161 protein-coding genes and 1 tRNA gene (2 of these 162 only partly in view) are annotated in these 230,686 nt (G+C 47.3%); 97 read left to right on the top strand and 65 right to left on the bottom strand.

Features of this window, described 5'->3' with window-relative positions; translation table 11 throughout:
- Positions 1-1,366 carry the final stretch of a SpvB/TcaC N-terminal domain-containing protein gene (locus KE626_RS18255; RefSeq protein WP_211974362.1) on the top strand. The gene continues 6,479 nt to the left of window position 1, outside the view, so the window shows 1,366 of its 7,845 coding nt (coding positions 6,480-7,845); its start codon lies beyond the left edge, outside the window; it ends in the stop codon at positions 1,364-1,366.
- Positions 1,367-1,448: 82 nt separating this feature from the next.
- On the top strand, positions 1,449-10,814 hold the full coding sequence (locus tag KE626_RS18250; RefSeq protein WP_211974361.1) for a Tc toxin subunit A-related protein: 9,366 nt from the start codon (positions 1,449-1,451) through the stop codon (positions 10,812-10,814).
- A gap of 72 nt (positions 10,815-10,886) precedes the next feature.
- Here the strand turns inward: KE626_RS18250 and KE626_RS18245 are convergent, their stop codons facing one another.
- Complete coding sequence (locus KE626_RS18245) at positions 10,887-11,627, bottom strand: alpha/beta fold hydrolase (protein WP_211974360.1); 741 nt, start codon at positions 11,625-11,627, stop codon at positions 10,887-10,889.
- A gap of 177 nt (positions 11,628-11,804) precedes the next feature.
- On the opposite strand from KE626_RS18245, the gene KE626_RS18240 reads away from it, so the two are divergent.
- The 11 genes from KE626_RS18240 (at position 11,805) to KE626_RS18190 (ending at position 25,555) form a co-directional block, all read left to right on the top strand.
- On the top strand, positions 11,805-14,213 hold the full coding sequence (locus KE626_RS18240; protein ID WP_211974359.1) for a TonB-dependent receptor: 2,409 nt from the start codon (positions 11,805-11,807) through the stop codon (positions 14,211-14,213).
- Between the two features lie 19 nt (positions 14,214-14,232).
- Positions 14,233-15,438 (top strand): PepSY-associated TM helix domain-containing protein, encoded by a 1,206-nt coding sequence (locus KE626_RS18235; RefSeq protein ID WP_211974358.1) that lies wholly within the window; start codon positions 14,233-14,235, stop codon positions 15,436-15,438.
- A 55-nt stretch (positions 15,439-15,493) separates the two neighbouring features.
- A complete protein-coding gene (locus KE626_RS18230) occupies positions 15,494-16,153 on the top strand; it encodes a response regulator transcription factor (protein WP_211974357.1) in 660 nt (219 codons plus the stop codon).
- A gap of 211 nt (positions 16,154-16,364) precedes the next feature.
- Positions 16,365-17,687 carry a lysine N(6)-hydroxylase/L-ornithine N(5)-oxygenase family protein gene (locus tag KE626_RS18225; protein WP_211974356.1) on the top strand — a complete coding sequence of 441 codons (1,323 nt, stop codon included), beginning with the start codon at positions 16,365-16,367 and terminating at the stop codon, positions 17,685-17,687.
- 1 nt (position 17,688) lies between these two features.
- Complete coding sequence (locus KE626_RS18220; protein ID WP_211974355.1) at positions 17,689-18,870, top strand: MFS transporter; 1,182 nt, start codon at positions 17,689-17,691, stop codon at positions 18,868-18,870.
- On the top strand, positions 18,867-19,451 hold the full coding sequence (locus KE626_RS18215; protein ID WP_211974354.1) for a GNAT family N-acetyltransferase: 585 nt from the start codon (positions 18,867-18,869) through the stop codon (positions 19,449-19,451). Before KE626_RS18220 ends, KE626_RS18215 begins: the two co-directional genes overlap by 4 nt.
- 2 nt (positions 19,452-19,453) lie before the next feature.
- Positions 19,454-21,310, top strand: a complete 1,857-nt coding sequence (locus tag KE626_RS18210; RefSeq protein WP_249207544.1) for an IucA/IucC family protein — start codon at positions 19,454-19,456, stop codon at positions 21,308-21,310.
- Positions 21,307-21,912, top strand: a complete 606-nt coding sequence (locus tag KE626_RS18205; protein WP_211974353.1) for a nitroreductase family protein — start codon at positions 21,307-21,309, stop codon at positions 21,910-21,912. The genes KE626_RS18210 and KE626_RS18205 overlap by 4 nt, the downstream gene beginning before the upstream one ends.
- A 29-nt stretch (positions 21,913-21,941) precedes the next feature.
- Entirely contained in the window at positions 21,942-22,901 is a 960-nt protein-coding gene (locus KE626_RS18200) for a sterol desaturase family protein (RefSeq protein WP_211974352.1), read from the top strand.
- Positions 22,898-24,016, top strand: a complete 1,119-nt coding sequence (locus KE626_RS18195) for a Fe(II)-2OG oxygenase family protein (RefSeq protein WP_211974351.1) — start codon at positions 22,898-22,900, stop codon at positions 24,014-24,016. The genes KE626_RS18200 and KE626_RS18195 overlap by 4 nt, the downstream gene beginning before the upstream one ends.
- A gap of 27 nt (positions 24,017-24,043) precedes the next feature.
- Positions 24,044-25,555: a pyridoxal phosphate-dependent decarboxylase family protein gene (locus tag KE626_RS18190; RefSeq protein WP_211974350.1), complete on the top strand. Its 1,512-nt coding sequence runs from the start codon at positions 24,044-24,046 to the stop codon at positions 25,553-25,555.
- A gap of 406 nt (positions 25,556-25,961) precedes the next feature.
- Here the strand turns inward: KE626_RS18190 and KE626_RS18185 are convergent, their stop codons facing one another.
- Positions 25,962-26,843 (bottom strand): AraC family transcriptional regulator, encoded by an 882-nt coding sequence (locus KE626_RS18185; protein WP_211974349.1) that lies wholly within the window; start codon positions 26,841-26,843, stop codon positions 25,962-25,964.
- 224 nt (positions 26,844-27,067) lie between these two features.
- Between KE626_RS18185 and KE626_RS18180 the strand changes: the two genes are divergently transcribed.
- Complete coding sequence (locus KE626_RS18180) at positions 27,068-27,304, top strand: acyl carrier protein (RefSeq protein ID WP_211974348.1); 237 nt, start codon at positions 27,068-27,070, stop codon at positions 27,302-27,304.
- 122 nt (positions 27,305-27,426) lie between these two features.
- Here the strand turns inward: KE626_RS18180 and KE626_RS18175 are convergent, their stop codons facing one another.
- Positions 27,427-28,005: a hypothetical protein gene (locus KE626_RS18175; RefSeq protein ID WP_211974347.1), complete on the bottom strand. Its 579-nt coding sequence runs from the start codon at positions 28,003-28,005 to the stop codon at positions 27,427-27,429.
- 107 nt (positions 28,006-28,112) lie between these two features.
- Here KE626_RS18175 and KE626_RS18170 point away from each other — a divergent pair, with 107 nt between their 5' ends.
- The 6 genes from KE626_RS18170 to KE626_RS18145 all read left to right on the top strand — a co-directional run bounded on the left by KE626_RS18170 (position 28,113) and on the right by KE626_RS18145 (position 34,464).
- On the top strand, positions 28,113-29,096 hold the full coding sequence (locus tag KE626_RS18170; protein ID WP_211974346.1) for a GlxA family transcriptional regulator: 984 nt from the start codon (positions 28,113-28,115) through the stop codon (positions 29,094-29,096).
- A 194-nt stretch (positions 29,097-29,290) separates the two neighbouring features.
- Positions 29,291-30,265 (top strand): terpene synthase family protein, encoded by a 975-nt coding sequence (locus KE626_RS18165; RefSeq protein WP_211974345.1) that lies wholly within the window; start codon positions 29,291-29,293, stop codon positions 30,263-30,265.
- Positions 30,266-30,557: 292 nt separating this feature from the next.
- Entirely contained in the window at positions 30,558-31,355 is a 798-nt protein-coding gene (locus KE626_RS18160) for an alpha/beta hydrolase family protein (RefSeq protein WP_211974344.1), read from the top strand.
- A 397-nt stretch (positions 31,356-31,752) separates the two neighbouring features.
- Positions 31,753-32,373: a hypothetical protein gene (locus tag KE626_RS18155; RefSeq protein WP_249207542.1), complete on the top strand. Its 621-nt coding sequence runs from the start codon at positions 31,753-31,755 to the stop codon at positions 32,371-32,373.
- 20 nt (positions 32,374-32,393) lie between these two features.
- Positions 32,394-32,888, top strand: coding sequence for a hypothetical protein (locus KE626_RS18150; RefSeq protein ID WP_211974343.1), 495 nt, complete (start codon positions 32,394-32,396; stop codon positions 32,886-32,888).
- 94 nt (positions 32,889-32,982) lie between these two features.
- Positions 32,983-34,464, top strand: a complete 1,482-nt coding sequence (locus tag KE626_RS18145) for a serine hydrolase (RefSeq protein ID WP_211974342.1) — start codon at positions 32,983-32,985, stop codon at positions 34,462-34,464.
- 112 nt (positions 34,465-34,576) lie between these two features.
- Here the strand turns inward: KE626_RS18145 and KE626_RS18140 are convergent.
- The 3 genes from KE626_RS18140 to KE626_RS18130 all read right to left on the bottom strand — a co-directional run bounded on the left by KE626_RS18140 (position 34,577) and on the right by KE626_RS18130 (position 35,673).
- Positions 34,577-34,650: transfer RNA gene (locus KE626_RS18140), tRNA-Pro, on the bottom strand.
- 39 nt (positions 34,651-34,689) lie between these two features.
- Complete coding sequence (locus tag KE626_RS18135; protein WP_211974341.1) at positions 34,690-35,220, bottom strand: DinB family protein; 531 nt, start codon at positions 35,218-35,220, stop codon at positions 34,690-34,692.
- Between the two features lie 3 nt (positions 35,221-35,223).
- Positions 35,224-35,673, bottom strand: a complete 450-nt coding sequence (locus tag KE626_RS18130) for a PaaI family thioesterase (RefSeq protein ID WP_211974340.1) — start codon at positions 35,671-35,673, stop codon at positions 35,224-35,226.
- Positions 35,674-35,799: 126 nt separating this feature from the next.
- Here KE626_RS18130 and KE626_RS18125 point away from each other — a divergent pair, with 126 nt between their 5' ends.
- Entirely contained in the window at positions 35,800-36,150 is a 351-nt protein-coding gene (locus tag KE626_RS18125; RefSeq protein ID WP_211974339.1) for a DUF2200 domain-containing protein, read from the top strand.
- A 58-nt stretch (positions 36,151-36,208) separates the two neighbouring features.
- On the opposite strand, the gene KE626_RS18120 is transcribed toward KE626_RS18125, so the two are convergent.
- From KE626_RS18120 to KE626_RS18100, 5 genes are all read right to left on the bottom strand, one after another.
- Positions 36,209-38,149, bottom strand: coding sequence for a right-handed parallel beta-helix repeat-containing protein (locus KE626_RS18120; RefSeq protein ID WP_211974338.1), 1,941 nt, complete (start codon positions 38,147-38,149; stop codon positions 36,209-36,211).
- A gap of 64 nt (positions 38,150-38,213) precedes the next feature.
- The gene (locus KE626_RS18115; protein ID WP_211974337.1) at positions 38,214-39,017 is read right to left on the bottom strand and encodes a sugar phosphate isomerase/epimerase; all 804 of its coding nucleotides are present in this window, start codon (positions 39,015-39,017) and stop codon (positions 38,214-38,216) included.
- Between the two features lie 3 nt (positions 39,018-39,020).
- Positions 39,021-39,893 (bottom strand): phytanoyl-CoA dioxygenase family protein, encoded by an 873-nt coding sequence (locus KE626_RS18110; RefSeq protein WP_211974336.1) that lies wholly within the window; start codon positions 39,891-39,893, stop codon positions 39,021-39,023.
- Positions 39,894-39,974: 81 nt separating this feature from the next.
- Positions 39,975-42,704, bottom strand: coding sequence for a glycoside hydrolase family 38 N-terminal domain-containing protein (locus tag KE626_RS18105; RefSeq protein WP_211974335.1), 2,730 nt, complete (start codon positions 42,702-42,704; stop codon positions 39,975-39,977).
- A gap of 14 nt (positions 42,705-42,718) precedes the next feature.
- Complete coding sequence (locus KE626_RS18100; protein WP_211974334.1) at positions 42,719-44,110, bottom strand: sugar porter family MFS transporter; 1,392 nt, start codon at positions 44,108-44,110, stop codon at positions 42,719-42,721.
- Between the two features lie 150 nt (positions 44,111-44,260).
- On the opposite strand from KE626_RS18100, the gene KE626_RS18095 reads away from it, so the two are divergent.
- The 5 genes from KE626_RS18095 (at position 44,261) to KE626_RS18075 (ending at position 50,938) form a co-directional block, all read left to right on the top strand.
- Entirely contained in the window at positions 44,261-45,142 is an 882-nt protein-coding gene (locus KE626_RS18095) for an AraC family transcriptional regulator (RefSeq protein ID WP_211974333.1), read from the top strand.
- A gap of 108 nt (positions 45,143-45,250) precedes the next feature.
- Positions 45,251-46,684, top strand: coding sequence for a sensor histidine kinase (locus KE626_RS18090; protein WP_211974332.1), 1,434 nt, complete (start codon positions 45,251-45,253; stop codon positions 46,682-46,684).
- The gene (locus KE626_RS18085) at positions 46,681-47,373 is read left to right on the top strand and encodes a response regulator transcription factor (protein ID WP_211974331.1); all 693 of its coding nucleotides are present in this window, start codon (positions 46,681-46,683) and stop codon (positions 47,371-47,373) included. The genes KE626_RS18090 and KE626_RS18085 overlap by 4 nt, the downstream gene beginning before the upstream one ends.
- Before the next feature lie 98 nt (positions 47,374-47,471).
- Positions 47,472-50,249 carry a TonB-dependent receptor gene (locus tag KE626_RS18080; RefSeq protein ID WP_211974330.1) on the top strand — a complete coding sequence of 926 codons (2,778 nt, stop codon included), beginning with the start codon at positions 47,472-47,474 and terminating at the stop codon, positions 50,247-50,249.
- Positions 50,250-50,254: 5 nt separating this feature from the next.
- Positions 50,255-50,938, top strand: a complete 684-nt coding sequence (locus KE626_RS18075) for a hypothetical protein (protein WP_211974329.1) — start codon at positions 50,255-50,257, stop codon at positions 50,936-50,938.
- 77 nt (positions 50,939-51,015) lie between these two features.
- Here the strand turns inward: KE626_RS18075 and KE626_RS18070 are convergent, their stop codons facing one another.
- On the bottom strand, positions 51,016-51,237 hold the full coding sequence (locus tag KE626_RS18070; protein WP_211974328.1) for a hypothetical protein: 222 nt from the start codon (positions 51,235-51,237) through the stop codon (positions 51,016-51,018).
- 94 nt (positions 51,238-51,331) lie between these two features.
- On the opposite strand from KE626_RS18070, the gene KE626_RS18065 reads away from it, so the two are divergent.
- The 14 genes from KE626_RS18065 (at position 51,332) to KE626_RS18000 (ending at position 73,370) form a co-directional block, all read left to right on the top strand.
- Positions 51,332-51,943 carry an RNA polymerase sigma factor gene (locus KE626_RS18065; protein WP_211974327.1) on the top strand — a complete coding sequence of 204 codons (612 nt, stop codon included), beginning with the start codon at positions 51,332-51,334 and terminating at the stop codon, positions 51,941-51,943.
- A 158-nt stretch (positions 51,944-52,101) separates the two neighbouring features.
- On the top strand, positions 52,102-53,181 hold the full coding sequence (locus KE626_RS18060) for a FecR family protein (protein ID WP_211974326.1): 1,080 nt from the start codon (positions 52,102-52,104) through the stop codon (positions 53,179-53,181).
- A gap of 184 nt (positions 53,182-53,365) precedes the next feature.
- Entirely contained in the window at positions 53,366-57,097 is a 3,732-nt protein-coding gene (locus KE626_RS18055; protein ID WP_211974325.1) for a SusC/RagA family TonB-linked outer membrane protein, read from the top strand.
- A gap of 36 nt (positions 57,098-57,133) precedes the next feature.
- Complete coding sequence (locus KE626_RS18050) at positions 57,134-58,738, top strand: SusD/RagB family nutrient-binding outer membrane lipoprotein (protein WP_211974324.1); 1,605 nt, start codon at positions 57,134-57,136, stop codon at positions 58,736-58,738.
- A 191-nt stretch (positions 58,739-58,929) separates the two neighbouring features.
- Positions 58,930-59,481 (top strand): ferritin, encoded by a 552-nt coding sequence (locus KE626_RS18045; protein ID WP_211974323.1) that lies wholly within the window; start codon positions 58,930-58,932, stop codon positions 59,479-59,481.
- A gap of 128 nt (positions 59,482-59,609) precedes the next feature.
- Positions 59,610-61,202 (top strand): Na+/H+ antiporter, encoded by a 1,593-nt coding sequence (locus KE626_RS18040; RefSeq protein WP_211974322.1) that lies wholly within the window; start codon positions 59,610-59,612, stop codon positions 61,200-61,202.
- Between the two features lie 55 nt (positions 61,203-61,257).
- Positions 61,258-61,776, top strand: coding sequence for a hypothetical protein (locus KE626_RS18035; protein ID WP_211974321.1), 519 nt, complete (start codon positions 61,258-61,260; stop codon positions 61,774-61,776).
- Positions 61,777-61,784: 8 nt separating this feature from the next.
- Positions 61,785-62,567, top strand: coding sequence for a hypothetical protein (locus tag KE626_RS18030; protein ID WP_211974320.1), 783 nt, complete (start codon positions 61,785-61,787; stop codon positions 62,565-62,567).
- Positions 62,568-62,639: 72 nt separating this feature from the next.
- Positions 62,640-63,530, top strand: a complete 891-nt coding sequence (locus KE626_RS18025) for a LytR/AlgR family response regulator transcription factor (protein WP_211974319.1) — start codon at positions 62,640-62,642, stop codon at positions 63,528-63,530.
- A 216-nt stretch (positions 63,531-63,746) separates the two neighbouring features.
- Positions 63,747-66,497 (top strand): TonB-dependent receptor, encoded by a 2,751-nt coding sequence (locus KE626_RS18020; protein WP_211974318.1) that lies wholly within the window; start codon positions 63,747-63,749, stop codon positions 66,495-66,497.
- A gap of 21 nt (positions 66,498-66,518) precedes the next feature.
- Positions 66,519-67,790: a parallel beta-helix domain-containing protein gene (locus tag KE626_RS18015; RefSeq protein ID WP_211974317.1), complete on the top strand. Its 1,272-nt coding sequence runs from the start codon at positions 66,519-66,521 to the stop codon at positions 67,788-67,790.
- A gap of 26 nt (positions 67,791-67,816) precedes the next feature.
- Entirely contained in the window at positions 67,817-68,872 is a 1,056-nt protein-coding gene (locus KE626_RS18010) for an SO2930 family diheme c-type cytochrome (RefSeq protein WP_211974316.1), read from the top strand.
- 300 nt (positions 68,873-69,172) lie between these two features.
- Positions 69,173-71,551, top strand: a complete 2,379-nt coding sequence (locus KE626_RS18005) for a TonB-dependent receptor (protein ID WP_211974315.1) — start codon at positions 69,173-69,175, stop codon at positions 71,549-71,551.
- A gap of 145 nt (positions 71,552-71,696) precedes the next feature.
- Entirely contained in the window at positions 71,697-73,370 is a 1,674-nt protein-coding gene (locus KE626_RS18000) for a serine hydrolase (protein ID WP_211974314.1), read from the top strand.
- 148 nt (positions 73,371-73,518) lie between these two features.
- Here KE626_RS18000 and KE626_RS17995 read toward each other — a convergent pair whose 3' ends face one another.
- Positions 73,519-73,980, bottom strand: a complete 462-nt coding sequence (locus tag KE626_RS17995; protein ID WP_211974313.1) for a hypothetical protein — start codon at positions 73,978-73,980, stop codon at positions 73,519-73,521.
- Between the two features lie 177 nt (positions 73,981-74,157).
- Here KE626_RS17995 and KE626_RS17990 point away from each other — a divergent pair, with 177 nt between their 5' ends.
- The 6 genes from KE626_RS17990 to KE626_RS17965 all read left to right on the top strand — a co-directional run bounded on the left by KE626_RS17990 (position 74,158) and on the right by KE626_RS17965 (position 83,178).
- Positions 74,158-74,691 (top strand): RNA polymerase sigma factor, encoded by a 534-nt coding sequence (locus KE626_RS17990; protein WP_211974312.1) that lies wholly within the window; start codon positions 74,158-74,160, stop codon positions 74,689-74,691.
- Positions 74,692-74,768: 77 nt separating this feature from the next.
- Positions 74,769-75,800: a FecR family protein gene (locus KE626_RS17985; RefSeq protein WP_211974311.1), complete on the top strand. Its 1,032-nt coding sequence runs from the start codon at positions 74,769-74,771 to the stop codon at positions 75,798-75,800.
- Positions 75,801-75,879: 79 nt separating this feature from the next.
- Positions 75,880-79,014, top strand: coding sequence for a SusC/RagA family TonB-linked outer membrane protein (locus tag KE626_RS17980; RefSeq protein ID WP_211974310.1), 3,135 nt, complete (start codon positions 75,880-75,882; stop codon positions 79,012-79,014).
- Between the two features lie 22 nt (positions 79,015-79,036).
- On the top strand, positions 79,037-80,596 hold the full coding sequence (locus KE626_RS17975) for a RagB/SusD family nutrient uptake outer membrane protein (RefSeq protein WP_211974309.1): 1,560 nt from the start codon (positions 79,037-79,039) through the stop codon (positions 80,594-80,596).
- Positions 80,596-81,588 (top strand): DUF6528 family protein, encoded by a 993-nt coding sequence (locus tag KE626_RS17970; protein ID WP_211974308.1) that lies wholly within the window; start codon positions 80,596-80,598, stop codon positions 81,586-81,588. Before KE626_RS17975 ends, KE626_RS17970 begins: the two co-directional genes overlap by 1 nt.
- A gap of 258 nt (positions 81,589-81,846) precedes the next feature.
- Positions 81,847-83,178 carry a DEAD/DEAH box helicase gene (locus tag KE626_RS17965; protein ID WP_211974307.1) on the top strand — a complete coding sequence of 444 codons (1,332 nt, stop codon included), beginning with the start codon at positions 81,847-81,849 and terminating at the stop codon, positions 83,176-83,178.
- Between the two features lie 52 nt (positions 83,179-83,230).
- Here KE626_RS17965 and KE626_RS17960 read toward each other — a convergent pair whose 3' ends face one another.
- Complete coding sequence (locus KE626_RS17960) at positions 83,231-83,581, bottom strand: ADP-ribosylation/crystallin J1 (protein ID WP_211974306.1); 351 nt, start codon at positions 83,579-83,581, stop codon at positions 83,231-83,233.
- A 40-nt stretch (positions 83,582-83,621) separates the two neighbouring features.
- Here KE626_RS17960 and KE626_RS17955 point away from each other — a divergent pair, with 40 nt between their 5' ends.
- Both KE626_RS17955 and KE626_RS17950 read left to right on the top strand, forming a co-directional pair.
- Positions 83,622-84,563, top strand: a complete 942-nt coding sequence (locus KE626_RS17955; RefSeq protein WP_211974305.1) for a helix-turn-helix domain-containing protein — start codon at positions 83,622-83,624, stop codon at positions 84,561-84,563.
- An 81-nt stretch (positions 84,564-84,644) separates the two neighbouring features.
- Positions 84,645-85,364: an SDR family oxidoreductase gene (locus tag KE626_RS17950; RefSeq protein WP_211974304.1), complete on the top strand. Its 720-nt coding sequence runs from the start codon at positions 84,645-84,647 to the stop codon at positions 85,362-85,364.
- Positions 85,365-85,400: 36 nt separating this feature from the next.
- Here the strand turns inward: KE626_RS17950 and KE626_RS17945 are convergent, their stop codons facing one another.
- Complete coding sequence (locus KE626_RS17945) at positions 85,401-85,991, bottom strand: TetR/AcrR family transcriptional regulator (protein ID WP_211974303.1); 591 nt, start codon at positions 85,989-85,991, stop codon at positions 85,401-85,403.
- A 120-nt stretch (positions 85,992-86,111) separates the two neighbouring features.
- Positions 86,112-86,822 (bottom strand): dipeptidase PepE, encoded by a 711-nt coding sequence (gene pepE / locus KE626_RS17940; protein ID WP_249207540.1) that lies wholly within the window; start codon positions 86,820-86,822, stop codon positions 86,112-86,114.
- Between the two features lie 188 nt (positions 86,823-87,010).
- Between pepE and KE626_RS17935 the strand changes: the two genes are divergently transcribed.
- From KE626_RS17935 to KE626_RS17905, 7 genes are all read left to right on the top strand, one after another.
- Positions 87,011-88,561 carry an alpha-N-arabinofuranosidase gene (locus KE626_RS17935; RefSeq protein WP_211974302.1) on the top strand — a complete coding sequence of 517 codons (1,551 nt, stop codon included), beginning with the start codon at positions 87,011-87,013 and terminating at the stop codon, positions 88,559-88,561.
- A 91-nt stretch (positions 88,562-88,652) separates the two neighbouring features.
- On the top strand, positions 88,653-90,326 hold the full coding sequence (locus KE626_RS17930; RefSeq protein ID WP_211974301.1) for a ribulokinase: 1,674 nt from the start codon (positions 88,653-88,655) through the stop codon (positions 90,324-90,326).
- Positions 90,327-90,334: 8 nt separating this feature from the next.
- Complete coding sequence (locus KE626_RS17925; protein WP_211974300.1) at positions 90,335-91,033, top strand: L-ribulose-5-phosphate 4-epimerase; 699 nt, start codon at positions 90,335-90,337, stop codon at positions 91,031-91,033.
- A 10-nt stretch (positions 91,034-91,043) separates the two neighbouring features.
- Positions 91,044-92,519 (top strand): L-arabinose isomerase, encoded by a 1,476-nt coding sequence (gene araA, locus KE626_RS17920; protein WP_211974299.1) that lies wholly within the window; start codon positions 91,044-91,046, stop codon positions 92,517-92,519.
- 141 nt (positions 92,520-92,660) lie between these two features.
- Complete coding sequence (locus tag KE626_RS17915; protein WP_211974298.1) at positions 92,661-94,343, top strand: sodium:solute symporter family transporter; 1,683 nt, start codon at positions 92,661-92,663, stop codon at positions 94,341-94,343.
- 135 nt (positions 94,344-94,478) lie between these two features.
- Positions 94,479-95,204 (top strand): NUDIX hydrolase, encoded by a 726-nt coding sequence (locus KE626_RS17910; protein ID WP_211974297.1) that lies wholly within the window; start codon positions 94,479-94,481, stop codon positions 95,202-95,204.
- 36 nt (positions 95,205-95,240) lie between these two features.
- A complete protein-coding gene (locus KE626_RS17905; protein ID WP_211974296.1) occupies positions 95,241-97,220 on the top strand; it encodes an alpha-L-arabinofuranosidase C-terminal domain-containing protein in 1,980 nt (659 codons plus the stop codon).
- Between the two features lie 38 nt (positions 97,221-97,258).
- Here the strand turns inward: KE626_RS17905 and KE626_RS17900 are convergent, their stop codons facing one another.
- Entirely contained in the window at positions 97,259-98,407 is a 1,149-nt protein-coding gene (locus KE626_RS17900; protein WP_211974295.1) for an FAD-dependent monooxygenase, read from the bottom strand.
- A 76-nt stretch (positions 98,408-98,483) separates the two neighbouring features.
- On the opposite strand from KE626_RS17900, the gene KE626_RS17895 reads away from it, so the two are divergent.
- A complete protein-coding gene (locus tag KE626_RS17895) occupies positions 98,484-99,092 on the top strand; it encodes a TetR/AcrR family transcriptional regulator (protein WP_211974294.1) in 609 nt (202 codons plus the stop codon).
- A gap of 136 nt (positions 99,093-99,228) precedes the next feature.
- Complete coding sequence (locus tag KE626_RS17890; RefSeq protein ID WP_211974293.1) at positions 99,229-100,386, top strand: aldose epimerase family protein; 1,158 nt, start codon at positions 99,229-99,231, stop codon at positions 100,384-100,386.
- Between the two features lie 68 nt (positions 100,387-100,454).
- Here the strand turns inward: KE626_RS17890 and KE626_RS17885 are convergent, their stop codons facing one another.
- Positions 100,455-100,805, bottom strand: a complete 351-nt coding sequence (locus KE626_RS17885; RefSeq protein ID WP_211974292.1) for a hypothetical protein — start codon at positions 100,803-100,805, stop codon at positions 100,455-100,457.
- Complete coding sequence (locus KE626_RS17880) at positions 100,802-101,389, bottom strand: RNA polymerase sigma factor (RefSeq protein WP_211974291.1); 588 nt, start codon at positions 101,387-101,389, stop codon at positions 100,802-100,804. The genes KE626_RS17885 and KE626_RS17880 overlap by 4 nt, the downstream gene beginning before the upstream one ends.
- Positions 101,390-101,519: 130 nt before the next feature.
- On the opposite strand from KE626_RS17880, the gene KE626_RS17875 reads away from it, so the two are divergent.
- Together KE626_RS17875 and KE626_RS17870 are read left to right on the top strand one after the other, a co-directional pair.
- Positions 101,520-101,861, top strand: a complete 342-nt coding sequence (locus KE626_RS17875; RefSeq protein ID WP_211974290.1) for a DUF6249 domain-containing protein — start codon at positions 101,520-101,522, stop codon at positions 101,859-101,861.
- Between the two features lie 164 nt (positions 101,862-102,025).
- A complete protein-coding gene (locus KE626_RS17870; RefSeq protein ID WP_211974289.1) occupies positions 102,026-103,798 on the top strand; it encodes a serine hydrolase in 1,773 nt (590 codons plus the stop codon).
- 62 nt (positions 103,799-103,860) lie between these two features.
- Here KE626_RS17870 and KE626_RS17865 read toward each other — a convergent pair whose 3' ends face one another.
- The 5 genes from KE626_RS17865 to KE626_RS17845 all read right to left on the bottom strand — a co-directional run bounded on the left by KE626_RS17865 (position 103,861) and on the right by KE626_RS17845 (position 114,095).
- On the bottom strand, positions 103,861-106,230 hold the full coding sequence (locus tag KE626_RS17865; protein ID WP_211974288.1) for a glycoside hydrolase family 127 protein: 2,370 nt from the start codon (positions 106,228-106,230) through the stop codon (positions 103,861-103,863).
- A gap of 367 nt (positions 106,231-106,597) precedes the next feature.
- A complete protein-coding gene (locus KE626_RS17860; protein WP_211974287.1) occupies positions 106,598-108,064 on the bottom strand; it encodes a RagB/SusD family nutrient uptake outer membrane protein in 1,467 nt (488 codons plus the stop codon).
- 26 nt (positions 108,065-108,090) lie between these two features.
- Entirely contained in the window at positions 108,091-111,144 is a 3,054-nt protein-coding gene (locus KE626_RS17855; protein WP_211974286.1) for a SusC/RagA family TonB-linked outer membrane protein, read from the bottom strand.
- A 507-nt stretch (positions 111,145-111,651) separates the two neighbouring features.
- Entirely contained in the window at positions 111,652-113,100 is a 1,449-nt protein-coding gene (locus KE626_RS17850) for an APC family permease (RefSeq protein WP_211974285.1), read from the bottom strand.
- 92 nt (positions 113,101-113,192) lie between these two features.
- A complete protein-coding gene (locus tag KE626_RS17845; protein ID WP_211974284.1) occupies positions 113,193-114,095 on the bottom strand; it encodes an AraC family transcriptional regulator in 903 nt (300 codons plus the stop codon).
- 190 nt (positions 114,096-114,285) lie between these two features.
- Here KE626_RS17845 and KE626_RS17840 point away from each other — a divergent pair, with 190 nt between their 5' ends.
- The 10 genes from KE626_RS17840 to xrtN all read left to right on the top strand — a co-directional run bounded on the left by KE626_RS17840 (position 114,286) and on the right by xrtN (position 135,724).
- On the top strand, positions 114,286-116,424 hold the full coding sequence (locus KE626_RS17840) for a S9 family peptidase (protein ID WP_211974283.1): 2,139 nt from the start codon (positions 114,286-114,288) through the stop codon (positions 116,422-116,424).
- A gap of 3 nt (positions 116,425-116,427) precedes the next feature.
- Positions 116,428-118,158, top strand: coding sequence for a DUF885 family protein (locus KE626_RS17835; RefSeq protein ID WP_211974282.1), 1,731 nt, complete (start codon positions 116,428-116,430; stop codon positions 118,156-118,158).
- Between the two features lie 467 nt (positions 118,159-118,625).
- Positions 118,626-121,811, top strand: a complete 3,186-nt coding sequence (locus tag KE626_RS17830) for a SusC/RagA family TonB-linked outer membrane protein (protein WP_211974281.1) — start codon at positions 118,626-118,628, stop codon at positions 121,809-121,811.
- 19 nt (positions 121,812-121,830) lie between these two features.
- On the top strand, positions 121,831-123,402 hold the full coding sequence (locus KE626_RS17825; RefSeq protein WP_211974280.1) for a RagB/SusD family nutrient uptake outer membrane protein: 1,572 nt from the start codon (positions 121,831-121,833) through the stop codon (positions 123,400-123,402).
- 21 nt (positions 123,403-123,423) lie between these two features.
- A complete protein-coding gene (locus tag KE626_RS17820; protein WP_211974279.1) occupies positions 123,424-124,095 on the top strand; it encodes a hypothetical protein in 672 nt (223 codons plus the stop codon).
- Positions 124,096-124,108: 13 nt separating this feature from the next.
- Positions 124,109-125,068: a DUF5007 domain-containing protein gene (locus KE626_RS17815; RefSeq protein WP_211974278.1), complete on the top strand. Its 960-nt coding sequence runs from the start codon at positions 124,109-124,111 to the stop codon at positions 125,066-125,068.
- 161 nt (positions 125,069-125,229) lie between these two features.
- A complete protein-coding gene (locus tag KE626_RS17810) occupies positions 125,230-127,644 on the top strand; it encodes a glycoside hydrolase family 127 protein (protein WP_249207539.1) in 2,415 nt (804 codons plus the stop codon).
- A 3-nt stretch (positions 127,645-127,647) separates the two neighbouring features.
- Positions 127,648-131,613 (top strand): M61 family metallopeptidase, encoded by a 3,966-nt coding sequence (locus KE626_RS17805; protein WP_211974277.1) that lies wholly within the window; start codon positions 127,648-127,650, stop codon positions 131,611-131,613.
- 260 nt (positions 131,614-131,873) lie between these two features.
- Positions 131,874-134,387 carry an XrtN system VIT domain-containing protein gene (locus KE626_RS17800; RefSeq protein ID WP_211974276.1) on the top strand — a complete coding sequence of 838 codons (2,514 nt, stop codon included), beginning with the start codon at positions 131,874-131,876 and terminating at the stop codon, positions 134,385-134,387.
- Positions 134,381-135,724 (top strand): exosortase N, encoded by a 1,344-nt coding sequence (gene xrtN, locus KE626_RS17795; protein ID WP_211974275.1) that lies wholly within the window; start codon positions 134,381-134,383, stop codon positions 135,722-135,724. The genes KE626_RS17800 and xrtN overlap by 7 nt, the downstream gene beginning before the upstream one ends.
- On the opposite strand, the gene KE626_RS17790 is transcribed toward xrtN, so the two are convergent.
- Positions 135,714-136,130 (bottom strand): hypothetical protein, encoded by a 417-nt coding sequence (locus tag KE626_RS17790; protein ID WP_249207538.1) that lies wholly within the window; start codon positions 136,128-136,130, stop codon positions 135,714-135,716. The two genes, xrtN and KE626_RS17790, sit on opposite strands and share 11 nt — an antisense overlap.
- Positions 136,131-136,215: 85 nt before the next feature.
- Here KE626_RS17790 and KE626_RS17785 point away from each other — a divergent pair, with 85 nt between their 5' ends.
- Both KE626_RS17785 and KE626_RS17780 read left to right on the top strand, forming a co-directional pair.
- Positions 136,216-137,034 (top strand): alpha/beta hydrolase, encoded by an 819-nt coding sequence (locus KE626_RS17785; protein WP_211974274.1) that lies wholly within the window; start codon positions 136,216-136,218, stop codon positions 137,032-137,034.
- Between the two features lie 33 nt (positions 137,035-137,067).
- Positions 137,068-137,841 carry a porin family protein gene (locus KE626_RS17780; RefSeq protein WP_211974273.1) on the top strand — a complete coding sequence of 258 codons (774 nt, stop codon included), beginning with the start codon at positions 137,068-137,070 and terminating at the stop codon, positions 137,839-137,841.
- 93 nt (positions 137,842-137,934) lie between these two features.
- Here KE626_RS17780 and KE626_RS17775 read toward each other — a convergent pair whose 3' ends face one another.
- Positions 137,935-138,651: a 3-ketoacyl-ACP reductase gene (locus KE626_RS17775; RefSeq protein ID WP_211974272.1), complete on the bottom strand. Its 717-nt coding sequence runs from the start codon at positions 138,649-138,651 to the stop codon at positions 137,935-137,937.
- Between the two features lie 101 nt (positions 138,652-138,752).
- Between KE626_RS17775 and KE626_RS17770 the strand changes: the two genes are divergently transcribed.
- The gene (locus KE626_RS17770; RefSeq protein WP_211974271.1) at positions 138,753-139,622 is read left to right on the top strand and encodes an aldose 1-epimerase family protein; all 870 of its coding nucleotides are present in this window, start codon (positions 138,753-138,755) and stop codon (positions 139,620-139,622) included.
- Positions 139,623-139,700: 78 nt separating this feature from the next.
- On the opposite strand, the gene KE626_RS17765 is transcribed toward KE626_RS17770, so the two are convergent.
- The 12 genes from KE626_RS17765 to KE626_RS17710 form a co-directional block, all read right to left on the bottom strand.
- Positions 139,701-141,143, bottom strand: a complete 1,443-nt coding sequence (locus KE626_RS17765) for a TlpA family protein disulfide reductase (RefSeq protein ID WP_211974270.1) — start codon at positions 141,141-141,143, stop codon at positions 139,701-139,703.
- 160 nt (positions 141,144-141,303) lie between these two features.
- On the bottom strand, positions 141,304-141,816 hold the full coding sequence (locus KE626_RS17760) for a hypothetical protein (RefSeq protein WP_211974269.1): 513 nt from the start codon (positions 141,814-141,816) through the stop codon (positions 141,304-141,306).
- Between the two features lie 67 nt (positions 141,817-141,883).
- The gene (locus tag KE626_RS17755; RefSeq protein WP_211974268.1) at positions 141,884-145,021 is read right to left on the bottom strand and encodes an efflux RND transporter permease subunit; all 3,138 of its coding nucleotides are present in this window, start codon (positions 145,019-145,021) and stop codon (positions 141,884-141,886) included.
- An 11-nt stretch (positions 145,022-145,032) separates the two neighbouring features.
- Positions 145,033-146,076, bottom strand: a complete 1,044-nt coding sequence (locus KE626_RS17750; RefSeq protein ID WP_211974267.1) for an efflux RND transporter periplasmic adaptor subunit — start codon at positions 146,074-146,076, stop codon at positions 145,033-145,035.
- A 10-nt stretch (positions 146,077-146,086) separates the two neighbouring features.
- Positions 146,087-147,454, bottom strand: a complete 1,368-nt coding sequence (locus tag KE626_RS17745) for a TolC family protein (protein WP_211974266.1) — start codon at positions 147,452-147,454, stop codon at positions 146,087-146,089.
- A gap of 252 nt (positions 147,455-147,706) precedes the next feature.
- Positions 147,707-148,345 carry a TetR/AcrR family transcriptional regulator gene (locus tag KE626_RS17740; protein ID WP_211974265.1) on the bottom strand — a complete coding sequence of 213 codons (639 nt, stop codon included), beginning with the start codon at positions 148,343-148,345 and terminating at the stop codon, positions 147,707-147,709.
- A 239-nt stretch (positions 148,346-148,584) separates the two neighbouring features.
- A complete protein-coding gene (locus KE626_RS17735) occupies positions 148,585-150,813 on the bottom strand; it encodes a DUF4838 domain-containing protein (RefSeq protein WP_211974264.1) in 2,229 nt (742 codons plus the stop codon).
- A 22-nt stretch (positions 150,814-150,835) separates the two neighbouring features.
- Entirely contained in the window at positions 150,836-153,697 is a 2,862-nt protein-coding gene (locus tag KE626_RS17730) for a tetratricopeptide repeat protein (RefSeq protein ID WP_211974263.1), read from the bottom strand.
- Positions 153,698-153,709: 12 nt separating this feature from the next.
- On the bottom strand, positions 153,710-155,203 hold the full coding sequence (locus KE626_RS17725; protein ID WP_211974262.1) for a glycosyltransferase family 2 protein: 1,494 nt from the start codon (positions 155,201-155,203) through the stop codon (positions 153,710-153,712).
- 9 nt (positions 155,204-155,212) lie between these two features.
- A complete protein-coding gene (locus KE626_RS17720) occupies positions 155,213-156,643 on the bottom strand; it encodes a glycosyltransferase family 2 protein (RefSeq protein WP_249207537.1) in 1,431 nt (476 codons plus the stop codon).
- Positions 156,643-157,797: a HEAT repeat domain-containing protein gene (locus KE626_RS17715; RefSeq protein WP_211974261.1), complete on the bottom strand. Its 1,155-nt coding sequence runs from the start codon at positions 157,795-157,797 to the stop codon at positions 156,643-156,645. The genes KE626_RS17720 and KE626_RS17715 overlap by 1 nt, the downstream gene beginning before the upstream one ends.
- Positions 157,798-157,801: 4 nt before the next feature.
- The gene (locus KE626_RS17710) at positions 157,802-158,173 is read right to left on the bottom strand and encodes a response regulator transcription factor (RefSeq protein WP_211974260.1); all 372 of its coding nucleotides are present in this window, start codon (positions 158,171-158,173) and stop codon (positions 157,802-157,804) included.
- 320 nt (positions 158,174-158,493) lie between these two features.
- Between KE626_RS17710 and KE626_RS17705 the strand changes: the two genes are divergently transcribed.
- From KE626_RS17705 to KE626_RS17690, 4 genes are read left to right on the top strand one after another with little or no spacing between them, the layout of a single operon-like run.
- Entirely contained in the window at positions 158,494-161,877 is a 3,384-nt protein-coding gene (locus KE626_RS17705) for a response regulator (protein WP_211974259.1), read from the top strand.
- A 7-nt stretch (positions 161,878-161,884) separates the two neighbouring features.
- Complete coding sequence (locus KE626_RS17700; protein WP_211974258.1) at positions 161,885-162,706, top strand: CheR family methyltransferase; 822 nt, start codon at positions 161,885-161,887, stop codon at positions 162,704-162,706.
- 3 nt (positions 162,707-162,709) lie between these two features.
- Positions 162,710-163,291: a chemotaxis protein CheB gene (locus KE626_RS17695; protein WP_249207536.1), complete on the top strand. Its 582-nt coding sequence runs from the start codon at positions 162,710-162,712 to the stop codon at positions 163,289-163,291.
- Between the two features lie 3 nt (positions 163,292-163,294).
- Positions 163,295-164,401, top strand: a complete 1,107-nt coding sequence (locus KE626_RS17690; protein WP_211974257.1) for a sensor histidine kinase — start codon at positions 163,295-163,297, stop codon at positions 164,399-164,401.
- Between the two features lie 4 nt (positions 164,402-164,405).
- On the opposite strand, the gene KE626_RS17685 is transcribed toward KE626_RS17690, so the two are convergent.
- The 3 genes from KE626_RS17685 to KE626_RS17675 form a co-directional block, all read right to left on the bottom strand.
- Positions 164,406-165,239 carry a hypothetical protein gene (locus KE626_RS17685; RefSeq protein WP_211974256.1) on the bottom strand — a complete coding sequence of 278 codons (834 nt, stop codon included), beginning with the start codon at positions 165,237-165,239 and terminating at the stop codon, positions 164,406-164,408.
- A 28-nt stretch (positions 165,240-165,267) separates the two neighbouring features.
- Positions 165,268-166,068, bottom strand: coding sequence for an alpha/beta fold hydrolase (locus KE626_RS17680; protein WP_211974255.1), 801 nt, complete (start codon positions 166,066-166,068; stop codon positions 165,268-165,270).
- Positions 166,069-166,237: 169 nt separating this feature from the next.
- Positions 166,238-167,236 carry a YncE family protein gene (locus KE626_RS17675; protein ID WP_211974254.1) on the bottom strand — a complete coding sequence of 333 codons (999 nt, stop codon included), beginning with the start codon at positions 167,234-167,236 and terminating at the stop codon, positions 166,238-166,240.
- Between the two features lie 136 nt (positions 167,237-167,372).
- Here KE626_RS17675 and KE626_RS17670 point away from each other — a divergent pair, with 136 nt between their 5' ends.
- From KE626_RS17670 to KE626_RS17630, 9 genes are all read left to right on the top strand, one after another.
- Positions 167,373-167,918: an RNA polymerase sigma factor gene (locus KE626_RS17670; protein WP_211974253.1), complete on the top strand. Its 546-nt coding sequence runs from the start codon at positions 167,373-167,375 to the stop codon at positions 167,916-167,918.
- Between the two features lie 70 nt (positions 167,919-167,988).
- Positions 167,989-168,945, top strand: a complete 957-nt coding sequence (locus tag KE626_RS17665) for a FecR family protein (RefSeq protein WP_211974252.1) — start codon at positions 167,989-167,991, stop codon at positions 168,943-168,945.
- A 309-nt stretch (positions 168,946-169,254) separates the two neighbouring features.
- Positions 169,255-172,785, top strand: coding sequence for a SusC/RagA family TonB-linked outer membrane protein (locus KE626_RS17660; protein WP_211974251.1), 3,531 nt, complete (start codon positions 169,255-169,257; stop codon positions 172,783-172,785).
- A gap of 20 nt (positions 172,786-172,805) precedes the next feature.
- A complete protein-coding gene (locus tag KE626_RS17655; protein ID WP_211974250.1) occupies positions 172,806-174,188 on the top strand; it encodes a RagB/SusD family nutrient uptake outer membrane protein in 1,383 nt (460 codons plus the stop codon).
- A 30-nt stretch (positions 174,189-174,218) separates the two neighbouring features.
- The gene (locus tag KE626_RS17650; RefSeq protein WP_211974249.1) at positions 174,219-175,421 is read left to right on the top strand and encodes a TlpA disulfide reductase family protein; all 1,203 of its coding nucleotides are present in this window, start codon (positions 174,219-174,221) and stop codon (positions 175,419-175,421) included.
- Between the two features lie 22 nt (positions 175,422-175,443).
- Complete coding sequence (locus KE626_RS17645) at positions 175,444-176,616, top strand: TlpA disulfide reductase family protein (RefSeq protein WP_249207535.1); 1,173 nt, start codon at positions 175,444-175,446, stop codon at positions 176,614-176,616.
- A gap of 26 nt (positions 176,617-176,642) precedes the next feature.
- Entirely contained in the window at positions 176,643-177,149 is a 507-nt protein-coding gene (locus KE626_RS17640; RefSeq protein ID WP_211974248.1) for a hypothetical protein, read from the top strand.
- A 249-nt stretch (positions 177,150-177,398) separates the two neighbouring features.
- Positions 177,399-178,061 (top strand): HAD family hydrolase, encoded by a 663-nt coding sequence (locus tag KE626_RS17635; protein WP_211974247.1) that lies wholly within the window; start codon positions 177,399-177,401, stop codon positions 178,059-178,061.
- An 80-nt stretch (positions 178,062-178,141) separates the two neighbouring features.
- Entirely contained in the window at positions 178,142-178,846 is a 705-nt protein-coding gene (locus tag KE626_RS17630) for an NUDIX hydrolase (RefSeq protein WP_211974246.1), read from the top strand.
- Positions 178,847-178,935: 89 nt separating this feature from the next.
- Here KE626_RS17630 and KE626_RS17625 read toward each other — a convergent pair whose 3' ends face one another.
- From KE626_RS17625 to KE626_RS17585, 9 genes are all read right to left on the bottom strand, one after another.
- Positions 178,936-181,683 carry a glycoside hydrolase family 2 protein gene (locus KE626_RS17625; protein WP_211974245.1) on the bottom strand — a complete coding sequence of 916 codons (2,748 nt, stop codon included), beginning with the start codon at positions 181,681-181,683 and terminating at the stop codon, positions 178,936-178,938.
- A 243-nt stretch (positions 181,684-181,926) separates the two neighbouring features.
- Entirely contained in the window at positions 181,927-183,756 is a 1,830-nt protein-coding gene (locus KE626_RS17620) for an alkaline phosphatase (protein WP_211974244.1), read from the bottom strand.
- A 280-nt stretch (positions 183,757-184,036) separates the two neighbouring features.
- The gene (locus tag KE626_RS17615; protein WP_211974243.1) at positions 184,037-184,582 is read right to left on the bottom strand and encodes an RBBP9/YdeN family alpha/beta hydrolase; all 546 of its coding nucleotides are present in this window, start codon (positions 184,580-184,582) and stop codon (positions 184,037-184,039) included.
- A 295-nt stretch (positions 184,583-184,877) separates the two neighbouring features.
- Positions 184,878-185,636, bottom strand: coding sequence for a hypothetical protein (locus KE626_RS17610; protein WP_211974242.1), 759 nt, complete (start codon positions 185,634-185,636; stop codon positions 184,878-184,880).
- A gap of 27 nt (positions 185,637-185,663) precedes the next feature.
- Positions 185,664-187,223 (bottom strand): RagB/SusD family nutrient uptake outer membrane protein, encoded by a 1,560-nt coding sequence (locus KE626_RS17605; RefSeq protein WP_211974241.1) that lies wholly within the window; start codon positions 187,221-187,223, stop codon positions 185,664-185,666.
- Positions 187,224-187,235: 12 nt separating this feature from the next.
- A complete protein-coding gene (locus KE626_RS17600; RefSeq protein WP_211974240.1) occupies positions 187,236-190,364 on the bottom strand; it encodes a SusC/RagA family TonB-linked outer membrane protein in 3,129 nt (1,042 codons plus the stop codon).
- Between the two features lie 70 nt (positions 190,365-190,434).
- Positions 190,435-193,281, bottom strand: a complete 2,847-nt coding sequence (locus KE626_RS17595) for a TIM-barrel domain-containing protein (RefSeq protein ID WP_211974239.1) — start codon at positions 193,279-193,281, stop codon at positions 190,435-190,437.
- Between the two features lie 207 nt (positions 193,282-193,488).
- Positions 193,489-193,770, bottom strand: coding sequence for a hypothetical protein (locus KE626_RS17590; RefSeq protein ID WP_211974238.1), 282 nt, complete (start codon positions 193,768-193,770; stop codon positions 193,489-193,491).
- Entirely contained in the window at positions 193,754-197,770 is a 4,017-nt protein-coding gene (locus tag KE626_RS17585) for a hybrid sensor histidine kinase/response regulator (RefSeq protein WP_211974237.1), read from the bottom strand. Before KE626_RS17585 ends, KE626_RS17590 begins: the two co-directional genes overlap by 17 nt.
- A gap of 441 nt (positions 197,771-198,211) precedes the next feature.
- Here KE626_RS17585 and KE626_RS17580 point away from each other — a divergent pair, with 441 nt between their 5' ends.
- The gene (locus KE626_RS17580) at positions 198,212-199,015 is read left to right on the top strand and encodes a DUF4350 domain-containing protein (protein WP_211974236.1); all 804 of its coding nucleotides are present in this window, start codon (positions 198,212-198,214) and stop codon (positions 199,013-199,015) included.
- Here the strand turns inward: KE626_RS17580 and queG are convergent.
- Positions 199,002-199,916 (bottom strand): tRNA epoxyqueuosine(34) reductase QueG, encoded by a 915-nt coding sequence (gene queG, locus KE626_RS17575; protein WP_211974235.1) that lies wholly within the window; start codon positions 199,914-199,916, stop codon positions 199,002-199,004. The genes KE626_RS17580 and queG overlap by 14 nt on opposite strands.
- A 51-nt stretch (positions 199,917-199,967) precedes the next feature.
- On the opposite strand from queG, the gene KE626_RS17570 reads away from it, so the two are divergent.
- From KE626_RS17570 to KE626_RS17560, 3 genes are all read left to right on the top strand, one after another.
- Positions 199,968-201,998, top strand: a complete 2,031-nt coding sequence (locus tag KE626_RS17570) for a transglutaminase family protein (protein ID WP_211974234.1) — start codon at positions 199,968-199,970, stop codon at positions 201,996-201,998.
- A 3-nt stretch (positions 201,999-202,001) separates the two neighbouring features.
- Entirely contained in the window at positions 202,002-203,912 is a 1,911-nt protein-coding gene (locus KE626_RS17565; protein ID WP_211974233.1) for a DUF3857 domain-containing protein, read from the top strand.
- A 150-nt stretch (positions 203,913-204,062) separates the two neighbouring features.
- On the top strand, positions 204,063-205,415 hold the full coding sequence (locus KE626_RS17560) for a glycosyltransferase (RefSeq protein WP_211974232.1): 1,353 nt from the start codon (positions 204,063-204,065) through the stop codon (positions 205,413-205,415).
- 134 nt (positions 205,416-205,549) lie between these two features.
- Here the strand turns inward: KE626_RS17560 and KE626_RS17555 are convergent, their stop codons facing one another.
- Entirely contained in the window at positions 205,550-206,821 is a 1,272-nt protein-coding gene (locus KE626_RS17555; RefSeq protein WP_211974231.1) for an OmpA family protein, read from the bottom strand.
- Positions 206,822-207,319: 498 nt separating this feature from the next.
- On the opposite strand from KE626_RS17555, the gene clpB reads away from it, so the two are divergent.
- Both clpB and KE626_RS17545 read left to right on the top strand, forming a co-directional pair.
- Entirely contained in the window at positions 207,320-209,920 is a 2,601-nt protein-coding gene (gene clpB, locus KE626_RS17550; RefSeq protein ID WP_211974230.1) for an ATP-dependent chaperone ClpB, read from the top strand.
- Between the two features lie 147 nt (positions 209,921-210,067).
- The gene (locus tag KE626_RS17545; RefSeq protein WP_211974229.1) at positions 210,068-210,547 is read left to right on the top strand and encodes a nucleoside deaminase; all 480 of its coding nucleotides are present in this window, start codon (positions 210,068-210,070) and stop codon (positions 210,545-210,547) included.
- 159 nt (positions 210,548-210,706) lie between these two features.
- Here KE626_RS17545 and KE626_RS17540 read toward each other — a convergent pair whose 3' ends face one another.
- The 4 genes from KE626_RS17540 to KE626_RS17525 form a co-directional block, all read right to left on the bottom strand.
- Positions 210,707-211,063, bottom strand: a complete 357-nt coding sequence (locus KE626_RS17540) for an anti-sigma factor family protein (protein WP_211974228.1) — start codon at positions 211,061-211,063, stop codon at positions 210,707-210,709.
- Positions 211,064-211,080: 17 nt separating this feature from the next.
- Positions 211,081-211,662, bottom strand: coding sequence for an RNA polymerase sigma factor (locus KE626_RS17535; protein WP_211974227.1), 582 nt, complete (start codon positions 211,660-211,662; stop codon positions 211,081-211,083).
- 71 nt (positions 211,663-211,733) lie between these two features.
- The gene (locus tag KE626_RS17530) at positions 211,734-212,813 is read right to left on the bottom strand and encodes a zf-HC2 domain-containing protein (protein ID WP_211974226.1); all 1,080 of its coding nucleotides are present in this window, start codon (positions 212,811-212,813) and stop codon (positions 211,734-211,736) included.
- Positions 212,803-213,378 (bottom strand): sigma-70 family RNA polymerase sigma factor, encoded by a 576-nt coding sequence (locus tag KE626_RS17525; protein ID WP_211974225.1) that lies wholly within the window; start codon positions 213,376-213,378, stop codon positions 212,803-212,805. The genes KE626_RS17530 and KE626_RS17525 overlap by 11 nt, the downstream gene beginning before the upstream one ends.
- A 92-nt stretch (positions 213,379-213,470) precedes the next feature.
- On the opposite strand from KE626_RS17525, the gene KE626_RS17520 reads away from it, so the two are divergent.
- The gene (locus tag KE626_RS17520) at positions 213,471-214,244 is read left to right on the top strand and encodes a C40 family peptidase (RefSeq protein ID WP_211974224.1); all 774 of its coding nucleotides are present in this window, start codon (positions 213,471-213,473) and stop codon (positions 214,242-214,244) included.
- Positions 214,245-214,338: 94 nt separating this feature from the next.
- Here the strand turns inward: KE626_RS17520 and KE626_RS17515 are convergent, their stop codons facing one another.
- The 4 genes from KE626_RS17515 to purE form a co-directional block, all read right to left on the bottom strand.
- Positions 214,339-214,878 carry an inorganic diphosphatase gene (locus KE626_RS17515; RefSeq protein ID WP_211974223.1) on the bottom strand — a complete coding sequence of 180 codons (540 nt, stop codon included), beginning with the start codon at positions 214,876-214,878 and terminating at the stop codon, positions 214,339-214,341.
- 229 nt (positions 214,879-215,107) lie between these two features.
- On the bottom strand, positions 215,108-215,590 hold the full coding sequence (locus tag KE626_RS17510) for a nuclear transport factor 2 family protein (protein ID WP_211974222.1): 483 nt from the start codon (positions 215,588-215,590) through the stop codon (positions 215,108-215,110).
- 267 nt (positions 215,591-215,857) lie between these two features.
- A complete protein-coding gene (locus KE626_RS17505) occupies positions 215,858-216,814 on the bottom strand; it encodes a PhoH family protein (RefSeq protein ID WP_211974221.1) in 957 nt (318 codons plus the stop codon).
- A 98-nt stretch (positions 216,815-216,912) separates the two neighbouring features.
- Positions 216,913-217,368, bottom strand: coding sequence for a 5-(carboxyamino)imidazole ribonucleotide mutase (gene purE / locus KE626_RS17500; RefSeq protein WP_211974220.1), 456 nt, complete (start codon positions 217,366-217,368; stop codon positions 216,913-216,915).
- A gap of 263 nt (positions 217,369-217,631) precedes the next feature.
- On the opposite strand from purE, the gene KE626_RS17495 reads away from it, so the two are divergent.
- A complete protein-coding gene (locus tag KE626_RS17495; RefSeq protein ID WP_211974219.1) occupies positions 217,632-220,280 on the top strand; it encodes a PAS domain-containing sensor histidine kinase in 2,649 nt (882 codons plus the stop codon).
- Between the two features lie 9 nt (positions 220,281-220,289).
- Positions 220,290-220,679, top strand: a complete 390-nt coding sequence (locus KE626_RS17490) for a response regulator (protein WP_211974218.1) — start codon at positions 220,290-220,292, stop codon at positions 220,677-220,679.
- Here the strand turns inward: KE626_RS17490 and rpe are convergent.
- The 5 genes from rpe to thrA all read right to left on the bottom strand — a co-directional run bounded on the left by rpe (position 220,660) and on the right by thrA (position 227,158).
- Positions 220,660-221,325 (bottom strand): ribulose-phosphate 3-epimerase, encoded by a 666-nt coding sequence (gene rpe, locus KE626_RS17485; RefSeq protein WP_249207534.1) that lies wholly within the window; start codon positions 221,323-221,325, stop codon positions 220,660-220,662. The two genes, KE626_RS17490 and rpe, sit on opposite strands and share 20 nt — an antisense overlap.
- 35 nt (positions 221,326-221,360) lie before the next feature.
- On the bottom strand, positions 221,361-222,371 hold the full coding sequence (locus KE626_RS17480; protein ID WP_211974216.1) for a tetratricopeptide repeat protein: 1,011 nt from the start codon (positions 222,369-222,371) through the stop codon (positions 221,361-221,363).
- A 21-nt stretch (positions 222,372-222,392) separates the two neighbouring features.
- A complete protein-coding gene (gene thrC, locus KE626_RS17475) occupies positions 222,393-223,691 on the bottom strand; it encodes a threonine synthase (RefSeq protein WP_211974215.1) in 1,299 nt (432 codons plus the stop codon).
- A gap of 20 nt (positions 223,692-223,711) precedes the next feature.
- Positions 223,712-224,638: a homoserine kinase gene (locus tag KE626_RS17470; RefSeq protein ID WP_211974214.1), complete on the bottom strand. Its 927-nt coding sequence runs from the start codon at positions 224,636-224,638 to the stop codon at positions 223,712-223,714.
- 75 nt (positions 224,639-224,713) lie between these two features.
- Entirely contained in the window at positions 224,714-227,158 is a 2,445-nt protein-coding gene (thrA, locus tag KE626_RS17465; protein ID WP_211974213.1) for a bifunctional aspartate kinase/homoserine dehydrogenase I, read from the bottom strand.
- Between the two features lie 864 nt (positions 227,159-228,022).
- Here thrA and KE626_RS17460 point away from each other — a divergent pair.
- From KE626_RS17460 to KE626_RS17450, 3 genes are all read left to right on the top strand, one after another.
- A complete protein-coding gene (locus KE626_RS17460; protein WP_211974212.1) occupies positions 228,023-229,180 on the top strand; it encodes a homogentisate 1,2-dioxygenase in 1,158 nt (385 codons plus the stop codon).
- A gap of 44 nt (positions 229,181-229,224) precedes the next feature.
- Positions 229,225-230,355 carry a 4-hydroxyphenylpyruvate dioxygenase gene (gene hppD / locus KE626_RS17455; RefSeq protein ID WP_211974211.1) on the top strand — a complete coding sequence of 377 codons (1,131 nt, stop codon included), beginning with the start codon at positions 229,225-229,227 and terminating at the stop codon, positions 230,353-230,355.
- 310 nt (positions 230,356-230,665) lie between these two features.
- Positions 230,666-230,686: the 5' end (the start) of a hypothetical protein gene (locus tag KE626_RS17450; RefSeq protein ID WP_211974210.1), read on the top strand. Its footprint extends 801 nt past the window's final position; the window shows 21 of its 822 coding nt (coding positions 1-21); the start codon lies at positions 230,666-230,668; the stop codon falls past the right edge of the window.

Genomic DNA, 230,686 nt, shown 5'->3' with positions numbered 1-230,686 from the left:
GGTTTTAAGAAGACAGGGTTATGGTTTCCGGAGAATGCCTACCTGGGAACCGAATGCCAGTGGTACCGGTGGGCGATGGAATTTCGGTGATGACAATCTTTACCGGTTGCCGCGCGGACGACGAAGCGGCTCCCATGGTTCAGGACCCACACATCCCGGCGGAAGTGGCTCTGGTTCCGGCTCTGGTTCGGGCACCACACCACCAACAACAGGCGGTTCTCCGGGAGGCACTCCTGCTTCACCACCGCCGGATACGGCTCCGCAAAGCGGTCCTACCGGTACGCCGGGAGGTGCGCCAGGCGGATCTCCTGGTGGTTCTCCGAGTGGAGGGCCAGGCGGATCTCCGGGTGGCGTACCGGGTGGCAGCCCGCAGGGTAGCCCTGGCGGTAGTCCGAACGGTAGTCCTGGTGGTAGTCCGCAGGGTACACCAGGAGGCAGTTCCAGCGGAACGCCGGGAGGTACCGGCAGCGGCGGCGGTGGAGGAGGAGAACGTTCTTTCTGGAGCCGCGGCGGCGCCACTTTACTTGGCGGTTTGTTATTGCTGGGGGCCGGTTTGCTGACTATATTCACTGCCGGTGCAGCCACACCTTTGCTGGTGCTGGCAGCGGGAGCCATGGCCACTGCGGGAGGTATTGCGGTAACTACCACGAGTGCCATACAACTGGGTGTTTCCTATAGCGGCGGTACTACTGCTGCGCAGGACGCGGAAATGAGGCATGCCCTGAATACGGTGTCTTCCCTCAGTTCTCCCGGCGGACTGGTAGGGGGTACCGTAGGTGTGGCGGTTGATGGCGAGAGAGGACTGGAAAGAGGTGCGTTAATTGGAAACGTAGCAGAGCTGGGAACAGGTGTTGCCAGGTTTGGTATATCGAGGTTCTCTACAGGTACGGCCAGGGAACTGTCTTCAGATGCAGCGCTGATCAGCGATATGGCCAGCCTTGAACCAACAGTTCCACGAGGTGTTGCTGTTATCGGTAGCCATGGAGAGCCTGGCTTGTTCCAGACGGCCGCTGGAACGATGGCGCCGATAGAAGAACTCGCCCCTATGATTCAGAGCGCCCCACAGGGACGGACAATGTTGCTGATGTGTAATGTAGCCCATGATCCGGCGGCAGTACAGGCGCTGTCCAATCAAACGGGACGAAGCATTACGGCTTACACCAACTTTGTAGGTGCTGTCAATTATAACCAGGTAGTGGCATTTGCAGGTACACATACTACCGGCCTGGTGCAACCATCAGTAGTTACCGGATTAGCTTCGCCAACCGTATTCAATCCGACCTACCTGAGTCCATTCCTGAGCCTGACACCCAATGTGGTTGCTCCTGCAGCCGCTACGGTCGGAGGCGTACAGGCACAGCAATAAAAACGTATAGCCGGTACCGTGGTAGCGAAGCAGCTGCCACGGTACATTGAAAATCCATCTTCATTGTTCTAATTCCAAAAAAATGAAAGCAAACCTCATCAAAGGGCACATTAAAAGTTCCCGAACAGGCCACCCCCTCCAAGGATTGAGGATTGAGGCCTGGAGCACAGAAGCACTCATCAATGTGCCGCTCGCCAAAGGTATGACCGACGAAAACGGCCGGTTCATGCTGACTTTCAACGAAGGCCTCGTGCAGGAATTACTCCGGCATAATCCGCACATTTATTTCAGGGTCTGGCACGAAGAAATGGTACTCACCGGCAGCCACGACACCAAACGCTGGAATATTCATGAAACAACCAACGAAATAGTGCTGGAAGTGGAGGCAAAAGGCGCACGCGCAAATGTACAAACTGCTATCGTAACCGGTACCGTTTTCCAGCCTGATAATACACCCGCACCAGGTCTTACGGTCAGGGCATTTGATAAAGACCTGCGTTCAGATACGGTGTTGGGAGAGGCCATCACCGACTCCGCCGGAAAATACAGCATCCCCTATGATCAGCAGCGGGCGGCAGAAAATGAATATAAAAGCGCAGACCTGCTGATGAGAGTATACCTGGAAGAACAACTGCTGTTTGAAACAGATATCAACAACATTGTATTCAATGCACCCAGCCGGGTAAATATCGATATTCACCTGAAAGAAAGCGCCGGTCGTACGATCAGTGAATATGAGAACTATCTGCAGATATTATCTCCCGTAACAGGTAAAATACCCTTGGAAAGGCTGGAGGAAACAAAGGAACACCCGGATATTACTTTCCTTAACAGGGAAACCGGTATCGATTATAACCGCATCGAATACCTGGCGCTGTCATATAAAATTCAACAACAGTTTCAGTTTGAACCCGCCTTTTTCTACGGCCTGTTCAGGGAAGGTACCTTGTTGAAAAACGACCTGGAGCAATGGCTGACCACCAGGGTGGCCATCAACATTTCCTCCGATGTGAAATCATTGGTGTATGAAACAGCATTGATAGATGCAGATGTTATCAAGCAGGACATTACAGATGCCATCGCTGCCAATATCATCCCTGATATCAGTAAAACTTTGTCCCGCATACTGCGCCAGCTGCAGGAATTACAGGAAGAAGCAAAGAAATATATACAGGAAGAAAGACCACAGCAATGGGCTAACCTGATTGTAGGCAGTATAAAAGAAGGATCTTATAAAAACCTGGTGGAACTGATCAGCCAAAATGCTTTTGGGAACCTGCCACAGCTGCTGAACAACATCATCGCCGCCAATCCCTTTTCAGACGTCACCGCCGCCAAAGGGGCAACGGTAGATATTAACATCGCCAGTTTGCTGGGCACCGATGAAACGCTGATCAAACACGTAAAAGAGACCGCCAATATCAAAGAAGAAAAGGACGTGTCGCAACTCGCCGCGCTATCTGCCGATGAGTGGAAAGATATGCTCAACCGCCTGCCCAACGACAAGCTAAGAGCCAGCATGACCGCCAGTAAAGACGCCTTGCATACGCATGCTGCCATATTGCAAAACCGGTTTCGCCAAAAATATCCGCATGTGGCCTTTATGGCAGACTTCAAAAGAGATCAGCCCGATGCAATGGATCAGCTGAAACAATTGCCGGATATAGATCTTGGCGGCAAGTCCATCGATGCACAGCTGAAAGATACGCAGGTGTCCGACAACGACAGGGCACAACTGCGTTCCCTGCAAAGACTGTATAAGCTCACCCCCGATTATAGCAAAGCTAAAAAGCTGCAGGATGATCAGCTAACGGCAGCTTATCATATCGTAGGACTGGGGCAGAAACAGTTTGTTACAAAGTACAGCAAGGACCAAACCTTCTCTGAAAAAGAAGCCACTGATGTTTATCAGAAAGCGGTAAACATTCACACCGCTGCCATGACATTGGGTGCGGAACTGAAGGAATATGCCGGTGCAGGTAAGCTGAAAGCACTGAATGGAGAAGCGTTATCGCTGAAGATAGAACAGGTATCGAAGAATTTTCCTAACCTGAAAAGCCTGTTCGAAGAAATAGATCTTTGCGAATGTATGGATTGCAGATCAGTGTATGGCCCCGCGGCGTACCTGGCAGATGTATTGCAGTTCCTGAAAAACCGCCTGCTGGCCAATGGAACCAAAACAGCCAAGGATGTGCTGTTTACCAGGAGACCGGATATTGGCGATATTGACCTGAACTGTGATAATGCGAATACCCCCATACCTTATATCGACCTGGTTTGTGAAGTGTTGGAAGATGGGGTAAGTCCTGATACGGGCATATTGCTTGATAACACTTTTACCGTTGACATGGTAAAGGGAAAAATCAGTGCGCACCTCCTGAAAGGCCTTACCGATAATGGTATAAAGCACGTGACGGATGAAGCATTGCTTTATCCGAAATATTCTGCTGCAGGTGTAGACACCTATATGCTGCGGGATACTGTCAGCACTACAAAAATATCAGCAGAGGGCACCGGCTGGCGGGTAAAACAGCTGCGGCAAACACACCTGAGCGCCACAGAACTCAGTGCTGCACCGGAATACGTTAATGAGGACGCATATGATATATTGTCGCTCTCGCATATTTCTTTTGGTCTCCCGTTCGATATCTACCAGGAAAGAGGCAACAGCTTGCTGGAAATTGTAAGTATTGAACGCGCCGATCTGATGGATACCCTGGGTAATGCCGCTGGTCCCGATGCGCCATCCAAAGCAGCCGTGTACCTGAAGATATCGCCGGCAGAAAGAACGCTGATCGTGACCGCTGACACTACTACCGCCGGACAGGCAGTATACTGGAGTACAGGTGCCCTTCCTTTGCTCACTACCCTGCAGGAAGTAGATGTGTTTTTAAAGAAAAGCGGGTTGAGTTATGTGGATCTGCAGCAACTGCTAAACCAGTCGTTCATTAACCCCGGTGATACCCTCTTTATCCAACACCAGGATAATACCTGTAATACGGCAAAGAAGATAATTGTCAACCTGGATGAAGCAGCATTGGATCGCATGCACCGTTTCCTTCGGCTATACCGCAAAGCAGGTGTTAGCATGGAGAACCTGAACAGCCTGATCATGTATACTGCGTTGGGTGGCCAGCAACTCAATGATGATACCCTGGTAGCGATCGTGGATCTGCTCAGATTGCAGAACAGCCTGGGGATTACACTGGAACAGGCATTGTCCTTCTACGGACAACAGCCCGCCGCGTTATATACATCGGTATACCTGAACAGGATAGCCACCAACCCGATAGACCAGGCATTTACGATCAAAAACATCAGCGCTAATGAAGCATTGCCATTGGGAAGCCGCGATACTTTAAATGCGCATCTTAGTACCCTGCAATTAAGTTTGAAGCTGAAGGCAGATGATATTACTTTTCTTATTAGCCAGTTAAATCCGGCAGATACCACGTTGACCCGCGATAACCTCGTGTTCCTGTATCGTCATGCATTGCTGGCTAATCTGCTGGGATTGAAGCTGCCTGCAATGTTTACTTACAGTACGCTGGCTGCTTTACCGCTGTTTACCGCACCTGCTGCTACCAGTGCTTTTGTGAGCAGCGTACGGTTTTTGCAAACAACAGGTTTCAACGTAGGTGAACTGCAATGGTTCCTGCAAAATATCGATCCAACCGGGTTATTGGCCATGCAGGATGCCACCATCACTACCTGGCTCACTTCTTTACAAACAGCCTACCAGCAAGCCTTCAATAATACCCGTTCTGCTTTTGATGCGACATTGTCTCCGGATGAGAATAAGAATGCACTCAAACCGCAAATGAGCCTTCTGCCAGGCCTTGCTGCCGCAGCGGTAGATAAGATCCTTGCTATTATCAGCGGCACTTTTGCAGATGCGCTCACGCCGCAGGCATATGCAGCTGCCAACCTGGGAGGTTATTTTGATACCCTCGATATCCAGGCCAAGATCACCGCGCTGCTGGCGCTGGCGCCGGCTGATCCGGGTTTGACCGCTGCGCGGAACGCGCTGATACAATCATTGAGTACGCCTGTTTCCCTCTACCTTTTCAGGGCCGCTAAACAAACGGCATTGTATAATGCCGTGGGAGGCACATTTGGGACCACTGATGTGATCACCGAAGTACTGCTGAAATATGGATCATTGAAGTTCCCTGGTCCTGCTGCATTACTGGGAGATATTCTCTCGGATGACACACTGATTGACCAGGTAAATACGCCACCAGCTCCTCCGGCCATAACACCGGCTGGATTTGATGCACAATACCGGGCCACCCGCCTGTTAAAGCTGATTGTTAGCTATCTCAGTAAGATCAGCATTTCAGCGATGGACCTGCAATGGTTTCTGCAAAATAATGCTGCCATGGGCTGGCTGGAACCTGACACTCTCCGGTATGCAGGTGATGTGCCGGCAGCTGATTTTGGTAAATGGGTAAAATGGCAGGAGGCCCTGCTGCTGATGCAAAACTATGGAACGGTACAAAGCCCTGCAGATCCTGCGGTGGTATTGTCCTGGACAGATGTATGGGGACAGGTAGCATCCGGCGCTCCGCAGCCGGATACTTTACAAACGCTCTCCTTGTTCACCGGATGGGATGGTACGGATGTGAGCGACCTTACTGCCTGGTATGGCTATACGTACCCTGCAGACTTTAAACTGCCTGCTACCTATCTGCGGCTGGAAGCAGCCACGGCGGCGCTTCGGCTGCTGGGAGTACCGGTGGCAACGGCTACACAATTCATCCAACCTGTACTTACCTCAGCAGAGACTGATCTGATCACACAAACGCTCCGTAATAAATACGACGATAAACAATGGCTGAACGTTATTCAACCGGTAGAAGATGCACTGCGTCCGAAGAAAAGAGATGCACTCGTTGCCTATCTCCTGGCATTTAACCCGGATCTGAACGGACCGGATGACCTGTACGACTATTTCCTGATGGATGTACTGATGCAACCCGGACAGCCAAGTTCCCGTATCGTAATGGCACATGGCATACTGCAGCTATTCATACAACGTTGCCTGATGGCGCTGGAACCCGATGCTATTGCAGATGTAACAAATGATGACGGCTGGAGCCAATGGATCTGGATGAAAAACTTCCAGGTATGGGTAGCCAACCGCAAGGTTTTTCTGTACCCGGAAAACTGGATAGAACCGGAATTACGTGCCGATCAATCTTATTTCTTTGCAGACCTGATTGCGGAGCTGCAACAAAATGAAATTACAGACGACAATGTAGAAACCGCCGCCATCCATTACCTGGAAAAACTGGACGATGTAGCCACCCTTGATGTGCGGGCCTGCTATTATGATGTAAGCACCTATACCATGCATGTGGTTGCACGCGTGCGCGGAGGCAGTACTTACTACTATCGCACAGGAGTGAAAGAACGTAAGTGGGAGCCATGGACAAAAGTAGATGTGGACATTTCCGGTGACCATCTGTTGGCTTACATGCTTAACAACCGCCTGTTCCTGGCCTGGCATCTGCCCACCGAAGAAATACAGCAGGGCCAGAGTGTGGCCATACCCAGCACGCCTATCAACCAGGCTGCGCCTGCACCATTGAAGCGGTTTAAAATACAGCTGGCTACCAGTGAATGCATTAACGGGGTATGGCAGCCCAAACGCACTTCGCAGGATGTATTGCATACGAACTATTACACCGATCTCAACCCGGTAAAAGATACCTTCCGTATGCTGGACTTCGACATGGGCGCCGTAGGTTATGGTATTCTCTGCACGTTCGATAACCATTCCATCGGTATGTTCAACCTTACCGGTTGTAAAGGTTATCCTGAAGTGGCTTATTGGGGAGGACAATCGCTTCCTTACCTCGATTTTATCCCGGATTTTATGGATACCGATTTTCTGCAAATGCAATACCGGGAAAGCGATGGCAGGTCGGTCGATACGCTGTCGATGAGAAGCATATTCAGTCCTTATAAATTTGAACCTATTCTCAACGCCACACCCGGCATCTTCCGGATCACGTATCCGCATGAATTTTCGCTGATCGACTGGATTTATGTAGCACTGGAACTGATATCAGCTAAAAACGGCTACGCAGCCAATGCCGAGTTCAGCAGCCACAGAAGGTTTGTGATGCCGATGGCCAGTTTCATGCCTTTCTTTTATGCCGATGGCTCCAGGGAGTATGTGATCATACCGGGCTTCTTCGGGGAAGATGGTACCAATGCGCGCACCTTCAGTGATATTTACAAATTCGTAACTGACCTGATTGCATTGGTCGTTAAGTATGTAAAAATCCTCATTGCTGACCCGGCGCATGATTTCAATAAAATGCTGCAGCAGTTATACGCAGATCCGGAATATATCAGGCTTACAGCGGAATGGAATTTTTATAAGAAACATAAACCGCAGCTGATGTTCCGCAACTTCTATCACCCGTTGGTATGCTATATCAAGAGCACGGTGTATAAAGGAGGACTGCCGGCCATCATGAACTATGATGTACAGTCGAAGGTGAACAGTTTTAAATTTGATGTCACCTATCAGCCGCAATCGCCGGTAGCTACGCCTTACCCCATAGAAAATATCGATTTTGATGCGGATGGAGCTTATTCTTCCTACAACTGGGAATTATTTTATCACCTGCCTTTCTTTATAGGCAACCAGTTAAGCCAGAATCAACGGTTTGAAGAAGCCCGTAAATGGTATCATTACATCTTTAATCCGATTGGTGGCGCCGGTGGCAGCGCTCCGCAGAAATATTGGATCACGAAGCCGTTCCATGAATTCTTCGATTACGTAGATCAGCGTATCGATACCATCATGACCGACATCGCCAGCGATCCTACCGGAACCGTTTATAAGGACCTGGTAAATGCCGTGGAGAGCTGGAGGGAAAATCCGTTTATGCCGCATGAAGTTGCCCGTACACGCCCACTCGCATATCAAAAGGCGCTGCTCATGAAGTACCTGGATAACCTGATTGCCTGGGGTGACAACCTGTTTATGCAAAACACGATGGAATCCCTCGTACAGGCTACGCAGTTATATATCCTGGCAGATAAGCTGCTCGGACCTAAGCCCATGATCATTCCGCCTGCGGTGCCTGTTCCTGACCAGACCTATAATCAGCTGGAACTGAAGCTGGATGCCTTCAGCAACGCGATGGTAGACCTGGAAAACCTGGTGCCTGATCTCAACGTGTTGCCGCATAAGGGAGCAGAATTGCCTACTCCTCACAATACAGTGTCTTCTCTCTACTTCTGCATACCTGCCAACGAACAATTGTTGTCTTACTGGGATACCATTGACGACAGGTTATACAAGATCCGTAACAGTGAAGATATCAATGGGGTACATCGCGTACTGGCATTGTTTGCACCGCCAATAGATCCTGGCATGCTGGTGCGTGCAGCCGCAGCAGGATTGGATATCAGCACGGTTACCAGTATGCTTAACGCGCCGTTGCCATTGTACCGCTTCCATGTAATTTTGCAGAAAGCCACCGAACTGGCCGAACAGGTGAAAGCCACCGGCGCCGCGTTGTTGTCTGCCCTGGAAAAGAAAGACAATGAAGCATTGGCCTTGTTAAGAGCCGGAGAAGAAATAAAGCTGCAGCAACAGTTACTATTGATCCGGCAGGCACAGGTAGAAGAAGCGACGGAATCGATCGTAGCCCTGGAGAAGAGCAAAGCCATTTCGCAGAAAAAATACGATTACTACAGCAGCCGTGATTTTATGAATGGCTGGGAAATAGCACAGGCAGGTATTTCCGCTGGCGCTATTATATCTGAAATAGTAGCTACCGTACTGGATGCTACCTCCGGAGGTACCCATATGATACCGATTATTACAGGTGGTGGCGCCGGTTTTGGCGGATCGCCGGTGGTGACTGTATCTTTTGGTGGTAATAACGTAGGTAGTTCCACCGGGCAGTTCGGTACCCTGTTCCGTGGTATTGCAGGCATCCTGCATTCCACCTCTAATCTTATTGGTAACATCGGCGCTTATCAACGAAGGATGGACGAATGGGGCCTGCAGAAAGATCTGGCTTCCCTGGAACTGGAACAAATGGATCAGCAGATAGTAGTGGCGGGGATCCGCAAGGACATTGCCGTGAAGGAAACAACTACCCAGCAGCTTCGGATACAACAGGCGCAGGAAGTAAATACCTTCATGACCAGTAAGTATACTAACAAGGACCTGTATGCCTGGATGACAGGGCAGATCAGTAACCTCTACTTCCAGTCGTACCAGCTGGCATTTGCCATGGCCAAACAGGCGGAACAATGCTACCAGTTTGAACTGGCTGCCGACAGTAATGTGATCAAATATAACTATTGGGATACCATGAAAAAAGGTCTCCTGTCCGGTGAGCGGCTCCTGCTGGATGTGAAACGGCTGGAATCCAACTATCTTCATAATAACCAGCGGGAATTTGAACTGAACAAAAATATTTCGGTGGCAGCGCTATCGCCGGAAGCCCTGGTGCAGTTGCGCAATACAGGACACTGCGATATCAATATCCCGGAAATGTTGTTCGACATGGATTATCCGGGTCATTATCTGCGCAGGATTAAGACCATCGCGGTGAGCATACCTTGTATCAGCGGACCGCTGGTGTCAATATCCTGCACATTATCGCAGGTCAGCAATAAATACCGCAGGAATACAAAGCTTAACCCTGCCGGAGCAGATGCGTATGATAAATATGTTGAAAAGGCAGGAGGTGACGACCGGTTTACCTATAACCTGGGCGCCATTCAATCTATTGCCACCAGTCATGCGCAAAACGACAGTGGTTTGTTTGAACTCAATTTCCGCGACGACAGGTACCTGCCTTTTGAAGGCACCGGCGCGATCAGCTCCTGGCACCTGGAAATGAATGACCCGGCTTCGCTGGCACAATTCGATTACCAGACTATCACAGATGTGATCATACAAATGAGCTATACTTCCCGTCAGGGTGGTGGATTATTCAAAAAGCAAACAACTGATTACCTGAAGCTGCTGTTTAAGAAAATTGTAGACAGTGTACCGGTAGCGGGTCTCTTCCGTATGTTTGACCTGCGGCACGAAATGTCGGATAACTGGTATGCCTTTATGAATGGTACCGGCACTTTCAGTGGCAGCTTAACAAAAGGAGGATTACCTTACTTCACGCAGAACAGCGCGATTAAGGTGACGGTACAAAATGTGGCATTATTTGTACTTACCAGCAACAGCGGCAACCTGATGGTATCTGTTAATGGCGCGCCGGCACAGGCTATGACGAAGAATGCTGCTAAGTTTGGTACCCAGATCCAGTTGCTTGATCCGATTAGTACGATTACAGGTAACCTGAAGCAGCCCGGCGATCATATTGATTATAGTTTTGCTGTGCAGAATTTTGGCACTGTGAAAGGAACGATTGCAGGCGCCTGGTTGGTAGTAAATTATACGATGGAATAGATGCATGGATGTATAAAGAAGAAGTCTGCGGTGATACCAGGTGTATCATCGCAGGCTTTTATATTTTGCGCATTAGTCACGGAAATAATTCCTGATGATTTTGCTGATGGTATCTGCCCTGTTAAACACCATGAGATGTCCTCCGCCCTTAATACGATAATCGGGATGCACAAATCTGCTGGCGATAACCCTGTCGGCCGTCCCATGTATTTGAATGGTTCTCTCAGGCACTTCCTTGTTATGCCAGTAGCCAATACTTTTCAACGCCCAGCGGAAAAAAGTAACATCAGTATCCTTTAATAATTTCGTTAGCGCTTTCTTATCACTTTTGGAATGGGCGCCAAAATAGCGGTAGGTAAGAAAATTGGTCCGCTTTATTAATGCACTGGGAATGATCCTGTATAAGCCCAGTTTGATGAAGAAAAACTGTCTTTTGTTCAATTCGTCCTTTGTTCTGACAGAGGAAATCAGGACCATTTTTTTTACGTGTATCTGTTTGGATACTTCCACGGCCATTATACCTCCAAAAGAAAGACCAATTAAATACGGATTTTCAACAGTGATCTGGCTCTTTATCCTGCCTGCATAGTCGGTTAGTGTTTCATCGGGCAGCGCAGGAATCCAGGTAATGTAAACTTTATGGTAACCCGGAAGCTTCAGGTTCTTAAATATGCTCGAATCAGCCCCGATACCACTAAACAGGTAAACGGTCTTTTGCTCTTTTCCAGCGGTATCCGCCAGGTGTTGGGAAAATCCCGAAAAACTAATGAGGATAAGTAAGACAGAAAAAATCACTTTCACCTGTTTCATCATAAATTTTCTTTCTTCTTGCCAGGAACGACATGGTTATTAATGTTACCGTTTACGATATTACTAAAAAAAAACTTCAATCATTTCCTAATTTTTCCTGATTGCGAAAATCAAATTCCCGATAGGCGTCCCTTGTCGTTTTGGCAGCAGCTAGATTTGCACGCAAAAAGCTAAAAGACAATGAAGCATTCCTATATGCGCATTCTAATAAAAAGCGTATTTACCTTGTTTATACTCTTGTTTGCGGTTTGCAGCCAAACCATAGCAGAAGATATTTTATCAGCCATAAAAGGTAAAGTCCTTACATCGGATGGCCTGCCTGCACCCTACGTTACCGTTAGGATACAAAACTCTAACCATGGCGCCCTCACGGATGCCAATGGTGAATTTGTGATCAAAAGGGTTAAACCTGGAAAATATGTCCTTGTAGTATCCCTGGTAGGATATGAGAACGTGCTCCGGGAAGTGGTGGTGGAAGCAGATGGGATCAGCCATACCACTATTACACTCGGTGCTTCCGGTCAGCAGATGAAGGAAGTCACCGTAACAGGGGAGTATAATAAGTACACCGTGCTTACTCCGTCTAATTCGCTGCGTTTGAACGCGCCCCTGGTAGAGGTGCCTCAAAGCATCACAGAAGTATCCAGGGAAGTATTGGCAGACCAGCAGATCTATAATATGCAGGAAGGCGTTACCCGCAACGTAAGCGGTGCTTCCAGGCTGGGTCACTGGGACATGTATTCCAATATCCAGATCCGTGGTTCCCGCGCCAGTTCCCTCCGCAATGGCATGAATGTATATATCAGCCCGTGGAGCCCGCTCACAGAAGATATGAGCATGGTAGACCGTATTGAGTTCGTTAAAGGCCCGGCTGGCTTTATGATGTCGAACGGAGAGCCCGGCGGTATGTATAACGTAGTCACCAAAAAGCCTTCCGGGGTAGACCAGGGCGAAGTGACGCTTTCTCTCGGCAGTTATGATAACTACCGTACCACCCTGGACCTGGACGGCAAACTGTCCAAAAACGGCAAACTGCTGTATCGACTCAACCTGGCAGGGGAGCTGAAGAATGGCTGGCGTGATTTCGACTACACCAACCGTTATAGTATTTCTCCCGTATTAAAATACCTGGTAGACGAGAAAAATACAGTTACACTGGAATACAACCTGCAGTACATGCAACTGCCGGTGATTGGTGGTAACTATTCCTTCTCCAAACGCGGTTACGGTGACCTGCCCCGGAACTTCACTACCATTGAAGGTAATATGGATCCAACAAAGATTAATGATAACAGCGTAATGGCTTATTATGAGCATAAGTTCAGCCCCGACTGGAAACTGAATGCTCAGTTTGGGTTCTTCCACTATAAACAGATCGGTCAAAGCATGTGGCCTGCCGGGTTCTCTACAAAAGGGAACGACAGTCTTATCCAACGGAGTATGAACATCTGGGATGCCCTGGGGCTGAATAAAACTGCACAGGTATTTTTGAATGGCGCCTTCCGTACCGGCGCCGTTACCCACAATATCCTGGGCGGTGTGGATATGAAGTATAGCAACTATTACGCTGACTGGGGACAGGGTGGATCATTCGGTGACTCCACTTTTAATATCTACGATCCTAAACATGGCTCCGTGAAACAACCCAAATGGGACCGTTCTTCGGATATCCGTACCCGTGGCGTACAATACAACTATGGCTACAGTGCTGTTTATCTCCAGGACCAGCTTGGTTTCTTCAACGACCGTTTGCGGGTAACACTGGCCGGTCGCTATACTACCAACAAGGTGGTAAGTCCGTACGATGGAACCAACAAAGACAGCAAATTCACGCCACGTTTCGGTATCAGTTACTCGCTCGATAAGAACAGCTCCGTGTATGGCGTGTATGATGTGAGCTTTATCCAGAACCCGGGCCTCGACTGGCAGAAGAAGCCATTCGATCCTATGACTGGCGACAATATCGAGTTCGGTATCAAACGCGACTGGTTTAAAGGCCGCTTTACCTCCACGCTGGCCGTATACCAGATCACTAAGAATAATGTACTGACTACTGACCTGGAACACAGGGATCCGGTTTCCAATCAATTCATCTACAGCCGCCAAAATGGCCAGCAACGCATTAAAGGACTGGAAGCGGATTTCCAGGGTGAAGTAGTGAAAGGGTTGAACCTGGTGGTGAACTATGCATATACCGATGGAGTTGTTTCCAAAGATGCTGATCCTAAACTGGAAGGCAACTATGTACCGGGTATTGCCAAACATATCCAGAATACCTGGCTCACTTATACGTTGGGTACCGGTGTGTTGAAAGGACTGCGTGCCAACATCGGCTACCAGTACCAGGCCGGCCGTATAGCAGGGCAGGTATACGACAAAACGGAAAATTTCCTGCCCGACTATTTCAGGATGGATGCAGGTCTTGGATATATCGTCAATAAATTCAGTGTAAACGTACTGGTAAATAACGTACTTGATAAATACCTGTACACTGGCGCGCCTTCTGCAGATAACTATGGAAACAAGATCTACTATTGGCAAACAGAACCCGGACGTAATGTGAGAATAAGCGTTGGATATCGTTTTTAATCCTGACTAAATCATTCACATGCCCTTGAAAAAGACTATCCTCAAGTTACATCGCTGGCTCGGACTAACGTCCGGGCTGGTTGTTTTTATACTGGGCATCACCGGATGCCTGTATGCATTTATTGATGAACTAAAGCCCGTGGTGTACCGGCAGCGTATGTTCGTAGAAGTGCCCGAAGGTGGCAGGCGTTTACCCATGAACGTTATCAGGGAAAAAGCACAGGCGGCAATAGGGAAAGCGTATAAGCTTCAGCTGGCGGAAGTGCCGGTGGCCGCTAACAGGAGCGTATCATTTCGTACGCTGAAAGTAAACCCTGATGGACTGTTGTACGCAACCTACATGGAGTACTTCTATCGTATTTACGTAGATCCGTATACGGGAGTAGTGCTGAAAATAGAAAATACCAAGTGGGAATTTTTTAGTACTGTGGTGAACCTGCATATTAACCTGCTGCTCGGGCCAAAGATAGGGGCGACTATTGTGAATTGGTCTGTTCTTATTTTTGTAGTGATGCTCATATCCGGGATTGTGCTCTGGTGGCCGGGTAATAAAGCCGCTGCCAAACAGCGTTTTAGTTTCAAATGGAAAACCACTACCAAATGGAAACGTAAGAACTATGACCTGCACAATATCCTTGGATTTTATTCGATGATCATACTGCTGGTTATTGCCATTAGCGGGTTGGTTTTTTCATATCAGTGGGTGAGCAACGGTATCCAATGGATCGCTAACGGCGGAAAGCCGGTGGTATTGCCCGCTCCGGTGTTGTCCGATACTACCCATCCGGGTACATACTCCCTGGAAAAGATACTGGCAGATGCGGTAGTGAAAGCCCCGGAAGGGACTACCTTTTTTGTGGGTATTCCTAAAGATAGTAAAACTGCTGTATCTGTATTTGCCCGCAGGGACGGTAAACCGCTTTATAAGGCGGTTCGTATGCAGTACGACCAACATTCCGCTGCGATGCTTACCCGCCGGTCTTTTGCCGATATGAGCAATGGGGAGCGTATCAATGCCATGAACTATGATATTCACGTAGGGGCAGTACTCGGTATACCGGGAAAGATACTGGCCTTCCTGGCCTCGCTGATAGCTGCTTCGCTGCCGGTTACCGGATTTTACATCTGGTGGGGAAGAAGAAACAAAAAACAGGCAAAGCCACAAGCGGATAAAAGCAACCAGCTTAAAAGAACCAGGCAAGAAAAACCGGTGCCCCTGAAGTAACATTAACCATATATCTTCCTGGTTAAACAGGCCATTGTAAAGTGTTATCAGCATAATGAACAGTACAGTCAAAACCCGAATTATACTGGCGGATGCGCAACCTGTTTACAGAGAAGGAATCAAAAGTTTGTTAGCGGATCATCAAAGTAATTACCGGATCGAAGAAGCGGGCAACAGCGAAGAACTGCGGCCTGCTTTACTCTCCTTTCAGCCGGACATACTCATACTGGACTATGATCCGGTTTACTTTGATGCTGATGAACTGGTCGGGACCTTGTCTGTTATTCCGGAATGCAAGGTGATACTCCTTTCCAGCCAACAGAAAAAAGTAGATATGTTCCGGTTGCTTGACAGCAACATCTACTGTGTGCTTACCAAGGAATGTAAAAAGCGTGATATCCACCAGGCGATCAGCTGCACACTGCGTGGTGAAAAATTCTTCTGCACATTTGCCCTTGATTTATTACTGGCCGACAGGAGAAAAACCCCTTCCGTTCGCAGTCTTCCCCCGGAAGGGTTGTCGGTCAGGGAAACAGATATTGTTCGCCAGATAGCCAGTGGAAAATCCAACAAGGAGATAGCCGGATCTATGCACTTAAGTCAACATACCATTCACACGCACCGCAGGAATATCATGCGGAAACTGCAGTTGCATTCTGCCATTGAGCTGTGTAACTACGCACTGGAAACCGGTATTGTTAAACTGGAATCCTGAGCCAGGTAAATGGCTTGTCATATAGAGGGGCAACCGTGCTGCACGGTTGCCCCTCTGTATTTTACTTCACTGCGGCTGTTCCGCATTTATACCATGATCATGGTAGTTTGCGTACCACGCTGCTACCAGCATTTTACCATTACCAGGCGATTGGGCGGCCTCTCTGATGCACGTACTTTTAATACCCTGTTATTATCAAAATGAAAATGCTATGGACAAAATGATTTATGATTTTGCGGCTGTTGGTGTTGGCCCTTTTAACCTCGGACTGGCTTGTCTTACTCATGCCATTCCTGACCTTAACGGTATATTTCTGGACAAAAGACCGGATTTCAATTGGCATCCGGGGATGTTGTTGCAGGACACTACACTGCAGGTACCTTTTATGGCAGACCATGTAACCCTGGCTGATCCCACCAATCCTTTCAGCTTCCTGAATTATCTCAAAGAACAGGGACGCATATACGCTTTTTACATCCGCGAAAATTTCAAAATGTTGCGCAATGAATATAACCAGTATTGCCAGTGGGCCATCCGGAAGCTGCCGGAGATTCACTTCAATACTGCCGTTAAAAGGATAGATTATGATGAAACAGCGGGCCTTTACCTGCTGCAATGCACGGATGCCACACAAGGTGAATTGCTGGTAAGGGCGCGGAAACTGGTGCTGGGAACCGGAACTGTGCCCTATGTGCCTGCCATCTGCCGGGAGTTGATGACCGCGGCTGTGCATTCCGCCAACTACCTGAAACATAAACATCAGCTGCAGTCTAAACGCTCTATCACTATTGTGGGCAGCGGACAAAGTGCTGCGGAGATCTACTACGACCTGTTACAGGATATCGACACCTATGGTTATTCCCTGCATTGGATCACCCGTTCGCCAAGATTTTATCCGCTGGAGTATAGCAAGCTCACATTGGAGATGACCTCTCCCGAATATGTTGATTACTTCTACCACTTACCGCAGTATAAGCGGGATGAGTTGCTGCATCGCCAGAAGCACCTGTACAAAGGGATTAACAATGATCTGATCGCTGCAATTTTTGATACGATCTATGCCAAGAAGCTGGTGGCGGATATTGATATCTCCCTCCGTACCAATGCGGATTTGTGTGAGGCGGTATATGATCCGAATGCGGAAGATTTCCGGCTCACCTTTTTCCAGGAAGAACAGGAAAAATATTATGCTCATCAAACCGCAGGCCTGGTGCTGGCCACCGGTTACACCGCGCGCATTCCTGATTTTATGGAGCCCATTCTCCACAAAATACAGCTGGATGAAAAAGGCCGTTATGCGGTGAATCGCAACTACACCATTGATCAGGCGGGCAGCATTTTTGTGCAGAATGCAGAACTACATACCCATGGTTTTGTAACGCCGGACCTGGGTATGGGCTGTTACCGCAATGCCTGGATCATCCGGGAGATGCTGGGCCGTGAGGTATATCCGATTGAGCAACGCATCGCCTTCCAGCAGTTTTCGGTAACTGCCGGTGAAGAAATAGTGCCATCACAACCTCACCTGATCTGATATGCCACTACGGTTTTACCTGATATTAATGACGCTGGTGGCGGTAGTTAGCGACTATATGATGCATCCGTTTTATCCGCTGTTCTTTGCTTCGCGCTTTGGCATACAGGATCCACGGGTTACCGGCACCTACTTTAGCGCCGTATGTGCTACAGTAATGGTGGCATTCCCTATATGGGCCATGGTATCCAGGCGTATACCGGAGCTTCGTATACTGGTATATACGCAGATCATTGCGGGTGTACTGGCCGCCTCCTGCGCCTATATCACCAATTATACGCTGTTCTGGATAGCGTCGCTGGCGATCATCATCTTTAAAGGCAGTTACCTGCTGGTATATCCTTTCATATTGCGTATCACCGATACAGATAAACATGTGGGTATTATCAGTGTACTGTCAGTGATTATCCACCTGGGAAGTGTATTGGGAGCGGTTTTCGGTGGTATGGTCATAGATTGGATGCAGCCGCAGTACATCTACCTGGGAATGGCTGCGGGAGATTTCTTCCAGGCGGGGCTAAGCGGATACCTGTTGTGGAGCCGGGGGAAAACTATTCCGGGGCCGGCGGTAACAGCAGCGCACTCACAAAGCTGGGCCGCGCTGATACCTTCCGGCACGGTGCTGCGACTGAGTGTGATCACCCTGTTTTTTTACTATAGTGATTTCATCATCCGCCCGTTTTTTGTTAAATACTGGGAAACCGTGTCTATGCTGCACAGCAGCATATTATCAGGGGCTGTATACGCCATTCCGGCAGCAGTAGCCACCTTTGCGCTCTGGATGAACCGCCGGCGCAAAGCACCGGGTACGCCATGGCATGCTATTGTGCCGGCGTTGCTGCTGGCATTGGTAGGATTGCTGTTACAGTCTTATCCATCCACTGTTACCATCATCGCTGGCCGATGCCTCTATGGCTGGGCGTTTTTCCAGTCGGCCGTCCGCTTCGATGCCTTGTTGTTCCATGTCTGCGATCCTGTTTCGTATGCGGTGGAGTATAGCAAGATACATTTCTTTCAAAACCTGGGCGTGCTCACTGCATCATTTTCTGCCGGTATACTGGTGGAGCATTATCCGCTGCATATCCCGTTCATAGTGGCCCTTGCCGGCTATTTGCTGGTAACGGCCATGTATTACCAGCTGGCACGTCCGTTTTTTCAACCGGTTAATTCATCCCGACAATGAAAACAATATCCTTACAACAACGACCCGTATATAAGGTCCCTGCCCATATCCTGGGAGTAGTGGAACTATGGCCAATGGACCTGCAACACGATACCCCGGAAATTTATCGCTGGGTTACGCAACCATATGCACACTATTGGGGCATGACTGACCAACCATATGAAGCCGTGCTGGCATTATATACTGCCATGCATCATAGCGAGTATGCGACTGCATTGATTGGCAAGATAAACGGGAAAACCGCATTTCTCTGTGAGTGTTATGAGCCGGAAAATGATATCATTGGCAATTTCTACAAACCCGAACCCGGAGATGTAGGGATGCATATACTGATTGGTCCGCCGGAAATACCTGTACACGGCTTTACCTGGCAGGTATTTACTGTCGTCATGGATTTCCTGTTTGATAATCCCCGGCACAACAGGGTGGTAGTGGAGCCTGATATCCGCAACGAAAAAATTCATCGTATCAATAAACGGGCAGGCTTCATCTATGAGAAAGAAGTGCAGCTACCGCATAAAACCGCCGCACTGGCCTTTTGTACCCGTGAACAATATCTTAAAAGCAAAAAAAATAATTGATTATGTATACCAGCGAAACGATTATGAATACCCCGGAACAGGTGATCAGCCATTTGCAACCTGATACCTGGGCAAGGGCCAACCGCCTGCATGTGGCCAAAATTATCAGTGAGTTTACCCATGAGCTGCTGCTGCAGCCAGCGTGGATCAGCGATGACGGGGAATGGTCGCAATACCGGTTGACGGCCCCGGATGCGGCTCACACTATTTACTTTTTCCGCGCCCGGATCCTCCGTCTTAACCATTGGTCTATTGATGCGGATAGTATCCGGAAAGTGAGCCAGGGCCAGGACCTGGCGCCAGACAGTATCCTGCTGATACAGGAGTTTCAGCAGCAGTTGAACATCAGTACGGAGAACCTTCCTGCATACCTGGAAGAGATCACCAGCACCCTTAACGGCATCGCCTATACGATGAACAGGCCGCAGTTGTCTATGAAAGAACTGGCACAATCCGACTACCAGACCTTTGAGCATGCGATGACTTCCGGTCACCCTTGCTTTGTAGCGAACAACGGGCGTATTGGTTTTGATGTAAACGACTACACCAGGTATGCGCCGGAAGCGGATCAGCCTATGCAGCTGGTATGGCTGGCCGGTCATAAAAGCCGCACAGCATACAGCGCGGTAGAGGAGCTTCCTTACAGTAAACTCATCGCTGATGAATTGGGGGAAGAGGTGTTGACATCTTTCAATAAAAAACTAACGGACAAGGGGCTTTCTCCGGATGATTATTTCTTTATTCCCGTACATCCGTGGCAGTGGTATAATAAACTGGCTATCATCTGTGCGCCCGACCTGGCCAATCAGCACCTGGTGTGCCTGGGATACAGTCCTGATATGTTCAATGCGCAGCAGTCTATCCGTACATTTTATAACCTCAGTCATCCGGAAAAACATTATACCAAAACAGCGTTGTCTATTCTGAACATGGGCTTTGTACGCGGGCTTACGCCGTATTACATGGACAGTACGCCGCCTATTACGGAGTGGATACGCAAGTATGTTGGCGAAGATCCTTATCTGAGGCAGAACGGATTTACCCTGTTGTGCGAAGTGGCTACTGTTGGTTACCGCAATTTCTATTATGAGCCGTTTGGTAAACAGGTAGCTTATAATAAGATGCTGGCAGGGCTTTGGAGAGAAAGCCCTGCGAGGGTACTGCAACCCGGTCAGCAGTTGATGACCATGGCGGCCCTGTTGCATACTGACTACCAGGGTAATGCTTTGTTGCCCGCGCTGATAGCCGCTTCGGGTATCTCTATACACGACTGGCTGGAGCGTTATCTGCAGGCTTATCTTACACCATTGCTGCACTGTTTCTACGAACACGACCTTGTATTTATGCCACATGGCGAGAACCTGATCCTCGTGTTGGAAAATCATGTGCCGGTGAAGGCCATTATGAAAGATATTACGGAAGAAATCGGCGTGTTCCGTATGAATACTGACATAGCAGAAAAAGGAAGACGTATATGCGTGACCGTTCCGGAGGAATTACGGATACTGAGCATACTCACCGATGTTTTTGATTGTTTCTTCCGTTTCCTGTCAAATATCCTGGTGATCAAATGTGCATACCGGGAGGAGGATTTCTGGCAGCAGGTAGCAGCATGTGTATATGCTTACCAGGAAGATCAGCCACATCTTGCCGCTAAATTTGAGCAGTACGATATGTTTGCGCCGGAGTTCATTTTATCCTGCCTGAATCGACTGCAGCTGCGTAATAACAAGCAGATGGTGGATCTGGCCGATCCGGCCGGGAGTTTGCAGCTGGCTGGCATGTTGCAGAATCCGATCGCCCCTTTCAAACGTGCCACCACAGCTGTTGCCGGGCTGGAAAATGCCCTGAGCCAATGATCATGTGTGAAGAAGAACGGCATGTCCGTCAGCAACTGCTGACGGACATCATCCGCCGGAGACGGAGTGTATTTGCCGACGACTACCTGGATGTGCCGGTACCCGAAGCTGTGATCCGGGAGATACTGACCAATGCCACTTGGGCGCCTACCTACAAGATGACGCAACCCTGGCGTTTCATTGTATTGCAGGAAAGCCAGCGTGCGCCTTTCGGTGAGTACCTGGCATCATACTACCGGGAACGGCTATCCGCAGCGGAGTGGACGCACAGCAGGCATGAGCGGGCGAGGCGGTATCCTTTAAAGGCTCCTTGTATTATTGTCATCATCATGCAGCGCAACAGGAAGATCGATATAAAGGAATGGGAAGAGATGGCAGCGGTATGTTGCGCTGTGCAAAATATGGCGCTGACCTGTGAAGCCTATGATATCGGCGCCTATTGGGACAGTTGCGATGCCTGTGTTGCCTACGCCAGGGAAAACTGGCTGGTGGAAAATGAACAGTGCCTGGGCTTTTTTTACATGGGGTACTATGACCGGCGAAATTACTGCAGCACAAAAAAACGCACTGCCATTGATAAGAAAACAACGTGGCTCTATTGATCTTTTAACCCGCATAACTATTCTATTTTATGGGAACTTATCTTCCGCTGCTGCTGGGTAAAATGCAGAGCGTATTCGGATATATCGTGCTTGGGCTGGTAGTACTGGAATGGGTAATATTGGTCATCTCAAAAAAAATGGAAAGCAACAGGGAGGGCTGGGTAAATGTGATGTCCTATGTACTGGACAGCTTCCCTTATTTCTTCCTGGGTAAGATCTTCATTTTCGGCACCATGATGTGGATGTACGAGTACCGCTTCTTTACGCTTGGATATGCCTGGTATGTATGGATACTGGCCTATCTCGTTTATGACCTGATGTTTTGGCTGGTACATTACCTGGGGCATAGGGTACGTTTTTTCTGGTGTATCCACGGGGTACACCATACCGCAGAAGAAATGAAGCTGACGGTAGCCGTTCGTGGTTCCTTCCTCGGATTCCTGCATATACCCCTTACCGTTATAGCCCTGCCCATATTGGGATTTGATCCTTTTATGATCTTCATCTGCGAAGCCATTGCAAGACTGTACGGTCTTTATGAACATGTGAACGATCACTTTGATGAGATGGTGGGAAAACAACGCTGGTTGGAATGTTTGTTCATTACCCCTTCTGTTCACCGGGTGCATCATGCAAAGAATCATATCTATCTCGACAGGAATTACGGAGAAACGTTTTCTATATGGGACCGGATTTTCGGCACTTTCCAAACTGAGATGGACCAGGTGAAACCTGTTTACGGCATACTCAACGATAAGATCAGCGGTAAAAACCTGTTACAGGTACAACTGCAGCTTTGGCGGGACCTTTGGGCCGACGTAAAGAACGCTCGGGGTCTGAAAAACAAACTGAAATATATTATTATGCCTCCCGGCTGGAACCATATCGATGGCGGCAAAATGGCCGCCGAATACCGTGCAGAGGGATGGAGCGCCCTGCAGCATGAAAAGAGAAAAAAGTCAATGATCCATTTAAACCCTTCAACATGAAAAACGCCATCATAACAACACCCGGCATCACTACGGAAGCATGGAAGGAGACTTCCGTTGTGCCGCCGTCGGCCCCGCTTATCGTGGACATTACCGCCAGGGAATCTACTGCCATGTTCTATATAGGTCAAAAACTGATCAGGGAATATGGCAGTTACGAAAACCCGGCCTTTATTGCTTCACTGCACCTGAATGCCTACCAGTTGCTACCAGAGCGCATTGCACGCATACTCAGCAACTTCGGTACAGATTATTCCGCCGCTCAATACGGCGCCATTGTTTTCAGAGGTTTGATACAGGTAGACCAGGATGAACTGGGGAAAACCCCTTCCAGCTGGAAGGAGGCCGATTACGAGAAGCTGAAGACATATGGTTTTATCAGTAGTCTTATGCATGGCGCAGTGCCCAGCAAACTGGTACAATATTATGCCCAGCGCAAAGGCGGTGGGCTGATGCATGCCATCATACCCGACGAGCGCATGAGTCATACCCAAACAGGAAGCGGCTCCCGTACAGATCTGTTTGTGCATACAGAAGATGCTTTTCTCTTTCATCAGGCCGATTTTCTGAGCTTCCTGTTTATCAGGAATGAAGAGCAGGTTCCTTCCACGCTGTATTCCATCCGTTCGCACGGGGCCACAGACGAGGTGATGCAGCCGTTGTTCCGGCCATTGTACAAATGCCCCAAAGACGCTAATTATGCACAAGATGCCGCTATAGGAGAGGAGGTGACCACGGGCGTGTTATATGGCAATGAAACCTATCCGTTCATCCGCTTTGATGCGGCCGAGCAGCTTTATAATCCAGCGGCCCGCCAGAGCGCAGAAGCCATGCACCACCTGGAGGAGTTCTGGAAAGTGGCCAAAACACACATCTACAATGATTTTGTGCCTGCCGCGGGTGATCTCATCTTCGTCAATAATCATCTCTGTGCACACGGAAGAAATGCTTTTGTAGCAGGCTACCGGGAAGAAAAAGGGGTACTCGTACCCTGCGAACGGAGAATGATGCTGCGCATGATGAGCAAAACCAGTCTTATCGATATCCGATCGGTCACGAAAACAGAAGATCCTTATTTTATCATGGAAGAGCATTATGGCAGCATCTTCCGTTAATCATCCTCTTCTTAAAAATACTTACTTATGCATACAGATCAGGCTACCGCAGAAGCCCCCCTTCAACAATACAACAAGAGCAAGCTATTACTGAAAGACATATTTTATGAAGAAACCAATGCAGAATACCACCAGGCCGTAGAAAAAGCACGGACAGCAGTGACAGACTTCCTGCATAATACCAGGCAGCCTTTTTCAGGCATAAAACCTGCTGACATACAGGAGGCTGTTTACGGCGTGGACCTGGACCGTCCGCTGACCGGTTACGATGCGTTGCTGGAAGAAGTGAATGAATTGTATATCCGCCATGCTACCGCATTTCATTTGCCGGCGTACATCGCTCATCTCAATTGCCCCGTGGTAATACCTGCATTAGCCGCAGAGGTGATCATCAGCGCTATCAATTCCTCGCAGGATACCTATGATCAGAGCGCAGGAGGCACTTTTATTGAAAGGCGGCTGATAGACTGGACGGCTAACGAAATCGGCTATACGAATGCTGATGGTGTGTTTACCGGGGGCGGTTCACAGTCCAACCTGATGGGCCTCTTACTGGCAAGAGATCATTTTGCGGTGAAGACCCTCGGACATCATATCAAAGAGGATGGACTACCCGTACAGGCGCCACGTTTCAGGATATTTGTATCCGATAAGGCTCATTTCAGCAACCAGAAAAATGCCTGGTTGTTAGGTCTCGGAGAGCAGGCTATTGTAAAAGTAAAGACAGACGGCCGTTTCCGTATGGATGCCGCGGCACTCAGGACCGCCGTGGATAAAGAGCTGGGACAGGGAAATATTCCCATTGCCATAGTGGCCACCGCCGGCACCACGGATTTCGGGAACATTGACCCGTTGCAGCCCATCGCAGACATCGCCGCTGCGTACCAGCTCTGGATGCATGTAGACGCGGCTTATGGATGCGGTTTGTTGCTGTCCAATAAATACCGCCACCTGCTGAAAGGAATAGAGCAGGCTGATTCTGTTACCATCGACTACCATAAGTCTTTCTTCCAGCCTATCAGCAGCAGCGCTTTTCTCGTGAAAGATAAATCCAGTCTGCAATTGGTGAAACACCATGCAGACTACCTGAACCCGGAAGACCAGGACTACGATGAATTACCCGCGCAGATCAATAAATCCATCACCCAGAGCACCCGGCGTTTCGACGCATTAAAACTCTGGTGCACGCTGCGGCTGATGGGGAAACATAAACTTGGTGTATACACCGATATGATGATAGACACCGCAGCTGCTACCGCCGCTTTGCTGCACCAGGACCCTGAGTTTGACCTGCTCAGCAGTTCGGATCTGGGTGTGCTGGTATTCCGTTTCAGGCCCACTGGTATTGTTACTGATTTGTCGGCCCTGAATCTTCGGATTAAGCAGGCGTTGTTCTTTGAGGGTACCTGTATTGTAGCCAGCACCAAAGTGGATGATAACTTTTATTTGAAGTTTACAATACTGAACCCGGTGACTACGGTGTCGCATATACGGGAAATGCTGGGGGTGATTAAGGCGAAGGGGTATAGTTTGGTTTGATGGCTGTAGGGCTCCCGGGACGAAGGGTTCCGGGAGTTTGGATTAAAGATTCACCGCCGACCTGCGCACACCTTTGTTGATAGCATCAATCAGGCAAGGCTTCCATTTCTTCCCGATAATTTCCAACGTTACACTTATTCCGCAGTTGAAGTCAATAGGTATCTTCTTCTCGTACGTATTTTTATATTATAGGTACAGAAATAGCCTTATTAAATGATGATGTACATGGCGTAAAAATTAATCCTGGCCACCGGTCTTTCTGCTATTTTAGCATTACATGACCAGATGCCGATGGATAAAGTATACACAAATGTAGTACGTAAATTCCAGGATGGAGATATCGGTTGCGTATCACTTCATAGCAATGATACGCAAACACAGCTCCCTTACTTGTTGGAAACTGGATTTAGAACGGCTGGATAACAGGAATATAGATGTCCACCTCTTGCTTGTCGGGAGCTGTTTTATCAGGGTCGCTTACAAACTTCTCAAAAAATGGTTCATCCCGTAGTTCATAGCCGCTTTCCGGCAGCCACTCCCTGAAAATCATGTCATGAATATTGCCAAGATGATGATATGGCCCTTTATACCTGAATACTGCATATTTTCCTCCTGTTATCGTTTTTACCCCGATATCTCCCCTGGGTTGGATCTCGCGGTTAATAGTGAGACAGATATCTGAACGCAGTTTTTCATGGGAGGTTACTTTCGGATCATCATGATAAATACCGATATGTGAAACCTGGTCCGGTATATACTTTTCTTCTGCAAGGTGGTTCCAGAGCCGGGCGAATGCGCCGGGATAATCAACCGTGGCAGGACTTCCTGTTAACCGAATATAGATTACTTGTAAGTCTTGCTGGTGAACCATGTCCGGATGCGGTAATGTTAATTTGAGTTGGTTGTCCTGTTTCATATCGTTTTTTATGAAGAGATAAACGTTCGACTGATGTTTGTATTCGATGGGAGTGGCTCCATAGCTGAGTTTGAAGGCCCTTGACAGAGAAGAGGCTGTTTGGTACCCGATCAGGTAAGCAATAGCTTCGATCGATAATTCAGAGTAACGGAGTAACAGCGCAGCCCGTTGTATCCTGATCCTCGAAATATACGCTGAGAAGGTTTCGTTTTGGAATGCTTTGAATATTCTATGGAAATGAAAAGGAGAGAAATTAGAAATCTCTGCCAGCTTCTTTAAGGAAATTTCTTCACCCATATTATCATCGATGTAAGCAATAACCAGGTTGATTCTTTTCAGATAATCCTCTCTAGTGGATCCTTTCGGTTTCATTGGTCAAAGGTAGAGCTAAGTTGCACAAATAACTATGCATAACTTGCTGATTTTCGACTTATGCATGTTCCGGATGACAAGATTCGGGCCCAGCACCTTTTACACGCATAGAGGTATAAATCTGTAAAGGATCGAACCATTTACAATAAAAAAGGTTATTTATAAATCGGTTCTTTTGGAAATTAAGCCAGGACCGAAAGTTTTCACCTTCAAAATAACAGTATATGAAAACCGCTATTGAGTCAACAGTAATTAATGAAATTAGTAATTCTATTGGTATTCCTGAAAGTGCCATCACTGCCGAACACTCTTTAAATGACCTGGGGATGAATTCTATCCTGGCTGTGCAGCTTTTCTCCAAGTTACAAACGCAGTTTGGGATGGAGAATGCGCCGGCCGAGATGCCTCACATGGGAACGGTAGGAGAGATCGTTCATTATTTTGAAAGTAAGGCGAAATAAGCCTGCCAGGCGGGATCTCTTTTGCCGCTTTTATGGCGGAATAAACCCGGCGAAAAGGCGTTGAAGTTTTTAGGAATAAAAACATCAGCGCCTTTTTATGGTTTATTCCTGCGGCATATTACTTATCGTCCGTTTTTATTTGAGCGATTTATAGCTGACGGAACTATTTTAGCAATAGCCAAACCCGCCAGCATGCAGCCAACTACCTGGTCAATGCATTGCGCCAGGAAAAAGCTGGTCGGAAATTCATACCAGTTCCAATAAATCGTGCTTACCGAAGCACAAGCTAATGCAGCGAGGAGACTGACCGCGAATACACGCTTCCAATAGGACGCAGCCAGGAGTGACACTATAAATGAAATGATCAGACTCGTGATAAAATTACTGGTAAACTGCGTTCCCAGCTTACCTAACGAGAGAGGGTTACCTCCAACCGGCCGGTAGATGACCATCCCAACCGGACCCGTTTTAAATTTCTTCTCAAATGTTGATTCCTGCCCGGCAGTAGTTCGTCTGAAATCTTTCCCCGGAAAGAAGTAAAGCCCTTGCTTTGGCAACGTGTTTTGCAGCGTCCTGATAACCGTATCTTCATTGGGCAGTGGCGTAAACCCTGCACCTATAAACAGGACCAGGTGAGAGAAGGCTCCCCATATGAACAGGATGACGCATCCGGAGATCGCGGCGATTAATATTCGTTTCATTTTTAGCTGATTTATTGCAATATTACCTTCATCTTCAAAATAGTAAGCATGGCAAAAACGACAATCTTACATGCCGATCGCGACAGCGTTTTCATTAAATTCGTGCTATGAAACATATTTCAATCCTGGCGTTGAACGATGCCACCATGACCAGCATTGATGGAAGTCTTCAGTTGTTTTCAAGAATTAATGATTTCCTTAAATATAGTGGGAAAGCGGCCTTTTATACCATTGAAATTGTGGGGCTGACGGCACATACCTCGTTGAATGGAGCATTGTACACGATAAACGTTGACAAGAAGATAAGTGAAGTCAAAAAAACGGACCTGATCGTTATACCGATCATATGCGGTGATTTCCCAAAAACCTTGAAATCCAATGAGGGATTTTGCGATTGGGTCAGGGCGCAATATCAAGAAGGTGCGGAACTGGCCAGCCTCTGTGTGGGCTCTTTCTTTCTAGCTTCAACAGGGTTGCTTAATGGCAGGAAATGTGCAACACATTGGGCCGCTAAAAACGAGTTTGAAATGATGTTCCCCGCAGTGAACCTAATGGAAGACGCTATTATAACCGACGAAAATGGTATTTATACAAGCGGGGGAACCTACTCTTATTTAAACCTGCTTTTGTATATCATTGAAAAGCATGTAGGCAGGGAAATGTCCGTATTAGCCTCCAAAATGTTTGAAATTGACATAGGGAGAAAAAGCCAGCATCAGTTTCTCATTTTTATGGGTCAGAAAAAACACGACGATACAGCAGTATTAAAAGCACAGCAGTTTCTCGAAGAGAATCCGGATAAGCGATTCACGATTGATGAGATCAGCTCGAAATTTGGTGTAGGTCGCAGAACATTTGAAAGAAGGTTTAAGAAGTCGACCGGTAATTCTTTGATAGAATATATGCAGAGAGTAAAAGTGGAGGCGATTAAAAAGCAGTTGGAATTGGGTACCAAAACAGTCAATGAAATTATTTTTGAGATAGGGTATAATGATATTAATGCTTTTAGGAGGGTGTTCAGGAAGTATACGGGTATGTCGTTGGTTGATTACAGGAAGAAGTACTCCCAGGCAGCCCAATCACAATCTTAGGGCTATAGTTTCTGTAAGGAATTCCTATCAGGTAAAAAGCCTTACAACCTTATGGTCTGTACTAAATTGCGCTGGACTGCAGTTTAACCGCACCGGGCCGATTTAATTTTATATCGGTAATTGGCTGCTGTAGCGGTTGATTTCATCTGCCATAAACGGTTACCTGTAAATCATAACCCGAAAAACACTTCACTATGTCATTTGAATCACCCATTCCCAAGTATCCCTGGCCCTATTTCATCGGGCGCTTTTCCGAGGAATTTTATGAAGAAGAGAACAACTGGATAGATACGGATTACACCTTTATGTCTGAAGGGACCCGCGAAAAATATAAGCGGCATGGCCTTGCACAGGCTACCTCTTATATGTTTCCCGCTTGCACCACTATGGAACAGATCCGTCCTATTGCCCGGTTTATGGTCTGGCTGACTTTGTATGACGATTATCACGAGGTTTGCCCCGTTCATGAACTGGCAGGTATCCGGGATCACATCATGGATGTGATGCTGGGTGAAGCTCCCCGACCTGACGATATCGGATTGATACGCCAGGTAGCCCGTAGCCGGGAGGAATTTCTTCCATATGTGAATGATTATTGGTTCGAACGGTGGGCACAATCATTCTACCGCTATACTACCTATGGCATCATGGAAGAAACCCCGTATAAGCTTGCCAAACGATGTCCTACGCTCGACAACCTGATGTTTATCCGTGAATATTCTATTTCCATGTATCCCTATGGCGATCCTGTGGAGCCTTCTATTAACTTTATCGCGCCCAGGTATGTATCTGAGCATCCGGTTATACAGCGGCTGAAAGCATTAATGTGCCGGATCATGGCTATACAAAATGATCTCGCATCTTTGAAAAAAGAACTGGCGATAGATACGGAAATTTTAAATATAGTAGTGGTGATCATGCATCAATTTAAAGTATCGGTAGAAGAAGCCTGTACCGAATCTTTGCGAATGCATGACGAATACGTAAGAGAGTTTGCTGAGATTCAGGCCAATCTGCCCAATTTCGGCGCTATACAAAAAGACGTGGAGAATTTTGTATACCATATGGCGTTGATGATCACCGGGCTGGGCGCCTGGTATTATGGAGGTAACTCGATACGGTATTCTACACCCGGCGCCTTCCCCAAACCGGAATACAGCGTCAGGTAAGATCTGCTGTATTCCAATACAACATAACCTTATTCGTTACCAATATACACATTGGACAAAAGATTTCCGCTGAATAAAAAAAGGACAAAACAGCAGTGATACTGTTTTGTCTGCTCTGTCACCCTGCCTATACAAATTTCGAATTTATTTATTCATGATTTAAGGCGTATAGCTGGTTTGTCGTTTTGAAAATGAATACTTTTGATCAGGAGGCATTGTTAACAGGCAGATATGTCAATTTTATTTTTTTTGTAATATGTTGTGCCGGTTAAATTGTAAAACGAAATTCTCAATGACTAAAGTGAGCAGGATAATTCTTTTTCTAATTCTAGCAATAGTATCCCTGGGATCGACCAGTTGTTTGGCAACCAAAAGCAGGGTCCATAATAGATCATCAGATCCAACCTATGAAGTTTTGTTAGATACAATAAGGCTATTTGATCAATTAAGGAGCCGTGAAGTTCCTATTGCCATATTCAAACCAAAGCGTTACACTGCTAATGTACAGCATGTCGTAATTTTTAGTCATGGTTATGGGGAAAACAGACCTGGAAGCTATTTGGCATACTCTTATCTGACAAGATTTTTGGCGTCTAAGGGTTTCTTTGTAGCAAGCATCCAGCACGAACTCCCGACCGATAGCTTAATTCCTTCAAGTGGAATCCCTCAAATTGTCAGGCGCCCTTTTTGGGACAGAGGAGCTGACAACATATTATTTGTCATTAATGAACTGAAAAAATCGAACCCGGAATTGGACTTCGCAAATGTTGCGCTTATCGGACATTCCAATGGCGGGGATATGGTTGCTTTGTTCCCACAGAAATATCCAAACGTAGCCCGAAAGATTATTACGCTGGATAACAGAAGAATGGCACTTCCCGGAACTTCTGACCCAAAGGTTTATTCATTACGTTCAAGCGATCAACCTGCCGATGTTGATGTATTACCTACAGATGAAAAGCAAAAGCGACTCGGAATGACAATAATAAAGCTTTCAAGCACAAAACACAATGATATGAATGATTTTGGCAATGAGGAGCAGCACGCTGAGATCAACAATTACGTCCTGGAGTTCTTGAGGGACAGATGAGAAATCGGATAACTAATGTGAACCTGAAAACGTGTGTGCGAAAAATATAATATGTGCAGCGGCTAAACAAATTGATCTTGTTGACTATTTAGCCTCATTGGGTCACCTGCCCCAAAAAGTAGGAAATCAAGACAATGGGTACCTATCCCTATTGCATGATGAAAAGACACTACCTTCAAAATAAACAGCCCGTTAACCGTCTGGTATTATCATCGAACCGGGAATCTATCGCACCACCAGTCCCCAATCGCCACTGTCCTCCAAACTGAAAGCCCCACGGATTAAGAAGATACATACTATTTACGGTTTATTTACAAAGGTTACATTTTTATTTACAATCCAAATTTCCGCGCCGAAAGATGTCAAAGTATTTTTGTTGCATCAATTTTAAAAGGATATGGAAAATAAAAGAAAGGCCTTAATCAAATCTGATTTATCTGGCGATAGATCTATGTTAATTAAACCCACAAAAAATATGAAAAAAGTTATTTATGCGCTGATCTTACTGCTGGTTGTGGTAAGCGGACTAGTATTTGCTAATCACGAAATCAAAAATGAAGCTTCTAAAAAACCGACCTCCAAGCCACTCTCTGCTGCTGAAAGGGCAGCCGAATTGAAACGATGGGAGGCTACCCCGGAGGGTATAAAGTTCAAAGAATGGAAAGCGTCTCCAGAAGGTAAAAAAGTGCTTGACGGTGCTGCTAAAATAAACAAGCACATAAATGATTCTACCAATATGGAAGCTGTTGTAACCTCTTTGTCTCTTCCGCCAGGCTCACGATTAGGTTTCGGAGTGATGGTCAGGATGGATGGTGACGATTATATTCTCAGTTTTGGGCTGGAAAAGTCTAATGAATTTCAGCAATTGCGTAGCCTGAAAGTTAACGACAAGATAATTATAAGAAGTCGTGGTGTATCGTACGCGCCCAAGTATTCATATCCAATAGTAGCGGGCGACTATATAGAACGAGATAGTAAAATAATTTATAAACGTGCCCCTAACAAAGGCGGTTGCTGAGTAGATAAATTATGAAATACATGCAAGTATATGCTTTGTTCCTGATGGTTGTTTTTCACACCGCCTCTGGTAGACAAAACCAAACAAACGTATTACAAGATAATTTCAGTAAAGAGCACAATGGCTACTCCGAATCTCAACTTAAAGAGTTGACTAGCTCCAAGGTGCCTATGAGTCAGGTTCGGAATGTAACGCAAGATAGAAACGGAAACATTATGATAGCAGAACCTTTACTAAGGTGTCGCAGAGGGGGGCTTATGCATAAAAAGGGAAACATCTGGACTACAGGTAGCATAGATCCTCGTGGTGGATCAGTCTGGGCACTTTCTCGTTATGATTACAAGCCCTTGTACAACAAAAAGCCTACTGTAACCGAAATTATGTCAGGACCGCCAGCTTTTTTGGGACTTTTGGAAGCTAACGATGGAAGTATTTGGTTTGGATCTGGAGCTGGGGTGCATTGTTATGATGGAAAGATGTTTACGGACTTTAAAAGTGCAGCGGGTCAAAAATAATATGTATTGCTGATTTTGAAGATTCAAAATCAGCAATACACTCATTTATACGTTTAAATAATCTTATGTACGAAGGAGTTCTTAATATATCATTATGACTAAACATACAAAAGTTTTTACATCGTTTTTTTTATCTCTATTCATTTGTATCCAAACAAGTAATCTATCTGCACAAAACAATACAACCTATTCTAAAGAAGTAGAAAAAAAGATCAAACAGTTCGAAAACAATTTAGGCTTATGGGTGCAAATAGGGAACCAGCAATTTACACTTGCCGACAGAATGAAAAGTAATCATGTAAACGGAGTAAGCATCGCATTGATAAAAGATTATAAAATCGAGTGGGCAAAAGGATATGGTTGGGCAGATAGCGCGGAACAACGGCCAGTTACAATAAATACATTATTCCAGGCAGGTTCCATCAGCAAATCATTAAATGGAGTTGGTATTTTAAAATTAGTACAGGAAGGCACACTGAATCTTGATTCAGATATTAATATTTACTTGAAATCATGGAAATTTCCTTATGACTCTCTATCAAAAGGAAAAAAAATAACGATAGCAAACCTGTTAAGTCATACAGCAGGATTAACAGTACACGGATTTGACGGCTATGAAAAAGGAGATACCATACCTGCCCTGATACAAATTTTAAATGGCGAAAAGCCGGCTAACAGTAAAGCGATTCGGTCAATGTATGAGCCTTCTCTTAAATCTCAATATTCAGGTGGGGGAACAACCATATCGCAACTAATATTGCAAGATGTAACAGGGCAACGGTACGACACATACATGCGGAACAATGTATTAAATCCAATGGGAATGAGCAATAGTTTTTACACCCAACCGCCGCCTGCAGATAAAGAAAATTTATTAGCAACAGGTTATTATAATGATGGGAAAGAAGTGAAGGGGAAGTATCATATTTATCCTGAACAAGCTGCTGCGGGCCTATGGACAAACCCTACAGATTTAGCTAAATATATTATAGAAACACAACTATCCTTACAAGGAAAAAGCAATAAAATACTTTCTCCGGAAACAACGAGGCTTAGATTGACCCCTTATATTGATAGCTCTGCAGCGTTAGGAGTATTTATTATTAAAAAGGGAAATGAAAAATATTTTAACCATGATGGTTCCGATGAAGGCTTTGTTGCCGCATATTACGGCAGCATGGAAAATGGGAATGGAGCCGTAGTAATGGCAAATACCGATAATGGAAGCCTGTTATATGAAGTAATAAATTCCCTGGCTGCTGTTTATAACTGGAAAGACTTTTATACTCCGAAAATTAAAAAAGTTGTTACCGTAAATAACGAAATATTGAAATCATACACAGGAAACTACAAACTACATAGAAATACACTTAATGTTACCCTGGAGAAAGAAGGTTTGATGATAAGGTTGGATAGTAAAACGAAATACAAAATTTATTTTACTTCTGATACTGATTTTTTTATGTTGGAAATAGCTGGATCGGAACAAAGATTTACAAAAGACAAAAGCAATAAAATAATTGGCTTTGAAATTAATGATAACGGGTATAAAATACAAGCTGTGAAAATTGAATAGCTAAGCTACCGCCAACACAATGAAGCGGCGCGCCTCATATACGCGTTGGACAAAGATTTTACCCAAAATAAAAACAGGACAAACGAGCATAGGTCTCATTTGCCCTGTCAAGTCGGGATGACTGGATTCGAACCAGCGGCCTCTTCGTCCCGAACGAAGCGCGCTACCGGGCTGCGCTACATCCCGTTATCAATCTAATTTAATGACCTTTTTTAATTCTCCCAATTATTTCCCCGGATTTTTTTCGCTTCCTGCTATGGGCGTGCTGTTTTGTGCTACCTGTTCCGCTGTAAGCCCATACATGGGCGGCGTTTTTACATCCAGCAGGTTGAGGTAAATATACAGTTCGCCACGATGATGAATTTCATGTTCCACCATGGCACGCATCCACTTCCATATGCGCATTTCTACACCGCCGGGCGTAGTGCATTTACGTTGCAGGTCCGCATCGCTCAGCTGCCGGAAGATGTCGAGTGACTGCTGGTGCAGTTCGTTGAAGAAGGTCACAACGTTATCGTAGCCGTCAGCCAGGTCTTTACCGCAGCCCTGGTAGGCGCTTTTCCGGCCGGCAATGGTTTCGGCAAACATATATCTTTCAATGGTGGCAATATGCCTGATCTGGTCGCCGATGCTGAATTTTCCGGGCCGGTACGACCAGTCCAGCTGATCCGGGGGAACTACTTTAATCAACCTTAGGGTACGTTCCCTTACTTTATCGTAGTATTCGAGGAAAGGGGGGATGCTAAGAATTTCCATAACTTATTTGCTGGCTTTTATAAGGGTGATTAAAGAGGTGGCCACTTGTGCTTCTTTATCGTTGTTAAGAATGAAAAGATCAGTTTGCACCACGGTAATAGTGGCGCCTCCCTTGATCACGGTGGCTTTCGCGATGAGCTTTTCTCCTTTGGCCTGCCGGAGAAAATTGATTTTAAATTCTATGGTCAGGAAGGAAACATCTTGCGGGTAAAGCGTGGTGGCGGCGTAGCCACCCGCGGTATCGGCCAGCGCGGCAATTACTCCCCCATGAAAAATACCGGAGGTACGCAACAGGAAGTCGGTGGGAGGCACGGCAATCGCCATAAATCCATTGTCGATACCTTCAATGGTGGCGCCATAAAATTGCATGAGCTTTTGCCGGCCAAAACTGGCATTGATTCTTTCGCTGATCTGTGGGTCTAACATATAAGTAGTTTCGGGAAAGGTAGACATTTTTAGCTATTTACAACCGGGACTTTAAAAGCACGTACTTATACCTGTGATTCCATTATTTTAGTAAATTCGTTGCACTGTCACTGTGGCTATTGGTATAATAAAATCCTGTAACAACAACCCGGTATGAATAATACAAAAATATTCAAAATGTCTTTTGCCAGCGTTTATCCGCTCTATATTAAGAAAGTGGAGAGGAAAGGACGTACAGCAGCCGAAGTAGATGAAATCATTTTTTGGCTGACGGGATATGATCAACAGCAATTTCAACAACACCTCGACAACAAAACAGATTTTGAAACTTTTTTTGCGGATGCACCGCAGATGAACCCCAATGTATCAAAAATTACCGGCCTGATCTGCGGCTATAGGGTAGAAGAAATCGAAGATAAGCTAATGCAAAAAATCAGGTATTTAGATAAGTTGATTGATGAATTAGCAAAAGGAAAAAAAATGGAGAAGATATTGAGAAAGTAATAAAAAAGAATAGCTGCAATGGCTGCAGCTATCCCATATTGAATTTATTCTCTCGCAGCTACCACACTTTAATTTTCTGTTTCCCACCAGTTGTAATTTCAAAAGGTCCCGGTGACGGATTGGCCGGGTTTCTCTTTTTACCGGAATAATCCGTATCGATCTGAACAGGGGTACCATCGGTGTTCTCAAATGGCAGATCCGGAACAATCACCCGGCCCAACGTAGCGCTGGTAACCAGTTTGCGCTGTTGGGTACTCAGCCAGTTTTTATCGAATACAATATCCAGGTACATACCGTCTTTTTCCGTTTTCAATTCAGCCACTGCATCAAATTCATTTTGTACTACCGCATTTTTTTCTGTCGCCTGCTGCTCCTTATATTTTTTCATTTGTGCCTGGGCATTGGTGCCCATTTCACCAAACCGCTGTTTTTGATCAGCCGAAATTGCCCTTACAGTTCCTTTGGTGTATACATTCCCATCAAAGCGTACAGGTAACAAAGCCTTGCTGTACTGGCTGGCATTCGCTTTCCGTACAAAAAGGTTGTTGATGAATTGTATATCGCCTCCCGGGTTATCGTGCAAAGCGGCAACAGAAGTAGAGTGGGGGAGATGATAAGGCGTTAAGCGGCCATCATAATTGACTACATCCATCTTGCCACCAAAAATATTATGCACAAACGCAGCGCCGCTGGAGTTCATCAGTAAACTCGTTTCGGACAGCAACACGTTGTTACTTACCAGCATAGGACCATGATCCACTTCTAAAAATATATCCAGGGAATTATCATGCATCAGGTTGTTTTTTACCTGTATGCCCTGCGCCATCCAGTCGAGCCAAATGCCCATGTTGGTGCGGTAAATGTGATTGTTTTTGATTTGCACATCTACGGCGCCGTGGAATTTTATCCCGGCCATTTCTGCACCGCTAAAGAGTCGACGGATATGAATATCATGAATGGTATTGTTTTCTATTACGCTGAAAGCGCAACCCATGCTGCCCACAATACCGGTTTGCTCGCAGTACGCAATGGTATTGTTACGCACCAGGTGTCCGCCGATGGTTGCCTTGTTCCAGCCAAAAGCCAATGCACGGTTAATAGTGCCCACGTAACCCTCTGCCGATTCCGTGTTTTTGTTATCAAATGCATCGCCATATTTTCCCAGGGCAATACCTACGCATTTGGAATACTGCACGGTGTTGTTTTCAATAATCCATCCCCTGCTCCAGTTAGTGCCTATCAACCCCGGTTGCTCGGCGGTAGGAGGCGCCCAGTTGGTGGCGGCCTGTTCCAGTGTAAACCCTCGAACCGTAATGAAATTCGTAAATAATTTGTCAGGGTAAAATACGGTGGGTCTTACATTGATCTCCACCGTTTCCTTATTGGGATCGGTATTTTTAAATTGCGCCCAAATGGTAGTAGTAGTTGAATCCACCTCGGCCCACCAGACTTGATTTTTTTCATCTGCAGCTTTCATCACCTCTTCTTTCTTCGCGGCTTCCATCAACCAATCACCATTGAGGTATACCGCACCGCGGAGGTATTTGCGGTCTTTCGTTGCAGGATAAAACCAGTCCCCCTTTATCTGTTCATGATAGGGGTTGAAGCTGCCGAAAAAACTGTTGGGAACTTTTGCCACCCAGGTATCATTATCCAGTTTTTGCCAGCCACGCAGTATTTCAGATCCTTTTATCGACACTTTTTCTCCCCTGGCTGCCTGGTAAGTAATACGTTCTTTATCAGAATTGCCACCTCGGGGCGGAACAATCGATTCGCGATAAATACCGGCATGCACCGTAATCACATCGCCCGGCAAGGCCTTGTTAGCGGCAGCCATGATGGTTTTGAACGGTCTGGATGCAGTGCCGTCGTTGGCATCATCTCCGCTAACAGATACATGGTATTCTTTCCCTTTTAAGGCAGCTGCACTGGTCTGCTTGCTTTGGGCAAAAATGCCGCTGCTGAAGAGAGTAATAATAAAAAGAAAGACACACTTCATACGTTATTAAATAAAATCTGATTAACACAATTTAGTTGCCAGCACCATCAAAGGTATACAGGCATTACTGGTACCGCTTTTTCAGCAGCTGCATCATGTACACATTTATATCCCATTGGTTGCTGATCGGGCCGCCATTGCCAGGTAAATGTACCATATAAGGATAAGGCCCGAATTCCGAGGTAATCGTCATGCTTTCATTGCGCGCCACTATTTTATCCCACCAGGCAATATGTGCTTCCACGGCCTGCTGCCATTCAGGTATACGGGGATCAGGTATTTGCGGCCCTTCCGTATAACCCACCCTGGCATGAATATGTGCTGCACGTTCAATAGCCAGCTGCATCGCCTCAGGTTGGTCGTCCAGGAAGGATTCGCCTACGCAAACCCAATGCGAAGCATCGAGCGTGATTTGTAATTCCGGAATTTTCTGAAGATATTCTTTTGCTACATGCGCCGCAAATAAGCACTTATGCCGGTGGGTTTCGTGCATAACGGGCACGCCCGAAGCGGCAGTAAATGCCAGCGCTGCTTTCACCAGCGAATGGTTTTGTTCGAAACTGAAAATATCCCGGCCCGTTTGAGAATCAATTTTTACACAGGGATAGGCTTTTATTTTTTCCAGCCAGGCGCTGTACACATCAAAATGCTTCGGGAAATCAGGTGTAGCGCTATCGTAGAACTGGGCTATCACCTGTAACCTGTACCGCTCCGCGGTATTCCATATTTCATGCAGTTCCTGTTCTGTAGCGCTATTGGCGATACCTGCTTCAAAGCCGTTATACCCTTCGCCACTTACCCGCTCACAAAAGGTTTCCCAGCTTAACTGTTCGCTTCCCCAACGTGGACAATAAAAACTAACTGCCATAGATTATAAATTGGTTTTGATTTGTAATACCTCCGGGCGAAGATACGGCTGGTTGGCTGTTATCGTTCCTTTCCACCCATAGGGATCTTCACCTGCTATCATAACAATATCCCTGAGGTCTTCAGTGGCAGGTAACTTTCCATCCTGATCCCAGGGAAGCATCGACTCCGCACTCATATAATGATTCACCAACGCTGTTCGGAAACAGTCGGTTGTTTTATTCCGGCGGGAGCTGTGTAAGGTATAACCGTTGAAAAATACTACCGAACCTTTGGCTACTTCCACCGGTATCATCTCTTCTTTACATCCGGATACATCAATGGTATCCACATCCGCATATTCGGTATTGTCATTTTTTACCCTGGGCATCATGTAACCGGGGCGGCCGGGAATGATCCACAGACAGCCATTCTCAATGGTGGCATCGTCGATTGCAATCCACACGCCAATCAGCGATTGATCTCTTGTGGGAATATAAAACTCATCCTGGTGCCAGGCCTGACCCGCTTTGCCAGGACCTTTTACAAACAGCATCGACTGCATGCACTTTACATTCGGGCTAACCGCATTGGTCAGCACCTCCACAATTTTGGGATGAAACAAATACTGATGAACCAGTGGGGAAATTTTATGAGGGAAATGAATAGCCACGTATTTCTTCAGTACATCCGCATCGCTTTCGGCAGCAGCTACCGGCAGCAAACCATCCACATGCCCTCTCTGACCACGGAAAATGGCGGCAGTTTCTTTTTTCAGTTCATCAATTTCATGCGTATTTAATAACTGCGGCGCCACCAGGTAACCATATACTTTATAGAAAGCAATATTTTCCGGGGTAATGCCTTCCGGCTTCACGTAAGCTTGTTCTTTAGTCATGAGCGGTTGTTTGAGCAATGAGTATGAAATCTTCCATAGCCTTTCTTTCAGATCTTTTTTACGCCAGGTATACTAAACCCGCTATCTCAGGATAAAGGTCCTGGGTTGGTTAGCACCGATGTCAAATGCAAAGGAATTGTTTGAAATGACGATCCCGTTTTTATCCAGCTGTTCTCCCCGTAGGTTGCACAGGTAGGCTTTTTTGAATGAAGCATGCTTTGGAAGTGTTACCCTGCATTTTCCTGAACGACCTGCTTCTTCCCAAAAACGAATCGTTGCCTCAGCTCCTCTTTTGTTGAATGAAGTAACTAAAATACCCTTGCGGTCAAGTGTAAGCCCGCCCTGCGTGTTAGGCAGCTCGCCGCGGGTTTCATAGTTATTGGCAAACGAAAGGCCAGTGGGTGCATAAAAGGCCGCACTCAACGGCGTACGGGTTTCTTCGGCAGGGGTAATGAAGGAAGACTCCGCATCGTAGTTTTTATAACTCCAGATGTAGAATTTAGCGGCATGCGATCCCTCCACCCATTCTGTAAAATTTGTACCCCAAACATTGTTGTACAGGTTGGAAAAAACGGTGCCCGTTGAAAGTGTTTTTGTTCTGGAATAAACACCTATCCCCGGTTGGTCAATACTTACGCCTGGTGTATGCGGACAATTCAACCCAATGCCACCATCTTTATCGTACATGGCCATGGCCGTGTTGAGGAAATAAAAGTCGTGATTGGTGTTGTTCACCAGGTCTTTCTGAGGGTCTACAATGCCACCGGTGCGCAATAACCGGTACTCCGGTTGGTTTAAGGCAAAAGGAAAAGCTATCCAACCCACCTCCGGGTTGGCTACAGGTTTCTTTCCATCCAACCCAACTGTTATTTCTATATAAGGTTGGTTCTCGTAAAGCGTATAACTAACCAGGTATCGTTGTGCGCTGCTGTCGTTTAGCTGGCACATGGCCGTGGCACGTATCATACTTTTATTTTTGAGCCAGTCTATTTTATCGCATTTCCCGGTAAACCTTACACGCTGTTGATTCGTTACCTGGTCTTTTAACCTGATAAACTCCTGACCCGCCCAGTCTTCGTTTCCAGGCTTTATATAATTTTTGTTGTAAGAAGTTATGTTTTCCTGTCCGAGTTGCTCATAAACATATTCGCCGAAAGCGTATTGGCTGTGAGCATTTACCAGTTCACGGTTGTTTTGCTTATCAAAGACGGATTGCAATGTTCCGGTAGCAGCATTCAGGACTAGTTTAAAATACTTATTCTCAATGATCCTGTTCTCTTCGTTGGCGGAAAGCGTGGAAGAGTTGTCGCTGGTCCCGGCTGAAACAACAAAGGTCTTATATCCGCCGGCAGGAATGTCGTTGGCATCAAAAGTAAGCAGGTTATGATCCTGGTGTACCGGTATGATCTTTCCTGTTTCAATATCCTTCAGCGCAGTAATAGGAGGTACCGGATGTGACGGATTTTCATAATAGCTCTGAAACAGTGTTACGCGCCCGCTTCTTGCCCATGGCAGAGAGTTGTAAACGGTAACGTGTGGTGATTTATCCTGTACGGATTTTACTAATTCAAAAAGAAGGTTCCGTTTTAATGGCCACACAGTTTTTTCTGCCACTTTTGTATAGGCCGATTTTTCTTCCCAGGATTTTTCCAGGAAATAATAATTGCCGGCGGCCTTATTAATTTTAAATTCATCATCATATTTCCAGAACAGCTGATGCCCGTGTGAAATGGCTCCGCCAAAGGTATGCTCATCAAACAGCAGCATATTTTCTGCCGCTTTATCTATATACCGGTCAATAGAAACATCTTTACCTTTCCATAAATTCATATGGGTATTCAGTTGTTCTGCCACATAGGCTTCACGTTGGAAAACTTTATTTGTTTTCACTTCTTCCGGCATCGACATAAAGCCATGGATCCATGTATCGGGCATATCACCTTTTATAACCGGTAATGTTGGATGTTCCTTCATCAGCAAATCATAGAAGTCCGAGATTCTCCCGATGTGTATACGCACATTGGGCATTTTCTCTTTTGCTTCTTTTATTAAGGCTGCTACATCTTTTGGATCGGGCGCACCGGTGTTTTCGTGCGTATGAATCATTGCCAGCCATGTTTTGTGCGGCCAGTTTTTTGGAGGTAAAATTCCGGACCCATAATACTGCGCCCAATAGAAGGTTAGCAGCTTTGATCCATCTGGCCCTTGCCACCAGAATAAGGTGGGTACATCGGGCGAGGATGAACCGGGATTACAACCAATATGCAGCATGTCCACCCCCGCGTTTTTTAACAAAGTGGGAATCACCCACGAATGCTCTGGCACATCGGTGAACTTGGCATCACGGGCGGGCGCTAAGCCGAACCTGCGGTTGATATTATCTGCAAATGACAGCCCCCGCGTGAGATTTTCCATGTCGCTTGACTCGGTTTCCACCGTAAAAGGCAACGCGTGCGGGATGATGCGTTTTTCTTTAATGGCTTTTTCCAGCCGTACTTTATTCTGGGGAGTACAATTATCCAGCATGTATTGTAAAGGCCATGCGGGAATCGTCCATACAAATTGTTCGCTCTTAGGCAATGAAGCGGTTTGGTCAATTGAGTTTAAAGTTTTTTCCAGCATGGGACCTGCGTATTTCTGCAGCACTGCTTCTGCCCAGTCTGTATACCCTATGTCAACATGCATTTTAAAGGCTACCACAATATCTGTAACAGTATTATTTGCTGTGCCCTTTCCTGCATCAACGGCAGCGATCTGCGCTTTTAATACAACAGGGAAAGCTAACAGCGGGATCAGTTTGAGTATTTTCATAACGTGGCCTGATTTTATTTTATTTCGGCAATGAATAAAGATTCAATTTCTTCCAGGGATTTTCCCTTGGTCTCTTTTACTTTCAGCAGCATATACAAAAAGGCTGCCGCACAAAATATTGCATACACAAACATGGTGCTGGCAGTTCCCATTTGTTTGGTCATCACCGGGAAGGTAAGCGTTACCGCAAAATCTGCCAGCCATAAAGCCAGTGTAGCTATGGATAGGGCAAGACTCCGGACCCGGTTGGGAAATATTTCAGAGAGATATACCCACACTACTGCTCCCAGGGTACAACCAAAGGCCGCAACATAGAGCAACATAAAAATGAGCACGATATAGTTATCGAAATATTTATAATGAAAACAAAAACCCACGGCTACCAGTGAAACACCCATCAGCACGCAGCCGGTCAGCAATAATTTCTTCCGGCCGATAATATCTACCAGCAAAATGGCGCCGAAGGTGGCCACTACATTCACTGCACCGATAATAATGGTTTGCATCAGTGAAGAGGAGCTGTCAAGCCCCGTTTCTTTAAAAATAACCGGTGCATAGTAGATAATGGAGTTGATGCCGGTTACCTGCTGAAATATGGCCACCATGATCCCTATCACCAGTACCGGCAGATATGTTTTACTAAACAGTTGCTTTATCGATACCTTATCCGCATGTTGAAAGCTTTCTTCAATTTCGCCGACGGCTTTTTCTACCGGTATATTACCTGAAATTTTTTTTAATATTTTTTCTGCTTCTCCTTTTCTTCCTTTCATGATTAACCAGCGGGGAGTTTCGGGTACGGCCAGCAGTAACAGTAAAAATAGGAGGGACGGTGCCGCCTGGGAGGCAAACATCCATCGCCAGTTGTTAACCCCCAATCCATCAAACAGGTAATTGGAAAAATAAGCCAGCAGGATACCTATTACAATAGCCATCTGGTAAAATGCCACCAGGCGGCCCCGCCATTTGGGTGGCGCTATTTCTGCGATATACATGGGCGATACCATGGCCGCCGCACCTACGCCAAGTCCGCCTGTCAGGCGGAAAATGATGAACAGGTACAGCTGGTCCGACAAGCCGGCGCCGATACCGGAAACGGCAAATAGTACAGCGCAAATCATCAGACTGATACGCCGGCCATACCTGTCGGCCATGATACCTGCAAGCATAGCGCCCAATGCACACCCGATAAGAATAGAACTAACCGACCAGCCCAGCATGTATTCATTGAGTTGGAAATAACTGCTGATATAAGGAATCGTTCCCGAAATAATGGCCGTGTCGAAGCCAAACAGCAATCCTCCCAACGCAGCAACAAAGCTTACCAGGGAGATAAAAGTTTTATCTGCAGCCGGTGTATTGGCATATGCCACGGTAACCGGTAGCCCGGGATGATCAGCGCGCATGAGTGGTGGATTTAATCTCCTAAATTAAGTATGTTCATACATATGACGCTCTACTTTTTTATTTAAAAAATAAACTATATTAATGTTGAATAGGTGTAAAAACGATTTTATAGATAAAAATGTTTACTTTTAGCAGCATCAACCGGAATTATGAAGCCATTTATTCAACGCCTGCCACCTGATGAAGCCAGTTCTTTTGTGGCAAGAACATTTCGCACGCCTAATTTTGAAGTAGGCTGGCATCAGCATGTGGAATACGAGTTGATCTTATTTACAGAAGGTTCAGGCATCAGCTTTATCGGCAATCATGTGGGTGAATTTGAAACGGGCGATATTTATTTCCTGGGATCCAACCTGCCGCATACCTTTCAAAAAACAGGCGACCAGGTGACGAGTGCCGTAGTTATTCAATTCCGGGAAGACTTTTGGGGCGCCGAATTTGTTCATATACCAGAAAACCGGGCGCTTAAAACCTTGCTGGAAACGTCCATGCTGGGTTTAAAAATACAAGGCGGCAGCAGGCAGCAGCTGGCTGGTTTCATTAATGAATTGCAATACAGCAGCGGTATCCGGCGTATCCTGCTGTTATTGGAAATCCTGTTTACCATCGCCACCGCAAAGGAATACCAGACGGTTTCCACGCAACAGGCCAACGCATTTAATCAGAAGGATATGGCGCTGATCGACAAAATCTTCCAGTTCACGATTACTTCATTCCGGGATCAGATTACGCTGGCAGATGTTGCCAAAATTGCCTGTGTGAGTGTGCCGGCCTTTTGCGCTAATTTTAAGCGCAGCACGAAGAAAACCTATATTGATTTTTTAAATGAAGTGCGCATTGAATATGCCTGCAGCCTCTTAATAGATACCAATAAACCAATCTCGGATATTTGCTACGAAAGCGGGTATAACACGCACGCCAATTTCCACAAACAATTTTTGAAAGTAAAGAACATCACACCATTGCAATACCGGAAATCATTTGCGCCCGATAACATCAGTAAGGGAACTAATATCGGGATAGCCCTTTAACGACCACGCTAAAGGAAGAGCAATCTTAACTGTTAACAGGTCCTGCAAAAGTGTTAATGAGTGTTAATAATCTTTTGACTGGTACCGGGCTTCACTTACATTTGCCATATGGATACGATTATCAGGCGCATTTGGTGGATTGTAATACCCACGGCGTTGGCAGTACTGGCATTTCAGCTATATTGGCTGCACACCTCCTGGCTCAGCCAGGAAGTGAGTTTCCGGCAAATAGCTACAGATGCCCTGCAGAAAGCCCATGATGTAACATTGATGGAATCCATAAAAGGGATGAGTGCTGCAGGTAAGCATGACAACGCAGGAAAAGTCCAGGTAAACAGCAGCGTAAGCATCGTCGAAGCGGATAGATCATTGTTAGACTCAATAATGAAGGAGGGCAAAATTCCATCTGGTTTTAAGATCACTTCAAAGGTTGTTGGTGAAAGCGCCTTTAAAAGAAGAGATACACTGATAGAAAGGGAAATTAAACCGGAGGAGAGTGGCCTGGACCTGACCAAGCTGGTGGCCAATATCTTTTCATTGTCTAACCTGGTAGAAATAGATACCGCACAGCTGGCAGTTAATTATGAGAAGGAATTGAAGAACAGGCAAATCACATTGCCGTTTAAGATATCTCTGTCATCACCCGGCAGCCGGCGGGAAAATATTCCCGGAATAGTCACCTTGCCTGTAATAAAACACAATAAGCCCGCAATACTGATGGTGCGGTTCGATGGCATCAATAACCTGTTGCTGCTCAAAATCCTCTGGCCTATTATTCTTTCCTTTTTCCTGGTATTGCTTATCATCGGATGTATCTGGGTACTATGGCGGATAATTGTAAGACAGAAGCGGCTGGAAGTGATGAAGAACGATTTTATCAGCAATATTACCCACGAGCTGAAAACACCCGTAGCCATTTTGAGCGCCACCAACGAGGCGCTACTGTCTTTCGGCGGTATGAATGATCCGGAAAAAACCGAACGTTATCTTCGCCTCGACCAGGATGAAATCCGTAAACTTCAGGAACTGGTAGACAATATCATGGCGCTCACAAGACTGGAACATGGAGATGATGAGTTGGCCGGTGCGGGAGAAATGGTATCCCTGGCAGCCTTGCTGAAATCTGTTACGCAGCGGTTTTTAGGTCTGCCTGGCGTAGCTGTTGCGCTGGATATCCGGGTTACTAACGACCAGCTGCATACCTATCCGGCTGCTTTAAAAACAATTTTTTCCAATCTGCTGGATAATGCCATCAAATATACTGTTACGGCAGAAAAACGAATCACTTTCCAGGTGAGGGAAAGCGACCAGCATTACCTCTTCTTCATAAAAGATCAGGGAGTAGGAATTGATAAACAACATCTGCCCTTTATCTTTGATAAATTCTATCGCGTACCTCACGGGGATATCCATGAAGTGAAAGGGCATGGGCTGGGCCTTAGTCATGTAAAGAACCTGGTAGAGCGTTTGAATGGCACTATCAGCGTAGAGAGTGCGCCGGGAAAAGGAACCGTTTTTACCATACAATTAAGGAAATTATGAGTCAGCCGATACGATTGTTATTGGTGGAAGATGAGGAAATACTCGCCGGCGTTGTAGCAGAAACGCTGGAGATGAAAGGTTTTGAGGTGGTTAAAGCCTTTAACGGCGTACAGGGGTTGGAGTTATACCGCCGTTTCCGCCCGGATGTATGCGTGATAGATGTAATGATGCCAAAGAAAGATGGTATTACACTGGTACAGGAGATCAGGATAACCGACACCCAAACACCGCTTATATTTCTTACTGCCAAAGGGGAAATACAGGATGTGCTGAAAGGCTTCCGCGCGGGCGCTGATGACTATATTAAAAAACCATTCAGCATGGAGGAACTGATACTCCGTATACATGCCCTGCTGAAAAGAACCATGGTGATGCAGGAGCCGTCGCCTGTTGCCGGTCACCTTCGCCTCGGCGAATATGTGTTTGATCATAACCGCCTCGAACTGCATCATGGAAGTGGTGTGCAGCGCTTATCCCAGCGGGAAGCAGATATTCTGAAAATGCTGGCGGACAACCTGAATAACATCACTCCCCGGAAAGACATGCTCCTGGACCTGTGGGGCGACGACAGTTTTTTTAATGCCCGTAATATGGATGTATATATTACCCGGCTGCGCAAATACCTGCGCTTCGATAATAATATCCAGATCATCAATGTCCGCGCCCGCGGATATAAACTCGTAGTATAAACGAAAAATTTTAACACTCATTAAGACTATATACATACCCATTAACCTATTGCTGAAACAGGCCTCCATAGCTTTGCAACAGAATAACGCAAACGACTATGAAAAGGGTGCCGGCCATCATATTATACTTACTTTTTTTCCTGCCGGGTATGCTAATGGCGCAGGAATCGTTTCAAACAATCGTCCGCGATTCCGTTAGTGGCCGGCCGGTACAGGGGGCTACGCTTAGTATCCGTAACACAGGAGACACTATCCCGGTTCAATCCGGCATCACTGATCAGCAGGGGAAAGTTGCCTTTACCAATATCCGCAAAGGCAAATACAACCTGCTCATTCACAGCCTGGGCTACCGGGATCAAAAGCATACCGTAACGGTACCCGGCATATGGCCTCACGATATTGCCCTTGCCCCCGGCATAACACTGAAAGAAGTAACGATTGCGGAAGATATACCCGCGGTGCGCATGAAGGGCGACACCCTGGAGTACAATGCCGCGAAATTTAAAACCAAAGAGAATGCAGTAGTAGAAGACCTGCTGCGTAAGCTGCCCGGAGTGAAAGTAGACCGCGACGGTTCTATCAAGGCTCAGGGAGAAACAGTGCAACGTATCCTGGTAGATGGTAAGGAGTTTTTCGGCAGCGACCCAACAATAGCCACCCGCAATCTTCCGGCTGATATGATCGACAAAGTGCAGGTGTTGGATAAGCAGAGTGAAATGGCCGAATTCACAGGTGTAGCAGATGGACAGCAGGCGAAAACAATCAACCTGGTGACCAAAAAGAACAGGAAGCGCGGCCTCTTTGGCAATGCCAGTGCCGGCGCCGGAACAGACGGCCGCTACGAAGGAGGTATTAACGTCAACAGCTTTACCGGCGAAATGCAATTCTCCGGGTTGCTGAAAGGTAACAACGTGAATAAATCCGGCTTTAGCGCATCAGAACTTTTAAAGCTGGTGATGAGTGATAATAACATGATGAAGAACCTTCCTCCGGCAGCCTTATCAGAACTGACACGCATGAAAGGCGTAAAGATCGAAGGGAATTCAAGTGCTATTGCTGAATTAGCCCGACCGGTTGGCCTTACAGACACTAAGTTTGGCGGGGTGAACTTTAATAACGACTGGGATCATTTCAAACTACGCAGCAGCTACTTCTTCAATAATAATAACACACGCAATACCTATGATTATGCCAGGCAATACCGCCTGCGGGATACTTCCTACAATTATCTACAGGCGGGTAATACCGCCGGTGATAACAGTAATCAGCGTATTGATATGAGCGGGGATATTAAGTTCAACGCACGTACCTCTCTGAAAATATCTCCTCATATGGATATGATCAGTAACCGCAGCAGTGAAGAGCGTAGCTACCATTCCTTCACCGCTGATGGAGTAAAGCTGCTGAATGAAGGAACCCAGCTAACCCGGAGCAACAATAAACAACAGCTGCTCTCAACCGATATATTCCTGCGCCACCGGCTGGCCAAACCAGGGCGTACCCTGGTGCTGAATGTAAAACCCGAATATTATCACAACAATGGAGAAACATACAACAAGGCGACCAGCCATTTTTATAATCTGCCCGAAGGGCAAAAAACAGATATCACGGATCAACAGCGAACAGATAAGTCAGATGTATACAGCGTGAACTCAAACGTCGTATATACGGAACCGTTATCACGTTCGCTGAGCTTACAGGCCGGGCAAATGTTCTACTATAGCCAGGGGAAGTATAACAGGTTGGTGCGCGATCGTGATGCCACCGGGCACTATACCGAACCCGATGCACTGTTGAGTGATAAGTATGATGCCCATACCTGGCAGTATACCGGTAAACTGTTGCTGGCAGGTAATCATAAGCGCCTGTTATATACGATGGGAGCGGGATGGCAACAGAACAACATCGGGGGGAGCTCTGCTATAAAAGGCTACCGGGTAAATGGCAACTATCATGCGCTGTTGCCGGAGCTGTATGCAGAATGGAAACAAAATAAAACATCGAAGTTCATGCTCCGCTACAATACGGAAGCTACTGCCCCATCTGTAGAGAACCTGCAGCCGCTGACGGATAACAGCGACCCGCTTTATATACGGCAGGGAAATCCATTGTTGCAACAACGGAGGGCCCAGCATTTGAGTTTTTCCTATAATACTTTCAAACAAACAGGTGATCGCAGCACGTATATCAAAGCCGACTTTGCTTACTACAACAGGGACATCACAGACAGCAGCAACATAGATAAGTCCAGTGGTAAAACCTGGATCATACCGGTGAATGTAGCCGGGAATTTTAACGGATCGCTATCCGTCGGGAAAAGCATCGGTATCGGCCACAATGGCTCTTCCTTTACAGCAGGTATCAGTACCGGCTATATGCGCCGCATTACGTTTACGAATGGCTTGCCCAACATCAACCGGACCTTATCCGTTACGCCAGACATGGATTTTAACTATTACCTGGGAAACAATGTGAATATATCAGCACATGGCAACGCCGCCTGGAATATGCGGAGGTTCTCAGGCACACCGCTATTGCCCGAAAAAAACTGGTTGTTGATGTATGGGGTGGAGACGGTCATCACACTGCCCTGGAATACTTCACTGGAAGCAGGAACAGATGGTTTCAGTTCATTGGGTATTGCCTCCGGGTATAACAATACCATCCTGTTGGTGAATACTGCGGTAACAAAGGAGATCGGTAAATCTTTTTCTCTCCGCGCAGAAGCACGTGATCTGCTGAACCGGAATGCAAGTATCAATCGCCTTAACGGTGACGGCTATATTGAAGACCGGAAGAATAATGCGCTTGGAAGATATTTCCTGCTCACCGGGATATACAAATTCAGACATTTTCCTAAATCAAAAAATAAATAATACATATGAAAAAGATGATGCTACTGCTGGCAGTTGCCGGCATCACTACAGGTACCTGCATGGCGCAGGATAAGAGTCAGGGTAAAATTGACTATGAAATAACCATAAACCTTCGCGCTGCGTTGAAGCCTGACCAGCAACAGTACAAGGATATGGTGCCGGAAACGGCAGTGAACAAGGAAGTGTTGTATTTTAACGGCAGCAAGTCGCGCTTATCCCATGTAGATCAGGATGAGATTACCACCGACGAAGGCGCAAAAATAAAAATGGTCACCAACGATGGGCAGATAGCCGTTTATTCAGATGGCGCCACGGGGAAATCATGGTCACTGATAGATGAAGATGGAAAAAAGATGCTGGTATCAAAAGAAGATAGAGCAAAGGAAATGAAGGGGGCGAAGGATGAAAAGGGAGAGGTCATCAATGGTACAAGAACGAAGCAAATACTTGGGTTTACCTGTAAGGAAATGACATTAAAATCCAGGGAAATGGGCGTAACGACATTATGGGTTACTGATGCATTTCCTTTCAGCGCCGGCCCGATGGGATTTTCAGTGGGCAAGGGACTGGTGCTCGGAGTAGAGAGCAAACAGCTGAATGCCATTGCCACGGCTATTAACTATTCTCCGGTCAGTGTCAGTGAAGTAAGCATCCCGGCAGATGTTCCGGTAAAGGACGGGAAGAAATAATTTAATGGTTACTCAATGCCGGGAAAGGCTGCTTCGGGCAGTTTTCCCGGCATTATTCCTTCACTGTTTTACCTGATTTATTTATTGCCCGGATTTAATATCGCCATCTGCAAGGCCACTTTTTTATGAAACCGGTTGCATGCCCGCTGCTGCTGGGATGAACCGGTATCACCGCCGTATGAGAAATAATTGTTTCCTGTACATTTAATAAGCTGTACGCTCAGGTTACTCCTGTCTTCCCGCTGCAAAATGATGTTTTTGTCGTTTTCCCTTATGATATTTGAATGATATTTGACCATTTGCAAAAAAGTATTTACATTACCATTAGATATTAAAATTTTAGCCAGCCATTTTCCTTATACCAAGATCAGTTTTGCTGTAAAAGATCCACGCATGCCTGTAAAGATTGATGTTAGTTTTGATGAAGCTGCTTTATGGAAGCGATTTAAAGCTGGTGACAAAGCTGCTTTTACACTGATTTACCGTAATTATACGGTATACCTGTTTCAGTATGGCTTCCGGTTTTGCTCCGACCATGAGAAGCTGAAAGATATGGTCCATGATCTTTTTATTGAACTCTGGAATAGCCGCGATACCATCAGCGACAATGTAGCTATACGGTTTTATCTATGCCGCAGCCTTAAATATAAACTGATCCGGGCCAATTACCAGTACCGCGCCGCCACCGGTCAACAGGACAAATATCTCCATAATAACAGCCAGGTGGAATCTACCGTAGAAGAACGGATTATAGATTCGGAGATCAGCGATTCCCGCAGCATATTACTGCACAATGCCATCAAAAAATTGTCCAGGCGCCAGCAGGAAATCATTACGTTGCGCTTCTATATGGGCTTTACCAATGCCCAGATCGCAGAAATGATGCATATGAAGTACCAGTCTGTAAGCAACCTTCTTTACAGTGCCCTGGGACGGATAAAAGATACCCTCGAAACAACACCGTTTGCCCGGCGCCTGCTGGAAACATTTTACTTTTTTCTCTGATTATCTCTTCCAAAACAGGAAATTCCAAGCCTCTTTTTTCCTGTATACCAGCGCATTACAGCGAATGTTAAAATTTTTTCAATTTTTTTGAGTATAAAAGAAAAGACTTTGTCATTTACTATAAAAGGGCAGTCGATTGTCATTTAAAAAATTCTTGCATGAAGCATTTTGGAGAGGATACCTGGGAGTTTATCAGGGACGACCGCTTTATTCAATGGGTACTATTTCCTGACACCACCAATACGGCCTGGTGGGAACAATGGATGGCAGATCATCCCACACAGGTGCCTGTGATGCAGAAAGCCAGGAACATGGTGCTGGCATTGGGCAAAGCTCCTCAACCTGCCGTAGATGAAACACTGCTGGAAGAAGTGTATGCTGCACTGGATCAGCATCTTCTTGAAGATCGTGCAGTGGCAGGGGCTGCAGCTACGCCTGTGAAACGCATGGCGCGTTACTGGTGGTGGGCGGCGGCAGCTGCGGTAGCAGGAATGATCGTACTGGTATCCGTTTACATAGAAAAAAGACACAGCACAGAGATAGCCGATACACTGCATAGCCATATGGAGAACCAGCAACTGGTGCGCATCAACACCACGAATGATAACCAGGTTGCCTATTTAACAGATGGTTCCTCTGTTGTGCTGAAGGCCGGCGCATCTATTAAACACGACATTTTTTTACTACAGGCGCAAAGAGAAGTATACCTGAAGGGAGAAGCTTTTTTTGATATCGCCAAAGATGCCAACAGGCCGTTTTTTGTATACACGCAAAAAGTAGGGATCAGGGTATTGGGCACCAGTTTTAATGTATCGGAAAAGAACGGAAACCTGGTTGTTACCGTAAAAACCGGGAAGATCGCAGTGTATAACCTGGCCGACAAACAACCGCATAGCTATGTGGTAACGCCTCATCATCAGCTCCGGTTTAATGCCAGCACTTCCGCCTTCGTAGCAGATTCGCTGAACGACCGCGAACTGGCGGAAATACAGCCCGAAGCCAAAATACAACCCTTTGTATTTGATAACACACCAGCACCAAAAATATTCGCAGCACTGGCAGCAGCCTACAGCATAAAAATTAATGTCAGCGAAGAAGTGTTTGGAAAATGTATGATCACCACTACGATCACCAATGAAACGTTTGAGAATAAACTGAAGATAATTTGTGCCGCTATCAATGCCAGTTATACGATCAGCGGGGGCCAGGTATATATTACCGGGAAACCCTGTAGTTAAAAGTATTGTTCACTTGTAATTCCACTAAAACGCTACCGATGTTTACTTGATATTATCAACCAAAAAAAGTGGCGATGCACTAACACCGCCACCCTGTAAATTTTTCCTGTAAGGTCTGGACAACTGTAACAGGAAATGATTTGTCGTACTAATCTTTATTAATCACAACAAAACAATTGAAGTTATGCACAAATTTGCAAACTCCAACAGGACTGTCATATTTTTTATGAGGGTTGCACTACTACAAATAGGTCTTTTGTTTTGCCTGATCACCTGCACATTCGCCAAAAATGCACATGCACAGGAAGTTTTAAGCAAAAAGGTGTCATTAAATATGCCGCCCAGTGACCTGCGCAGTATTCTTAAAACCATCACCGAAAAGACAGCGGTGAATTTTACCTATAACAACAGCACCCTGCCAGCCAGACAGCGTATTGCGGTTACCGCACACGAGGAACAGCTGGGCGATGTTTTACTGCGCCTGCTCAATCCCCTGAATATCACTTTTGAAGTGATCAATGAGCAGATTGTTTTGAAGAAAGACAGGAAAAACGAGGCTGCCATGGATATTGAAGGCCTGAAAGTGTTTTATCAAAAGATCAGCGGTGTGGTAAAATCCGGCGACGGCCAGGCTTTGCCAGGTGTAAACGTAATGGTGGCCGGTACCAACAGGGGTACTGTAACAAACATCGACGGGCATTTTGAACTCGATGCAAAAGAAGGGGATGTATTGATCTTTTCTTCTATCGGCTTTGCCCAGCAACGGGTCACCGTTGGCGCCGGCAGCATACTAAATATAGTGATGGCGGCTTCCGCTACTTCCCTCGATGCGGTGGCAATCACGGCGCTCGGTATCAAAAGAAATGTAAGAACATTAGGTTACTCACAGGAAGAGGTGAAAGGAGGCGAAGTAGCCCGTTCCAATGCACCCAACATCGTGAATGCACTCGCTGGTAAAATGGCCGGTGTAAATGTAACCAGTCCCAATGGTGTGGATGGTGGTACCACCCGTATTGTCATTGGCGGTAACAACACCATCCAGGGCGACAACCAGCCTTTGATCATTGTAGATGGTATGCCTATGGCCAACGATCTGGCCCAGCCTTACGATGTACGGGCTAATCCTACCGGTAGTGCCCTGTACGCCGGCAATAGCGCCAGCGCTGCCAATACCAGTGCTCCCAAAGATTTTGGCAGCCCGATCAACATGATCAACCCGGAAGATATTGAAACGATCAGCGTGCTGAAAGGCCCCACCGCAGCCGCTTTGTATGGAGGTAAAGGTGCTAATGGCGTTATCCTGATCACCACAAAAAAAGGTACCCAACGCAGTGGTTTGGGAGTAGATTACTCCTACGGATATAAAACAATGGATCCATACAGGTTCCTGGAATTGCAGAATGAGTATGGCGCCGGCGGTATGGTATCCCTGGATGCTCCACAGTATTTAACGGATGCCAACGGCAAACCTAAGCTCACCGAAAGCTGGAACGGTATGTATGTAGATCCGAAAACAGGTTCCGGCCCGTTTGGCGTAAATACCTACAACCAGGTGGGATGGCCCGGTTCCGGCGTTTCCTGGGGTCCAAAAATGGATGGCAAAATGATCACCTGGTGGGACGGTACACAACAGGCGGATGTACCCCAACCGGATAACATTAAACTCCTGTTCAACAACGGTACACAGTCTACCCACAACGTATCGCTCGCAGGCGGCAACGACTGGGGATCTATCCGCGCCTCTTTTTCACGGCTGGATAATACCGCCATATTGCCCAACAGTGGCTACTACCGCAACAGCTTCAACCTGGGCGCCAATATGAAGCTCACCAAAAGGGTGAATGTGCAGTTAACGACTTCTTATGTGGTAAACCAACTCCATAACCCTCCGCAGCTGGGTAATGATGATGGTAATTCCTGGATGAAACGACTGGTATACAACGCCGGCAGAAATTATCGCGGTGAAGATATCGGCATCTATAAAAATGAAGACGGGTCTCAAAATACGTTGTCAGGTTTCCCATGGGTGGGCAACGGTGGCGCCACGGTATGGAACATTTATGAAAATAACACCAATCAGAACAGGCGTAAATTGCTGGCCGGCGTTCAGCTGAACTATGAAGCCACCGATTTCCTGGATTTCGTTTTCCGTGGTGGCCTGGACAATAATACCAACGAACTCACTACTAAAAATACACCTACCGATGCATTAGGTCTCAAAGGATACTATGGTCATGGTACGGAACGCGACAATGCTTCCAACATGGATTTCATCGGTACCCTGCATAAGGATAAAATCCTGGGCGGTGATATCAGCGGAAAGCTTTCATTGGGCGGAACGATCTATCAGCGCGATATGTACGGTATGTTCAATTACAACGATAACTGGGCTGTGCCTAATGTATATTCGCTCAACAGCGGTACCTACATCGGAAATCCTCACCCGGTTACAGAAAGCCAGTTGCGCAAACGCATGAACTCTGTGTATAGCTTCATTAACCTGGCATATAAAAACTTCCTCTATCTTGATATCACCGGTCGTAATGACTGGTCATCCGCTTTGCCGAAAGGACAATGGTCTTATTTCTTCCCGTCTTTCTCCGGCAGCTTTGTATTTTCCGATGCCTTCAAAATAGATCCTGCTGTGCTGAGCTTCGGTAAAGTAAGGGTGGCCTGGGCACAGGCAGCAGTAGATCCTGCGCCTTACCAGGTGAACTATAATTATGCCACCAGCACTTTTGCGGGTCAGGCAGCCACTATGCTGCCAGGTTCCCTGCCGGCGCTCAACTTTAAACCAGCTATCAACACCACCGCCGACTTTGGCGTGGTACTGGGCTTCCTGAACAATCGCATCAATGCCGATTTCAGATACTACAAGGGAAAATCCAGGAACCAGATCCTGATTTCTCCTCTGCCGGTCAGCTCAGGTGTAAGCAGCATTGTAGTAAATACAGGCGTGCTGGAAAATTCCGGACTGGAACTGATACTGCGTGCAAAAGTAATTGAGCAGAAAAACTTCGGATGGGATGTAGCCCTCAACCTGGCGCATAGCAACAACAAGTTACTGTCATTATCTGACGGAACGGACCGGGTAGATATGGCCAGCGCATGGAATGATGGCGGCGCTCACGGCCCTGTTATTTCTGCACACGTAGGCGACCAGTACGGTACCATATACGGCTATGATTATGTATATGACCCAACCACACATTTGCCAATAATGATACAGAACCCATACGGCAAGCCGGAAATGAATGGTACCCTGTATAAAGCAACTGATGGGCTGGTGCCTTTAGGCAACGCTACGCCTAAACTTACAGGCGGTATTACCAACACCTTTACCTTCAAAGGTTTCTCTGTCAGCACACTCATTGATGCCAAAATAGGCGGTGATATCTGGTCTGGTACCTACGCTACCATCATGCAGCAGGGACAGGCCCGCGAAACACTGAAAGAAAGAGACGGCGGCGGTTTACCATATACCACACCCGATGGTACCAAAACCAACTGGGGCGTAGTATTACCCGGTGTATTCCCCGACGGAAAAGTCAATGATAACGTAGTGCATTATTACTATAAATACATGCCATACGGCGTGTGGAGCAGTACAGATCTGGGTGCAGGCGTGAAAGGAAGCGACTGGATCAACAGAAGTGCCGTACTCGAAAATACCTGGGTGAAAATGAGGGAAATTTCTATCAGCTACCAGCTGCCGCAAAGCTTTATCAGGAAAACAAAAGTATTCCAGGCAGCGTCACTGTCGCTCGTGGGAAGGGATCTCTTCTATCTCTACACCAGCCTGCCGGATCACATCAATCCTGAAGGTGTAAATGGTGCCGGTAATGCGCAGGGGCTGGAGTTTATGTCTTTACCAAGCGTCCGTTCCATGGGCTTCCAGGTAAGGGTTTCTTTCTAAGGCATCAGATCTACTCATTGATTAAAATGTGCAAACATGAACAACGCAAAAAAAATATTCCTCTATATAGCTGGTGCCGCAGCTACTACGCTGGGTGCCTGTACCAAGGATTTCCAGGAGATCAACACCACGCCCGGGCTACCCACTGCCACTACCATACCACCGCTGGTAAATGGCGTGATCAGCACCTTGTTTTTAAAGGGGCAGGAACAGGCAGCCATTCATAACGAATACTATTACCCGGTTACCCAACTGGCTACTATCAGCGGTAACTCCGGTTACCTCGTACAAAATGGCGCCCAGGATATCTGGAATGACTACTACGGCGCACTGCAGAATCTCAACCAGATCCAGGATAAAATCGATGCCTATACGGGAGATAAAGCGGAGATGGACAATGTACAGGCCATCACCTACATTTTACGCGCCTATAAAACGCTGCGCATCACCGACCAGTTCGGCGATATTCCTTACTCAAAGGCAGGCAAGGCTTATTTGAATGTAACCGCTAATTTCCGGCCTGAATATGATTCACAGGAAAGCATCTATAAAGGTTTGCTGGAACAGTTGAAATGGGCTTCACAACATCTGACCACTGCTGCCAATACACCGGGAGGTAAGCCTTATGTAACGCTGGGATCTTCTGAAACATTGTTCAACAGCAATATCTCTTCCTGGCAGAAATTCGGCAATTCCATACTGTTGCGCTACGCCATGCAGATAGTAGAAAAAGATGTGGCTACCGCTACACCATACCTGCAATATGCCCTGAGCGGCATACCGCTGATCGGAGAAGGTGAAGATGCCGGCATGTGGCCCGCGAAACTCAATGCCTATGTATTGAACGATAGCCGCTTCTGGTCTTTTACCTCGCATAAATTTGTGCGCCTCAGCACTACCTGCTGGAACCAGATGGCTGATGGCACAGATGCTTCGAAGATCTTTGATCCAAGGGTAGCGCTGTTCTTTGAAACCAACCAGGCAGGTAAATGGGCGCCGCTTCAACCCGGCAGTACCGCGAGCGATAATACCAATCCTTACCAGGACAAAAGAGACGCCGATTTTGCCAATAAAGACAACTGCGTATTTTCTCCTTTCAACTACCTGATTGTAAGAGATATTTATTTTCAGCCTGAATTGTTCATAACGGCAGCAGAGGTACACTTCCTGAAGGCAGAAGCGTATGCGCGTGGCCTGGGAGTAGGCAAGAATATGGCGACTGCCGGTACCGAATATACCGCAGGTATCACTTCTTCCGTAAACTTCTGGTATTATATCGCGCATAATACCAATGTAACAAATGACAACTGGTCGGCTGTGGCGCCTCCAAGTCCTACGCCTGCACAGATGAGCACCTTCCTTGCTAATCCGAAAGTAGCCTTTACCGGTACGGATGATCAGAAACTGGATAAAATCTATGCACAGGAATGGTTGTCGTTTTTCCGTGAGCCATGGCTTGCCTACAATTTATGGAGAAGAACCGGCCGCACACCACGGGATGGTAACCCGGCTGCCTACGTAAACTTTAACAGGCTGCAGTACCCGCAAGGAGAGTCTATCAACAACACCGCAAATTATAAAGTCCAGTCTGATAAAATGGGAGGCAATTCCACTACGGTGAAAGTTTGGTGGATGAAATAATCGTGAATTGTTCAGAGCATAGCAGCCCCGGTGAAGATCCTTCTTCCCGGGGCTTTTTTTACCCTTAAATCAGGATAATCATAAAAATCATAGTAACCACAGTTTAATGGTGCAGTTTTTGAGTCGTCGTCAGAAAGCCATACTGGCCCAACAGTTGTGAATCGTATCTGTATCACTATAAAAACCTTCCCATGAACAGAAACAGGCTTTCACCCGACATGCAAACCGGGCTGAACAAACAAATGACACAGGAAGCATTGGCAGCACAGATCTATTTATCTTATGCAGCATGGGCTTCCGGTGAAGGATATAACGGTATCGCCAATTTTCTTTTCAGACATGCTAATGAGGAACGCAATCACATGATGAAATTCCTGGAATATATCCTGGAAAGAGGAGGTAAGGTAACGATTGAGGCTATTCCCCAGCCGCCGGGAAACCCCGGCAGCGTACAAAAATGTTTCGAGCAGGTATTTCAGCAGGAAGTCGATAATACAACAGCCATCTATAAACTGGTAAAACAAAGCTTTGATGAAGGCGATTGGGCTACCTGGCATTTTATGCAGTGGTTTGTAAAAGAACAAACGGAAGAAGAAACCCTTGCTTTAAACCTCCTGGATAAAATTAAAGTGGCGGGCGGCGAAAAAGCAACGGATGAAGCTTTATATAATCTTAACAGGGACCTGGAAACCGAACCGGATGAGGCATCCCTGGCTGAAACAAAATCAGCGGATAATCCCTGAGATAGGAGAAGCGGCTATAAAAAAGAGGATCTTCCGGCAGGGAAGATCCTTTAGATTTATAATTTTTTTATCTTGGAGCTGTTGAAAGCACCCGAAAAAATTAAGAATCAAAATCTACTGCTGCCTATATGCTCACACATGTCGTTGAATATATTCTGTTGATCTTTATTATCCTGTTCCTGGTAATGCTGGCGCAGAAATTAAAAATAGCCTATCCCATTGTACTTGTATTGGGTGGGCTGGTGTTAAGTCTGTTTCATTTCCTGCCTTCCATTACTATTAACCCGGAGTTGATCCTGCTGATATTTTTACCCCCATTGCTGTACGAAGCCGCCTGGTATACTTCGTGGAAAGAGTTTTGGCGCTGGCGCCGGGTGATATCTGTTTTCGCTTTCCTCATCGTTATTGTTACTTCGCTGGTGGTAGCGCTCGTGTCTAATGCGCTGATACCGGGGTTCACACTGGCCCTTGGCTTTTTACTGGGAGGTATTGTGTCGCCCCCGGATGCAGTTTCTGCTACCACTATTCTCAAATATGTGAAAGTGCCCAAGCGCTTGTCGGCCATTCTGGAAGGAGAGAGCCTGATGAACGATGCTTCCAGTTTGATCGTATTTTCTTTTGCCCGGGTGGCGGTAACAACAGGCGTATTTGTAGTGCGTGAAGCAGCGATCAGCTTTGTTGTGGTGATTGCCGCCGGTATTGCCATTGGTTTGCTGGTAGGTCTTTTGTACTATGCAATACACCGGTGGCTGCCTACGGGTACGGAAATGGATGTACTGCTAACGCTCACCGCCCCTTACGTAATGTATATAGCGGCAGAGTCTTTCCATGGTTCCGGTGTGCTGGCCGTGGTAAGCGGAGGTCTTTTCCTGTCGGCCAGGAGCCAGCGGATACTGAACTACCGGAGTCGTTTGCAGGGCGCTAATGTATGGTCCACGCTCGGGTTTCTTTTAAACGGATTGGTGTTCATGCTGATAGGGCTGGAGCTGCCGGTCATTATCCGGGAACTGGGCACTGTTAGTTTAGGCGAAGCAATTAAGTACGGGGTGATCATCACCGGGGTACTGATTGTCACCAGGCTGCTCTCTACTCTTGGCGCCTCCGTTTTTACGGTGTTTATCAGCCGGTACATCACCACCGCCGATAACCGGCCCGGATGGAAAGGTCCTTTGCTGCTGGGCTGGGCAGGTATGAGAGGAGTGGTGTCATTGGCAGCAGCCTTATCCATTCCCGTATATATGGATAATGGTGTGCTTTTTCCACAACGTAACCTCATCCTGTTTATCACCTTCACCGTTATCCTGCTCACCCTCGTGGTACAGGGACTCACCCTGCCGGTGCTGATCAGGTGGGTGAAGATGGAAGACCCGGATAATCACCTGCCGGAAGAAGAACAGGAAAGGGTTATCCGGGAAGAATTATTACGGGAAAGCGTGCGATACCTCGATACCCATCATAAGAATGCGATAGAAACCAATGCCGCTCTGCAGCAGCTGCGGTACGACCTGGAGCACCATCCATCCGTATCGGTCAACAACCGGCTCGATGGCATAGATCCTAAAGAATACAAAAAGGTGTATCTCAAGATGCTGGAACACAAGCGGCAGGTGCTGCATGAGCTGAACAAAGATCCCCGCACCGAGCATGAACTGATCCGGAAATTTCACGAGCTGGTAGATATAGAAGAAGAAATTGTAAGAATGAAGTACGCAAATATCTGATCACGGCTACAGGGGAACGCCCTTCAGTATTCCACATAATTTGTATCTTCCGGCCATGAAAATGAGTCAATACCTCCGTCAGGGGAAGTCCGAAAACTACCAGGACGCAGAAGATAAGGGATTGCTGAAAGCGGGAGAGGTAGCGGCTTTGCTGTCAAAGAAGTTTAATGTAAAAATAGCGGCCCGGGAGCTGGAGCCCTTTGCGACTGAATGGCATCACGCGGGCGTTTTTAAGAGCGCCGCGGGCCAGGCGCTGCGGGGGCGCAAAGTGTATTTCTTTTCAGCAAATGATGCGGATGGCATCTCCCTGGAAAAAATACTCGCTAACAGGCATAAAGCAACGAAGAAACCTGTGCCGGATACCGGCACCGTACAGGGCTGGTATCCGCAGTATTTTCGTATGACCGATCCTGTTACCCGCCGTACATTTTCCAAACCTTTTATAGGCATCTATAAAGGCCCGGCCAACAAGGCGCCCAAAGGTTTCAAAGCATTGCCCGATGAGGCTTTTGCCATCGCGGAAAAGCAGCGGAACAAAGAACTGAAACCTGGAGAACAACCGCTTTTTAAATAATTGCCGATATGTTATCCCGTACCATTATCCTGGTTACCTGTAGCCTGTTGCTGCACCTGTATGCATTCAGCCAGCATTTTGCCAAAAAGGATTTCGATATTGTCAGCAATGCTGTTGGTACCGAAAAAACGAAAAGCGGCCTGGTAAAGCGACTGGACGCCTTGCTCAAAAATTATATGCCATCGCGAAGTGGGGTAGGAATGCCGCTTAATCGTAAGCTGGAAGACGATTTTTATCACCAGCGTATCGCGGTAAGATTTTACCCCAATAACTTTTGCATCAACCTTCTCACACGGAACGACAGTATTTTTTTAAGCACCATCTATTTTACTGATAGCCCGTTTGCCGGAATGGGAGGCTTTACATACGCCGACAGTACCATGCGGGAGATACGGTATAATAACGCAGTGATGGCAGTTTTTCTGAAAACGCGTAATGGATTTTATCATTCGGCCAAAACAATCACGGAGGCAGCCATTGAGCTGTCCGGTAATGAAATGTATGCGATGAGATGTGGCGACGGATTACCATTCACGGAAGAAGGAAAGCGGATCCGTAAGCTTGTAGAAGAGGAAGATCCGCTGCCGGAGATTGCCAGGATGCTGCAAAGCCTGTCATGTGAAGTACAGGCCTATGGCGTAACGGCTATTGATATGCTGCTGGAGAAAGGCGTTGCGATAGATAACCTTAACAGTAAATTGTATCGGCATATTGTTAAAAGAAATGCTGTTGTTATCACCTGTTCCGGTTGCCTGGCCGGCCTTACTGAAAAAATATATGACAAAAGATAGTCACCACCATTTTACCGTCCACCGGAATCCGGCTTTTTTTACTTATCTTAAATGGAGAAAATCATCCACGATATGAAAAGCTTGAATACTTTGCCTCTTATTGCAAAATATGCTGCAGAGCAACCCCGCTTTACTTTACTGGACTCTGTTGCCAACAGGATTTCACTGATCGCTTTCTGCAGCGTTTTCAGCTTCCTGTTTATGTATATCTTCCTGCCCTTTAATATCAATATCTGGTACGAAGGGCAACACCTGTCCCTGCTGCCGTTATTCCTCATATTTACCCTGTGCGGGGTGGTGGTACTCGGTGTTACCCAATTCCTGCTGGCGAAAATGAAATGGCGCCGCAAACTCACCAGCGCTACCTATGGCTGCTGGTTCCTGGGAGAAGTGCTGCTGGTATCCTTTATGGTCACCGTAGTGAATGTATCCATTACCGATACCTTCTTCTTTACCTGGACCGAATTTATCAATACGCTTCGCTATACTTCCCTGATCCTGCCTTTGCCTTATTGCATCTGCCTGTTATGGTTTTTTACCCGGGAAAAGATGGTGCAGCTCAAAAGCCTGGAAAAGGAACAAACCATTGCTCCTGTAACCAAAGCGGACGACAGCTGTATCCTCATCCGCGATGAACATGATAAGCCCGTTTTAACCCTGCACCCCGGCAAATTGCTGCTGATGAAAGCAGAAGATAACTATGTGCAGGTTTTCTACCTGTCGGGCAACACCATTTGTAAGGAACTGATCCGCACTTCCCTCAAGAAACTGGAAAGCGCTTTACCTCCGGGTACCTTTGTACGTGCTCACCGCTCTTACCTGGTGAACCTGACCAAAGTGGTGCTTTTTAAGAAAAATGCAAAAGGACATTACCTGGAACTCGAGGGTTTAACCGATATTACCATCCCCGTATCGGCCACATTTTTGCCCGCCTTCCAGGAACGTTTCACCCCGGCCGCCTGATTTTACCCCCAATAGCCCCTATTTCGCCCCAAAGTCACCACCACTGCAGCTGCCGCTCATGGTATTTTGGTAATATCGAGGGAAGGAATTAAGAATTAAAAATTACGAATTACGGCTAAAACAGCAAAGACCAAAATCGTCCGCTACTATCTACCAGTCAAATCGCAATTCATAATTCGTAATTCCCAATTGCCAATTATTTTAAATCCCTGCCCGATGTTAAGATCCATTATTGTAGGTATGGTTTGCCTGCTGCTGTTACAATATGGCGCAACAGCGCAAATCATCATTTCAGGAAACGTCCGCAACAGCGTCACACAGGAAGTGGTTCCGGTGGTATCCGTTACCATGAAGGAGGCACCCAATGGAGACTACACCAATGACCAGGGGAACTTTAAATTCTCTACCAGGAAAAATTATCCCGTTACCCTTATACTGTCATCGGTAGGCTATGAAACAAAAGAAATCACCATTTCCGGCCCCGGCTTCCAGCGGGTAGCACTGTCCCCCGCCTCTGTGCTGGGTAAGGAAGTGGTGGTTTCGGCCAGCCGCTTTGTACAAAAGAAAATTGAATCACCCGTTACCATTGAAAGAATCGGCACCAAAGACATCATTAATTCCCCGCAGCCCAGTTATTATAATATGCTGCAGGGCCTCAAAGGAGTCGACGTAACCACCTCCAGCCTGATGTTTACCACCATCACCACCCGCGGGTTCAATACCAGCGGCAATACCAACTTCACCCAGATCGTTGATGGTATGGATAACCAGGCCCCCGGTCTGAACTTCCCCATCGGGGCTATTATCGGGTTAACGGAGCTGGATGTGGACAACCTCGAGGTGCTTTCCGGCGCCTCTTCCGCATTATACGGCTCCCGCGGACTGAACGGCACCATGGTAATGACGGGTAAAGATCCCTTCAAATACCAGGGACTCAGCGCCCAGATCACCCAGGGGGTTAACCATATCAGCAAGGGGAAGTCGAATGACCCGCTCGGTCCCTCTCCTTACTACGACTGGACCGTTCGCTGGGGGAAAAAGGTGAGCGATAGGTTTGCCTTTAAGATAAATGTGCAGTACACCCAGGCGAAAGACTGGATGGCCAACGACACCACCAACACCAACGGCCCCGGTGGCCCGCTGCAGGACCCTAATTACAACGGGGTCAATATATATGGCAGCAGAACATCTGTAGATATTAACCCATTCCTGGAAGGCGCCCTTCAGCAGGTACCCGAACTGGCGCCCATCATCAACCCGATGCTGGCAGAAGGCAACCACTACGTGGCCCGCACCGGTTATCCCGAATATGGGTACCTGAGCAGCGATGCCAAAATGTTCAAAGCCAATGTGGAACTGCGTTATAAAATAAAGCCCAAACTGGAAGCGATCCTTTCCGGCACCTACGGCCAGGGTAACGCAGTATACAGTAACGACACCCGCTACGCGCTGAACAGCTTCCACCTGGGACAGTATCGTGCAGAACTGAAAGCAGAACATTGGTTTGTCCGCGCCTATACCAGCCGCGAAAATTCCGGTCATACTATTATTGCTATGCCCACAGCGCAGCTGATCAACGAAGCCTGGAAACCCAGCTACGACGGTAATACCGGCGACGGCTGGTATCCGCAATACACCAGCGCCCTGCTGGAAGCCATGTCGCAGGGAAAAAGCTATATAGACGCCAGTAACCTGGCCAGAACATTTGCCGACCAGGGCCGCCCTGATGCCGGCAGTCCGCAGTTCCTGCACCTGAAAGACAGCATCTCCGGTATACCCACCTCAAAAGGAGGTACCCTCTTCACCGACAGAAGCCGCCTGTTCAATGCAGAAGCCCAGTACAATTTTACGCATCTCGTAAAATTTGCGGAACTGATCGCCGGCTTAAACTATCGCCTCTACCGCCTGGATTCGAAAGGCACCTTATTCCCCGACAACGACTCACCGATCGATGTGGCGGAATACAGTGCTTATGCCCATCTCACAAAAAAAGTAATACATGAGAAACTAAGCCTGGCAGCCGCTTTCCGGTACGATAAAAATACCCTGTTTGCCAAACCGCGTATTACTACCAGGGTATCGGCTGTGCTGGAAGTGAACAAGGAAAGCTTTATCCGCTTCTCCTACCAGAATGCTTACAGCTTCCCGTCTAATATACAGTCGCTGCAAAGCACGCCGGTAGACTATAACAGCTTTGCCTCCGGCGGATCGGACCGGCTGCTCAACGGGGTATATCATTTTAACCAGTACCCCGCCTATACGCTGAGCAGTGTGGATACTTTTAAACGCACAAAAAATCCGGCCGACCTGAAACAGTTTGCCCTCAACGATATCAAGCCCCAGTCCGTAGATGCGTTTGAGTTAGGTTACTCCTCCCTCATCGGCGGCCGCGTACTGATAGATGTACTGGGTTATTATTCTACCTGGAAAAACTTCATCGGTTATGTTAACGTAGCCAATACGCCCGGCAGCACCGATCCCAACGACTTCCTGGATCACAGCAAATATATCCAGTACAATATTGCCTATAACGGTGCAGAGAAAGTGAATACCTATGGCTATGCCGCCAGTGTTAGCGTGGATTTGTCGCACCATTTCCTGGCAAAAGCGAACTTCTCGTCCGACTTCCTGAAAAACAGGAACAACAGCCAGGTAAATAACTTTAATACGCCCAACTATAAATTCAATATCGATTTCGGGAACACCGGTTTTGGTAAGAAAGAACGGTTCTCTTTCAATACCACCTTCCGCTACCGGCCGGCTTACTTCTACCAGATTGGCTTTGGAAGCGGTACTGTGCCTGCATCCGCAGTAGTAGATGCCCAGGTAAGCTATCGCCTGCTGCAGGCTCATTCTACCATTAAACTGGGCGGAACCAACCTGACCAATGTTTATTACAGAAATGGATTTGGTAGCCCTGCTATTGGTGGAATGTATTACGTAACTTTTGCTTATAACGTTTTCTGATTTTTAAAAACAAACCCATATATGAAACGATATCATATCTTTTTAGCTTTGTTAGCCTTGTTGGCGGCCTGTAAAGGCCCGGAAGTAAAGGAAACCGGGGGGTATAAAACCCGCCTGAACTTCGGCCCCGGCGATGAAACAAAAATTGCCGAAGCCTTTTTATCGCTGACAGACAGCAGCAGCATTACTTTGAAAGAAGGCATGTACAAATTTGATAACCTGAGCATCGCGCAGGTAAAGCATATCCTGATCCAGGGAGCTGGTCCCGATAAAACCATCCTCGATTTTTCGGCCCAGAGCCAGGGTGGGGAAGGTATCCGGGTAACGGATGTGAAAGGCTTCAGCATCGACGGACTCACCCTGCGGGATTCCAAAGGCGATCTGATCAAGATCAACAAAAGTGAAAATGTGGTGATCACCAACCTGCATGCTATCTGGTCAGTATCTGATTCCACCAGTGGGGGCTATGCTATTTACCCGGTGATGTGTAAGAATGTGCTGGTGGAAAACTGTTATGCACAGGGCGCTTCCGATGCGGGCATTTATGTAGGACAAACAGACAGCGCCATCGTGCGGAAATGTAAGGCCTTTAAGAACGTGGCTGGCTGCGAAATTGAAAATACCTCGCATGCACAGGTATACGATAATGAGTTTTGGGGCAACACCGCCGGCTTCCTCATTTTTGACCTGCCCGACCTGTCGAAACGCGGCGGCTTTGTTAAAGCATACAACAACTACTTCCACGACAACAACGAAAAGAATTTCGCCAAATCCGGCAGCTTCGGTTCTACCTGGGGCGTGGGAAATGCCGCTCCCGGCAGTGGAGTGGTGATCCTGGCTGCTTCAGACATAGAACTGTATAATAACCGCATCATCAATAACAACTCCAGCGCCATTTCTGTGGTATCCGGATTTTTTATAGATGAAAACGCCGGTGCAAAAATGAATGACCACTATTTCCCTATACCTAAAAATGTATATATCCATGATAATACCATGGAAGTAGGCAGTGCTTTTCCGCCGGCAGTATATGAGCATCATACCGGTAAAATACTGGTGGGTATAGAGCAGAAACTCAATGCAGACGACCCTGCCCGTAAAAATGCGCGGTTACCCTTCATCACCTACGATGGTATCACCACCAACATTTTAACCAAAGGCACCGCGGTCAACCCTGATTCGCTCTGTATTAAACAAACAGGCACCAATTTATTCGTGAATGTGGACGCCATGAATATGACATCAAAAAACTGGCGCCCTTCCACAGATGTGACGCCATATGTTTGTAAATAGTGTTTATTAAAATTTTTTTTAGGGAGATGAGGAAGCCTTGTTTAATGATAGGTTGTTTAATAAGCTGGCTGGCCGTTTCGCAGAGCTGCCAGCAAAGGCCGGCGCCTGCCGCTGCGCAGGGGGCGTTTCAGTTCAAAGAGAAATTATCTGATTATGGCTTCTTTACCGGTGCGCTCAAAGCCCTGCAGCCACGAAAAGGCGTGCTGAACTATGAGCTGTCAACCCCGCTGTTCACCGATTATGCCTTGAAAGACCGGTTTATTGTACTGCCTGAAGGAAAAACTATGCAGTACACGACCCATGGGGCGCTGGATTTTCCCGATTCGACATTCATCGTGAAAAACTTTGCGTATACCAACCCGGCCCACGAAAAGATGATGATCGAAACCCGGTTACTCTTTAAAGACCCGGCAGATAAGCAGTGGAAGGTTATGAACTACCTGTGGAACAAGGAACAGCTGGATGCCGACAAATGGATATTGGGAAAGAAGATCCCGATTACGTTCCTGGACGATAACGGCCGGCAGCAGTCCACCATGTACCAGATGCCGAATACCAACGATTGTAAACGTTGCCATATCAACAACAGTGTGCTCACCCCGATAGGACCCAAGGCGCGTAACCTGAACTTTGTGCGTAAAGGCCAATCGCAAAGCCAGCTGGCGCAATGGGCTGCCAACGGTCTGCTCGCCGGTTTGCCCGCTATGGATCAGGTAGCGCAGCTGCCCGATTGGAAAGACAGTGTTCACTTCACCGTCAACGAACGTGCCCGTGCCTACCTCGATGTTAATTGTGCTCATTGCCATACCCAGGGCGGCGATGCCTTCAACACCGGTCTTTTCCTTGAATACGAACAAACCGGGAAAGACCATCTTGGAATCATGAAATCACCCGTTTCCGCCGGTGGTGGCGCCGGAGGCCTCGACTACGATGTTGTTCCCGGCGACGCCCTCCATTCCATCCTGGCCTACCGGATGAACAGTGTGGAACCCGGTACCGCCATGCCCGAGCTGGCCCGCACCGTAATTCACAAGGAAGGGGTAGCGCTGATAAAGCAGTGGATTGATCAAATGCGGAAATAATGCAGGGAGCTTATCTTGCCCGGGATTTTTTCTTGCCCAGGATTAAACTGATTTTGATGATTTATATGATTTTTTATTGTGATTATAATTTGATTTAAAAGACCATGTAAAATATAGCAAAATTTACTTATATATTACATAATCTTTTAAATCAAATTATAATCACAATAAAAAATCATATAAATCATCAAAATCAGTTTAATCCTGGGCAAGATAAATTTCCCGATTGCGTAAATGGTTTTCCCGATCCGATTATCACTATAGCCGGCTTTGCCGTTCCTTTGCGCAAAATTACTATAGTTGAGATACTTTTACTTTATTATCAGCCTCGTTTTAATCAACCTGACAGTATTCGCTCAAAGCGGTACCATCAAAGGAAAGATCAGTTCAGCCGACGGACAACCGGCAGCATTTGTGACCATTGGATTAAAAGACACTAAAAAGGGCACGCTCACCGATGAGAATGGCCAGTTTACAATTAAAAATGTGAAGCCAGGCAGCCAAACCCTGGTCATCTCTTATACCGGTACCAAAACCCTGTACAACCAGGTAACCGTTGGCGCCGACCAGGTAACTGCAGTGAACTTTGCACTGGAAGCTACTTCCAGCCAGCTGAACGAAATTGTGGTGGATGGTACAAAAACAAGAACTATCAATAAAAGACCCGTAAGCATCGGTAAATTACCGATACCTGCAATGGACTTACCACAAGGTGTGGCCATCATAGGCCATGAAGCACTGGAAAATCAGCAGGTGCAGAGGATGAGCGATGTGGTAAAAGATGTGAACGGTGTTTACATGGCCTCTACAAGGGCAGGTACACAGGAATCATTCAACGCCCGCGGATACGGATTTTCCAGCTCCAATATGTTCAAAAACGGCGCCCGTGTGAACTCCGGCGTAATGCCCGAAATGAGCTCCCTGGAAAGAGTGGAAATCCTGAAAGGAAGCGCTGCTATCCTATACGGTAACGTATCTCCCGGTGCTGTAATGAACATGGTGACCAAACAGCCTAAGTTTAACTTTGGCGGTGAAGTAAACCTCAGAGCCGGCAGCTACGGCCTGTTAAAACCAGGATTTGATGTATATGGCCCGCTTACTTCAAAAGTGGCTTACCGTGTAAATGGTACTTTCGAAACTGCCGACAGCTACCGCGATAAAGTACATTCCAAACGCTACTACATCAATCCTTCCCTGTTGTTCAAATTGAGCGACCGCACAGAATTGCTGGTGCAGGCCGACTACCTGAAACACGACTTTACACCTGATTTCGGTATTGGCTCCATTGATAATACCCAAATAGCAGACGTACCACGCAACAGCTTCTTTGGTACCCCATGGCAGTATGCGCACACGCAGCAAACTACTTCTTCAGCTAATATCAAACATAAGCTGAATGATAACTGGACCTTAAACGGCATGATCTCCTATCAGAAATACAACCGCGATTATTATGCTGTTGAAAGAATACAGGCTGATAAGAACGGTAAATGGGGCCGTCCGTTAAACAGGGCTTATAATGATGAAGAATATTACCTCGCACAGGTAGACCTGAACGGTAAATTTAAAACCGGTAGCATGGAACATACCGTGCTCGCAGGTGTGGATGGCGACAGGTACTATACCACCGCTTATTCTTATAACCAGCCTACTGCTTACGATACCATCAACATCCTGGATCCATCGTTATACACACCACGTACCGATATTCCTGCGGCCAGCAGAATTAAGAGCGTAACCACCCCTGTAAACCGCTTTGGCGCCTATGTACAGGACCTGGTAAGAATTACGCCGAAACTGAATCTCCTGGCAGGTGTCCGTTTCTCATACCTGCAGAATGAATCTCCGGTTACGCTGGACTATAAAACAGGGGCTACTACAAAAACCAATGCAAAATATGATCATGCATTTTCACCACGCGTAGGACTGGTTTACAAACCTACCGCTAACATGGCCGTGTTTGCAAGCTACGCCAACTCCTTTACGCCCAACAGCGGAATTGATATCGATAGTAATGTGTTGAAACCATCTGTTATTGACCAGTTTGAAGTAGGGGTTAAAAACGATTTCCTGAAAGGACTGTTATCTGTAAACGTAACCGCTTACCGCATCAAAAACAACAATTACGCACAAACAGCGCCATTTGATAAAGATGGCAAACCAAATAACAATACCAACTTAAAAGCACTGATCGGCGAAACCCTCAGCCAGGGCGTGGAACTGGATATCGCGGGTCATCCGCTGCCAGGCCTGGATGTGATTGCCGGCTACAGCTATAACAATATCACCATAGAAAACGTTCCGGGTGGAACGGGCAGTTCTATCGAAGGAGAACGTTTGGTAGGTAATCCAAATCATACCGCCAATGCAAGTCTGTTCTACACTATCCAGAAGTCGGCCGTAAAAGGACTGAAATTCGGAGTAGGATACTACTATATCGGTCAGCGTTATTCAGGCTGGAACAACACAGTGGGTCAGTCGCAGAAATACAGCCGACTGATCTCCGTACCTGGCTTCTCTACACTCGACCTGAGCGCCGGGTACAACTTCAAGCGTTTCGGTGTAATAGCGAAAGTATCTAACATCACAAATACCTACAACTATTACGTACACGAGAACTACAGTATCAACCCGATACCGCCTACCCAGTTTACCGGAACAGTGTCTTACAAGTTCTAAAAATTATCATGTTACCTATAACAACAGCCGGCTCTTAAAAAGGGCCGGCTGTTGTGTTTTTATATTACTCAGATCAGGATCTGAGCAATGGATTTTTATGATGTTTACTGCATTCACAGCAGTTTTACAGCTATAAAAATTTTGTATGAAGAAGAAGATCCTGTCTATCTTATTAAGCTGCTGCACCGCCTGGCTTTACGTACCCGCACAAACGAAAATGGCCACACAGCTGGACCACCTCCTGGCAGATGCCATTCCCGCGGAAGATCCCGGTGTAGCTGTTCTTATTGCACAAAAGGGAAAGGTGGTTTATGAAGCCGCTTTTGGCAGCGCCAACCTGGAACTCCGGACGCCGCTGACCCCCAATATGGTGTTCCGCATCGGATCGGTGACCAAACAGTTTACCGCGGCAGGCATCCTTCAGCTGTTGGAACAAGGCAAAATATCGCTGCAGGACAGTATACAGCAGTACCTCCCGGATTTTCCCACTAAGCGGGCAACTATCACCATCGAAAATCTATTGACCCATACTTCCGGTCTTACCGATTATACTTCCATCGACAGCCACGATCCATTTGTGGAACGATGGGATTTAACCCCCGGATTCCTGGTTGACCATTTTAAACAAACGCCGCTGGAATTCACCCCTGGCAGCCGATACGGCTACTCCAATTCCAATTATGTGTTGCTGGCCCGCATCATCGAAAAAGTAACCGGCAGGTCTTATCACGACTATATCACAGAAAAGGTGATTAAAGCCGCGGGCTTGACCAATACCCGTTTTGCCGCGGAAAAAAACATCGTGCCGCTTCGTGTTACCGGTTATACCAGGGATAATGGTTTCTTTGAGAACTGCTACTACCAGACCATTTCACTGGGCTACGGCTGCGGCGATCTTCTTTCCACAGTAGGGGATCTTTATCAATGGAACAATGCCCTGCTGGCAGGTAAGGTATTGCAACCAGCCACCCTGGAAAAGGCATATACGCCATACCGCTTATCCGATGGGAAGTACAGCAGTTATGGCTACGGATGGTTTATTGATCAGCAGGAAGGCAAAAAATGTATACACCATGAAGGGCAAACAAGCGGATTTATTGCGATGGAGAAATACTTCCCCACGGAAGACATTTATCTGTCTATTTTAACTAATGTAAAATCCGGCGAAGACAAAACAGATTTCAGCGATAAACGGTTTGCCTTATTTCAGCAAATTACAGGACTGGCGCTGGGTACACCATCTTTCTCAGCAATTAAAATGAGCAACCGCCTGCTGGATAGCTATACCGGTACCTACCAGTCGGGCAAACAAGTCATTACGATAGGTAACAAAAAAGGAGTGTTGTTTTGCGACGCCTCGATGGAAGGCAATTTTAAACTTGTGCCTGTAGGAACGGATAAATTCATCATCCAAAATATAAAGCCGGTTGTGACCTTCGAATTTGTAAAAGATAGCGCCGGCAATGTAGTGGAATTTATTTCTACACAGCAGGCCAGTTTTGATTGGCTCAAACTGGTGGCCGCCGCTGATAACACTGTAACCGGTCCGGTCGCTGACCCGCTGAAGCACTACGCAGGCAAATACCAGCTTCCCTCCATGAGCAATACATTTATCACGATAACTGTTAATAATAATAAACTGTTGTTCTCTACCACTACGCCTTTGCCTGACGCAGCATTGTTACCGGCGGGGCCGGACAAGTTTAAATACAGGACACCCGGTTATGACTTCCGGTTTGAATTTATCCGGCAGGCCAATGGAGAGGTGCAGTCACTGAGGGTTGTGCAGGGGGCGGTTCATTGTCCGAAGATTAGATGAGGTGCTTTCTTGCCCGGGATTTTTTTTGCCCAGGATTTAAATGATTTTGAGGATTTACAGGATTTTTCTCCCTGAAATTGTTTAAATAAAATCCTATAAATCCTCAAAATCATTTAAATCCTGGGCAAAAAAATCCCGGGCAACAGCACTACCTGCACGCCCCCGCTTCCAGCGGGATACTATCAAATTTCAGCTGGTTGTTGTCCGGGCTGAATACCGGCAGCCCCTGGCTGTCGATACTATCGGGTAAGGCTTCGAAAGCCTGTTCTTTAGTGACTTTAAATATCGCCGGCCGGCTGCTTTCCACGCCTTCGCTCAAAAAAATGTATTTACCGCGGATGATGCCGTTGTGGACGATTCCTTTGAACTCGCCCCGATTTTTATCTTTCTCAAAAAAATTATATACCAGGGCGCCTGTTGCTACACTATCCTGGTAACGCAGGGTGAGTTGGATAGTGTCCCTGCCAACGGTTTTTTCATAGCAATTGACTTTCTTTTCAGTTTCTGCAGGTAATGAATCTGTCACTACGCCGCTTTGTTGTTGTCCTTGCTGGTGGCAGGATAAGAGGATGCCAGCCCCTAGCGCCAGTACTATATAAGGTGTTTTCATAAATTGAAATTAAACAAAAAGCGGCATACCGCTTTTGCCGGAGCCCCCTTTTTATTTCGGAAAAAAGATTGTAATTATGTGTCATTGCGATAAAAGCGAGTTAACAATCAATTAATTTCCGAATCAAGGCTATTGTAGGTTACTTTGTGAACAATGTAATTATCTCTAATTGTTGTTTTGAACAAATCCGACTACATACAACCAGGATCTGCCGCCGTTTTCGAAAAGATGTATTACGAATTTCACGAGAAATTGTATTACTACTTCCTCAAACGCACAGGCTCCGCAGACATTACACAGGAGCTGGTACAGCTTACCTTTATTAAGGCATGGCGGTATTTTGATCATTTCGATGAGAACATACCCGTTGCCCGGCAGCTGTTTCGTATTGCGCGCACCACACTGATAGATGTATTGCGGCAAAAGGCCCAGCAGAGAAGCGTTCCGGTAGATCCGGAAATGCCTTCCGCCGAGCCGGATATGTCGACCGGGCTTATTTATCGCGACAATATGCAGCTTATCCACCGTGCCATGGAATCATTGCCGGCGGAAAGAAAAAGGATCTTCCAATACCGGATTAACGGTCTTACCAATAAAGAAATCGCCGAAGAGCTCTCCCTTTCTGTTAAAACAGTGGAAAACCAGGTCAACAGGGCCATTAAACAAATCCGCGAAGTATTGGTGCTCCTATGCATTATTTCCCTGTTATAGCGCCTGCAAAATTATTTTTTGATAATGCGTGGGTACAATACTTTTTCCAAACGTAATATATACTGAACACCGTGAATATGGAAATAACTCCCGCCCTGATCGGGCGCTTTTTTGCAAATGAATGTACTGCTGCGGAGGCGGCCGCAGTAGCCGGTTACCTGGAACAGCATCCGGAAGTGCTTAACCAGTGGATATCCGAGCAGGAGTGGGAGGAGTTCGAGTCAACAGCGCATTTATCACCCGCTTTCAGTGAGGTCATGCTGGAAGAAGTGAAAAAGGAAACGACCACACCGGTAAAACGGGTATCCCGGAAATGGGGGTGGACGGTTGCCGCCGCCGCAGCTGCGGCAGCCGGTATACTGACCCTGAATTTCTGGTCTTCCCATAAACAACAAACGGGGACTGCTACTGTTCAGGGACCTATTGCAGCAGCAGCCATCACGAACCGGGATACGGTGGTCGTTAACCGGGAACAAACAAAAATCCGTATTCCGCTGGAAGATGGATCCATCGTGGAACTGGGCAGTAACAGCCAATTGAAATGGCAGCCCGGTCAGCGCCAGGTATACCTCGAAGGAATGGCACGCTTTACTGTTGCCGGCAGCACCGCTCATCCTTTTACAGTATATACCCGGCAGGTGACTACCACCGTATTGGGTACCGTGTTTGAAATTAATGCACGCGCTTCCACACATATCAAACTGGTATCAGGAAAAGTGATGCTCCGGCCCGCAACAGATACTGCTAAGGCCAATACCGTTTACCTGAAACCCGGTCAGACCGCAGACTTTGGAGGAAATGGCCTCGCCTTCGAAGTACACGGCGACAAGGCAACTGCACTAACGGAAACGCCTGCACTGATCATGGGCGCCGTGGAAGAAACAAACGAAGCATTCGTGTACACTAAGGTACCGTTGCCGCAGCTGCTGGCAGGACTGGAAAAACAATATAATATCCACATCAGTTATTCACCCGCCAGGCTGAAGAAATATTATTTCTCCGGCCAGCTGTTGAAAACCGAAACGCCGGCCAATATTTTAAACACCATAGGGTTATTGAACAAACTAAGCGTAATGGAAGACAGCACAGGATTCCATATTAACAAGTAAACTTTTCGTTCACATTTTTTAATAAAGCATGCTTCATCGGTAACGATGAACTTAAAATGTATTGCCTAAAACCTGGTATATGAACACCGCTAAAAAGCAAACTATTTTTCTTTACATGGCCCTGGTATGGATGCTGGTAACAACCACCGGTTTCTCGCTGCAGGCGCAGTCACACGTAACCGTAAGCGGTATCGTGAAAGATGAAAAGGGCCAGGCCCTACCCGGTGTAACCGTTGCCGTTAGACTTAACGGTAACGCTACTGCGAAAGGTGTGCAGACAGATGAAAAAGGCCTGTTCCGGTTTAACAACCTGGAGGCAGGAGGTCCCTATAGTTTTATATTTACCTATGTGGGATATGAGGCCCAAACCCTTTCCGGGTACCAGTTGAAAGCCGGCGAACAGCTGTCGCTCATGGTGAAAATGAAGGAAGTATCTACCGCATTAAACCAGGTAGTAGTGGTGGGATATGGTACACAGAAACAGGTAAATCTTACAGGCGCCATCTCTACACTGGATATGCGCAGCAAAGAAAATACGCCCGTTACCTCCGCCAGCCAGGCGCTTCATGGCGTGTCGGGCCTGTGGGTAAACCAGGCTGGTGGCAAACCCGGTCAGGATGGCGCTACCATCCGCGTAAGGGGAGTGGGTACCCTCAACAACAACAACCCGCTGGTACTGGTAGATGGGGTGGAATATGATATCAATGAAATCAATCCGGATTTTATTGATAACATTACTGTGCTGAAAGACGCTTCTGCAGCCATTTATGGCTCCCGGGCGGCAAACGGAGTAGTGCTGATCACCACCAAAAGCGGTAAAAAAGGAAAAGTGGAAGTCAACTACAGCTACTCCTACGGTATCCAGAATCCTACCAAACTGCCGGATGTGGTATGGGATCCTATCCAGTATATGCAGATGAAAGACCAGGCCCTCATAAACGAAGGGAAATCCCCCGCTGCAGTCGATTACACACCCGCACAGATCGAAGAATATAAAAACGGGATGGCTACTAACCCGTACGCCTATCCGAATGTCAACTGGTTTGACCTGGTGTTGAAGAATGGTATCCTGCAACAGCATAATCTGCGCTTCTCCGGTGGCTCTGACAACGTATTATACAGCATCGCTGTAGGGTATATGGACCAGGATGGCGTACTCATTGCCGCCAATCACGCTAACCGCTATACGCTGGATGTAAATGTTTCTGCCAATATTTCCAAACGATTGCATGTAGGTACCAGCATCATTGGTAACTACCGCACCTATACAGAGCCGGCCTTTGGAGGTTCAGATGCCACCGGCTATTATTTTACCAGGCTTACCCGCGTGTTGCCTATTTTTTCTCCCTATACAAAAGATGGTAAATATGGCAGCAGTGTATTTGCTACCCCCGGCAGAAATACCATCGAAAATCCGTTGATGCTGCTGAAGGAAGGCAGTAACTACCACGCGCCGCAACGCTTGCTGGCAAAGGTATATGCCGACTATAAGCTTCCTTTTGACATTACTTATAACATTAATTTAGGCATAGATAAGCTCGATGGCTATGCCCGGAGCTTTGTGCCTTACCTGGTGACCTATAATCCTAAAACAGGCGCACCGAACAACTATAATATTAATCCGTCTTCCAACAGCTATGATGAAAACAATCTCAATATCTCTTTTTACCAAACGCTGAACTGGCAGCATGATTTTAAAACCCGTCATCATCTTGATGTAATGGCAGGCACCAGCTACAACCGTTTCGATAATACCAATGCGACGGCGCATATAGAAGGCTATTTTGATAATACGCTAACCGACCTCGACGCAGGCTCGCTGAATCCTACCGCCAATGGCCGGGTAACAAAGGATATACTCGCTTCTTATTTTGGCAGGATCAATTACAGTTACGCTGAAAAATATCTGCTGGAAGCTACGTTACGCTATGATGGCTCTTCCCGCTTTGCCAGTGGAAACCGCTGGGGCCTTTACCCCGCCGTTTCCGCCGGATGGCGTATCGACAAGGAAGCATTTTTTGGCAGTTCGCGGACCATTGATCTCCTGAAGCTCCGTGCTTCTTACGGTAAACTGGGTAACCAGGGAAATGCCGGTAATGCAGCGGGAGACCTCTACGGCTATCTGAATACCGTGAACCTGGGACAGGACTATTCATTTAATAACACCGTGAACCCCGGCGCTGCTGTAACGAAGTTCAGCGATGCGGATATTTCCTGGGAAACCACTACCGCCTATAACCTCGGCGCAGACGCCAGCGCCTGGAATGGTAAGCTGGCCCTGAGCGTGGACGTTTTTAAGAGGAAAACGGAAGACATTCTCCGGCCGGTACAGATCCCGCAGCAGGGCGGCGGGCTGGCAGGCCCCGTGACTAACGTGGGCGCCGTAAATAACACCGGGTATGAAGTAACCGTTACACATCGTAACGATATCGGCGCTTTTAATTACAGTGTATCCGCTAACGTTAGTTACGTACAGAATAAGGTGATCAGCCTGAATGGAGAATCCATTATCAGCACACGCAGAACCACCCGCGCAGGATATCCTATTGATGCCTATTTCCTGTATAAAGCCATTGGTATTTACCAGTCGCAGGAAGAAGTAGACAACAGTGCAAAGATCAGCAATGCCGTAAAGCCCGGCTATGTGAAGTATGCTGACCTGGGCGGCCCCGATGGAAAGCCCGATGGCAAAATTGACGCATACGACCGCGTTATAGCAGGTAGCTCTATTCCCAAATACAACTACAGCTTTAACATTAACCTGGGATATAAAGGCCTTACTTTAAACGCTTTTTTCCAGGGAGTGCAGGGTATCAACCTGTATCCTACTGTAAATCTGGCTATGCCCTTTAATAATGGCGCCGGCGTCACCAAAGAGTGGGTAGATAATTCGTGGACACCGCAAAATCCAAATGCGTCTTTACCTATACTCACCACCGCTACAGGTGCAACAGAAAATTTTCAGCCCTCCACCTTCTGGCTCAAAAACGGTTCTTACCTGCGCATGAAAAATCTGCAGTTGAAATATGAACTGCCGCAAGGCTGGTTAAGCAGGGCGAAAGTGAAGCGGGTGGCTGTATTCGCGAATGGTGAAAACCTGCTCACGTTTACAAAGTTCAAAGGTTTTGATCCGGAGAAAAATATCCAGGGAGATACCTTCTATGAATATCCTTCTCTCAAAACCTACAGCTTCGGCGTAAACGTAACTTTTTAATCCAACCCATAAACTATAGAAGATGAAACAACTGATTTTAATAGCCCTGGGGATGGCACTGCTGTCGGCATGTTCGGATAAGGCGCTGGAATCCTTTCCCAACGACCGTTATACAGAAGAAAACTATTGGACCTCCGAGAAAAATGTAACCGCCGCGCTAACGGGTTGTTATGCTGCGCTAAGACTGGAAGGCGTACTTGGTGGCGACGCCACGGTATTATGGGAAGAAACGGCCACGCCGAATGCTTATAACTACGACGACTCCAGGGGGGTTAACGCCATTGCCCTGGGTACACAAACCGCCACCAACTCCACAATTATTAATGCCCGCTGGCGGGATTGCAATGTGGGTATAGGCAGATGTAACAACTTCCTGGCCAAATCGCCTGCGGTGCCTATGGACAGTGCTTTAAGGGCGCGCATGACGGCCGAGGCTAAATTTTTAAGAGCGCTGTATTACGGTATGCTGGAAACTTACTATGGTGGCGTGCCGCTGATACTCGATGCCCCTGATCCTGCCGCCCAGGGCAAACTGCCCCGCGATACCCGCGCCAAAGTAGTACAACAGGTGTTGAAAGACCTGGACGAAGCTGCTGCTGCCTTACCGCTCAAATACAGCGGCGGCGATATTGGCCGTGCCACAAAAGGCGCTGCGCTGGCGCTAAAAGCCAGGGTATTGTTATTTGAGGCCAGTCCGTTGAATAATCCTTCCGGTAACATCACCGCCTGGAAAGCCGCGGCAGATGCTGCCAAAGCCGTAATTGACCTGGCTGGCGCCGGTTATGGCCTGTTCAGCGATTACAGAAGCCTGTTTTTGCCTGCCAATGAAAACAGCGTGGAGTCGATCTTTGACGTAGGTGCGAAAATTCCCGAGCTGGGAAACTCTTTTGACCTGATAAACCGCCAGTATAACACTAACGCCCCCTTGCGGAATATAGTAGATGCCTATGATATGAAGGATGGCAGCCCTAAAGAAGTGTCGCCCTTATACGATCCGGCAAAGCCTTATGAAAACCGTGATCCGCGTTTTTATAAGAGCATGGTATTCCCCGGCGATACCTATATTGGCGCGGTAACCACGCCCACTGCACCATTTAAGATCACCGGGTATGGCGTGAAGAAATATAGCATCTATGATAAAGAAGCAACCACTAACCTGATCAACCAGGCGGGAAGATCTGAAACAAATTATATGTATATCCGTTTTGCTGATGTATTATTGATGTACGCAGAAGCGCAGAACGAAGTATCCGGACCGGATGCCACGGTGTATGATGCCGTTAACCGCGTTCGCCAGCGTGCGGGCCTGGCGCCTTATGAGATCCCTGCTGCACAAACACAGGCGACCATGCGGCAGCTGATCCGTCATGAAAGAAGGGTGGAATTTGCTTTTGAAGGCTTTTATTATACGGATATCCGTCGCTGGAAGCTGGCGGAAACAGTAATGAATGCGACTATTTACAATTCAGAGAACCAGCCCATCGTAAAAAGAACATTTAACAGGGACAGGGATTACTGGTGGCCGATTCCGCAAACGCAGCGCGACCTGAATCCTAATCTCGCCCAAAACAATAATTATTGATGATGAAAAAATTATTCTATCTGCTCAGCGGCGTTACTTTACTGGCCATAGCCTGTTCGGGTAAAAGTAAGGTGACGCCGGCAGTGGTACCGCCGCCGGTGGTAAAACCCGATACGCCGGCTACGGTGGCGGCCTGCAGCAAGTGTATCGTGCTGGCGGAGCAATCGCAGCACCGCATCGTTATCGCGGATGTAGCCTCCGGCGCCGTTATCTGGGAATGGAAACCTGAAAATTCCAATGTGAAACCGGAGCATGTGAAGTGGTTTAGTAATCCCAGTGATGCCAAAGCGGTATACAACAACGAATACATCCTGACCAACGCTTCGGGCGGTGGCGTGGCCCTGATCAGGATAGCAGATAAAAAAACGGTGTTCTATGCCTATGCCGGCGGCAACACGCATTCCTCGGAGTTATTGCCCGATGGTAATATTGTCACAGCCTCCAGTACGGGGAACTACCTGATGCTGTTTAAAACGGATACGCTGCATTATCCCGATGGCGTTAAAACGAAAAAAATACCCATCGATTTCGGGCATAACGTAGTGTGGGATGCCGGACAGCAAAGGCTTTGGTCGGCTGCCATGGCTACCATGCGCTCGTTCCGTTACAATTTTAACTGCGCTGCGCCTGATCTGATGCCGGATACGGTTATTAATATTCCAGGCACAGAAGCGCATGACCTGTTCCCGGTATATGGCGAAAATAACCTGTGGTTAACGAATACCACCAACGTATATACGTTTAATGTTATCAGTAAAAAGCTTACGCAGGCGGATGTGCTGCAAGCCAACATTAAGAGCGTATCCTCTGCTGGCAGCGGTTTCCCGGTGCTGTTAATAAGACCAAAGGAATCCTGGTGGACGGACGAAGTACTGGACGCGAAAGGCAATAGTATCTTCTCCCAAAAAGGCTGGAAAATTTATAAAGCAAGATGGGTAATACCTAATACCTTCAGCTACCCGGTCAATGACCAGGTGCATTTGTGCCGGTAGTGAGCGGAGCGCCTTCGGCGCTTGTCTTTGGGCAGGATTAGGATGATTATGATGATTATACTGATTTTAATTTTTCTCTTACTGTTTTTCTGCTATTGGCAAATGTTTTCAGAGAAGTGGTAAGCATCTTTCAAAAAAAGAAATAAAATCAGTATAATCATCATAATCATCCTAATCCTGCCCAAAGACAAGCGCCGAAGGCGCTCCATTCGCTTTATACCCTCCGCATTCCATAAAAATGGCGTACTTTTGCGCCAAATGCAAAAAGAAAAATATTCATTAGGTAATATTCTTACCAATCTCAAGATCGATTCACTCAATGAAATGCAGCAGGCATCAGTGGAGGCGAATCAGCAACATGCTGATGTAATCCTGTTGTCAGCTACCGGTTCCGGTAAAACGCTGGCATTTCTGTTGCCTATACTGGAAAAGCTGGATCCTGCCAATAAAAATACGCAGGCGCTGATTGTGGTGCCTTCCCGCGAACTGGCACTCCAGATAGAAAAGGTGTTTAAGCTCATGGGAACCGGGCATAAGATCACGGCCTGCTATGGTGGACACCTGAGAGAAACGGAAGAAAATAACCTGATCCAGCCCCCGGCTGTTATTGTTGGAACGCCCGGCCGCCTGGGAGATCATATCCGCAGGGAAAATATTACCGTAGCAGCTGTGGAAACATTGGTGCTCGACGAATTTGATAAAACCCTGGAACTCGGTTTCCAGGAGGAAGTGTCTTTCATCGTTGAATCACTTCCCAATATCAAAAAGCGGATACTGACCTCTGCCACGGAATCCGTGGACATCCCTGAATTCCTGGCGCTGAATGAGCCACAAAAGCTGGATTTCCTGCCGGAAGAAGGTACGCCTGTGGCAAGACTCACCATCAAAGAGGTGTTATCGCCCGAAAATGATAAGGTAGAAACGCTGTTTCGCCTCATCTGCTACCTCGGAAACCGCTCTACCATTGTATTCTGCAACCACCGCGATGCAGTGGAGCGTACCAGTAAAATGCTGTCTGAAAAAAGTATCATTAATACCTTTTACCATGGCGCAATGGAACAGCAGGAACGGGATGCCGCCCTCTGTAAATTCCGTAACGGTTCTGTAAATGTACTGGTGACCACCGATCTGGCTGCCCGTGGTCTTGATATTCCGAATATCCGTTATATCGTACACTTCCACCTGCCGCATACGGAAGACAGCTGGACGCACCGCAACGGCCGTACTGCGAGGATGGAAGCCAGCGGAACAGCGATTCTTATCCTGGCGCCGGATGAAAAAAGAATGCCTTACCTGGCTGATGAAGTGATAGAGGATATTACGCTGCCGGATACCGCCACCTTACCGGAAAAACCCAAATGGACCACCATCTTTATTGGCGCCGGTAAAAAAGACAAAGTAAATAAAGTAGATATCGTTGGCTTCCTGTCCAAACAGGCGCATCTTAAAAAAGAAGATATCGGCTTAATTGAAGTAAAAGATTTCTTTTCTTTTGTGGCGGTGGTGAAATCGAAAGTGCAGCATTCACTGGAGCTGATCAAGAACGAAAGGATCAAGAATAAGAAAGTGAAAATTGATATAGCGAGATAACAATCGCAGTATATTATTAGAAAGCAGCGATCCACGATCGCTGCTTTCTATTTTAACGGGTATGCCCGTACGATTGCGTTATTTCGATCAGCCCTATGATATTATCATTGAATTCATCCAGCTCCTCTGCCGGTACCCATAGTTCATTGTGTATTTCGCCGCCTACATTTTCGATATTATATCTTTTCAGAAAATCGCTGTTTACAGCAAATTTAGTGACAAAGCCCGATCCATAGGCAGGAACATTCCACTCTACGGATATCTGTATAGCATATGCTTCATTCATTACCGGGTAAAAAATGGGTTGATCCGGTTTTCTGGGCGGAAATTTTTTCCAGCCGGACTGTTCTATTAATACCAGCTCATCTGGTCCTACGGGGCGGTAAAGGGTGGTTAACTCCATTGCTGATAATTTGTTTATTTTTAGAGACGAATATAAGCAAATGGCAACGAATAATATTTCTCCGGGCAAAGCTGAAATTCCTTTGTATGTGCTGAACGACTTCCGTCATCTGCATCGCAGGGAAGGAGACACTTCCGATTTTGGCTATAATAATCTCGAAGCAGGGAAGCGTATTCCCGGCTTTGAAGTGTATTCCAGTGAAGGCCTCCGGCCGGCTGTAGGACCGCTGAAATCCGATTTTTACCGGATCAGCATTACGTTGAGCGGGAGCGTGGATGTGCAGCTGGGGCTGGAAAAATTCAAACACCGCCCCGGTACGCTCAGCTTTACTTTTCCGGGACAGGTATTCAGCAAGGATAATATCACCGCCGATACTTTTGGCTATTATATATTGTTCAATGCCGATTTCCTGGAAGAACTGATCCCTGCCGGAAAGATACCGCTGGAGTTTCCTTTCTTCGATTATTCCGGCGTGCCCTTTATTCAGCTGCAGGAGCTGGAGATTGCCGCCGTGGCCGACTTTGTAGGTAAAATAGATGCTGAATTAAGACAACATAAGCAGGGACGCGAAAAGGCAGTACGCATGTATCTCTACCTGTTGCTGCTGGAAGTAAAAAGAAGTTACGTGGCGCAGGAACTGCATATAACGACTACGGATACACGGAGTACTTATCTCGTGCCCCGGTTTATGAAACTGGTGAGCCAGCACTTTCTTACCAAAAAAAGGGTGGCAGACTATGCTGCGTTGCTGGGTGTTACCCCAAATCATCTCAACCGCACGGTAAAGGAAGTGACCGGTCACACTGCTTCTGCGGCCATCGCGGATATGCTGGTGCAGGAAGCTAAAGCCGTGCTGCGGCATACAGATGTGGCGATATCCGAAATTTCCTGGCAGCTCAATTTCAGCGACCCTGCCGGCTTTAACCGTTTTTTCCGTGAACAAACAGGACAAACGCCTTTGGCTTACCGCAAGAATGCATAATTACGCTAATAGAATGCATGATCCGGATAATACCTCCCCGCTTTTTATGTACCACCTTTGTGTACATAAAAAGATAACGATATGTCTACCTCATTTGAAAGTAAGAAAGTAATTATTGCAGGTGGTTCTTCCGGCATAGGGCTGGCTACAGCTGCATTACTGGCGAAAGAAAAAGCGAATGTAGTGGTTACCGGCCGCTCTGCGGCTAAACTGGCGGATGCCGCCAAAATGCATCCCGGCATACAAACGGTCGCGATGGATAGTAACAACCGGAAGGAGCTGGACCAGTTTTTCAGCAGCCAGGATAGTGTGGATCACCTGGTGATCGCCCTGAGCGGTGCGAAAGGCGCAGGGAAATTTTCCGAACTGTCATTAAAAGACCTGAGAGAAGGATTTGAAGGCAAGTTCTGGCCTCAGCTGAATACTTTGCAGGCAGCGTTGCCCTATATCAGTAAAGGAGGCAGCATTACCCTGATAACAGCCATCTCGGCGACATCACAGGCGCCGGGCGTATCCGGGCTGGCCGCTATCAATGGCGCGCTGGAACTGATGATTCCGTCTATCGCCAAAGAAATACAACCCTTACGTATCAACGCTGTTTCACCGGGTGTGGTAAATACGGGTTGGTGGGATTTTCTCCCGGCAGATGCCAAAGCGGACACCTTCCGGGAATATGCTGCCTACACACCGGTAGGAAGAGTAGGAGAGCCGGAAGATGTAGCGGACACTATTACTTTCCTGATGCGCAATGGTAATATAACGGGTACGGTAATACGTTGCGATGGAGGGTTGGGTTTGTAGCTTTCCGTACTTCGTGGTTTAGTATATACGTCACTGTTATACCCTCAAAGATTTCATGACAAGTTGGAATACCTGCTTCAACGTATCAAGGTCCAGTGAAAACGGTAGGCCCGACATCGTTGTATTATCAAGATGGAATTTGATGAGCGTATAAAAGGAACCATAGGCCACCGCCCAGAATACTTCTGCAGGCAAATCCAGCGTTTCTCCTTTTGCCACAGCGTTGGCAAAGAACAGCCGCATGGCATTTTTAAAGGTGCTTTCCATGGCATTCTCCTGTTTCTCAATGAGAGGGGAGTTGCGGAACTGCTCTGCAAAGCGGTAGTGCAGCGGATGACGCAATATAAAATTGTAGCGGTTATACCACTGCTGCCATAAGCCGGATTCAAAATCCATGTCGGGGTCAAAGCCACTCAGCGTTTCTTCCACGAACATTTCAGCGGTGGCGGCATACAGCTGGTTGAGCAGGTCTTCCCGGTTCTTAAAATAGATATAGATGGTCGATACAGAAATATCGGCGGCTTTGGCCAGTTTATGCATGCTCAAGCCATCAAATCCCTGCATGACAATCATTTCCATGGCTTTCTCCCGGATAGCCACCACTTTATTTTCGTCTTTAATACGCATGCGACAAAGATAAAAGAATGATTGTTCTTTTATAGAAATGGGGGAATTTTTTATTTCAATGGGTTCCTGGGGCTATTGTTGGGTGTAACGGGCATATAACCGGTTGCACCCAACAATAGTTTATTGCAGGTTCGCCAGGGAACTGCCGGGCGGCAGCTCATACGGCTCTTTGCCCGCTTCAAAAATACGGGCGCTTAACGCGCCTTCCAGCGTTAAAGAATCACCTTTGGCGTATATCCAGCTGCCTTCTCTTAATCCCAGCACCGGGGTAGTATTCTGGGTAAGGTATTCTTTAATACGGGTTTCACGGGTTTCTCCCATATGCTGTGAACCTGGGATGGGATCCAGGTAATGCGGGTTCAGGTTAAAGGAAATCAACCCCATGGTATCGAAAGACGATGGATATACAATCGGCATATCATTCGTGTTGCTCATAGTAACCCCGCCTATATTGCTGCCTGCGCTGCATCCCATATACGGCGCACCATTGTTTACCGCATCGCGCAGTACATACATCAGTCCCTGCTCATGCAGTGTTTTTACCAGCAGAAAAGTATTGCCACCGCCGGTGAAAAAGCCTTTTGCATTGCTGATGGCAGTAGCAGGGTCATCAAAGGTATGCAGACCGCGTACACGTACGCCAATTTGTGCAAATGCTTCCGCCGCTTTGCTGGTGTAGTCGTCGTGCGAAATACCACCCGGACGGGCGAAAGGAATAAATATAATTTCATCTACACCCTCGTATAACACGTTCATGGCCGGTTGCAGGTAGGCCAGGTAGGTTTCTCCAAACAGGGTAGAGGTACTCGCCAGTATAAAATGCTTCATCATCAGGAAAAAATTATCCAAATGTAGGTCATCTTCCTAAAATTATAAAATTGAAAGTCAGCCATGGGAAAGCCTTTTGTTTTCGATAAATGTTTTTTTTGCTTTTTTAATTGTAAATGTGACAATTATTTTGTTCTTTTGAATTGTCACGGCAAATCAGGTGCTGTGACGGGATTTTTTAAAACCTCGTTATGAAAAAACAATATCATTATATCCGTACGGGTATTTTTGGCCTGTTACTTTCCACGCAGGCGTTACAGGCGCAAAATACCGTTACCTTTAAAACGGATGCGCCAACACAAACCATCAATCGTAATATATACGGTCATTTTGCAGAGCATCTCGGAAACTGTATCTACGGTGGTTTTTATGTAGGAGATACCTCCCATATTCCCAATACCAGCGGTGTACGTAAAGATGTGATTGCCGCATTGCGTAAAATGAAGATACCGAACCTCCGCTGGCCGGGAGGCTGTTTTGCAGATACCTACCATTGGAAAGATGGTATCGGACCGAAAAGTAAAAGACCCACGATCGTAAATACCTGGTGGGGAAATGTAACGGAAGACAATAGCTTTGGCACACACGATTTCCTGAATATGTGCGAGGAACTGGGCGCAGAACCTTATTTGTCCGGTAACGTAGGAAGCGGTACCGTACAGGAAATGGCCGACTGGGTGCAGTATGCGAACTTCGGCGGCAAAAGCCCGATGTCAGATCTGAGGAAAGAGAATGGCCGCCAGGAACCCTGGAAAGTACGCTTCTGGGGCGTTGGTAACGAAGCCTGGGGCTGCGGTGGAAATATGCGGCCTGAATATTATGCAGACCTGTACCGTAAGTTTGCCACCTTTATGAACAGCGACTTTAAAGACGGGCACATTTTCCGGATCGCTTCCGGCGCCAGCGATGCGGATTACAACTGGACAGAAGTACTGATGAAAAATATTCCACTGCACATGTTGCAGGGTGTTGCCGTACACCACTATTCCAGTGTAGACTGGAACCGCAAAGGCGACGCAGTGGATTTTACGGAGCAACAATATTTTGCTACCATGAAGTCGGCGTTGCTGACCGATACACTGATCCGTAAACATACGGCTGTAATGGACAAGTATGATCCGGCAAAAAAAGTAGCACTGGTAGTAGATGAATGGGGTGGATGGTATAACGTGCAAGCAGGTACGAATCCTGGCTTCCTGTTTCAGCAGAACACCATGCGCGATGCGATGATCGCAGGCGCCACCCTCAATATTTTTAATAATCATTCCGACCGCGTACGCATGGCTAACCTGGCACAGGCGATCAATGTATTGCAGTCCGTAATCCTTACCAAGGGAGACACGATGGTATTAACGCCTACCTACCACGTAATGGAAATGTACAGCGTACACCAGGATGCCACCCTGATCCCGGTTGATGTTCACAGCATCGACTACACGTTTGGCAACGAAAAACTGCCTGCCATTACCGTTTCTGCTTCAAAAGATAAAGCCGGCACTACGCATATTTCCCTGGTAAATATTGATGCAAATAAAGCACAGGAAATTACATTGGATACGCACGGTCAGGCATACAAAGCTATTACCGGCCGACTGCTGACCTCCGCTAAGCTGCAGGACTATAACAGCTTTGCAAAGCCTAATACTATTAAACCTGTCGACTTCAAAGGGGCATCCATTAAAAATAATACAATCAGCGTGAAGTTGCCGCCTTTCTCAGTGGTGGTGCTGGAACTGAAATAAGCATCAATAGCTGCGAATAGCCGCATGTATATCCATGCGGCTGTTCGTAATTTTTTAGCTCTTTTTTATAAGTGTCAATATTACATTAAATATGAACTCATCTTACGTTATAGGAGTAGACTACGGTACCGATTCGGTTCGCTCTATCATAGTGGATGTACAGAACGGAAATGAAATAGCGGCGGCCGTATTTTATTATCCCCGGTGGAAAGACGGACTTTATTGTAATGCAGCGCAGAGCCGCTTCCGGCAGCATCCGCTGGACTACATAGAAGGGCTGGAAACTACCATCAGGCAGTGTTTGAAAACCGCCGGCAGCGCAGTAGCTGCCAATATAAAAGCCATTTCTGTTGACACTACCGGTTCCAGTCCGGTGGCGGTAGATGAAACGGGTACACCACTTGCCCTCACACCGGCCTTTCATGATAATCCCAATGCCATGTTTGTTTTGTGGAAAGATCATACCGCCCTGAAGGAAGCCGCCGCCATAAATGCAACAGCTGCTCAGTTTGAAGAGAATTACCTGCGCTTTGTAGGTGGTATTTATTCTTCCGAATGGTTTTGGGCGAAGCTGCTGCATATTCTTCGTGTAGACGAGTCAGTTAGGAAAGCTACCTACTCATGGGTGGAGCACTGCGATTGGATCCCATTCCTGTTATCAGGAGGAAAGCAGGCCAGCCAGATGAAAAGGGGGGTTTGCAGTGCAGGGCATAAAGCGCTGTTTGCCGCCGAATTCGGCGGATTACCGCCGGATGCCTTTTTCACGGCCATCGATCCCCTCTTGCAGGGATTCACACAACGGCTGTTTACGAGGACCTATACCGCCAGCGAAGCCGCCGGGCACCTATGCCCCGAATGGGCAGAGCGACTCGGGCTTCCGGAAAGTGTAGTGATAGGCGTTGGTGCTTTTGATGCACATATGGGTGCTGTAGGCGGACAAATAGAACCCTATCATCTCAGCAAGGTAATGGGCACTTCTACCTGCGATATGCTGGTGGCGCCGCTTGACGAAATGAAACATAAACTGGTAAAAGGGATCTGCGGACAGGTACCCGGTTCCGTTATTCCCGGTATGATGGGCATGGAAGCAGGACAATCGGCCTTCGGTGATGCCTATGCCTGGTTCAGTAACGTACTGGCGTGGCCGTTACAACAGCTGTTGCCTTCGTCCCAGCTGATAGACGCCGCTACGGCCGCAAAATTAGCGGAGGAAACCAGCGGCAGGATGATTACCGAACTCGCCAAACAGGCAGCACAGATATCTCCGGAAGAGCATAGCGAACTGGGTATCGACTGGCTGAACGGCCGTCGTACGCCCGATGCGGATCAGTCGCTCAAAGGTACTCTTACCGGTCTTAACCTGGCTACAGATGCTCCACGCATCTTCCGTACGGTAGCAGAATCCACCTGCTTTGGCGCCAAAGCCATCGTAGAGCGTTTTGAAAGGGAGGGCGTGCCGGTAAAAGGCTTGATCGGCATTGGCGGTGTGGCTAAGAAATCAGCATTTATTATGCAGATGATGGCCGACGTTATGAATATGCCGATACGGATTCACCGCTCCGAACAAACCTGCGCATTAGGTGCAGCTATGTTTGCCGCTACCGCAGCCGGACTTTTCACCCGCGTGGAAGATGCCATGGAAGCGATGGGACAGGGATTTGAAAAAACATATCAACCCAATGCTCAACGCGCAGGCATATACGAAAGCAGGTATCAGAAATATAAAGCATTAGGCGCCTTTACGGCCGCTATCACCATCGATTAAATTTTTGTATGCAACAGTATCAGGATATCCGCCAGGCAGCATACGAGGCTAATATGCAGTTACCCGCACTGGGACTGGTGATTTTTACCTTTGGTAACGTAAGCGCGGCCGACCGCCAACAGGGCGTATTTGCCATTAAGCCCAGCGGCGTACCTTATGCAGAACTGACACCGGAGAAAATGGTAGTGGTAGATTTTGACGGTAAAACAGTAGACAGAAAATTACGTCCGTCTTCCGATACCCTCACGCACGCCGTACTATACAAACATTGGGAGCATATTGGCGGCATCGTACATACCCATTCCACCTATGCTACTGCCTGGGCCCAAAGCCAGCGCGACATTCCCATTTACGGTACCACACACGCCGATCACAATACAGTGGATATCCCCTGTGCACCACCCATGTCAGATGAAATGATTGCCGGAGATTATGAATATGAGACCGGCTTCCAGATCATCAATACGTTGGCGCAACGGGGACTTACCTACAGCGATATAGAAATGATACTGGTAGGAAACCATGCCCCCTTCACCTGGGCCAAAACCCCTGCCAAAGCAGTATATAACAGCGCCGTGCTGGAATCGGTGGCGCAGATGGCTTATCTCACCGAGTCGATCAATGGCAACGCGCCCCGCCTGAAGGACGCATTGATTAAAAAACATTTTGAACGTAAACATGGCCCCAATTCCTATTACGGGCAGTAAACCAAGTAACATGATTAATCTGAAAACATTCGAGATCTGGTTTGTAACCGGCAGTCAGCACCTGTATGGAGAAGAAACGCTGAAACAGGTAGCGATACATAGCCAGGAAATAGCCGCCGCACTGCATCAGAACGCACGTATACCCGTTACCGTGGTATACAAGCCCATTGTGAAATCGCCGGAAGAAATATATGCCGTATGCATGGAAGCCAACGCTGCCGTCAACTGTATCGGGGTGGTTACCTGGATGCACACTTTTTCCCCGGCAAAAATGTGGATACGCGGACTGAAAGCATTGTCCAAACCGGTTTGTCACCTGCATACCCAATATAACCGCGATATTCCATGGAAGGAGATAGATATGGATTTCATGAACCTGAACCAGAGCGCTCACGGCGACCGGGAGTTTGGATTTATGATGAGCCGCATGCGTATTAACCGCAAGGTGATCACCGGCCACTGGCAGGATCCGGAAGTACTGGATGAACTGGGTGCATGGGCCAGGGTAGCCGCCGGATGGCACGACTGGCAGGGTGCGCGCTTTGTACGCTTTGGCGACAATATGCGTTTTGTTGCCGTTACAGACGGAGATAAGGTAGAAGCAGAATATAAACTCGGCTTCTCCTGCAATACGCATGGCATCGGCGACCTGGTAAGCGTGATCAATGGTATTTCAGATGCCGCAGTAGCGTCCCTGGTAAAGGAATACGGAGACGCCTATACGGTATCGGCAGCACTGCTGCAGGATCCCGCCCTGAAAGACGCAGCAAGAATAGAGCTGGGACTCAAAGCTTTTCTCGAAGCCGGTAACTACAAAGGCTTCTCCGATACATTTGAAGACCTGCATGGTATGATACAGTTGCCGGGTATCGCCGTACAGCGCCTGATGAAAGCCGGCTACGGATTTGCCGGTGAAGGCGACTGGAAGACAGCTGCGCTGGTGAGAGCAATGAAAGTAATGGGCAGCGGCCTGGCCGGAGGTAACTCCTTTATGGAAGATTATACCTATCACTTTGACCCCGCCAACCCAATGGTACTGGGTTCTCATATGCTGGAGATCTGCGAATCCATTGCAGATGGAAAGCCTTCCTGCGAAAAGCATCCGCTGGGAATAGGCGGTAAAGCAGATCCTGTGCGACTGGTATTCAATACTGCCGCCGGACCAGCGATCAACGCATCGCTGGTAGATATGGGTAACCGTTTCCGGCTGCTGGTAAATGAAGTGGAGGCCGTAGCTCCGCCACAGGACCTGCCTAAACTGCCGGTAGCCCGCGTATTGTGGAAGCCCTACCCGGACATGAAAAAAGGTTGTACCGCCTGGATACTGGCCGGTGGCGCCCACCATACCTGTTACAGTCAGAATCTTACTGCAACACATATGCAGGACTTTGCTGAAATGGCAGGTATTGAGCTGGCACTGATAGGTAAAAATACAGATCTGCGTGAGTTTAAAAATGAGCTCCGCTGGAACGACCGTACATATTGAGATAGCTTTTAGCCATTAGCTTTTAGCTTTTAGTGTTTCGACTCAGGACGCCCGTCTGAATGCTAAGAGTTAATGGCTGGAAAGCTTTCTTTCTCTTTTACCACTAAAAGCTAATTGCTAACAGCCAAAAGCTAAATCGCTATGCGCAACGCTCTCTCTCTCGGCGATGTCATCGTCTTCATCATTTATTTTGTTATCGTATCAGCTTACGGTTACTGGATATACCAGCGGAAAAAGAAAACGTCTACTGATACCAAAGACTTCTTCCTGGCAGAAGGCTCCCTTACCTGGTGGGCCATCGGTGCTTCCCTGATTGCCTCCAACATCTCTGCCGAACAGTTTATAGGCATGAGCGGCGACGGCTATTTTGTTGGAATCGCTGTAGCCGCCTATGAATGGATAGCAGCGATAGCGCTGATCATCATTGCAGTGTGGTTTATTCCCATCTACCTGAAGAATAAAATTTATACCATGCCACAATTCCTGAAAACGCGCTACAATGAAACAGTAGCGTTGATCATGGCAATTTTCTGGCTATTCTTATATGTATTTGTTAATCTCACTTCTATCTTATACCTCGGTGCGCTGGCCATCAACGGCTTGCTGGGAGGAGAGTACCTGCATGTGGTGATGATAGCCCTGTCTGTTTTTGCAGTGATCATTACACTTGGAGGGATGAAAGTAATCGGTTATACTGATGTGATCCAGGTGGGCGTGCTGATCATCGGAGGATTAGCTACCACCTATATGGCGCTTACCATGGTCAGCGAAAAGTTTGGTTTGGGACATGATGCCCTGGCAGGTTTCGGTGCGCTGATGAAAGATGCGCCGGATCATTTTCATATGATCCTGGCAAAACCTGATGCGGGCTCCTCACAGGAGTACATCAACAAATATCTCGTACTACCGGGTATCCTGATGTATGCAGCGGGACAATGGATTGTAAACCTCAATTACTGGGGCTGCAATCAATATATTACACAACGTGCGTTGGGAGCTAATTTGCAAACCGCCCGCAATGGTATTCTCTTTGCCGGTCTCCTGAAAATTATGATGCCGGTAATTGTGATGCTGCCGGGTATCGCGGCTTATGTATTGCAGAAAAATGGTCATCTGCCTGATTTAGCCAACAAGGATGGTGCTTATGCAGCCATATTGGGCTTTCTCCCTTCCGGACTCAAAGGCTTGTCTATCGCCGCACTGACAGCCGCTATCGTTGCGTCGCTGGCAGGTAAAGCGAACAGTATCTCCACCATTTTTACACTGGACGTATATCGCAAGTATATCAGTAAAGACGCTTCCGAAAAGAAGCTGGTATGGACCGGTCGTATTACCGTGGTAGCAGCGATGGTATTGGGCATTCTTTTTACCTGGAACGACTTACTCGGAATAGGTGGTGAAGGCGGATTTACATTTATCCAGAAATATACCGGGTTTATCAGTCCCGGCGTTTTTGCCATGTTCCTGTTGGGTATGTTCTGGAAGCGCACCACCGGCGCGGCTGCCGTTGCAGGTATCATTACCGGTTTTACGCTCTGCGTATTCTTTAACCAGTTTGCACCGGCAGTACTCGGACATGAAACAATTTTCTATACCGCATATCCCAACGGGAAAGGTGGTTATGAAATTCCTTTCCTGATCTGTATGGGCCTGGCATTTATGTTTACCATGATTGTCATGATCGGCATCAGTTTAGCCGGACCCAAAGTTAATCCCAAAGCGTTTATATTCGATAAAGGCATGTTTAAGGTAAGTCCCGCTACCACCGTACTGATTGTGGTTACGTTGCTGCTGTTATCGGCTTTGTATATACGTTTCTGGTAACAACTATGATGAATGTGATTATTATGATGATCCTGATGAAGTTCTGCGTATCTCATCAGGATCATCATAATAATCACATTCATCATAGTCAGTTTTCATCAGGATCATCATAATAATCATATTCATCACAGTCATATGCATCATAGTAGATATTCGCAGCAGACCAGGTTGTTATTCGCCGTTGACTGTATTATATTCGGCTTCGATGGGCAAGAGTTGAAACTGCTGTTGATACAAAGAGGTTTCGAGCCCTGCAAAGGTCAGTGGAGCCTGGTAGGAGGGTTTATACAGGAAAGTGAAAGCGCCGAGGATGCTGCCAGCAGGGTGTTGAAGAATCTGAGCGGACTGGATGGTATTTACATGGAGCAATTGCATACATTCAGTTCTCCCACCCGCGATACAGTAGAGCGCACCGTATCGCTGGCCTATACTGCGCTGATAGACATACAGAAATACAAACAGCAGTTGAACGAAGATTTTCATGCGGTGTGGTTTCCGATTAACCATCACCCCGATCTTATCTTTGATCATAAGGCCATGGTGGATCTGGCAAAAGAAAAATTGCGTTACAAAGCTGCGCTGCATCCCCTGTTGCTGGAGTTGCTGCCGGGTAAGTTTACGATTCCCCAGTTGCAGCACTTGTATGAATCTGTTTATAACATTGCCTTCGATAAAGGTAATTTCAGCCGTAAGATACTTTCTACCAGGCTGCTGGTAAAGCTGTCAGACAAAGATAAGCTCAGCTCCAAGAAAGGCGCCTTTTATTATAGGATTGACCGGAAGAAGTATAACGCCAATTTTCACGCGTTCCTCAATTTTGTACCTGATCCGCATGTATTGATGAGTAACAGCACTTTGTAGAGAAAAACTTTGAAATAATTTAATTGTTGTTTTGATATGAAAACACCACGTTTGATTGCGGCATGTTCACTGTTGTTGGGCGTATATGCTGCACCGTTAGCAGCGCAGCAACCGCTGAACTTTACCGTAAAATCCAGCGAAATAAAAACAGCGGTGTCACCCAACATGTGGGGCATCTTCTTTGAAGACATCAACCTGAGCGCTGACGGGGGTATTTATGCAGAGCTGGTAAAGAATCGTTCGTTTGAATTCAGTACGCCTCTCATGGGTTGGAGTATTCCAAAGGAAGCAGCGGCCGGCGGACAGGTGCTGATCGTAAACCGCCGGGAAGCGGATGCCGCCAATCCCCGTTTTGCGAAGGTAACGGTTACCGGTACACGCAATTTTGCACTGGTGAATGAAGGCTTCCGAGGCATGGGTATAAAGGCAGGAGAGCAGTATAACTTTACCGTGTACGCCAGGCAGCAGCGCGCAACGCCGGTGCAGCTGACGGTTACCTTGCTGGATGAATCAGGTAAGGCCATTGGCAGCACAACGGTATCACCAACCGGCAACAGCTGGCAGCAGTACAAAGGCAGCTTCACCGCGGCCGCCACAGTACCCAGGGCAAAGCTGCAAGTGGAATTCAGTGGCCCGGGTGTGGTAGACGTAGACATGATATCGCTGTTTCCACAACATACCTGGAAAGAGCGTCCTAATGGCTTACGTGCCGACCTGGTGCAGTTACTGGCCGATCTTCATCCCGGCTTCCTTCGTTTTCCGGGTGGCTGCATCGTGGAAGGGAAGGAACTGACCAATCGCTACCAATGGAAGAAAACAGTGGGAGATGTGAATGAACGGACGGTGATCATAAACCGCTGGAACAATGAATTTGCGCACCGCGCTGCACCGGACTATTTCCAGTCGTTCGGGCTGGGCTTTTTTGAATACTTCCAGTTATCGGAAGACATAGGAGCCTCGCCGCTGCCTATTCTCAACTGCGGCATGGCCTGTCAGTTTAACAGCGGGGAGGTAGTAGCGGTGAATGAACTTGATCCATATATACAGGACGCGCTGGACCTCATAGAATTTGCCAATGGCGATGTGACGACAAAGTGGGGGGCATTACGTTCTAAAATGGGGCATCCGGCGCCATTTCATCTTAAAATGATGGGAGTGGGCAATGAACAATGGGGGCCACAATACGTAGAACGATACACCATTTTTGCGAAAGCGATTAAAGATAAGTACCCGGACATTAAGCTAGTAAACAGCCTTGGCCCCAGTCCGGACGGTGATAAGTTTACCTTTCTCAACGATACCCTGCGCAAGCTGAATGCAGATATTCTCGATGAGCATTACTATAGCGCGCCGGAATGGTTCCTCAGCAACGCTGCCCGTTACGATTCCTACGATCGTAAGGGACCTAAGATCTTTGCCGGTGAATATGCTGCTCATAACAAAGCGGTTGCTAACGGCGGTAATAAAAACACCTGGCAATGCGCACTTGCGGAGGCGGCCTTTATGACCGGGCTGGAACGCAATGCCGATGTGGTGGTAATGGCCTCCTATGCGCCCCTGCTGGCACATGTAGATGGCTGGCAATGGGCGCCGGACCTGATCTGGTTTGATAACCTGCGTTCTTATGGAACTCCTAACTACTACGTACAAAAATTGTATGCCAACAATAAAGGAAATTCGGTAGTGCCCATCGTGAAAGATAACCAACCAATTTCCGGGCAGGATAGCGTATATGCGTCGGCGGTAGTTGACAACGCAACGGGTGAGCTGGTGGTGAAACTGGTAAATGCCGCTTCCACGCCTAAACCCGTAGCAGTAAGCATACAGGGAGCAAAAAACATCGCAACCACGGGCCGGCTGATTACCTTGCAGAGCAATGATTTGCAGGAACTCAATTCGCTCGATCAGCCCACCCGTATTTCTCCGGAAGAAAAAAGTATTGCGATTAAAGGAAAAACTATTCGCACGGAGATAGCGCCATGGTCATTTTACGTGATCCGCACAAAAATTAAATAAATGGATAGCGGCTGCCGGAGCATTTTCCTGCAGCCGCTTTAATCCAGCTGCACGCCAAAAATGAAATCCATCTGTTTATCGGCCATGCGCTTCGGCATATTCCTCATTACCCCATTCCGCAGCGCAATTAGCAACGGGTTACGCAGGTTGGTAGCCCTGGCCAGGTTCCAGGCTATGTTCACAAGGGTGTGCACACGTTTCATCCGCAGGGCGCAATATTTTTCCGTAGCGGAAGCAATATCTTTCTCTGTAGCGAGACAACGGGCGAGCGCATAGGCGTCTTCGATGGCTTGTCCGGCTCCCTGGCCCAGGTTGGGCGTAGTGGCATGCGCCGCATCACCCAGCAGTACAATCCGGCCGTTGACCCACTGATGCAAAGGCGCAATATCGTACAGGTCTGAATGGATCAGCGTGTTGGGCCGCAGGTGCTGTAGCACTGTTTGCATGTAACCAGGGAAGTTGTGCAGTGTTGATTTGATGAGCTGCAAGGAGGCTTCGGGCGTAGGCTGTGTGCCGGCGGGCATCCGCTTCGTCATCCAGAAATAAACCTGGTTTGGTCCTACCTGTGTGTACATGGCGCGAACACCGTTGCCGGGTCCCCAGGTTTCAGAGGTGGCTGCTTGTTCCGCATCCGGCAGGGTGATGGCCACCGTTGCGCGCCAGCAGGTCTGACCGCTATAGCGGTACCGGGCTTTGGTTACATGTGCTTCCCGCACAGCAGAACGGATACCGTCTGCCCCTACCAGTATATCACCGGTGGCTGTGCTGCCATCTTCAAAGTGAGCGGTAACGCCTGTAGCTGTTTGAACCGCCCGTATAAACCGTTTGCCCCATTGCACCGGTACCGGCGCGGCGTTGATCAGTTGTTGCTGCAGCGCAGCACGATGAATGGCATAGGTAGCAGCGCCGTATTTTTCTTCCAGTATTTTATTATCCAGCGTTTGCAGCAAACTTCCTTTATAAGTCATGATATTCAATTGGCGGAATAGCACGCCATGGTCGCGAAGCACCCCGCCAAGCCCCAGTTTATTGTATACATTCATGGCGTTGGCGCCGAGCATGATACCCGCCCCCAGCGGTTTGTTGGAAGGGGCGGCATCAAATATTTCGCAGGCAATACCACGCTGTTGCAAGGCGATAGCGGTAGTCAGCCCGCCTATGCCGCCTCCTATGATCAAAACTTTCATAAGAAATAGTGTTATATTTAGGGCAAATGTACTACACGATTTCTTAATTAGTGCATTTGGCCTAAAAAATTAATGCATGTCAGATACAAAAGAGAAAATACTGAAAACGGCACTTATCTTATTCAACCGCGACGGCATAGATAGTGTTACTATCCGTCATATCGCTAAGGAGATGGGCATCAGCCATGGTAACCTGCAATATCATTTTGCGAGTACAGATGTTATCATACTGGAATTGTACAATCGCATGGCTGCGCTGTTTGATGAGCTCGTTGCCGCCACGTCAGACAAACTGAACGATGAATTAACGCAGTTCAGGGAGGCGGTGACGGCAAGCTACCAGCTGATTCATGCTTACCGGTTTATTTTTCTGCATTTTGTGGAGATCTGCCGCAGAGTGCCTGCCATCTCAAAACACTACAGTCAGAATATCAAAAAGAGGGAACCACAGATGATGTATTGGTTTGAAGTGTTGAGGGAGAAGGGCATCATGCGGAAGGATATTCCTCTGCATATACAGCAGCTATTGGTACAACAGATTTTTATTGTGAGCGATTTCTGGTTGTCCAGCAACGAAATTACGCTGCAACTCAGGGGGAAAAAGGCGCTGGAGTATCATGAGCAGCTTTTTTTCAGCCTGCTGTATCCCTATTTCACACCAAAGGGGCTAAAACATTTTTCGTAGACTGTAGGTAATGGGTAAACGCTTTTTAAATTTTTTTTATTAGCATAGTACGTTAAAAATTGGGTGAAATTATTTGACTTTAGCAGGATTATCCCGATATTTAGTAACTCTTTTTCACTAAATACCAAAATACGTTATGGACATGAATTTAAAGGCGTTGACCGCCCTATTGATTTCCGGTGGTACTATGCTGGCTTCCTGCAATAACAATTCCGCTACCAAGCAGGAAGATAAGGACTCCACATCAGTTGCCACGCCGGTAGTATCAGGCCCGCGCAACTTTGGTCAGGCAGATGGCCAGGAAGTTTTACAATACACCCTGAAAAATGCCGGTGGCATGGAAGTAAAGATCCTGAACTACGGCGGTATCATTACTGACATTATCACTGCCGACAAACAAGGGCAGAAAGGCAACGTCGTGCTATCCTACGATTCACTATCCGGTTATCAGCAGAAAGGTCAGCCATACTTTGGCGCGCTCATCGGCCGTTACGCCAACCGTATTGCCAACGCCAAGTTTAAACTGGATGGCAAGGAGTATGCACTGGCTGCTAACGATCACGGCAACACGCTGCACGGTGGCCTGAAAGGATTTGATAAAGTAGTATGGACGGCCACGCCATCAGGCGATAGCAGTCTGCAACTTACCTATAGCAGCAAAGATGGTGAAGAAGGTTATCCGGGTAATTTGCAGGCTACCGTGGTATACACCGTTACACCTGATAATGCTTTACAGATTACCTACAAAGCTACCACTGATAAAGCAACACCGGTAAACCTTACCAATCATGCTTACTTCAATCTCTCGGCAGGTAAGGACAGCACTATCCTGGGGCATGAATTATCGCTCAAAGCAGGTCGCTATACCCCGGTTAATGACAAGCTGATACCTACCGGCAAACTTGACCCGGTAAAAGGTACCCCCATGGATTTTACCTCCCCTAAAAAGATCGGTGCGGATATCGACAAGGTAAAAGGTGGTTATGATCATAACTGGGTATTGGATAAGAAAGAAGGCGCCCTGGAAACCATCGCTACCCTGTACGATCCTAACAGCGGCCGCTTTATGGAAGTAGCTACCACACAGCCAGGCATCCAGTTCTATACCGGTAATTTCCTGGATGGTACATTGACCAATACCCGCAATGGCCAGAAATATGTACAGCATGCAGCGCTGTGCCTGGAAACACAACATTTCCCTGATTCTCCCAATCAGCCATCCTTCCCGGGAGTGATCCTGAAACCAGGTGAAACGTTCTCACAGACTACTTTGTACAAGTTCTCTACAAAATAATTTAATACAAGTAAAAGCGGCTGTTTCCTTGATGGAGGCAGCCGCTTTTATTTTGCTGTCAAAGCCCGTTATAAACCGGATGATGCAGGATCCACCTGGTGCACCGCTATTTTTTTCATAATACCAATGACTCCCCAAACACCCAAAACAAACCCCAACAGGGAGATGAATACCGCTGTCGATAAAAAGTAGCTGCCCAGGTATGCCAGTAAGAACAGGTTAAACGAAACTAACAGGCTTATAACTACCTTCCCCAGCCATTTTCCGGCATTGAATGATATCGGCGGAACGTGATGATGCCTGCATTGCTGTTCCAGCATCATCTTTAGCTGATCCGAGAACGCTGCTGAAGTATGCGCTAAGGCATTTTCTTTCAGGAATGCCCGGATCTCTTCCTCCGTTTTCAGCTCTTTTCTCATAGTAGATTTCTTTTTTCCTGGTGCAGTAATAAATGTAATGCGGCTTCCAGTTGTTTTCGAGCTCTCAGGAGCCTCATTTTTACGGCAGATTTATTCATATCCAGTATTTCACAGATCTCCCCGATATTCTTTTCAGCTATATAATAAAGCGTGACGATTGTCCTGTCTTCCGTGGGTAACCCGCTGAGAAGGCGGTTGACATATTGTTTCCGTTCCGCCGTCACCAGGGAATGCCAGGCCTGGTTTTCCGACAGGTCCGGAAGCTCTGGTGCATGAGTGATGTCAAATGAAACAGCTGCCGGCTTTCTATACTGTACTTTTGTAAGGGAGGTATTGTAAACGATCCGGTAAAGCCAGGTTGCAAACCGGGAGGCGTTATTGAATTTCCCGAGAGAGGAAAAAGCCTTTACAAAGGAGTCTTGTACCACCTCTTCGGCATCTTCCCGGTTAGAAACGATTCCCAGCGCAATAGTAAATGCAAAATCCCTGTAAGTATCCACCAGGTAGGCAATGCCGGCTCTGTCACCCAGCATGGCTTTTTTTAGCAGTTCATCTTCCTGTTGATTTATAGCCGGTAGTTTCATCGGATAATTAGACCTGTAAATTCTTTAGGTGGTCACATGTTTTGGAGAATTTATTTTTTAAAGATTGTGACCACCCGGGCAAATTGCTGGTCTAATCATGAAAATAGATAAAAACTTTAAAAAACGAATCATGCAATTAATGTCCGCCGCCCTCCTTATTTCAGTTGCACTGGTCATTTTTGGAATAAGCTATTATTATTTCACTACCAGGCACAGGGAAAGAATGAGTCTCCTTGAAAAAGGACTGCCATCTGATTTCTTTAGCAACACCTTTCAGCTCCGGCCTTTGTTGCTGGTACTGGGGATTGTGGTTATAGGTATTGCAGTAGGACTGCTAACCGGAAATCTTCTTAGATCATGGAGGATTGCGGGAATTGAGGAAGTAGCATTTCCATTCGCGTTCTTTCTTTGCCTGGGTATCAGCCTGGTAGTGTCTTATTTTGTGCTTAAATCCGTTACCGGAAAGCCCTGACCAACAGTTGTAGCCGGTACTTCTGCAGTGCCATGTGCGGCTATTGATGCAGTATGCTGCTGCCTAACGCTCCTTTTTTGATATCAGGGCTGTTCCACTTTCACGTTATTACCTGTTAATAACGGGGCTGTTCTATGTCCATAATCTATGAACCAAATAAGAAGATGAAAAATATTTTTAACAGTCGGTTGATTTTTATATTAGTAGTTGCCATCTGCGGTTCTTCCATGGAGGCCAAACCACTGTATAATGTGAGCCGCCTCATTGATCGTGGAAACGGGGATCGCCGTTGTTGCGACCAACATCGGGGCGTTTCGCCGCAAATGAAATCTGCACGTCCGGGTAACAATCTTACGCTACAACAGATAAAAGAGATCAGTCTGCTGCTGGCAAAGGAATTCCCGGCAACAGGCCCCGGCGCCGTGGCGCTCGTTGCCAGGGAAGACAGGATACTTTACCAGCAGGCATTTGGCAAGGCGGATCTGGAAATGAATACGCCTATGCAAACGGCCCATATTTTCCGGATCGCCTCCATTACCAAACAGTTTACTGCCTGCGCCATCCTGAGATTGGCGGAGCAAGGCAGGTTGTCGCTCCATGACGATATCAGGAAGTTTATAACCGATTATCCCACATCAGGGAAACCGATTACCATTGAACATTTGCTCACACATACATCAGGCATCAATAGCAGCGCAGGCCAATGGACACCGCAGATGCGGAGAATGGATTTTACACCCCGGCAATTGGTAGACTCGTTTAAAAACAGACAGGCAGAGTTTCTGCCGGGAACAGATTTTAGGTATAACAATAATGGGTATGTGCTCCTGGGATATATCATTGAAATCATTACAGGCAACAGCTACGAGGATGATATTACCAGGCAGTTCTTCCAGCCGCTGGGAATGAAACATTCCAGCTTTGACACAAATAATGAAATCATCGTAAACCGCGCACGCGGCTATGAAAAGGAAGATGATAAATATAAGAATGCCACTTTTCTAAGTATGTCCCAACCTTATGCGGCTGGCGGCATATTATCCACCGTGGAGGACATGTACAAATGGAACGAGTCCCTCATGTCCTGTAAGGTGATCAGCAAAACAAGCCTGGAAAAAGCACTGACACCGGGTAAACTCAGTAGCGGAAAATCTACCGGATACGGATATGGTTGGTGGCGGGGACGCATACAGGGAAGCCCCGACGTTCACCACGACGGCCTGATCAACGGATTTTCCAGCTTTGCTGTTTACCTCCCAAACGAAAAAATATTTGTTACACTCTTTACAAATTGTGAAAATAACAACCCGGAATTAACCGCATCGAAAATTGCTGCTATCGTTATCGGCAAACCATTTCCACAACAGGAGATCACAATGCCCGCAGAACAGCTGGCGGCAATGGAAGGGGTATATGAATCATCCAAGGGAGAAGAACGGGTGGTGAGCTTCGAAAATGATCGACTCCTTTTTTTTCCCAGAGGTGGTGGTAAAACCGGGCTCTTTCCATTTAAGAAAGATCAATGCTGGATGGATAAAAGTATGAATACCGTGCTGTTTACACGGGATAGCAGCCAGCGTATTAATGCGCTGGTATTTAATGAACCTGGTGGCTCCACTACCTGGCAACGTACACAAAAAAAAGTCGTGAAAATGAAAGGTGTCCCGGTAGATACAGCTGTATTGGAGAAGTATGTTGGAGAGTATCGCTTTGATAATAACTTTATATTGATCATTTCGCGCGAAGGTCAACGAATGTTTGGAAAAGGAGCAGGCCCCCGGCAAGTAAAGCAGGAGATTGTTCCCTATGCCCCTCTTCAGTTCTATGCAAAAAACCTCGATGCAACATTGATATTTAAGCAGGATCAGCAGGGGCGGGTATCCGGACTCGTGAAAATGCAGAACGGAAAACAGGAAGCGCAGAAAATAGATCAATAATAAAAAGCCATCTCTGGGACTGAATGTACCAAAGATGGCTTTTTTACCACCAGGCGCCCGGCCTATTCCTTTACCATTCTGCAGCCATATAGCGGCCCCGCACTGTTATTAGCCTTGGGCACAAAACGGATATTCACGCTTTGCTTGCCCTTGGTCAGATGCTCGGGGATGGCATAGGAAACGGGATAGAACCTGCTTTCCTTGAATTTATTAATGTCTTCTGTGGCAATGGTAGTACCGTCTACAACAATGTCAAAGGTTCTTCCCCGGTTATCCATACCCCAGTATGTACATTGCAGCGAATGACGGGAGTTGGGATCTACTTTCATATTGAATGAAAAGTATCCGCCAGGCCAGGCAATCCGCCATTTACGGCCGTGCTCTTCTTCAGTACTGGTTTTGTCACCGGTAAATTCATGATCGCGCTCCGGTTGCATTTCACCCGGCCGAAGAATATCTGTTGTGCGTGCATCCAGCTCCTGTTGCGCTTTTTTGGCCGCGGCATATTTTACCTGCTGCTCCTGCCAGCTCTGTGGTGTAAACACATCCCAGTATACCGTGTAGTATTCGTTGCGGGTTTGGTAGAATGGTGTCAGTGAAACATCCAGTGGTTGTGCAGTACCGGCAGTACGGAATAGCAGGGTGCCGGGATCGCCGTCTCTGCGGATCCACGTACCCGGCGCCTGATTGGCCGCTACCAGCACTGGTACACCGCTTACGGGATCGGGTTCTTTCTCCCCAAGAATGCCGGATAATAACACCGGGCCATAAAATAGCGCCTGCCGGTTGGGATTATCGGGAAGGGCTTCCGTATACACATCAGCAGGCAGTGTGAGTGTTACCTGGTCGTTGTTCTTCCAGTTGCGCGTAATAACAAGGTAGCCTGCTTCGTCTGTTTGCAGCGCCTGTTCCGCGTCATTTACTTTAAGATGCATACCTTCTCTTGCCCATGCGGGTTTACGGATGCGCAGGGTAAATGAGAGTGTTTTCTTTGTACTAACGGTGAAGCTTATACGATTATCTGCGGGGAGATTATTTTCCTGTTTTAGTGTAATACCTTTGTCTTTCCAGTCAAGTACAGAAGGGATAAACAGGTTTACGAACAAGCTGCCGTCGGCTCCGCGGTAGTAAATGCTTTCGCCGTATTTTACATGGTTCTCCATGCCCGAACCCACGCAGCAGGTAAAGGTTTCGAACTCATCGCTGTATTCTTTGTGGCCACCCATCCGCAGCGGAACAAAATAGCACATCATGCCCGTTTCGTGATGCTGTGAGGCAAGAATATGATTGTACAGCGCTTTCTCATAGTAATCCATCAAACGTGCCTGTGGTTCCAGTGCAAACAGGTGCCTGGTGAGTTTGAGCATGTTATAGGTATTACAGGTTTCGGTGGTGTTATCGGTCAGTGCTTCATTGAGTTGCCTGGCCGGACCAAAGTATTCATAATTGCTGTTACCTCCATTTGCGTACGAGTGATCCCTGGTGACCACCTCCCAGAAATACCGCGCTATAGCGGCATCTTTGGGATCTTTGTTCAGCTCATACCTGCGGATGCTGGCAATGGCTTTGGGGATCTGGGTATTAGAATGTTTACCGGGTAAAATATCTTTCCCGATGGCCAACGAATCCAGTATGCGTTTATCATAAAAACGATAGGAGAGGTCCAGGTATTTTTTATCACCGCTGAGGGCGTAGGTGTTGACCAGTGTTTCCGCCATACCGCCGTATTCGCAGATCAGCATTTTCTGCATCTGCTCTTCTGAGAGGTTTTTGATCACATTGCCTGTCCAGTCAGCAATGCCTTTGTTTACCTGCAACGCTTCCGCATTGTTACAGTAGAGCCAGGCATCCAGTAATCCCGCCATAATCTTGTGCACGGTGTACCAGGGCGACCAGCCGCCGTTCAGATCAAAGCCCCGGGAGCGGATATCACCGGCGGCAATTTCAGACCAGAGCTTGTCATCATTTGGGAATGCCCCAATGTAGCCATTGTGGCGGTTTTGCTGGCACAACGCCAGTTCGCTGACCAGGTACGCTACCCGGTGGAGATAGGCGGTGTCTTTGGTGGCCGCATATTGCATGGAGCAGGCAGATAAATAATGTCCCATGGTATGACCCGCCAATCCGCCGGTTTCCCATCCGCCATATTGTTTTCCTTTTGCAGGTAACCCGGCGTTAGAGCGGAAGGCCGATAACAAACGGTCGGGATCTATCTTTAACAGGTATCGCGCATCCGCCTGCATAGCGGTTTTAAAAGGACCATCCAGCAGCGTTACCGCTGTTATCGGAAAAGGATATGCTTTTATAGTGGCTGCCGGCAATACTTTCATCTTGCTTTCTTTCCACCCGGGTACATAAGATTGTGCAGTGGCGCTATGGTACAGAGGGAGACTGCCCGCCAGCAAACATCCCGTAATGATCAGTCTTTTCATTTCTTCAGAATTTACAGGCTAAAGCTAATCTGCTAAGGGTACACTTACTTTCCAATTTTTGACAGAAAGTATACGTATTTTAATCAATCGTGTCTTTAAGTGTTCATGTGACAATAAATATATAAAGAAAAATTGTCTTGCCCAGGATTAAAAATTGTCTTGCCCAGGATTAAACTGATTTTGTTGATTACAAGATTTTTTTCCTGAGATTTATTTGATTAAAAAAGATTTGGGAAGATATAAGCGGGTAAAAATTCGCCTATATCTTCCCAAATCTTTTTAAAATCAAAAACAAAATCTTGTAATCAACAAAATCAGTTTAATCCTGGGCAAGACAATTTTCGCCGCAATAGCTTTTTGTTTTACCCTAGAAATTCGGGTTCTGTATTAAGGTTCCTTTACTTCTGTCGATTTCCTGCTGCGGCATCGGGAAGTAATAATTTTTTGGTTTGGTAAATTTACGCGGTGCACCGCCTCTGGTTATCACAGCGCCATTGTAGGCCAGTTTGGGCTTTTTGTACAGCTCCACGATATCCACCAACTTGGCTTTGTCCCAACGTAATAAGTCCTGGTGGCGTTCATTTTCGCCGCACAATTCCACCCGGCGTTCGTGCATCAGCGCAGCCATACCGCCATTGGTCACCGCAGGTAAACCGGCGGAAGCACGTTTGCGAACGGCATTAATTTCAACATCACCAGCCCCTGGTCCATTTAAACGGATTTTTGCTTCTGCTACTAACAGGTAAATGTCAGCAGCCCGCATTAATGGTGTTTTAAGAGAATAATCCAGCCCGCCGGAAGGTTTCCAGCTGCAGAATTTTTTATAATGGTAGCCGCTCCAGGAGGTCGATGCTTCATAAGTAGCAATGCCGGTGCCGATGTTAATTTTGTCGCCGGGTTGCATGATACAGATATTTTTGCGCGGGTCGCCTGCTTCAAATTCATCTACGAGCCCTTTGGTAGGGTAGAAGAAGCTCCAGCCATTCCAGTTGCGGGGAGCGTGGTAGGTGATGAAATCAGAATAGCCGTTGCCATCTACCGTTTGAACAGCCAGCAGCATTTCTGAGTTGTTACCGGTAGCTACGCTGAAATTATCAGCATAGTTAGGCGCCAGTTTATAGTTTGCATTGCTAACTACCTTGTTACCGTATTCAATGGCTTTGTCCAGCTTTGACCAGTTCATGTATAACTTGCACAACAAACCCCAGGCGGTACCTTTGCTCACGCGGCCTTTATTGGCATCGTCGTAGGCTTCCGGCAGCTGATCAGCGGCAGCCAGCAGGTCACTTTCTATCTGGGCACGCAGTTCATCGGCAGTTGATTTAGGTTTGTTATAGGAAGATTTTAATACATCATCTTCCGTGATCATAGGAGCATCGCCATAGATCAACAGCAGGCGCCAGTAAGCGAATGCACGGAAGAAATGTGCTTCACCAAGACAACGGTTCTTGATGGCCGCATCGATGGCAGTGATTTTGGGCACATAGATCAGCACATTGTTGGAACGGTTGATCGTTTCATATTTCCATCTCCATCCTACTCTTACGCTGTAGGTAGATGCATCGTAAGTGAAATCTTCTATTACATCGTCATAATCATGGTCGCCACCGCGTACCTGGTCGTCTGAACAGTTATCGAATACAAACTCATTAAAGCCGGTATAATCTTCTTCCAGTAAAGTATTGTAAATACCGGTTACCCCGTCAATAGCATCACTCTGGTTACGCCAGTAGTTACCGGTGCTGTAAACACCTTTTGGATTTACATCCAGTACACTTTTACAACCGGCAAAAAGTAATACCGACGCCACTAATATATATTTGATCCGTTGCATAATAATTAATTTAAAGTTTCCGTGAATTAGAAGTTGAGGGTAGCGCCAAAAGTAAAGGTCCTTGCCTGTGGATAGGCGGCTACGTCTACACCTCTCTGCCTGTTGCCATCAGAAGTACCCTTGCTTCCGTCAGAAGAACCGGTATAACCCAGTTGTGGTGTTAAGCCGGAGTAGTTGGTCAGCATAAACAGGTTTTGTGCGGCTACATACACATGGATATCAGAAATACCGCTGCGGCCCCATATTTTGGAAGGAATGGTATAGCCCAGTGAAGCATTTCTCAGGGAAAAATAATCGCCGCTTTCTACGAAACGATCGGAAGTACGGTTGTTTTTATTGGCGTTGCCCAGGGTCATTCTTGGTACGGTATTGCTGGTGCCTGCGCCATGCCAGCGATTCAGTGCGTCTGCATAGAGGTTATACGGATAGTTGGCATCCATTCCCTGCATTTTATCGGCATTGTAAAGCTTTACACCACTTACACCGGCAAACGACAGGCTCAGGTCAAAACCTTTGTAGCTGGCGCCGGCCTGTATACCGTATACCATTTTAGGATTAGGGCTGCCGATGTTTACACGGTCTTTATCATCTACTATATTATCCCCGTTGGTATCCAGGAAACGCACATCTCCGGGTTTAATATTGTCCTTGTTGGGATCTTTGCTGATGTTGGGATCATTGTTGATCTCATCTGCCGTCTGGTATATGCCATTGGTTTTCCAGCCATAGAAAGAAGCCAGCGGCTGACCAACATAGGTACGGGAAATTTCCTGTCCTTGTCTGCCATAAGCGGTAGAACCGATATAGGAGGAAGGATCGTATAGCTTGGTAACTTCATTCTTAATAAAAGAAGCGTTGGCGCTTACGTTATAGCGGAATTTATCGTTGCCGCCCTGGTAACCTACTTCTATTTCCCATCCTTTATTGTTCAGCTGACCGAGGTTACGGTCGGGGATAGCAGAAGTACCATGCAGATCCATTTCAGGAGCGGGTACCAGCATATCTTTCGTGTTTTTGTTGAACCAGGTGATGGTTGCATTGAGTTTATCCTGCAGGAAACCGGCTTCCAGGCTGATGTTGGTCATTTCTGCCTTTTCCCAGGTAATATCCGGGTTGGCGAGCCTGGAGTTCCATACACCGGTGGTAGCGGTTTCGCCGAAGTTGTAGCGGCGGTCTTTGTCTATCTGCGCCAGGTACTGGAATTCGGTAACGTTCTGGTTACCCAGTTGTCCCCAGCCGCCGGTGATCTTCAGGTTGCTCACTGCTTTTACGTTCTCTTTGAAGAAGGTTTCGTCGGAAATACGCCATCCCGCGGAGAATGCAGGGAAGTAACCCCAACGCTGATCAGGTGCAAACCGGGAAGATCCGTCTGCGCGGAAGGTAACGGTCAGCAGGTATTTATCTTTATAGCCATAAAAGCCCCTGATAAACCCGGAGGCAATAGCATTGGCATTAAAGTAATTGCCTTTGGCATCGTGGATATCGTTACCATTACTCAGTACCAGCTGGTCTTTTGATTCATCGTTAAAGCCCCATCTTTCCGCCTGGTTCCAGGAGCCGTTATAGGTTTGCTGGGAGTAACCACCTGTTACCGTGATATGATGAACATTAGCGAGGACCTTGTTGTAGGTCAGGAAAATTTCGCTCAGCTGGCTGTTGTAGGTTTCGTTGCGGTTGAAAAGTTCCGCATGGTCACGGGCCCTGGTTTGGTCCAGCACTTTCGGATTGAAGTTAGACTGGTTTACCAGGCTGCCGTCAAAGCCATAGTTAGCGCGCAGGGTAAGACCATCCATGATTTCCAGTTCTCCGTATACGCTGGCCAGCATCCGGTAGTTTTTAGTCCAGCTATCGGTAGTTTCAGCGGTATAAACGGGGTTGTTGATGTCGCCCAGTTCATTGCTGGCTTTGGAGCTGCCCCAGCTGCCATCGGGGTTGTGTACGGGGATAGCCGGGTTAAAGCGGAGGGCGCTGAAAATGAGACCTGTCTGGGAAGAATAGGTATCGGGTCCGCTGTTTTGTTTATAGGTGAGCTGCATGTTTTCACCTACCTTGAAACGTTTACCCAGCTTGTGTTCTGAGTTAATGCGTACGGAATATCTTTTAAAATAGGAGTTGGTGATGATACCGGTTTCATTATAGTAACCGGCGCTGAGCATGTAGTTGGAGGTATTGTTGCCGCCGCGCAGGTTTACGTCTGCATTGGTAACATGACCGGTACCAAACAGGGCGCGTTGCCAGTCGGTACGCTGGGTAGCATAATACGGGTCCTGCCAGATGGGCTCAACAGGCACGCCATCGTTGGTATAGCGCTCCTGTTTCAGCTTTACCAGGTCGGGGGCGGTGAGCAGCGGGATATAGCGCATGGCATTGGATACGCCGCGGTATAGGTTGACAGATGCTTTCAGCTTTTCGCCATAATTTCCTTTTTTGGTGGTAATGATCACCACGCCGTTGGCGGCGCGGGTACCATAGATGGCAGAAGAGGACGCATCTTTCAGTATTTCCATGGAGGCAATATCGTTTGGACTTACATCTGCGAGTCCGCCGGCGGGTACGCCGTCTATAATGATCAGTGGATCTGAGTTATTAATAGTACCGGTACCACGGATACGGATGGAGGGGGTGCTGCCGGGGGAAGCATCCGACCGTACAATATCCACGCCTGTTACACGGCCTTGGATGGCCTGTGCGGCGTCTGATACCGGGAGGTTTTTGATGTCGGATCCTTTTACGGAAGCGATGGTACCTGTAACATCACGACGGCTTTGCACACCATAACCTACTACCACCACTTCTCCCAATCCTTTGGTGGTGGCCGACAGTGATACGTTGATAACGGTTTTGTCGCCGATGGTTACTGTTTGCGGTTCGTAGCCGATAAATGAGAACAAAACCGATTTAGCACCCGGCGGTAAAGAAAGGGTATAGTTGCCTTTTGTGTCAGTACTGGCGCCGCTGGCGGTGCCTGGTACGGTTACATTTACACCGGGCAGACCAGCACCGTCTGCCGCTCCGGTCACTTTCCCGGTAAGGGTCTTTTGAGCAAATGCTGCGCTGGTGGCTGCACATAGAAAGACCAACAGAAAGCATAATTTTCCAGTGAATGAATACCTCATAATTAATGAATAAGAAGTGAAATTGAATAGAAACGTGATTGGAACAGAAATACGGCCTGTTTTTTTGTGTCGCTGTGTTAGTATTTTTGGTTGTGATTAAATAAAATTTGCTAAATCGTTATTGCAACTTTGCCTGTTGCAGGTAAAATTTGCATAATTCACCGGGTCCCCAAAAAGAGATGAAATAAAGTTGGTCTTTCACATGATCAGTATGGCACGTTGTAATGCTTAGCCAGAAAAGGAATTACACGTCTACATCACATCGCATCGCATCAGTTTCTGGCAGTAAGGTAACGAATTTTGTAAATGTACGTGTATAGTTTTTTGACTGGATATGATGTTGGATTAAATATCTATTAACAGTTGAAAAGGTGTATGGGATACGCTTCCAGAGGAGAGCAAAAAATAGGAGGACTATAAAAAGTCCTCCTGGTTGACAAAAGCTTCGCTGCATTAGCTAAAAGCTAAAGGCTAAAAGCCGGTCGTTATATTTTCCCTACGGGAGATAGCGGGGCTATTGCCCCGTTTGTTCCGGTTGGCAATATAGTACACCGGTATGCCAGATAAGGTGATAAATAAACCGGGCCATGTAAATCTTGGTTTATATATAAACAGCAATCCACAAAAAGCGATTCCCATCAGTATATACAACACCGGTAATACCGGGTATCCAAAAGCTTTGTAAGGTCTGTCGGCATCCGGCCGTTTTTTCCGCAGGATAAAAATTCCTGCAATGGTGAGCATATAAAAAGCTACTACCACAAATGAAATCATGTCCAGTAAATCGCCATAGCGACCGCTGAGGCACCACAGGCATGCCACCAGGCATTGTATCCATAACGCAAAGGAAGGCACCGCGGAATGGTTTAAAGTGCCGGCTTTCTTAAAGAACAGGCCATCTTTTGCCATGGTATGATATACCCGAGCACCGGCAAGTATAAGGCCATTGTTACAACCAAAGGTAGATATCATGATCATCACCGCTATTATTACAGTGCCCGCATTGCCCATCACGGCTTGTGATACGGATACGGCTACACGATCTTTGGGTGCATGCGCAATTTCCGATAAAGGTAATACCGCGAGATAGGTAATATTGGTTAACAGGTAGATGACGGTCACAATAGCCGTTCCTAAAAAAAGACTCAGCCCGATGTTCCTCCGGGGATTCTTTATTTCTCCTCCTACAAAGGCCACATTATGCCAGGAGTCACTGCTAAATACGGAACCCACCATCGCGGCAGCAATAGCGCCGAACGCGGCAATCGTGGTATAGGAACCGGCATTGCCATTCGCCGGTAACGGCTGCAGCTTCCACGCATGCTGCCAGTTGGCCTGCCACACTTCCGGCTTAACAGCCAGCAACCCGCAGATGATCAGCGCGGCAAGACTCAGCAGCTTAGTCAGCGTGAAGGTGGTTTGAATGGTTTTTCCTCCTTCAATACCCCGTGTATTCATATACGTGAGTAATACAATTACCCCGATGGAAAGCAGTTGTGCTGCCGTAATATGCAACGTACCCAATGACAACACCACATTTTCTTCGCTGAACACCGGCAGGAGATAGGCGGTAAATTTGGCAAAAGCTACCCCAACTGCCGCTATAGTAGCAGTTTGTATCACGGTAAAAAAACTCCAGCCATAAAGGAAACCCGTCATAGGGTTATAGGCTTCTTTCAGGTAGATGTACTGCCCGCCCGCCCGTGGGAACATACCGCTCAGTTCACCATAACTCAGCGCCGCGGTAAGGGTCATAAAACCGGTCAGCAACCATACCAGCAGCAGCCATCCCGCACTTCCGGTATGACGGGTAATATCCGCACTGACAATAAAAATTCCGGAGCCTATCATGCTGCCGGCTACAATCATAGTAGCATCCAGCAACTTAATGGACGGCTTAAAGGTAGGAGCGTCTGACATAGTAACTATCGTAGTTTGGTTGATATTACAGGTTTATCTCCCCTAAAACTACAGTTACTTTGCTGGCAATTCTATTCGCTTTTTGATCAATACTATGCAGATTTTGTTGTGCCCGGCGCCCCATTTTCCAGTTGCTCATACTCCCGCAGGTAACTCCGGGGCGATTTACGGGTGATACTTTTGAATACCCGGTTAAAATTGGCTATGCTGTTAAATCCACAATTATATGCCACCGTTGCAATACTGTCGTACGATCCGCCCGCCAGCTTCTTACAGGCTTCATTGATCCGCACCTCGTTCAGGAAGGATACAAATGTTAACCGTGTATGCTTTTTGAAGTAACGGCAAAATGCCTGCGGCGTCATATGCGCTTCCCGTGCAATATCTTCCAGCTTTATTTCTGTGTCATAATGCTGCATGATATAATTATAAATATACCCGATACGGATACCTTCCTGCTCATTCACCGCCGACAGCCGCGAACCCGTAATCAGTGGTTCCAGGTTCTTGATGGTGAGAAAGAAATTGATCAGCTCTACAAAGGCCAGGAACTGCGCAATACCCTGTGATTGGTGGATTTTCAGTAAACGGCTGGAAATGTCTACCACATGCGCCTCCGGGATCTTAAACCCGTTTTGCGACTGATCTATAAACGCCTTTATCTTTTTAAATTCCGGTAATTCAAATAACGGACCCAGCTTGCCTTCCGGGTTAAAAAAGAGGGTGAGGGCCTGTACATTTTTCTTGTTTTTACTGCCGGGTAATTCCTCACTCTTTAATACATGCGGCTGGTTGCTGCCTATCCAGTATATTTCGTTCGACCAGAACGCATGCATATTATTTTCTACTATCAAGGTACCATGTCCATGCTGGATCCAGGTTAGCTGTATCTCCTCATGCCGGTGAAGATGCGGATAGAAAGCCGGTAACCAGTCTTTTTGTGTGATAATGGTTTTATCGTGCGCAACAGGTATCGTAAACTGTAATACTTTCATGTAATTACATTATTCTTTTTTTAACACCTTTGAAGGATTTGTCATCAAATTTAGGTGAAGATATGAGAACAAGTTATTAAAAAACGTTTAAAAACTAATCAACGGCTGATGTACTTTTAAAAAATTATCCGACAGGTGAACGGTACCAACTGTCGAAATTGCATTTAATAGCAACGGATCATTATTATTTATGAAATACAACCGATTTCTTTATCTGCTGGTATTATGCAGCCTCCCCACCCGGCTGCTGCTCGCACAGCAAAGTAAGCCAACACCTTATCTGCCCTCACATGCAGAGATATTGCAGCGGTATAAAAAGGTTCAACTGCTGGATAGCATTACCCGGAAAACCATTTGCCGCCACAATGTGGAAGCCAATTGGTTACCCGATGGAAAGTCTTTCTGGTACACAATAACGGGAAGAGACAGCAGCAAAACAGGTTATCTTGTGACCGCTGCCACCGGGAAAAAAGAAGTGATCACTGATACCGCAAAAATTGCGCAACTGGCTAAAACCCAGGTAACAGCAAAAACCGTCCGTCAATATGAACCCAGCCGCTGGGAGGGGTTTGCAACAGACAGCGTTTCTCCCGACAAGCAATGGGTGGCCACCACTATCGAAGGCAACGTATATGTGCGCTCAGTGGCCACCGGCGCCCAAACCCGCTTTACCACAGACGGGAAAGCTGCCGGCGACTACTACGGCGCCCTCGCCTGGTCGCCCGACAGTAAATACCTCGTTGGATACCGCATCCATCCCGTGGAAGACTCCTCCGTGTATTATGTACTGACCGATGTACCGGGTACCACACGCGGACAACTACGTTCCCAGCCCTATAAGCAACCCGGCGATCCTTTTACCACCTACGATATGTACCTCTTTACCCTTGCAGGCAACACCGCCAGTAAAGTAAAAGCGGAACAGATCGACTTTTTTGATGCCCCTGTGCTGCACTGGCGGCATAAGGATCCGCGCTACTTCCTCTATGAAAAGGTAGACCGTGGTCATCAACGCTTCCGGGTAATAGAAGTAGACGCCGCCAATGGCAATACCCACACCATACTGGATGAACAAACTCCCACTTTCATCTATGAATCCCGCCTCTATACACACTACCTGCCCGAAACGAATGAACTGCTATGGACCTCCGAAAAAGATGGCTGGCGGCATATCTATCTCGTCAACACCCTTACCGGGAAAATAAAAAACCAGGTAACAAAAGGGGACTGGGTAGTCAGGGATATCGACAGCGTAGACGCGAAGAAAAGAGAGATCTGGTTCAGGGCAGGAGGAAGGAACGCGGGAGAAGATCCCTATTTCCTCCACTATTACCGTACGGACTTCGAAGGACAGCACCTGCTGGACCTCACGCCGGCCGCCGGTAACCACCTGGTATTCTTTTCTCCCGACAGAAAATATTTTATAGATAAATATTCGCAGGTAAATGTGCCACCGGTGAATGAACTGCGTCGTACAGCTGATGGGAAACTGATCACCGTATTGGAAAAAGCCGACGTGAGCGGCTGGCAAGCCACCGGTGTGCCTTTCCCCATACCCTTTACTGCAAAGGGCCGTGATGGCAAAACTGATATCTGGGGCGTTATGTGCCGGCCAACAGATTACGACTCCTCAAAAATGTATCCTGTTGTGGAAAATATCTACGCCGGCCCCCAGGACGCTTTTGTACCCAAAAGCTTTATGAGCTATTATATCGACATGCAAAGCCTGGCTGATCTGGGCTTTATCGTTGTCCAGATCGATGGTATGGGCACCGCCAACCGCTCCAAGGCATTCCACGATGTGTGCTGGAAAAACCTTGCTGACGCAGGATTTCCGGACCGTATACGCTGGATCAAAGCGCTGGCACAAAAATATCCTTTTGTGGACACCTCACGGGTAGGGCTATACGGAACTTCCGCAGGCGGACAAAATGCGCTGGGCGGCCTGCTCTTCCACCCGGAGTTTTATAAAACGGCTGTGGCCTCCTGTGGTTGTCATGATAACCGGGTCGATAAACAATGGTGGAACGAACAATGGATGGGATACCCGCTTGACAAACATTATGAAGCGCAATCTAATGTGACCAACGCCGGTAAATTGCAGGGACATCTGCTCCTGATAGTAGGGGAAGCCGATACCAATGTGCCGCCGGAATCTACCTACCGGGTGATCGACGCATTGATCAAAAAAGGGAAGACCTTCGAGTTTTTACCCGTGCCCGGCATGGGACATAGCGATGGAGGCCCTTACGGACGAATTAAACGCCGCGATTTCTTTGTAAAAAACCTGTTGAATACCAATCCGCCGGATAGAAATATAAACGAGTAAAATATGCCTCTTTTTAAGAAATTATCTCCGCTCCTGGTAGGCCTGCTGTTGCAGCAGGGAATTGTTGCTGCCCAGTCGGCCGACAATGATCTTTACCTGCAGACCAGCGAAGTCAATAACATCATGGTGCAGTATGATGCCGACGCCGGTAACCTGCGCCGGTTCTACTTTGTGGATAGCTCCCCGGAGCAGATCGAACGCATGTCCGTTCTCATAAAAAGCTATCAGCAACGGCTGGAAAAGCTGAACTATGGCTCGTTGAAGGTAGGCGCCCAGGTGGACTATACCCTTTTTAAACGCCGGCTTTCCCGGGAAATGGAGGAGTTGTCGATCGCCCGCAAGGAAAGCGCACAGCTGAAAAAATGGTTCCCCTTTGCAGAAAAAATTTATACTACGGAACAACATCGCCGCCGTGGTGAAAAACCGGATGCAGCCGCATTGGCAGCGCAACTGAGCGATATGGCAAAAGAGGTGATCAAAAGCAGGCAGCAACTGGAAAATGACAGCTCGCTCACCTTACCACAACTCCGCCGCGGGATCAGCACCATAAAAGGTTTGCGGGAAGCGCTGGGGAGTGTTTTCAATTTTTACAACGGATACGATCCCCTCTTTTCCTGGTGGGTACCCGCTCCCTATAAACAGGTGGACAGCCTGCTGAAAACCTATAGCGTGGCTTTCCTGAATAAAGAGAAAAATACCGCCCGTATACCGGACGATGGCAGCGGTATTGCAGGTCATCCTATCGGCAGGGCAGCGCTGGGTAAAGGACTGGAAGATGAAATGATCCCTTACACCCCGGAAGAACTGCTGGAAATCGCCAACAAGGAATTTGCCTGGTGCGATGCGGAAATGGAAAAGGCCACCCGCGAATTGGGGCTGGGCACGGATTGGAAAGCAGCCATGGAAAAAGTAAAAAACAGCTATGTACCTCCGGCAGATCAGCCGGCTGCCATGATGAAACTCTATAATGAATCAGTGGATTTTATCAAACAGCATAGCCTGATCACCCTGCCTCCACTGGCGGAAGAAACCTGGCGTATGATCATGATGACGCCGGAACGGCAACTGGTGAATCCGTTCTTTACCGGTGGCGAAGAATTTAGTGTATCCTATCCCGTTAGCAGCATGAGCCAGGAAGATAAGATGATGAGTATGCGGGGTAACAATCCACACTTCTCGCGTGCCACAGTACATCATGAACTGCTGGCAGGACACGCCCTGCAGGAGTTTATGCAGAACCGCTATAAGGCTTACCGCCACTTTGAAACTCCTTTCTGGATCGAAGGGTGGGCCCTTTACTGGGAACGGCTGCTATGGGACCAGGGCTTCGCAAAATCGCCGGAAGACCGCATTGGTATGCTGTTCTGGCGTAAACACCGTTGCGCGCGTATCATCTTTTCCATTAACTATCATACCGGTAAATGGACTCCTCAGCAATGTATCGACTTCCTGGTTGACCGTGTAGGACACGAACGGGCAAATGCGGAAGGTGAAGTACGCCGCTCTTTCGTGGGCGGTTACAGCCCGCTGTACCAGATCGCCTATATGATCGGCGGATTGCAGTTCGAAGCATTGAAAAAAGAACTGGTAGATAGCGGTAAAATGTCTTTTAAACAATATCATGATGCCGTACTCCGGGAGAATATGATGCCTATTGAAATGCTGCGGGCGATCCTCCTGGATAAGCCGGTGCCAAAGGATTTTACCTCCTCCTGGCGCTTTTATAAATTATAGCCCTGGCGAATAGTAAAGCGGAGGTGAGCGCCTTCGGCGCTTGTCTTTGATCAGGATTCATATGATGATGATGATTAAACTGATTGTATTTCTTTCTTCGCAAGATGATCACCTTTCCTAAGAGCATTCACCGGTAGGATAAAGGCATTGATTGGAAAAAGCTAAAATCATGGTAATCATCATCATCATATGAATCCTGATCAAAGACAAGCGCCGAAGGCGCTCACCTCCTTTATTGTTCACCGCAACGGTCTCTTCTTTCCAGTTAAAATCAGCAGCCTATCAGTTAATTTCCGGGAAGTAATTTCCATCCCTTTTAAATAGATTTGTTACAACAATTAATTGTCAAATACACAATTAAAATACATCAACCGGAATAAAGGATAGTATCTTGTCGACGCACTGTGTGTGGACCTGTAACATCGTATATCAACCAGAATTTTTCAACACCGCTTAAACTTAATCCCATGCAAAAAATTGTCATGGCCTTTATCGCCTTATTGGCGGTCTTACCATCTGTTGCCCAGAACATAAATGTTACCGGCAAAATTACAGATGAAAGAAGCGGGCCATTGCCCGGCGCCTCGGTCAAAATCAAAGGGAATGCCCAGGGAGTGATCACCAACGATAAGGGAGACTTTTCCCTGACGGCGCCACCCGACGCCACGCTGGAAATCAGCTTTATCGGCTACCTAAAACAGGAACAGAAATTGAAAGGCCGCACACATCTGAACATTGTGCTCACCGCACAAAGCGGCGCGCTGGGAGATGTAGTGGTAATCGGCTACCAGACGGTAAACCGGCGTAAAGCCACCGCCGCCGTCTCCAGTATCAAAGGGAAGGATATTGAAAACATTCCGGCCGGCAGCTTTGAACAACTCCTGCAGGGACGCATGTCTGGCGTTAATGTGCAGAACTTCACCGGGGAACCCGGCGCGGCCCCCACCATTTCCGTACGGGGAAATACCGCCATCGGTACTTCCTATCAAAGCAACCAGTATAAAATATTGAACAAACCATTGTACGTTATCGACGACGTGCCGCAGTTCAATGATGATATGGTGGGGCCGGATATAGGTACCGGTACCAACAACATTGCCGGTTTAAATCCTAATGAAATAGAATCGGTTGATGTGCTGAAAGATGCTGCTGCCGCCGCTGTGTACGGCTCCCGCGGCGCTAACGGCGTGATTATTATAAAAACAAAACGCGCCAGAACCGGTGCGCCGCGATTCAGCGTATCAGCTTACGGCGGACTAACGGAAATCCCTAAACTCCGTACTGTGCTGGTGGGGGCTGCAGAGCGCCGGGAAAAAATCCGCCTGTACGACGACGCTTTCCAGGATAACCTGGACCGGCTTACCCACAAGAACCTCATCATGACAGACAGCCTTAACCCGGATCTGAACAAGGCTACCGACTGGCAACGCCTGTTCTACCGGAATGGCTTCGTGCGCAATGTAGACTTTAACGTATACGGGGGAACGGAGTTTAATACCTATCGCCTTTCCGCCGGTTTATATATGGAAGACGGTATCGTGAAAGCCTCCGGGTTTAAACGGTATACGCTGAATTACTCTTCTTCCATACGCACTAAAAATGGTGCGCTGGAAGTGGTGCCCAACATCCGGCTGGCCCGCATGGAAAGAGGAAGAGGCTCCGGCAGCGCAGACCTCTTCGGCGCAGTAGGCCAAAGCATGCCCTCTTCCCTGTTTGCACCTGACGAAAATAGTTTGCAACGTGTATTAGGACGCTATTCCAGCAATCTCGACGTTAATACCGACAACCAGGTAAATGGTGATGTATCGGTGCAGCTGCGGCTATCAAGCCAGTTGTCGTTCCGTTCCCGCAACTCCGTATCGCTGGTGATGAGCCGAAGGGATGTATCTGTACCAGGAGAGCTCAATGCCGACCTGGGGAATAGCGCTTCTTCCAGCAGCGGGCTGCAGCAAAGCTATACCACTTCCAACGACCTGAACTGGAATGCGGTATTCGGAAAAGAAAAAGAGCATACCATTAATGCCATTGTTGGACAAGAGGTACAATACAGCACCTACCAGAATACTTTCGCCCGGGGCGACCGCGGCGCCAGCGATCAGATCCAGGTGGTAAATGGTTTTCCGCAAGGGCCCTATCTCTACGGTAGTTCGTCCTATGCGGCATTTGGCATCCTGTCCCTGTTTTCAAGGGTGAACTATGATTATAAAAGCACTTACCTCTTTTCGGCGTCGCTGCGTGGGGATGCTGCTTCCAGTTTCGGACCGAATAATAAATGGGGCTACTTTCCTGCCATTTCCGCCGGCTGGATGATCAGTAATGAACCCTTCATGCGCCGCTATTCCAGCTGGTTGTCCATGTTGAAATTACGCGGCAGTTACGGCGTGCTGGGTAACCTGCCCGGTGATTATTATCTGCAGTACAGTCTTTACAACGTAGGCGGCGCCGGCTACAATGGCAGTAACCTTAATCCCAATACCTATAACGGCGCGGTAACGATTACCCCGCAATTTGGTTCCGGTGGCGTGGCGCAGAAAGATATCAGCTGGGAAAAAACCGGCAGCTGGAACGGTGGGATAGAGGCCGAGCTGATGAATGGTAAATACTACTTCAGCGCGGACGTATATGTGAAAAACAGTAAGGCCGGCCTGATTGATATGAACCTGCAGAGCACTACCGGTATTGCTACCGCTAAAACAAATGGTGCACAGTTGCGTAACTCCGGTATTGATATCAATTTCCAGTTCAGGAATGTAATGCCGGAGAAAAGTGCGCTGCGATGGGAGATCCTGTGGAATGTAAGCATGAATAAAAATATAGTGGTAAGCATGCCTAATAATAACAGGGACCTTACTTTCGGCAATCTCTTTAATACCACGCATATTCTTACCAGGGGAAAAGCAGTGAATACTTTTTACCTGTTGCAAACGCTGGGTGTGTATGCCACCGATGCTGATGTGCCAACAGACAAATATACCGGGAAAAAATTCCAGGTGGGAGCGGTGAACGATCCGGCATCCAACAATCCTTTCCGGGCAGGTGAGTTTATTTTTGCGGACCTGGACGGAGATGGTATTATTGATGCCTTCAATGGCGGCATCTCCGGCGATAAAATTCCTTACGGCAATCCTAATCCTTTCCTGACCGGCGGTATCACCCAGAATTTCTACTGGAAGAATTTCACCTTTGGTTTCCTCTGCACTTTTACCTTCAAAAGAGATGTGCTGAACCTGTATGAGTCTGATACCTATGGCCGCTATGGCTGGGATGCGGCTGGCAACGAATTCTCCAAATATGCAGTGTCGGACCTTTCAGCGATGAACATCTGGCGCAAACCAGGTGATAAGGCCCAATATGCGAGAATGGATATCGGCACCTACCGCTACTACTATCGTGCTGATCAAACTTTCTTCCTCGAAAGAGGGGATTACTTCAGGATCAAAAACATTTCATTTGGCTATACGCTGAAGGAAAAAGCCCTGAAACCGCTGCACCTGAACCGCCTGCGTTTCTACGGACTGATGGATAATGTATACATATTCCAGGCTTCGAAAAGGTTACCGGATGCGGAAAATGTGAATCCATACGGAGAATATAACGGTGTCGGCTATCCGAGCCCGCATAAATATACACTGGGCGTTGATGTAGGATTTTAAAAACAGCTAAACACTTTTTATGAAACGGATTTTAATTATCATCATTATAACGGGCGCATTTTTATCAGGGTGTAAGAAAATGCTCAACCAGGAACCCAAGGACACCACTTACGAGGAAAAGTTCTGGAAGTCGGAGAATGACATGAAAAAAGCGCTGGCAGGCGCTTACGCTTCCTTGCGCGCCAATATGCTGGAACAGGACTACCTGCATAATCTCGGCGATATGACGTTGGGCGATCAGTTCATTGTTATCAGGAGCGGCCCTTACTTTTCCGGCGCGGATTGGAATATACAGGTGGGCAAGTTTGAAATGAATTACCTGGATGTGTTTCGTAACTGGTCGAGATTTTACAGCACCATTCTGCAAACCAATCTTATCCTGCAAAAGCTGCCGCTGGTACCGGAAGATACCTTCCGGGATGACCCGGAGAAGGGACGGAAGAACATCGCCGGGCAAACCCTGTTTATCCGCTCCTATGTTTACTTTCAGCTGCTCCGCACTTTTGGGGATGTGCCGCTTTTACTAACACCCGATCCTGATCCTATTGCGAACAAACCGCTGGCACGCACAGATAAAAACCTGGTGGTACAACAGATCCTGAATGACCTTGATGCTGCCGCTGCCTGCCTGGATATGAATTATGAAGTCGAATCCAACAGGGGTACTGTTCCGAATAAAGCGGCCGTAATGGCTTTGCAGGCCCAGGTATACCTGTGGCGTGCCTGTGTGATCAAAAAACCGGCCTTTGAAGCCACGCCCGATATGGGTGATGTAACAAAGGCATCGGCACTGGTGGAGAGTATTGTCAGCAGCGGATTGTACGGCTTACCGGCGCCCAATGGAAAAATCGATAGTATCCAGTATGCAAAGGCATTCACCGGAAGCACCCGTGAGAGCATCTTTGAATTGTACACCCGTTATGCCTATAACGAAGGCTCCAATAACCTGATGCCTATCAAATTTCTGAGAATTCCGGTACTGGCAAAAACAGACTGGAGCGATCTGCTGTTGGGCAATAGCTTTGTTGATAACCTGTATCCGCGGGTAGTGCAAACAGGCCCCACCACAGAAGATACCCTGCCTAATACGGATATACGCAGAAATTTATTTCTCTATGATGCCGATGGCTCCCAGCCCATCTTTACAAAATATAGCAATATTGTCTACAATAATCCAAATCAACTGGCCGAGCCTTATCTCGATAATAATGTTTCCCTGATCCGTTATGCGGATGTATTGCTGAACCGCATGGAAATAGCCGTGTATAAGGGGCAGTTGGGAGATGCCTACTCACAATTGAGAAATTTCCGCCGCTCGCGTAATCAGCCGCAGATGGACTCTGCGCTGTATGTCAGCGAGTCGCCGCTTTCTTATAACAGCCTGCTGGATGAAATCATGACAGAACGTTCCAGGGAACTGTTTATGGAAGGACAACTTTATTTTGATGATGTCAGAATGAAGCGGTCCGTAGTTCCCTGGCTTACACCTGCCCGGTACAACCAGGAAGGTTACCTGTTACCGCTGGATCCCGCACTGTTCAATAACAACAGATTGCTGGTGCAGAATAAATACTGGGCAGGCAAAATTTAGTTTCCATCCAAATCATTCATCATGAAGATCATTCATCTGTTACTGGGATCGCTGCTGATCCTGGCTGCATGTAAAAAAGATAACTACCTCGTAGATAACGGAGGAACAGACCTGGAAAGGATCAGGAAGATGCCTACCTACGAGTTCCTGAAAGAAAGTAAGGTCCTGGACACGGTAGTACTGCTGATAGACCGTGCGGGCATGAAAGACGAGATTAACGGTGATATTACTTTCTTCTCGCCTACTACTTTTGGTGTTAACAGTTTCCTGGCGCAACAAACAATTGCCCTGCAAAGGAAATATAATAATGAGAACATCAAATTTACATTAGATAGTTTATCGGCCGACAGTATTAAGTTCTACCTGCGCCGCCACATATTTAAAGGCGTCATTGATAAAAAGGCACTGGGTTATACAAAGAAGCCTTTTACCAATGTCAGTAATGAAGGCAGTTATTTCCTGTTGCTGGAAAAATATTATATCGATGTAAGCGGTATCCGGTCTACCACCAACCGGATACAGATCAGGCGGGTGTTTGGACAGGCAGATGAAGATGTGCCTGCCGGTACGGAGAACAGGGAACCTGATTTTTATGCGTATGTGCAAACCTCTGAAGTACGCACGGCTACAGGTATGGTGCATGTATTGGAAGCTAACGCCAACCTTGGATTTTACATTTACAGAGAAAATTAAAAATAAGATGATCATGAAACATATCTTATTCACCATCGCCGCATTTGTATTGATAACTGCCGCGTGTACCAAAGTGGAAGAAGGTTTTCTGAGTGACGGTATCCGCTATAAAAGTCCTGAAATATTTATTCCTAAAGGTATTACCGCCCGTTATCCCGGTATTTTATTTGACGGATCTACGCCGCCGGTAAAATTTAAAATGCTGGATATGCGGCCTGTAGAAGGCGGCAAGCTGCCGGCAGCTTTTACCACCAGGTATCCGGTATGGGTATTCAAAGATAAAATGTCGTTTGATCCCGATACAGATACCACCATTGCATTGTTGCGCGCAAAACAGGATAGTTTGCAGGAGCAGCCATTTGAGTTCAACCCGGTGAACGGCGGCTTCCTGTTTAAAGCACCTTCCGCCAATCTGCCCAACGGCGTATATGAATTTGATGTGCAGGCCACCAACGTAAACGGAAGCAGGATATATAAAAATCTCGCCCGCCTGCATATTGAAGATCCTGAGTATATCCGTATGACGGAAGTACCGGTAATACCCGGTTACGATTCTGTTACCAACACTTTTCCGGGCGAAGCAAAAGGAACGATGGAGTTAAAACGTATATCCGCTACCGGTACCCAGGTGATGTTGAAGATCATGGATAAGAATGGCAAACTCTTTAATCCGAAAAACGGGGAGGTGATTATCCGGGGCGACCGGCCTTCATTTGCCTCCTATGCAAAATTTAACCCGGTCGTAGTAACGGATACCGCGCTGATCACCGACTATGCAATAGCTCCTTATCCCGCCAAGCTGATCCCGGGTTTTGTAAACTACCTGATTTACTATCGTATCCCTGCGTGGTTTATAAAAATGGATGGAGGTGTTTCCAAAGCCTGGTCTGCCAATCCGCGGTTTGGTTTCCAGATCCTCTTTGAGGGAACATATGAAGTGACGGTGAGATTGCCCAATGTGACGAAGTTATAACGACGCTGTTTAAACGTTGCCGGTGGCAGGAGTACCGGAATTGCGCTACCAGGGATGAGATCTGTAAGAACCCGCTGCTGGAACAAAATCCGGGTTATTCAAAATAATTGTTAAATAGACAATTATTAATATTATATTGATAATTATAAAGATAAAAAGGTATGAGATCATTTTTGGGAAGAGCAGCGTTGGCCGGTACCGGTATGCTGGTGGCTTTCACAGCAGCAGAAGCGCAGTTGCAGAAAGATTACCCGATCAAACCGGTGGCTTTTACGCAGGTACGGGTGAATGACAATTTCTGGGCGCCGAAAATAAGAACCAACGCCACAGTGACGATTCCATATACACTGGAACAGTGCCGGAAAACGGGCCGTATCGATAATTTCCTGCGCGCTTCCGGCAAGCTGCCGGGAGATAAGCTGACAGAATATCCTTTTGATGATACCGACCTGTATAAAATAATAGAAGGGGCCTCTTATGGCTTACAGACGCAACCTAACCCGGGACTGGAGAAATATCTGGATACGCTGATCAGCATCATCGGCGCCGCCCAGGAGAAAGATGGTTATCTCTATACTTTCCGTGAAATAAAAGGCGTAAAACCACATGACTGGATTGGCAGCAAAAGATGGGAGAAAGAAGAGGACCTGAGTCATGAACTTTATAACGCGGGTCACCTGTTTGAAGCGGCTGTAGCGCATTACCAGGCTACCGGTAAAAAAACGCTGCTGAATATTGCGATCCGCAATGCGGATCTGCTGGTACGCGATTTTGGATGGGGGAAAGAAGAGAAATTTCCTGGTCACCAGATTGTGGAAACAGGCCTGACACGCCTGTACCGGGTTACCGGTAATAAGGCCTACCTCGACCTGGCTAAATTTTTCCTGGATGTACGTGGTCCGGGCACACATTACAGCCAGGAGTACAGCCAGTCGCATAAAAAAGTAACCGACCAGCACGAAGCAGTTGGACATGCGGTACGTGCTACTTATATGTATACCGGCATGGCAGATGTGGCCGCCCTCACGGGCGATCGGCAATACCTGAAGGCCATCGACGATATCTGGGAAGATGTGGTGGACAGGAAATTATATATCACCGGCGGTATTGGCGCTACCGGGGCAGGAGAGGCTTTCGGTGCGGCATATGAATTACCGAATATGTCTGCCTACGCGGAAACCTGCGCCGCCATCGCCAACGTATACTGGAACAGCCGCATGTTCCTCCTGCATGGCGATGCAAAATATATAGATATCCTGGAACGCACGCTGTACAATGGTTTGCTCTCAGGCGTATCCATCAGCGGCGACCGTTTCTTTTATCCCAACCCGCTGGCATCTATGGGCCAGCACCAGCGCAGTGCCTGGTTTGGATGCGCCTGCTGCATTTCAAATATGACCCGCTTCCTGCCATCTATGCCCGGGTATGTGTATGCGCAGAAAGATAATGACCTGTACGTGAACCTTTTTGTGGGCGACTCCGCTGCCATTCAACTCAAAGCAGGTAAAGTAAATATTGTACAGCAAACCGATTACCCCTGGAAGGGAAAAGATGATATCACCATCAATACCGCTAAACCCACCACCTTTGCGCTGAAGATCCGTATTCCGGGCTGGGCGGAAAACAAACCCGTGCCGGGAAACCTGTATTTTGAAGACGATAGTGCTGCTGTAAATATTCCTATCCTCCTCAACGGGAGCCCCGTTACCTATACGATGGAAAAAGGATATGCTGTGATCAACCGCTCCTGGAAAAAAGGAGATAAGGTAACAGTGGACTTCCCGATGGAGGTAAGAAAGATCCTGGCTACCCCGGAAGTAAAGGACGACCACTTCCGTTTTGCACTGGAACGCGGCCCCCTCATGTATTGCCTGGAAGGACCGGATAATAAAGATAACGCCGTACAGAATATCGTGGTAGATAAACAGGCCACCATTACACCCGTTTACCGCCCCGATCTGCTCAATGGGGTAATGACGCTGCAAATGCCTGGTGATGCGGCAAGCAGACAATTGAATTCGGATTCGCTGGTCACCAGCCATCAAACGGTAACGGCAATACCTTATTACTCCTGGGCCAACCGCGGTCCCGCAGAAATGACCGTATGGATCCCATTTGAAGCAGCCGCAGCCCGTCCAAAACCCGCACCCACCATCGCTTCTAAAAGCAAAATAACAGCGTCGGTAAAAAATCCGCGGATGTATATGGCCCTGAATGACCAGTACGAGCCAAAGGATTCCAAAGACAACAGCGCCCTGTATCTGCACTGGTGGCCTGCCAAAGGCACTACAGAATGGGTACAGTATACTTTCGACAGCAGCCATACCGTTAGCCGCACCAAAGTGTACTGGTACGACGATGGCCCCTTTGGTGGCTGCAGGTTGCCCGCCGCCTGGAAACTGTATTATAAAGATGGTGCGGAGTGGAAGCCTGTAAATGCACAAACACCCTACACCGTTGAAAAAGATAAGTACAACGTGATCCGCTTTGAACCGGTAACCACTACCGCATTAAAACTGGAAGTACAATTACCGGCCGATAACGCCGCCGGGATACACGAATGGATAGTTGAATAATATATGAATTGCATAAAACAGGGCCTTCTGGCCGTTATCTGCCTGTTGACAGGGGGTAGCTTCGTTATTGCCCAGAACAGGGCCATTATCAGCGTCAATACAGCAGAAAAGGGGGCTGTTATTCCTGCTACCCTGCATGGCATTTTCTTCGAAGAAATCAGTCATGCCGGTGAAGGAGGACTTTATGCAGAAATGGTACAGAACCGCGGATTCGAAGATCACTGTATTCCTGCCGGTACAAAGCTGGAAAATGGATGGCTGCTGCCTTTTCCGCTGAAACCGCATTTTATGCTGAAGGGCCGGGGATCCGACTGGAAAATGGAATGGCCACTGCAAACACAATGGCCTGCATGGCATGCGGGAAGCAACGCGCAGTTGTCGCTGGTAACGGATCATCCGCTGAATACCGCTACGCCCCACGCCATGCAGGTGAAAATAACAGGAAAGAATGCGGCGCTCATCAATGAAGGCTTCTGGGGAATGAAAGTAGAGAAAGGCGCCGCTTATCGCCTGTCGTTCTTTGCTAATACCATCAAAGGTTTTTCCGGCAAGGTCACGGTTTCCCTGCAAACCGTTTCCGGGCAAATACTGGCAGATACGGTACTGCAAATAAACAATGCTGCTTCCTGGAAACAGTACCATGCTACGCTAACGGCCAGAGGAAGCGACTCCGCCGCCCGGCTGGTACTTGGTTTCCGCCAAAATGGTACGCTGCTGCTCGACATGGTATCCCTGTTTCCCGTACACACTTTCCATGATCGCCCCAACGGTATGCGCGCCGATCTGGCCGACCTTATCCGGCAGATGAAACCGGCCTTTGTCCGCTGGCCGGGCGGCTGCTACGTAGAAGGAATCACCATAGAGAGTGCGCCGGATTGGAAAACGACCCTCGGTCCGCAGGAACAACGCGTTCCTACGTATAGCCCTTGGGGTTATTGGAGCAGCAACGGATTCGGGTATCACGAATACCTGCAGTTCTGTGAAGACATCAACGCGGCGGCATTGTATGTTTTTAATGTGGGCATTTCCTGCGAGTACCGCAGCGGTACCTTTGTGCCGGAGGATAGCGTAGCGTCGTATATCCAAAGCGCGCTGGATGCCATCGAATATGCCATCGGCCCGGTTACCTCCCGGTGGGGAAAACAACGGGCAGCCAATGGTCACCCCGCACCGTTTCCGCTCCGGTATGTGGAGGTGGGCAACGAACAACATGGCCCGGACTATGCAAAACGATACAACCGTTTTTATGATGCCATCCATAAAAAATATCCGCAGATAGGTATCATTGCCAGCATGGGCATCGGCGATGTAAACCGGCATACCCTCGATAGCATGCAGCATACCGATATCGTGGATGAACATGCCTATAAAGACGCCAGCTGGAGCCTGCGTAACTTCGATCACTTCGATAAATATAAACGGGGAAAATGGCAGATGTATGTGGGCGAATATGCTACCAACGCGGGTGTTGGCAGTGGTAACATGCAGGCGGCCCTCAGCGATGCCGTGTATGTAATGAGTATGGAACGCAATGCAGACCTGGTGAAGATGAGCAGTTACGCGCCGCTGCTGGTTAACCAACATGATGCTGACTGGCCCGTAAACCTCATTCATTTCAATGCCGGCGCCAGCTTTGGAAGAATTTCCTACTATGCACTTAATATGCTCAACGAGCATAAGGCCAGTTTCAACTACCCGGTCACAACTACCTTATTACCAGAAAAAGAGACGACGCCTGAATTTTCGGGCGGTATTGGCCTGGCTACCTGGGATACTGAAACGGAGTACAAAGATATCCTGGTGGTACAACACGGTGATACAGTTTATAACAGTGTGCATGATCCCGGGCTAACAGCCTGGCTTCCGGTAAGAGGTACCTGGAAAAAACAATCCGGTGTGATTGCACAAACTGCTGCCGGGGCACAACAACTCGCCATTCTGAACGGGTATCACTTTAATGCCTATACGCTGTCGCTCAAAGCCCGTAAAACAAGTGGCGTCAATGCCTTTATTATTCCTTTTGCGGTAAAGGATTCCAACACCTGCCTGCGCGCGCACATCGGCTCCTGGATGAACAACAACGCGATGTTTGAAAGCCTTACCAACGGATACGACGTAACGGCTGTCAGTAACCCCGAAAGATTAAAAGCCCCGTTTGAAACAGGTCGCTGGTACGATATCCGGCTGCAGGTAAATAATGAGGAAGTAAAATGCTATGTAGATGACTCCCTGCTCATGACCTACCGGGAACCGCAAAAATTATTTTCCATCGCAGGACGAGATGAAAAAAACGGAGATATCATCCTCAAGATCGTAAACGCCGGCGAAAGCCCGGTGGATGCTGATATCCGCCTGGATGGTGCAGCAGTAAGTCCTGATGCGGAAGTGATCACGTTGACAGCCGACAGCCCCAATGCGGAAAATTCTTTCACTTCTCCGCAGGCCTATATCCCGCATACTACCGCTATTCACAATGCCGCGACACAGTTTACCTGGAAGGCGCCGGCGTTGTCTGTAAATATTATCCGACTCAGATCACCACGCATTGCCTTTGATCTGCATATGCCGGAACCAACTGCCGGCCTGTTTGAAGTGGCAATGCGTTACCGTACAGACAGTACCACACATACCACCCTGAAACTCCCGGTGTGGACGCCCGGTTATTATCAGCTGATGAATTACGCCGCTGATGTGAAGGAGGTTCAGGTAACCGATACTGCCGATGTGAAACTATCCTGGCGTCAAACGGGTACCAACAGCTGGGAAATAACCCATGCTCCCGGCGCAGTGATAAAGGTTAACTATAAAATTGCCGCCCATCGCAATTTTGTGGCCACCAGCTATCTTGATACAACACACGGATATGTTACACCGGCAGGTGTTTTTATGTATCCGGAAGGAAAAACCGGCTCTTCTCTTACGCTCAGGGTACATCCTTATGGCAACTGGCAGGTGGCTACGGGAATGGATACCCTTAGCAGGCATACCTACACCGCTGCCAACTATGATATATTGTACGACAGCCCGCTGCTGCTGGGAAACCTGGACTCGTTCCCCGCTTTTAAGGTGAAAGGTATCCCTCATTATTTTATGGCGTTGCAGCCGGGTAACTTCGACCGCCGGCAGTTCATGGGGGATCTTGAAAAGATTGTTGCCACCGCATCGGCGATCATAGGCGACATCCCTTATCGCCATTATACTTTTTTAGGCATCGGCGAGGGGCAGGGGGGAATAGAGCATCTCAATTCTGCGGCAGTTGCTTTTACCGGCGGAGCATTACATGATAGGGCAGCCCGCAGCAGGACCTATAGTTTCCTGGCCCATGAGTATTTCCATCATTATAATGTGAAGAGAATCCGCCCGGCAGAATTGGGACCTTTTAATTATGACACCGCCAACCGTACAAAACTGTTGTGGGTGTCGGAGGGATTTACCGTGTATTATGAATACCTGGTGCTGCAAAGGGCCGGGCTGATGTCAGGCACAGAATTGTTACAGGCACTATACGGACATATACAATCCTGTGAACGGCGTCCGGGCAACAAGATACAATCTGTTACCGCCGCCAGTTATGAAACCTGGGATGATGGCCCTTTTGGCGGCGATCCCGCCAAAACAATTTCCTGCTATGAAAAAGGACCGGTGCTCGCATTCCTGCTGGATCTGCGTATCCGGCATGCTACCGGTAATAAACAATCGCTCGACGATGTAATGCGGGCATTGTACCGGCAGTATTACCTCGAATTGCAACGCGGCTTTACACCGGAAGAATTCAGGGAAACCTGCGAGGCCATTGCCGGGGAATCCCTCGCTGATTTTTTTGTTTACGCCGAAACCACTGCTCCCGTTAACTATCAGCAATACCTGGCCTATGCAGGGCTAATGATGAACAACACCGGTATACAAGCCATTCCGACGAAAGATACTCGACAACTTGACGTTCGTAAAGCTTTTGGTATAACCGACTAATCTCCGCACCAGGTAATATATCACTTATCTCTATCATCTTCGTACATCATGATAATCACCCGTCATCGTCTTCAGTTATCATGATAATCACTCGTCATCATCTTCAATTATCATGATAATCACTCGCCACCATCTTCAATTATCATGATAATCACTCGCCACCATCTTCGCTCATCATTCTAATCACAGTCTATTTTTATACTTTGTATTGCAAAGTGCTTTTTATTTCATACTTTTACTTCCGTATTCAAAACCCATTTATGGAATCTGGAATTTCCAAACAGCTGCCGGCGGCTTTTAAAACCGGCCTGGTATTACTATGCCTGTCCTTGTTAGCCCTGGTAGTTTCCTGCTATGAACCAAAGGAAGAAAAGCGGATAGTATGTCTTCTAATCACGCACATGACCCTGTTGATTTACTTTTTCTGGATGTGGATTTCCGGAGCGCTCAAAGCCAATCCGGACAGGAGAAAGGTAACCGCGGTATTTGTAGTGTTGCTGTTGGTGGATGCGTACACGGTTAATAATGTAATAACTGTTTTCGAATTACACCCCACCTGGTTTGTGGTGACACTATCTCTTTTATGCGCTAATATCCTGGCTTTCTGTTTTTTCCGGCAATGGCCGGAATGGAGAAGATACCTGCAATGTGCGATACTTGGCTTTACGATGCTGGCGCCGGTTTACCTGGCCTTCTACCTTTTAAACATGTATATTATTGGCCTGATAGGCCTGGTAGCTATTGGCATTTCAATCGTTACTTTCTCCCCGTTGTTCCTGCTTTGGTTCAACCTCCGGATGGTACGGAAGGAAATATGGGCAATATACCATTATCGCGTGATCTATTTATCTGCCCTTTCCTTGTCGGCCGTCATTGTTATTGCCTACACGCTGGTGTATGCCGTAAACCTCAGAACAATCGATGATACCTACCGCCAGGCCGACAAAGCAGATGCGAAATTACCGGCCTGGATAAGGGTGGCGCAGGAGCTGCCGCAGGGCTTCATCACGGAAGAAATACTAAAAACGGATATCACGTACAGGGCGCCGCAACGGTTGGGAGAGATGGATTTCTTGGGTATGCCGCAACGCGAGTACGACAGTGAACTGAAACATGATCCGTTGTTTATTATATCGGCCCTGCTATGCGGTACTAGTATTGTACCGGAGGAAGAGCGGGTGAAGATCCTCAGCGTAGTATACGATAAACGTCATTATGCGGAAGAGCGTTTATGGAGCGGCAAGGAGCTGGTTACCACTAAAGTGAGTACTGCGGCTGACGTATGGCCACGGTATCACCTTGCCTATACAGAGCATACTATTACGGTTGCTAACACAGGGGCAGATGCCTGGCGTGGTACAGAAGAGGCTATTTATACCTTTCACCTGCCCGAGGGTGCTGTTGTAACCTCGCTGTCATTGTGGATCAATAACAGTGAAGAAAAAGCGGTGCTCACCACCAAACAAAAAGCAGATACGGCCTATAAGGAAATAGTAGGGGTACAGCAACGCGATCCTTCCGTAGTGCATTGGCAGGAAGGAAATCGTGTAGTCGTGCGCGTATTCCCGGTGGCACATCTCGATAGCCGGAAATTTAAAATCGGCATCACGTCGCCACTTATCGCCAGGGAAGGCAAGCTGGTATACGAGCCGGCCTGGTTTGAAGGCCCGGCGTATAGTCGCGCCAGCTATGAAGTAAAACTGAACATGGATAGCTGGCCAAAGGATATGTTATTACCGGAGGGATTCATTCCTGGTAAAGCAAATACCATCACCCGCGAAGGGGACTATGACGGAAACTGGGAATTAAAAATGCCGGACGAAAGTGTGGAAAATGCAGCATTTAGCTTTAACGGTCAACGCTATACGCTGTTACCGCATGCACCCGCATACCAATTTTTTGCACCCCGGAATTATTACTTGGATATCAATCACAGCTGGCAGTACAGCGATTACAGGGATATACTGACGGCGCTTAAAAATAAACCGGTATGGGTGTTTCATCCGCAAAAGGGAATGATAGCGGTAAATGAAGGAAACCAGGATACACTCTTCGAAGAATTACAACAATACCGGTTTTCCGTGTTCCCCTTCCATCATATCGAAGATCCCGTTACCGCCATCGTTATTTCGGCCTCAGGAAGTATCTCTCCGCAGCTGGAGGATATCAGGGACTCGCCCTTCAGAGGTGATCTGCTTGCTGCCCTGGTCCGGCAACCCGTGAGGTTGTATGATATTGGCGGCACATCGTCTCCCTATCTCGCTACGCTGAAAGAGTCACGGTCACTGATATACGAAAACGGAACTGTTACCAGGCTGCTGAAACAACTGGGCAGCAACAGTTTTGTTAAACCGGATGAAGACAACGGACAACTGGTTATAGCCGGCGCCGGCATGCGTATAGTTCGCACTCAGGACAGTACAGGTACTACAGGACCAGATCATCTTGCCCGTTTATACGCCTATAATAAAGTACTGAAAGAACTCGGCCCACGCATATCGGCAACCGGTAACGGCAACGACACAGCGCTCATTACTATAGCCAGGGAGGCATATGTGGTATCTCCCTTATCGAGCCTGGTGGTACTGGAAAAACAGGCCGATTATGATAAATTCGACATAAAGGACGATATCAACGGTTTGAAGAATGCCTCGCTGAAAGGCCATGGATCGGTTCCGGAGCCACATGAATGGGCGTTGTTTATTATTGCGGTGGTATTACTCGCCTATGTGCGGTTCGAAAAATTATTCAAACGAAAAAGCAACGCATGCTAACGTTACCGCATACACGACTGATGGAAAGAGGGGCAAAACTGCCGGCGTTACTATTGCCGGCAATTTATACCATGCTGGGCATAATACAGCTGCAGGATTATTTCCCCTGGAAACACCCTTTCTTTCTCCTTTCGGTAATAGCCATGGTACTGGTATGCAGGATCGATCACACACGCAGGGGGAGCACCCGTTGTGGCTGGATCGCCCTGTTTTTCCTGTTGCTATCCTGGCAACTGCCGGTATTTACTTTCCGTTACGCCGTACTCATTACCGCCTTATTTTTTGTAATAGAATATTTTTACGGGAGATTACAACCGCTCGCGTTTATCACTGCCACGCTCATTGCGCCGGCCATTGATTTTGTAATAAATGTATTCAGCTTTCCGATCAGGCTGTGGCTCACCGGTATGGCCGGGAAATTACTGGCAGGCATAAATCCGGCGGTAACTACCAGCGGCAATATGATCCTCGTGGGAAATAATGAATTCAGTGTGGATACAGCTTGTATGGGCTTACAGATGATGCTCACCTCCCTGTTATGCGGTGTAATGCTGATAGCCCTTTACCAGCGCCGCTATCAGAAAGTATTGCCGGTAACAGGAATATTAGTGATTTTAATGGCTGTTACCGGGTTAAATATCATCGCTAATCTTTTCCGGATCATATTGCTGGTGCAATTTGCCCTGCCGCCGGAAACGATGGCACATGATGCCATGGGCATCGCTGCGCTAGTGGTGTATGTCATACTGCCACTGATACCTGGTACCAGGTGGATGCTGCAACGTTATGGAAAAGTAAGGCAGCCTGCTAATCCCGTTAAACAACCATCTTTGTATGGAGCGGTGCTGCAACTGGTGCTGTCCGGCGGTATCATCGGCGGACCGCTTTTTATCACCAGGGTCCAAACAGCCGGCAGTGAAACCAATCCGGCAGTAAAACATCTTCCGGGCTACAGCTATGCCAAAATGGACGACCATATTATTAAGCAAACCAGCGCCGATGCACTACTATATGTAAAGGGCATTCCGGGATTTTATTTTACCGATCATCAACCCATGATCTGCTGGAAGGGGAGTGGCTTTGGATTTTACAGGATACAGGAAGTAAACATAGCAGGTACAAAAGTATATACTGCCGAATTGAAGAAGGAGAACAGCACTTTATATACCGCCTGGTGGTATGAAAGTCGTACCCGCCGCAGCAGCAGCCAGCTCGAATGGAGGTGGGATGCACTCTGCAGCGGGAATAATTATTACCTGGTAAATATTACGGTAGAAAAGGGCGCCCTGCTGGAACCGGAAATACGAAGACTGCTCAGTACATACCTTATTCAGTGATGACTTCTGTTTCTTCCTTGTGCCTGGGCTGGTAGTACAGGTAAAAATACGCCAGTATCAGTATCCCGGTAACGAAGGGAATCAATGCAAGATGTTTGTAAGTAATATCGCCCGTGATAATGGTAGTGTCAAAATGAAAAAATTCACTGATCATCCAATAAGAGTTGGCTGAAATCCAAACGGTAATGGCCACATTATGGCATAATTCGGACATAAATTGCCGGGTACGCCATGCGATAACAATAGAAATGATCAGCGTGGGAAATATCATGGCAAAGCCCAGGGGCTTCCATATCATACACCAGCTGATATCCTTTAGCAGCCAGAAAACAATATGGAGGTTTTCCATCTTACGGTAACTTAAAGGAATACTGTATACCGGTGATGTGGTGTTTTGCTTACTCATGTGTGCGATGCAGTTAATTTTAGCTGGTTGAAATCGGGCATAAAGATATTCTTTATCTTCGTTTTACACCAGCTAAACTCCGGCTATGAATGAATTTTACTGGACCTTCCGGGATACCAGGTTTCATGGTATCAACTGGATTCCCGATAAGTCGGACCGGGTCATGATCATTGTACACGGCATTGGGGAACATATTGGCCGGTATGACCATGTGGCTGCCTTTTTTATGAAGGAGGGATTTATGGTGATTGGCGTCGATCACTATGGACATGGTAAAAGTGATGGCAAAAAGGGGGCTTCGAAAGGCTTTCCGTTTATGTTCGATTACCTGGAAGCCTTCCTCGAAAAGGTAAAAAACGACTATGGCAAGCCGGTGGTAATGTATGGTCATAGTATGGGAGGGGGCGTATTAACCGGCTTTTTACTGCATCGGCATCCCGGCCTTTCCGCAACCGTTATTTCTGCACCAGCGCTCATCATAGGTACGCGTCCGGGCAGTTTTCTGAAAGGCACACTAAAAGTACTCAGCGCCATTGCCCCCAATCTCCGGATTAAACAGGGATTCGACATCCATAAAATTTCACATGATAAGGCCGCCGTGGAAAAGTTCCGGAAAGATCCGCTCCGGCACGAAAAAATTAGTTTGTGGTTGGCCAACGATATGATCCAAAACGGCGCCTGGTGCCTGTTGCACGCAGCCAGCCTGAAGGTAAAAACCCTCCTGATCCACGGTAGTGCCGATGAATTTACCGCCGTGGAAGGCTCCCGCCTGTTTGCCGAAAGAGCGCCCGCAGCACTGCTTACCTACAGGGAATGGGAGGGTATGTACCATGAAATGCATAATGAACCGGATAGCCGCGACGTGTTGCTGTTTATGGCCGGTTGGTTGAGTAATGTGAGATAAGTAGTAAATTCGGTTTACAATAATTTATCACGTATGAAAATCCAACGTTCCTTCAAATGGCTTTTGCCGGCTATTGTCATGTTGTTTAGCACCACTGCTTATGCGCAACAGATCGACCTCGGCGTAAGGGGAGGTATCAGTATCCCCAACCTCACCGCCGGCGGCAGCGAAGAAAATCCTCTCAACAAAGGTTACAGCTCCCGTCAGGGCCCCGATTTTGGTATCTTCGGGGAATACCACATCAGTAAACTTTTTTCTATTGAAGCCATGATCAGCTACTCCTCACAGGGTGGTAAAAAAGATGGGTTTCAGGCTTTTCCTCCCACACCGGAGCAAAAAGCCCAGCTGCCTCCGGGTACCACTTATCTCTACGCTGATTTCAAAAGTGAGGCAAAACTGAATTACCTGATGGTGCCCATCCTGGCTAAATTTGGCTGGAATCTTGGCCCAACATCGCCGCTGCGCCTGTATGTGGATGCCGGCCCTTTCTTTGGCTTCCTGGTAGGCGCCAAACAAATCGTGAGAGGAACCAGCCTGCTCTACATGGATGAAGGCCGTACACAGCAATTACCTGTGCCTGCGCAAAAACTGGACAACGATGTAGACATTAAAGACCAGCTCAACACATTCAATTTCGGCGTAAGCGGAAACGTTGGCCTGGCCTATCTTTTTGGCCGTAACCAGGTATTCGTGGAGGGAGGGGGCAACTACGGTTTCCTTAATATCCAGAAAGGCAGCGCCAATGGTAAAAACCAAACAGGCGCTGCTACCGCATCTATCGGTTACGCTTACCGGATCCGTAAATAGCAGAAGGCAGAAAGCGGAAAGCAAAAAGCTATTGTCAAGGATATCACCCGCAACAATAGCTTTTTGCTTTCCGCTTTTCGCCTTCCGCTTTATTTATGGATTGGTAGACCATAACCCCGCAGATTTCACCAACACTCTCCGGTTGAGCTTCAGTTGCGATACTACAAATTCTGCCAGGTCTTCCGGCTGCAATACCTTTTCGGGGTTACCATCGGTCAGGTTCAGGTCTTTGGCCATATCCGTTGCAATGGTGCTTGGTGTTAACGCGCTCACCCGTATATTATGTTTTCTGACTTCCAGCATCAGGGATTCCGTCAAACCCAGCAATCCAAATTTAGAGGCGCTGTAGGCACTGGTCAATGGAGCACCCCGTTGTCCGGCCGTGGAGGAAATATTGATGATATCACCCGCTTTTCTTTCAATCATCCCTGGCAACACAGCACGGGTTACGTAGTAGACGCCCATCAGGTTTACCCGGATGATCTGCTCCCATTGCGCTGGCTCCAGGTCCATGAAGCCGCCAAAAGCAGCAATGCCGGCATTATTGATCAGGATATCTATATCTCCCAGTGCTGTTGTGAGATCAGCAACCGCAGTATTTACTGCATGGATGTCGCTAACGTCTGCCATAGCATATGCCACTTTCACCCCGAATGCACCCACGGCTTTTGCCGTTTCTTCCAATGGGGCAGCACTGCGTCCTATCAGGGCAACGTCCACGCCTTCCTGTGCCAGCGCCAATGCCAGCGCACGTCCTATTCCTTTTCCGCCACCGGTGATCAGGGCCTTCTTTCCTTTTAATGATTCCATATACCGTGTTCATTTTGTGAACAAAAAAAATACCGGGCAAAGGTACAAAGCTTTGTTCCAATTACAGATTATCTTCGCGTATATCCTCTATTTATAAAACCATGATAGAAATTTCCAATGAAAAACTCACCATCGCGGTGACCCCACAGGGAGCTGAACTGCAAAGCATTGTCCGCCGGGATACCGGGCAGGAATACTTGTGGAACGGCGATCCAGCCTTCTGGGGCAAGAAAAGCCCCGTACTTTTCCCTATTGTAGGCGGTTTGAAAGATAATACCTACCGCTATAACGGCAAGAGCTATACCCTCGGCCGCCACGGCTTTGCCAGGGAGCAACTGTTTACCGTCACAGCCCAGGGAGCGGAACACGTAAGTCTCCGGCTCTCTGATAATAAAAATACGCTGGAGGTATACCCCTTTCATTTCGATTTTACCATCCAGTACCTGCTGCAGGATGATCAGCTGCAGGTGACCTACCAGGTGAAAAACAAAGACAAAAAAACAATGCTCTTCTCCGTAGGCGCCCACCCGGCATTTAAAGTGCCTTTAGTTGCAGGTACTTCCTACGAGGACTATCACCTCTATTTCAACAAAGAAGAGAAAGCGGGAATCTGGCCTTTGTCTTCCGGCGGACAAATAGAAACCGCTCCTGTTCCGTTTTTAAAAAAAACACATGAGTTGCCGTTGAAAAAATCATTGTTTTATAAAGATGCGCTGGTATTTAAAGACCTGGCGTCTACTGCTATCAGTATCAGAAGTAAGTCTTCCCCGCATGGATTAACCCTCGCTTTTGAAGGATTTCCTTACATGGGCATATGGGCAGCCAAAGATGCTGACTTTGTTTGTATAGAGCCCTGGTGTGGTATTGCCGACAGTGTAGCCGCTACCGGTGAACTGGAAGAGAAAGAAGGGATCAACCGGTTGGCCTCCGGAAAGGTTTTTGAAAGAACGTGGACAGCAACGATATTCTAAAGTTTTTTGTAAGAAGTAAAAATGCAGCAACGGATAAATATTTCCGTGCTGCATTTTTATTTTCTGATAGGAGAAGCCTCATAGTTGGCCGTTTATCAGCGTTTTTAACTCCGGGTCATCCGGATGGGGAGCATCGTCATCAATTATTTTTCCATCGTTGCTCATAAGTATATAACGGGGAATCCTATCGATATGATGTTTCAGTACAAATGGTGACTGGAAGTTGCCCAATACCAGGAAGCTGTTGGCTTTATTCATAAATGCGTAGTCACCGGCTGCTGCTTCCCATTGAGTGGCTGTTTCATCCAGTGAAAAAAACAGGAATGAAATATTTTTTTTAGCGAATTCTTTTTGTAACTGCGCGGATATGGGCATTTCTCTTTTGCAGGGCGCGCACCAGTTGGCCCAGCAGTCGATATAAATGAGCTTCTTTTGTTGTGTGATCAGGGAATCGAGATCTATCGTTTTGCTTTGCAACGTATACAATTGCTGTTTGGTAGTAGCCAGCACATTTTCTTTTGCCAGGTAGCTGAAGTTTTTCAGAATAACATTTTGGTAGAGGGTGTCAGTACAAACTAACCTAAACGAATCTACGTAGACCGGGTAGCGGCTATCCTGTTTGTTTTTATGATTATTCAATACCTGGTACAGCAGGAAATTATTGACTTCCGGAGAACCCGTAAATTTTTTGGCTGCTGTAAACTGATCCGGAAGCGAAGCAGTACCATTTTTGGAATCAGTGGCTAAGAAACGATTGTTATATATCAATGCACCCTGGAAGGAATACAGGCGAAGAAGAGAGGAGTCGTCAAAAGCGCGCCGGTATTGATGCATGGTGTCTGCATACCATACCGGCAGATCTTTCACATCAAATTTAGGATGATAAAAGGGCATCAATCGTTTACTGATAAAGTCATAGTGGATATAGGCGGATAAAAGCCGGTATCCTTCATCAGATATGCTGTTGGCACGTTTGTAGTCATTTATTTTTTCAAGCCGTTGACTTTTCAGGGCAAGCAGAAATGAATCCAATGTTTCGTTATATTGTTTACGCTGATACAAATACTTCAATGCCCTCTCGTCAGCACTGAGGTCCAGTCGCATCGTTGCTGCTTCCATTTTAGCCAGTGCATTGGATTCAAATGCCTTTTGCTGATCGCTGCATTGAAAAGTAATAGTTGTTTCCCCTTTCCGGATGTCTGCTGAGTAATGATATCCCGGGAAAAAAAGATAGGTGTTACGGATCATGTAACTGCTGTTGATGATAAAAGGTTTGTTGGTATTCACCGTAATGGTAAAAGTAGAGTCCTGCGTTACGTTTTCCAGGGCTATTTCCCTGAACTGGATAATGTTCCGCGGATATGAAATAAATAACTGACTCCCTTTCAATAATTTAAAGGTAATGGTAGTGTTGCTGGTATTATTATCATGACTGGTTTGCCCACTGGAAAAGATCGGCAATGAAGTTATCAGGAGGATAATATTGAATACTGCAAACAAGAGACGTAATAAGGATAACATAGTATAAATGAGGTCTGATCAAAAATAATAATTGTTCACCGGGTTGTATCATTGCCACATAATAAATCTATATTTTATAATTTAATTCCAAAAAAAAGAGTGGTGGAGAAAATTTTTCTCCACCACTCTTTTTAAAAACTTAAGCCTTAACGACTCATTACTAGAAATTATATCCGGCTTTCAGGCCAAAGAAACCGCGTGTGCCATCTTTAAACCAGGCTTCATACTTGGCTTCCACATCCAGCCCCAGTAAGCGGATACCAACACCGGGTGCTACCAGTCCGCCTAGGCCATTGTAGTACTTCCCGGTATACTGAACAGTACCGCCTTCCACTTTTACATATAAGATAGAGATCAGGTTGTAACGCAATCCAAGGCGGATAGGCACTACATTTAAATCTTTGTAATCGTAGCTAACACCGTTGGTGCTGCCGCTTTTTCCTCCAAAACGGAAGTAACTAACGGAACCTACCGCAGTTAAGCCTGCCACCAGTTTTACATCAGCCCCCAAACCAATACCATAACCGGTATTGTGGGTATCACCGAAGTCGCCAACAGGAAAACCCGCTTCAACAAAAGGACCGATACTGAATCGTTTCAATTGTGCCTGCGATTGTATACTCATACACATCACCAGGAGCACGGTTGCAAATGCCAGGAAGATTTTTTTCATAAAAACTAATTTTCAAAGGAATGGTTGACTAGCAAATCAGTTGTAAAAGTAAGGAACTAATTGCTAATTACGAATTATGAATTACAGCATGATGCGGTAACAGCATTTCGTTATCCTCGTCTATCGTTTTCTTTTGATGTGATCCATGGCCATTTGTATGCGTTACTTCTATCTTTGGCGGAATCAGTTTATATACTACGGGGGTCACTATACGTGAGAGCAGGGTAGAGCTGATCAGGCCACCAATCAATACTATGGCCAGCGGAGCAATCAACGGGTTGGTGGATATGGCCACGGGTATCAGACCGCCTATTGCTGTCATAGAGGTAAGCACAATTGGCAGAAAACGTACTTCACCTGCTTCCCGTATAGCCGCTTCCAGTGATTTGCCCTGCATCCGCAGCTGGTTCGTGAAATCTACGAGCAAAATGGTATTCTTTACTTCTATCCCCGCCAATGCAATCAATCCGATGATCGCTACAAAGGACAGCGAGTTGCCCGTGAGCCACAATGCAATAGCCGCGCCTACTATACCCAGCGGAATCACAGATAATACAATCAGCATGCTCTTGAAGGTTTTAAACTGCAGGATCAGTACCGCTACAAACAAAAAGATGGTTACTATGATCACACTCATAAACCCGCCAAAGGAGTTTTTCCGGCTCTCCACTTCTCCTCCCATTTCATAAGTATACCCTGCCGGCAACCGGAGTGCATCCATCTGCTTTACCACGTCGCCAATCACCTGGTCGGTCAGGAATCCTTTCCTGATAAAGGCGCCCACAGCCACTACCCGGTTTTTCTCCTGGTGGCTGATCGTCAGGGGAGATGTTTCCAGCTGCAGCTGTGCTACCTGCGAAAGCGGAATCGCGGTTCCCTGGCTGTTATTGACATACAGATCCTTAAAAACATCCATAGTAGGCTTACCCGTTTTCTGCTTGGTCAGCAGGATGTCGTAGTCGTTATCATTCTGATCGTTGTACTGGCCCAGGTTAATCCCGGATACGGCTAAACGAACTACCCGGTCGATATTTGCCGTGGGAATACCCAGCTGCTGTGCCTTCTCCCGGTCTATTTTTACCCGGATATCAGACTTAAGCGTGCTTACCGGGTTATTGATATAAATAGTGCCTGGTGTTTTTTCCAACATCTTCTCTATGTTTCCTGCCAGCGATCGTAAGGTATCCAGATTATCTCCGAATAACCGTACTTCTACCGGTGCCACCATAGGAGGCCCCTGTTCAAAATTCTTTACTTCCACTTTGGCGCCGGGGTAGGGCGTCCATTTTTTACGGAGCGATTCAATCAGCTTTGTTTTTTCAGCAGGACTGGTATGTCCGTCCAGCTGTACAAAGATCTGTGCGTAATCACTTCTTTCGTTTTCCTGTGTTTCGTTGTAGTAAATACGCGGATTTCCTTTACCGATATTGCTGGCGAAAGATTGTATCCCCTTTTCCTGTTTTAGTTCTTTTTCTATCTGCTTTACTATTTCGTTAGTGTATACGAGATTCGACTGCGGTGGTGTAAACACATTGATAAGAAACTGCGGTTTTTCAGACGCCGGGAACAGGCTAAAACCGATCACTTTGAATAAACCAATGGAGGCGCCAAAAATAACCAGGGATACCAGGATGGTGATCACCGGGCGATGCAGGGCCTTGTCCAGTAATTTGGCATAGCTGCCGTGGATCATTCTTTTAAGCAAACGCATAAACAGGTTGCCTTCGGGGTTGCCGGTATGTTCTTTCAGCAAACGGCTGGAAAGGAACGGGATGATCGTAAGCGATACTGCCATGGAAGCCAGTACGCTGAATATCACTGCCAGCGGGAGACTACGGATAAAGTCGCCGCTGCCTTCCGGCATAAATACCAGCGGCATAAAGGAAATCACCAGGGCGGCGGTACAACCCACTACTGCCAGGCCAATCTGGGAAGTAGCTTTGAGCGTGGCTTCCATCCGGCTATGTCCTTCCAGCATCCACCGCTCTATATTTTCTACCACTACAATACTATCATCTACCAGCAGCCCCAGCGCCACCACCAGTCCTACAATGCTCAACTGGTTCAGGTTAAACCCAAACAACTGTAGCAACACGATGCCAATTGACAGCGACAACGGAATCGAGATCATCACAATCAACGCAGGGCGTTGTCCTAAAGGCAGCAGTGTGAATGCAACCAGCAGGATGGCAATAATGAAATCTTTTCCCAATCCGCTCAGCCGGTTGTTTACTGCATCGGCCTGGTCAAAATATTGTACCATGTCGATATTGGGCGGCAGTGTTTTCTTAAACTTTTCTATAACCGGTTTGTATTGAAGTTGCGTCTTGGTAATGTTTTCGCCCGACTTCTGTGCAGCGGAAACCACTACGCACCGGTGACTGTTCAGCCGCACAAAATATTTCTCGTCTTCAAAGCCATAGTATATACGCGCAATATCTTTCAGGAAAACATTTTTTCCATTGGCGGCAGATACAATAGTGTTGCTGATTTCATCGATATGCTGATAATTGCCGCTTGTTTTGATGTTGAAGCTTTTCTCACCGGCGTCGATACTGCCACCGGGAATATTGGCCATTTCGCTTTGGATGGCTGCCATTACGGTGTTAACAGGCAAATGCAGCTGCGCCATTTTATCCAGCTGTAATTCCACACGCACCTGCTGTTCAGGCAAACCATGCAGTTTTACATTTTTTAATGATGGCACTTTTTCCAGTTCATCCTGCAGTTTATCTGCATAGTAACGCAATTTATCACGGGACGCATTTTCAGAAATCAGCGCCACCTGCATTACGTTTACGTCAGAAGGTTCCTGCTTTCTCACTTCCAGGCTGTAAATGTCTGCCGGCAAGTCTTTCCGCTTGTTGTTCACCTCTCTCACCAGCTCCTGGTATTTTTGATCCACGTTGGAACTGTATTTATATTCTACCCGCATCACGGCTACACCATCGCTGATGGCAGTACGTACCCGCTTGATATCATCCAGTCCGTAGATTTCTTTTTCCATGGGATCTACTACCAGGTCTTCCATATCTTTTGGACTGGTGCCGGGATATACCACAATAACGGTGAATTGCGGCGCTCTCATTTCCGGGTCTTCTGAACGGGGCATATTAAGGATGGTAGTGATGCCCAGCACAATGATCATAATAAATATCACCAGGGTGAACTGGTAATTTTTGACGGCGTATCTGGCTATTTTCATGATCGTAGCTATTATTGGATGATACGGATAGGTGATTGATCTTTCAGGTAGGCACTGCCGGAAATAATAAGCGCTTTCGCCTGTTCCATGCCGTTACTGATCAGCACATTTTCTTTTTCCATACCGGCAATGGTTACCGGTATGCGCTGGGCAATTTTGTTATCGTTGGTTACAAAAACAAAACCACTGCTGCCGTTTCCGTCCAGCAGGGCAGCGTAAGGAATGCTCCATGCTGTGCTGCCGGTAACGGCGCCGGCGTTAATATGACAGCGGCCAAACATGCCGGCCGCGATAGCGGCGGGCTTGCTGCCGGTGAGTTGTACATCTATCAGGAAGGTGCCGCTTTGCGCATCAATGCCCTCCGATTTGCGGGTAACCATACCGGTCAGGCTGTCGCCCGGTACACCAGATATTTCAATGGTGGCTTTATCGCCGTTTTTCACCTGTGCCCATTCTCTATCGCTTACGCCTACACGTAGCAGCCAATGTGCACTGCTGGCGCCATTGGTTTGGAGCACAGGCGTTCCGGCATTCACCATTTGCCCGCTGCTGACCAGTTTATGTAATACGTAGCCATCCTGTGTGGCATGGATAGCAGAGTAGCTGCGGTTGAATTGCGTGGTGCTCAGCTGCTGACGGGCCTGATCCATCGTGGTTTTGGCATTTTCCAGTTGTTCCTGGGTAGCCACGCTGTCGTTGTGCAGCCGAACAATACGCTGGTAGTCGCGCTGGGCCTTCTCAAAAGCCAGCTGGTCCTTTTGTACCTGGGCATCTATTTCGGTGAGATTCAACGTTGCCAGTAACTGGCCTTTGCGTACCGGGTCGCCTTCTTTCACCAGTATGTTACTGATGATGCCATTTGTTTTGAAAGAAAGATATACTTCGTCATCGGTGGTAAACTGACCGGATGCGTTGATGGTGAAGGCTGTACCTTGTTTTTGAAGCGGCATAATCTTCACCGGGATGGTATCGGAAACGATAGCTGTTGTCGCCGGTTTGCTGCCGCAGGAAAACAGGAGCAGGGAAAGAGGCAGCAGGAGCAATGTATTTTTCATGTGAGTAAGTTTATTGGTTGTTGTTATTATCAATATTGTAAGATGCCTGTGCACGTTCTACTGATGCATAGGCCGTTTGCACGGCGGCCTGTGCTACTGCGGTTTGTAACCGTGCCTGGGTGAGCTGGTTCTGCGCATCCAGCAGTTCTATGTAAAGCAGCTGTCCTTCCTTGTATACCTTCATCTGGTCGCGGTAATACCGTTCGGCAAAGGATAACTGGCTTTGTGCTGTTTTGAAATTCAGCGAGGCCGTTTGGTAGTTGTTGACGGCTTCGTATAGCTGTAAGCGTAGTTGATCAGTGGTTTGAGCGGCCGCGTTGGTAATGGTTTGTACATCGTTGGCCGCCTGTTTGATCTTGTATTTGTATTTATGAGAAGCAAATAGGTTCCACTCCAGGTTTACGCCAAAAAGATAATAACGGGTGTCCTGGTTAAATTTCGCTCCCATACCCTGTGAGCCCAGGTCAATAAATGTGCTCAGCTTGGGAACGAGGTAAGCACGCTGCAATTGTTCGTTTAACCGGTAGGCGGTAGTAGCGCTTTTATATTGCGCCAGCTCTTCCCGGTCGTTGATATCCTTGCCGGGCAGCTGCGCAGGCGTGATCAGGAGACTGCTGTCCAGGGTTACATTTTCATCGAGACTGCGATTCAGCAGGAAGTTGAAATAAGCTTTTGCATTTTGCCGGGCGTTAATGGCCTTGTTGATGTCGGCATCGGTCTTCTCTTTCTCTGTTTGCGCGCGGTACAGGGCGGTGTTGTTCCGCATTCCGTTGCGCACCATGCTTTCGTTGATGCGAATGTTTTCGTTGATGAGCGAAAGGGCGTTGTTGTAAATAGATACCGCCTGTGCCGCCTGGTAGTATTGGTAGTAAGCTGTTTTGATATCCCGCACCAGCTCCCGTTTGTATACGTTTACAGCGGCCTGTTGCTGGGTGATCTGCTCTTTTTTGATTTTCTGGTTGTAATAAATTTCCGCGTTGATCAGCGGCAGACTCGCCCTCACTTTGGCGTCGTAGAAGTTGTCAGGATTCAGTTGCACATGCACGTTGTCGAGCGATTTAAAATCGTGACTATTGGTCAACTGGTTAAGACTGTTATATACCGGGTTCATAATATCCCCGATCGGGAAATCGATGGTTCGGCCGCCGCTGGATTTGGTGTAACTGCCCAGCAGGGATACATTAGGGCCGAACAAACTCTTCGCTTCCTGCAGCGCCAGCATTGATTTCGTGAGCTGGAAGTTTTGATCTTTCAGCCCTTTGTTATTGCTGAAGGCGGATTGTATGTATTGATCCAGTATGGTACGCTGGGCAAAGGCGCCGGAACCCGCTATGAGCAGGCCTATTAACATTGCTCCTTTTGTGATTGATGTGTACATAGTGAACGGTGTTTATTGATGCCGAAAAAAATAAAGCCGGATGGCTTATAATTATCGTCGTTGATATACTGAACAGTGTTTAATTCCCGGTTTAAAAAAAAGCCGCAAGGGCTTTATAATAATGTTTGTGTATTACGGCGACACATCTCTTTCTCACATCTCTCAGAAAGGGCGGCAGGGCTGTTGTTTACCTTCCGCTGTTATTGCAGACGATCATCCCCGCCGGATATTGTACAAATTTTAAGATTTTTTTTATGCCTGGATCATACGCAGGTATTCCCTGATAGCTTCATCTACTACGACCGGCATATCTTCATCAGCTACCCTCGATACTTTTGAGCATCTTCCCCGCAGATGCAAACTGATCAGTCCATGCGCAAAACCCCATACAGAGAGGGTGGCAATCGTTGCATCACTGAATTTCACCAGCTTTTTATCAATACATTCCTGCATCAGGTTATGTAAAGCATCGTAAGCCGGATCCCCATTTTCCCACTTTTCCTTTTCCACCAGCGCATTCATCGGTGCCTTGATAATAAACATCAGGTCATATAATTCCGGATGAACCCGTGAAAACTGTACATAGGCCTTTGCCAGCTGCTCCAACCTTTTGAAGGGCTGCTCCGCCGTGATCTGTGTCATGAAATCAGACGCCAGGGTGGCAAAAGCTTCGGTCTGCACATCGTACAACAACTGGTCTTTATCCTTATAGTAAAGATAAATAGTTGCCGGACTGTACTCGATCTTGTCAGCGATATTGCGAATGGATACCTTTTCGTATCCTTCTTCCACAATCATTTTAACCGCTACGTCTACAATACGCCTGCGCATCTCCGCTTTTTCACGCTCTTTTCTTTCTATAATGCCCACATTGAATTGTTTACAGTGCAAATATACTGAACAGTGTTTATTTTCCAAATTTATTTTTTGTCTTGCCCAGGATTTAATTGATTATGAGGATTTTGATGATTTTTTTCATGTGATTTTATAAGATTTAAAAAAGATTAAAGAAGATAAAGAGGAGGCATCTTCCATCTTTGCTAATCTTTCTAAAATCTTTTTAATCAAAAAAAATCATAAGAAAAAAATCATCAAAATCCTCATAATCAATTAAATCCTGGGCAAGACAATCATTGCACCGAAACCTCATCACAGCAAAGCGCCGGCTTTTTCCCCTCCACGAGCCGCCATTCCGGCAAAGTGGCGGGACATTGGGCGCTTACCCGGATATACCTCGCCGTACCGGCTACCGGGAAAGTATAATGGTTGATATGAATCGCATAATCTTCTTCCGGCGCCGGGATCTCCTTTACCCCAGCCGATTTAAAAGTAGTGCCATCCGCAGAGGTTTCAATCAGCACCCGGGCAGGGTTAAAGATATAGTGCCGCGCATCCTGCAGGAAGTTCAGCTGTACCTGGCGGATCGCTTTACTGCTTCCCATATCGATAGTGGCAACCATATCCTTACCGTAGGTAAACAACCAGTTATAACTGAAGTCATTTCCGCCGGTTAACCCATCGGTCAGCGTTGCTTCCTTTTTGGGACTGTATTCCGGCGTATAGGCGTTCACGAGTGTTACCGGTGCATGAAGGGCCAGGCTGTTGATCCATTCACGGGAAAACAGTTCCTGCCATTCCTGTGCATAGGCATCGGGCGACAAGCCTCCTTCTGAAAGTTCCTGTACACCCACAGCTTTACACTGATCGGTAAAACGCTTTACCCGCACCGGCCACTTGGGATTTACACTGCCATCGGGTTGCAGATAGCCATATTTTTCATTGCCGTAAAAACGGGATTGCTGTAACACCACATACTCCAGGAACAGCCGTGTTTCGTATACCCGTTGCAGAAAGGTATTGTTATTACCTGCGGCCGCTTCCGCCTTATCCAGCAGGGTAGAATACTGGTCAATAAGCACGGGCGATAAATAGTCGCGTATATTATAGATGGGGTTGCCGTAAATATCGAGGGTACTGCGGGTGCTTTTAACGGCAGCACTGAGCGCATCCATGTACTGACCCACAAATGGCGCGGCAGGGCCGTAGTAACCCTTTAAAAACCCGTCGTTAACCATTTTGATATCAGCATCCGGCTGCCATAACAATGCCGCCTGTACGTAGCTGTTGTATGCTGCCATGTCGCCATAGGTTTCTCCGCTGCCCTGTGAAAAAACACCTTTTACATGATGCCGGGCGAAATACTGCAAATTGGGTTGCAGTTGTTGATAGTCCGGAAAAGGCGCCAGGTAGTTCGTAAACTGGGTGGTATAATCCCAGATAAACAGGTTGCCCGTGGTGGCTTCCCAGTCACCCAGGTTTTTCCGGAAGGCCGCCGCAGACGGCGCCTGCGATAAAGGCTCCTGCCGGAAGGCATCAATAGTGCTCAGCATAATATATACATTCCCGGCAGGTTTGGTTTTCAGCGGCGCTTTGGCGGTATAGCCATAGGCCAGCGTGGTAAAGCGCTGCCCGGGAAACTGCGCAGCCACCCGGTTCACAAAACGGATCAGCGATCCCTGGGGACCGCCTTCTTCTGCATCTGCTTTCCTGCACAGATCACAGGTGCAGGCGCCACCGCCATCCTGAGGGGAAACCGACCAATACATGGCATCCGGGTTACCGGCGATGGCTTTTTTAAACCATGCTACCGTTAACGCATAAACGTTTTCATTGCTCAAACAAAGCTGTAAGGGCTGTCTTTTACCGTTTACCAGTGAATAGTATTCCGGATGCGCCTTAAAATAATCAGCCGGCGGCAGCAGCTTAAAAAAGGAATGCCCCCATAGTCCCCACAAATCTTCGAAACGATGCAGACCATGCCAGGCAAGGTATTCGGGATCTGTGGACGCAGGATAGTAGCTTTCCCGGTAAATGAATGCCGGTTCCCGCAACACGGATAATGCGCCGCCAATGCGTATATCCTTCAGCGTAGGTACGGCTGCCGGGCCTTTATCGTCCTTACGGCAACCCATATACGTTTGTAATACATGATATACACCATATATAACCCCCTGCCCGCTGCCGCCGCGGATATACAGTTGCTTGTTTTTACTGCCGGAAAAAAATCCGTCATCCTTTATCCGGTCCGGGCCCATAGTATGGGTGGTATTTCCGATAAATACAGCCGGTTGATCTTTGTATTGCCCCTCCGGCAGGATCACCAGCTTTACCCCGGAAATACGCTGCACATAATCCTGGAAAATGGTGGCAGCTTTTGTTTCTGCCTTGGTAGCGTCGGCCGGAGTCACAATCACATAGGCGCTGCGGCCCTGCTGTACCAGGAAAAAGTCGTCCCCGGCAGGAGCGGTTTGACAGGCGCTATATAACAACGTCGTTATCATTAACAAAAGGCTGTTCATAATTCTGCACATTGTAAGTCAGTTAAAATTTCCGCTGTAACGTTACATAGATATCGTACTGGTTCTGGAAGCCGGTATCCGTGATCTTTTGATTAATCCAGGTACCAAACAGTCCGAGCGTAGTACGGTAGTGTAATACTTTCTGGTAACCTGCGCCAATACTATGCGTCAGCAAACCGGAAAGATGTGGAAAGTTAACCAGGCGGCTCCGGTCGTCCGGAGAGGTGCCCAGGCCGGCAACTACCTGGAGGTAATCCTGCCGTCTGTTCATATAATAACGGGTAGTAAGATTAAAGGCGGTATAATTTTTCGACGCTTCGCTGATAACAAATCCACGCAGATTTACCCAGAAATCCCCGAATGGTTTTGCAATGGATACCACTCCGGAAACACTGCTGGTACTATCCAGGTTCAGATAACGACCACCCAGTTCCACTTCAATTTCTTTCTTGAATGTTTTGAAAATAGAGTAGGCAGCCCGCAATTGCGGGAACACTGTTTTATTTGAATAAGCCACCATCCCGTAAGAGTATAGTTTGGGATTATGGGTATAATACATTTCTGCCAGCCCCTGTAAACCGTTGCCGGTTTGTCTGCCGGCGTAGTTCACCTGCACGGCGTAAGAACCCCGCTTTATAAAGCGCCGGTATTCTATTGTAGCAATATTATACTTGTCGTCGGAGTAATCATAGCTCGAATGCAGGAAGTACAACCCAAACTGGTTCTTCAGTGTTTTGCTTTGAAGATAGTCCCGGTAATCCGTATTCGCGGCGTTATTTTGCAACTTCACCACAGAATCGGCTGCCAGTGCGGCAGCGGCAAAGTCTTTTTTATTTTCCAGGGTAATGGCCCGCTTCAGCAAAAACATATCATTGCCGGGATAATATTTTATTCCCTGCGCGGTATAGTTCAGGGCGCTGTCGTAACGTTGCTGTCCATTTAATATATTGATGCTGTACAGCAATGCCATAGAGTCTTTGGGATTGATGGCCAGCACCTGGTTAAATTGGGCGAGCGCGCTATCGGGCTGTTGGTTACGTTGATATTCCGTACCTGCTGAGGTGAGGCTGTTCAGATACGCCGTTTTATATTTAAGGGTATACGGATACCTGTTCATCAGCTCACCCGTAATTGCGGCCGCGCCGTTATAATCGTGCTGTTCCTGCAACACAGATGCCTTCTTCAGCAGGAAATCACGGTTGCCCGGATAATATCCCAATGCTTTATCGGCATAGTACAATGCGCTGTCGGGTTTGCCGGTGGCGCTTTGCAGGTTGATCATATAATCCAGTGCATCCCGGTTGGACGGCGCTACAGCCAGTACCTGTTCAAACTGTTGTTTGGCAAGGTCATACTCTTCCGCCCGCATCAATGTACGTCCTGCGGTTAAACGCATCTCTGCCAGGTTAGCGGCGAGCTGTTGATCTCCCGGGAAGCGGGTGGCCAGCTCTGCAGCGATGGCAGCGGCTTCTTCATACCTGCCTGCATCTGCCAGCACACCGGATTTCTTCAGCAGGAAGGAGGCATTGCCGGGATAATAGTTTAATCCCTGGTCCAGTACTTTTAAGGCAGCTGTTGTATTTTTTTGTGAGATATAGGTACTGGCCAGCAAGTTCAGGACCGTAGTATCATGGGGACTAATTTTTAATGCGCTTTCGAAAGATGCCAGCGCCAGGTCGTATTGCTGCTCCGCAAGATAATCGCGTCCGCCCGCAGTTTGCAGCAGTACCAGTCTTTCTTTCAGATCCGGGCCGGGGGAGCGTTGATACAACACCTGTGCTAAAGCGGCGGCAGCGCTGTATTTGCGGTCGCCTTCCAGCACATCCATCTTTAACGCCAGCAAACGGGCGTCGTTCGGGCTGTTCTTCAAACCACGGTTAATCCAGGCCAGCGCTTCCCTGTAAGCACCTCTTGCCATGCTGTAGCCGATGAGCTTATCCAATGCTTCCCGGTTACCGGGATTTTTTTCCAATACTCCTTCGTATAACGTATAGGGGTCGGTGTTAGCATAGTAACCGGCAGCTTCCATTTTCAGGGAGGCTTCCAGTGAGCGGGCTTTGGCATCGCCGGGGTAGCGGCGTAATATTTCCTGCAGGGTGCTCAATGCTTCTGCATAGGCATGTGTATCCTGCAAAATGCCCAGCTTACGCATCAGCAAATCATAATTACCGGGGTGGGCGAGGAGCGCCTCGTTTACCTGGTCCAGCGCCGACTGATAGCTACCGCCTTTGATAGCTGCCGCCAGACTTGCTTCCCTGGCTTCCTGGTTACGGGGAGCTACCAGCAACACTTTATCATAACTCTGCCGGGCCATCCCGGTGTTACCCAACTGCTGATAGTATTTGCCGCTCACCAGGTAATGTTCTATATAGGCATTGCGAACGGTGGTATCTTCGGGGTATTTGCCCATCAGTGTTTCGGCCATCTCATTACCGCGGTATACCTTATGTTGTGCATCCAGTATACCCAGTTTTTTCAGCATAAAGTCCAGGCTGCCGGGGAAATAACCAAGGGCTTCATCTGCATAACATTCCGCCTCCGTATACCTGCCGGTACTCAGTTCCACATTGATGGCATAAAAATAAACATCCCGGTACTTCGGATTTTTTGCCAGTACCTCTTTGATGTATTTTCTGGAAAGATCGTACTGTTTCGTGAGCAGGTATAACCTGGCCAGCAGCAGCTGCTGATCAATAAAGTCGGGTTGCTCCTGCAAGGCTTGCTTCGACAGGGCAATAGCCTTGTCGTAGTGTTGTTGCTTTGTTTCCTGCACTGCCTGGTTGTATAAGGCTTCCGCATTAGTCTTCGGCTTAAAAATCTGCGCCTGCGTTTGTATCGCCAAACACACGATAATACCTGTCAACAGATGTTTTAATACAGCCATTTGCTTTCTTGTTTATGAGTTTACTTTCTTTTTTCCGAATCCTTGTCTTTGCATATTACCCCATGCGGATTTTTTACCTATCAGGAAGAACCAGTAACCGCGCAGGGCAAAGAATACAATCAGCGGGTGATAGACCAGTGGCTCAAAAAAGGCCATCAATGCCAGCGCTATTACTTCCCGCCAGGTTTTATAATACCCGTAGGTCAGCTGATCCCAGCAAACTGCCAGCGTGGTAATCATTACAGAATACAGGTATACAAACAGTAATAATATTAATGCGTATTCCCAGTTTACCTGGTTTGTTATAATCAGGAAGATATAATAAAGGATACCTGCAAACTCTATAATCGGCGCCAGGAATTCAAAAAACAGGTTGTAGGGCATAATTACCAGCCCCAGTTTTTTATAGCGCGGATTAAACAATATTTTCCGGTGAATGGTCATAATCTCGCCCAGTCCGCGTCCCCAGCGTGTCCGCTGCCGGCTGAATATTTTCATATTGGGAGGTCCTTCGGTCCAGCATTGGGTAGTTGGAATATAACGAACGGCATATTTTAGCTCGTTGTCGATCATAAAAGCGCACATACGGGTTACAATATCCATGTCTTCCGCAAACGATTTATGATCATACCCGCCCGCTTTGATAGCTACTTCCTTGTCAAATAATCCCAGTCCCCCGGATACGTTTGGAACGCTGTTCATCATGCTCCAGCCCATTTTCCCCAACACATAGGCCCTGATATATTCCATTTCCTGGAAGCGGGGCAGCAGCTTTTCGGGGGGGCGTACCCGTACAATTACCCCTTCATCTACCTCGCAGGAATTGGCAATGCGAAGTGTGGCGCCGGTGGCAATTACGCGTCGGCTGTCTTCCACCACATGTACGTATCCGCATTCGGGGCAAGGTTCCCCCACTTCTTTTGTTTTCATATGCTCTTCATCCATGAAGGGCTTGATCATGCGCAACAGGGTATCTTTTTCAATGATGCAGTCCACGTCTGTACACAGGAAGTAATCAAAGGCTGCGGCGTTTATACCGGCATTGGAAGCATCCGCCTTGCTTTTTCCATTCACCTTGTCTATCACCATCAGCTTGTCGTACGCGGTATTGATCGATTTGAATATACGCCTGACCGGCTGGGTTTTAATACGTTCGTTATAGGCAAAGTCTACCTGCACCAGGGCAAATTCGTTGATCAGCTTTTCCAGGGTATCGTCGGTGCTGCCATCATTTACTATGATTACTTCGAAGCGTGTATAGTTCAGCGTTAGGAGGGAGCGTACATTCATGATAATGGTCACTCCTTCATTAAAGGCAGGGGCTATTACCGAGATTCCCGGTGTGAGCGGCGAGTCCAGCAGCTGATCGTAGTTGGTAAAGCTGCTTTTACGGCGGAACTTCCTGATACCACGATACGACATATATGCCAGCACGGCATACATGAGCAGCATGGTACTGCCATATATAAATACGCCACCTTCAAAAAATTTTCTCAGCGTGTCCATCTCTTTTCTTTATTTCTTTTTTCCAAAACCTTGTCGCTGCATATTTCCCCAGGTACTTTTTTTACCTGTAAGGAAATAATAATACCCCCTTAAGGAATACACCACAATCAACGGATGATATAATAAAAACTCCATGAAAGGTGTCATACAAAGGTACAGCACCTCTTTCCATGACTTATAATACCGGAACGAAAGTTGATCCCACAATATGGAAATGGTGGTGATCATTACCGAGTAGGTATATACGAAAAGTAATAACAGCAGTGCATAGGGCCAGTTGATCCTGCCCATTATGGCCAGCACGATGTACGACACTACGCCGGTGAATTCGATGAGCGGCGCCAGGAGTTCAAAAAAGAAGTTGAAAGGAAATATGATCAGCCCCATCTTACCATAGCGGGGATTCATAAACATTCCGAAATGGGCATAGATGAGCTGGGCCAGGCCCCTGGACCAGCGCGTGCGCTGCCGGTTAAATATTTTAAGGGTGGAGGGGGCTTCCGTCCAGCACAATGTTTTCGGGATATAGCGGATGGAATAATCAATATGATTATCGTGCGCATAGCGGCACATACGGGTCAGCAGTTCCATGTCTTCTCCAAAGGAGCTATGATCGTATCCGCCGCTGCGGATGGCCACTTCTTTGTCGAATAAACCCAGTCCGCCCGAAACGTTGGGTACACAGTTAATATAGCTCCAGCCCATTTTCCCCAGTACAAACGAACGGATATATTCTACTTCCTGGAAGCGCGGCAGCAGCTGCCTTGGCGGGCGCATGCGGGTCATCACGCCTTCATCGAATTCGCAGGAATTGGCGATACGCAGCGTGGCGCCGATGGCGATCACGCGCTTGCCTTCTTCCTGCATCACCGGCTTGATCAGCTCCAGCAGCGTGTCTTTATGGAGTATACAATCCACATCGGTGCAAACGAAGTAGCTAAACGTAGCTATATTGATACCGGCGTTAACGGCATCTGCCTTACTCTTACCATTTACTTTATCGATTACGAGCAGGGAGGAGTAGGCGGGGTCGGTGGACTTATATATCTTTTTTACCGGCTGGGTACGGATTTTGGCGTTGTAGGCATATTCTACCACCACCATCTTAAACTCATCTATGAGTTGCTGCATGGTATTGTCCGTACTGCCGTCGTTAATGAGCACAATTTCATAACGGGGATAGTTGAGGGTAAGCAGGGATCTTACGTTAGAAATGATGGTGAGCCCTTCGTTAAATGCCGGCGCCAGTATGGTGATACCGGGCGCCATGGGAGAGCTGGCCAGTACATCCAGCTGATGATCGTTGTTTTTCCGGAGATAACTGCGGATAGCCAGCATAGAGAAAAATGCCAGTAACGCATATACGATAAGTAACACTAATCCATATACGAAAAGCGTGCTTTCATACAATTTGCCTAATGTTTCTAAAATGCCACTCATCAGTACTTGATTAACGGGTTCATACAATGCTTCAGGATACGCAGGTTTTCCGGGTTGGCGGTATCGATCAGCTCCCGTAGTACCTGGCTGGCAATCCATTCATTTTTTACCAGTGATTTGGCGGCGCTTTTACGCAGGTCAAAATCGGTAGAGTGCAGGAATTCCTGTTTAAGGAAATCTATATATCGTCCGCTGCTGATGCGGCCGAGGGCTTTCAGTATTTCTATCTGGCAATGCAGGGGCTGGCTGCTGTAAAGCGACACGAGCTTTTCTTCCACATCGGGAACCCGCAGCTTGCCAAGGCAGTTAATCGCATTTGCACGCAGGTAATGGTCTTTCGTGTCCAGCAGCTTGATAACGGCGGGTACCGCCGGCAGCTGGTTGTAATGCACGATCAGCTTCAAACAAAAAGATACTACGCTTTTATTGGAAGAATAGGTGATCCAGCGGGCAAAGTTGGGAATGGCAATGTCTTCGGTACTGGAAATAATACGGAACAGCTCCACCTGGTCCCACATCAGGAGCGGCTCTGTCACCACATCGAAAAATTTAAAAGGCTCGTTTTTACTGAGCTTGATATATGCATGTCTTGCGGCAGCCCTTAATTCACGGTTACGGCTATTCGTTAATGGGAGTATAGTCACGTCGGAAATAGACATGTCCATATTAATAAACTCTGTCAGCGCCTGTACTTTTTTCTCCCATTTCCCTGATTTCATTTTCTTCATGGTGTCTTTGTCCAGGTCCAGCTGCATATACAGGCTGCGTAGCATCTGACCCATATTTCCCCTGACATTCCGCCTGAAATGCATGATACGCCCGGTAATGGCTTCACGCACCCATTTTTTATGCATAGGCAGCTCCTGGAATCCTTCTGTATTCAGTATCAGCTGGTCAGAATAAGATGTTTCTGTTACTTCAGGGTTGGTCAGGACTTCTTCTATAATCAGGTTATCTACTTTGGGAAGCAGGTAAGACAGGCGTTTATCCCGGCGGTAACCCAGATAACGGCTTCTCAGGATGGAAAAATAGGCCAGTAACGTACCGGTAGCAGCAATAACGATAAATATCATTGCCAGCTGTATGGCCAGCGGCGCATACCGGAAGGTATTCATGGCAGGTTCCAGGAAGGCAGGTACTTGTATATCCAACATGCAGCTATTTATTCTTCATTAATAATCTCTTTACGCGTATCAGTAATTCCGCAGGAATGATCGGTTTTTTAAGGAAATCGTCTGCGCCGAGTTTAAACCCTTCCATGATCATATCTTCGTTGCCCGCATTAGAAACGATAATAACAGGAATTGGCCGCTCCCGGTTTTTTACTTTACTGAGTATTTCAAATCCATTGGCATATGGCATCATAATATCCGTAATGATCAGGTCATAACCATAGTTGGTGGAATCCAGTTTTTCAAATGCTTCCTTCCCATTGGACACATGGTGGAGTTCATATTCTGAGGCAGGTAAAATTCTTGCCACTATCTTTGGCATAATTTCATCATCTTCTACTAATAATATTTTACTCATAGCGGCTGAATTTATTCCGGTAAACAATGAAGGTGTTCCTTTGTTTAGATGTACGGATATATTATGAAATTTGGTTTTGAAATTACCCTTGAAAATCAGGAATATGATTAATTTTTTGTTATCGCAATCATTCAGTAATTTATTTCCGTAGATATACCTTGATGCGCGTGGCCAGTTTTCAAAGGAATATATTTTAAATTAAATTAATATGGAATCATAACAGTTTGGCGCCGCAAAGGTATTGAATATGAAGGCATTTTGTATTTTTATTCCTAATATAGCAATTTCTTAAACACGGGCCTTTTTTTAGCATAGCAACGATGAAAATTTCACTGGTCAATAGGCTGTACCTTGGCTTTTCGCTAGTAATACTGCTGGTATTACTCGGCGGATTTTTAACCTGGCGTACGTTTGCCACACAAACAGAAGAAGCAGGCTGGGTACAACATACCTACCGGGTACTCAATAATTCAGAACGGGTACAACGGCTCTTATTTGATATGGAAGCCGCCAGACGCGGTTTTCGCAGCACTTTTGAAGAAAAATACCTGCGGCCGTATGAACTGGCATTACCCAAAGTAGCGCCGGCTGTAAATGATCTTCGTACCATGGTAGAAGATAACCCCGTTCAGGTAAAAAATCTGGATTCCCTGGAAGATGAAATAAACCACCTGCTGAGCTTCTGGAATGAGCTGGACCACACTACCGCACAACAGCGTTTTAGTAATAACGCCGCTATCACGGAAAAGGAAACCTTGCTGATGGACAAGGTCAGGGCCAGGATGGGTGCAGTGACCGGGGAGGAACGCCGGTTGCTGGCATTACGTGAAAATGAAAAAAGTGATTCTTTTAACCGGGCCGTTAAAACATTGCTGATTAACAACGCCTTTATTTTGCTGGTAGGCTTTGTACTGATGAGAATCACCTATTCGGAATTCAGAAGACGCCTCAAAGCCCAGGACGCATTGAATAATAAACTGGAAGAGGTAGTGGAGCTGAATACAGCCGCCAATGAAAAAAACTGGCTGCTCACCGGGGTGAATAATATGAACGAAAGCCTTCAGGACGTCAGTAACCGTGACGAACTGGTACAAAAATGCCTGCAAACGCTAACCGGCTTCGCTGACTTTGCAGCCGGCGCATTTTATTGCTATGATGAAATTCATGACGACCTGCGTTTAACCGCCTCCGTTAGTATGCCGCCGGAAATACCTGCCATCGTTACCATGGGCAACGGATTCCTGGGTAGCGCGGCTTCCGGCACTACTGACCGCGTAATCCGGGAGGTACCAGCCAGCTACTGGAAACTGGGCTCCGCCAGCGGACAGGCTGTTCCCGGTTCCCTGGTAATGATTCCATTGCGCATAGAAAAGGAGCTGCTGGGCGTAATCGAACTGGCTTCCTTTAAACAAGTCAGCCCGCTGCAGCTGCAACTGCTCGAGCTGCTGGAAAAAGATATATCCGTTGCCGTTAATGCAACCAATGCGAGGGGAAAAGTAATGCGACTGTTGCAACAGGTACAGGAACAAAGGGAAATCCTTATCAGTCAGCAGGAAGAACTGCGGCAGTCCAACGAAGAACTGAGCCGGCAGTCAGAAGTCCTGCAGGCTTCCGAAGAAGAACTGCGTGTTCAGGAGGAAGAAATGCGCCAGGTAAATATCGAAGTCATTGAGAAGAACAAAGCCCTGGAAGCCGCCAGGGGAGCCCTGGCCGCAAAGGCAACCGAACTGGAAGCCAGCAGCAGGTACAAATCTGAATTCCTGGCTAATATGTCGCATGAACTGCGTACTCCGCTCAACAGCGTCCTGATTCTCGCCAAAATGCTCCAGGAAAATAAAACTAAAAACCTCACCAACAAACAAATAGAATATGCCGGCATCATCTATAAATCCGGCTCCGACCTGCTCCACCTGATCAATGATGTCCTCGATCTCTCTAAAATAGAGGCCGGAAAAGTGGAAATGTATTTTGAACAGGTGAGCGTTAGCCAGATCATGGAAGACCTCGTTGATCTTTTCAGTGTACAGGCCTCCGAAAAGAAAATCAAATTTATCAGGAATATCGCCGACGACGTGCCCGCCACTATATATACAGATAAGCTGCGCCTCGGGCAGGTGATCCGCAACCTCCTCTCCAATTCGTTTAAATTCACCCCCGCCGGCGGAGTCGTAAGCCTTTCCTGGTACAAAAGCGATACAAATGCCATCAGCATCAGCGTTACAGATACCGGTGCCGGCATCCCGGAAGACAAACAGGAACTCATATTTAATGCCTTCCACCAGGGAGATGGCAGCACTAACCGTAAATTTGGCGGCACCGGTCTCGGCCTCAGTATCAGCAGGGAACTAATGCTGCTGCTGCATGGCGAAATCAGGCTCGATAACAGCACGGCCGCCGGCAGTACTTTCACCATCGTTATCCCTGCCGACGGACAGGCATTGCCTGCTGCAACAGCCTATACCGCCCCGCCGGAGATCATTACCGATATACCGGCGCCCGTTGTAATAGCGGAAGACGACCGGGATAATATCGGCAAAAAGGATAAGCTCATTCTTATTATAGAAGACGATATTTACTTCGCGGATATACTCCGGGACTTTGCACGCAATAAAGGTTTCAAAACCATTGTGGCCCATAACGGGCAGGATGGACTTTCCTATGCGCGGAAATACCTGCCCTCCGCCATCATACTGGATATGAACCTGCCGGTGATCGATGGCAGCAGTATCCTCAAAATTCTGAAAAGCAACCAGGACCTCAGTAAAATTCTCGTTCATGTAGTATCCGGCACAGATATACAGGCGATCCGGGAAGATAACATTCATGGCTATACGAGAAAACCACTGGAACTGAAAGACCTGGAAGATGTATTTACCAATATCAGCAACCGGATACAGGCAAGACTGAAAAAAGTGCTGCTGCTTTCATCAGGTGTCCTGAGTGAAGACGCCACACTCGAAACAATCAGTGATGAAAGGAACCTGGAAACCCGGTATGATATTGCCAGTAATATTAACGCTGCCAGGGAATTCCTGTCGGGAAGAAAATATGATGCCGTGATCGTGGAAATAGATGCCAACCTGCAGGCAGGCATCGAACAACTGCGGGCATTGGTCGATATCCCCGAATCCGGCAATACCCCCCTCATTGTACATCTCGACCAGGACATCACCGCCAATGAAGAACAACAGTTAAAAAAATATGCGGCAGCGATTGTCCGTAACTCCGCCCATTCCACCGACCGGCTAATGGATGAACTGGAATTGTTTTTATATAAACTGGAGAAAAAAACAAGCGTGGAAAGTCCACCGCCGGACAGTTCCGGCGATAGGCTCGCCGGCAAAAGAGTATTACTGGCAGACGATGATATGCGGAATGTTTTTTCGATCAGCGCTTTGATGGAAGAGCAGGGGATAGAAGTACTGACAGCAGCCGATGGGAGGGAAGCATTGGAAATGTTACAGCAACATCCGCAGCTCGACCTTGTACTGATGGATATCATGATGCCGGAAATGGACGGTTATGAAGCAATGAAACAGATCCGCGCAGATGCACGGTTTCAACAGCTGCCCGTTATTGCACTGACGGCCAAAGCGATGGCAGGCGACCGGCAGAAATGCATGGAAGCCGGCGCCTCCGACTATATTGCCAAGCCGATCGACAACATTAAGCTGTTATCTTTGTTAAGGGTATGGTTATCGTAACAGACTTATGGTAGAAGAAATAAGCAACGGAGATTTTACAGACCTGGTGAAAATAATTCAACAGCGGTATGGGTATGATTTTACAGATTATGCACCCGCCTCGCTGAAACGGCGCTTTACCAGGTTTACCGGCTTTGCACATATCAGCAATGTATTTGAACTGAAACACAGGTTGCTCAATGATGCCGGGTTCTTCCAGGAAATGGTACAGTATATTACGGTCAACGTAACAGAAATGTTCCGGGATCCTGCTTTTTATAAAACACTCCGGGAACAGGTATTACCCCGGCTGGCATCTTATCCGATCATCAAGATATGGCATGCCGGCTGCGCTTCCGGAGAGGAAGTATACTCCATGGCCATCCTGCTCGAGGAAGCCGGGCTGCTCGATCGTTGTCGCATTTACGCCACGGATATGAATGCCGCCAATCTCCGGAAAGCAAAAAAAGGAGCTGTTGCCCTTAAGGATATGAAAGATTATACCTGTAATTACATACAGTCCGGCGGTGTGAATGACTTTTCTAACTATTATACGGCAGGTTGTGATACTGCCATTATTGATGCGGCATTGCGACGTAATATTATTTTCTTTCAGCATAACCTGGTAACAGACCAGGTATTCAACGAATTTCAGTTAATATGCTGCAGGAATGTTTTTATATACTTTAATAGAACACTACAGGAACGGGTGGTGAAGTTATTTTATGAAAGCTTAACTTCGCTGGGCTATCTGGCATTGGGAATTAAAGAGTCGCTGCTGTATAACGACGAACGATTTAAATTTGAACCGGTTAACGCAGCAAATAAGATTTTCAGACGTAAAGTATAAGTTTTGACGCTTCCCCTCAAATACAGTATCCTGGTAATCGGTGGATCTGCCGGCAGCATGTCTGTATTAGTGGAATTGCTAAACCAGTTACCATCTCCCTTTCCCATACCAGTGGTAATTATTTTGCACCGGCTGAAAAATGTAGAGAGTGAACTGGACAAACTATTATCCATACGGCAACCCATTGCTGAGCCGGAAGATAAAGAACCACTGCTGCAGGGCAATATCTACCTCGCCCCGCAAAACTACCATCTGCTGATTGAAGAAGATGGTTCCTTTTCCCTCGATTATGCTGAACCGGTAAACTTTAGCCGTCCTGCTATCGACCTGACCTTTAGCAGTGCTGCCAGCGTTTTTGGCGCCCGCTCACTGGGAATTTTACTCAGCGGCGCCAATAAAGACGGGGCGGCAGGGCTTTGCAGGATCATTCGTGCCGGTGGCAAAGGTATTGCACAAAGACCCGACACCGCCGGATTCAGCATCATGCCACAGGCAGCCATAGATCTTTGCCGGGGGGTACAGCCCATGACGATAAAGGGAATGATAGATTTTTTAAGGAACATAAGCATCGAAAATAAAAGTTGACAAATGAAGCAGCGCAAACCAAAAACATTTACTATTCTGCTCGTAGATGATAAGCCGGAAAACCTGGTATCACTGGAACATATGCTGGAAGATGATAACCGCGAAATCCTGACAGCAACATCCGGTAATGAAGCCCTTAAAATTGTTTTACGCCATAGCGATATTGGATTGATCATGCTGGATGTACAGATGCCCGATATGGACGGGTATGAAGTGGCCCGGCTGTTACAGGCCAACCCCAAAACAAAGGATATCTCCATCATTTTTGTAACCGCTATCAACAAAGAAGAACAATATGTGATGCGCGGCTTCGAACAGGGCGCGGTAGACTATCTCTCCAAACCTTTGGACATCAATGTAACCAGGGCTAAAGTAACTGTATTCGAAAAGCTATACCGCTACCAGTATGAACTCAAGGAAGCAATGGTGGAAAAAGAAAAGGTCAACAAACAGCTGGAACGTTTTATGTATGTGGTAGCCCACGACCTTAAATCCCCGCTGTCCGGCGCCATTGGCCTGCTGGCACTGATCAACGAAGATGAGCGTATCCAGTCGGCCCCCGACCTGAGCGAATATATGAAGATTGTATTGGGCGCTACCAATCATCTCACGGAAATGATTACCTCGATGCTCGAATATACCCGGCAAAGCGACATGGAGCAAACTATTGAAGACGTAGACGTACATGAGCTGATCACGCAACTTTCCCGCTTGCTGTTCCCGCCAGCACATATCAGCATTGATACCGCCGGCACTTTACCGGTGCTGGAAACCAATAAGCTGAAATTACAGCAGGTATTCCAGAACCTTATCTCTAATGCGATCAAATACAATGATAAAAAAGAAGGGATCATTACCATCGGCGGGGAAGATAAAGGGGAGTTCTACGAATTTTATGTGAAAGATAATGGCCCCGGTGTTGCCAAACGTGATACCGACCGCATTTTCCGGTTGTTCGAAAGACTGGATAACGAAGGCAAAGAAGAGGGGACCGGGATCGGGTTAAATATTTTTAAACTGCTTGTAGAAGAGCAGGGGGGGAAGGTATGGGTGGATTCGCTGCCGGGTGAAGGGAGTACCTTTTATTTCCTGTGGCGGCAACGGTATTAGTACATTATTCAAATATCCATAACCGGCCACTGATCTGCTGGGTGGTTACCGGTAAACAGGATACCTGCAGGGTTTTATGCTCCATTTGCCATATCCAGTTGGAAATGGAATTTTCAGGAGATGAAAACAGCAATACCGCTTCTTTATAGATGTCTGCCGTGTTCAATGCCTTATTACGGAGTTGTGTCATCGCATCAGAAAGGATGGCTGGTAATTGCTCGCCTGGTCCTGAAAGCCCCAGCAGGGCTGCGCCTTCCTGGTTTACCCACCCGGAGAAACCATCGTTGTTGATAAACACCAGCGCGTGTGGGATGGTATGCAAAATGGCCGAAAAACGGACGGCTATCCGCTGAAAGTACAGGTGTTGCTGCGATTGCAACAGTATTTCCTTTAACCGTAAGCGCATCGTTTCTATACATTCCAGGAACCCGGGATCAAAGGCCTGCGGCTCGCTCCAGCCCAGGATTAACAGGCTGTTGTTGGGTGTTGTGTTGATAGGGATAATAATGGCAGAAGAAAAAGCGGGCAATACTTCTTTGAATACGTTTTCTTTTGCCGGTGGTATCTCCCGCCAGTAAATGGTTTTGAAACCCTGGGCATAGAGCAGTTTCCTGATAGGATCCGGGTTCATCACAATATCGTTCAGATGAACGGGAGAAGCACATTTCACCTTGGCAGTTTCTTCATCTTCCAACTCAACCTGCAGGGCAACATTGGCTTCTGTCAGGTTTTTTACGAGCGAAATGCTGAATGCCAGAAAAGAGGAAATGTGTTTATCCTTATCCCAACGACTTGTTTGATTGATAAAATTTAATGCTTTACGATCCCAGGTACTCACAGTATATACAATTGAAAAAATTAAATAATCACAGGAACGACTGTATGGCGGCAATTACTTCCTGTGGCGCTGAAATATGCGGAAAATGCCCCTCTGTTTGTACTTTAACACGCCGGCAGTCGGGAATATTAGCCTCCAGGTATTCGCTCACCTGCTCGGGTACAGCAATATCATTGGCCGTTTGTATCACCAGTGTAGGGATCGTTACCTTGGCAAGATCCTTCCGGTGATCCAGGTAAAAGATGGCCCTGGCTACCAGTATCGCCACATCCGGACGTATAGCCTGTAAAGAAGAGGCAAATGCTGCCGCCAGCTCCGGTCTGTCTTCATTACGCATGGCCAGCTTTGAAAACCCGCTCGCCCACGCATGGTAATTACCTTCCATAGCTTCAAACAAACTGGTCAGTGCATAGTTATCAAAACCGCCCGTATAACCATCCCTGGAGTCGTTCAGGTAACGGGGGCTGGAACCCAGCAGGATCAGTCGTTCTATCATACCGGGATAGTGAATGCTGGTTAGCATACCTATTATACCACTTACCGAGTGGCCGATAAAAGTGACGTTTTTTATATCCAGCGCCTGGATGATATCCGCAACATCTGTTGCATAACCACTGATGGATTCATAACGTTTAGGGCTAAACGCTTTCATATCGGCTTTGCCGCCGCCAACATTGTCAAACAATACAACCTGGTAGTCTTTCTCGAAGGCCGGGATAATTTTTGAAAAAGACGTTTGATCTATACCAAATCCGTGAGAAAAAACAAGGGTTTGAAGGGCTTCCTGGTTACCAACAACGTGAATGTTATTTCTCTGAATAATATCCATACAACATTGTATTTGAAAAATGAACGAACTATAGCTGGTGAAAAAGCAGGTTATTTTGGGCAGGCGGACTAAACCACTTTTGGTAGTAATCACGAGGTTTAGTCCGCTTTAATGGGCTTTTACACGGTTCAGTGAGTCACATTTTTCAAATATAAGTAATTTGAACCAACTACTTACTAACCTCCAGCACTTTAAAGGTGCCGGGAGCGACAGCTGCTGTTTTGGTATGGGGCCCTCCGGGCAATATATCGGCTACAGGCAGGTATATCCGGTGTGTTTGGGGATCCACTACCAGCGTTCTGGCGCCCTTGCGGGTCGCTACTGCCGGAGCTGCAACATATTTGTCGGCGCTCAGCTCCCGGATAACGGAGAGCATACCTGCTCCATTGGAAGCAAAAATGGTGTTTTCGCCGGCGTCAAAAGCTACGCCATCGCATCCTTCACCAATAGGCAATGTAGTCACCATCCTGCCGTTGCGCGCGTCCAGTACCACCAGCAGCTTATTGTCGCAACCCGAAAACAGGCGCTGCGTGGTTACATCTATGGCCAGTCCTGTTGGCGCTTCCCCTTTTCCCAGCGACCAGTGCGCTACCGTTCTGAAGGACCGGGCATCTACTTTTACTACTTCGCTTTTATCTTCCAGGTTTACATAAATATTTCCTTTCCCGTCTGTTACTGCCGTTTCGGGACTGCCTCCCAATGCAACAGTGGCTGTTACCTGGTCGCTGCCCGGGTCAACTACGGTAAGGCTCGCGCTGTTGGCATTACAGATAATGATCTTTTCCGAGAACGGATCATATAAAACAGCATCGGGTTTTGCACCCGTTTTTACCTCCCCGGATATGCGGTTGGTGTTGATATCAAATACAGTAGCCGTATTCAGTTTACCGTTGGTGGTATAGCCCTTCCCGAATTTTTCGGCAAATGCTATCCCGTGTACCCCGGTGGTATTGGGAATAATACCCGTACTGTCGCCGGTTACCTTATCCAGGATATTTACCTGCGTGCCGTGAGCGGCATACAACTGCCCGTTAACAGGGTTCAGGGCAATATAGTCCCATTTGCCGTCGCCGCTGACAGAAAAGGTCCGCGTAACGTGATAGTGGCCGGACTGCGCGCTGACTGCACAGACATTCATCATAAGAATGGCGGTTAATAATCGTTTCATAGTAAAGAATTGATGGAAGACAAAACTCGTCACTGATTCTGGAGACAACCTGTAGCCTTTTTTTCAGAACGCTAAATACGGTTTGTTTTTTTGAATGGCTTTTGTATATATTTACGTTTAAACCTTTTAGGGATTGATGCACTTGTCGGATACCGCGCTGCTGGAACGTATGCAGCTACTGGATGACAAAGCCGCTTTCGATGAATTGTATCACCGTTACTGGGAGAAATTATACATCGCGGCATACGCCAGGCTGCAGAATGATGCGGACGCAAAAGATTGTTTACAGGAAGTGTTCGTAGCCCTTTGGCATAAAAGAAAGGACATTGTCATCCGCCAGCAGCTGGATGCTTACCTTTTTATTTCGCTCAAATACCGCGTGCTTAATTATCTCCGTCATCACCACAACTACCAGAAACATCTTGATATTTTTGCTGATTTTCCCATACCTGTTTTGCCTTCGGCAGATGATCATCTTTTTTTGACAGAAATACAGGGGCTGATCTCCGCCACTATCGCGGATATGCCGGAAAAAATGAGGGAAGTTTATCTCATGAGCCGGCGTGACGGATTATCGGTGCAGGAAACAGCGGACCAGTTGGGCATCTCCCCGCAAACTGTAAAAAATCAGCTGACCACGGCGCTCAAACGCCTGAAAGACAAGCTACAATCCTATAAATAAAATTTTTTTTCACCGTATATAGTACCACCTGTTTACAGGGGTGTCTTTAATACTACAAATGGTTAAAAGCGTGGATGCTCAAGAAAAAATAGCGCAGATCCTCCAAAGGCTTGAAACCGGAACCTGTACTCCACAAGAGCTGCAATGGCTGCAGGACTGGTACGACAACCAGCCCGCGCTGCCCATGCATACATTCCGGGACGAAGCCCATAAGCAACAGCTGAAAACAGGTATGTTACAACATATCCATGCACAGCTGGAACCACCGGTGCATGTCCCCGTGGTGAGGATGCGCTACGGCTGGCAGATCGCCGCGGCCGTTTTGGCAGGAGTAGCAGGGATATGCGGGTGGTGGTTCCTTAACAACTGGCAACCGCGGCATAAAATGATCCTGGTGCAGGTTGGTACCGGGCAACAAAAAGAACTGCTGTTGCCGGACAGTTCCCGCGTTTGGCTCAATGCCGGCGCCACCATGGAATACCCGCAGGAATTCAGCGACGTACGCACCGTAAAATTGGATGGAGAAGCATTCTTTGACATAAAACAGGATGAACATCATCCGTTTGAAGTACATACCGGCCAGATCAATGTACAGGTATTGGGTACCTCCTTTGATGTAAAGGCCTACGCTACCCTCGATGAAACACAGGTAACCGTAAAAACCGGCATGGTAAAAGTACTGCATGAACAAAAAGGACTGGATGTACTCAGCGCCAACGACCAGCTTACTTTCAGCCGGTCGGCCCAACAATACATGAAATCAAAAGTCAGCAACCAACAAATCAGTGAATGGGCCGGCGGCATGATCAGCCTCTCGCAGGCCGGTTTCGCAGAACTGGCCCTTACGCTGGAAAATCAATACGGAGTGCGTATCCGTTTTAATCCGGCTGAAATGAAACAGGACGAATATACGCTGCGCTGCAGCAAACAACTAACCATTACAGAAGTCCTGGATCTGATAAGCAGCATACATCCCGTACAATATGATATAAAAGACAAAGACATTACTATACACCGTAAAAACTAACATTCGCATACAAGGAGGATGCAACCAAAACAGGTAAGGATGGAGCACAAAATACCATCCCCGCTATTACTATGCGCGGAAACAGCTGTTAGCCATTAGCTTTTAGCTTTTAGTGAATGCCGCGAAGATTAAGATATAATTATTCCCGCCGCATTTACTAAAAGCTAAAAGCTAACGGCTAAAAGCTAAAAAACCGCCTCTGTTGGAGCAGACACGGTTTAAATAGTTATACAACAGTCAGGCAGTGCTTGGAGGCCACGCTTGATGACTGTCATATGCATTTAGTTAACACTAAAATCAACCAAATATATGCAAAAATTGCTTACGCTAACTTTTATACAGGGTTTTATGAGATGGAGCGTAATGGTCACTGTTTTTATACTGGGAGGTATCACCCTCCTGTATGCCAGTAAGGGCTATAGCCAGCTATTACAGCAGGTAAGGGTCACAGAAAAATTTGAAAACGAATCCCTCGCTTCCTGCGTCAAAAAACTGGAATCCGGCTACCACCTTTCCTTTGGTTATGATAACCAGGAACTGGTACGCTACCAGGTAAAGAAATTAAAATTTGTAAACGAACGGCTGGACAAGGTTTTAGATGCCTTGCTGGAAAATACGCCGTTGAAGTATGTAGAAAAAAATGGGGTATTGCTGATCATCAAACAAGCCTCGCAACCCCTGGCACACCTGCAACCAACCGGACCTGGTAAAATAAAAGGAAAGGTGACAGAAGGCGACAATGGGCCGCCGGTACCAGGTGTTACCGTAAAAGTTACCGGAACAAAATATTATGCCATCACCAACGAAAATGGCGCCTTCGAAATCACGTTGCCTGCAGGTACCTATCAGCTTACTTTCAGCTCTATCGGCTTTAATAAGGCAGAAGTATCCACGGTGAAAGTGCTGTCCGATGCGGTTACACAACAGGCCGTCAGCCTGTTTATAGCGCCATCCCGTTTGACCGAAGCCGTAGTGATTGGCTATGGCGTGCAGGAAAGACGCAGTCTGCTCGGCGCGGTAGCCACCTATAGTCCCACCGATGAACCGGGGCAGTCGCCGCTTACTATCGACCAGGCCATGATCGGCAAACTCCCCGGTGTTTTCATCGCTCCCTCCAGCGGCGTGCCCGGCGCAGCTTCCAATATCACCATCCGTGGTATCAGCACCCTAAATGCCAACGGTAACTCCCCATTGATTGTAGTGGATGGCGTACCCATCTATGGCATCGATCCAAATCTGAACACGGTAGATTATAACAAAGGCGGCAGCCCGGGATTTTCCTTTGGCGGTAACCAGGTAGTCAACGAATACCGCCAGCCTACCACCTTCGAAAAAAATCCGCTGGCCACTCTGAATCCCGATGATATTGAATCCGTGGAAGTGCTGAAGGATGCTTATTCTACTGCCATCTATGGTTCCCGGGGCTCAGCGGGCGTTATCCTGATCACCACTAAAAAAGGCGCAAAAGGAAAAATGCGTGTAGACGTTCAGGTGAGTAGCTCTCTGAGCAAACCGAGAGCAGTACCCGCTGTGATGTCAGGGGAACAGTACGCTGATTTTTATACTGAACTTTTCAGGCAGAAGGATTCTATCGGCAAAGCTACCTCCGGCAGCTGGTATATTCCCTTTAACTATAAATTCCCCAAAGGCGTAAATACCAACTGGCTCGACGAAGTAGTACGCAACGCCTATGGCGCCAATGCGGTGATATCCATGAGCGGCGGTACAGAAAAGTCGAACTATTATGTAAGCCTGGGATACAACAAGGAACAGTCCTATATCATCAATAACGATCTTACCCGCTACCAGGGCCGCGTAAACTTCGACAACCAGATGAGCAAATCCCTGAAGGTGGGTGTGAGCATGACGTTGAATCAAACCGTAAACAACTCCCTGAGCGCACAGAATGTATACCGATCCGCTGTGCAGAAAGCGCCCAATATCACCGTTTTCGACAGCACCGGTACCCGTTACAACTGGTTATTTGGTAACAACCCAACGGGCCCGGAAGATGTTTCCAACCCGGTAGGTGAGGCCCGCTCAGGTAAAAATTATAATACCGATAACCTGGTGCTGGGTAACGTTTTTGCCGACCTTAAGCTGCTGCCATGGTTAAGCCTGCATTCCGATGTAGGGATCGATTGGATCAGTTCCCGCGCCTACAGCCGTATCATTGACCGCCCCAAAACCATAGGCGGCTCTGCTACAGAAACCCAGCAACAGTTACGTAAATGGGTAGTCAACAACCGGCTCGATATCAATAGGGTTATCGGGAACGGACACGCGGTAAGCGCCATGCTGGGACAAAGTTTTGAGAAATCAGTAGAGAATACCAACAGCGTAACCGGTACCGGTTTTCTGAACGATGATATGCTGAGCATCGTTACTGCCAACAACAAAAGAGTGCAGAACTCATTGCAACAACAATGGGCACAGGTGTCGTTCCTGAGCAGGCTGAACTACGAATACAAACATAAATATATGGCAGGTGCTACGTATCGCCTCGACGGATCTTCCCGGTTTTCTGCCAATCACCGCTATGTAGGTTTTCCTTCCTTCGCACTCGGTTGGGTGCCCAGTGAAGAAGGTTTTCTGAAAGGATCCAAAGCTATTGAGCAACTGAAAATCCGCGCCAGCGTAGGGTTTACCGGTAACGACGGCGGCAATGGGTACTATGGTAACCAGGGGCAATACGTGGTGAACGTTTACGGCGCCACCTATGGTAATGTATCTGCGATCGACAACAAACAACCAGCCAACCCCAACCTGCAATGGGAACGGACCACCACCTGGAACGTAGGCGCAGACTATAGCCTATGGCAGGGACGCCTGAGAGGTTCCATTGATTATTACCGCCGGCAAACCTCCAATGCCATCCTGCAGTCGGCACTGCCTTATTTTATGGGCTTTGACCTGCAGCAGCAAAACCGCGCGGATCTTACCAACAAAGGGATCGAGTTTAGTCTCACCAGTCTGAACGTTACCGCAAAAAATTTCAGCTGGACTACCAACTTCAATATTTCCGGTAACCGCAATACTGTTACCCGCCTGCACCAGATCGATGAAGAACAGCTGGCGGCAGAAAATGAAATATCCGGCGGCCGTTTCTGGCGCATAGGACATTCTGCTACCGCTTTTTATTTATATGACTGGAGTGGCGTAAACGCTGCCAATGGCCAGCCGCAATGGGCGGACAACAGCGGTAAAATATCTGAAGTGCCTATTCAGAAACAATATCCCGATGCGCCTTATACCCAGCGTAAATATATGGGAGATGCCATGCCTGTGGTGTTCGGTGGTTTTGGTAATACCTTTACCTATAAAGGGTTTGAACTGAACTGCTTTTGCTCTTTTTCTGCCGGTAATAAAATATATAATGGCGCCAAAGCGGCTATGTACAGCTATCTTGGAAGTTCTTACTCTTCCGCTAATGTGTACAACCTGTCGGCCGATCTGCTGAATTACTGGAAAACTCCGGGTCAGAAAACAGCCATTCCTGCGCTGATCAATGGCTCCAATTATGCGTTGGCAGGCTTTGGTACCTCGTACGACTATACGCTGGACCGGAAAAATTCAAGGTTTCTCGAAGATGCCTCTTTTGTGAAATTACGCAGTCTCCTGTTGGGCTATAACTTCAACAGCAACCAGCTGAAAGGCATGAAAATATTTACCGCATTGAAATTATACGCAGAAGCAAACAACCTGTTTATCCTCACCAAATATTCCGGACTGGATCCTGAAGTGAGCGCATATGGTTCTTCTGCCCTGAACATGGGATTTGATGAACTCACGATGCCTGCTCCCCGTACCTGGAGAGTGGGTATAAAAGCATCTTTCTAACAATATAAACTGAGCGGGACATGAAAAAATACAGATACCATATAAGCCTGTTTACATTGCTGCTGGCGCTTTGCGCCTGCAGCAAGCAACTGGACCTGAAGCCGGAAGGTACCATGGTGGAGGCGGAGCTGCTGAAAAATGAGCAAACAACGGAAAGCTACCTGGCAAGTACCTATCTCAAAATGATGGATGCAGTAGCAGGCAATAGTTATCTTTTGGGAGATATCACCGCCGGCATTGCCGATACATTTGATAAAAACCTGGTCAAAGGTAGTATCGATCCGCGCGATGATCAGTATGCCACACTCTGGTCGCAGCCATACATTACTATTAACCAGTGCAACGTTATCATTTCCCGGCTGTCAAAGTATGCCGCATTCGATAAAAGCAAGCAGGCGGGCTTTATCGCGGAGGCAAGGTTTATCCGCGCCTATTGCTACATGGTGTTGCTGCGCATTTACGGTGATGGCGCACTGCAGGGTAAAGGTGGGAATATGGGCGTGCCGCTAAGACTCAGTGCTTTTGATGGATACGACGGTTCACAGGACCTGCCGCGCGCTACTAACGACGAAGTATACACGCAAATGCTGAATGACCTCGATGCCGCTATCCCTGATTTGCCCGTATCCCGCGGTAATGTATTGAACCAGGGCAGCAGGGCAACAAAAGGAGCCGCTAATGCATTGGCAGCAAGAATATGTTTGTATAAACAGGCATACGATAAAACAGCTGCCTATGCGCAGGCAGCCATGAGCGGGAATGTATACCATTTGCAGCCCAACTTCTGGAGCCTGTGGCCCGATAATTCCGCCAGCCAGGGCAGCTACCAGCTGAGCAGCGAAATATTGTTTGCCCTGCCGGAAAGTTTTAACAAGAGTTCCAAATTAAATGACAACAACGGTATTTACTACGCATATGGATTCAATAACCCGTTACCCGCATTTCTGAACAGCTATGCCCCCGGCGACGAGCGGAAGGATAGCCTCCTGCTGAGTGGGAAGACAGTGATACGTAAGTTTACCGACATGAATATCCGCGACAATGTGCCGCTGATCCGTTTACCGGAAGTAATGCTTACCGCCGCAGAAGCACTGGCTCAGACCAAAGGTGTGAACAGCACTTCCATTGATCTGCTGAACCAGGTATACGCACGCGCCTATACGAAAAGCGGGGTGCCGCATACATATGTAGCAGCCGACTTCCCCACACCGGCAGCCCTCATCGCCAGGATACGCCAGGAACGTAAATGGGAGCTGGCTTTTGAAGGGTTTGCCCGTTTTGATGCCATCCGCGCCAACACGGCGCCTAACCCGGAATTGCCGGCTAACCGCTATGCAATGCCTGTACCGCAACACGAAATTGATATTACAAGGGGGCTCATTAAACAAACCCCCGGCTATTAATTATTATATCGGAAACTCAATTAAACACAAATGAAAAAAATCATTACCGTCATTTCAGCAACTATGATCTGCCTGGGTACCTATGCCCAAACCCGGCCGGAGATTATATTAACGGGCACCATTACCGGTAACCTGAAAGGACATAATAAGATGTACCTCTACTCGCGCACCTATAACGACTCCGCGATGATAGAAAATGGTCGTTATACTTTTCATATTCCGTTCAAAGAACCGGTATTCCTCATGCTGCTGCCGGAATATATCCTGGCAGAACGGCAAATGTATTCGCCCTTTGGCATCCTGATGGATAAACCCGTTACCTATACGGTTACTTCGGATGTAAGCAAAGGTCTCAGCGCATCCGTAGTAAAAGGATCTGAAGCAACGGAACTGTTACAGGCTTATGGCAAAGAAAAAGCCGCTGCCTGGAAAACGATCAGCGAAAAATTAAAGCAAGAGTTTGGGCCGGCCTGGCTGCAGGAAACCGACCCGCGCTATGCTGCATTTGAAGAAAAACAAAAACAGCTGCAGGAGCAACACCTGGTGCCTTTACTGCAAAAACTGGTTAAAGCACATCCCAACTCCTACGCCACCGTATTTAGTCTGGGTGAAGCCAAGGGAATGATGACGATAGAACAACAGGAACGCCTGTACGCTGATTTATCTTCCGGGATGAAGCAAACAAAAGAGGCAAAAGAATTTCATGAATTTTCCCAGGGTCTCCGCAATTCCGCTGTAGGCAGAAAGGTAAGCAACTTTACCCTGCCTGATGAAAAGGATCAGTCGCTTTCTTTTGCCAGCTTTAAAGGAAAATATGTGCTGATCGACTTCTGGGCCAGCTGGTGCAGTCCATGCCGTCAATCATTTCCACACATGAGGGAAGTATTTAAGCAGTACCAGGATAAGAACTTCGAAATCTACAGCATTTCCATCGACAAAAGTAAAGAGGCCTGGCTGAAGGCAGTGGCGGAAGAAAACAACCCCTGGAAACAGGCGTTGGATAACATCAATATTGCCGGCAGCGGATTCGCCATCACCGGCGTGCCTACCACTTACCTGATCAGCCCTGAAGGAGAGATCCTGCTGAAAGAAGTGGGCTTTAACCCCGATGGCAGCGGCGCTATCGAAAAAAAGCTGACAGAGCTGTTTGGTGGCAGCGTAAAAACTGCAGAGAAAACATCACCGGAAAAAGGAAAAGTGACAGACGCTGTTCCTATGGTGCCTATGCAATAACCCATTAAAACCAACACTTAAAATGAATACATATCAAAACAAGTTGGCCGGCATATTAATGCTGATGGTAGGTTTTACTACCACCGTCTCGGCACAGCAGGCAAAGAAATTTATTACCGTGAGCGGTAAAATCAAGTTCCCGCCTCCGGCAGAACAGCAGGAGAAATTTCCTTTCCGCGTACAGAAACAGGTAGGCGACGACCGCGTAACAATCGACACCATTCGCCTCAAACCGGATGGGACCTATAGTATAAAGATTGATGCTACACGGCCACAGTTTTATATCCTGAACGAATTTGAGGAAGACCGCCTGACCATCTGGGCAGGAAAGGATAACCTGAAAATCGATTTTCGTGGCATGGATACAGCAGCCATGAAAATCAAGAACCCGCCCTATGTATTTATCGAAGGCAGTAAGGAAAATGACCTGATCAACGAGGTGAATTTCATGAGTTACCGCAATTATCAGAACATGATCGAAGTAGGGCAACTGCAATACAAGGCCTCCCTGGCAAAGGATACAGCACTGGAACGGGCGCTGGGTGAGCAGTACAACTGGCTGTTCAATGATATGGGAGAGCGCATCAAACTGCTGATGAAAATGAATCAGCATACCCCCGTATTGATGTACGCGCTGGATTACCTGCATCCGATTAAGGACAAGACACTGATCCTGGCGGAAATATCCCGGCTCTCGAAAGCATATCCCTGGTTGGCAGAGGCCAAGCAGAAAAAAGAGGATATGGTCAGGGCAGAGGCCATTGCAAAGAAAACAGGCATTGGCGCCACAGCAATAGACTTTACACAAAATAATACGGCCGGTAAACCGGTAAAATTATCGGACTACCGTGGTAAATATGTGCTGCTGGACTTCTGGGCCAGCTGGTGCGGACCATGCCGCGCAGAAAATCCGAATGTATTGGATAACTATGAAAAGTACCATAGCAAGGGATTGGAAATCCTGGGAGTATCCCTTGATGATAAAAAGGATGCGTGGCTGAAAGCCATCAAGGATGACGGGCTGGAATGGGCGCATGTAAGCGACCTCAAAGGCTGGAAGAATGAAGTGGCAAAAGAGTACAATATCCGTGCAGTGCCCAGCAACTTTTTAATCGACAAGGAAGGAAAAATTGTAGCTGTAGACCTGCGCGGAGAGGAACTAACCCAAAAGCTGGCCGAAATTTTTGATAAATAGATTGGATCACCTGTAATTATTATGTTATGAAGAAAATACTGACACTCCTGTTGATCTGCTGTAGCACCGCTGCTATGGCCCAAATGCAGGCTGCGCAAAAGATTATTCCCGACTATACGCACGAAACATTTATAAAAGCGCAGCCGGTAAAAATCTGGAGAACAATCCGTAACCTCGCACAGGTAAAAGATTATTCGAATGGTACCATCAAAGATGTGCAGATCATTACCGAGAATGATACCCGTTACCGGGACATCACTTTCTCCGACAACCGCAAGCGCCGGGATATCATTGACCAGGTGCATGAATCCTACAAGTTTTTTGTATACAGCATTGTATCGCCACTGCCTGCCGGCATTACCCACGCCACGGTTACGGCGCTGGTTGAATCCCTGCCGGACAAGGACGACAGCTCTGTTGTGAGATGGAGTATTATGCTGGAAGGCAATAAGGCCAGCCGGAAACCATTAGTGGATACGCTTTCTGCCGAAATAGCCAGCTACGAGGCCGGCTTGAAAAAGCTGCTGGAATAGGAATTTTTTCTTGCCCAGGATTTTTTCTTGCCCAGGATTAACAGTGATTTTGATAATTTACAGGATTTTAATTCATAGATTTTATTTTGATTTAAAAAGATGAACGAAGATAGAAGTGGATACTCGCTTCTATCTTCGCTAATCTTTTTTAAATCATCAAAGAAAAAATCCTGTAAATCATCAAAATCACTGTTAATCCTGGGCAAGAAAAAAATTCGCATATCTTTGCGCCTTACAAAAAAAGGCGCTATGACTCAGCAGGAAAAAGCATTTCTTTTTGACCTGAACGGTACGATGATCAATGACATGGAGTTTCACCTGGAAGGTTGGTATAACATGTTGAATAAGCTGGGTGCTAATCTTCCCCGGGAAATTGTGAGGAGCCATATGTATGGCAAAAATGAAGAATTGCTGGTACGGATTTTTGGTAAAGATCACTTTACGGCACAACAGATGGAGGAGATTGCCCATGAAAAGGAAGTGCTTTACCAGGAAGCATTCCGCCCCCACCTTGAACTGATTGCCGGTTTGCCTGCTTTCCTGGAAAAGGCGGCTGCCGCCGGCATCCCGATGGCTATCGGCTCTGCGGCCAATACCTTTAATATCAACTATGTGCTGGATAACCTGGATTTACGGCACTACCTGAAGACTATTGTAAGCGCCGGCGACGTAACCACCAGCAAGCCTGATCCGGAGGTATTCCTCAAATGTGCGGCTGCACTGGGTGTGGCGCCAGCCGGTTGTATTGTGTTTGAAGATGCGCCAAAAGGCGTGGAAGCCGCATTCAATGCAGGGATGGAGGCCGTTGTGTTAACCACTATGCATACACGGGACGAGTTTGCTGCTTATAACAATATCAGGGCTTTTGTGGCCGATTATACGGATCCGGTGTTGCAACAGCTGTTTGCCTGAACCAGGAATATTTCAATATAATTTCCTAATGTCAGCAGCGTGCCATAAATTGCTGGGTTATATAAATAATAATTGCTGGTATGACACGTTATTCAGGGCAATCAAGAATGCTGGTAGCAGTTGATTGTATCATTTTCGGCTTTGACGGGGAAGAGTTAAAGTTGCTGCTGATCAAACGCGGATTTGAGCCGCAGAAAAATAAATGGAGCCTGATGGGCGGCTTTGTGCAGGGTGACGAAGGCTTTGAAACGGCCGCTACCCGCATTTTAAAGAAGCTTACCGGGCTGGAAGGAGTATACATGGAGCAGCTGTTTGCCTTTGGCGAGCCTGCCCGCGACCCGGTAGAGCGTACTGTATCTATCACCTATTTTACGCTGATCGACATCAATCAGTATAAACTCCAGATCAACGATGAATACCACGCCGAGTGGATCGCCCTTGATAAACTGCCGGACCTCATCTTCGACCATACCGAAATGGTAAAAATGGCCCAGGAGAAGCTTCGCTACAAAGCTGCCATACATCCCATTTTGTTTGAGCTGCTGCCGCTTAAATTTACCATCCCCCAACTGCAACTGCTATACGAAGCCGTATACGATGCCACATTCGACAAACGAAACTTTAGCCGCAAGGTATTGTCTACCGGCCTGCTGATCAAGCAAAAAGACAAAGACCGGCTCAGCTCGAAGCGCGGCGCCTTCTACTTTAAACTCGACAAACGTAAATACAACGCCAAGTTCAACGCTTTCCTGAACTTCGTAACAGATCCGGGGAATATCAAATAACAGCTTTTAGCCATTAGCTTTTAGCTTTTAGCAAATGCAGTGAAGATCAACAGTTGATCATCTTCGCTGCATTTGCTAAAAGCTAACGGCTAAAAGCTTATCCATATTTCCCCCCGTACCGGCGTATAATTCAGTTGACCGTTTGCCTGGCTTTCAGGCCCCATTAGCGCGGCCTGCTGGAACTTGGTGCCTATGGGTGCTATCGTATTCATAAAGCCGATATCGCCGTCGGGAAACGCAGGGTTGGTATTGTTATTACTGGCTCCCCTGGGCGGTTGGGGGTGAAATATCTGCAAAAACGTACCCTCGTTACCGGTATAAAAGGTCAGATCCTGTTCGGTAGTGTGAAAGGTAGCCCGGTATACATTGGCATGATAGCCTTTAAATTCCGGGTATTCCCAGCTTTCACCGGTAATTGTGTTGTTGTATGCTTTGTACCAGCTGCCAAATTGCTGGCCCTGCAACCTGTTTTTCCATACCCGGTACGGTCCTTCACCAATCCAGCCAAGACCTTTGACCTTTTCTTCCGGGTAGCGGAAGGTAATGCCGGTGAACGGCGTTTCACCCTTGATGCTATAACTGTATTCCAGGTGCGCGGCCGAAACGCCCGGCTGGAAGGTCCATTTTACCTGCAGGAAACCTTTGCCTTCATAGCGGGCATTGATCGTACAGCCGCCATTGGTGGGCGTTACCTCAAACTGTTGCAGTTCCTGTTTTATACCTGCCAGCACCGGACCACCACTCAATGATATTTTTCCTTTGGAAGTCATCATCTGTAACAATTGCCCCGAGCTCCGGCTGAAATAATAGGCCGCATCTGCGTGATGAACGATGACAGTGTCGCCGCTGTTGGTGGTCACTACGTTTTGTTGTGCTCCACCCGGGAAACTGTTGGCCGCTTTCCGGGGCGATTGCAGGGGCCAGCTATGGGTAACAATTTCCCGGCCATATGGATCCTGCGCAGTTATATACAACACATCTGCCTGCTGCCAATTCCCCGGAAGCGCCAGTTGCAGGAACCCTTTGGCGTGCGGCGCCAGATCCGGCGCTGGTATTGTGCCGGCGGCAATGGTGTCTGCTTTATTATTTTTTCCGGGAGATGGTAACCGCAACAGCTGCCACCTGAACCGGCACTGCGCCAGTGACGTATAGTCGTAACGGTTTTCTACCGGTACCCGGCCATTGAACCCGCTTGATATAACAGGAAGGGATATATGTACCGGTGACCAGGTGGTTTTGATGGCATAAAAACTGCCTTCCTTTTCCCGGTGTGGCCCTACAATGCCATCGGGCGCGTGGTTACCATCGGTATCAATACTATCGTGCTTATCCCTGCGAACCAGTCCCTCGTCGGCAAATGCCCACAGGAACCCGCCGGCGCACCGCGGATGCTGTAACATGCGCTCCCAGAAATCCGGTAAGCCGGCGCCATGGCCTCCATCATACAGCCCATGCATGAACTCTGTTGGCATCAGGATATCCTGGTCGTATAAACTGGAATTAACAACATAACTGAAATCAGGATAGTGCCTCGTGTCCAAACCATTATAGCGCTCCCAAGGATGCAGTACCGGCCGTAGTTGCGGATCATACTCCGCAAAGTCTCCATCGAGTGCCCGGTTAAAACCACCCTCGTTACCATTGTCCCAGAAGATCACTGAAGGGTGGTTAACATCCCGCTCTACCAGCTCCCGCACCAGCCGGTGCCCCACCACTGTATCATAGGCGCCCTGCCAGCCGGTGAGTTCATCCAGCACGAACAACCCCAGCGAATCACATACGTCGAGGAAATGTTCATCCGGCGGGTAATGCGACATGCGCACCGCATTGATGTTCATGTCTTTCATCAGGTTTACATCCAGGATGCTGATAGCCTTGCTCAGCGTACGACCGGTTTCCGGCCAGGCGCTGTGCCGGTTAACGCCTTTCAGCATTACCCTGGTGTCATTTACGTATATGCCATCCCGTGGTCGTATCTCAATGGTGCGGAAACCAAACGGCTGCGTGACGCTATGTAATACCTGCGCACCTTTTTTCAACTGTATAACAGCCTGGTAGCGGTTGGGAAATTCTGCACTCCAGGTGGCCGGATGGGAAACGGATTGACGGAGCGTATATACCTGCCCGTTAGCACCGGGCACCTGCACTGCTTCCTGAACCGGTTGCCCGTTCATGGTGAATACCTGCGCGGAAAGCGTACAACCAGCCGGTAAAGCACTGGTAAATGTTTGTACAGAAAAATCGCCATTGGCGGTGGCATTGATCGCTACATGGTCTATATGAACCAATGGCTTCACCTCGAGGAAAACAGGCCGGTAAATGCCTCCCAATACCCAGAAATCGCCATTGCGTTCCGCCCTGTTCACACCTGCATCGGCCGATTGCTTGCTCACTTTTACTTCCAGCAGGTTGCTGCCGCTGCGCAGCAGGGAGCTGATATCGTATTTGAAGCGGTAAAAGCCACCCTGGTGGACAGGCCCCGCCAGCTTCCCGTTTATTTTTATTGTTGCATCCGTCATCACCCCATCAAACACAATATTTACCTGCCGCTGCTGCCAGTTCGCCGGCGCGGGGAAACGATAACGGTAAAAACCCTGCTCATCGGCCTTTACTTTATCATGACCATAGTTATAACCACCAAAACCCTGTTGCTCCCAATTGGAAGGTACCGCAATGGTAGTATGCTTGCCACTGCGTTGCCCGCCGGAGCAATAAAAATCCCAGTCCACAGTATGATCTTTATCGGTACCTGAAAGATAAATGCGCCGGGTTTCCTGGGCTAACACTGTTTGCAGGCACAACAAGCCCCCCAACAGCAGTAATAGTCTTGCTGACATAAGCGGAATTTTAAATGCCATTAAAAGTAAAAAGAATTGCGGGAATTTTTCTTGCCCTGGATTAACAGTGATTATGATGATTTTCAGGATTTTTTTTGTGATTACAATTTGATTTTAAAAGATTCGGGAAGATCTAAAGCAGATAAATTCGCTTTAGATCTTCCCGAATCTTTCAAAATCAAAAAAGGGAAAAAATCCTGAAAATCATCATAATCACTGTTAATCCTGGGCAAGAAAAAACGCCTATAACCGGAAACACTTCATCATTTTCGCATGTATCTCGTTGTTCTCGTATACGCCGCGGAACAACTGGGAGTTAGGGCCATAAGCAAATACCATTACAGGTATACCGGTATGGTCATTGGTGGCGAAATGGCCACGCAGCATGCCTTTGGAGATGTCGCCATCCATCAGGGCGAGCCCACCCGTTTCGTGGTCGGCGGTTACAATAACCGTAGTTTGTTTATCCTGGTCGGCAAAGCGTAATGCTTCTCCGATGGCATCGTCAAAATCCAGCATTTCACGTACCAGGTAATCCAGGTCATTGAAATGGCCACCATGGTCAATACGGGAACCTTCCACCATCAGGAAAAATCCTTTACCGGAAGCATTCAGCTGTTGCAAAGCCTTTTTCAGGGCTGTTTTCAGGTAGTTGCCACGGCCGTTGCGCATAGAAGTAACGGCTTTATCACTGAGGATAACAAGGGTTCGCTTTTTCGTGGTAGCGTTCCAGTTATCGAGATTGTCGTAGATCTGTACGCCGGAAGCTGCCAGCTGTCCGCCGAAATTCTTGTCCAGCGCTTCTCTGCCGCCGCCTACAGCCAGTTGCAGCTTGCTGTTAAGCAATTGTTTTTCCAGCGCATAGGTGCTGTCCCTGTCCGGCGTATGTCCGTAAAAAGAGCCGGGCGTAGCGCCGGTGATTTCTTCCGTTACAATAACCCCGCTCTGTATGCCTTTAGGCGCCAGCATTTCAGGGAGTACCGGAATGGATACATAAGTGTTGTCCATTCCTATCGCCCGGTTATGCGTTTTGGTACCGGTACCAAGGGCGGAGCCGCCGGCGGCGGAGTCAGTGTGGTAGTTATCGGTAGACTGGGTTTTGGACAGGCCCAGCTGCTTCATCTGGAAGATATTGAGTGCGCCTTTGTTGGCGGTGTAGCCGGAAAACATTTCCGCCAAACCGGTGCCGTCGCCAATAAACAGGATCACATTTTTAGAGCGCACCTGTGTGGCGTCAGATACATAGGTAGGCGTATATACCGGGTGAACCGGCATATCGGAAGCCGTGTTACGCGCGGTGTTATGCATCACGTCGTATAACTCTTCCGGGTGGTCGGTGCCGATCCAGTCTACGCCCAGGTCCATCAGCTTATAGTAGGTAGACCTGGAAGACGGAGCTCCCCAGAAACGGAATGCATAGCCTTGCTGGTGTACGCGGTTTATCACATGGGTGACTTTTTCCAGTTCTGCCGGTACAAGCGTACCTTTTCCATTCCAGTTGCTATAGTTGTGGAAATCCACGCTGAGCATAGCAATACGGGACTGTAACGCTGCCGGGTATACGCTATCGGGCCTGCCGTCGAAAAAGAAGATGGGATCATACCGCTGCCAGTCCGCCATAGGAGGCAGGTTACCGGATATCACCAGTTTTACGGCCGCCGGGTTGGCATTGCGGTCAAAATATTGTTTGTAGGGCAACAGCAGTTCCTGCAACGCCTGCAGGGTAGGAGCCCCCTCGGTTTTAATATCTATGAGTAACTGCAACGGCGTGTTTTCAGCATAGGGCTTGCCGTTATACAACGCAAACTGCCGTAATACCGGCTGCAGGTACATTTCCTTAAAGGTACGGAAAGACTGTATCGCGCTGGCATCATGCGCTACATACAGCACGCCGTTTTTCAGATGCACATCCGCTTCAATAGAACCAAACTGTAATGCTGCTGCGGCATAAAAAGGAGTGGCCCGCTCATAGTCGTTATGAGAATGCGCCGCGGCCATGGTATACTGTTTTACCTGTGCAGATGCACTGCCAGCCAGTAATACGCCCGACAAAATGGAAACAAAATTCTTCATCTTATAGTAAATAATTGAAAAGCAATTTTATGCATATACAAAACCGGGAATATAAATAACAGCCCTGATTTTGAGGGGGCAAAGGTAGGTACAATCATATCTTGTATGGCTATCACCGTAGTTTATCTTTATGTTAATTGTCCGGTTAAAAAATCGATTTAGTTACTGCTTCTGACCCAAGCCTGTTTTTACCTGCAAAGAGAAAAATGGGAGGAACAGTAAGCGGAGGTATGGTAAAAGATCGTGAAAACTACAGGTTAAACGTGTTGGCAGGGAACAATCAGAGCGTTGGTAAGTTTTGTACCAGTTCTTTCAGCAGGTTTTGGCCTTCCATCCATTCGCCTAAACCAGATTCGCTGTTTATATGCCCTTTGGCCCCCGCATTTACAAAGCGACTGCCCCAGCAGTTGGCAAAAAAAGCGGCTCTTTCCAGCGAACAGTACGCATCATTGGTACTGGCCACTACAATACTTTCAAACGGCAGCTTTACCAGCGGAACAGGGGAGAAACCAACGGCTTCGGCGGGAAATCCCTGCCGCTCTGCATCTGCCGGCGCCACCAGCAACGCGCCCCTGATCCTGGTTTTACTCTGTATGGCCCAATGTGCCAGCGCGATGCAGGCAAGACTATGGGCGGCGATAACCACCTGGGGGCCAGCGGCAGCTATCGCTTTCTCTATCTGCGCTACCCAGCGCTCACAAACCGGCGCATTCCAGTCGCTTTGCTCAATTCGCTTAGTGCAGGGTATCGACTGCTCCCACAGGGTTTGCCAATGTAATTCGCCGGAGCTGCCCAGCCCCGGCGCGGTCAGAACTTTTATTTCCATGACATAGAGGCGTTGTGTGTTGAAAGATAGTAAAAAGAATGACGAATTACGAATTACCCGCCGGAACCGGTAAAAAGTACCACAAAGGGCTTATAAAAAAATAGCCGGAGCTAAAAAGCACCGGCAACAGGTAACAACCAAAACAGCATTGATTAATACTGAGAATCTTTATTATTTATGATGTTTAACTTCTCCCGGAAAAAATCTTCACTCATCAGGAAAATCATATCCATCATTTCAATCATAGTTAAAGGAACCGGCGGGGAAAACCCCGCCGGGGACCATAAGTGGATTTTTAAAATACAAAGCCTTTCCGCTTGAACATCCAGATATTACGCCAGCCATCACCCTGCTGTACCAGCGTCATCTCGTTAGTGTTCAGCTTCACTATGGTATAGGTGACGTTGCCGCCCCAACTGATATCTGCTCCATTGATCTTTATTTTCTTATTCAGCGTATCCAGTGCAAAAGAACCTTTAGTAGCGGCGCCATTATGCGAGATCACAAAATGCGCGTTACCATTCAGGTCGAACGTCATCTCATCATTAATCACACCTTTGTCCCTCAACCCCGCAGCGCCTACCGTCCACCATGCCGGCTTATCCGCATCGCCGGGACCATTACCATAGCAAAAACCGGTGGGCACATCTACCGCCCATACCCAGGTTTTACCCGCAGCGCCATTGGAGAGCAGGTCATACATTGGACTGGCAAAAAAAGCAGGATCATTCTGACTCACCTTTACTTTTACGGAATCCGTTTTAGGACCACCACTGCCATAGGCAGCATATTTTATGTAGAAATTACCGGCAAAAGGTAATATCACTACCGCCTTTGTTTCTTTGGTGGTGCCAAAACCATAATCCCAGAAGGGGATCACATCTTTCGTTTTGCTTTCCAATGTTACCTGGTTGTCGTATCCGGGCGTTTGTGTAACGGTAAAATCCAGCTTTATGCCTGACGGATCAGCCGGCGTAACCCTGTCTTCATAAGGACTACAGGCATTGACTAACAAGGCAAGTAACGCGGTGGAAAAAATATGGAGCGATTTCATGTATTTGATTTTTTTAGGTGGACAATATTACCAGCCGGTATTTTGTTTGAGCGTACCGTTCGACAAATTGATCTGTGTTTCCGGGATAGCAAACAATCCATTCGTTTCTGCACGGAAGTTGACATTGAATATGGGCTGCGCGGAGCTGTTGTCTATTGCTTTTTTGGCCGTCGTCATACCCTGGCGCAGCAGGTCCCAGTAACGCTGTCCTTCCAGCGACAGCTCCAGTCTGCGCTCTTCCATGATCTGCGCCTTTGTGGAAAGTGTAATGCGGTGCAGTTGATCTCCGAAGGCGCGATCGCGTACCCGGTCTATATACCCCTGGGCTTTACCCGCATTGGCGGTAAGATTAAGTTCAGCTCCCATCAGCAGCACATCTGCAAAACGGATCACCACATAGTTATCAAAATTGTCCCACTGGAAACTGCCTCCCAGGTCGTCGGCATTCTTATCTTTCAGTGGCGTATATTTTTTGCAGAAGAAACCGGTATACATGGCCTGGTCAGATACCTGGTAGGTGCTGGTCAACCCTTCATCACTAATGGAAATGATGGAAGCCGATTTACGGGTATCGCCCGGCGCATAGGCACGGTAGAGTGATTCATTCACGGTGGCCGCGCCCCAGCCTTTGTAGTAAGGGGGAATTACCTGCGCACGGATACCAATCATTACCTGCATGCGGTTACCATTGTTCTGGCTCTGATCTCCCAATCCAAGATAAGTGTACTGGATAGTGAACACGCCTTCCTGGTTATTCTGGCCTGCGTAAGCGGCAGTGCTTTCCGCGGATGCCCTGAACAGGTTCTGGTATTTTGGCACCAGTCCGTGACCACTGTTATTGATCACATCATCTACGGCAGCAATAGCATCTGCCGCACTCACTACACCTGCTATGTCTGTTTTATTGTAATAGCCTGTATAGTAAAGGAATACACGGCCCAGCAAGGCCTCTGCTGCCCATTTGGTAACCCGGCCATATTCGCGGGAAGGGATAGAAGAGAACGGAGTGGCCGGTAAATCGGCAGCAGCCTGTTTCAGATCGCTGGCAATCAGGTGGTAGATGCTGTCCGGAGTGGCTTGCGGCATGTTGTAGTTACCCGGTTCCAGTGGTTTGCTGAGCAGGGGTACATTGCCGAACATACGCACCAGGTCGAAGTAGAAATAAGCACGGAGAAAATGGGCCTCTGCGATGTAACGTTTTTTTGTGGCATCATCTCCCTTGAAATCTACTTTATCCACCTTCTGCAGGAAGACGTTGGCGCGGTAGATACCCGTAAAATACTTGGTCCATGCAGCGCTGTTCAGGTCAGTCAGCTTAATGCCTTTGTCCCAGTTGTTCCATCCGCCATCGGCGTTGCCGCCGCCACCGAAACAATCGTCAGAAGCGATCTCTGATGTCAGTGCTATATTACCATAGCCGTCCCAGTTTAATACGCTGTAGGCCGAAACCAGGGCCTGGTAGGCGTCTGCCGGAGTTTTATAAAAATCTTCTTCTGTAATAGTATCCACGGGCAGTGTTTCCAGGAAACTTTTGGAACAGGAACTCATGAACCCTATTAGTATGATTGCTGCAAATATTTTTTTCATGATTGCCGGAGTTTAAAATTTAACATTAAGACCGAATAAAATTGTTCTGGGCTGCGGATAGTAGCCAAGGTCGGTACCGGCAGACCATGGATCAATACCATAACCTACCTCAGGATCAAGCCCACGGTAATGGGTAAACGTAAATAAGTTAAGACCGGAAACATATACTCTTAACTGCTCCATAGGCAGGCGTTTTAATAATGTTCTCTTCAGGTCATAGCCCAGGTTTACGCTCTTTATACGGAGAAATGCACCATTATGAACATACAGGTCGGAGAACCGGCGATAGTTATTATTGGGTTCGTCTCCCAGTGTTACGCGAGGCATGGTATTGGAGGTACCTTCTCCGTGCCAGCGGCCAAATATAGCGGTGGTATAGTTGTTATAGGCGCGGTCGTAAGCGCGGGTACCATCTACGATATCATTGCCGCCTACGCCGTTTAATAAAACAGACAGGTCAAATCCTCTCCAGCCGGCAGATAGCGATAAACCATACGTTTGTTTGGGGTTAGGGTCACCCACTTTTGTTTTATCATCGCCGTTGATCACGCCGTCACCGTTCAGGTCAGCAAAACGTGCGTCACCGGGTTGCGCGTCTGGCTGGATCTTTTGTCCGCCTTTGCTGGTGTACGCATCTATCTCTGCCTTGTTCTGGAAGATCCCCGTTGTTTTTAAGCCATAGAAGTAGCCGATAGGCATGCCGTTCTGTGCACGGTAGTATTCGTCCATGTTAGAGGCCAGCACTCCGTTATAGGAAGGATGAAGCACACCTTCCTTGTTCGGGATATCTACTACAATGTTCTTGTTAAAGGAGATGTTACCACCGATGCCTATATTCACCTCTCCGAATTTGTGATTGTAGTTAATACCCAGCTCAATACCTTTATTCTGTATGTTACCGCCGTTGATGGTGGGAGCGCCGGTGCCAACTATATCAGGAATAGGCGCGGTCACCAGCCAGTCGCGGGTATTTTTGCGGTACCAGTCAAATGTTACGGTTACGTCTTTGAACAGGGTGGCGTCGAAGCCGATATCGATCTGTTCGGAAGCTTCCCAGTGCAGATCCGGGTTAGGGATTTTATCCGGAGAAGCGCCGATTGTTTTTTCGCCATTGAAATAATAATAACGGTAGGTAGAATTAATGGTAGCCAGGTACCGGAAGTTGTCTATCCTGTCGCTACCGTTCTGCCCCCATCCACCGCGTATTTTCAGGAAGTTTAACCAGCTGATATCTTTTAAGAAAGTTTCGTTGGTGGCAATCCATCCTGCGGAGAAAGAAGGGAAATAGCCATAGCGTTTGTTGGCGCCGAACTTTGTGGAGCCGTCCCGACGCAGCGTAGCGGTAAGCAGGTATTTTTCGTTGTAGCTGTAAAACAACCTGCCAAAGTAAGATTGCAGCGCATTCAATGACCGGGTGCCGTATACCTTGCGGGTACTGTCGTTGCGACCGTTGCTGATCACGGCATGATCAAAGTCCGATATGATCAGATCGGTCATGCTGCCGCCTACATTATATCCTTCAAACTTCTTGGCAGTAGTACCTACCATCACATTGATGCTGTGTTTACCAAAATCACGTTGATAGGTGAGTGTATTATCCCAGTTCCAGGTGAGATTGCGGTACATACCCTGGCTCGCAGTGGAGTGCTGGTTGCTGTTGTTAGTACCCAGGTTATATACCGGTATGAAACCATTGTTGTAGTTATAAGAGATATCCGCACCGAAATCTGTACGTAAGGTCAACCCTTTAATGAGCGTGGCCTCTGCATAGATATCGCCGATGAGCCTGTCGGTAATGGTTTTATTATTCTGCGTATAGTCGATGGAGCCTATTGGGTTTGTTTCCTCTGCATAAGGAGATTTACCGTAGCTGCCATCGGCGTTATATACCGGGAAAATAGGGGCGGTGTTCAATAATCCGCGGATGGAGTTATTGTAGATATTACCGGTACCAATACCTCTTTGTCGTGTATGCGCAAATGTTAGGTTTTCGCCGGTCCTGATCACATCTTTATATATCTTATGTTCGGAATTGATGCGGAAAGACGTTCTTTCAAAATTAGATCTGCCGGGCAATCCCATAATACCCTGTTGCCCCTGGTAAGAAAGGGAAGAGGAGAAGATGGAATGTTCGTTGCCGCCGGAGAGGCTCAGGCTGTAATTCTGAATGGGTGCGTTTTTCAGGGTAGCCGCTTTTTGCCAGTCGGTGCCCTGTCCGAGTTTGGCGATAGAATCCGGCGTATAAACAGGAATACTGCCGGAATTGATCGCAGCTTCGTTGATGATATTGGCGTACTGCTGCGCATTCAGCAGATCCAGTTTGCGGGCGGGATTCTGAATACCGAAGGAGGCGTCAAGGCCAACAGTTATTCTGCCGGCCCGGCCTTTTTTGGTGGTGATCATCACCAGTCCGTTGGCGGCTCGGGTACCGTAAATAGCGGTGGATGCGGCATCTTTCAACACGTCAATGCCGGCAATATCGGAAGGATTCAGGTACGAGATGTCTTCTACCGGGAACCCATCTACGATAAACAACGGCTTGGAATCCCCGTTGGTGCCTATACCACGGATGGTAAATTTCAAGGCATCACCGGGCTGACCGGAATTGGAAGTTACCTGCACGCCCGGCGCCTGTCCCTGCAAGGATTGCTCTACACTAATGGCGTGGTTTTTTACCAGGTCGTCGTTGTTTAAATGTACGGTGGCACCGGTCACCACTTTTTTCTTCTGTACGCCATAGCCAACTACTACCAGCTCTTCCAAACCGGTGGAAGCTGATTCAAGGCGTATAGTCATGGGCGTGCCCGCTTTAGCCGGTACTTCCTGCTTGTTGTAGCCAACCAGTGAAATCACCAGTATTTCACCGGCGTCGGCAGATAAGCTGAAGGATCCTTCCGCAGTAGTTACGGTGCCACGGTTGGTACCTTTTATCACAATATTGACACCGGGAAGGGGACTGCCATCTTTGGCGTCCAGCACCTTACCGGTAATGGTTTGCTTTACAGTATGCGTATATGCTTTCCCGTTATTAGCAGCAGCATGAAGCGCGGGTGGCGCTGCCGCAGCTAAACTGCATACGGCAAGTGTCCGTAATACGGCATGCCGGGGAAAAAGGTGGCTTATTGTGTACCTGATTTTCATGTTTAACGTGTTTTTATTAAGGCAAAGGAGTATGAATGATAGCTGTTTGTTCAAATAATAGTGGTCCAGGTCAGATGGCCCGGACCGTTTTTGCTATTCCATTATATGTTATCATTTTACCTGTCTTGTTGCGGATGTCCGGACCGGCAGCGGTGTTTTTGCCCACAAATGTTACACGGAAGTACCGCTGCTGTAACATGCCGGGGAAACTGCCGGTTCTGGCCCCGATACTGAGCGTTTGTGCAGCTTCATTCCACCGGAAGGGAATATTGCTGTAAGCGCCTTTCTCATATTGATAGTTATTATTTTCATCTTCATACAATGTAAATGCACCATCCTTACCGGTGTACACATAAAGCTGTATGGTATCAGCCCTGCGCTCGCTTGTATATTGTAAGGCCGGACCTATCGGAAGAATAGCGCCTTCTTTCACATATAAAGGCATCCGCTGTAAAGGCGCTGTTGCGGTGATGTGCTGTCCGCCCGCCTGGTAGGCGCCGGTGTAGAAATCGTACCAGCCATTACCTGCCGGTAAATACAATTCCCTGCTGCGTGCATGGTACTGTGTTACCGGGTTTACCAGCAACGACGGACCAAACATATACTGGTCGCGGATATTCAGCACCGCGGTGTCCTGGCCATAGTCCATCGGTAACCCGCGCATAATCGTATAGTCGTGATGGTAAGTACTGCCGGCCAATGAGTAGATATATGGCAGCAGGCGATAGCGCAATTGGTCATAATACAGCATGGATTGATAAGCTTCGCTGCTGTCCGGCGCAATGTTAAACATTTCGCGGTAAGGATACTGTCCGTGTGAACGGAACATCGGGCAGAAAGCGCCGTATTGAAACCACCGTGTGTTGAGCTCCCGCCATTCCTCCAGCGCAGGCCCCTGCGGGTTAGGCTTATCGTATTTATCTTCCACGAAGAAGCCTCCGATATCCGTTGTCCAGTAAGGCAACCCTGACATAGAGAAATTAAGACCGGCAGGAATTTGCCTGCGTAACTCTTCGAATGTGGCGGCAATATCTCCGCTCCAGGTAGCAGCGGCATACCGCTGTAAGCCGGCATAGGCAGAGCGGGTGAGAATGAACACCCGTTGATCCGGTTTGGCGGCACGTTGCCCTTCGTAAATGCCCTGCGCATTAACCAACGCATAGCTATTGAAATACTGTGTGGAAGAACCCAGCGCTGTGGGATTCATTAATGTTTTCCGCTCTTCGATAGACGCATTGGATAAAATATCCGGTTCTGTTGCATCCAGCCACCACGCGTCGATCCCTTTGCTGAACAGGTTTTTGTTGATCAGGCTCCAGAACAGCTTTCGCGCTTCAGGATTAAAGGCGTCATAAAACGTAGATACGTACCCGTTGCCAATCCAGTCGCGTTGCCTGTTTTTGATGTTTTGTTTATATAACCAGTTTTTGCTGTCAAATAATTTATAATTATCTATTCCCTCATAAAATTTGGGCCATACGGAGATCATAAAATTGGTATGGTATTTTTCATGTAGTCTTTTGATCAGGCCCGCAGCATCAGGAAAACGTGCAGGATCAAACTGCTGGCTACCCCATTCATCCTGTTTCCAGTAGCTCCAGTCCAGGACTATATTGTCCAGCGGAATTTTCCGTTTGCGGAATTCGGCTACCGTGTTTTCAATTTCGTCCTGCGTTTTATAACGCTCCCTGCTTTGCCAGAATCCCAATGCCCAGCGGGGTATCAAGGTGGCTTTACCGGTTACCTGCCGGTAGCCGCTGATCACCTCGTCCATATTTTGACCATACATAAAGTAGTAATCAATTTTTTCACCGGCTTCAGAAGTGAGCCGCATTTTATCTGCTGCTGCGGATACGGGAGGGAGGAACTTGAGGGAAATAAAGGACTGGGCAGTTTCCGGTATCCATTCTACTTTAACGGTAGTGGGCTGTCCTTTTTTCAAGGTATGCCGGAACACTGAAGCTCCCGGATTCCAGCTCTCCCGCCATCTGTCCAGTTTCAGCTGTCCGTCTATCCACACTTTGGTATACCCGGAAGTAGTCATGAAGAATTTATACTCCCCGTTTTCGTCCGCGTTTACCGTTCCTTCCCAGGTAACTTTCCCTTTTACCATGGGAAAAGCTTTGGGTAAACTACCTAAGCGGTCGAGGAACTCGTAGTCGATCTTGTCTTCCAAAGCCTTTACATACACGGTATTGTTATAGCGGTCGCCATAAGTTGCACTGAAACCACCGGCTTTTCCGTCGGCAGAAGTTAAGTGTAAGGCCGACATTTGCTCGTAGGGACGGTCATCTCCGAAGCGGGTAATAGAATAGTTATCCCAGAGGATACCATAATGACGGTTGGAGATGACAAAGGGAACTGCCGCCACAGAATTATACTGGGTGAGGTCAATGTCCTGGTCTTTATAGTTCATTAAACCCGTCTGATGTTGGCCCAAACCATAGAAGGCTTCACCGGCGGGCGATTCAAACACCTGCTGGATGCGGTATAGTGGCTTGTTGTCAATGTTGACAGGAAGAAATTTTTTACCGCCGCCGGCCTGTTCCTGTAATATAATATGACCGGTATGATCACGGAAAACCACTTCACCGGTGTTGAGAGTCACAGTGGCAGTAAGACTGGCGGTTTTCAGCACTACGGTTTCGTTGTTTTCTTCCGAATCCCATTTAATGGTATTGCCGGCAACATCGGTGGCCATCAGGCTGGGAGTGCCGCTGAACTGGTCGCCTGGCGTAGCAGTTACATGGATCACCTTATCGGAAACCACCTGTAATTTCACCTGTTTGGCGCCATTAGGTGCGGGTCGTTTTAAATGTATTACCAGGCCATCTGCCAGTTTCTCTACCTCACCGGCATAACACCAGGAAGTGAGAAGCGTCATTAGTACGATCGGTATCGCCCGCTTTATCTGCATATCTGAATGGATTTATCCTTTGATTGAACGTGGTTGTTATACTACGGGTGTAGCTTTTTCAAAACGTGTTTAGCTCAAAACGTGTGAAAACAAAAATAAACGGAGCACTCCAATCGCAGGGTACCGGTATGTTTTAGATATAGGGCGATTATGTTAATCGCCAGGGCGTGGTTGGTAATGAAATGATGCCGGTTAGTGCATAAAATGTTAAGCGAAGTTTAAATAATAGATTGGTTTTAATGTAGTTATAGCAGGAGTAACCCTATCAGTGATACGGTGATCAAAAAGTAGAGGAAGACTTCTATCAGCAGGTAAAGCCGGTTGCTTTTCTTGAAATTGTGCTTGAACATAATAAGGATGGATAATCAGTCCGGCAAAATTATCCATTGCCACCCGGAGGGAGGGGTGGCATTTCGTTATTTCATAGGGCAGAAATGTTGTTTTGGACGCTGATGTACTTTTGAAGTAGGCATTATTTCTTCTTTCCATATACAGATGGTAGTACACCATACTCCATCTTAAAGTATTTGGTAAAGTATTTCGGATTATTAAATCCGACTTCGTAGGCAACTTCGGCCACAGTCATCTGGCTCTTTTCGAGGAGTTGGGCGGCACGCTTCAAACGGATGCCCCGGATAAATTCAATCGGCGACCGGCCGGTAAGTGCCAGTATCTTCTTATATACCGATACCCGGCTCATAAATAACGCCCTGCTTAACTCTTCTACTGAAAAGTCGGGATTGGAGATATGCTTTTCCACTATCTCCAACGCATGCCGGATAAACTCCTCATCAGCAGAAGATATGGCCACTTCGCTGGGATTGGCTTCTATATGCTGCTGGAATGTTTTCCGCAGGGAGGATTGCTGGGAAATGATATTTTTAATGCGGGATAATAATACCTCGAAGTTAAAAGGTTTGGTAATATAGTCGGTGGCGCCCGTTTCCAGTGCTTCCAGCTGCTGCGCTTCCTCCGCCCTCGCCGTTAATAGTACGATGGGCAGATGAGCGGTTCGCTGTTGGGACCGTACTTTTTTACACAGCTCCAGTCCATCCATTTCAGGCATCGATATATCACTCACGATCAGCTGGGGCAGGGTATGCTGCAACAGCTTCCAGGCGGCCTGCCCGTTTTCTGCTTCTATGATCTGGAAATATTGACCAAGGTTGTCTTTCAGGTAGAAACGGAAATCCTCGTTATCTTCTACCAGTAATACCACCGGCTTTTTACTGTTAGCGGTAACAGGAGCGGGGAGAACAGGAACCGTAGCAGCCCGGATAGTGGCCTGCATTTTTCCGGGAACCGCTGCCGAGGTAGTTTTTACCGGCAACAGTACCGTGAAGCAACTGCCCATTTCGGGCGCACTGTCGACCGTGATGCTGCCTCCATGCATTTTTACAAACTCCTTTGTGATCGATAACCCTATGCCACTGCCCTGGTTCACCATGGAAGAGGGCACTTCATGCTGGAAGAAACGCTCAAATATATAATCCTGCTTTTCCAGCGGAATACCAATACCATTATCCTTAACGGCTATTTCCAATTGTGCAGCATTGCTGTCGTAGCTAACGTTAACGGCTATACTACCTTCTTCCGGCGTAAATTTGAAAGCGTTGGAAAGCAGGTTGAAGAGGATCTTTTCTATTTTATCGGCATCATACAACATATTCAACGCCTGTACATTGCTTTGAAACGTAAGCTGTATATGTTTTTTGTCGGACAGGTCGGAGAAAGATCCTGTCAGCTCTTTTGTAAAACCAATGATGTCGCCTTCCGTTGCATGTAATTTTATTTCCTGCACCTCCATTTTGCGGAAATCGAGCAATTGATTGACCAGGTTGAGCAAACGCCGCGCGTTTCGCTGCATCAGCTCCAGCTGCCCCTTTAAACCTGTATCTGTAGTTTGGCGGACAATTTTTTCCAGGGGCGCAATAATAAGACTCAGTGGTGTTCTGAATTCATGACTTACATTGGTGAAGAAGCGTATTTTGAGACTGTCCAGCTCATGCATGCGGGCCGCTTCCCGGGTTTGCTGCTCCATCCTGAACCGGAGTCTTTCCCTTTCCTGTATAATCCTCCGTGCCAGCAATAATGCGCCGAATATCAGCAGGGCATAGCACAGAAAGGCAGGCCAGGTTTTCCAGAACGGCGGCAGCACCCGGATTTGTAAAGTAAGCCCCGCATCATTCCACACACCGTCATTATTGGATGCCTTTACCCGGAAAGTATACTCTCCCGGATCAAGATTGGTATAGGTAGCCCTGCGTTGTAATCCGTCTGTATACAACCACTCCTTGTTAAAACCCTCCAGCATATAGGCATACCGGTTTTTCTCCGGGTGGAAATAATTCAGGGACGCAAATTCCAGTGAAAAAACATTTTCGCCCGGTTGCAGCGTGATACTGCGTGTAGCCGGAATAGCAGCGGTCAGCAGGATCCTGCCGTTGATCTTTTCTCCCGGTAAAATACTTTTGTTGAATATCTGCAGATCAGTTAATACCACCTGCGGTACATTGGTATTAAGGGCAATAGCATTCGGATAAAAAAGATTGAACCCGTTACCACCGCCAAAGATCAATTCGCCCCGGCTGGTTTTCAGCGCGGCATTTTCATTAAACTCTTTTCCCTGTAATCCATCTGATTCATCATAGTTTTTAAAAGTATAAGCATCACCGTTAGTAGTCATATTGGATAACCCATTGGGGGTGCTCATCCATAAACTATGATCATTGGCTTCGAGGATATTCAGGATGGAATTATCCGGCAACCCGTCTTCCTGCCGCAAGGTCCGGAAGCTGTTGTCTTTCGCATTAAAGAGATCCAGTCCTTCACGGGTACCTACCCAGATACGCTGTCGGCTATCCTGGAATATACATACCACGTTGTTATGGCTCAGGCTTCCACTAACGGAAGGAACATTGCTGTAATGTTTGAAAGCGCCGGTTTGCCCGTTGCGCACGTCCAGTCCTTCGGAGGTGCCAATCCAGAGGTTCCCGGCCTTGTCTTCCAGCAACGCTGATATATACTTGGAAGGCACCTGCGGAAAACGCCGGAACCGGTGTGTTACCGGGTCCATCACATTCAATCCGCCGCCCAATGTACCTACCCACAGCTGATGTTTACTGTCTTCCAGCACTTCCCAAATGCTGTTGTCACTAAGACTGCTGCTGTCTTGGGGATCATTTTTATAATGAATAAACCTGCTGCCATCGAACCGGTCCAATCCACCGAAATAGGTGCCCACCCAAAGTTGCCGGTTATGATCGATACAAAGACTCACTATAACGTTACCGGATATACTGTTTGGATTATCAGCCTCATGGCGGTATTGGGTAAAGGTATTCCGCCCGCGGTCAAAATAGATTAAGCCTCCGCCATTGGTACCAATCCATAAATTGCCGCTGCCGTCTTCCACAAAGCGGTTCACATCATTATAGGGTAAACTGTTACGGCTATACGCCTGGTATTGGTAGAGCGGAAATTTTACCATGTTTTCATGATAATAGTTCAGCCCTTTTTTAAAAGTACCGATCCATATGATGCCGGTATTGTCTTTATACATGGTAGTGATGCTGTTCTGGCTCAGGCTCCGGTTATCTTCATTGATGTTTTCTACGTAACGGATGGTTTGTTTTTTCTTGTCAATGATATTGACCCCGCCGTGGTCGGTACCAATCCAGATGAGTCCATTGTTGTCAGGTACAATGCCACGTACAATATTGTTGTTTAATGTCAATCCGGGTGTGGACTGGTCGATATGCCGGAAGCTTCGTTTGGCGGCGTCAAAATAGTAAACCCCGTTGTCTTCATTATCGTTGAATATCCACAGGTCGCCATCGTTATCGGCCACCATGGTCCATGCCCTGGCCGGATGGTCGGCTGTCACGAGGCCGTGGTTGCGGTATATCACCCGGTGACTGCGGGCATCCATTTTTTCGAGGATACCGTTGCTGTGCAATAGCCAGTAATCACTTGCTTTGCTGATCGTAAGCGCGGCCACACCGTTGGTAGCTATGCTGCTGCTATCGGCGCTATGAACAAGCGCAACGGCTTTATTACTGCCACCGGTGATGAAAATACCGGCCGTTGGATGCAGGAACCAGTATTGACCGGCGTTATCCCTCACAATGTCCGTGATGGTACCGCCCGGGATGCCCCACTGCTGCAGGATCTTTTCAGGGCGGCGGTTAAAACGGGTGGTTAAAGGGTTATATATATTGATACCCCTGCGTGTTTGTATCCAGAGCTCCTGTCCCGGGCCCGCCATGATTTTGCCAATGCTGTTGTCTGCAACGGAAGTGCTGTCGCGCAGATCATGCCGGTATACCGTAAAGTGATAGCCATCAAACCGGTTCAGGCCAGAAACGGTGCCTATCCACATAAAACCCGTGCTATCCCTGAAAATGCAGTTCACCTGGTTGTTGGACAAGCCCTGGTTAATATCAATCCGGTTGAATTGATAGGCGAGGGTTTGCCCCTCCAGTTGCATTGAAAACAGTAGTGAAAAAATGAATATAAAAACCCGCTTCCTCATGTACACATTCCTTGGTTGAAAAATTGTTAACCTGACAATTATAACGGCGCAATAATATAGTACAAAACGTTTATAAACAAAGAAAGGTCGAAAGAATTCGACCTTTATTGCTAAAATTCCACGTTATGGCACTCAGGTCCATAAAAAGTTAATCAGTTAATAGTCCGGTATAACCGGTATATAATAAGTGATGTCTGCGATTTTATTGGGGTAGCCGGCGACTACTATACAAAAGTAGGTGAAGCTAAAACGATTGTCAAGAAATTAGCAAACAATATTTTAAAAAAAATGAAAACCCGTTATGGACCACATTTTTCCTGGCACAAGACAATTTTGGTGTGCGCCGGCTATAATCTTTAAATATTATTGAGTACTTTTTTGCCAATCTGAAAATCCATGAAGCGTATTTCAATAATTATGATGCTGTTATGTGGAACCGTAATAGCCGCCCTGGCCCAGCAGCAGCCGGGAAAAGGATTAACCGTAACCCTCGATTACTACTACAATAACGAGTTTAAAGCTGGAAAAGACGGTCAGCCTATCCGCTGGCACTATATCTGGAACGAAACGGATAACGGCGGAGTATCAGTCTGGGGAGGCATTTTTGACTCCCTCGGTGTGAAAAGGGATAGCCTGACAGTGCGGCCTACTGCCAAAAACCTGGAGAAAACGGATATCTACATGATCATCGATCCGGATACGGAAAAGGAATCACCCCATCCTAATTACATGAATGAACAGGATGCCGCCACTATCTACAACTGGGTCAAAGCCGGTGGGGTATTGGTATTGCTGGAAAACGATTCTGCCAACGCCGACCTTGACCACTTTAATAAACTCAGCGAAAAATTCGGGATCCACTTTAATGGCGACAGCCGCAACCGGGTACAGGGCCGCAATTGGGAACAGGGCGCTTTTAATATTCCTGCAGGTCACCCGGTTTTTCCGCATGTGCAAAAGGTATATATCAAGGAGCTGTCAAGTATTACCCTCAGCGCCCCGGCAACGGCCGTTTACAAAGACGGGGAGGTGGTAATCATGGCGGTGTCTCATATAGGTAAAGGAACCGTGTTTGCCGTGGGAGACCCCTGGTTCTATAACGAATATGTAGATGGAAAGCGCCTGCCGGCATCTTACCAGAACTACCAGGCCGCTGCGGATCTGACCAAATGGCTGGTGGGAAAAGCTAACCGCCGATAAAATCCAGGTTCCTTCTGATCCCGGCGAACTTACTTCTCTTCAGGGGGGAGTGCCGGAAGATGTTTTTGAAAGCCTCTTCTGTCAACTCTTCCCAGTCGCGGGTAGTGAAATTGAGAATAGCGGGAATAGGGGAAAACTCAGCTTCCTGGTGCGCTTTGGAGAAGCGATTCCAGGGACAAACATCCTGGCAGGTATCACAGCCAAACATCCAGTTATCAAACTGTCCCTTCATTTTTTCCGGGATCAATTGCTCTTTCAGCTCTATCGTAAAATAGGAAATACATTTGCTCCCGTCTACCACACCGGGCGCTACCAGTGCTTCGGTAGGACAGGCATCCAGGCAACGGGTACAGGAGCCGCAATAGTCGGCCACCGGCCCGTCATACTCCAGCTCAATATCGGTGATAAGGGTGGCGATAAAGAAGAATGAACCGGCCTGTTTGTGGATCAGGTTCCCGTTTTTGCCAATCCATCCAAGTCCGCTGCGCCGGGCCCAGGCCCTTTCCAGCACGGGTGCGGAATCCACGAATCCCCGTCCCTGTACCGGTCCTATACGCTCCTGCATCCTTAGCAGCATGGTTTTTAATTTCGCCCGGATCACTTCATGATAATCATGGCCATAGGCATATTTCGAAATACGGGGTGCATCTTCCCGCTGCTGCGCAGAAGGGAAGTAGTTAAACAACAACGTAATCACCGACCGGGCGCCATCTACCAGCTTCCGGGGATCTATTCTTTTATCGAAATGATTTTCCATATATTGCATGTTGCCATGCATACCCTTGTTCAGCCACGTTTCCAGTCGCCGCGCATCATCATCCAGCTGAACCGCTTTCGCAATGCCGCAATGATCAAATCCCAGCTCCCTGGCCAGCTCTTTTATGAATAAAGTATGGGTCATCTCCGCGAAATTACATGAATTTTTATACCTTAGCTCCGCATATTATCCCCTATGCAATTAAACTGTATGCGCTATACCTTTGTTTTGCTAACCTGTTTGGTGAGCAGTTTGTTTTCCCTTTACGCCGTAGCACAGGAAGGGCCCAAAATGAAATTTGGAAAAATTACCAAGGAAGAATTTACCGGGAAAGCCTTTGAGAAAGATACCGGCGCCCACGCCATCATCCTCTCTGAAATAGGAACTTCCACCTTTCAGTCCGATGGAAAAGACCTGCGGCTCGTACACAAAGTGCACCGCCGTATCAGGATCAATGATAAAAACGGGTACGATGTAGCCACCGTTGAAGTGCCCCTGTACAAGGGCGATTACAGCGAAGAGAAAATCGAGCATGTGAAGGCCTCCGCCTATAACCTGGAGAACGGCGAAATTGTGGAAACAAAAATGGATAGCAAAAGTGTATTCAGCGATAAACAGGATAAATCACTGCTGGTAAAGAAATTTACCCTGCCGGCTGTAAAAGAAGGCACCATTATCGAATATACTTATACCATTACTTCACCTTACTACCATCATCTGCGTTCCTGGGATTTCCAGGGAGAATACCCAAGGTTATGGAGCGAATACAGCGTGTCTATCCCGGAGTATTTCGACTATATGCTGATCCCGCAGGGATATGAGCCGTTTGTCCTGAAAACAAGGGAATCCAGTCGCACCACCTTTTCTTTCCGCTCAGAATCAGCAGGAGGGGCGGGCAGTTCCAGAACGATCACCGTTACGCCGAATGTTACTACCTACAAATGGGGGATGAAAGAGATACCTGCTATGCGGGAGGAAAACTTTATCACCACCACCGACAATTATATCAGCCGGATAGAATTCCAGTTATCTGCTTATAACTGGCCCGATCAGCCGCGGAAACCAGTGCAAAGCACCTGGGAAGACCTGATGAAGGATATGATGAAAGATCCTGAAATGGCCGGCGCCCTGGATAAAAATAATGGCTTCCTCTCCAATACCGTGGAAGACCTGGTAAAAGATACCAAAACAGACCAGGAAAAAGCGGGGAAAATATACGCCTGGGTACGCGATAATTTCACCTGTACAGATCACCGTGCCCTGTGGATGAAGAAGTCATTGAAATCAATCATCAGCACAAAAAGCGGCAGCGTCGCTGAATTAAATATCCTGTTGGTGGCCATGCTGAAAAAAGCAGGATTGCAGGCAGCCCCGGTTTTGCTCAGCACCCGCGCTAACGGCTATGTATACCAGTTTTATCCTTTATACACCCGCTTCAACTATGTGGTGGCAGGAGTAACACTGGGAGATCAATACCTTACACTCGACGCCTCAGAACCCTTGCTGGGATTCGGAAAGCTGCCTGCTGCATGTTACAACGGCGCCGCCCGCACCGTCGATGAATTTGCAACCCCCGTTTTTTTAGGAGCTGATTCCCTGAAAGAACAGAAATTTACCAGCGTTATGCTGGGCAAACTGGAGAATGGCCTGATCACCGGCACCTTTATGCAAAGGCCCACCTACTTTGAATCCTACGATATCCGCACAAAAGTAAAAGAGAAAAGCATAGAGGAGTTTTTTAAAGAGGTTGGTAAAAGCTACACCGGTGAAATTGAACTCGAAAACAAAGAGATTCAGGACCTGAAATCACTCGAAACACCCGTGATGGTAAAATACGATTTTAAGATGCAGCTGGGAAATGAAGATGTGCTTTATCTTAACCCCTTATTGGGAGAAGCCACCAAAAATAATCCTTTCAAATCTATGGAACGCAAGTTCCCCGTGGAAATGAACAGCGTATTCGATGAAGTGTATTCTTTTAACATGGATGTTCCCGAAGGATATGTAGTAGATGAATTGCCGAAACCGGCCATGGCAAACCTGAACGAAGATGAAGGACTTTTCCAGTATCTTATTCAGCAACAGGATGGACATATCCAGCTGCGTTGCCGCGTGAAACTGAATAAAGCCAATTTTACTTCGGATGACTATAGCACACTGCGTGAGTTTTTTGACCTGGTGGTAAAGAAGGAGGCGGAGCAAATTGTTTTAAAAAGAAAAAAGTAAAGCATGCGAAAGCACTTATCGATAGCCGCAGGAATCTTACTCACCATAGCGATACAGTCTGCGCTGGCAGGAGATCCCGCTTATCCGGCTAAGAATATACCTGCGGCATTGAAAGAGAATGCACATCTCGTAAAGCGACTGGATGAAACCATCATTAAAGTGAACGATCTTACAGACACCCGTATCACTTATCATTATGTTACCACCGTGCTGGATGAAGCAGGAGCGGAGGATGTGCAACTATACGAGTACTACGACAAACTGAGAGATATCCGCTCCATCAGCGGAGCCTTATATGATGCCGAAGGAAACCTGGTCAAACGCCTGAAACAAAGCGATATCAGGGATATCAGCGCAGTAGACGACGCCAGCCTCATGACTGATGCGCGCATGAAACGGCACCAGTTCTTTCATAACGTATACCCCTATACGGTAGAATATACCGTGGAGCTGCGCTATAACAACACCGCCTTCTTACCATACTGGCAACCACAGGACGATATTGACTGCACAGTAGAACAAAGTAAGCTGATGGTAACCGTACCGGCAGATTACGCACTGCGCTATCACAGCTACCTGTATGCCGGCGAGCCGGTAAGTACCGCCGACAAAAATACCAAAACATATACCTGGGAGGTGAAACAGCTGCCGGCGCTGAAGACCGAAGCTTACCCGGTTGAATTTTACCGGCGTACTCCCAGCGTGTTTCTGGGCTCCACCGATTTTGAACTGGAGAAATACAAAGGCAATATGAGCACCTGGAAGGATTTCGGCACTTTCATTTACAAGCTGAATGAAGGCCGCGATGCATTGCCCGACAATGTAAAAACAAAGGTGCATCAGTTGACAGATGCTGTTGGCAGCCGCGCGGAAAAAATAAACGCGCTCTATAAATTCATGCAGCAAAACTACCGCTATATCAGCATACAACTGGGAATTGGCGGCTGGCAGAGCTTCGACGCCGCTTTTGTAGGCGCAAAAGGGTATGGCGATTGTAAGGCATTATCGAACTATATGATGGCACTGTTAAAAGAAGCTGGCATCAAATCCAATTGCGTACTGGTAAAAGCAGGTCCCGCTGCGCATACCATCCGGGAAGATTTTCCTTCTTTCCAGTTTAATCACGTGATCCTCTGTGTACCGGATACCAAAGATACCACCTGGTTGGAATGCACCAGTAACACAATGCCCGCCGGTTATCTCGGCGCATTTACGGACAACAGACCGGTATTACTGATAGATGAAAAAGACAGTAAGCTGATACGCACGCCGTTCTATAGCATGGACTGTAATGAACAACGCCGTAATATTACAGCCACGGTTGACTCAGCGGGTAATATCGATATCAGCGCCACTACAATACACAGCGGCTTGCAGCAGGATGAACTGCATAGTATGATCCATGTGTTAAGCGAAGAAAAACAACTGGAACAACTCAGGAAAGGACTCGATCTTTCCAGTTATGATATCACCGGTTATCATTATAAAGAGCTGGGTACCGCTATTCCGGCTATTGAGGAGAAGATACAGATCAAAGGACATAACTATGCTACGGTAACGGGTAAACGAATGTTCCTGGTGCCGGATATTCTTTCCCGCAGTGGCAGAAAACTCGACGCAGAAGATACCCGCAAATCGGAGATCAAGTTTGATTTCCCCTATCGCGATATCGATACCGTTAACATTACCCTGCCTGATGGCTACCAGCTGGAATCGCTGCCGGCGCCGGTTACCGTGTCCGGGAAATTTGGGACCTATAGCAGCAGTGTAACGTTAAAAGGAAATACGCTGAACTATGTACGAAGAATAGAACATAAATCAGGCGTTTTCCCGGCGGCCGATTTTCCTGAGCTGATGAAGTTTTATGCAACTATTTACCGGTCAGATAGGAATAGGCTGGTACTGGTAAAGTAAGATGCTGACGCAGGCGACGATCCTGGCGTGAGAAGATAAAAAACGAAGAACCGTCTCATTAGCAATGAGGCGGTTTTTTTATGCAAGCCTTTCATCCGTTTTTAAGCAGCTGTTTTGACAGATTTCTGTAAGTTTAGGTAAATTAGAAAAATGCCGTCCCCCAAGCGCTTCTTATTTACAGTGTTGCCTACGAACGACCTGGGTTTACTCACCCGGTCTTTGCCCATCGCCAAAGAACTCGCTAACAAGGGACATACCGTGCTGTTTTCACATCCTGCTAAAGTTCCGGGAGTTGTAATCGCAGAAGCCGGGTTTACAAATGTACCTCCGATACATCCATTGTATGAGTTTGCATTTTCCGGATTGTCCTTCCGGAAATTGGTCCGGAAGGCAGGCACACAGGAATTTAAAGAGAACTATAAGAGCCTTGCCGCATTTCTTTTTGAGCTGGTAAGATCAATCCCTGTTAAATACGCTGCTGCGAACGCGGAAACCTGGAATATGGATCATGCTTTTGCGATGACAGGTTTGTTGAATGCCAATTTTGTCAAAGCCCAATGCAGGGCCTACCTGGAAGTTATTGAGCAATCCCGTCCGGATGTGATCGTGGATTTCTGGAATCCATTTGCTGCTATCGCCGGCAGGATTGCCGGGATCCCGCTTATAACGGTAAATCAGGGAGATGCCTTGCCCGGTGGGAGCGGGTTTGTTTGGTGGAAGCAGCGGCCGGCTGGTATACCAACTATTACGCCAGCAATAAATAAAGTACTGCATTCTTACGGCATTGCACCCTTAAAAAGGACAGAAGAATTGAATGTGGGTAACCTTACATTAGTGACGGGCATGCCTGAAACGGATCCGTTGGCAGGTGACCACAATTTTCATTATGTTGGCTCAATCCTCTGGCAAAACCCGGATGTGGAAATTCCTCAATGGTTTAAAGAATTACCAACCGATAAGCCGTTAATCTGGATTTATGGAGGCAATCCTTCCTATGGAGGCAAAAGTAAAATTTTCGATTCAGCGTCAATGTTGATAGCCTGTTATAAAGCATTGGCCAATCAGCCATTTCATGTGGTATTGTCGCTGGGGCATCAGCATTTATCAGGCCCGCTGGCCGATCTTCCGGAAAATTTTCAATGTGTTCCATTTGTGCCGGGATTGGCAATGGCTGCACGTTGCGACCTGATGATCCACCACGGAGGCTATGGCTCCTGTCAAACCGGCCTGGTTTCAGGAACGCCGTCCCTCATTTTGCCTACGTTTTCAGAGCGTGAAAGCAATGCCCGGCGGATCAAACAACTGGAGGCGGGCGAGTATATTTTACCTCAGCAGAACGGGGTAAAAGCCAAATACTTTGATCCTGAAGAGATCCTTCAAAAAACAAAGATCCTTCTCAGCAACAGCCGGTATAAAGAAAACGCTGCAAAGTATGGTGCCAAACTGGCTACCTACGGGGGAATTGAAAAGGCAATTCACCTGATCGAAACATTTATATCCTGACCAATCAACTCCGCGTCTAAAAAAAGTATAACCCGCAGCCTTGACTGCGGGCTATTAATATCTTCGAATAACATCCTGATCCGCTTTCATCTTCGCACATCAGGATCATCATTTGAATCACACGAATCACAGTCCTATTTTTCTCTCACACTAATCGAAATATGCCTGTCTTTTTTCTTTTCTTCATCCGGTGCTGTTGCCGCTGCCTTAGCGAATTGTGAGCCGTATCCTTCTGCGCCGAGCAGCTGCGCGGGATTGGTATTACTTTTCTTCAGTGCTGTTACTACCGACTCCGCGCGTTCTTTTGATAAACGCAGGTTCACAGTGCTGTCGCCGGTGCGATCAGTATAACCACCTATTTTTATTTTGGCTTTGGGGAATGCTTTCATGATGGCGGCGATATTACCCACTTGTTTCATACTTTCTTCAGTAAGTTCGGCGCTGCCGGTTTTGAAATTCAGGTTATCAAAATCAAACCATACATCTTTACCCGGTTTGCGGCTGTCGTCTTTCAGGAAAGTTACCAATTGATCTTCTATACCTCCTTTGAAGGCATCGAGTACAGCGCCATCGGGGAGGGTCACTTTTATGCTTTCACGTGATACTACAGGCCCGCCTTCTGTAACACTCATAGAAGCAGAATCAGCCAGCTGACTGGTGGTGACGCTATCGGTTACCGGTGTGCCGCCGGGCTTATTGCCGCCGCAACCGCGCATCAGGTACCAAAGTAATATAATGGCCACCAATATCAATAACAACGACCATACCCAGCGGTTACTGCTGCCGCCGGCTGGTTTAATGTTTACCGCTCCGGCAGTAGTGGTAGCAGTGTCGCCGGTAATGCCTATTTTTTTACCCAGATCGCTGAGACTCGACAGCCCCAGGATGCCGGCAATATTTAAACCGCCCGGGATAGCCCCCAGAATTTTATCTTTTTGAGAGTCCAGCAGGGAGAGAAATGAGTTGGGTGAAAGATTGTTTTGCGCCGCATATTGCCCTACTGTACCAAGAGTTGCTGGTGCTGCTGTTTGCAGTAATGTGCTGGCAGAGGATTCTTTAATGCCGGCAAAGGAAGACAACATACCAATAATGGAATCTACCTTATCGCCAAATAAACTGCGCAACAGGTCGGCTCCTTTGCTGAGCAAACCTCCGGCTCCTCCCTGGATGGCGCCGCTGACAGCAGACGGATTCGCATCGCCCGCCACACCTTTCACCATATCGAGTAAACCACCCGCATTTCCGGATGATCCGGCTTTGCTGAGCAAACCACCCAGTATTACCGGTACTATACCACTTAATGCTTTCTGAATGCCGCCTTCACTCTCGCCGAGTTGTGAGGAAGCCTGACTAACTACGTTGTTGTTGAAAATACTTTTAGCGCTTTCCAGTAAGTCGAAAGACATAATTGTAGGGTTTAAAAGATGAAGAATGAATTGATCAGTTATGATACTCATCATCCGGCTGTTAGCAGGAATGCACAGTTACGGTCTGCAGGAACTTGTATAACAACAGAGTGCCCCGGGTTGTTTGAATCACTTCATAAATACTGGCGGATATCCATTTGAATATAAGTGTAAAGGGATAAAACATTGATTTTTAGAGAGATGTAAACATTTTGAGGTGTTTCGGCTGCCGGTTTAGGATGGCAGAAAGCGATTGGCTGTCAATAACCCCATTTAGTGTAGGCGGTATCGTACCGGTTCATCACCGGAATCAGTTTATCTGGTAAAACAACCGCGGCGATATGAAAAAATAGCAGTTACCCAGCTAGTTTTCTGCTAAAAATGCAGTAAAAGTTTGTATTATATGTCATAATTTCCGATTAAAGAACATTGGATCAGCGTTTGTTGTTACCAGAAGACGTTTGAGAACATCAAAAAAAGGAGCAAAAAAAGGAAAATATGAATCTGAATAATTTCACTATAAAATCGCAGGAAATACTGCAACAGGCGCAGCAACTGGCGTTTAACAATCAAAACCAGTTTATTGAAACAGGGCATATCTTAAAGGCCTTGTTAAATGATGAAGATAGTCCGATTGATTACTTACTGAAGAAAAATGATGTTAACATTTCTTTCGTAACCAGTAAGCTCAATGAACAGATAAATAAATACCCCCGTATGGTGGGAGGAGAAGGTGGTCAGTCACTTAGCCGTGAAGCCAACAACGCCATTTTACGGGCGGGCGCGGCCATCAAAGAGTTCAAAGATGAATTTGTAAGCGTGGAACACCTGCTGCTGGGTGTGCTCGGCGGCAGCGATGATACGGCTAAACTGTTGAAGGATGCCGGTCTTACCGAAAAAGGACTGAAAGCAGCCATTAAAGAACTCCGTAAAGGCGAAACCGTCAACTCACAAACCGGCGGCAACCAATATAACACCCTGCAGAAATATGCAAAGAATCTCAACGAAATGGCCCGCGAAGGCAAGCTCGATCCTGTTATTGGCCGTGATGAAGAGATCCGCAGAACCCTGCATATCCTTTCCCGCAGATCCAAGAACAACCCCATCCTCGTAGGAGAACCCGGAGTTGGTAAAACAGCCATCGTGGAAGGGCTCGGCCATCGTATCATTAATGGCGATGTACCGGAAAATCTGAAATCAAAAATCATTTATGCACTCGATATGGGTGCGTTGATGGCCGGCGCAAAATATCGCGGCGAATTTGAAGAAAGATTGAAAGGCGTGGTAAAAGAAGTGGCTGAAAGCAATGGAGAAATAATCCTGTTTATTGACGAAATCCACACCCTGATAGGTGCCGGCGCCATGGAAGGCGCTATGGATGCGGCCAATATCCTGAAACCGGCGTTGGCAAGAGGTGAACTCCGCGCCATTGGTGCCACCACCCTGAATGAATACCAGAAATATTTTGAGAAAGATAAAGCCCTGGAACGCCGTTTCCAGAAAGTGTTGGTAGATGAACCTTCCGTAGAAGATGCTATTTCCATCCTGCGCGGATTGAAAGAGAAGTATGAAAGTCATCACCATGTACTGATAAAAGACGAAGCCATTATTGCCGCGGTAGAATTATCGCACCGTTATATTACCGATCGTTTTTTACCGGATAAGGCGATTGACCTGATCGATGAAAGCGCCGCAAAACTCAGGCTGGAAATGAATTCCATGCCCGAAGAGCTGGATGAACTGGAAAGAAGAATACGGCAGCTTGAAATTGAAAGAGAAGCGATTAAGCGGGAAAATGATGAAGATAAGCTGCGTGAACTCGGAGAAGAAATTGCCCGGTTAAGCGAAGAACGGAACACCTTCAAAGCAAAATGGCAGGCAGAAAAAGAAGTGGTAGACCAGATCCAGAATGCCAAGTCAGCTATCGAAAACCTGAAACTGGAAGCAGAACAGGCAGAACGTAACGGCGATTTTGGACGCGTAGCGGAAATCCGCTATGGTAAGGTAAAGGAACAGGAGAAGCTGGTAACAGATTTAACAGACGAATTGAACAAAATATCTGCTAATCATAAACGTCTTCTTAAAGAAGAAGTAGATGCGGAAGATATCGCGGAAAATGTAGCCAAAGCTACCGGTATCCCGGTATCGAAAATGATGCAGAGTGAGAAAGATAAATTACTGCACCTGGAAGACGAACTGCATCAACGGGTAATAGGTCAGGACGAAGCGATTATCGCCGTGTCTGACGCCATCCGCCGCAGTCGCGCAGGATTGCAGGATCCCCGCCGGCCTATCGGTTCATTCATATTCCTCGGTACTACCGGGGTGGGTAAAACAGAGCTGGCCAAAGCATTGGCGGAGTACCTGTTTGACGACGAAAACATGATGACCCGCATTGACATGAGCGAATACCAGGAAAAACATTCGGTGAGCCGCCTGGTAGGAGCGCCTCCGGGATATGTGGGTTATGATGAAGGCGGACAACTGACGGAAGCCGTACGCCGTAAACCATATTCTGTGGTACTCCTGGATGAAATCGAAAAAGCGCACCCGGATACTTTTAATATCTTGTTACAGGTACTCGATGATGGCCGCTTAACAGATAACAAAGGCCGCGTGGTGAATTTCAAAAACACCATTATTATCATGACCAGCAATATGGGCAGCCATATTATACAAGAGAATTTTGAAAACATTAACGAATCCAACAGGGAAAAAATCGTAGACAAAACAAAAGAAGAAGTGATGTCCCTGCTGAAACAAACCATCCGTCCGGAATTCCTGAACAGGGTCGACGAAGTGATTATGTTCCAGCCGTTGATGAGAAGTGAAATTAAGGGAATAATTAACATTCAGTTACAGCAACTGAAGGACATGGTGGCGAAAAATGGCATAATATTGGAATTCTCAGATTATGCGCTTGAGTATCTTTCCGTTCAGGGTTACGACCCGCAGTTTGGTGCAAGGCCGCTGAAACGTCTTATTCAGAAGGAAATCATAAACCTCTTAAGTAAGAAGATTCTGGCCGGTGATATTGATAAGTCCAAACCAGTGCTGATAGATGTATTTGATGGCGTGGTAGTAATCAGAAACAATTAATTCTAAATACGACGATACATAGTTAACGATAAGCCCCGCGATTCTTCGCGGGGCTTTTTTATACACAATATATCCGCTGACGCCATAGCGCGTTGCAGGTTTTGTCGGCTGCTTTTGTTAAATTTGAAAGAATCAAAAAGTAACTGTATGCCGGGAGAAAGAGAAAGAAGATTTATGCAGCATGCCATTGCTTTGTCCCGCCGGGGCATGGAGAATGGAGATGGCGGGCCTTTTGGTGCGATTGTAGTAAGAGGAGAGGAAATCATAGGAGAAGGGTGGAACCAGGTGCTCAGTGATACGGATCCTACTGCACATGCCGAAGTAGTAGCGATACGGCAGGCCTGCAAAAAGCTGGGTACTTTCCAGTTACACGACTGCGAAATTTACACTTCCTGTGAGCCGTGCCCGATGTGCCTTGGAGCTATCTACTGGGCCAGGCCGCAACGGGTTTACTACGCCAACACAAAGGAAGATGCCGCCGCTATTGATTTTGATGACTCATTTATATACCGGGAAATAGAGAAAGATCATATCCATAAAAAAATTCCGCTGATCGCGATGCCCGACAAGGAAGCCCTGGATGTTTTTACCGACTGGAAGGATAAAGGCGACCGGAGATTATACTGAACCAGCTGTTAGCTTTTAGCCATTAGCTTTTAGCAAAATGCAGCGAAGGTGATCGACTGCTGATCTTTGCGGCATTTTGCTAAAAGCTAATGGCTAAAAGCTAACAGCTGGTTCGCTGCATTTTGCTAACAGCTAACAGCTAATGGCTAACTGCTGAAGTTAATGCCTAACAGCTGAAAAGTGATAAGCCCAGAATATTCCGAGTAACAGGAACAGGATGGTGAGAACAATCACAACCAGGTAAATATTGTACTCCGATTTCCTCCTGGTGCGATAACGTTTATGCAATTTTTTAAGTAAAGCCCATTTCATCTCAATGAGCCATCCGGGTATCTTTTCTTTATCTTTTATAGCAGCCAGTCCTTCCAGTGCATCACTGCAGAGCTCACAATCGGCCAGGTGCATTTCTACCTCATGTTGTTCTTCAGCAGTCAGCTTTCCCTGCACATAGTCCAGCAGCTGCTGTTGCGAAGGACAGCCAGTAGTTACAAAGATATCGTTGAAATGCTCGTTCATATCACTATTGATGCAAATTAACTCTTGTTTGCGCGTTGTTGTTTTTCCAGTAAAAGTTTCAGGTTTCTTTTACCATTCTGGATATAGCTTTTCACCTGGAGGAGGCTATGCCTGGTTTGATCAGCAATTTCCTGGTATGATTTCTTTTGCAGGTAAAACAGCTGCACACAAACTTTCTGCTCAGGACTTAACAGCTCCATTGCCTGCCCCATATTTTCCAGCAAGATATCCTTTTCCTGGTATACCCGTTTATCTTCTTCCTCTGCTGCAATGGCGCCCATATGTTTGTCGGAAATTTCTTCCTTGTACTTCATATGTTTTTGCCGTAACTGCATGAGGCAGTAGTTTTTGGTGACCTGGTATATCCATGCCCGGAAATACTGTATCTCATGTTTATTGATGTCGGATAACATCTTGAGAAAGATTTGCTGCACGGCGTCGCGTGCATCCTCTTCATTTTTCAGGTATTTCATGCACATACCGAGCAACAGCAAGGCATATCGGTCAAAGAGCACACCTATCCAATCACTGTTATTATCAGCTTTGAACCGTTGCAATAATTCCTGGTCAGTTAGTTGTTGTATATCTGGATTATTCACAGGCTAAAAATGGAATGCTGCATACTAGATGCAGCATTCACAAAAATCCATAATTTTTTTGATATAATAACTTACATACTGTCTAAAGCTTGCTGGGCGGCATTTTTCATGGAGCCGTCCATACGAACCACTTCTTTGAACATGCGCCGGGCCTTGCCCATCTGGCCTTTGCTGCGATAGCAGATCGCCAGCTGGTAACGCGCCATTTCCACATATTTACCGGAACTCACCGACTCAATTCTTTTGTACCGGTCTATCGCTTCACTGAGGTTACCTTGTTGTTGGTATACCATAGCGGCTTTGTACAGGTATTCGTCGCTGTTCACGGCAGTAGACGGTGATTCTTTCCTGGGTGTATCCGGGGGAGGGGCGGGCTTATCTTCTTTTGGGGCCGCTTTGGTTTCCGGTTTTGGATCCGGTTTTTTCTCTTCCTCTTTTTCCCTGGCTTTATCGGCCGCCACTTTTTTCAGCGAATCCTGTTGTTTTTGCAGCAATGTATGTTTCCTGATACTGTCGGCTGCAGCCTTTCTCTGTAACGCTTTCAGCGCGGCAGCTTTTTTAATGGCCACAGAATCCGGAGTGGAAGTAGTGGCAGCAATCGGTTTCGTGGTGGCAGGCGCCTCCTTATGACTTGCAGGTAACGCTGCCGGCGCCGGGTGATGATCGTCCGGTATAACTACCGGAGCAGTTACAACAGCTTCGGAACGGGCGGAATCCTTTGTTGGTAAACCGGCAGCCATCACTCTCACGGGAGGCTGGTTCCGCATATGGCCACGCAGCACATAGATGCCGCCAATACCTAACCCGATAAAGGCGATTACCCAGAAGTAAGTCAGCATATGTTCCTTATTCTTTTCCTTGCGGGTGTATTGGGCTACCTTCTGTACATGCGAAACGGGCTGTATGCTGTTATGCACATAGCGCTGGAGCTTATTGGTAAGATCCTGGTAATTCTCGGTGTTTTCTTCTTTCTCCAAAGCCTGCAGGGCATCATAACACAGATCACAATCTGTGAGATGCTGCTCTACCAGATGTTTTTCTACATCCGTCAGCCGCCCGTCGAGATAGCGTGGCAGCTGGTCTCGGTTGAGGCAACGGATAGCGGAAAAAATCTTCAGTACTCGATCGTTATTCGGTTTGCTACTTAACATATCCCTGGTTCATAAAAAGCTTGGCAAGTTTCCCTTTGGCGGCTTTCAGCTGTGATCTCAGTCTTTCCCGTGTTAAGCCGGTACTGGCTGAAAGGTCGGCAAAGGATTTATTCTCAAGGTAAAATTGCGTGATGAGGTGATTATCTTCGGTGTTGAGCCGCTGTAATGCCTGTTCCAATCTTACGATCAGATCCTGCCGGTCAATGATGTTGGTCGCGGCTTTGTCTACCGTATTTTCAATATGCAACAGATCCCTTCCATCGCGTGATGGATAAAAAGGCGTGTTTTTTTCCGGTTTACCCAGGTAGCCTTTCTGTATATGTGAGATCCATTCATTTACCTTGTAGATGGTCTGCGTTTTAAGACTGGCACTTAATCTTTGCAGCAGGGAAGGAAAAACAATATTGGGGTCCAGGTTGGCATTATTCTTTAAATGGGGAATGGTAACAGCTACCAGCAGATGACTGTACCTGTCCATCAATACGCCTTCAGCCTCCCGGTCATTTTGTTTCCTGGCGCGGGATATCAGCTCTTTGTCCGATAAATTGGTTAACTGTTGTTGCATAAACTTATTACTTTATATTTACGTACAAAAGCGGAAAAAGTTCATTCAGCGCATAATATTTTTGAATAATAAAACGGATTTATACAATTAATATGCCATACGCCATTGTCATTGTGCCAGTTGCGCCATTAAGGGAAACGGCTTCACATAAAAGTGAAATGATTTCCCAGTTGTTATGGGGTGCAGCCGTTGAAATTACAACAACAGCTCCCGGCGGCTGGGTACAAATAAAGAACCAGTACGACGGGTACACCGGCTGGGCCACTGCCGCCCATCTTGAACCGATTGATGAAACACTGTTCCTGGAATCAGCAGCCTGGTACCTGCCAGGTTGGGTTAACCGGGTTACCATGAACGGGCAGCCAATGATGATACCTTTTGGATGCCTTGTAAAGAGCCGGAATGATACATCCACGCAATGGGGAAATATAACCGTAGAATTCGAAGATAAGCCACTTCCCTTAACTAACCACACATTAATTGATCTGACGGCCTTAAAAAGCATGGCAACCGTTTTTTTTAACACGGGATATTTATGGGGCGGGTCCAGCGTTTTCGGGGTCGATTGCTCCGGGTTTACACAAAACGTATTTAAACTTTTCGGGATTTCCTTATGGCGTGATGCTTACCAGCAAGCCACCCAGGGCGACATCGTCGGTTTTCTGCAGGAAGCCCGGCCAGGCGATCTGGCCTTCTTTGACAATGAAGAAGGACGGATTACGCATGTGGGTATCCTGCTCAATGACCACGAAATTATCCATGCTTCCGGCAAGGTACGTATTGATCCGATCGATAACCAGGGCATTATAAACGCAGATACCGGCGTAAGAACGCATCAGCTGCGGATAATAAAACGATACTTCTAAGCGGGAGTACGCATAAAGCCTAAAGCAAAAAGCAAAAAGCTATTGTCGCGTATATGATTCGCTGCAATAGCTTTTTGCTTTTTGCTTTAGGTCTTTAGCTCTGCTTGAAGATCTTGCGATAGTCCTCAAAGCTCTGCATAGTAATTTGTTCTGCTTTCGCTTTGTTCTGGAACTCTTCCACCACTACGGTTTTCTTTTCCAGTTTTTTATACTCTTCGAAGAAATGACGCATTTCATCGATGAAGTGAGGAGGCAGTTCAGAAATATCGTTAATATGGTTTACGCTCATATCGTTTGCTGCCACAGCGATGATTTTATCATCTGCTTCGCCGCCGTCGATCATCTGCATTACACCAATGATTTTGGCTTCGATGATGCACATAGGCACACATTCAATCTGTGATAATACCAGGATATCCAGCGGATCATGGTCATCGCAGTAAGATTGCGGAATAAAACCGTAGTTGGCAGGATAGTATACAGAAGAATATAAAACCCGGTCCAGTTTCAGCAAACCGCTTTCTTTATCCAGTTCATATTTGGCACGGCATCCCTTTGGAATCTCTATAATTGCATTTACAACATTTGGCACTTCAGAGCCGGGACTCACACTATGCCAGGGATTTGTCATCATAATAATCTACTTTACTTTAAGGTTTATTGTTCAATATTGGCTTAATGTTGAAAAGTGAATAAAGTATTCACCTCACTTTTCATGAAGATATGGTCAGGTTTCCGGTAAGTAAAAACAGGAAATACGCCACACATCCGATTCATTAATGCGTGGCAAAATTAAGGGAACTACCGGTTAATAGCTAAAAATTATCCTTTCTTTTGTACAAAAGGTAAAAAGAGGGGAAAAATTATTTAGTTTCAGGCATAATAACACCGCCTGCAGATGCAGTATCCGCAGGTAAAACAGTGGTAGAATCAAAAGTGGTTCCGGTTTGTGGTGCGTAGTTGGGAATAATACTGTCGAACGTGAGCGAAATTTTCCACTGCCCGTTTTCTTTCACCATTTGTAAAACTTCTTTCTGGTGTGCAGAGGAGTTCAGGATAGTCACAGCCGCTTTGTCGCCATTCTCCTCTATATTCACGACCTCAATTCTTGCGTTCTTAATTTTTTCCCTTTCCTGGCCACTGCGGCGGCCATCAAAAATGGCATAGATCTGTATAACCTGCTGAGATTCCTTGGTGGCATAGTCCCTTGCCTGGTCGTAGTTCGAATCCTGAATCGCATGCATAAACGCCAGCGCCACCTCTTCAGGGGAAGCTCTCTTCTTACAACTGCCCAACAGCAACGTTGTCGTCAATGCCAGTGTCATGATTCGAAAAAAATTGGTCATGCGGTCGATAAATTATTATATATCACAACAAAAATAGGGGTAAACTTCAATTCTGCAAAGTCGTTCAACTATAGCGCTACTGATTCACCCGCTTACGGACTGAATATTCTCCCTTGGATAAAAACAGGTGAACTTACGGCAAACGTCGTTAACAAAGAGTTAATATTTCATCATCTGGCTATTTTGTTATATCCATATTTCCTTCAAAACAAAGGCTGCTATTGAAAAAAATATCAAAATAACTTGATAGCCAGATGATAAAAAAATCTATTTGTCCTTATTGGCTTCATATGCCTTGATGATGGCTTTCACCAAACGATGTCTTACGACGTCTTCTTCATCAAGCTCCACATGTGCAATCCCTTCAATGTTACGAAGGATGCGGGAAGCCCTTTCCAGACCGGATTGCTGATTTTTTGGTAAATCTATCTGCGTCAGGTCACCGGTGATAATGGCCTGCGCCGACGCGCCAATACGGGTTAGAAACATTTTGATCTGCAGATCAGTGGCATTTTGCGCCTCATCCAGGATAATAAATGAGTTATCGAGTGTACGGCCACGCATATACGCCAGTGGGGCAATCTCAATGACACGGTTGGTCATGTAATAACTCAGTTTCTCAGCAGGAATCATATCATCCAGCGCATCATACAATGGCCGCAGATATGGATCGATCTTTTCTTTCAGATCGCCTGGTAAAAAACCAAGACTTTCACCCGCTTCAACCGCCGGACGGGTCAGGATAATCTTTTTAACGGCTTTGTTTTTAAGCGCACGGACCGCCAAAGCTACTGCCGTGTAGGTTTTACCGGTTCCTGCTGGCCCAATCGCAAAAATAATGTCGTTCTTCTCTGCCAGTGATACCATCTTCTTCTGGTTGGAAGTACGCGCTCTTACCGTGCGGCCGTTAGGACCAAACACCAATACTTCATTGGGATTACGCTCGCTGAAATTATCGATTCTTGTGCCTTCCTCATCTCCCAGAATCTGCTCAAAATAGTTCTCTGTAAGATTGCCATTCCGCTCAAGGTACTTAACAATCTGACCGATTTTTTCCTCCGCTGTAGCCACTTCTTCCGGTGCCCCACTCAATTTTAACTGGGTGCCCCTGGACAGGATCTTAAGCAATGGGAATTTCTTTTTCAGCAGATCTAGTTTTCCGTTGTTAACGCCGAAAAACTCAATGGGATTAATACTGTCTAAATTGATAATGGATTCAGTCAATGATTCTTGATTTAATTGTCCAGGAAATGATCGGTATTTTTCAATCCGAATATATTTAATTCTTGTACAACCTGGAAGACGCAATTGTTAAGCTATCACTAAATTCTGTACCCGTTCTGTTTAAAAGCCTCTACTTTAGCGGCGATATCCTTATTGCTCAACGCAATAATACGGGCTGCCAGTATTGCTGCATTACGCGCTCCCGCTTTTCCTACCGCCAGCGTACCAACAGGTAATCCCGCAGGCATCTGAACAATCGAATACAGGGCATCAATACCACCAGGTAAACCACCATCTAACGGAACTCCCAGAACAGGCAGCGAAGTGTAAGCTGATACAACTCCCGGTAAGGCTGCTGCCATGCCCGCTGCGGCAATAATTACGCCAAATCCCTTCTCCTGAGCGGTTATACACAATTCTCTTACTTTATCCGGGTTACGGTGCGCCGATGCTACGATCATCTCATTCTCAATACCAAAATACTGCAGGTGCTTTTGTGATTCTTCCATTACTGGCTTGTCACTCTCCGAACCCATGATAATCAAAACTTTCATCTGATAATATTTAAAAAATTATTAATTTATTATATTACCCCAAAGATATTGATCGTTTAACAATTTCAGAAAACTGAAAATCCACAGCCGGTGGATAAATGATCACATCCGGTTACACAAGTCCCCTTAAAATGTGCATTTATAAAGGAATTGACCTTTATCCAACATTTTATTACTTTTACCGGTGCAATACCGTTTTTTTGTTATTTAATGCCTACTTTAGGTATTTCCTGACAAACAACGATCTTAGATTTTGCTATCATATGAATGTAGTTATGCTGGAACAGCATTACCGGCACTTACAACATCTTGAAGCCGCTATTAATGCCTGTGCACTCTCTGTTGAAATAGACGCCGCAGGAAACGTAACTGCGGTGAACACGCAGGTGGTGGCCGCATTGCAGCAATCATCCGATCGCCTCATCGGTCAGCATATTACCACCGTTCTCCCCACCGCAGATAGCAACCAGTGGCAGAAAATATGGGATACCTTACTTTCCGGCCAGCCGGTACAGGAACAATGCGCCTTTCTGAAAACAGATGGCACTACCCTGTGGCTCGAAGCCGGCATCAGCCCGCTTATGGACGGCAGCGGCCAGCTGGAACATGCCATGCTCATCGGGATAGACATCACCACACGCAAACTCGCCGAAGTAAAACGCGCACAAAACGAAGTCTACTACAGCCAGGTACTGGAGAATCTTCCCCTCGGACTGCAACAATTTGCACCCGATGGAGAGAGCATCGACATGAACACCCGTCAGCGGGAAATATGGGGACATACACACCAGTTCTTTACCGACCCCGGCTACAAATGGCTGCAGGACCCGTTTAACCGCCTCAATGGCCTCTCCGGCATGTTTGAAGAAGTACACCATACAGGAAAAACACTGAAACGGGAGATACTGCTCAGCTACCGCGAAAAAACAATCGATAACGTCACCAGGTTGTATCCGGTTTACTTCGAAGCCACCATATTTCCGCTCACAGATCAGCTGCGCAATATGGCCAATATCTTCCTGATACTGGATGATATTACCGCTAAAAAACTCTCTGAACTCAGCCTCCAGAAAAGCGAACGGCTCCTTGATAATATCATAGAAAACCTGCCCATAGGATATATCCAGTTTGATAATTTCGGCTTTATCCGCCGCATTAATCAAACCCAACGCCTCTTCTTTAAATCGCCGCATCCCGCTGCCCGGCAGCCTTTCAATATCATGAACGATGAGCTGTCGACCATGTTTGAATTGGATAAACTATTTATCCAGGCGTTGGAAGAAAACAAAACACTGCGCGTGGAAAAAAAGATTGACTTCTCGCAGGATAAACGCTGGACAACAGTAGGCCGCGAGGTATACCTCGACCTTACCGTGTTTCCCGTTGTAGAACCGATCGATAAAGAAATGATAGTAGTGGCGCTGGTCAATGATATTACCGACAAAAAAATGCAGGAACTGGAGAATAAAAAGAACCAGGAATTCCTGCAGCAAACCGGCAGCATCGGCAAAATAGGCGGCTGGGAAATGGATATCGACAGCCGGCAGGTACGGTGGACCGACCAATCCTATTATATCCACGACTGCCCGCCCGGAATGGATGTTGATTTTGAAAAAGCGATGTCATTCTATACCCCGGAAGCCCGGGAAACCCTGGAAGGACTTGTGCGCCAGTGCAAAGATTCCGGAAAGCCCTTTGATGCACAGCTCACGATCATCTCCGCCAAAAAACAACTGAAAAGAGTACGCTCCATCGGTCAGCCAGGCTACGTAGATGGCCGGCTGGAAAGAATGTACGGGGTGGTACAGGATATCACTGAACAACTGGAAATAAGGGACGCACTCACCCGGAATACAGAACTGATGCGCCTTTTCTTTGATACCATTGATATGGGATATGCCGCCATGGAGAAAAGCGGGAACCTGAATTTCCTCAACAGGAAAGCGGAAAAAATGATCGGACACCCGGTAGCCATGGGCAGCAATATCTTCGAAGAATTTCCCCGCCTCAGTGGCACCGTGTTCTACGCCCGCCTCCGGGAATGTATACAACAACAGGCATCTCAGTCTTTCGGTATTTACTTCCCGGGAGTCGACAAATGGTACGACTTCCTCCTCACGCCCATGCAGGATGGCGGCATTTCCGTTTTTATGCGTGATATCACCGACAGCCGCAAGCTGCAGAAGGAACTCAGGAAAGCCAATGACCAGTTGTCTAATCTGAATAAAAACCTGCTCAACCAGAATAAGCAGCTGGAAGACTTTGCCCATATTACCTCTCACAATCTCCGCGCACCCATCGCCAACCTGAAAGCACTCATGCAGATGCATAACGAGGCGGCAGCACAACAGGAGCGTGATCTATACCTGGGAATGGTACACGAGGTCATCAAAAAGATAGATGAAACCCTCAACGACCTGGTGGAAGTAGTACAGATCAGGAAAGATGTGAATGTGGAAAAGGAAAAACTTGTGTTTGCAGAACGACTGCAAAAGGTAAGGGACGTGCTGCTGGTGGATATTGAAACGAGCAATATCCAGATTACCTATAATTTTACCGAAGAACCGTCAATAGAATATCCCAGGGTATACCTCGACAGCATTTTACAGAATTTTATCACCAACGCTATCCGCTACCGGTCTTCGGAACGAACACCCGCTGTACACCTGCAAACCTGGAAGGAAAACGATAATATCATCCTCAGCGTAGAGGATAATGGGGTAGGGATTGACATGGAACGCTTTGGCAATAAGCTTTTCGGGTTCCGTAAAACATTCCATAAAAACAAAGATGCGAAGGGGATCGGCCTGTTCATTACCAAAACCCAGGTGGAAGCAATGGGTGGAAATATAAGAGCAGAAAGCAATCCTGGAGAGGGTACCAAATTTATTATTACATTTAGATCCGAATAAACCCCCTTTATGAAGTTGATCGATACGATTTTTATTGTAGATGATGATCCGATACACCAGCAGATTGCCAAAATCATGATCGAACGTCAGGCAATAAGCAGCAATATCCGCGTCTATTCTGATGCGCAGGAAGTGCTGGACTATATCCGTGAAAATGTTGGAAATGCACAGGTCTTACCGGATCTAATCTTACTGGATCTCAACATGCCGATAATGGATGGTTGGGAGTTCCTGGAGGAGTATGCAGAATTCTGTGATCAGCTGCCCAAGCGCATCCGGATATTTGTGCTGACTTCTTCCATCGACGAAAAGGACAAAGAGCGGGTAAGCGCTTATGATTTTGTGGCAGGTTATCTGACCAAGCCATTATCAAAAGAAATTATTGCGCACTTGTCTTAAGCGCATGAATGGTTTGCGCAGGGCTGGCCGACGAAAAGATCGCGCTGCCTGCTACCAGCACATTGGCGCCCGCCTGAATAAGCTGCCCGGCATTGTCGGTGCCTACGCCCCCGTCTACCTCAATCAGGGCATGAGCCTGGTTGTCTGTAATCAGTTGTCTTAGCTGCCTGATCTTCTGATAGGTTTGTTCAATAAAGGTTTGTCCGCCGAAACCGGGGTTCACGCTCATGATCAGTACCACATCAATATCACGGATCACATTTTCCAGCATGCCTACCGGTGTGTGTGGGTTAAGTGCTACACCCGCTTTCATACCAAGTCCCTTTATCTGTTGAATATTTCTATGGAGATGGATACAGGCCTCGAAGTGCACTGTCAGGATATCCGCCCCGGCTTTTTTGAAATCTGCCGCATATTTTTCCGGTTCTTCGATCATCAGGTGAACATCACAGGGCTTGGTGGCCCTTTTCTTTATCTGTGCAATAACGGGCAAACCATAGCTGATATTTGGTACAAATCTGCCGTCCATTACGTCGAGGTGAAACCAGTCAGCTTCGCTGCGGTTAACCATATCCACTTCCTTTCCCAGTTCCAGGAAATTTGCTGCCAGTAAAGATGGCGCTACTAAAACAGGCTGTTTTTCCAAATGCAGTATTTTTTGAGTCATGTAAATTTAAGTAATTAAGGCTTCAGTCTCCGCAATGCTTCCTTTGCTTCCGTGAAATCCTTTTTAAATGATGACGCTTTTGTATAATCTTCTATCGCCAGCGTTTTGTTGCCCAGCTGCTCCTGGGTCTGTGCCCGGTAATAATAGGCCCAGGCATCGGTGGGGGCTGATTTGGCTGCCAGGTTATAATAAGTATATGCTTCCTTCCACGATTTTTTATTACTATAAATCTTGCCCAGCGCCAGGTAAGCCGGTTCAAACCCCGGATCTGCGATAATACATTTGCGATAGGTATTCAGCGCTGCCGGCAGCTCTTCGAGTTCTTCCTGGAATTGTGCCGCTTCGTACAATGGGTAGGCATTGGTTGTATCCAGCCGCCATGCCTGCGTGTAATATCCCATGGCGGCAGGTGCTTTGCGGCTGCGCAACAGGTCGGCCAGTTCCATTACCGCCTCAAATTCTGGCTGTGCCCCTGCAGCATGCACCGCGGAGGTAAGATGACGGATAGCCGTTACCGTATCCAGCTTATCTTCCGCCATGCGGGCTTTCAGATAAAAAGCCTTGTCGCGTCCTTCCGCTGTTTGGGCGAGTACATTGGCGATACTATCGGCGCTGCCATAGGCCTTGTTTTCTATCAGCGCAGTAGCCAGGCGGTATTCGAGATACGTGTAGCCGGGAGCGGTAGTGAGGGCTTGCCGGAAGTAATCCGCTGCTTTTTTATAATCGTTCACGATCAGCGCCGCTTCTCCTGCGCCGGCCCAATAGTCAGTACCGGAAGGGACCAGCTTAGCTGCTTTCTCAAAATCTGCCTGTGCCAGGGCAGGGTTGGTATTAAACAGTAAAAGGGCCCTGCGGTAATATAATTCGGGATTGTCCGGAAACTGCCGGATAGAATCTGTTACCGGTTTAACAATATCGCTTTGCAATGCCGAATCCGCAGCGCTTATAGCTGCCGGCTGCCGGGTGCCGGCATTGTTACATGCCAGTGCACCCACTGATAACAGGAGGATAGATAGATACTTCATACGGACGCCAAAACTACAGAATCATTGTCGCATTAACCAGTTTTTGAAGGCGGTATAGTCCGTTGTCAGCCGCGTAGCCTCCTTTTCCTTGCCATATAACGACATTACCCTGGCCGGGGTGTAAATTTCTTCCCGGATAGATTTCGGTGCGGTATCCTCAAATTTTACGGGATGCGCTGTTTCAAGGAAAACGCCGGTCATCTCCGGTGCGTGTTCCAGGTAACGTTGCAGTCCCATAAAGCCTACAGCCCCATGAGGGTCCAGCATATAATGATTCTCTTTCCATACCTGTTCCATGGTACGCGCGGTATCTTTATCGTTAAAGCTGTACGCGGTTAGTTTTTCGGACAGCGCAGGTAAACTGTTGCTGAAAAGCTCCAGTATCCTTACAAAGTTGCTGGGATCTGCCACATCCATGGCGTTGGAAAGGGTGGGAGCCGCTTTACCCGGCTCATATTTACCACTGGCCATAAACCGGGGAACGGTATCGTTGATGTTGGTGGCGGCTACAAAATGTGAGATCGGTAGTCCCATTGCTGCTGCCATCATCCCTGCGCAGATATTACCAAAGTTGCCGCTGGGCACAGAAAACACAAGTTTGTGATGCGCCGCTTTCATTTGCTTGTAAGCGAGGAAATAATAAAACATCTGTGGCAGCCAGCGGGCTACGTTGATGGAATTGGCGCTGGTAAGCGGCCTTGCAGCCTGGAGTTCCCGATCCAGGAAGGCGGTTTTTACCAGTTGCTGGCAATCATCAAAAGTGCCTTCTATTTCCAGTGCATAGATGTTGTTACCAAGCGTGGTGAGTTGTTTTTCCTGCAACACGCTCACTTTCCCGGAAGGGTACAGGATCACTACTTCTACCCCCGGAACATTATAAAAGCCACTGGCCACTGCACCGCCCGTGTCGCCGGAAGTGGCTACCAGCACGGTTACAGGTGTTGTGCTGTTGCGTCTGAAATAACCGAGGCAACCTGCCATAAACCGGGCGCCTACATCTTTAAACGCAAGGGTAGGACCGTGGAATAGTTCAAGGGCAAAAGTATGACCGGTGACTTTCTGCACCGGGAAAGGAAAATGTAAAGTATCTGTTACTATCTTTTTTAAGGCTTCTTCGGGTATTTCATCTCCTACAAAAGGACGGATTACTTTTAGTCCGATCTCATGTTCCGTATAGTCGTGCAGGTGAGTCAGGAACTCTTTATCCAGGGTGGGTATCTGTTCCGGAAAATATAATCCCCTGTCTGGCGCCAATCCCTGTACTACTGCCGTTTCGAAATTTACCTTGTGTTGTTTGTTTTGTAAGCTGAAATACTGCATGGATAATACGTTTGTTTTGGTTAGTCAATCACTTTTACACCGGCGGTGTTAATCCGGGAAACGTAGATTTTATAATCTACTCCCAGGGGTGCGTAAACGCTATCCATAGTAGCCGCAACTTTGCGGGCATTTTCTTCTCCTTTGCTGAGCATAAATACAGAAGGGCCTGAGCCGGAAATACCGCCACCCAGCGCCCCGGCTTCTTTACATTTTAGTTTCAGTTCATGAAAGGCAGGTATCAGGATAGCACGCACCGGTTCCACGATCACATCTTCCAGGGAACGGCTGATCAGCTCATAGTCTTCCTGGTATAAACCCGCTACCAGCGCACCTACGTTACCCCATTGCCGGATAGCATCGGTCATCAGTACTTTCTGTTTCAGGATTTCCCTTGCATCAGAAGTCTTCACTTCTATTTGCGGATGTATAACGGTTACCCATAGATGTTCGGGCGTATGCAGGGCGGTAATATCCAGGGGGCGATAACTTCTTACCAGCGTAAAACCGCCAAGGATAGCCGGCGCTACGTTGTCGGCATGTGCGGAGCCGCAGGCCAGCCGTTCTCCTTCCATCGCAAAACGAACCAGCTGTTTTTTAGTGAAAGGCTCTCCCAGCAGGTGATTTACACCTACCACCGCGCCGGCACTGCTGGCGGCACTGGAGCCAATACCGCTTCCCGGGTGGATATTTTTGAAGATCTCTATTTCGATCCCGATATCAGGGCGATCATACTTTTGTAACAGGGCCTGTACTGCCACCCCAGCCACATTGCGGGCGGGGTCCAGTGGCAGATCGGCGCCATGGATGGCAGTAATACGGATCCCCGGCTCGCCGGATCTGCGAAGGGTCATTTCATCTCCCGGTGCGTCCAGTGCCAGTCCAATAACATCAAAGCCACAGGCTACGTTGGCCACAGTTCCCGGTGCGAACACTTTTATACTATCCATATAACCGTTTAAGTTAGTTTAATTTAATAATTGATTGTTACGTTTCCAACTATGGGCAAACAATTCATACAAAGTTTATAATCTGGCACTGCGGATAATATCGGCGAATATACCGGAAGCTGTAACATCCGCCCCGGCCCCGGCGCCTTTTACGATCAGTGGCTGATCTTTATAACGGCTCGTAGTATACAGCACAATATTATCCTTGCCTTCCAGTTTATAAAAAGGATGATCCGCCGCTACACTTTGCAGTCCTACCGAAGCTTTGCCATCTTCATAGCGGGCTACAAATTTCAGGCGTTTACCTTCGCTGGCAGCTGTTTCACGCAGCCCCTGGAAATGACCGGCATGTACATCCAGCTCTTCATAAAAGTCAGGTACGGACGGGGCATCCAGACAGGCATCCGGCAGGAAAGAGTAATTCGTGATTTCATCCATCTCAATGGCTGCACCGCTTTCACGGGCCAGGATCAGGATCTTTCTCATCACATCTTTACCACTGAGGTCAATACGCGGATCCGGTTCAGTGTATCCTTCGTCCTGCGCGGCTTTCACCACTTCACGGAAACTGGCGCCATTTACAAAATGATTAAACACAAAATTCAGGCTGCCGGATAATACCGCTTCAATGCTGTGTACTTTGTCGCCGCTCCTGATCAGGTCATTGAGGGTGTTGATGACCGGTAACCCGGCGCCCACATTGGTTTCGAAAAGGAAGGAGGCATTGTATTTCCTCGCCAGGTCTTTCAGTTGTTTATAATAGCTGTAGTCAGAAGAGCAGGCAATTTTATTGCAGGTAACCACGGAAATACCGTGCTGCAGGAACTCGTGGTATACGCCTGCAATATCGGCGCTGGCGGTATTATCCACGAATACGCTGTTACGCAGGTTCAGTGCTTTTATCTGCTTTACAAAATCATCGGTGCTGAGGCGACTGCCTTGTTCCAGTTGCTCCCGCCAGTGTTGCAGGGAAATGCCGGCTTCTGCCAGGAGGGTATGTTTGCTGTTAGCCAGCCCTATCACTCTCACCTGTAATCCCAGTTCATTCCGCAGGTAATGCTCCTGTTGCTGCAGTTGCTCCAGCAGCTTGCTGCCTACATTGCCTACGCCGGCGATAAACAGGTTGATTTGTTTCAGTGGCGTTTCAAAGAAAGTTTCGTGCATTAAGTTCAATGCTTTTTTGATATCTGCCTTATTGATGACGGCAGAAATATTTTTTTCGGTAGACCCCTGTGCGATGGCCCTTACATTGATCCCGTTACGGCCCAGGGTACCAAAGAGTTTACCGCTGGTGCCATGATGATTTTTCATTTTGTCGCCCACTACGGCAACAATGCAGAGATCTTTTTCCACCAGCAGGGGCTCAATGCGCTTTTCCAGTATTTCTTGCCCAAACTCGCTGTCAACAGTGGTTTTGGCCCGGAGCATATCCGCTTCGTGTATGCCTACAGTAATAGAGTGTTCCGACGAGCTCTGTGTGATGAGGATAACGTTGATGCGTTCCCGTAACAGTGATTCGAAGAGGCGTTTGGAGAAGCCGGGTATACCCACCATGCCGCTTCCTTCCAGTGTGAGAAGGGCAATATGCTGTATGCCGGAGATGCCCGTTACAGGAAAGCTACGGTCGGCGCTGTCCTGTATAAGGGTGCCGTGATCCTCGGGAGCGAATGTATTTTTGATCCAGATGGGAATGCGTTTACTCATTACCGGTTGGATGGTAGGAGGATAAATTACTTTGGCGCCGAAATGCGACAGCTCCATTGCTTCCACATAGGAGATATGCGAAATGGGAATGGCCTGTGATACAATGCGCGGATCGGCAGTCATCATGCCGCTTACATCTGTCCATATGTCCAGTACAGCAGCGTTGACTGCCGCTGCAACGATAGCTGCAGTGTAATCGGATCCGCCGCGGCCCAGCGTAGTGGTTTCACCTTCAGCGGTGGCGGCTACAAAGCCTGGTAATACTACATAGTCGGCGGCCGACTGTGCGAAGTACTGGCTGATATTATGGTTGGTGGCAACAAAATTTACGGCGGCATGGCCAAAATGGTTGTCGGTTACGATCAGCTCACGGCTGTCTTTACACGTGGCGGCAAAGCCCTGTTGTTTCAGTTTCTCAGCTACGATCCCGCAGGACATGAGTTCTCCGTAGCTCATAATTTTATCGAGGGTACGTGGACTGAGTTCTGCCACCTGGAAAATGCCATCGCAAAGGTTTTCGAGGGCATTAAGTTTTTTCTTCAGCTGGCTGATTTGCCCGCTTTGTGCGGTAATGGGAAATAGTTCACGGATCGTATCGAGGTGCCTGGCTTCAATTTCCTGCAGGATGGTTTTATATTCTTCCTTGCCTTGCTCTGCGAGCTGTCCGCAACGTATAAGCTTATCCGTTACGCCGCCCAGTGCGGAAACAACGATAGCATATTGTCCGGCAGGTTTATATTGTTGGAGAATGTTGCAAACCTGTTCTATTGCTTTGGCGCTTCCTACAGAAGTGCCGCCAAATTTTAATACTTGCATATGGAAAGTTTATACGTAGATAACTCCGGGTCTTCCCGGTTATGTACCACCCTTGTGGTCGTTGGATAATATGTGAAAATTAACCCCGCAGTGGGGTTGTGATAATGGTGGACGTTGTCGCCATAGTGTCCGTAACCTGCCGGGAGGCAGGAGTAACAGAGAATTGATATGTGTAGTACGGTATCACTATTGAAATATGACGATTGTGTAACAAAAGTCTGCAATTACACCGGTAAATAAAAGCGCAGTGATTATTTTTCGAAATGTTTCAAAAATGCCTCATTTGATTCGTTTTTAGATTGTTTTTGGCCTTTATTATTAGTTAATATTTAATGAACTACCTATATTGGTGCTTTTTAATTATTGGCTAATTATTTTAAAATACCTGTTACGTGACTTTTTAATGACAAATAATGCTTATTGCTCCCCGTTTTTTGAAAAGTTCTCCGCTGTCTTTTGAAAAACTAAAAGCTAACCGCTAAAAGCTTCATACTCAAAAAAGGAATTTGGATTTTCTAACATTATATCCTTACCTTAGTTGCCTAAACATCTGCCACTTGTCCATTTCACTGAAATATACAAGCAATAGTCAGCTTAACTACTACTTTCTTATGGCAACACTTGCCATGGATTCGACTTTGGCATAACCTTTCCCAACGGCCCCTGCCGGCCACTCTTCGTGTTTTATATACCGTAACTTTGTAATAGTATTTTTCTGCTATTCCTGTGTATGTGTATCTTAATTATTTGCTGCCATTTACAGGTTGTGCATTGATATATCATTCTGATCATACACCAGCATGAATCATACACCACTTCAATCTTTAATTGTACACCAAAACAATTTTATTTAATCTACCCATCATGCCACATTATTATAAACTCGGACAAATACCGCATAAGCGCCATACCCAGTTCCGCAAACCGGACGGCCAGCTGTATTCGGAACAGTTGTTTTCTACAGAGGGTTTTTCTTCCCACTCCAGCCTGCTGTATCACTGTCATCCACCTACGGAGATTGTAAAGGTGGATGAACCTTATTCCGTTGCGCCCAAAGTGGCGGAGGAAAAGATGCTGAAACACCGCAGTTTCATGGGGTTTAATATAAAACCGGAAGACGATTTTTTGCAAAGCCGGAAAGCAGTACTGGTCAATAATGATCTACATATTGTATTGGCATCGCCCCGTAAAAGCATGGAAGGTTATTTCTACAAAAATGCAGATGCGGATGAAATGATCTTTGTGCATGAAGGCAGCGGTGTACTCAAAACGCAGTACGGACAGCTGGAATTCGGTTATGGCGATTACCTCGTGATACCACGCGGTACCATTTACCAGGTTACTTTTAATACGGCAGACAACCGCCTGTTTATTGTGGAGTCGTTTAGTCCTATCCGTTATCCCAAAAGATACCTGAGCAAATACGGACAACTGCTGGAGCATGCTCCCTTCTGTGAAAGGGATATCCGGCAACCGCAAAACCTGGAAACGATCGATGAGGAAGGCGATTTCCTGATCCGCATTAAAAAGAAAGGCATCGTCTACCCGATTCATTATAAACATCATCCTTTTGACGTAGTAGGATGGGATGGCTGCGAATATCCGTTTGCCTTTTCCATTCATGATTTTGAACCGATCACAGGACGGGTACATCAGCCACCACCGGTACATCAAACGTTCGAGGGGACCAACTTTGTGGTGTGCTCTTTCTGTCCCCGGTTGTTCGACTACCATCCGCAGTCCATTCCGGCGCCATATAATCATAGCAACATCGACAGCGACGAGGTATTGTATTATGTGGACGGCGATTTTATGAGCCGTAAGCATGTGGTGCGTGGTATGATCACCCTGCATCCCGCCGGGATTCCGCACGGGCCGCATCCCGGAGCTGTGGAAAAAAGCATCGGCGCAAAAGAAACAAAAGAACTGGCCGTAATGGTGGATACCTTTCATCCGTTACAGATCACAGAAGCAGCATTGGGTATTGAAGATGGGAGCTATGTGATGAGCTGGGCAGAATAAATGGTAAAACCAACCTACTTATAAAACCAAAACAATTGAATGTTATGGAAACAGCATTAGTGAATGCCGACAACCTAACCGGTCAGCAGGATTTTTTACCACTCAACGGTACCGACTATGTTGAGTTTTATGTGGGCAACGCCAAACAGGCCGCGCATTACTACAAAACAGCTTTCGGTTTTCAATCCGTTGCCTATGCAGGACCGGAAACCGGTGTGAAAGACAGAACCTCTTATGTACTGGTGCAGAATAAGCTGCGTTTTGTACTGACCACTTCGTTGCTGCCGGATACAGATATTGCGCGTCATGTTGCCAAACATGGCGATGGCGTAAAGGTACTGGCATTGTGGGTGGACGATGCCCGCTCTGCTTACGAGGAAACCATCAAACGCGGCGCTACGCCTTATCTTGAGCCTACGGTGGAAAAAGACGAGTTTGGAGAGGTAGTGCGCAGCGGTATTCGTACCTACGGAGATACCGTGCATGTGTTCGTGGAACGGAAAAATTATAAAGGACTTTTCCTGCCGGGATATAAAGCCTGGAAAACAGATTATAATCCAACTGATACCGGGTTACAGTATGTCGACCATTGCGTAGGTAATGTGGGCTGGAACGAGATGAATACCTGGGTGGAATTTTATGAACGCGTAATGGGCTTCAAAAACCTGATCTCCTTCGACGACAGCGATATTTCCACCGAATATTCCGCATTGATGAGTAAAGTAATGAGTAACGGCAACGGCCGTGTGAAATTCCCGATCAATGAACCGGCAGAAGGAAAAAAGAAATCCCAGATCGAAGAATACCTGGATTTCTACGGCGGACCCGGCGTTCAACACGTAGCCATTGCTACGAATGATATCGTGAAAACGGTGTCCGAATTGCAGAGCAGGGGAGTAGAGTTCCTGAAAGTGCCGGACGTATACTACGAAACACTGCTGGAAAGGGTGGGTAAAATCGATGAAGCAGTGGCCCCGCTGCAACAGCTGGGTATCCTGGTAGACCGCGATGATGAAGGTTACCTGCTGCAGATTTTCACAAAACCTATACAAGACAGACCAACCGTATTTTTTGAAATTATTCAGCGTAAAGGAGCACAGTCCTTTGGTAAAGGTAACTTCAAGGCCCTGTTTGAATCTATTGAAAGAGAACAGGCCCTGCGCGGTAACTTATAGTTTTCCTATGCCATCTTTAGTTGCTTCCCCCGTGGGGGAAACAGTTCAGGCCCGTGATGATAATGGTTACAACAATTAAATGCAGAGCCCGCCAGGATTTCCCGGCGGGCTTTTTTATTTTAATCTAAATAAATATTTAACTATTATAATGTATAAATTTAATTTATATATTTGTACTGGTTAGGATGGCTGATTTTATTAAATCCTTTATCATTAACAACTTAATAACCATATCAGGCTTGTTTGCCATGGTATTAACCATATTTTTATGCCTTCTTTATATAATGTGAAAATCATAATTTGATAACCTATGCTCAACAAATCTACCGCC

Origin of the sequence: Chitinophaga hostae (assembly GCF_018224885.1) — a bacterium.
Taxonomy (GTDB): Bacteria; Bacteroidota; Bacteroidia; order Chitinophagales; family Chitinophagaceae; genus Chitinophaga; species Chitinophaga hostae.
The sequence above is the reverse complement of the archived record's forward strand: the minus strand, read 5'-3'. Positions and strand labels throughout refer to the sequence as shown.

Excerpts from the sequence above, each read along its gene's own strand:
- KE626_RS17935 (WP_211974302.1), top strand. The coding sequence starts at position 87,011 with ATGAAAAAACAATATCATTATATCCGTACGGGTATTTTTGGCCTGTTA.
- KE626_RS17495 (WP_211974219.1), top strand. The coding sequence starts at position 217,632 with ATGAATGTAGTTATGCTGGAACAGCATTACCGGCACTTACAACATCTT.
- KE626_RS17805 (WP_211974277.1), top strand. The coding sequence starts at position 127,648 with ATGAATTGCATAAAACAGGGCCTTCTGGCCGTTATCTGCCTGTTGACA.
- KE626_RS17765 (WP_211974270.1), bottom strand. The coding sequence starts at position 141,143 with ATGTTATCCTTATTACGTCTCTTGTTTGCAGTATTCAATATTATCCTC.
- KE626_RS18115 (WP_211974337.1), bottom strand. The coding sequence starts at position 39,017 with ATGGCAGTTAGTTTTTATTGTCCACGTTGGGGAAGCGAACAGTTAAGC.
- KE626_RS17675 (WP_211974254.1), bottom strand. The coding sequence starts at position 167,236 with ATGAAACGATTATTAACCGCCATTCTTATGATGAATGTCTGTGCAGTC.
- KE626_RS18195 (WP_211974351.1), top strand. The coding sequence starts at position 22,898 with ATGAAAAACGCCATCATAACAACACCCGGCATCACTACGGAAGCATGG.
- KE626_RS17885 (WP_211974292.1), bottom strand. The coding sequence starts at position 100,805 with ATGAGAAAAGAGCTGAAAACGGAGGAAGAGATCCGGGCATTCCTGAAA.
- KE626_RS17735 (WP_211974264.1), bottom strand. The coding sequence starts at position 150,813 with ATGAACAGCCTTTTGTTAATGATAACGACGTTGTTATATAGCGCCTGT.
- KE626_RS18180 (WP_211974348.1), top strand. The coding sequence starts at position 27,068 with ATGAAAACCGCTATTGAGTCAACAGTAATTAATGAAATTAGTAATTCT.
- KE626_RS17870 (WP_211974289.1), top strand. The coding sequence starts at position 102,026 with ATGAAAAATATTTTTAACAGTCGGTTGATTTTTATATTAGTAGTTGCC.
- KE626_RS17815 (WP_211974278.1), top strand. The coding sequence starts at position 124,109 with ATGAAACATATCTTATTCACCATCGCCGCATTTGTATTGATAACTGCC.
- KE626_RS17615 (WP_211974243.1), bottom strand. The coding sequence starts at position 184,582 with ATGGAAATAAAAGTTCTGACCGCGCCGGGGCTGGGCAGCTCCGGCGAA.
- KE626_RS18110 (WP_211974336.1), bottom strand. The coding sequence starts at position 39,893 with ATGACTAAAGAACAAGCTTACGTGAAGCCGGAAGGCATTACCCCGGAA.
- KE626_RS18130 (WP_211974340.1), bottom strand. The coding sequence starts at position 35,673 with ATGTCTACCTTTCCCGAAACTACTTATATGTTAGACCCACAGATCAGC.
- KE626_RS17655 (WP_211974250.1), top strand. The coding sequence starts at position 172,806 with ATGAAAAAATACAGATACCATATAAGCCTGTTTACATTGCTGCTGGCG.
- KE626_RS17970 (WP_211974308.1), top strand. The coding sequence starts at position 80,596 with ATGATGAAAAAATTATTCTATCTGCTCAGCGGCGTTACTTTACTGGCC.
- KE626_RS17960 (WP_211974306.1), bottom strand. The coding sequence starts at position 83,581 with ATGGAGTTAACCACCCTTTACCGCCCCGTAGGACCAGATGAGCTGGTA.
- KE626_RS18205 (WP_211974353.1), top strand. The coding sequence starts at position 21,307 with ATGATCATGTGTGAAGAAGAACGGCATGTCCGTCAGCAACTGCTGACG.
- KE626_RS17755 (WP_211974268.1), bottom strand. The coding sequence starts at position 145,021 with ATGAAAATAGCCAGATACGCCGTCAAAAATTACCAGTTCACCCTGGTG.
- KE626_RS17790 (WP_249207538.1), bottom strand. The coding sequence starts at position 136,130 with ATGAGTAAGCAAAACACCACATCACCGGTATACAGTATTCCTTTAAGT.
- KE626_RS17590 (WP_211974238.1), bottom strand. The coding sequence starts at position 193,770 with ATGGAAAGAAGAAATAATGCCTACTTCAAAAGTACATCAGCGTCCAAA.
- KE626_RS18055 (WP_211974325.1), top strand. The coding sequence starts at position 53,366 with ATGCACAAATTTGCAAACTCCAACAGGACTGTCATATTTTTTATGAGG.
- KE626_RS17780 (WP_211974273.1), top strand. The coding sequence starts at position 137,068 with ATGAAAATCCAACGTTCCTTCAAATGGCTTTTGCCGGCTATTGTCATG.
- KE626_RS18080 (WP_211974330.1), top strand. The coding sequence starts at position 47,472 with ATGAAAAGGGTGCCGGCCATCATATTATACTTACTTTTTTTCCTGCCG.
- KE626_RS17950 (WP_211974304.1), top strand. The coding sequence starts at position 84,645 with ATGTCTACCTCATTTGAAAGTAAGAAAGTAATTATTGCAGGTGGTTCT.
- KE626_RS17525 (WP_211974225.1), bottom strand. The coding sequence starts at position 213,378 with ATGCAACAACAGTTAACCAATTTATCGGACAAAGAGCTGATATCCCGC.
- KE626_RS18070 (WP_211974328.1), bottom strand. The coding sequence starts at position 51,237 with ATGGTCAAATATCATTCAAATATCATAAGGGAAAACGACAAAAACATC.
- KE626_RS18235 (WP_211974358.1), top strand. The coding sequence starts at position 14,233 with ATGCCCTTGAAAAAGACTATCCTCAAGTTACATCGCTGGCTCGGACTA.
- KE626_RS17510 (WP_211974222.1), bottom strand. The coding sequence starts at position 215,590 with ATGACCAATTTTTTTCGAATCATGACACTGGCATTGACGACAACGTTG.
- KE626_RS17830 (WP_211974281.1), top strand. The coding sequence starts at position 118,626 with ATGCAAAAAATTGTCATGGCCTTTATCGCCTTATTGGCGGTCTTACCA.
- KE626_RS17770 (WP_211974271.1), top strand. The coding sequence starts at position 138,753 with ATGATAGAAATTTCCAATGAAAAACTCACCATCGCGGTGACCCCACAG.
- KE626_RS17520 (WP_211974224.1), top strand. The coding sequence starts at position 213,471 with ATGCCATACGCCATTGTCATTGTGCCAGTTGCGCCATTAAGGGAAACG.
- KE626_RS18100 (WP_211974334.1), bottom strand. The coding sequence starts at position 44,110 with ATGCGCGCTGATCATCCCGGGCTACCGGTTACCGTGGCATATGCCAAT.
- KE626_RS18085 (WP_211974331.1), top strand. The coding sequence starts at position 46,681 with ATGAGTCAGCCGATACGATTGTTATTGGTGGAAGATGAGGAAATACTC.
- KE626_RS17955 (WP_211974305.1), top strand. The coding sequence starts at position 83,622 with ATGGCAACGAATAATATTTCTCCGGGCAAAGCTGAAATTCCTTTGTAT.
- KE626_RS17490 (WP_211974218.1), top strand. The coding sequence starts at position 220,290 with ATGAAGTTGATCGATACGATTTTTATTGTAGATGATGATCCGATACAC.
- KE626_RS17635 (WP_211974247.1), top strand. The coding sequence starts at position 177,399 with ATGACTCAGCAGGAAAAAGCATTTCTTTTTGACCTGAACGGTACGATG.
- KE626_RS18185 (WP_211974349.1), bottom strand. The coding sequence starts at position 26,843 with ATGAAACCGAAAGGATCCACTAGAGAGGATTATCTGAAAAGAATCAAC.
- KE626_RS17610 (WP_211974242.1), bottom strand. The coding sequence starts at position 185,636 with ATGAAATCGCTCCATATTTTTTCCACCGCGTTACTTGCCTTGTTAGTC.
- KE626_RS17560 (WP_211974232.1), top strand. The coding sequence starts at position 204,063 with ATGCCGTCCCCCAAGCGCTTCTTATTTACAGTGTTGCCTACGAACGAC.
- KE626_RS17930 (WP_211974301.1), top strand. The coding sequence starts at position 88,653 with ATGAACTCATCTTACGTTATAGGAGTAGACTACGGTACCGATTCGGTT.
- KE626_RS17645 (WP_249207535.1), top strand. The coding sequence starts at position 175,444 with ATGAATACATATCAAAACAAGTTGGCCGGCATATTAATGCTGATGGTA.
- KE626_RS17680 (WP_211974255.1), bottom strand. The coding sequence starts at position 166,068 with ATGGATATTATTCAGAGAAATAACATTCACGTTGTTGGTAACCAGGAA.
- KE626_RS17775 (WP_211974272.1), bottom strand. The coding sequence starts at position 138,651 with ATGGAATCATTAAAAGGAAAGAAGGCCCTGATCACCGGTGGCGGAAAA.
- KE626_RS18210 (WP_249207544.1), top strand. The coding sequence starts at position 19,454 with ATGTATACCAGCGAAACGATTATGAATACCCCGGAACAGGTGATCAGC.
- purE (WP_211974220.1), bottom strand. The coding sequence starts at position 217,368 with ATGAAAGTTTTGATTATCATGGGTTCGGAGAGTGACAAGCCAGTAATG.
- KE626_RS18050 (WP_211974324.1), top strand. The coding sequence starts at position 57,134 with ATGAACAACGCAAAAAAAATATTCCTCTATATAGCTGGTGCCGCAGCT.
- KE626_RS17785 (WP_211974274.1), top strand. The coding sequence starts at position 136,216 with ATGAATGAATTTTACTGGACCTTCCGGGATACCAGGTTTCATGGTATC.
- KE626_RS18040 (WP_211974322.1), top strand. The coding sequence starts at position 59,610 with ATGCTCACACATGTCGTTGAATATATTCTGTTGATCTTTATTATCCTG.
- KE626_RS17835 (WP_211974282.1), top strand. The coding sequence starts at position 116,428 with ATGCCTCTTTTTAAGAAATTATCTCCGCTCCTGGTAGGCCTGCTGTTG.
- KE626_RS17915 (WP_211974298.1), top strand. The coding sequence starts at position 92,661 with ATGCGCAACGCTCTCTCTCTCGGCGATGTCATCGTCTTCATCATTTAT.
- KE626_RS18020 (WP_211974318.1), top strand. The coding sequence starts at position 63,747 with ATGTTAAGATCCATTATTGTAGGTATGGTTTGCCTGCTGCTGTTACAA.
- KE626_RS18095 (WP_211974333.1), top strand. The coding sequence starts at position 44,261 with ATGAAGCCATTTATTCAACGCCTGCCACCTGATGAAGCCAGTTCTTTT.
- KE626_RS18010 (WP_211974316.1), top strand. The coding sequence starts at position 67,817 with ATGAGGAAGCCTTGTTTAATGATAGGTTGTTTAATAAGCTGGCTGGCC.
- KE626_RS17720 (WP_249207537.1), bottom strand. The coding sequence starts at position 156,643 with ATGAGTGGCATTTTAGAAACATTAGGCAAATTGTATGAAAGCACGCTT.
- KE626_RS17640 (WP_211974248.1), top strand. The coding sequence starts at position 176,643 with ATGAAGAAAATACTGACACTCCTGTTGATCTGCTGTAGCACCGCTGCT.
- KE626_RS17850 (WP_211974285.1), bottom strand. The coding sequence starts at position 113,100 with ATGTCAGACGCTCCTACCTTTAAGCCGTCCATTAAGTTGCTGGATGCT.
- KE626_RS17810 (WP_249207539.1), top strand. The coding sequence starts at position 125,230 with ATGAGATCATTTTTGGGAAGAGCAGCGTTGGCCGGTACCGGTATGCTG.
- KE626_RS17985 (WP_211974311.1), top strand. The coding sequence starts at position 74,769 with ATGGAAATAACTCCCGCCCTGATCGGGCGCTTTTTTGCAAATGAATGT.
- xrtN (WP_211974275.1), top strand. The coding sequence starts at position 134,381 with ATGCTAACGTTACCGCATACACGACTGATGGAAAGAGGGGCAAAACTG.
- KE626_RS17625 (WP_211974245.1), bottom strand. The coding sequence starts at position 181,683 with ATGTCAGCAAGACTATTACTGCTGTTGGGGGGCTTGTTGTGCCTGCAA.
- KE626_RS17745 (WP_211974266.1), bottom strand. The coding sequence starts at position 147,454 with ATGTACACATCAATCACAAAAGGAGCAATGTTAATAGGCCTGCTCATA.
- KE626_RS17690 (WP_211974257.1), top strand. The coding sequence starts at position 163,295 with ATGAAGCAGCGCAAACCAAAAACATTTACTATTCTGCTCGTAGATGAT.
- KE626_RS17605 (WP_211974241.1), bottom strand. The coding sequence starts at position 187,223 with ATGAAAAAAATATTTGCAGCAATCATACTAATAGGGTTCATGAGTTCC.
- KE626_RS17595 (WP_211974239.1), bottom strand. The coding sequence starts at position 193,281 with ATGCAGATAAAGCGGGCGATACCGATCGTACTAATGACGCTTCTCACT.
- KE626_RS17725 (WP_211974262.1), bottom strand. The coding sequence starts at position 155,203 with ATGGACACGCTGAGAAAATTTTTTGAAGGTGGCGTATTTATATATGGC.
- KE626_RS18065 (WP_211974327.1), top strand. The coding sequence starts at position 51,332 with ATGCCTGTAAAGATTGATGTTAGTTTTGATGAAGCTGCTTTATGGAAG.
- KE626_RS17715 (WP_211974261.1), bottom strand. The coding sequence starts at position 157,797 with ATGTTGGATATACAAGTACCTGCCTTCCTGGAACCTGCCATGAATACC.
- KE626_RS17750 (WP_211974267.1), bottom strand. The coding sequence starts at position 146,076 with ATGAAAAATACATTGCTCCTGCTGCCTCTTTCCCTGCTCCTGTTTTCC.
- araA (WP_211974299.1), top strand. The coding sequence starts at position 91,044 with ATGATTAATCTGAAAACATTCGAGATCTGGTTTGTAACCGGCAGTCAG.
- KE626_RS18155 (WP_249207542.1), top strand. The coding sequence starts at position 31,753 with ATGGAAAATAAAAGAAAGGCCTTAATCAAATCTGATTTATCTGGCGAT.
- KE626_RS17545 (WP_211974229.1), top strand. The coding sequence starts at position 210,068 with ATGCCGGGAGAAAGAGAAAGAAGATTTATGCAGCATGCCATTGCTTTG.
- KE626_RS17905 (WP_211974296.1), top strand. The coding sequence starts at position 95,241 with ATGAAAACACCACGTTTGATTGCGGCATGTTCACTGTTGTTGGGCGTA.
- thrC (WP_211974215.1), bottom strand. The coding sequence starts at position 223,691 with ATGCAGTATTTCAGCTTACAAAACAAACAACACAAGGTAAATTTCGAA.
- KE626_RS17925 (WP_211974300.1), top strand. The coding sequence starts at position 90,335 with ATGCAACAGTATCAGGATATCCGCCAGGCAGCATACGAGGCTAATATG.
- KE626_RS17845 (WP_211974284.1), bottom strand. The coding sequence starts at position 114,095 with ATGAAAGTATTACAGTTTACGATACCTGTTGCGCACGATAAAACCATT.
- KE626_RS17860 (WP_211974287.1), bottom strand. The coding sequence starts at position 108,064 with ATGCAACGGATCAAATATATATTAGTGGCGTCGGTATTACTTTTTGCC.
- KE626_RS17730 (WP_211974263.1), bottom strand. The coding sequence starts at position 153,697 with ATGGCTGTATTAAAACATCTGTTGACAGGTATTATCGTGTGTTTGGCG.
- KE626_RS18165 (WP_211974345.1), top strand. The coding sequence starts at position 29,291 with ATGTCATTTGAATCACCCATTCCCAAGTATCCCTGGCCCTATTTCATC.
- KE626_RS18125 (WP_211974339.1), top strand. The coding sequence starts at position 35,800 with ATGAATAATACAAAAATATTCAAAATGTCTTTTGCCAGCGTTTATCCG.
- KE626_RS18215 (WP_211974354.1), top strand. The coding sequence starts at position 18,867 with ATGAAAACAATATCCTTACAACAACGACCCGTATATAAGGTCCCTGCC.
- KE626_RS17865 (WP_211974288.1), bottom strand. The coding sequence starts at position 106,230 with ATGAAAAGACTGATCATTACGGGATGTTTGCTGGCGGGCAGTCTCCCT.
- KE626_RS18090 (WP_211974332.1), top strand. The coding sequence starts at position 45,251 with ATGGATACGATTATCAGGCGCATTTGGTGGATTGTAATACCCACGGCG.
- KE626_RS17820 (WP_211974279.1), top strand. The coding sequence starts at position 123,424 with ATGAAGATCATTCATCTGTTACTGGGATCGCTGCTGATCCTGGCTGCA.
- KE626_RS18250 (WP_211974361.1), top strand. The coding sequence starts at position 1,449 with ATGAAAGCAAACCTCATCAAAGGGCACATTAAAAGTTCCCGAACAGGC.
- KE626_RS17995 (WP_211974313.1), bottom strand. The coding sequence starts at position 73,980 with ATGAAAACACCTTATATAGTACTGGCGCTAGGGGCTGGCATCCTCTTA.
- KE626_RS17760 (WP_211974269.1), bottom strand. The coding sequence starts at position 141,816 with ATGAAAAAAATCTTCCTGGCATTTGCAACCGTGCTCCTGGTGATGTGT.
- KE626_RS18230 (WP_211974357.1), top strand. The coding sequence starts at position 15,494 with ATGAACAGTACAGTCAAAACCCGAATTATACTGGCGGATGCGCAACCT.
- KE626_RS17890 (WP_211974293.1), top strand. The coding sequence starts at position 99,229 with ATGGACATGAATTTAAAGGCGTTGACCGCCCTATTGATTTCCGGTGGT.
- KE626_RS17630 (WP_211974246.1), top strand. The coding sequence starts at position 178,142 with ATGACACGTTATTCAGGGCAATCAAGAATGCTGGTAGCAGTTGATTGT.
- KE626_RS17565 (WP_211974233.1), top strand. The coding sequence starts at position 202,002 with ATGCGAAAGCACTTATCGATAGCCGCAGGAATCTTACTCACCATAGCG.
- KE626_RS17620 (WP_211974244.1), bottom strand. The coding sequence starts at position 183,756 with ATGAAGAATTTTGTTTCCATTTTGTCGGGCGTATTACTGGCTGGCAGT.
- KE626_RS17840 (WP_211974283.1), top strand. The coding sequence starts at position 114,286 with ATGAAATACAACCGATTTCTTTATCTGCTGGTATTATGCAGCCTCCCC.
- KE626_RS18035 (WP_211974321.1), top strand. The coding sequence starts at position 61,258 with ATGAAAATGAGTCAATACCTCCGTCAGGGGAAGTCCGAAAACTACCAG.
- KE626_RS18060 (WP_211974326.1), top strand. The coding sequence starts at position 52,102 with ATGAAGCATTTTGGAGAGGATACCTGGGAGTTTATCAGGGACGACCGC.
- KE626_RS17555 (WP_211974231.1), bottom strand. The coding sequence starts at position 206,821 with ATGTCTTTCGACTTACTGGAAAGCGCTAAAAGTATTTTCAACAACAAC.
- KE626_RS17670 (WP_211974253.1), top strand. The coding sequence starts at position 167,373 with ATGCACTTGTCGGATACCGCGCTGCTGGAACGTATGCAGCTACTGGAT.
- KE626_RS17650 (WP_211974249.1), top strand. The coding sequence starts at position 174,219 with ATGAAAAAAATCATTACCGTCATTTCAGCAACTATGATCTGCCTGGGT.
- KE626_RS17710 (WP_211974260.1), bottom strand. The coding sequence starts at position 158,173 with ATGAGTAAAATATTATTAGTAGAAGATGATGAAATTATGCCAAAGATA.
- KE626_RS18015 (WP_211974317.1), top strand. The coding sequence starts at position 66,519 with ATGAAACGATATCATATCTTTTTAGCTTTGTTAGCCTTGTTGGCGGCC.
- KE626_RS17895 (WP_211974294.1), top strand. The coding sequence starts at position 98,484 with ATGTCAGATACAAAAGAGAAAATACTGAAAACGGCACTTATCTTATTC.
- KE626_RS18025 (WP_211974319.1), top strand. The coding sequence starts at position 62,640 with ATGAAAAGCTTGAATACTTTGCCTCTTATTGCAAAATATGCTGCAGAG.
- KE626_RS17570 (WP_211974234.1), top strand. The coding sequence starts at position 199,968 with ATGCAATTAAACTGTATGCGCTATACCTTTGTTTTGCTAACCTGTTTG.
- KE626_RS18075 (WP_211974329.1), top strand. The coding sequence starts at position 50,255 with ATGAAAAAGATGATGCTACTGCTGGCAGTTGCCGGCATCACTACAGGT.
- KE626_RS18000 (WP_211974314.1), top strand. The coding sequence starts at position 71,697 with ATGAAGAAGAAGATCCTGTCTATCTTATTAAGCTGCTGCACCGCCTGG.
- KE626_RS18190 (WP_211974350.1), top strand. The coding sequence starts at position 24,044 with ATGCATACAGATCAGGCTACCGCAGAAGCCCCCCTTCAACAATACAAC.
- KE626_RS18030 (WP_211974320.1), top strand. The coding sequence starts at position 61,785 with ATGTTATCCCGTACCATTATCCTGGTTACCTGTAGCCTGTTGCTGCAC.
- KE626_RS18175 (WP_211974347.1), bottom strand. The coding sequence starts at position 28,005 with ATGAAACGAATATTAATCGCCGCGATCTCCGGATGCGTCATCCTGTTC.
- hppD (WP_211974211.1), top strand. The coding sequence starts at position 229,225 with ATGGAAACAGCATTAGTGAATGCCGACAACCTAACCGGTCAGCAGGAT.
- KE626_RS17910 (WP_211974297.1), top strand. The coding sequence starts at position 94,479 with ATGCATCATAGTAGATATTCGCAGCAGACCAGGTTGTTATTCGCCGTT.
- pepE (WP_249207540.1), bottom strand. The coding sequence starts at position 86,822 with ATGATGAAGCATTTTATACTGGCGAGTACCTCTACCCTGTTTGGAGAA.
- clpB (WP_211974230.1), top strand. The coding sequence starts at position 207,320 with ATGAATCTGAATAATTTCACTATAAAATCGCAGGAAATACTGCAACAG.
- thrA (WP_211974213.1), bottom strand. The coding sequence starts at position 227,158 with ATGCAAGTATTAAAATTTGGCGGCACTTCTGTAGGAAGCGCCAAAGCA.
- KE626_RS18120 (WP_211974338.1), bottom strand. The coding sequence starts at position 38,149 with ATGAAGTGTGTCTTTCTTTTTATTATTACTCTCTTCAGCAGCGGCATT.
- KE626_RS17600 (WP_211974240.1), bottom strand. The coding sequence starts at position 190,364 with ATGAAAATCAGGTACACAATAAGCCACCTTTTTCCCCGGCATGCCGTA.
- KE626_RS18105 (WP_211974335.1), bottom strand. The coding sequence starts at position 42,704 with ATGAAAATACTCAAACTGATCCCGCTGTTAGCTTTCCCTGTTGTATTA.
- KE626_RS17825 (WP_211974280.1), top strand. The coding sequence starts at position 121,831 with ATGAAACGGATTTTAATTATCATCATTATAACGGGCGCATTTTTATCA.
- KE626_RS17700 (WP_211974258.1), top strand. The coding sequence starts at position 161,885 with ATGGTAGAAGAAATAAGCAACGGAGATTTTACAGACCTGGTGAAAATA.
- KE626_RS17980 (WP_211974310.1), top strand. The coding sequence starts at position 75,880 with ATGAACACCGCTAAAAAGCAAACTATTTTTCTTTACATGGCCCTGGTA.
- KE626_RS18225 (WP_211974356.1), top strand. The coding sequence starts at position 16,365 with ATGGACAAAATGATTTATGATTTTGCGGCTGTTGGTGTTGGCCCTTTT.
- KE626_RS17965 (WP_211974307.1), top strand. The coding sequence starts at position 81,847 with ATGCAAAAAGAAAAATATTCATTAGGTAATATTCTTACCAATCTCAAG.
- KE626_RS17460 (WP_211974212.1), top strand. The coding sequence starts at position 228,023 with ATGCCACATTATTATAAACTCGGACAAATACCGCATAAGCGCCATACC.
- KE626_RS18245 (WP_211974360.1), bottom strand. The coding sequence starts at position 11,627 with ATGATGAAACAGGTGAAAGTGATTTTTTCTGTCTTACTTATCCTCATT.
- KE626_RS18135 (WP_211974341.1), bottom strand. The coding sequence starts at position 35,220 with ATGGAAATTCTTAGCATCCCCCCTTTCCTCGAATACTACGATAAAGTA.
- KE626_RS17705 (WP_211974259.1), top strand. The coding sequence starts at position 158,494 with ATGAAAATTTCACTGGTCAATAGGCTGTACCTTGGCTTTTCGCTAGTA.
- KE626_RS18145 (WP_211974342.1), top strand. The coding sequence starts at position 32,983 with ATGACTAAACATACAAAAGTTTTTACATCGTTTTTTTTATCTCTATTC.
- KE626_RS17530 (WP_211974226.1), bottom strand. The coding sequence starts at position 212,813 with ATGTTAAGTAGCAAACCGAATAACGATCGAGTACTGAAGATTTTTTCC.
- KE626_RS18045 (WP_211974323.1), top strand. The coding sequence starts at position 58,930 with ATGAACAGAAACAGGCTTTCACCCGACATGCAAACCGGGCTGAACAAA.
- KE626_RS17515 (WP_211974223.1), bottom strand. The coding sequence starts at position 214,878 with ATGATGACAAATCCCTGGCATAGTGTGAGTCCCGGCTCTGAAGTGCCA.
- KE626_RS18220 (WP_211974355.1), top strand. The coding sequence starts at position 17,689 with ATGCCACTACGGTTTTACCTGATATTAATGACGCTGGTGGCGGTAGTT.
- KE626_RS17540 (WP_211974228.1), bottom strand. The coding sequence starts at position 211,063 with ATGAACGAGCATTTCAACGATATCTTTGTAACTACTGGCTGTCCTTCG.
- KE626_RS17900 (WP_211974295.1), bottom strand. The coding sequence starts at position 98,407 with ATGAAAGTTTTGATCATAGGAGGCGGCATAGGCGGGCTGACTACCGCT.
- KE626_RS17975 (WP_211974309.1), top strand. The coding sequence starts at position 79,037 with ATGAAACAACTGATTTTAATAGCCCTGGGGATGGCACTGCTGTCGGCA.
- KE626_RS17585 (WP_211974237.1), bottom strand. The coding sequence starts at position 197,770 with ATGCAACTGGAGGGGCAAACCCTCGCCTATCAATTCAACCGGATTGAT.
- KE626_RS18170 (WP_211974346.1), top strand. The coding sequence starts at position 28,113 with ATGAAACATATTTCAATCCTGGCGTTGAACGATGCCACCATGACCAGC.
- KE626_RS17480 (WP_211974216.1), bottom strand. The coding sequence starts at position 222,371 with ATGAAGTATCTATCTATCCTCCTGTTATCAGTGGGTGCACTGGCATGT.
- queG (WP_211974235.1), bottom strand. The coding sequence starts at position 199,916 with ATGACCCATACTTTATTCATAAAAGAGCTGGCCAGGGAGCTGGGATTT.
- KE626_RS17660 (WP_211974251.1), top strand. The coding sequence starts at position 169,255 with ATGCAAAAATTGCTTACGCTAACTTTTATACAGGGTTTTATGAGATGG.
- KE626_RS17875 (WP_211974290.1), top strand. The coding sequence starts at position 101,520 with ATGCAATTAATGTCCGCCGCCCTCCTTATTTCAGTTGCACTGGTCATT.
- KE626_RS17580 (WP_211974236.1), top strand. The coding sequence starts at position 198,212 with ATGAAGCGTATTTCAATAATTATGATGCTGTTATGTGGAACCGTAATA.
- KE626_RS17880 (WP_211974291.1), bottom strand. The coding sequence starts at position 101,389 with ATGAAACTACCGGCTATAAATCAACAGGAAGATGAACTGCTAAAAAAA.
- KE626_RS17470 (WP_211974214.1), bottom strand. The coding sequence starts at position 224,638 with ATGGATAGTATAAAAGTGTTCGCACCGGGAACTGTGGCCAACGTAGCC.
- KE626_RS18160 (WP_211974344.1), top strand. The coding sequence starts at position 30,558 with ATGACTAAAGTGAGCAGGATAATTCTTTTTCTAATTCTAGCAATAGTA.
- KE626_RS17945 (WP_211974303.1), bottom strand. The coding sequence starts at position 85,991 with ATGCGTATTAAAGACGAAAATAAAGTGGTGGCTATCCGGGAGAAAGCC.
- KE626_RS17800 (WP_211974276.1), top strand. The coding sequence starts at position 131,874 with ATGGAATCTGGAATTTCCAAACAGCTGCCGGCGGCTTTTAAAACCGGC.
- KE626_RS18200 (WP_211974352.1), top strand. The coding sequence starts at position 21,942 with ATGGGAACTTATCTTCCGCTGCTGCTGGGTAAAATGCAGAGCGTATTC.
- KE626_RS18240 (WP_211974359.1), top strand. The coding sequence starts at position 11,805 with ATGAAGCATTCCTATATGCGCATTCTAATAAAAAGCGTATTTACCTTG.
- KE626_RS18150 (WP_211974343.1), top strand. The coding sequence starts at position 32,394 with ATGCAAGTATATGCTTTGTTCCTGATGGTTGTTTTTCACACCGCCTCT.